The 224,074-nt window shown below is 68.8% G+C and carries 210 protein-coding genes, 1 tRNA gene and 1 riboswitch (2 of these 212 only partly in view); of the genes, 112 read left to right on the forward strand and 99 right to left on the reverse strand.

Annotated elements, in window-relative coordinates; all coding sequences use genetic code 11:
- The 15 genes from FHU13_RS02890 to folK form a co-directional block, all read left to right on the forward strand.
- Nucleotides 1–779: the 3' portion of a formylmethanofuran dehydrogenase subunit A gene (locus tag FHU13_RS02890; protein ID WP_183434358.1), read on the forward strand. 868 nt of this gene lie to the left of the window's left edge; the window shows 779 of its 1,647 coding nt (coding positions 869–1,647); its start codon lies beyond the left edge, outside the window; the stop codon is at nt 777–779.
- 25 nt (nt 780–804) lie between these two features.
- A complete protein-coding gene (gene fhcD / locus FHU13_RS02895) occupies nt 805–1,740 on the forward strand; it encodes a formylmethanofuran--tetrahydromethanopterin N-formyltransferase (RefSeq protein ID WP_183434359.1) in 936 nt (311 codons plus the stop codon).
- Between the two features lie 10 nt (nt 1,741–1,750).
- On the forward strand, nt 1,751–2,548 hold the full coding sequence (locus FHU13_RS02900) for a formylmethanofuran dehydrogenase subunit C (RefSeq protein WP_183434360.1): 798 nt from the start codon (nt 1,751–1,753) through the stop codon (nt 2,546–2,548).
- Between the two features lie 148 nt (nt 2,549–2,696).
- Nucleotides 2,697–2,903 carry a hypothetical protein gene (locus tag FHU13_RS02905; protein WP_183434361.1) on the forward strand — a complete coding sequence of 69 codons (207 nt, stop codon included), beginning with the start codon at nt 2,697–2,699 and terminating at the stop codon, nt 2,901–2,903.
- Between the two features lie 105 nt (nt 2,904–3,008).
- On the forward strand, nt 3,009–4,643 hold the full coding sequence (locus tag FHU13_RS02910) for an ATP-binding protein (protein WP_183434362.1): 1,635 nt from the start codon (nt 3,009–3,011) through the stop codon (nt 4,641–4,643).
- Nucleotides 4,640–5,347 (forward strand): response regulator transcription factor, encoded by a 708-nt coding sequence (locus FHU13_RS02915; protein WP_017485235.1) that lies wholly within the window; start codon nt 4,640–4,642, stop codon nt 5,345–5,347. Before FHU13_RS02910 ends, FHU13_RS02915 begins: the two co-directional genes overlap by 4 nt.
- Before the next feature lie 233 nt (nt 5,348–5,580).
- On the forward strand, nt 5,581–5,670 hold the full coding sequence (pqqA, locus tag FHU13_RS02920; RefSeq protein WP_012317526.1) for a pyrroloquinoline quinone precursor peptide PqqA: 90 nt from the start codon (nt 5,581–5,583) through the stop codon (nt 5,668–5,670).
- 47 nt (nt 5,671–5,717) lie between these two features.
- On the forward strand, nt 5,718–6,617 hold the full coding sequence (pqqB, locus tag FHU13_RS02925; protein WP_183434363.1) for a pyrroloquinoline quinone biosynthesis protein PqqB: 900 nt from the start codon (nt 5,718–5,720) through the stop codon (nt 6,615–6,617).
- Between the two features lie 177 nt (nt 6,618–6,794).
- Nucleotides 6,795–7,892 carry a pyrroloquinoline-quinone synthase PqqC gene (gene pqqC, locus FHU13_RS02930; RefSeq protein ID WP_183434364.1) on the forward strand — a complete coding sequence of 366 codons (1,098 nt, stop codon included), beginning with the start codon at nt 6,795–6,797 and terminating at the stop codon, nt 7,890–7,892.
- A complete protein-coding gene (pqqE, locus tag FHU13_RS02935) occupies nt 7,889–9,043 on the forward strand; it encodes a pyrroloquinoline quinone biosynthesis protein PqqE (protein ID WP_183434365.1) in 1,155 nt (384 codons plus the stop codon). Before pqqC ends, pqqE begins: the two co-directional genes overlap by 4 nt.
- Nucleotides 9,040–9,774 (forward strand): hypothetical protein, encoded by a 735-nt coding sequence (locus tag FHU13_RS02940; protein WP_183434366.1) that lies wholly within the window; start codon nt 9,040–9,042, stop codon nt 9,772–9,774. Before pqqE ends, FHU13_RS02940 begins: the two co-directional genes overlap by 4 nt.
- The gene (locus tag FHU13_RS02945; RefSeq protein ID WP_183434367.1) at nt 9,755–10,120 is read left to right on the forward strand and encodes a hypothetical protein; all 366 of its coding nucleotides are present in this window, start codon (nt 9,755–9,757) and stop codon (nt 10,118–10,120) included. Before FHU13_RS02940 ends, FHU13_RS02945 begins: the two co-directional genes overlap by 20 nt.
- A gap of 111 nt (nt 10,121–10,231) precedes the next feature.
- Entirely contained in the window at nt 10,232–11,101 is an 870-nt protein-coding gene (folP, locus tag FHU13_RS02950; RefSeq protein ID WP_183434368.1) for a dihydropteroate synthase, read from the forward strand.
- Nucleotides 11,094–11,486 carry a dihydroneopterin aldolase gene (folB, locus tag FHU13_RS02955; protein ID WP_183434369.1) on the forward strand — a complete coding sequence of 131 codons (393 nt, stop codon included), beginning with the start codon at nt 11,094–11,096 and terminating at the stop codon, nt 11,484–11,486. Before folP ends, folB begins: the two co-directional genes overlap by 8 nt.
- Nucleotides 11,483–11,959 (forward strand): 2-amino-4-hydroxy-6-hydroxymethyldihydropteridine diphosphokinase, encoded by a 477-nt coding sequence (gene folK / locus FHU13_RS02960; RefSeq protein WP_183434370.1) that lies wholly within the window; start codon nt 11,483–11,485, stop codon nt 11,957–11,959. Before folB ends, folK begins: the two co-directional genes overlap by 4 nt.
- A gap of 45 nt (nt 11,960–12,004) precedes the next feature.
- Here the strand turns inward: folK and xoxJ are convergent, their stop codons facing one another.
- The 6 genes from xoxJ to FHU13_RS02990 all read right to left on the reverse strand — a co-directional run bounded on the left by xoxJ (nt 12,005) and on the right by FHU13_RS02990 (nt 18,648).
- On the reverse strand, nt 12,005–12,859 hold the full coding sequence (gene xoxJ, locus FHU13_RS02965) for a rare earth element methanol dehydrogenase accessory protein XoxJ (protein WP_183434371.1): 855 nt from the start codon (nt 12,857–12,859) through the stop codon (nt 12,005–12,007).
- Nucleotides 12,859–13,410 (reverse strand): methanol metabolism c-type cytochrome XoxG, encoded by a 552-nt coding sequence (gene xoxG / locus FHU13_RS02970; RefSeq protein WP_210287433.1) that lies wholly within the window; start codon nt 13,408–13,410, stop codon nt 12,859–12,861. Before xoxG ends, xoxJ begins: the two co-directional genes overlap by 1 nt.
- A 192-nt stretch (nt 13,411–13,602) precedes the next feature.
- Nucleotides 13,603–15,408, reverse strand: coding sequence for a lanthanide-dependent methanol dehydrogenase XoxF1 (xoxF1, locus tag FHU13_RS02975; protein ID WP_183434373.1), 1,806 nt, complete (start codon nt 15,406–15,408; stop codon nt 13,603–13,605).
- A 704-nt stretch (nt 15,409–16,112) separates the two neighbouring features.
- Nucleotides 16,113–16,886: an ABC transporter ATP-binding protein gene (locus FHU13_RS02980; protein WP_183434374.1), complete on the reverse strand. Its 774-nt coding sequence runs from the start codon at nt 16,884–16,886 to the stop codon at nt 16,113–16,115.
- Nucleotides 16,867–17,601, reverse strand: a complete 735-nt coding sequence (locus FHU13_RS02985; RefSeq protein ID WP_183434375.1) for an ABC transporter permease — start codon at nt 17,599–17,601, stop codon at nt 16,867–16,869. Before FHU13_RS02985 ends, FHU13_RS02980 begins: the two co-directional genes overlap by 20 nt.
- A gap of 51 nt (nt 17,602–17,652) precedes the next feature.
- A complete protein-coding gene (locus FHU13_RS02990; RefSeq protein WP_183434376.1) occupies nt 17,653–18,648 on the reverse strand; it encodes an ABC transporter substrate-binding protein in 996 nt (331 codons plus the stop codon).
- A gap of 232 nt (nt 18,649–18,880) precedes the next feature.
- Here FHU13_RS02990 and FHU13_RS02995 point away from each other — a divergent pair, with 232 nt between their 5' ends.
- Nucleotides 18,881–19,258, forward strand: coding sequence for a 4a-hydroxytetrahydrobiopterin dehydratase (locus tag FHU13_RS02995; protein ID WP_183434377.1), 378 nt, complete (start codon nt 18,881–18,883; stop codon nt 19,256–19,258).
- Between the two features lie 137 nt (nt 19,259–19,395).
- Here the strand turns inward: FHU13_RS02995 and FHU13_RS03000 are convergent, their stop codons facing one another.
- Nucleotides 19,396–20,271 (reverse strand): dienelactone hydrolase family protein, encoded by an 876-nt coding sequence (locus FHU13_RS03000; protein WP_183434378.1) that lies wholly within the window; start codon nt 20,269–20,271, stop codon nt 19,396–19,398.
- A 241-nt stretch (nt 20,272–20,512) separates the two neighbouring features.
- Between FHU13_RS03000 and FHU13_RS03005 the strand changes: the two genes are divergently transcribed.
- On the forward strand, nt 20,513–21,079 hold the full coding sequence (locus tag FHU13_RS03005; protein ID WP_183434379.1) for a DUF1003 domain-containing protein: 567 nt from the start codon (nt 20,513–20,515) through the stop codon (nt 21,077–21,079).
- Between the two features lie 64 nt (nt 21,080–21,143).
- Here the strand turns inward: FHU13_RS03005 and FHU13_RS03010 are convergent, their stop codons facing one another.
- The 8 genes from FHU13_RS03010 to FHU13_RS03045 form a co-directional block, all read right to left on the reverse strand.
- On the reverse strand, nt 21,144–22,118 hold the full coding sequence (locus tag FHU13_RS03010) for an HpcH/HpaI aldolase/citrate lyase family protein (RefSeq protein ID WP_183434380.1): 975 nt from the start codon (nt 22,116–22,118) through the stop codon (nt 21,144–21,146).
- Nucleotides 22,119–22,305: 187 nt separating this feature from the next.
- Nucleotides 22,306–25,074 carry a phosphoenolpyruvate carboxylase gene (locus FHU13_RS03015; protein ID WP_183434381.1) on the reverse strand — a complete coding sequence of 923 codons (2,769 nt, stop codon included), beginning with the start codon at nt 25,072–25,074 and terminating at the stop codon, nt 22,306–22,308.
- 192 nt (nt 25,075–25,266) lie between these two features.
- Nucleotides 25,267–26,157 (reverse strand): succinate--CoA ligase subunit alpha, encoded by an 891-nt coding sequence (gene sucD, locus FHU13_RS03020; RefSeq protein ID WP_183434382.1) that lies wholly within the window; start codon nt 26,155–26,157, stop codon nt 25,267–25,269.
- Nucleotides 26,158–26,179: 22 nt separating this feature from the next.
- Nucleotides 26,180–27,352, reverse strand: coding sequence for a malate--CoA ligase subunit beta (locus FHU13_RS03025; RefSeq protein WP_183434383.1), 1,173 nt, complete (start codon nt 27,350–27,352; stop codon nt 26,180–26,182).
- A 352-nt stretch (nt 27,353–27,704) separates the two neighbouring features.
- On the reverse strand, nt 27,705–28,331 hold the full coding sequence (gene fchA, locus FHU13_RS03030; protein ID WP_183434384.1) for a methenyltetrahydrofolate cyclohydrolase: 627 nt from the start codon (nt 28,329–28,331) through the stop codon (nt 27,705–27,707).
- 81 nt (nt 28,332–28,412) lie between these two features.
- A complete protein-coding gene (locus FHU13_RS03035; protein WP_183434385.1) occupies nt 28,413–29,279 on the reverse strand; it encodes an NADP-dependent methylenetetrahydromethanopterin/methylenetetrahydrofolate dehydrogenase in 867 nt (288 codons plus the stop codon).
- Between the two features lie 264 nt (nt 29,280–29,543).
- On the reverse strand, nt 29,544–30,488 hold the full coding sequence (locus FHU13_RS03040; protein ID WP_183434386.1) for a D-2-hydroxyacid dehydrogenase: 945 nt from the start codon (nt 30,486–30,488) through the stop codon (nt 29,544–29,546).
- Between the two features lie 176 nt (nt 30,489–30,664).
- Nucleotides 30,665–31,873 (reverse strand): aminotransferase class V-fold PLP-dependent enzyme, encoded by a 1,209-nt coding sequence (locus FHU13_RS03045; RefSeq protein ID WP_183434387.1) that lies wholly within the window; start codon nt 31,871–31,873, stop codon nt 30,665–30,667.
- 649 nt (nt 31,874–32,522) lie between these two features.
- Between FHU13_RS03045 and FHU13_RS03050 the strand changes: the two genes are divergently transcribed.
- From FHU13_RS03050 to FHU13_RS03060, 3 genes are all read left to right on the forward strand, one after another.
- The gene (locus FHU13_RS03050; protein ID WP_183434388.1) at nt 32,523–33,335 is read left to right on the forward strand and encodes a UDP-2,3-diacylglucosamine diphosphatase; all 813 of its coding nucleotides are present in this window, start codon (nt 32,523–32,525) and stop codon (nt 33,333–33,335) included.
- A gap of 32 nt (nt 33,336–33,367) precedes the next feature.
- Complete coding sequence (locus tag FHU13_RS03055; protein ID WP_183434389.1) at nt 33,368–34,432, forward strand: glycosyltransferase family 1 protein; 1,065 nt, start codon at nt 33,368–33,370, stop codon at nt 34,430–34,432.
- A gap of 86 nt (nt 34,433–34,518) precedes the next feature.
- Nucleotides 34,519–35,166, forward strand: coding sequence for a ribonuclease HII (locus FHU13_RS03060; RefSeq protein WP_183434390.1), 648 nt, complete (start codon nt 34,519–34,521; stop codon nt 35,164–35,166).
- 164 nt (nt 35,167–35,330) lie between these two features.
- On the opposite strand, the gene FHU13_RS03065 is transcribed toward FHU13_RS03060, so the two are convergent.
- The gene (locus FHU13_RS03065; protein ID WP_183434391.1) at nt 35,331–36,521 is read right to left on the reverse strand and encodes a PA0069 family radical SAM protein; all 1,191 of its coding nucleotides are present in this window, start codon (nt 36,519–36,521) and stop codon (nt 35,331–35,333) included.
- Nucleotides 36,522–36,653: 132 nt separating this feature from the next.
- Here FHU13_RS03065 and FHU13_RS03070 point away from each other — a divergent pair, with 132 nt between their 5' ends.
- Entirely contained in the window at nt 36,654–37,175 is a 522-nt protein-coding gene (locus FHU13_RS03070) for a hypothetical protein (RefSeq protein ID WP_183434392.1), read from the forward strand.
- A 33-nt stretch (nt 37,176–37,208) separates the two neighbouring features.
- Here FHU13_RS03070 and FHU13_RS03075 read toward each other — a convergent pair whose 3' ends face one another.
- From FHU13_RS03075 to FHU13_RS03105, 7 genes are all read right to left on the reverse strand, one after another.
- Entirely contained in the window at nt 37,209–37,391 is a 183-nt protein-coding gene (locus FHU13_RS03075) for a hypothetical protein (protein ID WP_183434393.1), read from the reverse strand.
- Between the two features lie 164 nt (nt 37,392–37,555).
- The gene (gene rpmG / locus FHU13_RS03080; protein ID WP_003602581.1) at nt 37,556–37,723 is read right to left on the reverse strand and encodes a 50S ribosomal protein L33; all 168 of its coding nucleotides are present in this window, start codon (nt 37,721–37,723) and stop codon (nt 37,556–37,558) included.
- A 152-nt stretch (nt 37,724–37,875) separates the two neighbouring features.
- Nucleotides 37,876–38,700, reverse strand: a complete 825-nt coding sequence (gene panB, locus FHU13_RS03085; RefSeq protein ID WP_183434394.1) for a 3-methyl-2-oxobutanoate hydroxymethyltransferase — start codon at nt 38,698–38,700, stop codon at nt 37,876–37,878.
- Between the two features lie 415 nt (nt 38,701–39,115).
- Nucleotides 39,116–39,523 carry a thioredoxin family protein gene (locus FHU13_RS03090; protein ID WP_183434395.1) on the reverse strand — a complete coding sequence of 136 codons (408 nt, stop codon included), beginning with the start codon at nt 39,521–39,523 and terminating at the stop codon, nt 39,116–39,118.
- A 42-nt stretch (nt 39,524–39,565) separates the two neighbouring features.
- Nucleotides 39,566–40,153: a rhodanese-like domain-containing protein gene (locus tag FHU13_RS03095; protein WP_183434396.1), complete on the reverse strand. Its 588-nt coding sequence runs from the start codon at nt 40,151–40,153 to the stop codon at nt 39,566–39,568.
- Between the two features lie 26 nt (nt 40,154–40,179).
- Nucleotides 40,180–40,995 carry a quinoprotein dehydrogenase-associated SoxYZ-like carrier gene (locus FHU13_RS03100; protein WP_183434703.1) on the reverse strand — a complete coding sequence of 272 codons (816 nt, stop codon included), beginning with the start codon at nt 40,993–40,995 and terminating at the stop codon, nt 40,180–40,182.
- Between the two features lie 71 nt (nt 40,996–41,066).
- The gene (locus tag FHU13_RS03105; RefSeq protein ID WP_183434397.1) at nt 41,067–41,999 is read right to left on the reverse strand and encodes a quinoprotein relay system zinc metallohydrolase 2; all 933 of its coding nucleotides are present in this window, start codon (nt 41,997–41,999) and stop codon (nt 41,067–41,069) included.
- A 208-nt stretch (nt 42,000–42,207) separates the two neighbouring features.
- Here FHU13_RS03105 and FHU13_RS03110 point away from each other — a divergent pair, with 208 nt between their 5' ends.
- Both FHU13_RS03110 and FHU13_RS03115 read left to right on the forward strand, forming a co-directional pair.
- On the forward strand, nt 42,208–42,777 hold the full coding sequence (locus FHU13_RS03110) for a TetR/AcrR family transcriptional regulator (protein WP_183434398.1): 570 nt from the start codon (nt 42,208–42,210) through the stop codon (nt 42,775–42,777).
- 101 nt (nt 42,778–42,878) lie between these two features.
- Complete coding sequence (locus FHU13_RS03115) at nt 42,879–43,868, forward strand: GTP-binding protein (RefSeq protein ID WP_183434399.1); 990 nt, start codon at nt 42,879–42,881, stop codon at nt 43,866–43,868.
- 140 nt (nt 43,869–44,008) lie between these two features.
- Here FHU13_RS03115 and FHU13_RS03120 read toward each other — a convergent pair whose 3' ends face one another.
- Entirely contained in the window at nt 44,009–44,260 is a 252-nt protein-coding gene (locus FHU13_RS03120) for a hypothetical protein (protein WP_183434400.1), read from the reverse strand.
- Nucleotides 44,261–44,833: 573 nt separating this feature from the next.
- Here FHU13_RS03120 and FHU13_RS03125 point away from each other — a divergent pair.
- The 4 genes from FHU13_RS03125 to FHU13_RS03140 all read left to right on the forward strand — a co-directional run bounded on the left by FHU13_RS03125 (nt 44,834) and on the right by FHU13_RS03140 (nt 52,176).
- Nucleotides 44,834–46,234: an O-antigen ligase gene (locus tag FHU13_RS03125; RefSeq protein ID WP_183434401.1), complete on the forward strand. Its 1,401-nt coding sequence runs from the start codon at nt 44,834–44,836 to the stop codon at nt 46,232–46,234.
- Entirely contained in the window at nt 46,231–49,602 is a 3,372-nt protein-coding gene (locus FHU13_RS03130; protein WP_183434402.1) for a PAS domain-containing protein, read from the forward strand. Before FHU13_RS03125 ends, FHU13_RS03130 begins: the two co-directional genes overlap by 4 nt.
- Before the next feature lie 100 nt (nt 49,603–49,702).
- A complete protein-coding gene (locus tag FHU13_RS03135) occupies nt 49,703–51,151 on the forward strand; it encodes a YcjX family protein (RefSeq protein WP_183434403.1) in 1,449 nt (482 codons plus the stop codon).
- Nucleotides 51,148–52,176: a YcjF family protein gene (locus FHU13_RS03140; RefSeq protein ID WP_183434404.1), complete on the forward strand. Its 1,029-nt coding sequence runs from the start codon at nt 51,148–51,150 to the stop codon at nt 52,174–52,176. The genes FHU13_RS03135 and FHU13_RS03140 overlap by 4 nt, the downstream gene beginning before the upstream one ends.
- 211 nt (nt 52,177–52,387) lie before the next feature.
- On the opposite strand, the gene FHU13_RS03145 is transcribed toward FHU13_RS03140, so the two are convergent.
- From FHU13_RS03145 to FHU13_RS03180, 8 genes are all read right to left on the reverse strand, one after another.
- Nucleotides 52,388–52,774 (reverse strand): exopolysaccharide production protein YjbE, encoded by a 387-nt coding sequence (locus tag FHU13_RS03145; RefSeq protein ID WP_183434405.1) that lies wholly within the window; start codon nt 52,772–52,774, stop codon nt 52,388–52,390.
- Between the two features lie 207 nt (nt 52,775–52,981).
- Nucleotides 52,982–53,533 (reverse strand): alpha/beta hydrolase, encoded by a 552-nt coding sequence (locus tag FHU13_RS03150; RefSeq protein WP_183434406.1) that lies wholly within the window; start codon nt 53,531–53,533, stop codon nt 52,982–52,984.
- A 106-nt stretch (nt 53,534–53,639) separates the two neighbouring features.
- Nucleotides 53,640–54,908 (reverse strand): diaminopimelate decarboxylase, encoded by a 1,269-nt coding sequence (lysA, locus tag FHU13_RS03155; protein ID WP_183434407.1) that lies wholly within the window; start codon nt 54,906–54,908, stop codon nt 53,640–53,642.
- Between the two features lie 135 nt (nt 54,909–55,043).
- On the reverse strand, nt 55,044–55,397 hold the full coding sequence (locus FHU13_RS03160) for a hypothetical protein (protein WP_183434408.1): 354 nt from the start codon (nt 55,395–55,397) through the stop codon (nt 55,044–55,046).
- Nucleotides 55,398–55,550: 153 nt separating this feature from the next.
- A complete protein-coding gene (locus FHU13_RS03165; protein WP_108939774.1) occupies nt 55,551–55,829 on the reverse strand; it encodes a 3',5'-cyclic-nucleotide phosphodiesterase in 279 nt (92 codons plus the stop codon).
- A gap of 190 nt (nt 55,830–56,019) precedes the next feature.
- Nucleotides 56,020–56,724: a hypothetical protein gene (locus tag FHU13_RS03170; protein WP_183434704.1), complete on the reverse strand. Its 705-nt coding sequence runs from the start codon at nt 56,722–56,724 to the stop codon at nt 56,020–56,022.
- 267 nt (nt 56,725–56,991) lie between these two features.
- On the reverse strand, nt 56,992–57,609 hold the full coding sequence (locus FHU13_RS03175) for a DUF1134 domain-containing protein (protein ID WP_183434409.1): 618 nt from the start codon (nt 57,607–57,609) through the stop codon (nt 56,992–56,994).
- 153 nt (nt 57,610–57,762) lie between these two features.
- A complete protein-coding gene (locus FHU13_RS03180) occupies nt 57,763–58,692 on the reverse strand; it encodes a 3'(2'),5'-bisphosphate nucleotidase CysQ (RefSeq protein WP_183434410.1) in 930 nt (309 codons plus the stop codon).
- A 370-nt stretch (nt 58,693–59,062) separates the two neighbouring features.
- Between FHU13_RS03180 and chpT the strand changes: the two genes are divergently transcribed.
- The 11 genes from chpT (at nt 59,063) to FHU13_RS03235 (ending at nt 71,915) form a co-directional block, all read left to right on the forward strand.
- Nucleotides 59,063–59,803, forward strand: a complete 741-nt coding sequence (gene chpT / locus FHU13_RS03185; protein ID WP_183434411.1) for a histidine phosphotransferase ChpT — start codon at nt 59,063–59,065, stop codon at nt 59,801–59,803.
- Between the two features lie 193 nt (nt 59,804–59,996).
- Nucleotides 59,997–62,729: a hybrid sensor histidine kinase/response regulator gene (locus FHU13_RS03190; protein ID WP_183434412.1), complete on the forward strand. Its 2,733-nt coding sequence runs from the start codon at nt 59,997–59,999 to the stop codon at nt 62,727–62,729.
- 32 nt (nt 62,730–62,761) lie between these two features.
- Nucleotides 62,762–63,241, forward strand: a complete 480-nt coding sequence (locus tag FHU13_RS03195) for a chemotaxis protein CheW (protein ID WP_183434413.1) — start codon at nt 62,762–62,764, stop codon at nt 63,239–63,241.
- A 20-nt stretch (nt 63,242–63,261) separates the two neighbouring features.
- Complete coding sequence (locus tag FHU13_RS03200; RefSeq protein WP_183434414.1) at nt 63,262–63,675, forward strand: PleD family two-component system response regulator; 414 nt, start codon at nt 63,262–63,264, stop codon at nt 63,673–63,675.
- Nucleotides 63,676–63,751: 76 nt separating this feature from the next.
- Nucleotides 63,752–64,900 (forward strand): chemotaxis response regulator protein-glutamate methylesterase, encoded by a 1,149-nt coding sequence (locus FHU13_RS03205; RefSeq protein ID WP_183434415.1) that lies wholly within the window; start codon nt 63,752–63,754, stop codon nt 64,898–64,900.
- Nucleotides 64,900–65,757, forward strand: coding sequence for a CheR family methyltransferase (locus FHU13_RS03210; RefSeq protein ID WP_183434416.1), 858 nt, complete (start codon nt 64,900–64,902; stop codon nt 65,755–65,757). Before FHU13_RS03205 ends, FHU13_RS03210 begins: the two co-directional genes overlap by 1 nt.
- Before the next feature lie 178 nt (nt 65,758–65,935).
- Nucleotides 65,936–66,661: a 5-oxoprolinase subunit PxpB gene (pxpB, locus tag FHU13_RS03215; protein ID WP_183434417.1), complete on the forward strand. Its 726-nt coding sequence runs from the start codon at nt 65,936–65,938 to the stop codon at nt 66,659–66,661.
- Nucleotides 66,658–67,677 (forward strand): biotin-dependent carboxyltransferase family protein, encoded by a 1,020-nt coding sequence (locus tag FHU13_RS03220; RefSeq protein ID WP_183434418.1) that lies wholly within the window; start codon nt 66,658–66,660, stop codon nt 67,675–67,677. Before pxpB ends, FHU13_RS03220 begins: the two co-directional genes overlap by 4 nt.
- A 46-nt stretch (nt 67,678–67,723) precedes the next feature.
- The gene (locus FHU13_RS03225; RefSeq protein ID WP_183434419.1) at nt 67,724–68,815 is read left to right on the forward strand and encodes a UV damage endonuclease UvsE; all 1,092 of its coding nucleotides are present in this window, start codon (nt 67,724–67,726) and stop codon (nt 68,813–68,815) included.
- A gap of 120 nt (nt 68,816–68,935) precedes the next feature.
- Complete coding sequence (locus tag FHU13_RS03230; RefSeq protein ID WP_183434420.1) at nt 68,936–71,662, forward strand: TIGR02302 family protein; 2,727 nt, start codon at nt 68,936–68,938, stop codon at nt 71,660–71,662.
- 67 nt (nt 71,663–71,729) lie between these two features.
- Nucleotides 71,730–71,915, forward strand: a complete 186-nt coding sequence (locus FHU13_RS03235; RefSeq protein ID WP_183434421.1) for a twin transmembrane helix small protein — start codon at nt 71,730–71,732, stop codon at nt 71,913–71,915.
- Between the two features lie 39 nt (nt 71,916–71,954).
- Here FHU13_RS03235 and FHU13_RS03240 read toward each other — a convergent pair whose 3' ends face one another.
- A complete protein-coding gene (locus FHU13_RS03240) occupies nt 71,955–72,302 on the reverse strand; it encodes a lipocalin-like domain-containing protein (RefSeq protein ID WP_312889543.1) in 348 nt (115 codons plus the stop codon).
- 336 nt (nt 72,303–72,638) lie between these two features.
- On the opposite strand from FHU13_RS03240, the gene FHU13_RS03245 reads away from it, so the two are divergent.
- The 5 genes from FHU13_RS03245 to FHU13_RS03265 all read left to right on the forward strand — a co-directional run bounded on the left by FHU13_RS03245 (nt 72,639) and on the right by FHU13_RS03265 (nt 77,055).
- A complete protein-coding gene (locus tag FHU13_RS03245; protein WP_183434422.1) occupies nt 72,639–73,277 on the forward strand; it encodes an acyloxyacyl hydrolase in 639 nt (212 codons plus the stop codon).
- A 232-nt stretch (nt 73,278–73,509) separates the two neighbouring features.
- The gene (locus tag FHU13_RS03250; protein WP_183434423.1) at nt 73,510–74,082 is read left to right on the forward strand and encodes a cob(I)yrinic acid a,c-diamide adenosyltransferase; all 573 of its coding nucleotides are present in this window, start codon (nt 73,510–73,512) and stop codon (nt 74,080–74,082) included.
- Between the two features lie 162 nt (nt 74,083–74,244).
- Nucleotides 74,245–74,994: an electron transfer flavoprotein subunit beta/FixA family protein gene (locus FHU13_RS03255; RefSeq protein ID WP_183434424.1), complete on the forward strand. Its 750-nt coding sequence runs from the start codon at nt 74,245–74,247 to the stop codon at nt 74,992–74,994.
- Between the two features lie 80 nt (nt 74,995–75,074).
- Nucleotides 75,075–76,028: an electron transfer flavoprotein subunit alpha/FixB family protein gene (locus FHU13_RS03260; protein ID WP_183434425.1), complete on the forward strand. Its 954-nt coding sequence runs from the start codon at nt 75,075–75,077 to the stop codon at nt 76,026–76,028.
- Nucleotides 76,029–76,173: 145 nt separating this feature from the next.
- Nucleotides 76,174–77,055, forward strand: a complete 882-nt coding sequence (locus FHU13_RS03265) for a 3-hydroxybutyryl-CoA dehydrogenase (RefSeq protein WP_183434705.1) — start codon at nt 76,174–76,176, stop codon at nt 77,053–77,055.
- 85 nt (nt 77,056–77,140) lie between these two features.
- Here FHU13_RS03265 and FHU13_RS03270 read toward each other — a convergent pair whose 3' ends face one another.
- The 5 genes from FHU13_RS03270 to FHU13_RS03290 all read right to left on the reverse strand — a co-directional run bounded on the left by FHU13_RS03270 (nt 77,141) and on the right by FHU13_RS03290 (nt 83,002).
- The gene (locus FHU13_RS03270; protein ID WP_183434426.1) at nt 77,141–77,419 is read right to left on the reverse strand and encodes a hypothetical protein; all 279 of its coding nucleotides are present in this window, start codon (nt 77,417–77,419) and stop codon (nt 77,141–77,143) included.
- 102 nt (nt 77,420–77,521) lie between these two features.
- Nucleotides 77,522–78,532, reverse strand: coding sequence for an NAD(P)H-quinone oxidoreductase (locus FHU13_RS03275; protein WP_183434427.1), 1,011 nt, complete (start codon nt 78,530–78,532; stop codon nt 77,522–77,524).
- Nucleotides 78,533–78,662: 130 nt separating this feature from the next.
- A complete protein-coding gene (gene upp / locus FHU13_RS03280) occupies nt 78,663–79,313 on the reverse strand; it encodes a uracil phosphoribosyltransferase (protein WP_183434428.1) in 651 nt (216 codons plus the stop codon).
- A 94-nt stretch (nt 79,314–79,407) separates the two neighbouring features.
- Nucleotides 79,408–81,501, reverse strand: coding sequence for a glycogen debranching protein GlgX (gene glgX / locus FHU13_RS03285; protein ID WP_183434429.1), 2,094 nt, complete (start codon nt 81,499–81,501; stop codon nt 79,408–79,410).
- Nucleotides 81,502–81,577: 76 nt separating this feature from the next.
- Nucleotides 81,578–83,002, reverse strand: coding sequence for a trehalose-6-phosphate synthase (locus tag FHU13_RS03290; protein WP_183434430.1), 1,425 nt, complete (start codon nt 83,000–83,002; stop codon nt 81,578–81,580).
- A gap of 517 nt (nt 83,003–83,519) precedes the next feature.
- On the opposite strand from FHU13_RS03290, the gene FHU13_RS03295 reads away from it, so the two are divergent.
- Genes FHU13_RS03295 through FHU13_RS03310 form a run of 4 tightly spaced genes read left to right on the forward strand, consistent with a single transcriptional unit; the run spans nt 83,520 to nt 85,675 of the window.
- Entirely contained in the window at nt 83,520–84,011 is a 492-nt protein-coding gene (locus FHU13_RS03295; RefSeq protein ID WP_183434431.1) for a hypothetical protein, read from the forward strand.
- A gap of 11 nt (nt 84,012–84,022) precedes the next feature.
- Nucleotides 84,023–84,436, forward strand: a complete 414-nt coding sequence (locus tag FHU13_RS03300) for a phage holin family protein (RefSeq protein ID WP_183434432.1) — start codon at nt 84,023–84,025, stop codon at nt 84,434–84,436.
- Complete coding sequence (locus FHU13_RS03305) at nt 84,433–84,840, forward strand: DUF3618 domain-containing protein (RefSeq protein WP_183434433.1); 408 nt, start codon at nt 84,433–84,435, stop codon at nt 84,838–84,840. The genes FHU13_RS03300 and FHU13_RS03305 overlap by 4 nt, the downstream gene beginning before the upstream one ends.
- A gap of 58 nt (nt 84,841–84,898) precedes the next feature.
- A complete protein-coding gene (locus FHU13_RS03310) occupies nt 84,899–85,675 on the forward strand; it encodes a DUF883 family protein (protein ID WP_183434434.1) in 777 nt (258 codons plus the stop codon).
- A gap of 158 nt (nt 85,676–85,833) precedes the next feature.
- Here the strand turns inward: FHU13_RS03310 and hisS are convergent, their stop codons facing one another.
- From hisS to secB, 5 genes are all read right to left on the reverse strand, one after another.
- A complete protein-coding gene (gene hisS / locus FHU13_RS03315) occupies nt 85,834–87,345 on the reverse strand; it encodes a histidine--tRNA ligase (RefSeq protein WP_183434435.1) in 1,512 nt (503 codons plus the stop codon).
- 83 nt (nt 87,346–87,428) lie between these two features.
- Nucleotides 87,429–87,800: a tRNA-binding protein gene (locus FHU13_RS03320; RefSeq protein WP_183434436.1), complete on the reverse strand. Its 372-nt coding sequence runs from the start codon at nt 87,798–87,800 to the stop codon at nt 87,429–87,431.
- Between the two features lie 172 nt (nt 87,801–87,972).
- Complete coding sequence (locus FHU13_RS03325; RefSeq protein WP_183434706.1) at nt 87,973–88,440, reverse strand: DUF3429 domain-containing protein; 468 nt, start codon at nt 88,438–88,440, stop codon at nt 87,973–87,975.
- 127 nt (nt 88,441–88,567) lie between these two features.
- Entirely contained in the window at nt 88,568–89,821 is a 1,254-nt protein-coding gene (locus FHU13_RS03330; RefSeq protein ID WP_183434437.1) for an MFS transporter, read from the reverse strand.
- A gap of 273 nt (nt 89,822–90,094) precedes the next feature.
- Nucleotides 90,095–90,601, reverse strand: coding sequence for a protein-export chaperone SecB (gene secB / locus FHU13_RS03335; RefSeq protein WP_183434438.1), 507 nt, complete (start codon nt 90,599–90,601; stop codon nt 90,095–90,097).
- Nucleotides 90,602–91,185: 584 nt separating this feature from the next.
- On the opposite strand from secB, the gene FHU13_RS03340 reads away from it, so the two are divergent.
- The 7 genes from FHU13_RS03340 (at nt 91,186) to fhuF (ending at nt 100,851) form a co-directional block, all read left to right on the forward strand.
- Entirely contained in the window at nt 91,186–91,905 is a 720-nt protein-coding gene (locus FHU13_RS03340; protein WP_183434439.1) for a Tim44/TimA family putative adaptor protein, read from the forward strand.
- 12 nt (nt 91,906–91,917) lie between these two features.
- Complete coding sequence (locus FHU13_RS03345; RefSeq protein ID WP_246714458.1) at nt 91,918–93,192, forward strand: murein transglycosylase A; 1,275 nt, start codon at nt 91,918–91,920, stop codon at nt 93,190–93,192.
- Entirely contained in the window at nt 93,189–93,920 is a 732-nt protein-coding gene (locus tag FHU13_RS03350) for a Smr/MutS family protein (protein ID WP_183434440.1), read from the forward strand. Before FHU13_RS03345 ends, FHU13_RS03350 begins: the two co-directional genes overlap by 4 nt.
- 277 nt (nt 93,921–94,197) lie before the next feature.
- Nucleotides 94,198–95,541: a transcription termination factor Rho gene (gene rho / locus FHU13_RS03355; protein ID WP_183434441.1), complete on the forward strand. Its 1,344-nt coding sequence runs from the start codon at nt 94,198–94,200 to the stop codon at nt 95,539–95,541.
- A 292-nt stretch (nt 95,542–95,833) separates the two neighbouring features.
- Nucleotides 95,834–97,567, forward strand: coding sequence for a ubiquinone-dependent pyruvate dehydrogenase (gene poxB / locus FHU13_RS03360; RefSeq protein ID WP_183434442.1), 1,734 nt, complete (start codon nt 95,834–95,836; stop codon nt 97,565–97,567).
- A 253-nt stretch (nt 97,568–97,820) separates the two neighbouring features.
- Nucleotides 97,821–100,112: a TonB-dependent siderophore receptor gene (locus tag FHU13_RS03365; protein ID WP_183434443.1), complete on the forward strand. Its 2,292-nt coding sequence runs from the start codon at nt 97,821–97,823 to the stop codon at nt 100,110–100,112.
- A gap of 196 nt (nt 100,113–100,308) precedes the next feature.
- A complete protein-coding gene (gene fhuF / locus FHU13_RS03370; protein ID WP_183434444.1) occupies nt 100,309–100,851 on the forward strand; it encodes a siderophore-iron reductase FhuF in 543 nt (180 codons plus the stop codon).
- A gap of 221 nt (nt 100,852–101,072) precedes the next feature.
- Here the strand turns inward: fhuF and FHU13_RS03375 are convergent, their stop codons facing one another.
- The 3 genes from FHU13_RS03375 to FHU13_RS03385 form a co-directional block, all read right to left on the reverse strand.
- Nucleotides 101,073–102,038: a hypothetical protein gene (locus FHU13_RS03375; protein WP_183434445.1), complete on the reverse strand. Its 966-nt coding sequence runs from the start codon at nt 102,036–102,038 to the stop codon at nt 101,073–101,075.
- Nucleotides 102,039–102,298: 260 nt separating this feature from the next.
- A complete protein-coding gene (locus FHU13_RS03380; protein WP_183434708.1) occupies nt 102,299–103,045 on the reverse strand; it encodes a TerC family protein in 747 nt (248 codons plus the stop codon).
- A 27-nt stretch (nt 103,046–103,072) separates the two neighbouring features.
- The gene (locus FHU13_RS03385; RefSeq protein WP_183434446.1) at nt 103,073–104,002 is read right to left on the reverse strand and encodes a lipid kinase; all 930 of its coding nucleotides are present in this window, start codon (nt 104,000–104,002) and stop codon (nt 103,073–103,075) included.
- 588 nt (nt 104,003–104,590) lie between these two features.
- Here FHU13_RS03385 and FHU13_RS03390 point away from each other — a divergent pair.
- Both FHU13_RS03390 and FHU13_RS03395 read left to right on the forward strand, forming a co-directional pair.
- Nucleotides 104,591–105,418, forward strand: a complete 828-nt coding sequence (locus FHU13_RS03390) for a hypothetical protein (RefSeq protein ID WP_183434447.1) — start codon at nt 104,591–104,593, stop codon at nt 105,416–105,418.
- A gap of 117 nt (nt 105,419–105,535) precedes the next feature.
- On the forward strand, nt 105,536–106,831 hold the full coding sequence (locus FHU13_RS03395) for a hypothetical protein (protein WP_183434448.1): 1,296 nt from the start codon (nt 105,536–105,538) through the stop codon (nt 106,829–106,831).
- Between the two features lie 94 nt (nt 106,832–106,925).
- Here FHU13_RS03395 and FHU13_RS03400 read toward each other — a convergent pair whose 3' ends face one another.
- The 5 genes from FHU13_RS03400 to FHU13_RS03420 form a co-directional block, all read right to left on the reverse strand.
- Entirely contained in the window at nt 106,926–107,804 is an 879-nt protein-coding gene (locus tag FHU13_RS03400; protein ID WP_183434449.1) for a phosphatase PAP2 family protein, read from the reverse strand.
- A 231-nt stretch (nt 107,805–108,035) separates the two neighbouring features.
- Nucleotides 108,036–108,914: an alpha/beta fold hydrolase gene (locus FHU13_RS03405; RefSeq protein ID WP_183434450.1), complete on the reverse strand. Its 879-nt coding sequence runs from the start codon at nt 108,912–108,914 to the stop codon at nt 108,036–108,038.
- The gene (gene dapD / locus FHU13_RS03410) at nt 108,914–109,756 is read right to left on the reverse strand and encodes a 2,3,4,5-tetrahydropyridine-2,6-dicarboxylate N-succinyltransferase (RefSeq protein ID WP_183434451.1); all 843 of its coding nucleotides are present in this window, start codon (nt 109,754–109,756) and stop codon (nt 108,914–108,916) included. Before dapD ends, FHU13_RS03405 begins: the two co-directional genes overlap by 1 nt.
- A gap of 62 nt (nt 109,757–109,818) precedes the next feature.
- Nucleotides 109,819–110,298 (reverse strand): Crp/Fnr family transcriptional regulator, encoded by a 480-nt coding sequence (locus FHU13_RS03415; protein ID WP_183434452.1) that lies wholly within the window; start codon nt 110,296–110,298, stop codon nt 109,819–109,821.
- A gap of 234 nt (nt 110,299–110,532) precedes the next feature.
- On the reverse strand, nt 110,533–111,219 hold the full coding sequence (locus FHU13_RS03420; RefSeq protein ID WP_183434453.1) for a response regulator transcription factor: 687 nt from the start codon (nt 111,217–111,219) through the stop codon (nt 110,533–110,535).
- Nucleotides 111,220–111,507: 288 nt separating this feature from the next.
- Between FHU13_RS03420 and FHU13_RS03425 the strand changes: the two genes are divergently transcribed.
- Nucleotides 111,508–112,098 (forward strand): L,D-transpeptidase, encoded by a 591-nt coding sequence (locus FHU13_RS03425; RefSeq protein WP_183434454.1) that lies wholly within the window; start codon nt 111,508–111,510, stop codon nt 112,096–112,098.
- Between the two features lie 65 nt (nt 112,099–112,163).
- On the opposite strand, the gene FHU13_RS03430 is transcribed toward FHU13_RS03425, so the two are convergent.
- Nucleotides 112,164–112,895 (reverse strand): YggS family pyridoxal phosphate-dependent enzyme, encoded by a 732-nt coding sequence (locus tag FHU13_RS03430; protein WP_183434455.1) that lies wholly within the window; start codon nt 112,893–112,895, stop codon nt 112,164–112,166.
- Between the two features lie 77 nt (nt 112,896–112,972).
- Between FHU13_RS03430 and FHU13_RS03435 the strand changes: the two genes are divergently transcribed.
- The 9 genes from FHU13_RS03435 (at nt 112,973) to FHU13_RS03475 (ending at nt 124,295) form a co-directional block, all read left to right on the forward strand.
- Nucleotides 112,973–114,085 (forward strand): DUF1963 domain-containing protein, encoded by a 1,113-nt coding sequence (locus FHU13_RS03435; RefSeq protein ID WP_246714459.1) that lies wholly within the window; start codon nt 112,973–112,975, stop codon nt 114,083–114,085.
- 127 nt (nt 114,086–114,212) lie between these two features.
- On the forward strand, nt 114,213–116,840 hold the full coding sequence (gene leuS, locus FHU13_RS03440) for a leucine--tRNA ligase (RefSeq protein ID WP_183434456.1): 2,628 nt from the start codon (nt 114,213–114,215) through the stop codon (nt 116,838–116,840).
- Nucleotides 116,841–116,928: 88 nt separating this feature from the next.
- Complete coding sequence (mnmE, locus tag FHU13_RS03445) at nt 116,929–118,263, forward strand: tRNA uridine-5-carboxymethylaminomethyl(34) synthesis GTPase MnmE (RefSeq protein ID WP_183434457.1); 1,335 nt, start codon at nt 116,929–116,931, stop codon at nt 118,261–118,263.
- Nucleotides 118,264–118,414: 151 nt separating this feature from the next.
- Complete coding sequence (gene mnmG, locus FHU13_RS03450) at nt 118,415–120,298, forward strand: tRNA uridine-5-carboxymethylaminomethyl(34) synthesis enzyme MnmG (protein ID WP_183434458.1); 1,884 nt, start codon at nt 118,415–118,417, stop codon at nt 120,296–120,298.
- Between the two features lie 228 nt (nt 120,299–120,526).
- On the forward strand, nt 120,527–121,162 hold the full coding sequence (rsmG, locus tag FHU13_RS03455) for a 16S rRNA (guanine(527)-N(7))-methyltransferase RsmG (protein ID WP_183434459.1): 636 nt from the start codon (nt 120,527–120,529) through the stop codon (nt 121,160–121,162).
- Nucleotides 121,159–122,019, forward strand: coding sequence for a ParA family protein (locus FHU13_RS03460; RefSeq protein WP_183434460.1), 861 nt, complete (start codon nt 121,159–121,161; stop codon nt 122,017–122,019). Before rsmG ends, FHU13_RS03460 begins: the two co-directional genes overlap by 4 nt.
- 33 nt (nt 122,020–122,052) lie before the next feature.
- Nucleotides 122,053–122,949, forward strand: a complete 897-nt coding sequence (locus FHU13_RS03465) for a ParB/RepB/Spo0J family partition protein (RefSeq protein ID WP_183434710.1) — start codon at nt 122,053–122,055, stop codon at nt 122,947–122,949.
- A gap of 4 nt (nt 122,950–122,953) precedes the next feature.
- Entirely contained in the window at nt 122,954–123,784 is an 831-nt protein-coding gene (locus FHU13_RS03470; RefSeq protein WP_183434461.1) for a bifunctional allantoicase/(S)-ureidoglycine aminohydrolase, read from the forward strand.
- A gap of 1 nt (nt 123,785) precedes the next feature.
- Nucleotides 123,786–124,295: an ureidoglycolate lyase gene (locus tag FHU13_RS03475; protein ID WP_183434462.1), complete on the forward strand. Its 510-nt coding sequence runs from the start codon at nt 123,786–123,788 to the stop codon at nt 124,293–124,295.
- Between the two features lie 332 nt (nt 124,296–124,627).
- On the opposite strand, the gene holA is transcribed toward FHU13_RS03475, so the two are convergent.
- On the reverse strand, nt 124,628–125,656 hold the full coding sequence (holA, locus tag FHU13_RS03480; RefSeq protein ID WP_183434463.1) for a DNA polymerase III subunit delta: 1,029 nt from the start codon (nt 125,654–125,656) through the stop codon (nt 124,628–124,630).
- Between the two features lie 10 nt (nt 125,657–125,666).
- Complete coding sequence (lptE, locus tag FHU13_RS03485; protein ID WP_183434464.1) at nt 125,667–126,221, reverse strand: LPS assembly lipoprotein LptE; 555 nt, start codon at nt 126,219–126,221, stop codon at nt 125,667–125,669.
- A 407-nt stretch (nt 126,222–126,628) separates the two neighbouring features.
- Here lptE and FHU13_RS03490 point away from each other — a divergent pair, with 407 nt between their 5' ends.
- The gene (locus FHU13_RS03490) at nt 126,629–126,970 is read left to right on the forward strand and encodes a hypothetical protein (protein WP_183434711.1); all 342 of its coding nucleotides are present in this window, start codon (nt 126,629–126,631) and stop codon (nt 126,968–126,970) included.
- A gap of 147 nt (nt 126,971–127,117) precedes the next feature.
- Nucleotides 127,118–128,221, forward strand: a complete 1,104-nt coding sequence (locus tag FHU13_RS03495) for a DUF2125 domain-containing protein (RefSeq protein ID WP_183434465.1) — start codon at nt 127,118–127,120, stop codon at nt 128,219–128,221.
- Nucleotides 128,222–128,227: 6 nt separating this feature from the next.
- On the opposite strand, the gene FHU13_RS03500 is transcribed toward FHU13_RS03495, so the two are convergent.
- From FHU13_RS03500 to ispG, 8 genes are all read right to left on the reverse strand, one after another.
- Nucleotides 128,228–129,172, reverse strand: a complete 945-nt coding sequence (locus FHU13_RS03500; RefSeq protein WP_183434466.1) for a glycosyltransferase family 2 protein — start codon at nt 129,170–129,172, stop codon at nt 128,228–128,230.
- 17 nt (nt 129,173–129,189) lie between these two features.
- Nucleotides 129,190–130,128, reverse strand: coding sequence for a prephenate/arogenate dehydrogenase family protein (locus tag FHU13_RS03505; protein ID WP_183434467.1), 939 nt, complete (start codon nt 130,126–130,128; stop codon nt 129,190–129,192).
- Complete coding sequence (gene hisC, locus FHU13_RS03510; RefSeq protein WP_183434468.1) at nt 130,125–131,255, reverse strand: histidinol-phosphate transaminase; 1,131 nt, start codon at nt 131,253–131,255, stop codon at nt 130,125–130,127. Before hisC ends, FHU13_RS03505 begins: the two co-directional genes overlap by 4 nt.
- Nucleotides 131,256–131,352: 97 nt before the next feature.
- On the reverse strand, nt 131,353–131,508 hold the full coding sequence (locus tag FHU13_RS03515) for a hypothetical protein (protein ID WP_183434469.1): 156 nt from the start codon (nt 131,506–131,508) through the stop codon (nt 131,353–131,355).
- Between the two features lie 65 nt (nt 131,509–131,573).
- Nucleotides 131,574–132,047, reverse strand: coding sequence for a hypothetical protein (locus FHU13_RS03520; protein WP_183434470.1), 474 nt, complete (start codon nt 132,045–132,047; stop codon nt 131,574–131,576).
- A 155-nt stretch (nt 132,048–132,202) separates the two neighbouring features.
- Nucleotides 132,203–134,437, reverse strand: a complete 2,235-nt coding sequence (locus FHU13_RS03525) for a TonB-dependent siderophore receptor (RefSeq protein ID WP_183434471.1) — start codon at nt 134,435–134,437, stop codon at nt 132,203–132,205.
- 369 nt (nt 134,438–134,806) lie between these two features.
- Entirely contained in the window at nt 134,807–136,828 is a 2,022-nt protein-coding gene (locus FHU13_RS03530) for a potassium transporter Kup (protein WP_183434472.1), read from the reverse strand.
- A gap of 289 nt (nt 136,829–137,117) precedes the next feature.
- Nucleotides 137,118–138,446: a flavodoxin-dependent (E)-4-hydroxy-3-methylbut-2-enyl-diphosphate synthase gene (gene ispG, locus FHU13_RS03535; RefSeq protein ID WP_409518471.1), complete on the reverse strand. Its 1,329-nt coding sequence runs from the start codon at nt 138,444–138,446 to the stop codon at nt 137,118–137,120.
- Nucleotides 138,447–138,772: 326 nt separating this feature from the next.
- Here ispG and FHU13_RS03540 point away from each other — a divergent pair, with 326 nt between their 5' ends.
- From FHU13_RS03540 to FHU13_RS03565, 6 genes are all read left to right on the forward strand, one after another.
- Nucleotides 138,773–139,921, forward strand: coding sequence for a patatin-like phospholipase family protein (locus tag FHU13_RS03540; protein ID WP_183434474.1), 1,149 nt, complete (start codon nt 138,773–138,775; stop codon nt 139,919–139,921).
- Between the two features lie 75 nt (nt 139,922–139,996).
- Nucleotides 139,997–141,019, forward strand: a complete 1,023-nt coding sequence (locus FHU13_RS03545) for an ArsR/SmtB family transcription factor (protein WP_183434475.1) — start codon at nt 139,997–139,999, stop codon at nt 141,017–141,019.
- Between the two features lie 44 nt (nt 141,020–141,063).
- On the forward strand, nt 141,064–141,990 hold the full coding sequence (metF, locus tag FHU13_RS03550) for a methylenetetrahydrofolate reductase [NAD(P)H] (protein WP_183434476.1): 927 nt from the start codon (nt 141,064–141,066) through the stop codon (nt 141,988–141,990).
- A 28-nt stretch (nt 141,991–142,018) separates the two neighbouring features.
- Complete coding sequence (locus tag FHU13_RS03555) at nt 142,019–142,270, forward strand: hypothetical protein (RefSeq protein WP_183434477.1); 252 nt, start codon at nt 142,019–142,021, stop codon at nt 142,268–142,270.
- A gap of 74 nt (nt 142,271–142,344) precedes the next feature.
- Nucleotides 142,345–146,097: a methionine synthase gene (gene metH / locus FHU13_RS03560; protein ID WP_183434478.1), complete on the forward strand. Its 3,753-nt coding sequence runs from the start codon at nt 142,345–142,347 to the stop codon at nt 146,095–146,097.
- 143 nt (nt 146,098–146,240) lie between these two features.
- Nucleotides 146,241–146,453, forward strand: a complete 213-nt coding sequence (locus FHU13_RS03565) for a hypothetical protein (protein WP_183434479.1) — start codon at nt 146,241–146,243, stop codon at nt 146,451–146,453.
- Nucleotides 146,454–146,458: 5 nt separating this feature from the next.
- Here the strand turns inward: FHU13_RS03565 and FHU13_RS03570 are convergent, their stop codons facing one another.
- Nucleotides 146,459–147,673, reverse strand: coding sequence for a GNAT family N-acetyltransferase (locus FHU13_RS03570; protein WP_183434480.1), 1,215 nt, complete (start codon nt 147,671–147,673; stop codon nt 146,459–146,461).
- 195 nt (nt 147,674–147,868) lie between these two features.
- On the opposite strand from FHU13_RS03570, the gene FHU13_RS03575 reads away from it, so the two are divergent.
- Complete coding sequence (locus tag FHU13_RS03575) at nt 147,869–148,921, forward strand: polysaccharide deacetylase family protein (RefSeq protein ID WP_183434481.1); 1,053 nt, start codon at nt 147,869–147,871, stop codon at nt 148,919–148,921.
- 15 nt (nt 148,922–148,936) lie between these two features.
- On the opposite strand, the gene FHU13_RS03580 is transcribed toward FHU13_RS03575, so the two are convergent.
- Together FHU13_RS03580 and FHU13_RS03585 are read right to left on the reverse strand one after the other, a co-directional pair.
- Nucleotides 148,937–149,389 (reverse strand): hypothetical protein, encoded by a 453-nt coding sequence (locus tag FHU13_RS03580; RefSeq protein WP_183434482.1) that lies wholly within the window; start codon nt 149,387–149,389, stop codon nt 148,937–148,939.
- 109 nt (nt 149,390–149,498) lie between these two features.
- Complete coding sequence (locus tag FHU13_RS03585) at nt 149,499–149,705, reverse strand: DUF2842 domain-containing protein (protein WP_012453544.1); 207 nt, start codon at nt 149,703–149,705, stop codon at nt 149,499–149,501.
- Nucleotides 149,706–150,068: 363 nt separating this feature from the next.
- Between FHU13_RS03585 and FHU13_RS03590 the strand changes: the two genes are divergently transcribed.
- Together FHU13_RS03590 and trhA are read left to right on the forward strand one after the other, a co-directional pair.
- Nucleotides 150,069–151,214, forward strand: coding sequence for a COX15/CtaA family protein (locus tag FHU13_RS03590; RefSeq protein ID WP_183434483.1), 1,146 nt, complete (start codon nt 150,069–150,071; stop codon nt 151,212–151,214).
- 271 nt (nt 151,215–151,485) lie between these two features.
- Entirely contained in the window at nt 151,486–152,166 is a 681-nt protein-coding gene (gene trhA, locus FHU13_RS03595; protein ID WP_183434484.1) for a PAQR family membrane homeostasis protein TrhA, read from the forward strand.
- 203 nt (nt 152,167–152,369) lie between these two features.
- Here trhA and FHU13_RS03600 read toward each other — a convergent pair whose 3' ends face one another.
- Nucleotides 152,370–152,630, reverse strand: a complete 261-nt coding sequence (locus FHU13_RS03600) for a hypothetical protein (protein ID WP_183434485.1) — start codon at nt 152,628–152,630, stop codon at nt 152,370–152,372.
- Here FHU13_RS03600 and FHU13_RS03605 point away from each other — a divergent pair.
- The 3 genes from FHU13_RS03605 (at nt 152,611) to FHU13_RS03615 (ending at nt 155,791) form a co-directional block, all read left to right on the forward strand.
- Nucleotides 152,611–152,796 carry a hypothetical protein gene (locus FHU13_RS03605; protein WP_183434486.1) on the forward strand — a complete coding sequence of 62 codons (186 nt, stop codon included), beginning with the start codon at nt 152,611–152,613 and terminating at the stop codon, nt 152,794–152,796. The two genes, FHU13_RS03600 and FHU13_RS03605, sit on opposite strands and share 20 nt — an antisense overlap.
- A gap of 275 nt (nt 152,797–153,071) precedes the next feature.
- A riboswitch (TPP riboswitch) is annotated at nt 153,072–153,177 on the forward strand.
- 73 nt (nt 153,178–153,250) lie between these two features.
- Nucleotides 153,251–155,143 carry a phosphomethylpyrimidine synthase ThiC gene (gene thiC, locus FHU13_RS03610; protein ID WP_183434487.1) on the forward strand — a complete coding sequence of 631 codons (1,893 nt, stop codon included), beginning with the start codon at nt 153,251–153,253 and terminating at the stop codon, nt 155,141–155,143.
- 300 nt (nt 155,144–155,443) lie between these two features.
- A complete protein-coding gene (locus FHU13_RS03615; RefSeq protein WP_183434488.1) occupies nt 155,444–155,791 on the forward strand; it encodes a flagellar protein FlaG in 348 nt (115 codons plus the stop codon).
- Nucleotides 155,792–156,056: 265 nt separating this feature from the next.
- On the opposite strand, the gene FHU13_RS03620 is transcribed toward FHU13_RS03615, so the two are convergent.
- The gene (locus FHU13_RS03620; protein ID WP_183434489.1) at nt 156,057–156,431 is read right to left on the reverse strand and encodes a flagellar biosynthesis regulator FlaF; all 375 of its coding nucleotides are present in this window, start codon (nt 156,429–156,431) and stop codon (nt 156,057–156,059) included.
- A gap of 176 nt (nt 156,432–156,607) precedes the next feature.
- Between FHU13_RS03620 and FHU13_RS03625 the strand changes: the two genes are divergently transcribed.
- A complete protein-coding gene (locus tag FHU13_RS03625) occupies nt 156,608–156,853 on the forward strand; it encodes a hypothetical protein (protein ID WP_183434490.1) in 246 nt (81 codons plus the stop codon).
- Between the two features lie 41 nt (nt 156,854–156,894).
- Here FHU13_RS03625 and FHU13_RS03630 read toward each other — a convergent pair whose 3' ends face one another.
- The 7 genes from FHU13_RS03630 to FHU13_RS03660 form a co-directional block, all read right to left on the reverse strand.
- On the reverse strand, nt 156,895–157,032 hold the full coding sequence (locus FHU13_RS03630; protein ID WP_183434491.1) for a hypothetical protein: 138 nt from the start codon (nt 157,030–157,032) through the stop codon (nt 156,895–156,897).
- Between the two features lie 184 nt (nt 157,033–157,216).
- Complete coding sequence (locus FHU13_RS03635; RefSeq protein WP_183434492.1) at nt 157,217–157,531, reverse strand: hypothetical protein; 315 nt, start codon at nt 157,529–157,531, stop codon at nt 157,217–157,219.
- Between the two features lie 128 nt (nt 157,532–157,659).
- Nucleotides 157,660–158,289, reverse strand: a complete 630-nt coding sequence (locus FHU13_RS03640; RefSeq protein WP_183434493.1) for a metallophosphoesterase family protein — start codon at nt 158,287–158,289, stop codon at nt 157,660–157,662.
- Nucleotides 158,290–158,360: 71 nt separating this feature from the next.
- On the reverse strand, nt 158,361–159,476 hold the full coding sequence (locus FHU13_RS03645; protein WP_409518473.1) for an energy transducer TonB: 1,116 nt from the start codon (nt 159,474–159,476) through the stop codon (nt 158,361–158,363).
- A 61-nt stretch (nt 159,477–159,537) separates the two neighbouring features.
- Nucleotides 159,538–159,999 (reverse strand): protein TolR, encoded by a 462-nt coding sequence (gene tolR, locus FHU13_RS03650; RefSeq protein WP_183434495.1) that lies wholly within the window; start codon nt 159,997–159,999, stop codon nt 159,538–159,540.
- An 87-nt stretch (nt 160,000–160,086) separates the two neighbouring features.
- Nucleotides 160,087–160,788, reverse strand: a complete 702-nt coding sequence (locus tag FHU13_RS03655) for a MotA/TolQ/ExbB proton channel family protein (RefSeq protein WP_183434496.1) — start codon at nt 160,786–160,788, stop codon at nt 160,087–160,089.
- Between the two features lie 71 nt (nt 160,789–160,859).
- Complete coding sequence (locus tag FHU13_RS03660) at nt 160,860–161,354, reverse strand: Tat pathway signal protein (protein ID WP_183434497.1); 495 nt, start codon at nt 161,352–161,354, stop codon at nt 160,860–160,862.
- 630 nt (nt 161,355–161,984) lie between these two features.
- On the opposite strand from FHU13_RS03660, the gene FHU13_RS03665 reads away from it, so the two are divergent.
- Nucleotides 161,985–162,416 (forward strand): Hsp20 family protein, encoded by a 432-nt coding sequence (locus tag FHU13_RS03665; RefSeq protein WP_183434498.1) that lies wholly within the window; start codon nt 161,985–161,987, stop codon nt 162,414–162,416.
- Between the two features lie 193 nt (nt 162,417–162,609).
- The gene (locus FHU13_RS03670) at nt 162,610–162,894 is read left to right on the forward strand and encodes a DUF1150 family protein (RefSeq protein WP_060769275.1); all 285 of its coding nucleotides are present in this window, start codon (nt 162,610–162,612) and stop codon (nt 162,892–162,894) included.
- A gap of 92 nt (nt 162,895–162,986) precedes the next feature.
- Here FHU13_RS03670 and FHU13_RS03675 read toward each other — a convergent pair whose 3' ends face one another.
- Nucleotides 162,987–163,742: an alpha/beta hydrolase gene (locus tag FHU13_RS03675; RefSeq protein ID WP_183434712.1), complete on the reverse strand. Its 756-nt coding sequence runs from the start codon at nt 163,740–163,742 to the stop codon at nt 162,987–162,989.
- Between the two features lie 167 nt (nt 163,743–163,909).
- Between FHU13_RS03675 and FHU13_RS03680 the strand changes: the two genes are divergently transcribed.
- Nucleotides 163,910–165,139, forward strand: coding sequence for a glycosyltransferase family 4 protein (locus FHU13_RS03680; protein WP_183434499.1), 1,230 nt, complete (start codon nt 163,910–163,912; stop codon nt 165,137–165,139).
- A gap of 176 nt (nt 165,140–165,315) precedes the next feature.
- The gene (gene infC, locus FHU13_RS03685; protein ID WP_003602674.1) at nt 165,316–165,837 is read left to right on the forward strand and encodes a translation initiation factor IF-3; all 522 of its coding nucleotides are present in this window, start codon (nt 165,316–165,318) and stop codon (nt 165,835–165,837) included.
- Nucleotides 165,838–165,955: 118 nt separating this feature from the next.
- On the opposite strand, the gene FHU13_RS03690 is transcribed toward infC, so the two are convergent.
- On the reverse strand, nt 165,956–168,292 hold the full coding sequence (locus tag FHU13_RS03690; protein WP_183434500.1) for an amylo-alpha-1,6-glucosidase: 2,337 nt from the start codon (nt 168,290–168,292) through the stop codon (nt 165,956–165,958).
- Between the two features lie 161 nt (nt 168,293–168,453).
- On the reverse strand, nt 168,454–169,587 hold the full coding sequence (locus FHU13_RS03695; protein ID WP_183434501.1) for a glycosyltransferase family 4 protein: 1,134 nt from the start codon (nt 169,585–169,587) through the stop codon (nt 168,454–168,456).
- A 69-nt stretch (nt 169,588–169,656) separates the two neighbouring features.
- On the opposite strand from FHU13_RS03695, the gene FHU13_RS03700 reads away from it, so the two are divergent.
- From FHU13_RS03700 to FHU13_RS03725, 6 genes are all read left to right on the forward strand, one after another.
- Nucleotides 169,657–169,854 carry a hypothetical protein gene (locus FHU13_RS03700; RefSeq protein ID WP_183434502.1) on the forward strand — a complete coding sequence of 66 codons (198 nt, stop codon included), beginning with the start codon at nt 169,657–169,659 and terminating at the stop codon, nt 169,852–169,854.
- A gap of 145 nt (nt 169,855–169,999) precedes the next feature.
- The gene (gene rpmI, locus FHU13_RS03705; RefSeq protein ID WP_183434503.1) at nt 170,000–170,203 is read left to right on the forward strand and encodes a 50S ribosomal protein L35; all 204 of its coding nucleotides are present in this window, start codon (nt 170,000–170,002) and stop codon (nt 170,201–170,203) included.
- Between the two features lie 53 nt (nt 170,204–170,256).
- Nucleotides 170,257–170,622: a 50S ribosomal protein L20 gene (rplT, locus tag FHU13_RS03710; protein ID WP_153874972.1), complete on the forward strand. Its 366-nt coding sequence runs from the start codon at nt 170,257–170,259 to the stop codon at nt 170,620–170,622.
- Between the two features lie 184 nt (nt 170,623–170,806).
- A complete protein-coding gene (gene pheS / locus FHU13_RS03715; RefSeq protein ID WP_183434504.1) occupies nt 170,807–171,886 on the forward strand; it encodes a phenylalanine--tRNA ligase subunit alpha in 1,080 nt (359 codons plus the stop codon).
- 64 nt (nt 171,887–171,950) lie between these two features.
- Entirely contained in the window at nt 171,951–174,374 is a 2,424-nt protein-coding gene (pheT, locus tag FHU13_RS03720) for a phenylalanine--tRNA ligase subunit beta (RefSeq protein WP_183434505.1), read from the forward strand.
- 16 nt (nt 174,375–174,390) lie between these two features.
- The gene (locus FHU13_RS03725) at nt 174,391–175,266 is read left to right on the forward strand and encodes a DUF1186 domain-containing protein (protein ID WP_183434506.1); all 876 of its coding nucleotides are present in this window, start codon (nt 174,391–174,393) and stop codon (nt 175,264–175,266) included.
- Here the strand turns inward: FHU13_RS03725 and FHU13_RS03730 are convergent.
- Nucleotides 175,214–176,044, reverse strand: a complete 831-nt coding sequence (locus tag FHU13_RS03730) for a molybdopterin-synthase adenylyltransferase MoeB (protein WP_183434713.1) — start codon at nt 176,042–176,044, stop codon at nt 175,214–175,216. The two genes, FHU13_RS03725 and FHU13_RS03730, sit on opposite strands and share 53 nt — an antisense overlap.
- A gap of 256 nt (nt 176,045–176,300) precedes the next feature.
- Here FHU13_RS03730 and dapE point away from each other — a divergent pair, with 256 nt between their 5' ends.
- The gene (dapE, locus tag FHU13_RS03735) at nt 176,301–177,473 is read left to right on the forward strand and encodes a succinyl-diaminopimelate desuccinylase (RefSeq protein ID WP_183434507.1); all 1,173 of its coding nucleotides are present in this window, start codon (nt 176,301–176,303) and stop codon (nt 177,471–177,473) included.
- On the opposite strand, the gene truA is transcribed toward dapE, so the two are convergent.
- The 7 genes from truA to recR all read right to left on the reverse strand — a co-directional run bounded on the left by truA (nt 177,458) and on the right by recR (nt 184,013).
- Nucleotides 177,458–178,216 carry a tRNA pseudouridine(38-40) synthase TruA gene (truA, locus tag FHU13_RS03740; protein WP_183434508.1) on the reverse strand — a complete coding sequence of 253 codons (759 nt, stop codon included), beginning with the start codon at nt 178,214–178,216 and terminating at the stop codon, nt 177,458–177,460. The genes dapE and truA overlap by 16 nt on opposite strands.
- Nucleotides 178,217–178,229: 13 nt before the next feature.
- Nucleotides 178,230–179,183, reverse strand: coding sequence for a methionyl-tRNA formyltransferase (gene fmt, locus FHU13_RS03745; protein WP_183434509.1), 954 nt, complete (start codon nt 179,181–179,183; stop codon nt 178,230–178,232).
- A 9-nt stretch (nt 179,184–179,192) separates the two neighbouring features.
- Entirely contained in the window at nt 179,193–179,708 is a 516-nt protein-coding gene (locus FHU13_RS03750; protein ID WP_183434510.1) for a peptide deformylase, read from the reverse strand.
- A 142-nt stretch (nt 179,709–179,850) separates the two neighbouring features.
- Nucleotides 179,851–180,588, reverse strand: a complete 738-nt coding sequence (locus tag FHU13_RS03755) for an SDR family oxidoreductase (protein ID WP_183434511.1) — start codon at nt 180,586–180,588, stop codon at nt 179,851–179,853.
- Complete coding sequence (locus tag FHU13_RS03760) at nt 180,588–181,961, reverse strand: FAD-binding oxidoreductase (RefSeq protein ID WP_246714461.1); 1,374 nt, start codon at nt 181,959–181,961, stop codon at nt 180,588–180,590. The genes FHU13_RS03755 and FHU13_RS03760 overlap by 1 nt, the downstream gene beginning before the upstream one ends.
- 9 nt (nt 181,962–181,970) lie before the next feature.
- The gene (locus FHU13_RS03765) at nt 181,971–183,158 is read right to left on the reverse strand and encodes a glycosyltransferase family 87 protein (protein ID WP_246714462.1); all 1,188 of its coding nucleotides are present in this window, start codon (nt 183,156–183,158) and stop codon (nt 181,971–181,973) included.
- Between the two features lie 249 nt (nt 183,159–183,407).
- Complete coding sequence (gene recR / locus FHU13_RS03770) at nt 183,408–184,013, reverse strand: recombination mediator RecR (protein ID WP_183434512.1); 606 nt, start codon at nt 184,011–184,013, stop codon at nt 183,408–183,410.
- Between the two features lie 305 nt (nt 184,014–184,318).
- Here recR and FHU13_RS03775 point away from each other — a divergent pair, with 305 nt between their 5' ends.
- Nucleotides 184,319–185,938 carry a phosphoenolpyruvate carboxykinase gene (locus FHU13_RS03775; protein WP_183434513.1) on the forward strand — a complete coding sequence of 540 codons (1,620 nt, stop codon included), beginning with the start codon at nt 184,319–184,321 and terminating at the stop codon, nt 185,936–185,938.
- A 44-nt stretch (nt 185,939–185,982) separates the two neighbouring features.
- Here FHU13_RS03775 and rlmN read toward each other — a convergent pair whose 3' ends face one another.
- Nucleotides 185,983–187,260 carry a 23S rRNA (adenine(2503)-C(2))-methyltransferase RlmN gene (gene rlmN / locus FHU13_RS03780; RefSeq protein ID WP_183434514.1) on the reverse strand — a complete coding sequence of 426 codons (1,278 nt, stop codon included), beginning with the start codon at nt 187,258–187,260 and terminating at the stop codon, nt 185,983–185,985.
- A gap of 102 nt (nt 187,261–187,362) precedes the next feature.
- Nucleotides 187,363–189,102 (reverse strand): 3-dehydroquinate synthase, encoded by a 1,740-nt coding sequence (aroB, locus tag FHU13_RS03785; protein WP_183434515.1) that lies wholly within the window; start codon nt 189,100–189,102, stop codon nt 187,363–187,365.
- 251 nt (nt 189,103–189,353) lie between these two features.
- Between aroB and FHU13_RS03790 the strand changes: the two genes are divergently transcribed.
- The 9 genes from FHU13_RS03790 (at nt 189,354) to lpdA (ending at nt 200,092) form a co-directional block, all read left to right on the forward strand.
- Entirely contained in the window at nt 189,354–190,085 is a 732-nt protein-coding gene (locus FHU13_RS03790; RefSeq protein WP_183434516.1) for a TetR family transcriptional regulator, read from the forward strand.
- A 351-nt stretch (nt 190,086–190,436) separates the two neighbouring features.
- Entirely contained in the window at nt 190,437–191,399 is a 963-nt protein-coding gene (gene mdh / locus FHU13_RS03795) for a malate dehydrogenase (RefSeq protein ID WP_183434517.1), read from the forward strand.
- Between the two features lie 76 nt (nt 191,400–191,475).
- Nucleotides 191,476–192,672: an ADP-forming succinate--CoA ligase subunit beta gene (sucC, locus tag FHU13_RS03800; RefSeq protein WP_183434518.1), complete on the forward strand. Its 1,197-nt coding sequence runs from the start codon at nt 191,476–191,478 to the stop codon at nt 192,670–192,672.
- An 8-nt stretch (nt 192,673–192,680) separates the two neighbouring features.
- On the forward strand, nt 192,681–193,565 hold the full coding sequence (gene sucD / locus FHU13_RS03805; protein ID WP_096484663.1) for a succinate--CoA ligase subunit alpha: 885 nt from the start codon (nt 192,681–192,683) through the stop codon (nt 193,563–193,565).
- A 213-nt stretch (nt 193,566–193,778) separates the two neighbouring features.
- Nucleotides 193,779–196,769: a 2-oxoglutarate dehydrogenase E1 component gene (locus FHU13_RS03810; RefSeq protein ID WP_183434519.1), complete on the forward strand. Its 2,991-nt coding sequence runs from the start codon at nt 193,779–193,781 to the stop codon at nt 196,767–196,769.
- Nucleotides 196,770–196,776: 7 nt separating this feature from the next.
- Complete coding sequence (locus FHU13_RS03815; protein WP_183434520.1) at nt 196,777–197,133, forward strand: YciI family protein; 357 nt, start codon at nt 196,777–196,779, stop codon at nt 197,131–197,133.
- Between the two features lie 35 nt (nt 197,134–197,168).
- The gene (gene odhB / locus FHU13_RS03820; protein ID WP_183434521.1) at nt 197,169–198,500 is read left to right on the forward strand and encodes a 2-oxoglutarate dehydrogenase complex dihydrolipoyllysine-residue succinyltransferase; all 1,332 of its coding nucleotides are present in this window, start codon (nt 197,169–197,171) and stop codon (nt 198,498–198,500) included.
- A gap of 6 nt (nt 198,501–198,506) precedes the next feature.
- The gene (locus FHU13_RS03825; RefSeq protein WP_183434522.1) at nt 198,507–198,683 is read left to right on the forward strand and encodes a hypothetical protein; all 177 of its coding nucleotides are present in this window, start codon (nt 198,507–198,509) and stop codon (nt 198,681–198,683) included.
- A gap of 5 nt (nt 198,684–198,688) precedes the next feature.
- A complete protein-coding gene (gene lpdA, locus FHU13_RS03830; protein ID WP_183434523.1) occupies nt 198,689–200,092 on the forward strand; it encodes a dihydrolipoyl dehydrogenase in 1,404 nt (467 codons plus the stop codon).
- Between the two features lie 263 nt (nt 200,093–200,355).
- Here lpdA and FHU13_RS03835 read toward each other — a convergent pair whose 3' ends face one another.
- The 4 genes from FHU13_RS03835 to FHU13_RS03850 all read right to left on the reverse strand — a co-directional run bounded on the left by FHU13_RS03835 (nt 200,356) and on the right by FHU13_RS03850 (nt 205,657).
- Nucleotides 200,356–200,988, reverse strand: coding sequence for a sarcosine oxidase subunit gamma (locus tag FHU13_RS03835; RefSeq protein WP_183434524.1), 633 nt, complete (start codon nt 200,986–200,988; stop codon nt 200,356–200,358).
- The gene (locus FHU13_RS03840; protein ID WP_183434525.1) at nt 200,981–204,007 is read right to left on the reverse strand and encodes a sarcosine oxidase subunit alpha family protein; all 3,027 of its coding nucleotides are present in this window, start codon (nt 204,005–204,007) and stop codon (nt 200,981–200,983) included. Before FHU13_RS03840 ends, FHU13_RS03835 begins: the two co-directional genes overlap by 8 nt.
- Entirely contained in the window at nt 204,004–204,291 is a 288-nt protein-coding gene (locus FHU13_RS03845; RefSeq protein ID WP_183434526.1) for a sarcosine oxidase subunit delta, read from the reverse strand. Before FHU13_RS03845 ends, FHU13_RS03840 begins: the two co-directional genes overlap by 4 nt.
- Before the next feature lie 115 nt (nt 204,292–204,406).
- Nucleotides 204,407–205,657: a sarcosine oxidase subunit beta family protein gene (locus tag FHU13_RS03850; RefSeq protein ID WP_183434527.1), complete on the reverse strand. Its 1,251-nt coding sequence runs from the start codon at nt 205,655–205,657 to the stop codon at nt 204,407–204,409.
- Nucleotides 205,658–205,766: 109 nt separating this feature from the next.
- Here FHU13_RS03850 and FHU13_RS03855 point away from each other — a divergent pair, with 109 nt between their 5' ends.
- From FHU13_RS03855 to FHU13_RS03890, 8 genes are all read left to right on the forward strand, one after another.
- Complete coding sequence (locus tag FHU13_RS03855; protein ID WP_183434528.1) at nt 205,767–206,762, forward strand: GlxA family transcriptional regulator; 996 nt, start codon at nt 205,767–205,769, stop codon at nt 206,760–206,762.
- A 295-nt stretch (nt 206,763–207,057) separates the two neighbouring features.
- A complete protein-coding gene (locus FHU13_RS03860) occupies nt 207,058–208,008 on the forward strand; it encodes a class II glutamine amidotransferase (protein WP_183434529.1) in 951 nt (316 codons plus the stop codon).
- A complete protein-coding gene (locus tag FHU13_RS03865) occupies nt 208,008–208,697 on the forward strand; it encodes a protein glxC (RefSeq protein ID WP_183434530.1) in 690 nt (229 codons plus the stop codon). Before FHU13_RS03860 ends, FHU13_RS03865 begins: the two co-directional genes overlap by 1 nt.
- Nucleotides 208,697–210,043 (forward strand): FMN-binding glutamate synthase family protein, encoded by a 1,347-nt coding sequence (locus FHU13_RS03870; protein ID WP_183434531.1) that lies wholly within the window; start codon nt 208,697–208,699, stop codon nt 210,041–210,043. Before FHU13_RS03865 ends, FHU13_RS03870 begins: the two co-directional genes overlap by 1 nt.
- An 88-nt stretch (nt 210,044–210,131) precedes the next feature.
- A complete protein-coding gene (gene glnT / locus FHU13_RS03875; RefSeq protein ID WP_183434532.1) occupies nt 210,132–211,430 on the forward strand; it encodes a type III glutamate--ammonia ligase in 1,299 nt (432 codons plus the stop codon).
- Nucleotides 211,431–211,487: 57 nt separating this feature from the next.
- Entirely contained in the window at nt 211,488–212,129 is a 642-nt protein-coding gene (locus FHU13_RS03880) for a hypothetical protein (protein ID WP_183434533.1), read from the forward strand.
- Between the two features lie 109 nt (nt 212,130–212,238).
- On the forward strand, nt 212,239–212,739 hold the full coding sequence (locus FHU13_RS03885; protein WP_409518475.1) for a hypothetical protein: 501 nt from the start codon (nt 212,239–212,241) through the stop codon (nt 212,737–212,739).
- Nucleotides 212,740–212,883: 144 nt separating this feature from the next.
- Nucleotides 212,884–212,958 (forward strand) — tRNA-Gly (locus FHU13_RS03890).
- A 328-nt stretch (nt 212,959–213,286) separates the two neighbouring features.
- Here the strand turns inward: FHU13_RS03890 and FHU13_RS03895 are convergent.
- The 4 genes from FHU13_RS03895 to FHU13_RS28510 all read right to left on the reverse strand — a co-directional run bounded on the left by FHU13_RS03895 (nt 213,287) and on the right by FHU13_RS28510 (nt 216,758).
- Nucleotides 213,287–213,568, reverse strand: a complete 282-nt coding sequence (locus tag FHU13_RS03895) for a hypothetical protein (RefSeq protein WP_183434535.1) — start codon at nt 213,566–213,568, stop codon at nt 213,287–213,289.
- 393 nt (nt 213,569–213,961) lie between these two features.
- The gene (locus FHU13_RS03900; protein ID WP_183434536.1) at nt 213,962–214,891 is read right to left on the reverse strand and encodes a DMT family transporter; all 930 of its coding nucleotides are present in this window, start codon (nt 214,889–214,891) and stop codon (nt 213,962–213,964) included.
- Nucleotides 214,892–214,947: 56 nt separating this feature from the next.
- A complete protein-coding gene (locus FHU13_RS03905) occupies nt 214,948–216,216 on the reverse strand; it encodes an arsenic transporter (protein ID WP_183434537.1) in 1,269 nt (422 codons plus the stop codon).
- Between the two features lie 347 nt (nt 216,217–216,563).
- Nucleotides 216,564–216,758 carry a hypothetical protein gene (locus FHU13_RS28510; RefSeq protein ID WP_183434538.1) on the reverse strand — a complete coding sequence of 65 codons (195 nt, stop codon included), beginning with the start codon at nt 216,756–216,758 and terminating at the stop codon, nt 216,564–216,566.
- 709 nt (nt 216,759–217,467) lie between these two features.
- On the opposite strand from FHU13_RS28510, the gene FHU13_RS03915 reads away from it, so the two are divergent.
- Nucleotides 217,468–219,504, forward strand: a complete 2,037-nt coding sequence (locus tag FHU13_RS03915) for a methyl-accepting chemotaxis protein (RefSeq protein ID WP_183434539.1) — start codon at nt 217,468–217,470, stop codon at nt 219,502–219,504.
- A 155-nt stretch (nt 219,505–219,659) separates the two neighbouring features.
- On the opposite strand, the gene FHU13_RS27490 is transcribed toward FHU13_RS03915, so the two are convergent.
- From FHU13_RS27490 to FHU13_RS03935, 4 genes are all read right to left on the reverse strand, one after another.
- The gene (locus FHU13_RS27490; protein WP_246714463.1) at nt 219,660–219,938 is read right to left on the reverse strand and encodes a hypothetical protein; all 279 of its coding nucleotides are present in this window, start codon (nt 219,936–219,938) and stop codon (nt 219,660–219,662) included.
- A 602-nt stretch (nt 219,939–220,540) separates the two neighbouring features.
- On the reverse strand, nt 220,541–221,248 hold the full coding sequence (locus FHU13_RS03925) for a FecR domain-containing protein (RefSeq protein WP_183434541.1): 708 nt from the start codon (nt 221,246–221,248) through the stop codon (nt 220,541–220,543).
- A 149-nt stretch (nt 221,249–221,397) separates the two neighbouring features.
- Nucleotides 221,398–223,350 (reverse strand): glycosyltransferase, encoded by a 1,953-nt coding sequence (locus tag FHU13_RS03930; protein ID WP_183434542.1) that lies wholly within the window; start codon nt 223,348–223,350, stop codon nt 221,398–221,400.
- Between the two features lie 35 nt (nt 223,351–223,385).
- Nucleotides 223,386–223,616, reverse strand: coding sequence for a hypothetical protein (locus FHU13_RS03935; RefSeq protein ID WP_183434543.1), 231 nt, complete (start codon nt 223,614–223,616; stop codon nt 223,386–223,388).
- A gap of 346 nt (nt 223,617–223,962) precedes the next feature.
- Between FHU13_RS03935 and FHU13_RS03940 the strand changes: the two genes are divergently transcribed.
- Nucleotides 223,963–224,074 carry the 5' portion of a beta strand repeat-containing protein gene (locus FHU13_RS03940; protein ID WP_183434544.1) on the forward strand. It continues 6,890 nt past the right edge of the window, so 112 of the gene's 7,002 nt are visible here — the first part of the coding sequence; the start codon lies at nt 223,963–223,965; the stop codon falls past the right edge of the window.

Genomic DNA, 224,074 nt, shown 5'->3' on the forward strand with positions numbered 1-224,074 from the left:
CCCATCCCAACGCGACCTACGACGTCGGTCAGGTCGTGTTCGGCCAGACGGTGACGATCTCGCTCGACATCCTGCGCCAGTTCGGCGGCCGGAAGGGCGCCAAGCCGAAGAAGTGGGTGCTCTCGGCGGGCGATGCCGAGGGCGGCGGCGTGGTGCCGTTCCTCTACCGGCCGCGCGGTCCGGTCTCGTCGCTGCAATGGGCGATCGGCCTGGAGCTGATGCTGCTCTCCTCGAATCCCGAGCGGACCATCCTGACGACCGACCATCCCAACGGCGGCGTCTTCACCGAGTATCCGCGCATCATCCACCTGCTGATGGATGCCGAGGAGCGGGCGAAGGAGATCGCGACGCTGCCGGCGGTCGTCGGTGAGCGCTCCGGGCTGCCGAAGATCGAGCGCGAGTACACGTTCAGCGAGATCGCCCAGCTCACCCGATCCGGTCCGGCCAAGCTGCTGGGACTGACCGATCGCGGCCACCTGCGCGAGGGCGCCAAGGCCGACGTCGCGATCTACCGCGACGAGCGGGACCGCACGGCCATGTTCTCCCGCGCCAAGCTGGTGCTGAAGGACGGCCAGCCGATCGTCGAGGACGGTGAAGTCGTGGCCTGGGGATCGGGCAAGACGCTCTCGCTCAATGTCGAGGCCGATGCCGGCATGGAGAAGCGCACCGAGAGCTACCTGCAGGATCGCTTCGGCGCCGGGCTCGACACCTTCGCGGTGCCGGACGCCGCGTTCCCGGAGAACACCGGGACGTTCGAAGACGTGGCATGCCGAGCGTGATGGGCAGGGTGATGGAACTGAATCGATGAGCGACTTCACCCTCAACGGCATCAGGGTCGAGGACACCTTCGCCGAGGCCTTCGACGTCGCGGGCACCGCGATCATCGTCACCAACGACACGCCGAAATGGGCGATGATCGCGGCGACGGTGATGACGGGCTTTGCCACCTCCGTCATCGGCTGCGGCGCCGAGGCCGGCGTCGACGCCGAGCTGTCTCCGGAAGAAACGCCGGATGGGCGCCCGGGCGTGCGCATCCTGCTGTTCGGCTTCGAGCCGAACGGGCTGAAGGACCAGCTCCTCAAGCGGGTCGGCCAGTGCATCCTCACCTGCCCCGGCACGGCCTGCTTCGCCGGCGTCGAAGGCCCGACCAAGATCAAGCTCGGCGGCGCGATCCGCTATTTCGGTGACGGTTTCGCCGTCGCCAAGCGGCTCCCTGACGCGCAGGGCAAGATGCGCCGCTACTGGCGCATCCCCGTCATGGACGGCGAGTTCCTTTGCGAGGATTCGACCCGTGCAGTCGATGGCGCGGTCGGCGGCGGCAACCTGCTGTTCCTCGGACGCGTCCATTCCGAGACGCTGAAGGTCGCCGAGATCGCGGTCGAGGCCGCCAAAGCCGTGCCCGGCGCGATCCTGCCCTTCCCCGGCGGCATCGTCCGCTCCGGCTCGAAGGTCGGCGGCCGCACCAAGGGCATGATGGCCTCGACCAACGACGCCTATTGCCCGACGCTCAAAGGCCGGGCCGGCTCGGCCCTGCCGCCCGAATGCGGCGTGGTGCTGGAGATCGTCATCGACGCGCTGACCTCGGCAGCGGTCGCCGAATCGATGCGCGCGGCGCTCCATGCCGCTACCGAGGTCGGTGCTCAGCACGGGCTGGTCGCCGTCACCGCCGGCAATTACGGCGGCAATCTCGGCCGGCACCACTACCACCTGCGCGACCTGTTGGAGAAACCCGCCGCATGAGGACTCCACGATGAGCACGCTGAGACTTCGCGGTGATCTGCCGGAGCGGGTCGACCTTCTCAACATCACCCCGCTCGCCCTGAGCGGATTGTCCGAGGCCGAGGCGGGCCGGCTCGCGATCGGCACGAGCCGCCGCGGCCTGACGCTCGGTGACGTGTTCGAGATCCGGCTCGACGGCTCCGACAGCCTCGTGATCGAGGGCGGCTCGTCCCGTCTCGACCGGGTCGGTGCAGCGCTCTCGCAAGGGTCGATCCGGGTCGAGGGCGATGTCGGTCAGCGCCTCGGCGAGGGCATGGCGGCGGGATCGCTCACGGTCACGGGCTCGGCCGGCCCCTTTGCTGCCACCGGCGCCACCGGCGGCACCATCACCGTCGAGGGCGATGCCGGCGACCACGCAGGCGGCGCGGTCTACGCCGCCAAGGCCGGGCTCGACGGCGCAACGCTCGTCATCAAGGGTGCGGCCGGCGACCATCTCGGCGACCGCATGCGCAAGGGGATGATCCTGGCGGGCTCGGCCGGTGCTTTTGCGGCCTCGCGCATGATCGCGGGCACTATCGTCGTCTCCGGCGCGCTCGGCGACCATCCGGGCTACGGCATGCGTCGCGGCACGCTGATCGCGGGCAGCCACGGCGCGCTGCTGCCGACCTTCGTCGAGACCGGTACGCCGGACCTGGTGTTCGTCCGCCTGCTGGCGCAGAGCCTCAAACGCCTCGGCGCGGCCCAGGCCGGTCTTCTCGGCGGAACGCTGCGGCGCTACTCCGGCGATCTCGCGACGCTTGGCAAGGGCGAGTTGTTCGTGCCTGCCTGAACCGGCACGATTTTTCCGAAATCCGCCGGCAAGTCGCATAAAATTGACTTGCCGGCCTGCCGAATCGTCCCACCTTGCCTCGGACCGAGGCGCAGGGCACCGATCCTGTCGAGCCCCCCGCGCCCTCCTCCGACCCGAGGCCGCGCGCATGTTCCTGCTCCTGTCCGTCTGCCTGATCGCCCAGCCGGCGAAGTGCCACGACGAGCGGATCAATCTCTCCTACGAGAATCCCAACCCGTTCCTGTGCCTGCGCAATTCGCAGAGCACGTTGGCGGCTTGGCAGGAGGAGCATCCGGACTACCACGTGAAGAGCTGGCGCTGTGCGCCCAAGGGCAGCCTGCCGAACGACCTGTAGGACCGACCTGTCGGTGAGGCGGGGAAAGCCGGCAATGCAAGCCGGCTTGAGACCCCGCTCCGGCGGTGACATGGTCCGCTCGCCGCCGCGGCGAAGAGGGAGACCATGCGTTCGCTGAAAGTCCGGTTCGCGCTGCTGCTCGGCGGCACCGCGCTGCTGGCGCTGCTGGCGGCGGCCGGCGTGCTGTGGTCGATCCGGCTGACCGAGAACGTCATCGACCGGACCCTCGCCGCCCAGCACCGGCTGGAGCTTCTCGCCGAACTCTCCGGACGGCTTGCGCAGTACGGTTTCGCCGCCATCGAGAGCATCGGCAATCCGGACGCGCCGCCCGAGGCCCTGTCGGTGACCCGCGATCGGGTCGATGAAGCGCTCAACCATGTCGACGACGCGCTCGGCAACGGTATGGCGACCAGCACCAACCCGGCGGACCGGATCCAGTACATCGCCCGGACACGGCCGCTCGCCAATGTGCGTGCGGCCCGGGCGATGCTCGACCGGCAAGTCACCCTGGTGCGGCGGGAGAGCGATCCCGACCGCCGCAAGACCGCGATGCAGGGTGCCCTCAACGCCTTTGGGGCGATGACCGGGCCGCCGCTCTCGCTGCTGGTCGAGGCTGAACGGCGCAGCATGAATGCGGGCTCTGAGGCCGCCGCGACCCTGTCACACCGGCTGACCGCCGCCGCACTCGCGGCGGTGATACTGGCACTCGCCTTCGTCGGGGTTCTCTACCGCTCGGTGACGCGGCCGACGCTGGCGCGGATCGAGGAGATCCGCCGGGCGGCCGGCGCCGTCGGCAGCGGCGCGCTCGACACGCGTCTCTCGGTCGAGACACGCGACGAGCTCGGATTACTGGTCGCGAACTTCAACCGGATGGCCGCCCGGCTCGCCCGCCGCGAGGGTCGACTCGCCTCTGACCGGGCCGCCCTGGAGGACACGGTCGAGGCTCGCACCGCCGACCTGCGCGCGGCCAACGAGCGGCTGGAAATGGTGGATCGCTCCCGGCGCCGCTTCTTCGCCGATGTCAGCCACGAGTTGCGCACGCCGCTCACCGTGATCCTCGGCGAGTGCGACCTCGCCCAGCGGTCGGCGGAGCGCGCCGCCGGCAGGGCCGTGGATCACGGACCCGTCTTCACCACCATCCGCAAGCGCGCCCAGCGGCTCAAGCGCCGGGTCGAGGATCTCCTGCGCGTCGCCCGCTCGGAATCCGGGCAGATCGAGCTCGACCGGCGCAGCGTGAGCGCGGTGGCGGTGCTGGGTGATGCCGTCGACAGCGCCGGCTCCGAGGCCGCCCGCCGCCGGGTCGAGCTGGTGCTGGAGCCGGGTGACCGCGACATCGAGATCAGCGCCGATCCGGAATGGTTACGCCAGGTTGTCGAGAGCCTGATCGACAACGCCCTGCGCCACGCCACCGGCCTGACCCGCATCACCGTCTCGCTGAACGGGCGTGACGCGCCGCAGGGCAGCCGGGCGCTCATCACGATCGATGACGACGGCCCCGGCTTCCCCGGGGACGGAGACGGCCTGTTCGAGCGCTTCCGCCGCGAGGCCCGACCGGGAGAAGCGGGATTCGGCATAGGTTTAGCTCTGGCGCGATGGGTGGTTGAGCGCCATGATGGCGTGATCAGCCTCGGCAGGGCCGAACACGGCGGCGCCCGGGTGGTCATCGACCTGCCCTCGCTCGACGATGGCGTCGCGTCGGAATCTTATGGGGCAGGACACGAGAGGATCGGCGCCGCATGACGACGCGCGTATTGATCGTTGAGGATGACATCGACATCCGCGGCATCCTGGCTCGCGGCCTGGAGGCAGAAGGGTTCTCCGTCGGCGTCGCCGGCCGGGTCGAGGACGCGCTGAGCGCCGCCCGCGACGACGCCCCGGAGGCGGTGGTGCTCGACATCACCCTGCCCGACGGCTCCGGCCATGACGTCTGCCGGTCGCTCCGGGAGGGCGGCTATCCCGGTGCGATCCTTTTCCTGAGCGCCCGCGACGAGGTGCGCGACCGGGCCGAGGGGCTGGCGCTCGGTGCCGACGACTACATCGTCAAGCCGTTCGTGTTCGACGAGCTGCTGGCTCGGCTCCAAGTCCACCTGCTGCGTCGCCGCGAGGCTGACACGCCGCGCACCGTCTTCACCGCCGGCCGCCTGACGCTCGACGTCAACATCCGCCAAGTCAGCTTCGGTGAGGCCTCGGCCCGCCTCACCCCGCGGGAGGCGGAGCTGCTCGCCCTGCTGATGCAGGAGGTGAATCGGCCGATCTCGCGCGGCGAGATCTTCGACCGCCTCTGGGCAGGCCAGGGCGGTCTCTCCCTCAACGTGGTCGATGTCTATGTCGGCTACCTGCGCTCGAAGCTCTCGGATTTCGTGCGGCTGGGCGGCCCCGTCATCGTCACGGTGCGCGGCAAGGGCTTCATGCTCGACCTGCGCGGCCAGGATTTCCGCCACTGACGCCGCGCGGCATTTCGTTTCAGAGTCCCTGCGCGGACGAAAGTCGACCTCCCGTCTCACGCGAACTTGGCCTGAACCTGGGAAGAAACGGCAAGCTGGCTCTTGCGGGCGGAGCCGGAATTGGCGATATACCTCCGGCGTGCGAAAACGAGTGCGTCGCCAGTATCTTACGATCCTCTTAATCAAGTGGGATCGCAGGGTTTCGGCGTTCCATAAAGTCGAGGAGAGACACCATGAAGTGGGCTGCCCCCATCGTTTCCGAGATCTGCGTCGGCATGGAAGTCACGAGCTACGAGTCGGCCGAGATCGACACCTTCAACTAAGGTGATCTGAGCCGGGTCGGGGTTGCGGGCATCAGCGGGTTCTCACCATGCATGTCGTGATCCTGGGCTCGGCGGCGGGCGGCGGCGTTCCCCAGTGGAACTGCCGCTGCTCCATTTGTTCCCTGGCCTGGGCGGGCGATGCCCGCGTCAGGCCGCGTACGCAGTCGAGCATCGCGGTCTCTCCGGACGGGGAACGCTGGCTCCTGCTGAACGCCTCCCCCGACATCCGCCAGCAGATCCAGGCCAATCCGCAGATGCATCCGCGGGAGGGCCTGCGCCACTCGCCGATCCACGCGGTGCTGCTGACGAACGGCGACGTGGATCACGTCGCGGGCCTGCTGACCCTGCGGGAGGGCCAGCCCTTCACGCTCTACGCCACGCCGGGCATCCTGGCCTCCGTCTCCGACAACCGCGTCTTCGACGTAATGGCCGCTGACGTAGTGCGGCGACAGACGATTGCCCTCAACGAGACCTTCGAGCCGGTTCCCGGCCTCTCGGTCACGCTGTTTTCCGTGCCCGGCAAGGTGCCGCTCTGGCTGGAAGACGCCTCGATGCAGATCGGTGCGGAGACCGAGACCACCGTCGGCACGATGATCGAGGCCGGCGGCAAGCGCCTCGCCTACATTCCCGGCTGCGCCCGGGTAACCGAGGAGCTGAAAGCCCGTGTCGCGGGCGCCGATGCGCTCCTGTTCGACGGCACGGTGCTGGAGGACGACGACATGATCCGCGCCGGTGTCGGCACCAAGACCGGCTGGCGTATGGGCCATATCCAGATCAACGGCGAGACCGGCTCCATCGCCTCCTTTGCCGATGTCGAGATCGGCCGGCGCGTTTTGATCCACATCAACAACACCAATCCGATCCTGGTCGAGGACTCGCCCGAGCGCGCCAGTGTCGAGGCGCGCGGCTGGACCGTCGCCCATGACGGTCTGACCCTCGATCTCTGATCGGACGCAGAACCGCGCGACAGGGCCGGCCTGGCAATTTAGTGCCGGACTGAATATATTTTGCACGATACAATCGCGCGGCGGCGGCCCTGCCTTTCTCGGTGCGGGGCTCCATCTAGAAAAGCTCCAACGAGCCTCATCGGAAACGCGACTCGAAGCCCGGGGAAACCGAACGCCATGACCGCCCAATTCCCGCCGCCCGTCCCGGAATTCGAGCAACGCCTGCTGAGCCACGAGGAGCTTGAGGCGGCGCTCCGCGACATCGGCGCGCGGCGCTACCACAACCTCCACCCGTTCCACCGCCTGCTGCACGACGGCAAACTCTCGAAGGATCAGGTGCGGGCCTGGGCGCTCAACCGCTACTATTACCAGGCGATGATCCCGGTGAAGGATGCCGCGCTGCTGGCCCGCCTGCCGGACGCGCAGCTTCGCCGGATCTGGCGTCAGCGCATCGTCGATCACGACGGCGACTTCGAGGGCGACGGCGGCATCGAGCGCTGGCTCAAGCTCGCGGAAGGGGTGGGTTTCGAACGCGACTACGTTCTCTCGACCAAGGGCATCCTGTCCGCGACCCGCTTCTCGGTCGATGCCTACGTCCACTTCGTCTCCGAGCGCTCGCTTCTCGAAGCCATCGCCTCCTCGCTGACCGAGATGTTCTCGCCGACGATCATCTCCGAGCGCGTCGCCGGGATGCTGAAGAACTACGACTTCATCACCAAGGAGACGCTGGCCTACTTCGACAAGCGCCTGACCCAGGCCCCGCGGGACGCCGACTTCGCCCTCGACTACGTCAAGCGGCACGCCACCACGCCCGAGATGCAGCGGGCGGCCATGGATGCGCTGACCTTCAAGTGCAACGTGCTTTGGACGCAGCTCGACGCACTCTACTTCGCCTACGTCGCCCCCGGCATGGTGCCGCCGGACGCGTGGCAGCCGGGGGAGGGCCTTGTTGCCGAGAATACCGCCCAGGCCAGTTCCGCGGCTGCGGCGGGGGCACCGGCGGCCTTCTCGGGCAGCGACGTGCCGCGCCTGCCCCGCGGCGTGCGCCTGCGCTTCGATGAGGTGCGCAACAAGCATGTGCTGCTCGCACCCGAGCGCACCTTCGACCTCGACGACAACGCCGTTGCGGTCCTCAAGCTCGTCGATGGCCAGAACACGGTCTCGCAGATCGCCCGCATCCTGGGCCAGACCTACGACGCCGATCCGGCCGTCATTGAGGCCGACATCCTCCCGATGCTGGCCGGTCTCGCACAAAAAAGGGTTCTGGAGCGATGAATGCACCGACCCCCGCCCCCTCCCCCGCGGAAGTGATTCCGGCGCCCGTGGGTCTGCTCGCCGAGCTGACCCACCGCTGCCCGCTGCGCTGCCCCTATTGCTCGAACCCGCTGGAGCTCGACCGACGCTCGGCCGAGCTCGATACGCAGACATGGCTGCGGGTGCTGACGGAGGCGGCGGGGCTCGGCGTGCTTCACGTTCACCTCTCCGGCGGCGAGCCGACGGCCCGCCCGGACATCGTCGAGATCACGGCCAAATGCGCCGAACTCGGCCTCTACTCGAACCTGATCACCTCCGGCGTCGGCGGGGCACTCGCCAAGCTCGACGCGCTCTACGATGTCGGCCTCGACCACGTGCAGCTCTCGGTGCAGGGGGTCGATGCGGCGAATGCCGAAAAAATCGGTGGGCTCAAGAACGCGCAGCCCCAAAAGATGCAGTTCGCCGCGCGCGTCACCGAGCTCGGCCTGCCGCTGACGCTGAACTCGGTGATCCACCGCGGCAACATCCACGAGGTGCCGGGCTTCATCGACCTCGCGGTCAAGCTCGGCGCCAAGCGGCTGGAAGTGGCCCATACCCAGTATTACGGCTGGGCCTACGTCAACCGCGCCGCGCTGATGCCGGACAAGGCCCAGGTCGACGAATCGATCCGCATCGTCGAGGCCGCGCGCGAGCGCCTGAAGGGCCAGCTCGTCATCGACCTCGTCGTGCCGGACTACTATGCCAAGTACCCGAAGGCCTGCGCCGGCGGCTGGGGCCGCAAGTTGATGAACGTGACGCCGCAGGGCAAGGTTCTCCCGTGTCACGCTGCCGAGACCATTCCAGGCCTCGAATTCTGGTACGTCAGCGACCACTCGCTCGGCGACATCTGGACGAAGTCCCCGGCCTTTGCCGCCTATCGCGGCACGTCCTGGATGAAGGAGCCCTGCCGCTCCTGCGAACGGCGCGAGAAGGATTGGGGCGGTTGCCGCTGCCAGGCGCTGGCACTCACGGGTGACGCCGCCAACACGGATCCGGCCTGCTCCCTTTCGCCGCTGCACGCGAAAATGCGGGATCTTGCCAAGGAAGAGGCTGCCGAGACCCCGCCCGATTATATATACCGCAGCATCGGGACGAATGTGCAAAACCCCCTGAGCGAAAAGGCACCCCTTTGAGACGGACTATCCTGGCGGCCGCCCTCACGGCGGCTCTCTCGACGACGCTTCTTGCGACCACGCCCCTCGCCTGGGCGGCCTCCGACACCGCCCCGGCGACCAAGGATACCGCCAGGGACGCGGCCGCAACGCCGAATGCAGGCGACCTGCTCTTCGAGCAGCCGCAGATGAAGAACACGACGCCCGGCAGCACGCTGACCTACGACTACCTGCGCCGCAGCGGGATCGTGAAAGGCCCTTACGGCCCGCCGCTCAACGACGCGATCAAGCTCACGGTCGAACCCGGCAAGAGCGCCGAGAGCCGCGACATCCGCGTGCAGATGTTCTCCGGCGGCAACCGCGTCCCCGCCGGTCCCTTCGCCGACATGGCCGGCAATCCCGTGCTGAGCCTGTTTCTGGAGAACCATCTGAAGGGTCTCGCCGGCCTGCTCGAGGCCAATCCGCGCTACATCAAGAACGCGATCCGCAAGGGTCTGCGCGAGAAGGCGACCGTCACCCCCGTCCAGGTCGATTTCAAGGGCCGCAAGGTCGAGGGCTGGCGCGTCGAGATGAAGCCCTTCGAGGGTGACGCGCAGACCGAGCGGATGCGCGGTTTCGAAACCACCACCTACACCTTCGTCGTTGCGCCGGAAGTTCCGGGCGAAATCGTTTCGCTCGAGGCACGAACCCTCAAGCCCGATGGCGGCGAACTCCTCGAAGAGAGGCTCGATTATGACCAGAAGGATTCCTGAGGTCGCGCTCGTCGCGGCACTCGCGGCGGCTCTCCTCGCCGCGCCCGCGCGCGCCGACGAGAACGACTACCCGACCGATGCGCGGGCCGATTACGTGTTCGGCTGCATGGCCGCCAACGGTCAGACCCGTGAGGCGCTGGAGAAATGCTCCTGCTCCCTCGACGCGCTCGCCTCGATCCTGCCCTACGACAAATACGTGCAGGCGAGCACCATCCTCTCGATGCGTCAGGGCATCGGTCAGCGCACTACGGCGTTCAAAGCGACCAAGATGTTCGACGACAAGGTGGCCGACCTTCGCCGCGCTCAGGCCGAGGCGGAGATCCGCTGCTATCGCGGTGCCTCCTGAGGCGCACTGGGACGATGATGACGCCAGGGCGGCGCTTCAGCGGATTGGATCTGGCGAAACCCTGCCAGAGGGGCTAGGCCGGCACACCCGGCCAGAGACCTTCAATCCGCGATGCCGCCCGACGCCCCTCCCCCACCCTCGCGCCTGAAGACCCTGCTGCCCGAACTCGGCCGGCGCACGCTGGTGATGGGCATCCTCAACGTCACGCCGGACTCGTTCTCGGACGGAGGTCGTTTCGAGGGCGTCGAGGCGGCGCGCGCCCAGGCCGCGGCGCTGACGGAAGCCGGCGCCCACATCCTCGACATCGGCGGCGAATCGACCCGGCCCGGCCACACGCCGGTGCCGGCAGCAGAAGAACAGGCCCGTGTCCTGCCCGTGATCCAGGCCGTGGCGCCGGGGCTGTCCGTCCCGATCTCGATCGACACCTACAAGGCGTCCACGGCGGAGGCCGCGCTGAAGGCAGGCGCCACTATCGTCAACGATGTCTGGGGCCTGCAGCGCGAGCCGGACATCGCCCGCGTGGCGGCCGACCACGGCGCCCCGGTCATCGTCATGCACAACCGCGAGACGGTCGACGGTTCGCTCGACATCGTCGCCGACATGCTGCGCTTCTTCGAGCGCTCGCTGGACATCGCCCGCCGCGCCGGTATTCCGGACGGCGACATCGTGCTCGATCCCGGCATCGGTTTCGGCAAAAGCTGGGAGCAGCATCTCGAAGCCCTGCGCCGGCTTCCCGAGATCCGCGCCCTCGGCTTCCCCCTCCTTGTCGGCGTCTCGCGGAAAAGCCTGCTCGGGCGGCTGCACGACCGGGAGACGGCACCGCGCGACCGGCTCAATGGGTCGCTCGCCGCGCACGTGCTCGCCGGCTCGCTCGGCGCCGACATCGTGCGCGTCCACGACGTGGCGCCGCATGTCGAGGCGCTGCGGGTGCTCGACGCGGTGATGCGCCCGAACGTGGCGCCTGGGACCGTTCATGGCTGACCGAATCCTCGTCCACCGCCTCGCGGTCTTCGCCCGTCATGGCGTGCTGCCGGAGGAGGAGCGGCTCGGCCAGCGCTTCTACATCTCGCTCGAATGCCGCCTCGACCTTTCGCAGGCCGGCCGCAGCGATGATGTGGCCGCCACCGTGAGCTACGCGGACCTCGCCGAAATCGCCCTCGACATCGCCACCAACCGGCGCTTCGCCCTGATCGAGGCTCTGGCCGAGGCGATTGCCGAGACCTGCCTCGCGCGCTTCCCCCGCATCGAGACGATCACGGTGCGGATCGACAAGCCGAGCGCGCCGATCCCCGCCATCCTCGACTACGCGGCCATCGAGATCGTGCGGGGCCGGCCCGGCAAAGCCTCGACGACGGAGGAGAGATGACGCGCGCCTATCTCGGACTCGGCAGCAATATCGGCGACAAGGCCGCGAGGCTCGCCCAGGCCGTCGAGCGCCTCGCGGCGACGCCCGGCATCCGGGTCACGGCGCGCTCCTCCGATTACCGCACACCGCCCTGGGGCGACACGGACCAGGATTGGTTTCTCAACGCGGCGGCCGCCATCGACACCACGTTGACGCCGCACGAATTGCTCGAGGTCTGTCTGTCGATCGAGGCAGCGCTCGGTCGCGTCCGCGAGCGTCGTTGGGGACCGCGGGTGATCGACATCGACGTTCTAGCCTACGAGGGGGCGCAGGTCTCCGACGAGCGCCTCGTGCTGCCGCACCGCTTCGTGCGCGAGCGGGCCTTCGTGCTGGTGCCGCTCGCCGAGATCGCCCCCGAACTCGTCATCGGCGGTGAGACGGTCGCGGAGGCTCTGGCCAAGCTCGACCCGACGGGGATCGAACGCGTCGAATAAAAAAGGCCCGAACCGAGGTTCGGGCCTTCGCATCGAAATCCGCGATCATTCCTCCGCCGCACCGAGAGGCTTGTTGTCCTCCTCGGCCAGCAGCGGCACCTCGTAGTCCCGCAGCACCTTCTCGATATCGGCCTTGCGCTTACGCAGGACGGTGTTGAGGCTGCGCTTCCAGTCGTTCTCGTTCTGGCGCACGCCCATCGAGACCCGGAAGGTCAAGGGCGGTCGCGACGGCTCGTTGAGGAGCGGCACCACGTCCATCGGCATGCCGCTCTGCTTGGCCAGCCAGCCCGCGGCCGGTCCCCAGAGGATCGCCACATCGATCTTCTTCTCGGCGAGATCGGCAATCACTTCCGCAGCCACCGTCTGATGCTTGCGATCGGATCCGAAAGCGTAGGGAGCGTAGGCGTGAATACGTTCGCCGACGAGCTTCAGCTCGCTCAGGCGGTTGGAGGGCGGCGTGCCAGCGATGATGCCGATCTGCCGATCCTTCAGCCGCGGGTCGTCGAGACTCTTGATGTCCGACATTTCGCCCTTGCGGGAGACCAGGACGTAGGCCGACCGATAATAGGGATTGGTCGCCTGAACGATATCACCGCCGGACGTGCCGATGATCAGATCGCACAGGCCGGTCCCGAGGGTGTTGCGAACGAAACCGGGCCCCTGGGTAAGCCAATAGTAGCGCAGCTTCACCTTCAGTTCGTCGGCGACGATCTGTGCGATCTTGTTCTCGAAGCCGTCTCCCTTGCGCTCGGAGAAGGGCATGTTGCCGGGATCGCTGCAGACGCGCAGGACATCCTGCGTGACCAGATCCGGCAGGTGCTGCGCCTGGACGGGCCGCGCCCCTGCTGACAGCAGGAGCGCGGCGGCCGTGATCGAAACGAGGGAGCTCGAGCGGGTCATCAGCCGCCGAGGCATTCCTTCTCGACCGTCTTGGCGCTGTCGGGCTTCTCTTCCTTCTCACCCGGACGCGCGCGACCCCAGGCGCCGGCGGCGCGGGCCCGCAGGTAGACGTAGAGGTCGTTGGCGTAGCACATGACGTTCTTGTTATCGCCGAAGGCAGGCATCACCTGATTGGCGGTGTTGCTGACCTCCTGCTTGCCGCCGGCAAGGATGCCGTAGAACTCCTCGTAGGAGAGGCGCTTCAGCGAGTCCTTGAGAGCGGGGGCGTAGGTCGAGCCCATGCCGTCCGGGCCGTGGCAGACGTGGCACTCGGCGTGATAACGGCGGTACCCGGAATAAGTGTACCAATCGACCTTCTTGCCGTCGTTGGTGATGTGGAAGGTCGGGTGACCGTCCTTGTCGAGATACTTGCCGTCCTCTTCTTTCACCGCAGCCGCGGCCTTAAGAACAGGCTCGTCGATCTCCTTGGCATTCGGATCGAGCTTGTTGGCGAGTTCCGGCTTGGCATCCTGTGCGAAGACGGCGGTCGCGGTCGGAACCGCTCCGAGCAGGGCCGCACCGACGAGACCAAGAACAGCGGTTCTTTTTATCGAAGACAACGACGTTTCTCCCGAGACCATGATGTTGCGCCGCAGCATAGATCGTGCGGCTACCAAGCAGGCCCTACAGCATAATCATAAAATCATAAAGATGCCGGCGCGATTTCCCGCGCCGGCACCCTTAGGCTCAGTGTCGCAAGCGACTTAGTTGTTGGGCAGAGCGAAGACCGTCAGCTGGCCACCGAGGTTGGTGTAGCTCGACAGGGCCGCGTAGCCGCCCACCGCGCCGAGACCGGCGTTCGGGTCGGTCAGGCCGGCCGCGAGGCCGATGCCGGCCCAGCCGCCGACGCCCGAGAGCACGGCGATGTGCTGCTTGCCCTTGTGCTCGTAGGTCATCACGTTGCCGATGATGCCCGACGGGGTCTTGAACTTGTACAGTTCCTTGCCCGACTTCGAGTCGACGGCCTTCAGGTAGCCTTCCAGCGTGCCGTAGAAGACCACGTCACCGGCGGTAGCCAGCGCGCCGCCCCAGGCCGAGAACTGCTCGGGGTTCGACCACTTGATCTTACCGTTCACGCCATCCCAGGCGATGAAGTTACCCATGCCGCCGTGCGAGCCGGGAGCCGGGTACATCGAGAGGGTCGCACCGACGTAGGGCTGGCCCGGGGTGTAGGTCACCCGGAACGGCTCGTAGTCCATGCAGACGTGGTTGGTGGGCACGTAGAACAGGTTGGTCTTGGGCGAGAAGGCCGCCGGCTGCTGGTCCTTCGAACCGAGCGCCGCCGGGCAGATGCCCTTCGAGTTCACGTCCTCGCCGTTCTGCTCGGTCGAGTACTTCGACACGACCAGCGGACGGCCATAGGTCTTGGAACCCTTGTCCATGTCGACCTTGGTGGCCCAGTTCACGACCGGATCGTACTTCTCGGCGACGAGCAGTTCGCCGGTGGCGCGATCGAGCGTGTAGCCGAAGCCGTTACGGTCGAAGTGCGTCAGGAGCGGGCGCTCCTTGCCGTCCACCTTCTGATCCGTGAGGATCATCTCGTTGATGCCGTCGTAGTCCCACTCGTCGTGCGGGGTCATCTGGTAGACCCACTTGGCCATGCCGGTGTCCGGGTTACGCGCCCAGATCGTCATGGACCACTTGTTGTCGCCCGGACGCTGCTTCGGGTTCCAGGTCGAGGGGTTGCCCGAGCCGTAGTAGAAGAGGTCGAGCTTGGGATCGTAGGAGAACCAGCCCCAGGTGCAGCCGCCGCCAGTCTTCCACTGATCGCCTTCCCAGGTCTTCAGCGAGGAGTCCTTGCCGACCGGCTTGCCGAGAGAGGTGGTCTTCTCGGGGTCCATGATCATGTCGGCGTCGGGGCCCTGGGAGTGGCCGCGCCACACCTTCTTGCCCGACTTCAGGTCGTAGGCGGTGACGTGGCAGTTCACGCCGAACTCGCCGCCGGAGATGCCGACGATGACCTTGTCCTTCACCGGGAGAACGGTGGCGGTGTTGGTCTCACCCTTGGACGGGTCGCCGTTCTTGACCGACCAGTTGACCTTGCCGGTCTTGGCATCGAGCGACACGAGCGTGGTGTCGGCCTGGTGCAGGAGGATGGCGCCGTCGGCGTAGGCCAGACCACGGTTGACCGTGTCACAGCACATCACCGGGATCACGGACGGATCCTGCTTGGGCTCGTACTTCCACACGATCTTGGCGCCCTGGTCGAGGTCCAGCGCGTAGACGATGTTCGGGAAGGGCGTGTGGACGTACATGATGTTGCCGACGACGAGCGGGGAGCCCTCGTGGCCGCGCAGCACGCCGGTCGAGAAGGTCCAGGCAACCTGGAGGTTCTTGACGTTGTTGGCGTTGATCTGGTCGAGCTTGGAATAGCGGGTGTTGGCGTAGTCAACGGTCTGAAGAACCTGCTCCGCCGGGTTGGCGATGCCCTTCATAACGCTTTCGTTGGCCAGGGCCGGGCTCGCAGCAGCGAGACCCGCACCGAGGGCGAGAAGATGTACCGCTCTCATGGATTCCTCCGACAGGTCTTATCGGCCGGCGGAGAGCAGCCCGCTGCCCGCCGTGGATTGACCTGCTGTTTGCGACAGGGATGATATTCGCTCCGGCAGCTCGCGATGGTCGCCCAGGAATCAGGATAAACCTGCTTTCCCGGCAACTTACGCGGCTGGTTCCGCATCCCCTAGCGGCCCCCTCAAACCGAAGCTTGAACGAACTCTAAGAAAATTCTCGGCGCCGTCAACTCGATTTCGCGCGTCGAATGTCGCAGCGGCCACAGGCTTTATCAGGAAACTTTCTTACTGAGCTTGCTATTTTGCGATGCACAATTTGATATGCGGCGCACAGGCCTCAACTTTATTTTTGCAGCTCCAAGGTCAAGACAGGGCTGGTCGATGCATGCCTTGCATGGGAGAGGCAAATTTCCCTATCACGCATGCAGGGATAGCATTTTAATTCCTCACATCGGCCTTTTCCGAACCGTTTGACGGCGCCGCACTGCAAAACCAGAGGCCTCGTAGCGACCGCACCCGAGCCCAGATTTGCGCCTGCATACGCCCTGTCGCGGTCGGGAAAATTTTGCATCGAACCGTTCCGCTTATCCTTAAGGAACAGCGGCGGCGCTTAAGAACTGCCGACCGCACCACCAGCGAGGACATCGGCTGGACGAATGCCGGAGGTCCGGCTCCCGCGGCCCACGACTCTCTCGGGTGTGATTCTACTGAGCGACGATGCCGGGGAAGCGCGCGGCCAGAGTGCGGCGGGTGGCGTCGCCCCAGGCGCGATCGCGCTCCGTACGCGGCCGGTCGAGCGAGAGGCTCGCCAGCAGGTGGGCAGGCCGGGGTGAGACCAGTAGGAGCCGGTCCGCGATCTCGATCGCCTCGGCCACGTTGTGCGTGACCATCAGCACGCTCGTGCCGGAGCGGGCCACCGCCTGGACCACCAGGGCGCGCAGGGATGCGGCCGCCGCGTCGTCGAGCGAGACAAAAGGCTCGTCGAGAACGAGGATGCGCGGCTCCAGCGCCAGCGCCCGCGCCAGCGCCACTCGGCGCTGCATCCCGAGCGACAGCGCGCCGGGATAATGCGCTCGCCACGGCGACAGCCCGAGCGATTCGAACAGCTCATCAAGAGCGCGCGTCCGGCGCTCGCGGGGCAGGCCGAGCCGCACATTCTGCTCGATGGTCCGCCAGGGCAGCAGGCGCGGATCCTGAAACACCATCGCGATGCCGACCTGGGACGGCTCGGGCATCACGGCGCCCTCGAAGTCCCGGTCCAGGCCGAGCAGGATGCGCAGGGTCGTGGTCTTGCCCGCCCCGGAAGGCCCGATCAGGCAGGTGATCTCGCCTGCGTGAAGGTCGAAGGCGAGACCGCGTACCGCCTCCACGGCTTCGGTGCGGGCTTTGCGGTAGACCTTGCGGTCCACCCGCACCGTCAGAAGCGGCGCGGGCCTGCCGCCGATCTCGCCCGCCGCCTCAGCGCCAGCGGCGGACATGAGCGTCGAGGGGCTGGAGGAGGAAGGCGTCGATGGCGAGCATCACGCTCATGAAGACGAGGCTGTAGCCGATCACTGCGGTGACGTCGAAGAGGGTGAAGTAGTAGTTGATGGCAAAGCCGACGCCGTTCGGGCGCCCGAGCAGCTCGACCACCAGCACGATCTTCCAGGCGAGCGAGATGCCGGATCGTGCCGCCGCCACCATGAATGGCTGAAGCTGCGGCAGCAGCACGTGGGCGATCCAAGTGCGCCGATCGAAGCGGTAGGTCGTCGCCATCTCCTCCAGACCAGGATCGAGGCCGCGCGCGCCCTCGCGCATGATCACCGCGACGTTGGGTAGCTTGTTGAGCGCCACCGCGACGATGGCCGCGGTCTCGGTGAGCCCGAGCCAGACATAGGCCAGCACCGTGATGACGAGGGCCGGTGTGTTGAGGACGACGAGGAGCGGTGTATCGAGCAGCCGGTCGGCGAGACGCGAGCGGCCGAGCGCGATGCCGAGCAGCACGCCGAGACTCATGGCGATCACGAAGGAGATCGCCACCCGGCCGAGCGTCACGCCGACATTGAAGAACAGACCGCCGGTTTCCGCCTCGCGCAGGACGAAGGCGAGCACCGCGCTCGGCGCCGGCAGCGTGCGCGTGTCGGCGTAGGCTGAGACGCCCTGCCAAAGGGCGAGGAGGACGCCGAGGGAGAGCAGGCGCGCGAGCAGGGCCATGCGGAGGGTCAATGGACCAAGACCGGGACCGAAGCCGTCATCGCGTCGTCTTCAGCCGTTGCCCGCGACGTCGAGATAGAGGTTCGGCGGCAAAGTTTTGCCGACACCGAGGAGCTGTGCCCCCGCGAGCCGATCCAGGGCCGCGTAGATGCGTTCTCCGTCCGCGCGCTCGGCCGCGATGGGTCGGCGCGGGATGCCGGCGAGGAAGTCGCGCTTGAGCGCCGCGAATGTGGCGTCGTCCTCCGCTGCCATCAGGGGACGAACCGTCTCCCACAGGGCCGGTTCGTTCGCCAGCGCGTCCTTGGCGGCGGCCGACGCCCGAGCAAACCCTCGCACCACCTCGCCCCGGTCCGCCACGGTGTGGCCCTCGTAGAGGTAGCCGATCAGCGAGACGGCGCCCTTGGCACCGAAGGCCCGCATGACGTCGTCGGCCGAGATCAGCCGCTTGAACCCCTTGGCTTCGAGACGCGCGCAGAACTGCCAATAGAGCAGGGCCGCGTCGAGCTCGCCGCTCTCCAGCTTCTGCGCCAACAGCGGCGGCGCGCCATAGGCGATCTGCGCGGTGTTCTCCAGATCGAGCCCCGCCGCTTCGCGACTCTGCGCCTTCAGCAGAATCCAGTTCTTGTCGAGCGCCCCGCCGGCCACCCCGAGCCGCTTGCCCGAAAGCCCCTTCAGGTCGGTGATCGGGCTTCCGGCGGGCACCATCAGCGCGCCCTCGGTGGTCGAGTAGGGCGAGAAGCGCACGCCGCGTCCCTCGTTACCGAGGCGGGCGGCGAAGATCAGGTCGCCGACGATCGCATCCACCTGACCACCGAGAAAGGCGATGCGGGCGGCGTCGTTGCCGGCGAGCTTGACGATGTCGAGGGTGAACCCGTTGGCCACATCGAAGCCGCGCGCCTTGATGACCGCGGCCTCCCAGGAGGCGGTTCCGAAGGGCAGGACGCCGAGCCGGAACGTCTCGCCCGCCGCCCGGGCGCGGCGAGCCGACGGCAATGCCGCCGCCAGCGACAGAGCCGCCGTCGCGAGCATTCCGCGCCGTGACAGCATGGGCGTCCTCATGAATTGTCGATCAGACCGTCCCGCCTCTTCGGAGACGGGAGTTTCTGTTGAATTTTTTAATAGGGACTCGCTCCCGCCCCGTCCACAGCCGGTCTCGGCGTTTCCGCTGCGACATGCGGGCCCGCCGGCGCCGCGATCCGGCTTGCGTCACCGCCCGTCCGGACGCAGGTTTTCGCTCATCCCGCAACTCATCCCGAGACCAATTCCAGGGGAGATGACGATGACTCAACCGCGCGAAGGCGTCCTCGACGACGCGACGGTGGAACGCCGACTCAAGGAGGAACTTCCGCAGTGGCGGCTGGAGGACGGCTGGATTCGCCGGACCTACAAGACCGCCTCTTGGAAGAGCACGCTGATGGTCATCAACACGGTGGGCCATCTCGCAGAAGCCGCGTGGCACCACCCGGACCTCACCGCCTCCTATGCCTGGGTCGAGGTGCGGCTGATGAACCACGCCGCCAAGGGCATCACCGAGAAGGACTTTGCGCTGGCCAGGAAGATCGAGGAGGTCGTGAGCTGGCAGCCGGGCGCGGAAGGCGGCGCTTTGGAGGGCACGCCGAGCGATCCGCGCTTCGCCTACATCAAGTACGACAAGTAAGAGTGCCTCACAAAACTTTCGGTCACCGATCGTCCCTCCTCTGGCCACGGCGGCGCGACGGGAGTTTTGTGAGAGATACTCAGCGAAGCACTTCGCACGGCTCGCCCGAGCATCGGCCTAGGGCAAGCCGGCCTCCTTCAGGCCACGCCGTGCTGCCGGAACCAGTCCTGCAGCCGCTTCCAACCCTCCTGTGCCGGCTCGACCCGATAGCTCGGGCGGTAATCGGCGTGGAAGGCGTGCGGCGCGTCCGCGAAGACGACGAATTCGCAGGTCTTGCCGGCGGCCCGGCAGGCCTCTTTCATCCGGTCGATCGTGGCGACCGGAATGCCTGGGTCGGCTCCGCCATAGAGACCGAGCACCGGTGCCTTGAGGTCGGCGGCGAGATCGACCGGATGTTTGGGCATCAGGGCCGAGCTGTCGCCGACGAGGCGCCCGTACCAGGCGACGCCCGCCTTCACGCCGGGATTGTGCGCGGCGTAGAGCCACGTGATGCGCCCGCCCCAGCAGAAGCCGGTGATCCCGAGGCGGGCCGTGTCAGCCTTGCCCGTCCCCTTGGCGTAGGCGACCGCCGCGTCGAGGTCGCTCATCACCTGGGCGTCGGGCACCTTGGAGACGACCTCGCTCACGATCTGCTGAATGTTCGTCAGCCTGGAAACATCGCCCTGCCGGGCATAGAGCTCGGGCGCCAGAGCGAAGTAGCCGAGCTTGGCCAATCGGCGGCACACATCCTTGATGTGCTCGTGAACGCCGAAGATCTCTTGGATAACCAGAACCGTCGGGAAGGGGCCGCCCTCGGCCGGCATCGCCCGGTAGGCCGGGATCTCGCCGTCCTGCGTCGAGATTTTCACCTCACCGGCCGTCAGCCCGTTCGTATCCGTGGTGATGGTGGTCTGGGCCGCGACGGGCTGCACTGCGAGCGCGAATCCGGTGGCGAGGCTCGTAGCGATCACGCTGCGGCGTGAGAGAATCGTCTGAGCCGCGAGGCTCCGCAGGTCGGCGTCGAATGCGGTCATGCGCGCCTCTCAGAGAGTCAGAACGTCGAGGGGGGCCAGGGGGCCTAGCGGCAGAAGTAGCGGCGCGCCGCCGAATGGCGACGGTGGCTCTCGCAGCGTTTTCGCGTTCGCCGACGTGGCACCCGCCTCGTCCGCTCCCGAGCCCGCATCCGAGCCCTTATCCGGGCGGCTTCGCGTCCTGATGCGGGATCACGCCATGGTCCTGGCCGGTTGCTCGCTCAGATTCTTCCTGAGAGCGGTGATGATGACAGGCCTCGATGAGCGGAACGGCTCCGCCGCACGCACAACTTTCCCTCCTCCTCAGCCCGACGGACTGGCACCCGCGCTCTTGCGCAACATCCGGGCTCTGCAGGAGCGTCGGAGCGCGGCGGAGCGCAGTGCCTCCCTGCAGGATCGCGTGGCGGAAACGATTACGCGGTTCACGGGAAGCATGGCGTTCGTTGCCCTGCACGTCGTGCTCTTCGGCTTCTGGACCCTCGTGAACACGGGCCTGCTTCCGATCCTGCCGAAATGGGACGAGTCCTTCGTCATCCTCGGCACCTCCGCCTCCGTCGAGGCGATCTTCCTCTCGACCTTCGTGCTGATCAGCCAGAACCGCATGGCCGCAGCGGCCGACAAGCGGGCCGATCTCGATCTCCACATCGGCCTTCTGGCCGAACACGAGGTGACGAAGCTCGTCGCGATGGTGTCGGCCATCACCGAGCGGATGGGGATCGAGACGCAGGCCGACCCCGAAATCGGCGAACTCAGCCAGGATGTGGCGCCCGACGCCGTTCTCGACGAAATCGAGCGGAACGGCAGCGCCTGACGTCTGGCCCCCAAAAAGAATGGCCGGGCGAACCCGGCCATTCTCCGTCCTGATGGGAAAGACCTTACTTCGCGCTCATCGCGTCGGCCTTCTGGATCAGCGCCTCGGCCATGCGGATCGAGGCGATGTCGATGAGGCGGCCATCGAGGGAGACGGCGCCGCGGCCGGCCTTGGCCGCCTCTTCCATCGCCTCGAGGATGCGGCGGGCCTTGGTGACCTCCGCCTCGGAGGGGGTGAAGACCTCGTTGGCCAGATCGATCTGCGAGGGGTGGATCGCCCATTTGCCCTCGAAGCCGAGCGCGGCGCAGCGGCGGGCGGCCGACTGGTAGCCGTCCGGATCCGAGAAGTCGCCGAACGGGCCGTCGATCGGGCGCAGGCCGTAGGCGCGGCAGGCGACCAGCATGCGGTTCTGGGCGAACAGCCACGGATCCTGCCAGTGGGTCTGACGGTTGCCGGCCTCGTCCTTGTCGGTGAGCACCGAGTAATCGGGGTTCACGCCGCCGATCACGGTGGAGCGGGCCCGCGTCGAAGCGGCGTAGTCGGCCACGCCGAAGGACATCGCCTCAAGGCGCTTGGACGAGGTCGCGATCGCCTCGACATTGGCCATGCCCAGCGCGGTCTCGATCAGCACCTCGAAGCCGATCCTCTTCTCGCGCTTCTTGGCCTGCTCGATCTGCGTCGTCAGCACATCGATGGCGTAGACGTCGGCCGGCACGCCGACCTTGGGGATCAGGATCATGTCGAGGCGCGGACACGCTTCGACGATATCGACGACATCGCGGTACATGTAGTGGGTGTCGAGACCGTTGATGCGGATCATCATGGTCTTGTTGCCCCAATCCAGGTCGTTGAGGGCCTGGATGATGTTGGTGCGGGCCTTCTCCTTGTCGTCGGGCGCGACCGCGTCCTCGAGGTCGAGGAAGATCACGTCGGCGTTCGAGGCGGCCGACTTCTCCATGAAGGTCGGGTTGGAGCCGGGAACCGCGAGTTCCGAGCGGTGCAGGCGGGGTGTTGCCTGCTGGATCAGGGTGAAGCTCATCGGGAGTCCTCCGTTCTGTGAGACCGTCTTGTCGTGTGCGCGGTCACGCGCTCGAGTCGCGTGCTGCGCTTCTCAAGCATCGTCCTTTTCCGAAAGCCGGCGGCCACCTTTCGGGACGATGTTCTATCTCGCGCGTCCGGGCCGGCCGTCCAGCCGAGCCCGAGACACGTCGCCGAGATTGTATGCATTATCCAGTCGCGCCGAAGCCGACGGCAATGCAGTTGATGGACAGGAGAAGCGCGGACTTCACCGCCTCGCGCTTGTCCTCGTCGGACTCGCTGCGGAAGCGGCGCAGCAGCTCGACCTGCTCGCGGCTGACCTGGTTGATGGTCGGCAGCCGCCCCTGCAGGCGCTCGCGGAATTGCGGGAAGCGCTGGGCGAGTTCGCCGTCGCCGGAGACACGCAGCACCATCTCGCGCGTCAACGCGTATTCCTGCTCGATCATGCCGAAGATGCGGGCGCGGATGCCCTCATCCTCGACGAGGCCGGCATAGTCACGGGCGATCTCCAGATCGACCATCATCAGCGTCTTCTCGACCTCGTCGAGGACGAGGCGGAACACCCGGCAATCCCGGAACATGCGCTTCAGCACGGCTTCACCCTGCTCACCGCGCACGTCGATGAAGCTCTTCAGCCCCGAGCCGACGCCGTACCAGCCGGTGATGACATGCCGGTTCTGCGACCACGCGAACACCCACGGGATCGCGCGCAAGTCCGAGAGCGACTTGGCGCCGAAGCGCCGGGCCGGGCGCGAGCCGATGTTGAGCAGCGCGATCTCGTCGAGCGGGCTCGCGGCCTGGAAGTAATCGACGAGGCCGTCGGCCTGAAGCAGGTTGACATAGGCCGCCCGCGAGGCGCCCGAAAGCGCCTCCAGCGCGTCGTCGAGTTCGGCCCGCGAGCCGCTGCCGTTGCCCTCCGAGAGCAGGGCATGCTCGAAGACCGAGGCCGCGAGCAGCTCCATCTGGTAGGCCGCCGTGCCGCGGTTGGCATATTTGAACGAGACGACCTCGCCCTGCTCGGTGATGCGGAAGCGGCCGTTGATCGAGCCCGGTGGCTGGGCGGCGATGCCGCGATGGGTCGGCACGCCGCCGCGGCTGACCGAGCCGCCGCGACCGTGGAAGAAGGCGATCGGCACGCCGAGATGCTTGCCGAGCACGGTCAGCCGCACCTGCGCCTTGTACAGCTCCCAGTTCGAGGCGATGAAGCCGCCGTCCTTGTTGGAGTCGGAGTAGCCGATCATCACCTCCTGCACCCCGCCCTGCCAGCGGGTGGAGCGGCGCACCACGGGGATGCCGAGCAGCTCCTTCATGATGGCCGGGGCGGCCCGCAGGTCGTCGATCGTTTCGAACAGCGGCACGATCGGCAGCGGGCAGATCTCCGTGCCCGTCGCGTCGAGGAAGATGCCGGCCTCCTTCGCCAGCAGGTAGGCGCCGAGCACGTCGACGGTGGAGCGCGTCATCGACAGGATGAAGGCGCCAAAGGCCTCGCGGTCGAGGCTGTCGCGCATCTCGCCGACCAGCGCGAAGGTGGCGAGCGTCTCGCGAGCGTCGTCGGGCAGACGGTCGGCGAAATCCTCGAACGAGGTCTCAGGGTTGCGCGGCCGGGCGAGTTCGGTGAGCAGCCACTCCTTCCAGGCCGGCGAATCCAGTTCCGGCGGCTCGCGGTCGCCGTTGCGGAGCTTCCACAGGGCGTGCAGCGTCTTGGTGGTGCGGGTCGAGTTCTCGCGCAGATCGAGCCGCACGGTCGAGAAGCGGAAGATCTCGACCATCCGCCGCACGGGGCGCACGATGTTGGTGGCGAGCGCGTCGCACTTGGCGTCGGCGAGCCCCTTTTCGAGAGTGCGCAGATCGTTGATGAGCCCGTCCGCGCTCGGATAGTCGGGCCCGACCGAGCGGGCGCCCTTGTTGCGAGCGATCGTCGCTTCGAGCTTGCGCAGCACGCAGGTGAGGAACTGGCGGTAGGCCTCGCCCGGGTTGCGGCTGGTGATCGCCCGCGCGTCGCCGGACTCGGCCAGCATATGCGCGAGTTCGCTGCGGAAGGTTTCGGGCACCGGCAGAGAGCGCTCGGTGATCGACAGCACCCGCCCGAGATGGGTGATGCGGTCGCGGTAGCGGCGCAGTGAGGCGAGCGCGTTGCGCTGCAGCGTCTCGCGGGTCACGCTCGCGGTGACGTAGGGGTTGCCGTCGCGGTCGCCGCCGATCCAGCTTCCGAACTGGAAGAAGGGCGGCACCTCGAAGGTCTCGTCGGGATAGTACTGCGCGAGGCTCTCCTCCAGCGAGAGCAGCATCTCGGGCAGCATCTCGAACAGGGTCTCGTCGAAGAAGTGCAGGCCCCAGGCGACCTCGCGCTCGACGGTGGCCTTCTCCAAATGCAGCTCGCCCGTCATCCAGATCAGCTCGATCTGGTCGCGCAGCTCGTTCATCAGGCCGTTGCGCTCGCGCTCGGTCCAGCGCGGCAGTTCCAGCTCACGCAGGACGAGGTAGATCCGGCGCAGCTTCTCCAGCACCGTCACGCGCTTGCCCTCGGTGGGATGCGCGGTGATCGTCGGGCGGATGCGCAGGTCCTTGAGCAGCGCGTGGATCTGCGTCGCGCCGATGCCCCGGGCGGAGGCCTCCGCGAGCACCTTGGCGAAGGAGCCGTTCAGCGCCTCCCGCCCCTGGTCGCGCTCGACGTGGCGGCGGCGGCGCATGGCCGCGTTCTGCTCGGCGATCGAGACGAGCTGGAACCAGATGCCCTGCACCTGAAGCGCGCGGGCCAGCATCTCCGGGGTGTAAGACGAGATGTCGGCGCGGCCGTGCAGCACGTCCTCCAGCTCGGGATCGTGGCGGCGGGCCACGTCGAGCAGGGCGTGAAACAGAATGTCGAGGGCGTCTTCAGTCGCCGTGCCGGTGATGACGGGCGGCGCGAAGGTCGAGTCGGTCGCGGCTGACGGCCGGGCGTGCAGCGTCTTGGTCATGGGATCCCCCCTGGCGAGGTTCTTTTATCAGACTCCCGTGGACAGGCCTGCGGGACGGTGGATCACCCCGATCCACGGAGCGCGCTCCTCCCACTGTAAGGGAGGAGCCGGAGGTGCGGGTGCGGAAGGCAGCGCAGCACTGCGTCCTTCCCCCTCCAAGCCCCTCTCCGCAAGGGGGAGGGGACGCAGAGTTTACGCCGCGCGGGCGAGCACGTCGGCCACGGTGCGGCCGAAGGAGCCCGGATCGGGCGCGACCGTGAGGCCGTAGGACTTCATGATCTCGGCCTTCTCGGCGGCGCTGTCGCCGGTCGCCGAGATGATCGCACCCGCGTGCCCCATGCGGCGGCCCTTCGGGGCGGTGAGGCCCGCGACGAAGCCGATGACGGGCTTCGAGAAGTTCTCCTTGATCCAGGCGGAGGCCTCGGCCTCCTGCGGGCCGCCGATCTCGCCGATCATCAGCACCGCTTCCGTCTCCGGATCCTGTTCGAACAGGGCGAGGTGGTCGAGGAAGGACGAGCCGTTGATCGGGTCGCCGCCGATGCCGACCGAGGTCGAGATGCCGATGCCGAGTTCCTTCATCTGCGCGGCGGCCTCGTAGCCCAGGGTGCCCGAGCGGGAGATCACGCCGACCTTGCCCGGCAGATAGATGTGGCCGGGCATGATGCCGAGCATCGACTTGCCGGGCGAGATGATGCCGGCGCAGTTCGGGCCGACCACCATCGTGCGCTTCTCTTTCGGGTAGCGCCGCAGGTAGCGCTTCACCCGCATCATGTCCTGGGCTGGAATCCCGTCGGTGATCGAGCAGACGAGCTTCAAGCCCGCATCTGCCGCCTCCATGATCGCGTCCGCCGCGAAGGGGGGCGCTACGAAGGTGATCGAGGTGGTGGCGCCGGTCGCCTCCACGGCTTCCTTGACGGTGTTGAACACCGGCACGCCGCAATGGGTCTTGCCGCCCTTGCCCGGGGTGACGCCGCCGACGACGTTGGAGCCGTAGGCGATCATTTCCTTCGCGTGGAAGGTGCCCTTATCGCCGGTGATGCCCTGGACGATGATCGGGGTCTTCTCGTCGATGAGAATGCTCATGGCGTGATTCCTCCCCCGTTCGTCAGTGCTTGGCGCCGTGGCAGGCTTCGACGGCCTTGCGCGCGGCTTCCGTAAGGGTGTCGGCGGTGATGAGGTCGAGCCCGCTCTCGGCGAGGATCTTCTTGCCTTCATCGACGTTCGTGCCGGCGAGCCGGACGATGAGCGGCACGTCGATCTTCACCTCGCGGGCGGCCTTCACCACGCCCTCCGCGACCCAGTCGCAGCGGTTGATGCCGGCGAAGATGTTGACGAGGATCGCCTTCACGTTGCGGTCCGAGAGGACGAGACGGAAGGCTGTCGCGACCCGGTCCGGACTGGCACCGCCACCGACATCCAAGAAGTTCGCCGGCTCGCCGCCCGCGTGCTTGATCATGTCCATGGTCGCCATGGCCAGACCCGCGCCGTTGACGATGCAGCCGATCTCGCCGTCCAGCCCGATATAGCTGAGATTGTGCTCGGCGGCCTGGGCCTCGCGGGGATCGCCCTGCGACGGGTCGTGCATGTCCGCGATGTTGCGGCGGCGGAACAGGGCGTTGTCGTCGAAGGACATCTTGGCGTCGAGCGCCAGCACCCGATCGTCCTTGGTGACGACGAGCGGGTTGATCTCCAGCATGGTGCCGTCGCAGTCGCGGAACGCCCGGTAGGCGTTCATGATGGTCTTCACCGCAGCCGAGACCTGCTTGATGTTGAGGCCGAGCTGGAACGCGATCTCACGGGCCTGGAATTGCTGCAGGCCGACCGCCGGCTCGACCACGACCTGGATCAGCGCCTCAGGCTCCTTGGCGGCGATCTCCTCGATATCCATGCCGCCGCGTTGGCTGGCGATGACGCGTACGCGCTCGGCCTTCCGGTCCAGCACGTAGCCGAGATAGAGCTCGCGCTCGAACGGGTCGGCGGTCTCGATGTAAACGCGCTGAACCGGCTTGCCTTCGGGACCGGTCTGGAGGGTGACGAGGCGTTTTCCCAGCAGGTCGCGGGCGGCGTCACGCACTTCGTTATAGGTGCGGCAGAGCTTGATACCGCCCGCCTTGCCGCGGGCGCCGGCATGGATCTGAGCCTTCACCGCCCAGAACGAGCCGCCGAGCTCGGTCGCGGCGTAGACTGCCTGATCCGGGCTGAAGGCCACAGCGCCCTTCGGGACGGCGACCCCGAAGCTCGCGAGCAGCTCCTTGGCTTGGTACTCGTGAACGTCCATCGAGACCTCCTTCGCGTTTCCGTCGTTCTTGTTGGGCCGACCTTCGCGGAAAAATTACTTTTCGGGAAGCGGGTCAGCTCTCAATTTTTTCTTTTTTGGTACTTTAGTTTGCTTGCCCGTCAGAGACTTAGCGGGCTTCTAAACTGCGGATCGTGCGGCATTGGCACGGAATGCAGCGATGCTCGGCCGCCCTTCCCCTCATTCAGAGGTGCCGGCGCGAGCCGGTCTCGAAGGATCCTCAAGGATCGCGCGACCACTGGACGATCCTTCGGGGCCGCTTCGCGGCACCTCGGGATGTGGTCCAGGGCTGCAGAGCGGAGATTCGCTCGCGATGACGGGGGGCGCGAAGAGGTCAGTTCACCTTGGCTTTCACGATCTCGTAGACCCGCTCGTTGAGCGTGCCGGCCTCTCCGAGCAGGGCCTCCAACTCCTTCAGCCGCTCCTCGGCGAAGGCACGATCGTCGAGACCCTTGGCATTGACGTAGACGTTGAGTGCGGCCGAGCGCAGGCCCGCATAGGCGGACAGCACGGCGACGCCGGCATCCGAGATCACGTTGAGATTGCCCTTCTCGGCGGCGATCTCGGCCAGATCGATCACCTCGCGGCAGACGCGGCAGCAGGCGAGCGGCACGTCGGTCGCGGTCTTCAACGCATCCTGGATCTTGGCGGCGCGCGCGGCCTTCTCCTCGTCGGTGTTCTTCGGCAGCCCGTAGGCGCCCATCACCGCATCGAACGCTTCCACGTCGTCGGCGATCATGCCGGTGAGCGTACGGCGCAGCGCCTCCGACTTTTCGAGCACCTGCTTCAGGTCGGCCTCGACCTCGACGTACTTCTTCTTGCCGATAGTGAGGTTGCACACCATCGACACGAGCGCCGCGCCCATGGCGCCGGAGATCGCCGCGGCACCGCCGCCGCCGGGGGTCGGAGCCGAGCTCGCCAGGCCGTCGAGGAATGTTTCGATCGTCTCGTTCGCGGCCATGGGTCCCTCCCCTGTCGGTTCTTGTTGGTTTGCACTGGGCAGCGCCGACGGATGCCGGCGCCACCTTTCAGGCTGTGAGCGTCAGGCCATTTCCTTGGCCAGCGCGTAGATCTGCTCGGCGTCGAACACGCCCTCAGTCGATTCGAACAGCTTGGCGATGCAGGCACGGTGCAGCTTGAGCTTGAGGCCACCGATGCCGAGGGCGCCGAAGCTCTTCTTGCCGTGGCGCTCCTTGGCCTTGTCCATCGCGTCGATGCCGCCGAAGCCGAGCGGGGGCTGGGCGTTGTAGTCGGCCACGATCTCGATCGAGGCCTCGTCCTTCCAGCCGGATTCCGGCAGCAGCTCGATGCCGATGGCACCGGCGGAGAAGATCAGGTTCTGCCCCTTCACCAGGGCGACGCGGGAGGCCTCATCCGGGGTGGCGGCGGCCTTCACGTTGACGCCGAAGCGCTTGTTGACGGCATCCGCCGCGGCCTGCGCCCGGTCGAGCTGGCGAGCGGCGAGGATCACCTCGGCGCCTTCCTTGGCCAGCAGCGCGGCCGAACGCATGCCGACCGGGCCGGTGCCGGCGAGCACAACCGCCTTCTTGCCCTGGACCGAGCCTCCGGCCGCCTTGACGACCAGGGCGACGCCCGCGGCTGCCGTGGTGTTCGAGCCGTTGGAGTCCAGCATGGTCGAGACGCGGAACGGGCCGAAGAAGCGCTTCTTGACCGCCTCGAACACCGCCTCGCCTGCGGCCATGTTGCCGCCGCCGACGAAGATCGCGGTCGACTTCTTCTCCGAGCCGCCGCGGGTGTAGATCGTGCCGTCCACGAGCGCGCCGACATTGTCCGTCGTCACGTTGCCGTAGCCGGTGATGTGGTCGGCGCCGCCGTCATAGCCGACGACCGTGTCGAACACGCTCGGAACCGCGTCGGTGTCGAACAGGAAGAGAAGCTTCTTGGTCATTGTGCCTCTGGCTGTTGGCTGGCCGCGCGGATGAGCACACGGCGCGTTTTCATGGACGACGATCCGGCGCTTCTCGCGGCGCCGATCACCCTCACTCTCGAAACCGTTTTCGACCGGATGGTCCCATCCCCACCCTCGCCCTGAGGTGCCGGAGCGTAGCGCGGGCCTCGAAGGTTGCTCCAGGGATCGCGCGGGATCTGGAGGATCCTTCGAGGCCGCTTCGCGGCACCCGAGGATGAGGGTGAGAGCGGGAGACCCGAAGGTCTACGCCTCGACGACGTTCTGCGGCTTGCCCGCGACAAAGGCCTCGACGTTGTCCACGAGCTGGTCGGCGAGGATCTGCATCGCCTCCTTGCTCGCCCAGGCCACGTGCGGGGTGACGATCAGGTTCGGCAGGTCGGCGTCGCAGAGGATGTTGCCGTCCTTCGGAGGCTCCTGCGCCACGACGTCGAAGCCGGCACCGCCGATGGTGCCGTCCTTGAGCGCCTGGAGCAGGGCCGCCTCGTCCACCAACCCGCCGCGGGCGGTGTTGATGAGGATCGCGGACTTCTTCATCTTCTTGAGCTGCTCGGCCCCGATCATGTTCTTGGTGTCGGGGGTCAGCGGCACGTGGAGCGTGATGACGTCGGACTGGGTCAGGATCGTCTCGAGATCCACGAGCCCATCCTGCGGGAACACGTCATAGGCCAGCACCTTCATGCCGAGGGCCTCGGCCCGCTTGGCGATCGATTTACCGAGCGCGCCGTAGCCGATGATGCCGAGCGTCGAGCCGGCGATGTCGTAGATCGGGTAGTCGAAGTAGCAGAACTGCTTAGACTTGTTCCAATTACCCCGTCGCACGGAATTCGCGTAGGGCACGATCGCCCGGCGCAGCGCGAACATCAGGCCGACCACGTGCTCGGGCACGGTGTTGAAGGCGTAGTTGCGGATGTTGACGACCGTGATGCCCTGGGCTTTCGCCGCGGCCTTGTCGACGACGTCCGTGCCGGTGGCGGCCACCGCGATCAGCTTCAGGTCGGGAAGCTGCTTCAGCGTGTCGGCGCGCATCGGCACCTTGTTGATCATCGCGATCTCGGCGCCCTGAAGGCGCTCGACGATCTCCTCCGGCGTCCAGGTCGACTCGTATTCCTTGTACTCGTGCGGGAAGTTGAATTCGCGCACGGTCGCGTCGAGCGACTCGCGATCGAGGAAGACGACTTTCTTTGTCATTCTGGACCCCTTCCGGATCGACCGGCGGGCGTTACGCCGGCCCCGTTTCCTCACCTGCCCTGAAGCGTCTCCCGCTAGATGGGCCGGCAAGCCGGACGTTCCGCGGGGCGCCTTTCTCTACTTAGCGGAAGCGGCGCCGTTGGAACCGGCACCGCCTCCAAAAATCAGGCCTGAAATCAGGCCTTGGCGAGGGGGTTCTCGCGCAGGTAGCTGGAGGCCGCGGCCACGCCCGAACCCGGCGTCACCTTCACGCCGTTGTCGAGGAGCGACATCTCGGCACCGACGATCGCGCCGAGCAGGGACAGCTCGTTCAGGTCACCGACATGGCCGATGCGGAACACCTTGCCCGCGACCTGGGACAGGCCGGCGCCGAGCGCGAGGTTGTAGCGCACGTAGGCGTGCTTGATGATCTTGGCCGCGTCCACACCCTCGGGCGCCAGGATGGCGGTGACGGTGTCGGAGTTCCACTCCGGCGACTTGGCGCAGGTCTTCAGGCCCCAGGCCGCGACGGCCTGGCGGGTCGCCTCGCCGAGCACAGCGTGGCGGTGATAGACGTTCTCCAGCCCTTCCTCGAACAGGCAGGCGAGCGCCTCGCGCAGGCCGTAGAGCAGCGGCAGCGGCGGAGTGTAGGGGAAGTAGCCGGCGCCGTTCTGCTTCTTGTGGTCTTCCCAGTCGAAGTAGACGCGGGCAAGCCGGTCGTTGCGGCCCGACGAGCCCTCGGCCGCCTTGAGCGCCTTCGGGCTGACGCAGATCACGCCGAGGCCGGCGGGAAGCATCAGACCCTTTTGCGAGCCGGCGATGGCGCAATCGACCTTCCACTCGTCGGCGTAGAACGGCAGCGAGCCGATCGAGGACACGCCGTCGACGAAGAGCAGGGCCGGGTGGCCGGCAGCGTCGATCGCCTTGCGCACGGCGCCGATATTCGAGGTCACGCCGGTGGCGGTCTCGTTGTGGACCACCATGACGGCCTTGATCTCATGGTTCTTGTCGGCGCGCAGGGCCTCCTCGATCTTCTCGGGCTTGGCGCCGGTGCCCCACTCCTCTTCCTGGACGATCACGTCCAGGCCGAGGCGCTGGGCCATGTCGATCCAGAGGTGGCTGAACTGGCCGTAGCGGGCGGTCAGCACCTTGTCGCCGCGGGCGAGCGTGTTGGTCAGCGCCGATTCCCAGATACCGGTGCCGGAGGCCGGGAACAGGAAGATCGTGCCCTCGGTCGAGCCGAACACCTTCTTGGTGTCCTCGAACAGCGGCTTCGTCAGGGACGGGAAGTCGACCGAGCGGTGATCCTCGGACTGCACCATCATGGCGCGCATCACCCGGTCCGGGATGTTGGTCGGGCCGGGAACGAACAGGTGGTTGCGTCCCGGACGTCTCGTTGCCGCCATGAAAGTTTCCTCCAATTAAGTCGTTCTGGGCAGGTCGGCCCTTCGCGGCCGCGATCCCGCCCGATCCTGATGGCGAGCGCAAGCCCGCCGTGAAACGTCGTTCAGTCCCGCCGCGCCGCCGCGCAAAAGGCCTCTCGCGGGCCGGGACCATACCACTGCGATGTCGGATCGTTGACCGTCCCGGAGCGGCGAAGCGGCCATCATGCCACCCGCGTCGCGGCGCGTGCAGCAGCGCCGGTCGCCTCCAGAGGACCGAACCCTCGATGCGTCAGCTTCGCGCCGCATTCAAGCGCGCTCCTGCTGATTGTCCAGCGCTCCCATCCTTCACGGCCATTCCCGTACCCTTGCCCGCACCTCTGCCGGGTGCTGTGGCGCAAGCGCGAGGCACGCGCGGCGGATGACCTTGGCCGCCGTTATGCCTCCCCTGCCAGGGAATGGAAAACGGAAAAAACTGAACTGAAAAACAAAAAGATTTTCGTATGCACAGGCCGCGGGCAGGGTCTGCGGCGGGCCGGGCACGGGGTGACGGGAGGACGTTCGCGCGATCGGCGCGCGGCAGGATGATGCGTGCCGCCGTCATCAAACTGAGATCGGAATGCGATTTGGCTCTTCCCCGTCGCGATGCGGTTGCGAGGAGCCGGAGGCGCCCGTGTCCCAAGATCCGGAATCGACCATCCGCGTTCGGACGCTGTTTCTGTCCGATCTTCATCTCGGCACCAAAGGCTGCCAAGCGGCCCTGTTGCTCGATTTCCTGCGCGACGTCGATGCCGATACGATCTACCTCGTCGGCGACATCGTGGACGGCTGGCAGCTCCGCTCGGGCTGGTACTGGCCGCAGGCGCACAACGACGTGGTGCAGAAGCTGCTGCGCAAGGTGCGCAAGGGCGCCCACGTCGTCTACGTGCCCGGCAACCACGACGAGTTCCTGCGCGACTATATCGGCATGACCTTCGGCGGCATCGAGATCGCCGACAGCCGGGTCCACGTCGCGGCCGACGGCAAGCGCTACCTCGTCATCCACGGCGACCAGTTCGACATGGTCGTGCGCCACTCCAAGTGGCTCGCGCATCTGGGTGACTGGGCCTACACCACGGCGCTCACCGTCAACACCGTGGTCAACCGGGTGCGCCGCCGCCTGGGGCTCGCCTACTGGTCGCTCTCGGCCTGGGCCAAGCTGAAGGTGAAGAACGCGGTCAACTTCATCGGCCAGTTCGAGACCTTCCTCGCCACCGAAGCCCGGCGCCAGGGCGCCGACGGGGTGATCTGCGGCCATATCCACCACGCGGCCCACCGCGAGGTCGAGGGGCTCACCTACCTCAACACCGGCGATTGGGTGGAATCCTGCACCGGCATCGTCGAGCATTACGACGGCCGCATGGAGGTGCTGCACTACCCGACCATGCTGCGCGCGCGCCGCGCCGCGGAGAACTTCGAACCCGAGATCCGCCGCGCCGTCGCCTGACGCCGAGTGATGGAATCCCCCATGAGGCCGGCATGAGGCTGCTGCTCGCCACCGATGCGTGGCACCCGCAGGTCAACGGCGTGGTGCGCTCCGTCGAGCGCATGGCCGAGGCCGCCGCCGGGCTCGGCGTCGAGCCGCTGATGCTGACGCCCGCCGACTTCGCGTCATTGCCGATGCCGGGCTATTCCGAGATCCGGCTCTCCCTCGTCACGAGGGGCCGGGTGCTGGAGCGCTGGAAGCGGCTCGCGCCGACCCACGTGCACATCGCCACCGAGGGCCCGATCGGCCACGCGGTGCGCGCCGCGTGCCTGGCGAGGGGGCAGGCCTTCACCACGAGCTATCACACCCGCTTTCCCGAGTACCTCGCCGCCCGCGCGCCCGTGCCTGAGGCCTGGAGCTACGCGTGGCTGCGCCGCTTCCACGCGGCGGCGAGCGGCACCATGGTCAGCACGCCCTCGCTGGAGCGCGAGCTGGCGGGGCGCGGCTTCACCCACCTGATGCGCTGGACACGGGGCGTCGACACCGACCTGTTCCGCCCTCGCGACGAGGACGCGCTGCCCGACCTGCCGCGCCCGATCTTCCTCTCGGTCGGGCGGCTGGCGGTGGAGAAGAACCTCGCCGCCTTTCTCGCCCTCGATCTGCCGGGCTCCAAGGTCGTGGTCGGCGACGGGCCGGACCGGGCCCGGCTCCAGGCGCTGGCGCCCGACGCGCATTTCCTCGGCGCGCGGACCGGCGAGGCCCTGGCGCGGATCTACGCGAGCGCCGACGCCTTCGTCTTCCCGAGCCTGACCGACACCTTCGGCATCGTACTGCTCGAAGCCCTGGCCTCCGGTCTGCCGGTGGCGGCATTTCCCGTTACCGGTCCGCTCGACGTCATCGGCGGCACCGGTGCGGGCGCCCTCGATACGGACCTGCGCGCGGCGGCCCTTGCCGCGCTCGCGATTCCGCGGACGCGCTGCCGGGCGGAAGCCCTGCGCTACACCTGGGCCGAGAGCGCGCGCCAGTTCTACGACAACATCGCGACCGCCCACGCGCTGGGGCCGGTGCAGCGCTCTGCCCGCTGCCCGAGCGGTGCCGCGCTGCCCCGCCCCGGCTGATCCATTTTCGTCACAAGGCTGATTGTCCGCCGGGTTTTCAGCCGCACCGGGATGACCGCCGGCCGCGGGGATGCGAGGGTCCGCGCATGGCCCCCGGTCCGAAATCCGCGAAAGCCCGCCCGTTCGATCCCGCCCTCGCCGCGCGCTATCCGGCCGTGATCGGCTGCGACGAAGTCGGGCGCGGCGCGCTGTGCGGGCCGGTGATGGTGGCGGCCGTCTGGTTCGATCCGCTCGCTTTCCCGCCCGAGATCCTGGCCCGGCTTGATGACAGCAAGCGCCTCGACCGCGCCGCGCGCGAGGCGCTGACACCGCTGATCCGGGCGCATGCACGGGTCTCGCTCGCGGCGGGCTCGCGGGCGCTGGTGGACCGGGTGAACGTGCGTGGCGCTACCCTCGACGCCATGCGCCGGGCGGTCGCGGGTCTCGGCCTCGACGCGACCGTGCTGGTGGATGGGCGCGACGCCATTCCGGGTCTCGCCCAACCCTGCCGCGCCGTGGTCGGCGGCGACCGCCTCGTGCCGCAGATCGCCGCCGCCTCCATCGTCGCCAAGACGTTTCGCGATGATCTGATGCGCCGGCTCGCCCCGCGCCACCCCGCCTATGCCTGGGAGCGCAACGCCGGCTACGGCACCGCCGCCCACCTCGCCGGTCTCACCGCGAAGGGCCGCAGCCCGCATCACCGGGTAAGTTTCACGGGCCGGTTCGAGGCCGCGGGCATCGTTTCAGGCTCGTGACGCCGTTTTCGGATTGATCGCCTCGGGTCCTGCCGCTCTCCGTCATCGCGAGCGTCAGCGAAGCGATCCGGCGGCGCGACCTATCCGGAAGACTCGCGCCCTGGATTGCCACGGCTTCGCCTCGCAATGACGGAGGAGAGACCGAGACCATGGCGCGAGCCCACTCAAAACAGCGCCAACTGATCTCCCACCCGCGGCGGGACGCGAAAAAGCTCCGTCGTCTGGCGGACCGGCGCCTCCGGAAACCCGAGGCGCCGCTTGGCGAGCGCGAAGCGGCGACGGATCAGGTCGGCGTAGGAGCCCTGGCCGATCATGCGGGTGCCGAAGGCGGCGTCGTAGGTCTTGCCGCCGCGGGCCGCGCTCAGCAGGGAGAAGACGTGCGCCTTGCGCCCCGGATAATGCTCCGTGAACCAGTCGCCGACGAGGTCGTCGAGTTCGTGCGGCAGACGCAACAGCACGTAGTTCGCCTCTCGCGCCCCCGCCGCCCGCGACGCCTCCAGGATCGCCTCGACCTCGTGGTCGTTGAGCGAGGGAATGAGAGGCGCGGCGATCACCATCACCGGCACGCCCGCCTCGCTCAAACTGCGGATCGCCTCCAGGCGCTTGCGCGGATGGGGCGCGCGCGGCTCCATGCGCCGCGCCAGATCCGGATCCAGGGTGGTGACCGAGATCGCCACCTTCACGAGATTCTGCGCCGCCATCTCCGCCAGCAGATCGCGGTCGCGCAGGATCAGGTTCGACTTGGTGACGATGCCGACCGGATGGCGGAAGCGGGCCAGCACCTCGAGTACGGCGCGGGTGAGGCCGTGCGTGCGCTCGATCGGCTGGTAGGGATCGGTCGCGGTGCCGAGCGCGATGGTCCGCGGTTGATATCCCGGCGCGGATAATTCCCGCTCCAGAAGGGCCGCCGCATCGGGTTTCGAGAACAGCCGCGTCTCGAAATCGAGGCCCGGCGAGAGGCCGACATAGCTGTGGTTGGGCCGGGCGAAGCAGTAGATGCAGCCGTGCTCGCAGCCGCGATACGGGTTGATCGAGCGGTCGAACGGGATGTCCGGCGAGGCGTTGCGGGTGATGATGTGGCGGGCGCGCTCCGGCGTCACCTCGGTGCGCCGGGAGCGCTCCGCCTCCTCCGGCCAGCCATCGTCGAAGGTCTCGCGCCGGGTCGCCTCGAAGCGCCCATCCGGGTTCACGGTGGCCCCGCGCCCGCGCCGCGCCTCGGGCGCGACCCGAGAACCGTCCCCGCGAGAGCCGCCGTGCCGGGCGCGATCCAGCCGGCCCTGAAGCGGCGTCCGTTCGTCTCCCACCCCGAAGCCCCTCGTCACGGCGCCGCTCTGCCCCTGTCTTCTTAAGAACATAACAGGAACATTGAAAGCCGGAATGCACAAGATTGATGCAGGTACGGGCTTTCTCCCTCATTCGGGGCCGTCCGCGGGAGCGGCGGCGCAACGAAGGCTTTGCGAGGGCGTAAAATCGGTTATTCGCGCGGCATGATCTCCGGCCTCATCCACGTGGCACGATCCGCCGACCCGGCGGCGATCGAGTGCCTCGCCGACACGCTGAGCGCGCTCGTCGCGGGCGTGGCAGCCGGACTCGTGGGCGATGCGGTGATCGTGACGGCGGAGGGCTGCTCCGCCCTGGAGACCGTGGCCGAGGGCAGCGGCGCCACCCTGGTGGTCCGCCCGCCCGGCGCCAACCCGTGGAGCGCGGGCGCGCGGGCTGCGCGGCGCGAGTGGCTGCTGTGCCTGGAGCCGGGCGACATCCCGGCGGAGGGCTGGATCCGCAGTCTCGACCGCTTCGTCGGAACCGCCCGTCCGGACATGGCGCTCGGGCGGATGCGTCGCGCGCACACCGCCCTGCCGGCCCGGATCGCCGCACGGGGCGAGAGCGTCGTCGGCGTGCGCGGCCCACGGCCGGGCGACGTGGTGCGGCGCGAGCGGCTGCTCGCGGGCCTGCCCTTCTCACCCCGGCTCAAGGTACGGATGCTGTCGGCCCGGCTCGACCGCAGTTGAGAGCGGCGGCCCCGGGGCTTGGGCGCGCTGAAATCAACTGACCCGAAACCACGCCGGCGCGGCACGCATCAGCACCATCACTGCGGCGGCCGCGAGCGCCGCGCCTACCGTCATCTCGGCCGAATGCGCGTATCCGGCGCGCTCAAGGACCGTGGCGGTGGAAGCGATCGTCAGCGCGATGCCGGCGGGAACAAGATGCGAGGCAGAGGCGTTCATACCCCTTGCTCTACATGATCTCGCTTGCGCGAGGGTGGTCGTCCGCGTCGGCGTGCCGACAAAATCCCCCGCGCCCCGCCCCAGACGCGAAAGGCCGCCCCGTTGCCGGAGCGGCCCTGAAACATCCGCGAAGGGATGGAAGCAAAGGCTTACTTGACCTCGCCTTACTTGATCTTGGCTTCCTTGAACTCGACGTGCTTGCGCGCGACCGGGTCATACTTCTTCATGACCATCTTCTCGGTCTGCGTGCGGGAGTTCTTCTTCGTAACGTAGAAGTAGCCCGTATCGGCGGTCGAGACGAGGCGGATCTTGACGGTAACGGCCTTGGCCATGGCGTGGCGCTCCTAAAGCGGGTCGAGGGGCGATTCGCTGGTGGCGCGCCAGCGCGGGCGAAACGCAAAAGGCCGGGAAGCCCCGGCCGAATTCCGGCGCGGTCAATGCCCGATGGAGACCATTTCGTCAAGCCGCAGGCCGGGCCGCAAGCTCACCGCGGCGGGTAGGTGTGCCCCTCCGCCGGGAAGCGGCCCGCCTGCACTTCGTCGGCGTAGGCGCGCACCGCCTCCTCGATATGGGCGCGCAGCGATCCGAAGCTCTTGACGAATTTCGGCACCCGGTCGCTCAATCCCAGCATGTCTTCGAGCACGAGGATCTGCCCGTCGCAGGCCGCGGTGGCGCCGATGCCGATGGTCGCGGCGCGGATCGCGGGGTCGGTGGCGATGGCCCGCGCCACCGGTTCGACGATGCCTTCCATGACGATGGAGAAGGCGCCCGCATCGCTGATCGCGCGGGCATCGGCACGCAGCCGGTCCTCGTCGCCGGCCCCGTGCCCCTGCACCTTGAAGCCGCCCATCGTGTTCACGGATTGGGGGGTAAGGCCGATATGGCCCATCACCGGCACGCCCCGCTCGGTCAGGAAGGCGACCGTCTCGGCGAATCGCGCGCCCCCCTCGAGCTTGATCGCCCCGGCGCCCGTCTCCTTGAGGACCCGAGCGGCGTTGAGGAAGGCCTGCTCGCGGCTCGCCTCGTAGGAGCCGAACGGCATGTCGACCACGACCAGAGCGCGCGAGGTCCCGCGCATCACGGCCTGGGCCTGGAGAATCATCATCTCCAGGGTCACCGGCAGGGTCGATTCCATCCCGTGCATGACCATACCGAGCGAATCGCCGACCAGGACGAAGTCGCAATAGGCATCGACGATGCGGGCAGTGTGCGCGTGATAGGCGGTGAGCGCGATGATCTTGCGCCCCTCGGCCTTGCGCTTGATCAGATCGACCGCCTGGAGACGACGGGTTTGAACGACCTGCGACATGGCTCGTGATCCGGAAGGCTGCCATTCCCGGGGTGCCCGGCGGGCCGGGCATGGCATGCGGAACGCCTCTATAAGCCCGTTCGCGCCGCCTCGCAGGGGGCATATGGGCCGGTTCCGGTGGATCGGAAGAGAAGTGTTACCCGGAGGGGGCCTTGCCTTCTCCTGCGGCGACGTTCTGGTTCTTCGCGTCGCAGCCGCTGGAAGTAGCGGCCGACAATCGATGTGAAGGTTGCTTCAGTCGCTCCGCTTGCCCTTTTCGGGCGTTTCCTCCCTAGACTTCGAACCACCTCCGGGTTCGCCGTTTTTCCGCCACATCTCAACCGGTGTCAATGGCACAGCCTGATGATCGAGAGGCTTGAGATCGCTCGAAAATTAGGCTCGCGAGCCGGCTCGGCCGCATGATGGCAGCAATGTGTCAGAGCGCTTTTTCGAGGAGTTGCTCGATCCATTCGGGCTGTGTCTCGCCGACCGAGCGGGCAACCTCGGCTTTGCCCTTGTAGACGATGAGCGTGCTCTGCATCTGCGCCCCGAACCGGCGTACAAGGTCGCGCTGACTGTCAAAGTCGATCGTGAAGATGGCGAGCGTTCTGAAGCGCGGATCGGCCGAGAGCGCGGCCAGGATCGGCTTTTGCGTCCGGCAGATCGGGCACCAGGGCGCCGAGATCTGTACGAGGACCGGTCGCCCTTCACCCTGCGCCGTCTCGAAGGCCGTCGCGTCAAAGGCGACAGGCTCGGCCGCGTGCCCGACAACGGGCAGGCCGCAGCCCAGGAGCCCGGAAAGGAGCGCGGCCCCGAGGACGAGAACGTGGCGGCGGGTCGTCATCGCTTCATCCTCAGCACATCCTCACGGCGCCTCGCTGCCCTGTCAGCGCTGGGCCGCGCGCCCGTTGCCGGACTCGGCCCAGGCCGGATCGGGCTTGACGACGGCGGTGTCGTGGTCGTCCTGCCAGCCCTCGACGCCGAGGGGGAACCAGTGGACGCGGCTGTAGCCGGCCGCGACCAGCCGCTTGCCGGCGTTCCAGCTCCCCCAGCATTCCGGCCGGCAGAAGGTCACGACGGGCTTGGCCCTGTCGCCGCCGGTCAACTCGGCGACCCGCCGCAGGAAGGCCTCCTCCTTCTCGGGCGGCAGCGGCGCGCCGCCGGCACCAGGCATCCAGACGGCGCCGGGGATCGAGCGGTGCGTCGGCAGCCAGGGCCGGTCGGCGGGCAGGCCCGCCGGCCGGTGGTCGGCGAGCACCACGTCGATGAGGACCGGGCCTTCCGGCAGCAGCGCTTCGAGCCCCTTCCGGTCGACCACCGTCGCGCCCTTGAGGGTCGCCGGGGTGTAGCCCCGCGGCGGCCCGGTATAGAGCCCGTCCGGCTCCGGCACGTTGACCGGCGAGTCGGCGGGTCCGGCCGCGCCGAGCAGGAGTCCCAGGGCCGTGAGGGCCGCGACCCTGGCGATCACCCGCATGCTCCGCCCCCTTCGCCCTCTCGACATCAGTTGCTCGCGGAGGGGAGCGGGAAGCTGTGCTCCCAGCGGCCGCCCTGGTTGTCGGACACCACGACCTTGATCGGCCCCTGGATGTCGGGCCGCATCGCGAAGTTGATGACCGGGTTCGAGGCGATCGAGATGTCACCGTCGAGGTGGAACACCAGCGTGTCGCCCGAGGTCACGTCGACCCTCTCGATGTAGCGGGCGGGCGTGTAGTCGCGGGTGATCTGGTTCATCTGCATGCCCGAGAAATTCGGATGGCGGATCATCAGCGTCGCCTCGATCGGCTTGCCGGCCTGAGGCTCGCCGACGAACTTCATGCGCATCTCGCCCATGCCCTTCATCGCCTCCTCGTCGCTCATGCCCATCGGTGCCGAGCAGCCGCCGGAGGCTTTGACGAACTTGGCGGATTCGAGGAGCCGCCCGTCCTTGGTCTCCACCACGGCATGGACGTTGGTGTAGTTGTTCACCCGCACCCGCAGCTTGATCTCACCCGGGTCGGCGGCCGGGCCGAAGGTAAAGTGCGCCGCGTAGGGCGAGGGGTTGTCGTCGATGACGAAATAGAGACCCTTCACGCTGTCCTTGTCCGCGAGCGTCAGGCCGATCGGCACCAGTGCGGCGTCGAGGGCGCGGGCGGGCGCGTCGATGGTCACCGCGCGCTCGCTGGCCTCGGCCTTCCGGTCGCCGAAGATCGACGTCTTGATCTCGGTCCAGCGGACGGCGCGCTCCTCGTCGGTATCGGTGGCGCCGGCCATGACCGGGGCAGGCGCGAGCGCCGCTGCGGAGAGCGTCAGGCCAAGGGCAAGCATCAGGCGTTTCATGGGAAAACGTGTCATGGCGAGGCCTTTCATGGCGGGTCTCCTTCCCGGAAGTCCCCCGAAGCGTGCGGCGGTCATTCCCACTCGAGTTCTTGGTAGGCCTGAGTGACGTTGCGGCCGTTATAGGTGTCGAACAAGGCCCAGCGATCCTTCTCGCCCTGCGCCACCGTCCGCACCGCCGTCTCGATCGGCACGCCGGCAGCCACCGCCTTGCGGGTCTCGTCGCGCAGGGCCGAGAGATAACGCGCGAGATCGGCCATCGCCGGCGCGAAGGCGACCCGAGTCGGGCCGTGACCCGGCACGGCATCGGCGGCTCCCATCGCCTTCAGGCGCTCGATCTCCTTGAACCAGCCGAGCAGGCTGCCGTCGAGCGAGGGGACGCGGCCGACGAACAGGAGGTCGGCGGGAAACAGGAGCCCGCTGCCGGTGTCGAACATCGACAGGTCGCAGGTCGTGTGCGCGCTGCCATGGGCGGTGAGCCGGAGGATACGGTCGCCGAGATCGATCTCCGCCCCATCCTTCACGTCCATCGTCGGGTAGACGACCTCGCCCGCTTTGTCTCCTCCGAGGATCTCGGCCAGGCGCTGGCGGTAGAATTCGCCGCGGGCATCGAGGGCGCCGCGCAAGGCGGCATGGCCGACGAAGGTCGGGTTGTCGCCGCGGAAGGCGGCGGCACCGAAGACGTGGTCGGGATGCACGTGGGTCAGCATCACGTAACGGATCGGCTTGTCGGTGCGCCGGGCGATCTCCCGGCGAAGCCACTGCCCGTCGGCGAGGCTGCCGCCGGATTCGGTGACGAGCACACCGTCGCGCCCGATGATGAAGCCGATATTTGCGATGCCGTCGGCGTTCTCCGGCGTCGCCTCGGCGTCGGGCCCCCGCCGGATGAAGACGCCCGGCGCGACCTCGTCCATCGACAGCGCGTCGGCCGCGAAACCGGGCCGCGGCAGGCAGCACAGGCAGAGCCCGCCGAGCAGGGCCGCGCGCCGCGTGAGGGAGGGGATCACCGCGTGCCTCCGCTCGGCCCCAGACCCAGGCACGACCGTGCCGCCATCAGCCGCTCCCTCCCGATGAATTTACCGATATATTGCAAACCATCTAGTAGGTAGATTTTTCGGCCGTCAAGTGCCAGCATCGGGGAACGGACGGGCCCGTCGCGATCACGTGATCAGCCGGACAGGGACGGACCACGAGTGGACGGACGGTAGACGGACGATGAGAGACACGCGCGCGTCGCTCCTCAGCGAGGCCGAGATCCTGGTGCGCGGCCGGGGCTATTCCGGCTTCAGCTACGCCGACCTCGCCGAGGCGGTCGGCATCCGCAAGGCGAGCATCCACCACCATTTCCGTACAAAGGAAGCGCTCGCCCAGGCGCTGATCGAGGCCTACGACGCGCGCTACGACGCGGCGCTCGACACGATTGCGGGCGCGACCGGCGACGGGGTCGCCCGGATCGAGGCCTATGGCCGGCTCTATCTCGGCGGGGTCGAGCAGGGGCTCGGCTGCCTGTGCGCGGCGCTCGCCGTCGAGCTGGAGACGCTGCCCGAGGCTCTGCGCCGGGCCATTACCGCCTTCTTCGACAAGCACATCGCCTGGCTCGCCGGTGTGATCGAGGAGGGTCAGATCGACGGCAGCGTTCGCGCTGGTCTCGATCCGCAGGCCCATGCCCGGATGGTCGTGGCGACGCTGGAGGGGTCGCTGCTGCTGGAGCGTTTCCTCGCCGGGCCGGAAGGGTTCGGGCGGACGCTGGCGGCCTTGAGCGCGGGGCTGCGGCCAGCCTCCTGACCGTTACAGGGCCGGGATGCGTCACGGCGGCCTTCCACGGCCGCCCGATGATACAATATGACAGGTATCACTGCCCTGATGTACCCGTCCCAGGATTCCGTATGTCCGACGCCTCCCCCCTCACCGCCTCGTCCCAGAAGATCCCGGTGACGGTGCTCACCGGCTATCTCGGAGCCGGCAAGACGACGCTGCTCAACCGCATCCTCACCGAACAGCACGGCAAGCGCTACGCCGTGATCGTCAACGAGTTCGGCGAGATCGGCATCGACAACGACCTCGTGGTCGGCGCCGACGAGGAGGTGTTCGAGATGAACAACGGCTGCGTCTGCTGCACCGTGCGCGGCGACCTGATCCGCATCATGGACGGGCTGGTGAAGCGCCGCGGCAAGTTCGACGCGATCATCGTCGAGACCACCGGACTGGCCGACCCCGCTCCGGTCGCCCAGACCTTCTTCGTCGATCAGGATGTCGGCGAGGCCGCCCGCCTCGACGCGGTGGTGACGGTGGCCGACGCCAAGTGGCTCACCGCCCGGCTCAGCGACGCGCCCGAGGCCAAGAACCAGATCGCCTTCGCCGACGTGATCCTGCTCAACAAGGCCGATCTCGTCTCGGGCGAAGACCTCGACCGGGTCGAGGGCCAGATCCGCGCGATCAATCCTTGGGCCAAGGTCCACCGCACCGAGCGCTGCGCGATCCCGCTCGATCAGGTGCTCGACCGCAACGCCTTCGACCTCTCGCGCATCCTCGACGTGGAGCCCGACTTCCTGGAGGAGGGCCACCACCATCACCACGATGAGCAGATGCAGTCGGTCTCGGCCAAGATCGACGGCCCGGTCGACCCGGAGAAGTTCATGCCCTGGATCTCGAACCTGACCCAGGTTCAGGGACCGGACATCCTGCGCTGCAAGGGCATCGTCGCCTTCCCCGACGAGCCGAAGCGCTTCGTCTTCCAGGGTGTGCACATGATCCTCGACGGCGACGTCCAGGGGGAGTGGGGCGCCGATGAGCCGCGTGTCTCCCGCGTCGTCTTCATCGGCCGCAACCTCGATGCGGACGCGATCCGCGAAGGGTTTTACGACTGCAAGGCGTAAGGCGACGCTTCCCCGGTTCGAAAGCGTCTATAAAAATGGGCCGCCCTCGCGGGCAGCCCTTTCTCATCACCGATGGCTCGACGGGACTTCGAGCGGATGGAGGTCCGGCGTCAGAGGTTGAGCAGCAGGTTCGTGGGGCCTCAGCAGCGGTAGCCGCCGGCGGTCTGGCCGTACTGCTTGACCGGGAAGTTCTGCTGGTTGGCGTTGCCTTCCGCAGCCGAGCTCATCGGGCAGGCCGCGTGGTAGGGGCCGTCATGGACGCCGAGCGGCGCATTCCAGCCGGACGCCATCGGCACCGGACGCGCATCGATGGCGCTGAAGGCCAGAGCCGACGTGACGGGGGCAGCGCCAAGCATAAGAGCGGCAACTGCAGCGGCAATACGGGTCTTCATGCGTTTCTCCAATTTTATATTCATCAAATTCCGGCGCTTCGGACTTGTATCGCCTTCGATAGACTGAACATGGGAATACATGTCCCGTAGCGACGTGCCATGGCACACGCGATGGACCGGATTAAATTCGCATTCGATGTTCCGACTGCGTGCCATAGGGTTCGAGTCGCCTCGTTCGGCCTATCTCCCGTCGAGCGGCCGATCGTGCGCGGTATCGGGCCTCGTCCCGGCCGAGGATATCGGCGCATCTCGTAAAGACGGCGCGAGACCTGGCGTCTCGGCGCCTCATTTCGGATCGGATGTCCGGGATCATGCGGCAACCGCGGCTTGCACCGGTCACCGAAGAAGAGCCCGGTCGAGACGTGCTCTCGATCGGCCGGCTTCAGGACCTAACCTGGCCGATTCCGCATCCTGAGGTTGGCGGACCCGCTTCTTCCTCCGGGCTGTTGGTTAAAACGCAACCTTTCGGTGGTTCGATCGCGCGGTTGAGGGGTCCGCAACCCTGTCGGCTGCCGCGTCGAGCGGCTTCGGCGGGTGGCGTTCGCGGCGCCCCGCGAGAGTTCGAGTTCGCCGATGTCCTCCACGACAGCCGCGCTGACAGGCGCGACGGCCACCGCGTCGCCGTCGCGATGGGACGCGGGAGCCTGGGGCCGCATCCCCGCCCTTCGCGCGGTCCAGGGACTGGCGACCGCCCTCCACGCGGCCTTCATCTTCTTCGCATGCTTCGCCTTCTCGGACGCATCGCCCTACGACCTGGTGGCGATTCCCACGATCGTGCTGTGGCTGGCACTCGGCATCCGCCTGCACCGGGGCGCCGTGCCCCTCGTGCTCCTGCTCCTCGCCTACCTCACGGCGATCGGGATCGCGCTGCTGCCCTATCTCAACGAGCCGCTGTCGGTGACATGGACGGTGCAGCTCGCCTATCTCACGGTGACCTGCATCTTCTTCGCGATGCTCTATGCCGACGACACGCGGGCGCGCATCGAGGTCGCGCTCAAGGCCTATACGGCGAGCTGCGTGCTCTCGGCGGCCCTCGGCATCGTCGGCTACCTGCAGCTCCTCGGCATCGAGGACCTGTTCTATAAGTACGGCCGCGCCTCGGGTACTTTCCAGGACCCGAACGTGTTCGGCTCCTTCCTGACCCTCGGCGCGCTCTACCTGATTCACGGTCTGCTCTCCGGCTCGACGCGGCGGCCGCTCCTATCCCTGGTCAGCCTCGTCGTCGTGATGGCAGGCATCTTCCTGTCGTTCTCCCGTGGATCCTGGGGCGGGACCGTGATCGCGGTCGCCGTGATGATCGGCGCGCTCTACGCGACGAGCCGCTCGCGGGCCCTGCGACGGCGGATCGTGACGCTCGGCCTCGTCACCGTCGGACTCGGTGCGGTCGCCCTCGCCGGACTCCTCTCGATCGACAGCGTCGCCCAGACGTTCCACACCCGCGCCGCGGTCACGCAGGATTACGACGAGGGCGAGACCGGCCGCTTCGGCAACCAGATCCGCGGCATGGGAATGATGCTGGAGGAGCCACTCGGCTTCGGTCCCCTACGCTGGCGGCAGATCTTCAACTTGGAGCCGCATAACTCCTACATCGGCAGCTTCGCCAACGGTGGCTGGCTGGCGGGCGCCGCCTTTATCGCTCTCGTGACGGCGACCTCCTTCGTCGGCTTCCGACTCATGGTGCGTCCCTCACCCTACCGGGCCTATGCGCAGATCGTGTTCCCTGCGCTGCTGATGTTCTTCCTCCAGGCGATGCAGATCGACGTGGAGAAGTGGCGCCACGTCTACATGATGCTCGGGATGGTCTGGGCATTGGAGGCAGCCCGTCTGCGCGGGGCACCTCCGCCCTTGCCCCTCCCTCTCCCGCGGCGCATCGGAAGACATCCGAGCGTAGCATCATGGGCCGGGACGGACGGCGCGCACGGAGCTATGGTCGGAGGCGGACACGAGGCTTTCGGAACGACGGTGAGGCCGTGACCACGGGATCGGCGGGCGAGGCTGAACGCCTCGCGGCCCTGCACGCGCTGCGCATCCTGGACAGTGATCCCGAGGCGCAGTTCGAGGCCGTGTGCCGGACGGCGCAGCGCCTGTTCGGCGTCGCGACGGCCTATATCTCCCTGGTCGATGCCGAGCGACAATGGTTGAAGGCCTGCGCGGGTACCATGCCGGTGCAGACGCCGCGCAAAGGCTCCTTCTGCGATCGGACGATCGAGCAGGATGCGCTGCTCGTCGTTCCCGACGCCCGCCGCGACCCGCGCTTTTCCGAACTCGAGATCGTCACCGGCCCGCCCCACATCGTGTTCTACGCCGGAGCGCCGCTGATCCTGAAGCCGGGCGTGCGGCTCGGCTCCCTCTGCCTCGTCGATCCGCAACCGCGGGACTTCACGCCGGACGACGAGGCGGCCCTGCGCGACCTCGCCGAGATCGTAACGGCGCAGATGCGGCTGCGGCGCGACAACCTCGCCTACGCCAGCGAACGGGCGCTGCGCCAGATCCACGAGAGCACCATCCGTGCCCAGGGCGCGGAGATCGAGCGGCGGGCGAGTGCCAACTCCCTCCTCACCATGGCGGAGCAGATCGCCCAGGTCGGCCATTGGCGCGTCAACTTTGCCAGCGGCCAACCGATCTACTCGGAAAGCCTGCTGCGCATCGCCGGCCTCGACCCGACGGCGACGGCAGCCCGGCATCCCGGCCTCGCTCAATTGTGCCATCCCGCGGATCGCGGGCGCGTCGAGGCCATCATCGCCGCGGCGATCGCGGGCGGGCACGATTTCGAGTTCGAGACGCAGTTCGCACGACCGGACGGAACGGTCCGCGACGTGATGGTGCGGGGCACCTGCAAGACCGACGAGGCGGGCCGAACGACCGGATTGTTCGGCATCCTCATGGACGTGACCGACCGGCTCCGGATCCAGGCGGAGATGCGGCGCAGCGAAATGCGCTACCGCAGCCTCGCCGACGCCCTGCCGCTGCTGGTCTGGACCGTCGATCCGGACAGCGGCGAGTCGACCTACGTCAACGCGCGTTTCGAGGATTATTACGGACCGATCGGCGCCGCGCGGGTGCAGCGGCTCGCCCGCAACCATCCCGACGACGCTGCGGCCATGGACGCGGCGTGGCGGGCGGCTCAGGCGAGCGGCCAGGGTTACGACGGCCAGTGGCGCCTGAAGGCACGCGACGGCACCTATCGCTGGCACAAGCTGTCGATCACTCCGATCCGTAGCGCGTCGGAACCGGCCAAGGTGGTCGAGTGGATCGGCACCGCCCTCGACATCGACGAGATCGTCTCGGCGCGGCTCGCCGTGGAAGATACGAGCCGCCTGCTCGGCATCGCCCTGGAGGGGGCGGAGGCCGGAACCTTCGACTGGAACCTGCGCACCGGTATCACCGTGCTGTCGCCGGAGAGCGTGCGCCTCTACGGTTTGCCTGAAACCGGCGAACCGCGCGCCCTGTCCCCGACGGAATGGACCGCGACCATCCATCCCGACGACGTCGTCGAGGCCTGGAACCGGATCCACCATGCCGTCGATACCCAGACCCGCTTCACGGCGGAGTACCGGGTGGGCCAGCGCTGGCTCTACACCTCCGGTCGCACCCTCTATGACGGCGCCGGCCGACCGTATCGGATGCTCGGGCTGCATCTCGACATCACCGAGCGCAAGGCGGCCGAGGCAGCCCTGCGCGCCGCCACCGCCGAGGCCCGCGCCGCCACGGTGGAGGCCGAGCGGGCGAGTGCGGCCAAGAGCGAGTTCCTCGCGGCCATGAGCCACGAGATCCGCACGCCGCTCAACGGCATCCTCGGCTATGCCGACCTGCTGCTCGACCGGCCCGACCGCGACCCGGAGGATCAGCGCCGTCTGGAACTGATCCGCGTGTCGGGCGAGGCCCTGCTCACCGTCGTCAACGACGTCCTCGACGTCTCCAAGATCGAGGCCGGACACCTCGAACTCGACCCGCTTCCCTTCGCTCTCGGCAAGCTGATCGAGGACACCGTCGCGATCATGCGGGGCAGCGCCCTCAAGAGCGCGCTGACCGTCGAGGCGCGGATCGACCCCGACCTGCCCGCGAGCGTGATCGGCGACGCGAACCGCCTGCGGCAGGTGCTGTTCAACCTGCTCAACAACGCGGTCAAGTTCACGCCGGCAGGCTCCGTCACCCTCACCGTCCGCTACGAAGGATCCGTTACCGGCGCCGACGGCGGCACGGCCGAAGCCCTGCGCTTCGAGGTCAGCGACACCGGCATCGGCATCGCGCCCTCGCAGCGGCACAGGCTGTTCAAGCCCTTCAGCCAAGTCGACGGCTCGATCAGCCGGCGCTTCGGCGGATCGGGCCTCGGCCTCGCCATATGCCACCGCCTCGTCACCATGATGGGGGGCGAGATCGGGGTCGAGAGCCTGGAAGGCGTCGGATCGACCTTCTGGTTCACCCTGGCCCTGCCGCGCGGCACCCGCCCGCTCGCCGCCGAGGCAGCGGCCCTCGCGCAGCCCCCGAACGCGGCGGGGGGCGTCCGTCTGCTGCTCGTGGAGGATGTGCCGATCAACCAGACGCTGGCCCGCGCCGTGCTGGAGGCGGAGGGCTACCGCGTCGATGTGGCAGGCGACGGCGCTGCGGCGATCGCGGCCGTCGAGGCCGTCTACGGGCCGGCGGGAGGGGCCGACCCTTACGCCGTCGTGCTGATGGACGTACAGATGCCGGAAATGGACGGCCTCACCGCCACCCGCCGGATCCGTGCCATGACGGGCCCCGCCGCCCGCCTGCCGATCGTAGCGATGACCGCCAACGTCCTCGACGGACAGGTCCAGGATCTGATCGCGGCAGGCATGGACGACCATGTCGGCAAGCCCTTCAAGCGCACCCAGCTCTGCGCCGTGATCGAGCGTTGGCGGTCCGCCGGCGCGGCGCGGGCGCTCGAAAAGGCAGCCGTTCTCGGGACTCCTCGACACGACGACCGGCATCGTGCCTTCCACCGCGAGCCCGGCATCCAGGCCGATGCGCGCGACGGCGGGCCAGTGCTCGACCGGGCGGCCTTCGCTGCCGTGCAGGACACGATGGGCCGCGAGCGCGTGCTGTCGCTCCTCTCGCTGCTTGAGCTGGACCTCGAACGGCGCTTCCTCCCGGAGGCCGCCGAGCCGGACCGGATCGGTTTCGACAGGGAGCAGCTCGCCTACGACGCCCACGCCGTGGTCGCCGCCGCCGGCGCCCTCGGCTTCGTTGCCCTCTCCGATCTGTGTCGCGAGATCGAGGCGGCCTGCCGGGACGGCGGCGACCTTCCTGCCCTGATCCACCGTCTCGTCACGCTGCGGACGGATACACTCGGGACGATCCGGGCCTTGCGTGCGGCGTGAGGTGGCAACAAGGGCCTTCCGTGTCTTGAGATCGCCGCCTCGCCGCGCCACCTGACAGCCCGTCCCGCTTCCCCGACGAAGCCCGCCGCCAGAGCCCGCCTTGCCGCCTCTCTTCGACTACGCCGCGCGAGCGGGTTCCGCGATCAAGGCCTTCGCGGAAGCCTCCAGCGATCTCCTGATCCAGCCGACGCTGCGGCTCGGCGTCACCGGTCTCGCCCGTTCGGGCAAGACGGTGTTCACCACCGCACTGATCCACCATCTCGTCGAGGGCCACGCGCTGCCCGCCTTCGAGCCGGCGCAAGCCGGGCGCCTGCGCCGGGCGCGGCTGGTGCCGCAGCCCGACGACGACGTCCCGCGCTTTCCCTTCGAGGAGAATTTTGCGGCGCTGACCGAGGCGCGGCGCTGGCCGGGCTCGACCGACCGGATCAGCCAGTTCCGCCTCGCCATCGAGTACGAGCGCTCGGGCGGATGGCGCAGCGGTCCGGCCACGCTGATGCTCGACGTGGTGGATTATCCCGGCGAGTGGCTGCTCGATCTGGCGCTCGTCGATCAGAGCTACGTGGCGTGGTCGCGCGCGACCATCGCCGGCACCCGACGGGCGGGCCGTGCCGACATCGCCGCGCCCTGGCTCGCGCTGATGCAGGAACTCGACCCCGCGGCGGCGCTCGACGAGGTGCTGGCCGAGCGCGCCGCCAACGCCTTCAAGGCCTATCTCGCCGCGCTTCGGGCCGGCGCGGAATCGGTCGCCACGACGCCGCCGGGGCGCTTCCTGATGCCCGGCGATCTCGCCGGCTCGCCGATGCTGACCTTCGCCCCCCTCGACCGTCTGGAGGAAACCCAGGCTCCCGGCAGCCTCGGGGCGCTGATGGAACGACGGTTCGAGGCCTACAAGAGCAAGGTGGTGGAGCCGTTCTTCCGCGAGCATTTCCAGCGGGTCGACCGGCAGATCGTGCTGGTCGACGTGCTCTCCGCGGTCGATTCCGGGCCGGCGGCGCTCGCCGAACTGGAGGAGGCGCTCGACGCCGTACTGCTCGCCTTCCGGATCGGGCGCAACAGCCTGCTCTCGCGCTTCTTCGCCCCGCGCGCCGATCGGATCATGTTCGCCGCGACCAAGGCCGACCATCTCCACCAGTCGAGCCACGACCGGCTCGACGCGCTGCTGCGCCTGCTCGTCTCCCGCGCCATGCGCCGCACCGAGGCGGCGGGTGCCCGAGTCGGTACTGTGGCGCTCGCCTCGGTGCGCGCCACCCGCGAGACCACGGTGCACGATGGCGGCGAGGTTCTGCGCGCCGTCTCCGGCACGCCGGAGGCGGGCGAGCATGTCGGCGACGAGATCTTCGACGGGTTGTCCGAGGCCGCGGTGTTTCCCGGCGAGCTGCCCGCCGATCCGCAGGCGGTGCTCGACGGGGCGATTCCGCCGGGCTCGTTTCGCTTCCCACGCTTCCGCCCGCCGCCGGTCAAACCCGACGCGCTCGGCCGCCCGGGCCACCTGCCGCAGATCCGGCTCGACCGGGCCATGCAGTTCCTGATCGGGGATCGGCTGACGTGACCAACCCGCAGCGCCCGCGCGCCTTCCGCATCCCCTCCGCCGACCAGCCCCCGCCGGAGGCCGCAACCGCCGAGGCGCCGCTCCCGCCGCGGCCCGAGGTGCGCTTCGTCGAGGAGCCCTACGAGATCGTGGATGCCGCCGACGGCGTCGCGGTGCCGGTAGCGCCCAAGCGCCGGGCGCCGTGGCTGTCGATCCTGTTCGGCGCGCTCGGCGGCCTCGTCACGATCGCCGTCGGCCTCTCGGTCGAGCGGCTGATCGCGGACCTGTTCGCCACCGCGCCCTGGCTTGGCTGGGTCGCGCTGGTGCTCCTTCTCGTCGCCGTGATCGCGCTGACGGCCGTCGTCGCCCGCGAGGCGCTGGGAGTTTGGCGCGAGCGCAAGATCGAGGCTTTGCGCGAGCGCGCGCTCGCGGCCCTCTCGACCCGCGACCATACCGCGGCGCAGGCTGCGGTACAGGAACTGCGGGGTATCTACGCCGATCGACCGGCGCTGGCCGGCGGCCTTCGCCGCCTCGACGCGGTGGGCGACGCGATTCTCGACGTGGACGACCGGCTCGCTCTCGCCGAGGGTGAGTTGCTGGCGCCGCTCGACCGGCAGGCCAAGGCGGCCATCGCCCAGGCCGCGAGCCAAGTCTCGGCTGTGACCGCGCTCAGCCCGCGAGCGATCGTGGATGTCGCCTTCGTGGTGTTCTCCGCCGCCCGGCTTCTGCGCCGGATCGCGGCGATCTATGGCGGGCGGCCCGGCCTGCTCGGCTTCCTGCGGCTCGCCCGGGCGGCGCTCGCGCATCTGACCGTGACCGGCGGCATGGCGGTGGGCGAGGGCATGCTGCATCAGGTGCTCGGCCTCGGGCTCGCAGCCCGCGTCTCGGCCAAGCTGGGAGAGGGCGTGCTCAATGGCCTGATGACCGCGCGTTTCGGCCTCGCGGCGCTCGCCGTCTGCCGTCCCCTGCCCTTCGTGCGCGTGAGCCCGCCCACGGTCAACGAGGTGGCGGGCCAGCTTTTTCGCGGGAACGAGGACAAGGCGTAACGCCTCGCGTAACGCCTCCTCGTCCTTGCGAGGCGGAGCCGAAGCAATCCAGCGCTCCGCCTTATCCGAAAAGGTCGCGCCCTGGATCGCTTCGGCTTCGCCTCGCGATGACGGCGGTTGGCGACGGCGGTTGGCGCAACGCCCCGAACAAGAAGGCTCCCGCACCGGCCGGTGCGGGAGCCTTCTTTCTGCTACGGGTGGGACGCCGCGATCAGCAGTCGTCGCCGCCCTTCTTGTCGCCGAGCTTCTGGTCGTGGCCGGCGGCGTTCATCGCGCCGACGGTGCCTGGAGCAGCCGGCTGCTCGCCGCCAGCGGTGTTCTTGGCCGAGCTGGTCTGGTCCGAGCCCGGCTTGTTGCCGACGCCCTGGCCGGCGCCGACATTGTTCATCGCACCCACGGTGCCGGGCGAGGCCGGCTGCTGGCCGCCCGCAAGGTTCTTCGAACCCGCATCGGCGCCGCTGCCGGTGCTGCTGTTCGCAGCGGCGGAGTCGCCGGGAGCCTTGGAATTGGTGCTGCCCGTGTTGCAGGGCGCGGCGAGTGCGGAGCCGGCGATGAAGGCGAAGGCGGTGGCGGTGGCGATGGTCTTCGTGAGCGTCACGATTGCGTCCCTCCGAAATTGTCCGACCGACACTGCCGGTCGGTCTGCCCGGAGAAAGCAGTTAAGGAAAATTAAGTTCCCGATTTATCCTGCATCAAAGAATCTTTTTAGAACTGCATTCCCATACATTCGATAAGAATCGGCCCAAGCCCCTGATGTGAAATACACTATCTTGCCGAACGCTTGCCGCGCGGGCGGGGCGTCCGCTCACAGCGGCGCGAGGAAGCCCGCCAGCCGCATCAGACCCTCGGGCCAGGGCCCATGCCCGCTCGCGACGTTGATGTGGCCGGCCTCGCCCGCATCCACCAGGGCCGAGCCCCAGGCATAGGCGTAGTCCTCCGCCCGCTCGTAGGTGCAGTGCGGATCGGTGCGGCTCGCCACCAGCAGCGAGGGGAAGGACAGCGGATCGCGCGGCACCGGCGCGAAGGCGCGCACGCTCTCGGGCAGGTCGGCGCCCGCCTCGATGTCGGGGAAGGCGACCAGCAAGGCTCCACGCACCACGCCGGGCGGGAACCGCGGCGCGGCCTCCACCGCCGCGACGACGCCGAGGCTGTGGGCGATGAGGATCACCGGCCGGGTCGCCGCCGCGACCGCCTCGACGACGCGGTTGCGCCACGCCTCCGGGTCGGGCCGGTGCCAATCGTCCTGCGCGACGATCCGCGCGGTCTTGAGCCGCGCCGCCCAGCGCGCCTGCCAGTGCTCCTCCTCGGAGCCGGCATAGCCCGGCAGGATCAGGATGTCGCAATCGGCAGTCTTCATGACCGTTTTCTTGGCAGGTTGCTTGGCAGATTTCTCGCACTGTCTTCTCAGACGAGCGGCGTCCTGACGCAACGGGCGGCGGGCCGCCCGGCTCCCCTGACAAACGTCACGCGAGCCAATCGGGCAGGCGGTCGAGGCGGATCAGGTCGTCGTAGCTCGGGCGTGGGCGCACGATCGCCGCGCGGTCACCCGTCACCAGCACCTCCGGCACGAGGCGGCGGCTGTTATAGGTGCCGGCCTGCACCGCGCCGTAGGCACCCGCGCTCATGACCGCAATGAGATCGCCCGACACCACACCCGGCATTTCCCGCCCGAGCGCGAGGTAGTCGCCGCTCTCGCAGACCGGGCCGACCACGTCCGCCGTCAGCCGGGGCGTGTCGGCGGCGGGCTCGCGCACCGGACGCAGGGCGTGGAAGGCCTCGTAGAGCGTCGGGCGGATCAGGTCGTTCATCGCCCCGTCGACGATGACGAATGTCTTTTCCTCTGTCGGCTTCACGTAGATCACGCGGGTGACGAGGATGCCGGCATTGCCGGCGATCATCCGCCCGATCTCGAAGACGGGGCGCAGGCCGAGCGGCCGGAAATGCGGACGCAGGATCTCGGCCAGGGCCGCCGGATCGGGCGGGGGTGCGTTGTCGTCCCGATAGGGGATGCCGAGTCCGCCGCCGAAATCGACGTGGTGGAGCCGGTGCCCGTCGGCGAGCAGGTCGCGGGCGAGTTCACAGAGCAGGCGCGCGGCGTTGTCGAACGGGGTCAGGTCGGTGATCTGGCTGCCGATATGCGCATCGACGCCGACGATCTCGAGGCCGGGCAGCCGGGCGGCGCCGGCATAGACCGCGCGGGCGCGGGAGATCGGGATGCCGAACTTGTTGTCGGACTTGCCCGTCGAGATCTTGGCATGCGTCAGCGCATCGACATCCGGGTTCACCCGGATCGAGACCGGCGCCTTCCGCCCGCGCGCGGCGGCGACCTCGGACAGGGCGGCGAGTTCGGGCTCGCTCTCGACGTTGAAGCAGAGGATGTTCGCATCGAGCGCGGCGGCCATCTCCTCGCGGGTCTTGCCGACGCCGGAGAAGACGATGCGCTCCCCCGGCACGCCCGCGGCCAGCGCCCGGCGCAGTTCGCCCTCGGAGACGATGTCCATGCCCGCGCCCTGACGCGCGAGGGTGGCGAGCACCGCCTGGTTCGAATTCGCCTTCATGGCGAAGCAGACCAGCGCGTCGTCGCCTGCAAACGCCTCGGCAAAGACGCGGTAGTGACGCTCCAGGGTGGCGGTGCTGTAGCAGTAGAACGGCGTGCCGACCTCGTCCGCCAGCGCCGTCAGATCGACGTCCTCGGCATGGAGGCGCCCGTCCCGATAGTGGAAGTGATGCATGTCAGGATCATCCGCCGCGCGGAAAAGGGGATCGGCACGCCCGAATGCCCCTGCGCGCGGTGCGCTGTCTACCTCGAACCGAGCCTCTGAACCGAGCCTCTGCCGAACCTCTGGCGCCAGCGCCGGCGCGGGCCGCTACAGAAGCGGATCGAGGATGAACGGCTCCTTGGGGATCTTGTAGCCGCGCTTCGATCCACGGGAGGTCGTGACCGGAACGCCATCGCCGCCCGCGGGGATCGCCGCGGCACTCAGCTCGTCGCCCGCCTGCACGGCCTCGGGATCGGGGGCTGCGCCGCGATCGCCGACGGACACCGTGCTGCCCGGCAGGCTCCGCGCCGAGGCCGGTGCGCCGGGGCGCGTGCTCGTCGGAGCGGTCTCGGACACGGCGGCACCCGGCGGTTCCAGGCTGCCGCGCCGGCCGCAGGCCGTGCAGGCCAGGGCAAGGCCGAGCGCGATCAGGATCGAGAGGCGGGCGGAACGGGCGGGCATCGGGATTTCCGGCGGTCTTTCCGGCAGGGCTGCGCCAGCTTAGCCGTTTGAGCCTCGCCCCGAAAGGCGGCCGCCGGCATCTTGACGGGAAGAGGCACGCTCAAGCCTGGACCGCCGGGCATGAGCCCGGCTCCGTCACGACCCGGCGCGATCTCAGCTCTTCTTGTTGCCGCGCTGCGAATCCTTCGGCGGCGTGTAGGCGTCGATCGCCCGGCGGCAGTTTTCGGAGAGCTTCGCCCAGTTGGTCTTGAAGCACTGATCGGTCGCCGGATCATCCGGATCAAGATTGCCGCAATAGCTGAGGTAATCGCCGGTGCAGTACTTCTTGAGCGTCTCGTTGCCGCGCTTCGACTGCTGCGCCTGTGCCGGAGCGGCGAGCAGGGCGGCCGCGCCCGTCAGTGCGAGAACCAGGGGCGTCAGCTTTAAGGCCATGATGTTCGCTCGATCGCGGTTCGTGGGAAGAGATTCGTGTGAGGAGATCCGGGCGCGATGATGCCCCCGCATGTCCGAAACAAGGCGGGTGCGGGGCAAACGCGAGGTGGTTCGGTGCTTACGGGCTCGTGCGGGGCATCGCAAGGGATCGGGGCACGATAGGCCGCAGGCGCGTTCCGCTCGGTGCGTTTCAGCTCTCCGCGAGCGCCGGGGAGGCGGCCGGGAAGCTCCCGGCCTGGGGCAGACGGTCGCGCCGGGCCAGGGCGTCGGCAACCTCATTGATGCGGCGCCGCAACTCGGCGGTCTCCTCGCTCCCACGCGCGGCCAGAGCGGCCTGGGCAGCCTTCAGCTCCGCATGCAGGGTCGCGATCTCGGCTTCGATCCCGAGGCGCGGGGGCGCGGCCCCGTCCGCGGCGCCCTCGGCCAGCGACGGCGTGGTCCCCGCCTGCGACCGCCGTGCCGCCTTGAGATCGTCGAGGATGGCGCGGTGGGCCTCCTCCAGGGCATGCAGGGTGGCGAGCCCCGTCTCGCCCTCGGCGCGGGCCTTGGCGAGATCCCGGTCGAGCCCGGCGATGCGTTCGAGGGCGCGGGCCACCTCCGCCTCGCTGAGCATCCGGGCAGCAACTGCCGCCTCGGCCTCCATGGTCCGGGTGCCGATGGCGACCATGTCGCCGTGGCGCCGGGCGGCGATGGCCTCGGCCTTCCGCTCCAGCCTGCGCTGCGTCACCGCGAATTCCGCCCGGAGGTGGTCGCGCTCGGCCACGACCTCCGACACGCTGACCGGCAGGGTCGCTTCGATCCGCCGCCGAGCGAGGCGGCCGGCGCGGGCGTTCACGGTTGGCAGGATCGTCAGGGCACAGAGGCTCGCCAGGAGGAAGCCGAGCCCGAAGATCATCACGGTCTCGATCACGAACGGGCCCTCACGCCGCCTCGGCCGACAGGTCCGGCCGCTGCGTCTTTTGCCCGTCTTGCCCGCGCGGAGGCAAGCGGGCTGTCTTCTCTCTGGCCTCAAACGCCTGCGCCGCCTCCGCGGCCAGAGGACGCTCCGGTCGAACCCTAGGCCCGCTCCGTGGGTGTTTTTCATGCCTGTCACCCGGCCCGGCCGCTCTCCGAGCGATCGCACGGGATCGCGCCGGGCAGGGACGGAGCCGGTTCGAAAAAATCAGAACGGGTTCCAGGTCGGGCGGCCGGTGAACTTCAGATAGCCGATATTGATGCCGAGCCGGGCGCCGACACCGGAGCGGATCGGCACCACGACGATGCCGCCATCGGTCACGGCGGTCATGCCGAAGCCGCCGATGAAGTAGGCCGAGCCGTCGACTCCGCCGAAGCGGCGGTAGAGGTCGCGCACCGCGGGCAGGTTGTAGACGAGCATCATGGTGCGCGCGCCGTCGCCGCCGACATCGAAGCCCAGCGTCGGACCCTGCCAGTAGATCCGGCGCTGCCCGGCATTGCGGGTGTAGAGCGTCCCCTCGCCGAAGCGCAGGCCGCCGACGATGGCACCGGACGCCTCCTGGCCGAGGATGTAGCCGTTGGGTTCGCCCCAGCGGCGGGTCGCCTCCTCGACGGTCAGGGCGAGGCCGCGCGACACGCTGCCGAAGAAGCGGTGCCCGTTCTCGACCACCTCGGAGACGCGGAACGAGTCCGGACGCACGCTGTCGTCCTGATAGGCCAGGGCGGGTGCGGCACCGGCCAGGAGGCCGCCGGAGAGCCCGGCGGAGAGGCCAAGCAGGGCGGCGCGGCGGGTCGTGCCCCCGGTTCGGATGGGATCGTGCGGCATGTCGGTCTCCCTACCGGCTCCCGTGCCGCTCGCCGCTGGCCCGCGCCCGCCAAACCGGCGCGGGTGCCCCCGTCATCGGAAGCCACCGGATCGAGGCACGCAGGGAGCGCGCAGTCTCATGACCGATCAAGTCAAGATTGGGTTAACGGGCGGTTAAGCACCCCGAGCCGTGTCCGCTGGAGCGGCTCCTCCCGCCCGGCGCCGGTCGAAATCGGAGATGGCGCTCTGCTGCGGCAGTTCGAGCACGTCGCGGTAGGCGGCGGAGGCGAGCGCCGCGAAGGGGCCGTTGCGGTAGAAGCGGGTGTGATGGCCGTAGGTGATCGTGTCGCCGCCGGGGCCGACGACGCGCCCGCCGGCCATGGTCAGCACATGGTCGCCGGCCGCGGTGTCCCACTCCATGGTGGGGACGCAGCGCACGTAGATGTCCGCCTCACCCGCCGCGATCAGGCAGAACTTGAGGGCCGAGGAGGCGACCCGCCGCTCGCCGACATGCAACCGCTCCAGGCAGGCATCGGTGTCGCTGTCGCCGTGCAGACGGCTGACGAGGGCGACGAGACCGTCGGTGGGCGCCGCGCGCACGTGAACCGCCCTGAATTCGCCGGGCCGCCCCTCATGGATCGGCGCCTCACGGGCGGTGGTGCCGGCCGCCCAGACCCGGCCGAGTCCCGGCGCCGCCAGCGCGGCGGCGATCGGACGGTCCCCCTGAATGAGGCCGATATTGACGCAGTACTGCTCGTTGCCGGCCAGAAAGTCGCGGGTTCCGTCGAGAGGATCGACGAGGAAGAATAGCGGCGCGGGCCGCGCGGTGCCCGAGGTCTCCTCGGCGATCACCGGGATGCCGGGAAAGGCCTGGGCCAGCGCGGCGACGATCAGCTCCTCGGAGCGGGTATCGGCGAGGCTCGCGGGCGAGCCGTCCGGCTTGATGACGTGCGGGCAGTCGCCGCCGTGATAGCCCCGCAGGATGCGTCCCGCCTCGCAGGCGATCCCGGCGAGCTGTTCGGCGATGGCGTCGCGCATCGAGGCCGGAACGGGAGCCGTCAGGGCCGCCGATGGGGCGGCCGGAATGGAAGCGGGGGCGGTCATCGCACTGTCATCAATGAAGGAGTGAGGCTTGTCGATCCGGAGCCGGAGCAAATTCGGTGCGCAAGCCTGCGTGATCCGGCCCCCATGCCCGCCGGTTGCGGCGAATTCGGGACATCAGTGCCGTTGCGCGGCGCCCTTGACCAAGTCTTTACCAAGAATTGGGATCGAAGATCAGGCCGAGGGCCATCCGCCATCCCGTCGCGGGAGGGCGGAAGGGCCCGGCGGATTGACGTCCGCGGCTTTCCAAAGCGGTCGCCGGTGACTATTCGCTTGGCCCTATCCGGTGCCCGCCGCATCCGAGGGGCGAGCTGCCCCACCGATCGACGACACCTCGCGACACCTCTTTCGACAGCCGGGAACGGAGCGCGCCATGAGCGGTACCAGCAGCCTCACCCTCGACGCCCTCGACCTCTCGGCCCTGCTGTGCTCGCGCGTGTGCCACGACGTGATCAGCCCGATCGGCGCGATCGTGAACGGCCTCGAAGTGCTGGAGGACGACGACGACCCCTCGATGCGCGAATTCGCCCTCGAACTGATCCGCAAGAGCGCTCGCACCGCCTCGGCCCGGGTGCAGTTCGCCCGCATCGCCTTCGGCGCGGCGGGCTCGGCCGGCGCCTCGATTGATCTGGCCGATGCCGAGAAGGTCTCGCGGGCGATGTTCGCCGACGAAAAGACGCAGATCGCCTGGAGCGCTCCCCAGGCCCTGTTTCCGAAGAACAAGGTCAAGCTCCTGCTCAACCTCGTGGTGATTGCGTCGAGCGCGATTCCTCGCGGCGGCCTGATCGACGTGGCCGTGACCGGCGACGGCGATGCCCCGCGCCTCGTCCTGCGCGCCAAGGGCAGCCACGCGCGCATCCCGCCCCATGTCGAGGCGCTGATGGCCGGCACGCCCGAGAGCGGCAGCGTCGATGCCCACGGGATCCTGCCCTTTTATGCCGGCCTCGTCGCGCGCGCGGCGGCAATGGACGTCCGCTTCACCATCCAGGGCGACGAAGTAACGGTTACCGCTACGCCCACCGAGGCCGCGGTCGGGCTGCCCGGCGCACCCGCCCCGAGTGTCGAGGACGAGCGCCCCTCCGACAGCGCCCCGCCGGACACGCAGCTCGCCTGAGGCCGGCGGCGTCGGAGCCTGCCGGCGCCGGAAACAACATGCGGAAGAGCAGGCGGACGCACATCTTACCAAATCCTGCCCGTTTCATTCTAAAAACAATTGTGAGGCAGGCCTCGCCCTCAACGCTTCACTAACTTTCCAAGGCGAGAGTGCTCGTCGCACGTCCCTTAGTGCGCGTAGACGAGTACCCCCCATGGACGATCTGCTTCGCGAGTTTCTGGTCGAGAGCGCCGAGCATCTGGACACGGTCGATGCGGAGCTGGTCCGTTTCGAGCAGGACCCCAACAACCAGCAGATCCTTCGGAACATCTTCCGGCTGGTCCACACCATCAAGGGCACCTGCGGCTTCCTCGGCCTGCCACGGCTGGAAGCGCTGGCCCACGCCGCCGAGACCCTGATGGGGCGCTTCCGCGACGGCTATCCCGTCAGCGGTGCCTCGGTCACGCTGATCCTCGCCACCCTCGACCGGCTCAAGGCGATCCTCGCCGACCTCGAAGCCACCGGCTCCGAGCCGGCCGGTGCCGACGCCGACCTGATCGGCGCCCTCGAGCAGATGGCCTCCGTGGAGGCGCCCGCCGCTGCCGCTCCGCCGCCCCTGCCCGAACTGCCGCCGATCGTCGAGCGGGAGCTCAAGCCCGGCGAAGTCTCGCTGGAGGATCTGGAGCGCGCCTTCATGGAAGCCCCCGGCCCCGACGAGCTCCCCGCCGCGCCGGTCCTCGAGGCCCCCAAGCCCGCCCTCGATCCTGTCCTCGAAGCCGCCGAGCCCGCGTTCGAGAGCGCGCCTGAGCCGGCAGCCCCGGCCCCCGAGCGTCCCGCCGCCGCCGCGCCCGCCGAGGGCGGTGAGGGGCCGATCGCCAAGGTGCAGACGATCCGCGTGAACGTCGACACCATCGAGCACCTGATGACGATGGTCTCCGAACTGGTGCTGACCCGCAATCAGCTCCTCGAGATCGCCCGCCGTCACGAGGATTCCGGTTACAAGGTCCCGCTGCAGCGCCTCAGCCACGTCACCGCCGAGTTGCAGGAAGGCGTGATGAAGACGCGCATGCAGCCGATCGGCAATGCGTGGCAGAAGCTGCCCCGTGTGGTGCGCGACCTCTCGGCCGAACTCGGCAAGGGCATCGACCTCGTGATGTCGGGGGCCGAGACCGAACTCGACCGCCAGGTGCTCGACGTCATCAAGGACCCGCTCACCCACATGGTGCGCAACTCGGCCGACCACGGCATCGAGGCCACCAAGGACCGCCTGAAGGCCGGCAAGCCCGCCCGCGGCTCGATCCGCCTCTCGGCCTATCACGAGGGCGGCACGATCACGATCGAGATCGCCGACGACGGCAAGGGTCTCGACCTCGCCGCGATCCGCAAGAAGGCGGTCGAGCGCAACCTCGCCCCCGCCGCCGACGTGGAGAGGATGACCGACGCGCAGGTCGCGAAGTTCATCTTCCATGCCGGCTTCTCCACCGCCAAGGCGGTGACCTCGGTCTCCGGCCGCGGCGTCGGCATGGACGTGGTCAAGACCAACATCGAGACCATCGGCGGCGTGGTCGATATCGCCACCGAACTGGGCAAGGGCACCACCTTCACCATCAAGATCCCGCTGACGCTCGCCATCGTCTCGGCGCTGATCGTGAAGGCCGGCGAGCAGCGCTACGCGGTGCCGCAGATCGCGGTGCTCGAACTGGTCCGGGTCGATCCCAAGGGCGAGAACAAGAGCGCGAATTCGATCGAGCGCATCCACGGCGCGCCGGTGCTGCGCCTGCGCGAGCGGCTTCTGCCGATCGTCACCCTCGACGGCCTGATGCGCGGGCAGGCGACCGTCGAGGAGGGCGAGATCGTCGAATCCGGGTTCGTGGTGGTGGCCCAGGTCGGCCGCCAGCGCTTCGGCGTGCTCGTGGACGAGGTCTTCCACACGGAGGAGATCGTCGTGAAGCCGATGTCGTCGAAGCTGCGCCACATCCCGCTGTTTGCCGGCAACACGATCCTCGGCGACGGCGCCGTGGTCTTGATCGTCGATCCCAACGGCGTGGCCAAGCTGGTCGGTCAGAGCGCGCAGTCCGGCGCCGCGACGGAGACCGAGGTCGAGGAGACCGAGGCCGGCGATGCCAAGGCGACGCTTCTCGTATTCAAGGGCGGTGCGGGCGGCTTCAAGGCGGTGCCGCTCTCCCTCGTCACCCGCCTCGAGGAGATCGACGCCTCGAAGATCGAGCATCTCGGCGGGCGTCCGCTGATCCAGTACCGCGGCCGCCTGATGCCGCTGGTGCCGGCCGATCCGAGCATCGAGATCCGCTCCGAGGGCAACCAGGCGCTCGTCGTGTTTTCCGACGGCGACCGGGCGATGGGCCTGGTGGTCGACGAGATCGTCGACATCGTCGAGGAACGCCTCGACATCGAGATCAGCGCCGACCGCTCCGACCTCATCGGCTCGGCGGTGCTGCGGGGCCGGGCGACCGACATCATCAACATCGCCCACTTCCTGCCGCTCGCCTACGACGATTGGGCGCGCGGCCCCCGCAAGACCGTGGTCAAGGCGCCGTCGCTCCTGCTCGTGGACGACTCGGCCTTCTTCCGCGACATGCTCACCCCCGTGCTCAAGGCGGCAGGCTACGGCGTGACGACCGCGTCCTCCGCCGACGAGGCGATGAGCCTGCTCAAGGGCAATGCCGGCATCGACTTCGTGGTCAGCGACCTCGACATGCCCGGCCGCAGCGGCTTCGACCTCGTGGCCGCCATGCGCAAGAGCGGCGGGCGGCTGGCCGAGATGCCGGTGGTGGCGTTGACCGGCACCGTCGCCGCCGATGCCATCGAGCAGGCTCGCCGCCTCGCGATCAGCGACCTCGTCGCCAAGTTCGACCGCAGCGGCCTGCTCGCGGCGCTCGCCGAGATCGGTGAGGCCGCCGAACCTGCTGACGCCCGCGCCGCCGCCTGAGACCTGAACGGACCGGAAAAGGACACGCCGCCATGCAGGCCGCCAACGGCAATGCCGTTCCCACCGACACCACCGACTACGTCACCGTCTTCGTCGGCGAGACGATGTTCGGGCTCACCATCGACCGGGTGCACGACGTGTTCGTGCCCGCCGGCATCACTCCGGTGCCGCTCGCGCCCAAGGAGATCGTCGGTCTCCTGAATCTGCGCGGGCGGGTCGTTACGGCCCTGTGCCTGCGCCGCCGGCTCGGCATTCCGGGGCGCGAGGCCGGTGCGGCCGAGATGGCCATCGGCCTGGAGCAGGCGGGCGAGACCTTCGCCCTCATCGTCGACGGCGTCGGCGAGGTGCTGAAACTCGGGGCCGACACGCAGGAGCCCGTACCGATCAACCTCGATGCCCGCTGGCGCGACATCTCGCTCGGCGTTCACCGTCTCGACGGACGCCTCCTCGTCATCCTCGACGTGGATGCGCTGCTCGCCTTCGGCGACGCCCGCGAGTCGAAGGTCGCCTGAAGCTTTCGAGGGATGCGCCCATGAAGACCAGCCCGACCAAGGACCCGGCGAAGACAGCCCTGATCGTCGACGACTCGGCGGTGATCCGCAAGGTTGCCCGCCGCATTCTGGAAACCCTCGACTTCAGCGTCCGCGACGCGGAGGACGGCGCCACGGCGCTGGCGATGTGCGCGGAGGCGATGCCGACGGTGATCCTGCTCGACTGGAACATGCCGAACATGGACGGCTACGAGGTACTGCGGCACCTGCGGCAAGCCCCCCTCGGCGACCGGCCGAAGGTCCTGTTCTGCACCACCGAGAACGATGTCGGCGCCATCGCCCGGGCTCTGCGCGCGGGCGCTGACGAGTACATCATGAAGCCCTTCGACCGGGACATCATGATCGCCAAGCTCGATCAGGTGGGTTTCGTGATGCGGCCCTCCGAGGCCGCCTGAACCCTCCCCAGTCCCTCCCGGTCCCGGGGGCCGCGCGGTCCCCGCCCCTTTCTCGCTCCGCGGAAACGAGTCTCTCATGTCGGCAATCCCGGCCGTCGCACACGCTCCGTCGGCGCGCAGCCCGATCAAGGTGCTGGTCGCCGACGATTCGGCGGTGGTGCGCGGTCTCGTCTCCCGCTGGCTCAGCGAGGCCGGCCACGAGGTGGTCGCCACCGCGCCCAACGGCCGCGCCGCCGTGGACGCGCTCGCCCGCTGCAACCCGGACGTGGTGCTTCTCGACATCGAGATGCCGGAACTCGACGGCATCCAGGCCCTGCCGCTGATGCTCGCCAAGCAGCCGGGGATCCAGGTCGTGATGATGTCGACGCTGACCCAGCGCAACGCCGATGTCTCTCTGCGCTGCCTTTCCCTCGGCGCGGTCGATTACATCCCCAAGCCCGAGAGCAACCGCGGCGTCACCACCTCCGACGGCTTCCGCAACGACCTCGTCGAGCGCATCCGGGTATTCGGTGCCGCCCGCGCCCGGCGCCGGCCGGCTCCGACTTCGGTGGAGGCGGCGGCCTCCGCTGCGCCCGCCGCGCCGACGGTCTCGCGCCTGTCCGGCACGGTCACGCTGCGTCCGAAGCCCCGCACCGTGGCGCCGCCCCGCGTCCTGCTGATCGGCTCCTCCACCGGCGGTCCACGGGCGGTCGGCGAGGTGCTGGAGAAGATCGGTGCGGCCACGCTCCGGCGCCTGCCGGTCCTGATCGTGCAGCACATGCCGCCGGTCTTCACCGCCGTCTTCGCCGAGCATCTCGGCGCCCGGATCGGCCTGCCGGCGGCCGAGGGCAAGGCCGATGAGCGGTTGCAGCCCGGCCGCATCTACGTCGCCCCCGGCGGGCGCCACATGCGGCTCTCGGGCTCGGCCGCGGAGACCGTGATCCGCCTCGACGACGGGCCACCGGTGAACTTCTGCCGCCCGGCGGTGGACGTGATGTTCCTCGACGCCGCCGCCCTCTACGGCGGGGCGACGCTCAGCGTCATCCTCACCGGCATGGGCTCGGACGGCACGGCGGGCGCCCGCGCGCTGGTCGAGGCCGGCGGCACCCTGCTCGCCCAGGACGAGGCGACCAGCACGGTCTGGGGCATGCCCGGCAGCGTCGCCAAGGCGGGCCTGTGTCACGCCGTCCTTCCGCTCCCCGAGATCGGACCGGCTCTGCGCAACGCGATCGCGGAGCGGGTTTGATGACCGAAGCGGATTTCGCGTTCCTGCGCGACTACCTCAAGAAGCGCTCCGGCCTGAGCCTCGGCGCCGAGAAGCGCTATCTCGTGGAGAGCCGGCTCACCCCAGTCTGCCGTCGCTTCGCGATCGCGACCCTGACCGACCTCGTCGGCACCCTGCGCCTGTCGCGGGAGGGGCCGCTGGAGCGGGCAGTGGTCGAGGCGATGACCACGAACGAGACGTTCTTCTTCCGCGACCGGGGGCCGTTCGACCTGTTCCGCGACGTGCTGCTGCCGAAGGCCATCGCCGCCCGCGGCGCCCAGCGGCGCCTGCGGATCTGGTCGGCGGCGGCCTCCACGGGGCAGGAGCCGTACTCGCTGGCCATGATGATCCACGAGGCCGCGGCGCAACTCGCCGGCTGGCAGGTCGAGATCGTCGGCACCGACCTCTCGACGGAGGTGCTGGAGAAGGCGCGACTCGGCCTCTACAGCCATTTCGAAGTGCAGCGCGGGCTGCCGGTGCAGCTTCTCGTGAAGCACTTCACCCAGGTCGGCGAGCAGTGGCGGATCAGCCCGGCGCTCGCCGGAATGGTGAGCTTCAGGCCGCTCAACCTGCTGAACCCGTTCGAGCATCTCGGCCAGTTCGACATCGTCTACTGCCGCAACGTTCTGATCTACTTCGACGCACCGACCAAGACCGACGTGCTGGAGCGGATCGCCAAGACCCTCACTCCCGACGGCGCGCTGCTGCTCGGCGCGGCCGAAACGGTGATCGGCCTCACCGAGGCCCTTGTACCGGACTCCCAACACCGCGGCCTCTACCGCCAGGCCGCAGCCGCCGGGCGGGCGGCGGTGCCCCACCGCCTCGCGGCGGGGTTCTGAGCAGGGCAATCGCCCAAAGCGATTCCCTGATACTCCTGCCGGCCTCGCGCCCCGGCACCCGCCTTCCGCGGGCTCAGGCTCTCGCCGCGAGGCCGGCGATGCGGCTTCGAGCGGGGATCCTTGAGGTTTCACGGACGACGTCTCGCGGCAGGCTGCCGGATCGGCTAGCCTGCCGGCCATGACGCACGACGCGCCGCGGCTGCTGCCTTGCGGGGACACGGCCTTCACCATCGAGTTCGGCAAGCGGATCGACGCGCATCTCAGCGCCCGCGTGCTGGCTCTCGACGCGGTGCTCGCCGCCCGCGCGCTGCCCGGCCTGCTGGAGACGGTGCCGACCTACCGTTCGCTGACCGTCCATCTCGATCCGCTGCGCGCCGACCCCGCCGAACTCGGACGCGCCGTGCTGGCACTCGCGGGCGAACCGCTCGCGGCGGTCCCCTCCACCCGCCTCTGGCGCATCCCCGTGGTCTATGGCGGTGAATTCGGGATCGATCTCGAGGCGGTCGCCGCACATCACGGGCTCGCGCCGGGGACGCTGATCGAGCGCCATAGCGCGCCGGAATACCGCGTCGCGATGATCGGCTTCCTGCCGGGCTATGCCTATCTCGAAGGCCTCGACCCCGGGCTCGCCCTGTCGCGCCGGCCCAGCCCGCGCCCGCTGACGCCCGCCGGCACCATCTCCATCGGCGGCGCCCAGGCGCTGGTGGCGAGCATCGCCGCCCCGAGCGGCTGGCATCTCCTCGGGCGAACTCCAGAAAAGACCTTCGTGCCGGAGCGCGACCCGGTCTTCCTGCTCCGCCCCGGCGACCGGGTGCGCTTCGTCCCGACCCCGGCCGCGCGCTGGGACGCGCTGGCCGCCGCGGCGGAGGCCGGCGAGTTGGTGGCCGAGTTGTGCGAGGGATGAACGCCCACCTCCATCTCGCCCGCCTCACCGGCGCGGCCTCGCTTCAGGACGGCGGACGGCGTGGCTATCTCCGCTTCGGGCTTTCAGCCTCCGGGCCGATGGACCCGCTCGCCTTCGCCGCCGCCAACCGCCTCGTCGGCAACGCACCCGATGCGGCGGCGCTCGAACTGGGGCTTGCCGGAGCAAGCCTGCGGGCCGAGGGCGGCGCGGCGCGCCTCGCGCTGGCGGGCGCGACGAGCGGGCTGCGCCTCGACGGCGAGCCAGCCGCCGCGCACCGCTCCTTCATCCTGCGGGAGGGGTCGGAGTTGAGGATCGAGCGGCCGCGCGAGGGCGTGTTCGCCTATCTCGCGGTCTCCGGCGGGTTCGCCGCCCGCAGCGTGATGGGAAGCCGCGCCCTGCATCAGCGCGCCGCGCTCGGAGGCCTCGACGGGCGGCTCCTGCGCGAGGGCGACCGCCTGCCGCTCGCCGCCTCAACTACGGGCGAGGCGGAGCACGGCCTCGACCCGATCCCGCTGGAGCCGGCGGCGCCGATACGCGTCGTCCTTGGCCCCCAGGACGATCACTTTCCGCAAGCCGGCCTCGCGACCTTCTTGGGTCAGACCTTCACCGTGTCGAACCGGGCCGACCGGATGGGCTATCAGCTCGACGGCCCCGAGATCGCCCACGGTCCCGGCGGCTTCAACATCATCTCAGACGCCACCGTGGCGGGCTCGGTGCAGGTGCCGGGATCAGGCAGGCCCATCATCCTGCTCGCCGACCGCCAGACCACCGGCGGCTACCCGAAGATCGCCACCGTGATCTCTGCCGACTTCAGGCGGATCGCCCAGCGCCGGCCGGGCGAGACGGTGCGGTTCGCGGCGGTCGATCTCGCCACCGCCACCCGGCTTGCCCGCGAGGAGGCGGCGCGGATCGCGGCGCTGAGTTCTCGCCTCAAGCCGGTCGAGGGTGAGGCCGAGCGGCTGATGGCCGCCAACCTCGCGGGCGCGGCGGTGGACGCTTTGCGCGCGGAGGATTGATCTTTTTCAGCGGGGGACGAAGCCGGCCCTGACGCGTTATCGGGCCATGTCGCGCAAGCCGAACACCTCGCCCAACACCTCCGAGCCGCCTCGACTCGGCTTCTGCTGCACCTTCATCCCCGACCCGGACCCAGGCCACAAAACCCTGAAGGCCGCCAAGGATGCGGCCAAGCTGATGAATCTCGGCACGGTGACGATGGCGCATCTGGAGCGCCTCGGCCCCACCGCGCGCTTCGAGAAGCTGGAAGGCGTGGTGCGCCACAACCTCGCGGCCCTGGAGCGTCAGATCGCCTGGGTCTCAGGTCGGCCGCCCCTGGAGCGGTTGCTGCGCATGGCGAGTTCGGTGCTCCCCGGCTACACCCATCCGGTGGCCCAGCCGCTCTATGCGGAGCCGGCGATGCGCGCCCTGATCGAGACCGGCCTCGCCCGGATCGGCGAGCGGGCACGGGCGGGTGCGGTGCGGCTGAGCATGCATCCCGGCCCGTTCTGCATCATCGCTTCGCGCAATCCGAACGCGCAGGCCAACGGCATCGCCGAACTGGAATACCACGCCGAGGTGATGACGATGCTGGGCTACGGTTCCGGCTGGCACCCGCATGGCGCCCACCTCAACATCCATGTCGGTGGGCGCGAACCCGGCATCGAGGGATTCCGGGAAAGCCTGTCGCTGATCTCGGAGACGGCGCGCAACCTGCTGACCGTCGAGAACGACGAGTCGCTGTTCGGCCTCGACGCGGTGCTGCGGCTCGGCGACCGGGTGCCGGTGGTGCTCGATCTCCACCACCATTGGGTCGAGAGCCGCGGCGCGTATATCGAGCCCGACGACCCCCGCATCCGGGCGGTGATCGCCTCCTGGCGCGGGGTGCGGCCGGTGAGCCATATCAGCGTCTCGCGAGAGTCGGTCCTGCCCGAGCACGACACCGGCACGCTGCCGGATTACGTGGCACTCGCCGAACAGGGCCATTCCTGGCGCGATCTCGCGGCGCATTCCGACCTGATGTGGAACGAGGCGGTCAACGCGCTGGTCGCCCGGCACTTGGTCTGGACCGATTTCGAAATCGAGGCCAAGGGCAAGAACCAGGCGAGCGTACCGCTGGCGGCGCAGATCGGGCGCGACCCGTCCCTGGCCGCGGCATGACCGCCTCAAGCGCCGCTGGGCGGATTTGACCCGGCGGAGTGTGCCCGTCACCATGCTAGCTTCCTCATTCGTGCGCGGGGCTCGTCGGCCCGGCGCCCGTGGGAGCCGCGACCGAACACGATGAGCGAGGCCGAACGGACGATCTCCGTGAGCGACGACCGCCAGGGCGAGGCGCGCCGCCGCCTCGACCGGCTGGTGGGGCGGGCGCGGGCGGCGGGCCTGTGGGAGCGGGTCTGGCCGGTGCTGTGGCGCGGGCTCGGTGTCGCCCTTGCCTTCCTGGCGGTGTCGTGGCTCGGCCTGTGGCTCGATCTCTCCCCGCTCTGGCGCATGGTCGGGCTCGGCCTCTTCGCCGTCCTGTTCGTCGCGGCGCTGCTTCCCGCCTTTCGCCTGCGCGCCCTGAGCCGCCGCGAGGCGCTCGCCCGCATCGATCGGGAGGCCGCCCGCCAGGGTGGAAGCGTCCACGACCCGGCCTCGTCCATCGAGGACACGCTGGCCGTCGGCCAGAGCGATCCGGTCACCCGCGCCCTGTGGGCCCTGCACCAGTCACGGGCCGCCGCCGCCGTGGCGCGGCTGAAGGCCGGGCGCCCGCGCCCGCACATGCCGAGTCACGATCCCCTGGCGCTCCGCGCCGGCATCCTCGTCGCGGCTTTGGCCGCTTTGTTCGTCGCCGGCCCCGAATGGCGCGGGCGCGTCGCCGCCGCCTTCGACTGGCGCGCGCCGCAGGCTGCCGCGCCGAGCTTCCGGGTCGATGGCTGGATCGACCCGCCCATCTACACCCGCGTGCCGCCGCTGATCGTGACGATGTCGGGCGCCACGAAGGACGCCGTGCAGCGCCTGCGCGCACCGGTCAATTCCACCCTGATCGTGCGCATCGCCGGCCAGGGCGAGGCGGAGCTCACTCCCAACGCCGCCCTGGTACCGGTCCCCAGGGACGAGAAGGCCGCCCCCGGCCGGCCGGCACCTCAGGGCGTCGCGCAGAACAGCGCCAAGGGCAACGAGACCCGCACCAGCCTGCGGGAGGAACGTTTCCGGCTCGCCGGCGGCACCGCCGAACTCGGCATCGCCGCCTCCGGCTCGGAGCCGCAGCGCCTCGTGATCGAATCGATCCCCGACCAGCCGCCGGAGGTGCGCCGGGTCGGCGACCTGGAGGTCAACGGTCGCGGCACCTTCAACCTCAGCTATCGCGCCAAGGACGATTACGGCATCGCCTCCGCGGACGGACTGGTCGAGCCGCTGAAAGCCGGTCGCTCGCTCGTGCCCGTGCCCAAGATCGCGCTCGCGCTACCCACGGACGCCACGGGCGAGACCGATACCAAGACACTGGTCGATCTCACCGACAATCCCTGGTCCGGCGCGCGGGTGAAGCTCACCCTCGTGGTCCGCGACGAGGCCGGGCAGGAGGGCCGCACCGAGACCGCCGAGATCGTGCTGCCGGCGCGCCCCTTCAGCCAGCCGCTCGCCCGCGCGCTCGCCGAGGAGCGCCGCCGTCTCGTCACCGCGCCCGACGAGGATCGCGACCGGGTCCAGACCGCTCTGGACGCCCTGCGGATCGCGCCGGAGCGCTTCACGCCGCAACCCGGGATCTTCCTCGGCCTCACCACCGCCGCCAACCGGCTGCGCGCGGCGAAGTCGGACGAGGATCTCACCAACGTCGCCGACCTCCTGTGGGAGATGGCTCTCAAGATCGAGGACGGCGACCTCTCGGATGCCGAGAAGGCGCTGCGCGCCGCCCAGGACCGCCTCAAGGAGGCGATCGACCGCAACGCGCCGGACGAGGAGATCAAGAAGCTCACCGAGGATCTGAAACAGGCCCTCGACAAGTTCATGAAGGAATTTGCCCAGCGCGCGAAACCGCAGCGCCAGCAGCAATCGGAGCGCCAGCAACAGCAGCAGGGCGGCCAGACCGTGACGCCCGACGACCTCGAGAAGATGATCAAGGACATGCAGGAGGCGATGCAGCGCGGCGATACGGCGGAAGCCCAGCGCCTGCTCGATCAGCTCCGCAACGTGCTGGAAAACCTCCAGAACGCGGAGAGCGGCCAGAAGTCCGACGGCGGCATGGCCGAGATGAACCGTCAGCTCGACGAACTCGACAAGATGTCCCGCGAGCAGCAGGAGCTGCGCGACGAGACCTACAAGGAGGGCCAGCAGGGCCAGCAGCGCCCCGGTCAGCGCCAGAGGCCGCAGCCGGGCCAGCAGCAGGGGCAGCAAGGCCAGCGCGGGCAGCAGCCCGGCCAGCAGAGCGAGGGCCAGGAAGGCCAACAGGGGCAGCAAGGCCGCGGCCAGCAGGGGCAGCGAGGTCAGGGCCAGGGTCAACAAGGTCAGAGCGGCGGGCAGCAGGGCCAGAACATGGGCCAGCGCCAGCAGGGTCTGCGCGAGCAGCTCCAGGACCTCAAGAATCGGATGAAGCAGCAGGGGCTTCAGGGCGAAGAGGGTCTGGCGGATGCCGAGGAGGCCATGCGCGAGGCCGAGGAGGCTCTGGGCCGCGGCCGCAACGGCGACGCGGTGGACGCGCAGGGCCGCGCGCTCGACGGGCTGAAACGCGGCGCCGAGGGCATGCAGAAGCAGATGCAGCAGATGGCCGAGGGTGAGGGCCAGGGCGAGGGCCAGCAGGATGGCCAGTCGCAGGGTCGCCAGGGTCGCTCGGGCTCCTCCGACGACGATCCGCTCGGCCGCCCGACCCGCGGGCGCGACCTCTCGAACGGCAACGTGCGGGTGCCGAACGCGGACGAATCCGCGGTGCAGCGCGCCCGGCGGATCATGGAGGAGTTGCGGCGCAAACTCGGCGACCCCTCGCGTCCGCAGGAAGAACTCGATTATTTCGAGCGCCTGCTGCGCCGGAACTGACCCCGCCGAAGAACCTTCTTCCGGGCCGTGCTCGCGCTAGCACGGTCCCTCACGAGATCACCGACCCATGTCTGCCAACCAGCTCGTCCTTCTCGCCTGCCTCGCTGTCGCCGGCGTGCTGCTCTTCGGTCTCGTCAACATGATGCGGGGCGGAAGCGCCAACCTCTCGCAGAGGCTGATGCGCCTGCGCGTCCTCCTGCAATTCGTCGCCATCATCGTCATCATGGGCGTGGTCTGGTGGCGCGCGGCCTGAGTGCGCCCTCCCCTCGTCATCCGGTCCCGCGCCCGAAGGTCACGATGCTGCGGGTCTCGTCCCGGCGGCCCGGTTCGGCATCACCCGCCAAGGGGTCAGCACCTGCAGCCGGCCGCCGTCGAGCTTGAACATCCGGGTCTGCTTCGTGCCGGCCCATTTCGGGTCTTTGGCGACGTCGAGGTCGGCGGTCCAACTGTCACCGTCGAGGTGAAGCCTCCCGGTACAGGAGACGAGGATGCTCATCAGGGCCGCACGTTGCGCCTCCGTTTCGGCGGGCTTGCGGCCTTCCCCGGTCAGGACGAAGAAGACGCGCTTGTCGGGCGTGAGCGAGGCGTAGTCGGTCGGGTGCTGGCCCATCACCGGCAGCTTCTCGCCGTTCTCGCGCACCTCGACCTCGTAAGAGACGAGCTTCCACAGCCGGTCAGCCGGACATCGTTCTCGGCCCGGGCCGTCCCCAGGCTGCGGCTGATGCCTGAAGCGCGATCGCGGAGCCAAGACGAGACAGGGCCCAGCGGATGCATGATCGCGCCCCTTGCATCCCACGCGATCACCGCTCCGCGCGAAAGCACATCCGACAGCCGGCGGCGCGCCGCGCGACGTGAACGGAGTGTGGCGCCCAGGCCCCACCGGGGCGGCAAAAGCGTCGGAGCCGGATGAATCCGCGGGCTGTGCCCCGGGCACCGTGATATTCGAGGCGGGTTGAAACGGACGGACCGACCGCCGATGAAGTTACCCCTTGCCCGGATTCTCGTCGGCGTCCTCGCCGGCTCGGCCGTCACGGCCACGCAGGCCGCCGATCTCGGCGCCGCCCGGGCCCCTGCACCGCCGCCCTATTTCGCCCCCGTCCAGCCCTACTCGATCGTCTCCGAAGTCCGCATCGGCGGCTCGGTTCAGGATCCGGGCAGCGCCGAGGGCAAGCTGCCGGGCTTCAGCACGGCGAACGTCAACGGCGAAATCCTGTTCGCCAAGCCGCTCGTGACCACCGACCCGTTCTGGCAGGCCTTCGTGCCGCGTCCGACCGTGGGCGGCAGCTACAACACCGGCGGCCGCACCAGCTACGCCTATATCGGCGCCACCTGGACCGTGGACCTGTTCCCCGAGACCCTGGACCGGCGCGTCTTCCTCGAAGGCTTCTTCGGCGGCGCGGCCCATAACGGCTATACCGGCCTGAAGGCGAACGCACCCTACGGCTTCAACGCGCTAGGCTGCTCGCCGCTGTTCCGCGAGGCGGCGGCGCTCGGCTTCCGCATCGACGAGCACTGGAGCGTCATGGCCACCGTCGAGCACATGTCGAATGCCGGCTTGTGCGGCGACAACCGCGGCCTGACCAATTTCGGTGGCAAGCTCGGCTACACCTTCTGACCGCAGGTCTGGCGCCAGCCGCTTTTACGGCTTGCCAGACTTTTACGGCTTGCAAAGACCCGCCGGGCGCGAAACATCGCCGGCGGGTTTTTTATCATTGAAGAACACTGGAGCATCGTCCCGAAAGGTGGCTGCCGGCTTTCGGAAAAAGACGATGCAACAACAAGGGGCCAGAGCATCGTCCTGGATCCGAGATCCAGGACGATGCTCTAGGGCCCGCGAGAGGGACGCTGTGGTCAAGCTCAACCGCATCTACACCCGCACCGGCGATCAGGGCACGACCGGGCTCGCCAACGGCGAGCGCCGCTCCAAGGCGGATCTGCGGGTGGAAGCCTACGGCACCGTCGACGAGACCAATGCCTGCATCGGGCTTGCCCGCCTCACCGCCGAGCCCGCCCTCGACGCCATGCTGGCGCGTATCCAGAACGACCTGTTCGATCTCGGTGCCGACCTCGCCACGCCGCCGAGCGACAAGCCGCTCGGCTACGAGCCCCTGCGGGTCGTCGCCGCGCAGGTGCAGCGGCTGGAGACGGAGATCGACGCGCTCAACGCGAACATCCCGCCGCTGAAGTCCTTCGTCCTGCCCGGCGGCTCCGCCACGGCCGCCGCGCTCCACCTCGCCCGCACCGTCTGCCGCCGCGCCGAGCGGCTGGTGGTCGCGCTGTCGGGGGTCGAGAGCGAGGCGATCTCGGCGGAAGCCCTGCAATACCTCAACCGGTTGTCGGACTTCCTGTTCGTGGCCTCCCGCGCGGCCAACCGCGACGGCGCCGACGACGTGCTCTGGGTGCCCGGCCAGAACCGGTGAATGTCCGCGGGTCACGCCCCCGATAAGGCGCGTTGACAAGCGGGAAATCGCCTCGCTACGGTCCCGCCGCCCTGACAATCCCATCAAGCGCGGTCAAGCGGGTCCGAGAGCCGTCCGTCAAGTGATGCCGGGACTTCGCAGGAACGGAGGAATGCGACAGCCATGAAGGTTCTGGTGCCCGTCAAGCGGGTCGTCGATTACAACGTGAAGATCCGCGTCAAGTCCGACGGGTCAGGCGTGGAACTTGCCAACGTCAAGATGTCGATGAATCCCTTCGACGAGATCGCCGTCGAGGAGGCGATCCGCCTGAAGGAGAAGGGCAAGGTCACCGAGATCATCGCCGTCTCGATCGGCCCGCAGCAGGCGCAGGAGACGCTCCGCACCGCGCTCGCCATGGGCGCCGACCGGGCGATCCTGGTCAAGACCGACGTGAATTGCGAGCCGCTCGCCGTCGCCAAGGTGCTGAAGGCCGTGGTGGAAAAGGAGAGCCCGAACCTCGTCATCCTCGGCAAGCAGGCGATCGACGACGATTCGAACCAGACCGGCCAGATGCTGGCGGCGCTGCTGGGCTGGCCGCAGGGCACCTTCGCCTTCAAGGTCGAGTTCGGCGAGGGCGCGATCGACGTGACCCGCGAGGTCGATGGCGGCCTCCAGACCGTCTCGCTCAAGCTGCCGGCGATCGTCACGACCGACCTGCGCCTCAACGAGCCGCGCTACGCGTCGCTGCCCAACATCATGAAGGCGAAGAAGAAGCCGCTGGAGGAGCTGTCCCCGGAGGGGCTCGGGATCGACGTCACGCCGAAGCTGACCGTGCTCAAGGTCGCCGAGCCGCCGGGCCGGCAGGCGGGTGTGAAGGTCGGCTCCGCGGCCGAGCTGGTGCAGAAGCTCAAGGTCGAAGCCGGCGTGCTCTGACCCTGACTCTGATCCATTCGGCGCCGCTCCCAATCCTCGGTCGAGCGGCGCCCCTCCCCTCTTTTTGAGAAGTTTTGCCGATGACCACGCTCCTCTACGTCGAGCACGCCAATGGGCAGATCAAGGACGGCACGCTGAAGGCGCTGACCGCGGCCAAGGAACTGGGTGCGCCCATCCACGCCCTGGTGCTCGGCACCGGCTCGAAGCCGGCGGCCGAGGCGGCGGCCAAGCTCGATGGCGTCGAGAAGGTGCTGAATGCCGAGGACGCCGCTTACGACCACGACCTCGCCGAGCCGACTGCCGCGCTGATCGCCGCGATCGCCGAGCCCTATGACGCGATCGTGGCCGCCGCCACGACCACGGGCAAGAACACCCTGCCCCGCGTGGCTGCGCTCCTCGACGTCGCGCAGATCTCCGACATCATCAAGGTCGTCTCGCCCGACACGTTCGACCGGCCGATCTACGCCGGCAACGCGATCCAGACCGTGCAGGTCGGTGCGGGCAAGCGCGTCATCACCGTGCGCACCGCCGCCTTCAAGCCGGCGGAGGAGGGCAGCAGCGCCGCCCCGGTCGAGGCGATCTCGGCTGCGGCTCCGGACGCACTGGGTGCCGCGTATAAGTCGGAAGAAATCGCCAAGTCCGACCGGCCGGAACTGGCCTCGGCCAAGTTTATCGTCTCCGGCGGCCGCTCCCTCGGCTCGGCGGAGAAGTTCAAGGAGCTGATCGAGCCGCTGGCCGACGCCCTCGGCGCCGCGGTCGGCGCCTCGCGCGCGGCGGTGGATGCCGGCTACGCCCCGAACGACTGGCAGGTCGGTCAGACCGGCAAGGTGGTGGCACCCGACCTCTACGTCGCGGTCGGCATCTCCGGCGCGATCCAGCACTTGGCCGGCATGAAGGACTCGAAGATCATCGTCGCCGTCAACAAGGACGAGGACGCGCCGATCTTCCAGGTGGCGGATTACGGGCTTGTCGGCGACCTGTTCCAGGTCGTGCCGGACTTGCAGGCCGAGATCGCCAAGGCCAAGGACCGGTAGAAGGATCGGTAACGCGCCTCACGATACCGTCGAACCGGTTCAGGTGCCTGCGGCTTGAAACCGGTTTGACGCATTTGTTGCAGTGCCGCATTCTAGCGATGCGGTCGAGAGGACGATGCCGCAGCAGGTAGGACGCGATACGGGTATGGGCATCGAGATCAAGACGGTCGGCATCGTCGGTGCCGGCCAGATGGGGAACGGCATCGCGCATGTCTGCGCGGCGTCGGGCCTCGATGTGCGGCTGAACGACCGCGATCCCGAGCGGATCGAGGCCGGCCTCGCACTGATCGACGCGAACCTCACGCGTCAGGTCCAGAAGGGTGCCCTGAGCGACGAGCAGCGCCGCAGCGCCCTGGGGCGCATCGTGGCGGCGCGCAGCTTCGACGATCTCGGTCCCTGCGACCTCGTCATCGAGGCCGCGACCGAGGACGAGGCGACGAAGCGCAAAATCTTCCAGACGCTCTGTCCCTCGCTCAAGCCCGACGCCCTGGTCGCGACCAACACCTCGTCGATCTCGATCACCCGGCTGGCGGCCTCAACCGACCGGCCGGACCGCTTCATCGGCATTCACTTCATGAATCCCGTGCCGCTGATGCAGCTCGTCGAGCTGATCCGCGGCATCGCCACCGAGGATCCGACCTACGAATCGGCCAAGGCCTTCATCGCCAAGCTCGGCAAGACCTCGACCATGTCGGAGGACTTCCCGGCCTTCATCGTCAACCGCATCCTGCTGCCGATGATCAACGAGGCGATCTACACCCTCTACGAGGGGGTGGGCTCGGTGGAATCGATCGACACCGCGATGCGGCTCGGCGCCAACCACCCGATGGGGCCGCTGCAGCTCGCCGACTTCATCGGCCTCGATACCTGCCTGTCGGTGATGCAGGTGCTCTACGAGGGGCTGGCCGATTCGAAGTATCGGCCCTGCCCGCTGCTGGTGAAGTATGTCGAGGCCGGTTGGCTCGGCCGCAAGACCAAGCGCGGCTTCTACGATTATCGCGGCGAGACGCCGATCCCGACGCGTTGAGCCCTCGCGCGTCGTCGAGATGCAAAGAAAAAGCCGCCCGAGACATCGTGTCGGGCGGCTTTTTCGTGATCCTGGGGCTCAGGCCTTACTGAGCCGACTTCTGCGACGGTTGCGGGTAAGCCGGGTTCTCGGTCGGCACGTTGCCGCTGTTGGAGGACGGGGCCTTGTTGACGGAACCCGTCGTCATCTCGCGAGACGATTCCTGGCTCTTGCCGGCGTAGTCGGAGGTGGTCTCCGCCCGGTTCCAGCTCAGAAGGCCGACGGTGGCGACCGCCAGCAGGACGAGGCTCGCCACCAGCACGTAGAGAACGGGCTTGCCCTTGGCACCCTGGCGGGCATCGGTTTGGTTCTCGATCTGGGCCATGAAGTTCCCTCTCTTCCGCCCACGGAAAGGGGCGGCGTCAGCATCGGTTATGCTTGGCCAACGCCGGTCCGGCTTCGAGAGTTCCTACCGAAACCTGTGCCGTCAGCGACCGGTGACGAGGAGGATCTTGCCCGTGTGACTGCTGGTCTCCATCAGTTCATGCGCCTTGCGCGCCTCCTCCAGCGGGAAGGTGGCGTGGACGATCGGCCGGATCTTACCGGCCTCGACCAGCGGCCAGACGTCCCGCTTCAGCCCCTCGGCGATGGCGGCCTTGGCCTCCTTGGGCTGAGCCCGCAGGGTCGCGCCGGTGATCGTGAGGCGCTTGAGCATGATCGGGGTCAGCGTCAGGCTCTCGGCCTTGTAGCCCTGCATGAAGGCGATCTGGACGAGGCGCCCCTCCACTGCGAGCGAGGCGATGTTCCTCGAGAGGTAGGCCGCTCCCACCATGTCAAGGATCACATCGATCCCCTTACCGTCGGTGAGGCGCTTCACCTCCTCGGCGAAATCCGCCTCGCGGTAGTTGATCGCGGCATCCGCTCCCAGCTCCTCGCAGAAGCGGCACTTCTCGGCAGATCCCGCGGTGGTGAGGACGCGGGCGCCGTGCTGCTTCGCGATCTGGATCGCGGTGGTGCCGATACCGCTCGACCCGCCATGGACGAGGAAGGTCTCGCCCTTCTGGAGCCGCCCGCGCTGGATCACGGTGGAATAGACGGTGAAGACCGTCTCGGGCAGGCCGGCCGCCTCCACCAGGGAGAGCGGCCCGGGCTTCTTCAGCACCTGTCCGGCCTCGGCGACGGCGAACTCGGCGTAGCCGCCGCTGATGACGAGCGCGCAGACCTCGTCGCCCACCGAAAGACCCGTCACCCCCTCGCCCAGCGCGGCGATCCGGCCGGCGATCTCCAGGCCGGGAATCTCGGTCGCGCCCTTGGGCGGCGGATAACTGCCCTGGCGCTGCATGATGTCGGGCCGGTTGACGCCCGCCGCGACCACCTCGACCAACACCTGCCCGGAAGCCGGCTCCGGCACCGGCACGGTCTCGACCGCGATGACCTCCGGGCCGCCCGCACCGGTGAAGCGGATCTGGCGCATGGTCTCGGGCAGGGTCTGGGACATCGGGCCTCCTCGGGGCTCACGCGGCGGGTTCGTCGCTCGCACGCTCGGGTCACATGGCGCACGGGACGGGATGCGTCGAGGCGTGTACGCGCACGCCGCTCGGGGCCGACGGCACTGAGGCACGGAAAAATCAGCGCGTGCCGTACATCCGATCGCCGGCATCGCCGAGGCCCGGCACGATGTAGCCGTGATCGTTGAGATGGCTGTCGATCGCGGCGGTCCAGACCGGCACGTCGGGATGCGCCGCCTGGAAGCGGGCGATGCCTTCGGGCGCCGCGAGCAGGCAGACGAAGCGAAGATCCTTCGCGCCCCGGCTCTTGAGCCGCTCCACTGCCGCGACCGCGGAATTGGCGGTGGCGAGCATGGGATCGAGCACCAACACCGTGCGGTCGGCGAGATCCGACAGACTCTTGAAATAATACTCCACCGCCTGGAGCGTGTCGGGATCGCGGTAGAGCCCGACATGGGCGACGCGGGCCGAGGGCATCAGCGAGAGCATGCCGTCGAGGAAGCCGACGCCGGCCCGCAGGATCGGGGCCAGCACCAGCTTCTTGCCGGCGATCCGGCGCCCCTCCATCGCTTGAATCGGCGTCTGGATGGTGACCGGTTCGAGCGGCAGGTCGCGGGTCACCTCGTAGGCGAGCAGCATGCCGATCTCGTTGAGGAGTTCGCGGAACCCCTTGGTCGAGCGCTCGCCGTCGCGCATCATCGTCAGCTTGTGCTGGACGAGGGGGTGATCGACCACCGTCACCCGTGCCGCGCCGCCGCTCTCCGCCTGCATCGATCCTGTCCTCGTGCCTGTCGCAATCCGAGGCCAGGATGCCACGGGGTGGAGGGGAAGCCGAGATGCCCGGCCCGTTTTCCCGGGCGAACCCTCAATCGAGGATGGGCGGCGACTTCAGCACCATCACCGTCCGCTCCGGCAGATCGACGGTGCCCCCGGCCGGAACCGGCGGGCGCATGCCGTCGGGAATCGCACCGGTCTCGAGGGCCGTGTCGAAGACGGGACGCCAGGGACCGCCGAGATCCGGCGGCAGGGCGAAGGGGCAGGGCTCCGGCGCCGCGTTCATGAGGATGAGGACGCGCTCCGAGCCCTCGATGTCGTTGCTCATCTGCATGCCGAAGGCACGGCGCTCACCGTCGCCCCAGGCGGCTTCATCCATCTCGGTCCCGTCGGGGGAGAGCCAGTGGACGTCCTTCAGGGCGGACTCGCCGACACGGCTGCCGACGAGGAAGTGGCGCCGCCGCAAGGACCGACAGGCCCGGCGCAGGGCCGCGAGGTTCGCCACGAACGCGGTGAGCGTCGGATCGGGATCGGTCTCCCAATCCATCCAGCTCAAGGCGTTGTCCTGGCAATAGGCGTTGTTGTTGCCCGATTGCGAGCGCGAGCGCTCGTCGCCCATCAGCAGCATCGGCACGCCTTGGGCGAAGAACACGCAGGCCAGCATGTTGCGCTTCTGGCGGGCGCGTAACGCCAAGATGCCGGCATCGTCGGTCGAGCCCTCGACACCGTAATTGGCCGAGAGGTTGTGGCCATGGCCGTCGCGGTTCTCCTCGCCGTTGGCCTCGTTGTGCTTCTCCGCGTAGGCGACCACGTCGGCGAGCGTGTAGCCGTCATGTGAGGCGACGAAGTTGATGCTGGCGAGCGGCGAGCGGCCGGACGGCAAAAAAATCTCGCGCGAGCCCGAGAGCCCCTGCGTCAGCTTGGCGAGCGTGCCCGCGTCACCGCGCCAGAAGCCGCGCAGGTTGTCGCGAAACTGGTCGTTCCACTCGCTCCAGCCATAGGGATAGCCGCCGAGCTGGTAGCCGCTTCCGCCGATGTCCCAGGGCTCGGCGATGAGCTTGACGCGCGAGAGGACGGGGTCCTGCTGCACCGCCTGGAAGAAGGCGGCCTGGGGGGAGAAGTCGCTCGGCGCGCGGCCGAGGCTCGTGGCGAGATCGAAGCGGAAGCCCGCCACGCCGTAGGCGGTCACCCAGTGGCGCAAGCTGTCGAGCACCATCCGCATCACCCGCGGATGGGCGACGTTCAGGGTGTTGCCGCAGCCGGTGCAATCGATGTTGCGGCGTAGATTTTCGGGATCGAGCTTGTAGTAGCTCGCATTGTCGATGCCGCGGAAGGCGAGCGTCGGCCCGAGATGGTCGCCCTCCGCCGTGTGGTTGTAGACCACATCGATCAGGGTCTCGATGCCGGCCGAGGCGAGTTCGCGGATGGCGAAGCGCAGCCCGCTCGTGCCGCCCTCGCCGAGATAGCGCGGCTCGGGGGCGAAGTAGTTGTAGGGCTGGTAGCCCCAGAAGTTGACGAGGCCCTTGTCGACGAGGAAGCGGTCGTCGGCGAAAGCCTGGATCGGCAGGAGTTCGAGGGCGGTGACGCCGAGCTTCAGCAGGTGCTCGATGATCGCCGGATGGGCGAGCCCCAGATAGGTGCCGCGCTCGGCTTCCGAGAGCGCCGGATGCGTCTGGGTCAGCGCCTTGACGTGGGCCTCGTAGATCACCGTCTCGTGGAGCGGGCGCGGCGCGGGCAGGCTGACAGGATCAGGCGTGTCGGGGCGGGTGACGACGCCGCGGGGCAGGAACGGTGCGCTGTCGCGCCGGTCGATCTGGTCCTCGCGGGCGCCACCGTGGCGGTGGCTGTAGAGCGCGTCGTGCCAGCGGATGCGGCCGGCGATCTCGCGGGCATAGGGGTCGAGAACGAGTTTGGCCGGGTTGAAGCGGTGTCCGCCGACCGGGTCCCAGGGGCCGAACACCCGGTAGGCGTATTGCTGCCCGGGCAGGAGGCCGTGCAGATAGCCGTGGAAGACATCGTCGGTCCGGCAGGGCAGGCGGATCGTGCGCGATTCGTGCCGTGCGCCCGGCTCGAACAGGCAGAGGTCGACCCGGGTCGCGTTCTGCGAGAAGAGAGCGAAGTTGACGCCGCGGCCGTCGAAATGCGCGCCGAGCGGCGTCGGCAGGCCCTCCTCGATGACGATCATTCCGGTCCTTCGTGAAGCCGGGCCCAAAAGAAGAGGCCACGCTTCGACTTAGGCCGATTCGTCGCCCTGGTGGAAGCTACTCCGCCGCCGCTGCCGTAGTGCTCGGCGGCTCGCGCTCGACGGTGCGGAAGGTCTCCAACTCCGCCATGAAGTTGCGCGCCCACCAATCGACATCCTCGCGCAGCATGCGTTCCACCATCGGCTTCCAGCGCTCGAGGCGCTCGCCGCGGGGCATGTAGAGCGCCTGCCGGATCGCCTCGGCCACCTCGAAGCGATCGTAGGGGTTGACGAGCAGCGCCTCGGGCAACTGCCGGGCGGCACCTGCGAACTTGGAGAGCACGAGGACGCCGGGATCCTCCTCGCTCTGGGCGACGACGTATTCCTTGGCGACCAAGTTCATGCCGTCGCGCATCGGCGTGACGAGGCCGACACGCGCCGCCCGGTAAAGGCCGGCCAGGACGGGCCGCGGATAGGCCTTGGTGACGTACTGGATCGGCGTCCAGGCCGGCTCGCCGAGCATGCCGTTGATGTCGCCGACCTTCTCGTTCACCTCGCGCGAGAGCTGCTCGTATTCCGGCACCTCGCTGCGGGATTTCGGCGTGATCTGAATGTAGACGACGTTGCCGCGCTGGTCCGGATTCGAGGCGAAGAAGCGATCCACCGCCTCCATCCGCTCGGGCACGCCCTTCGAGTAGTCGAGCCGGTCGACGCCGATCAGCAGCTTGCGGGTGCGCAGGCCCGCCATGGTCTCGCGCACCACCTTGTTGGAGCCGGCCTTGTCGGCGGCCTCCTTGAAGCTGGCGACATCGATGCCGATGGGGAAGGAGCGGATCCTGGTGCGCCGCCCGTCCACCATCATCGAGCCGCCGCCGAGCGGGATCGCCCGCATCGTGTCGATGAAGTTGCGCGAGAGATTCTGCACGTCCGCATCGGTCTGGAGGCCGATCAGGTCGTAATCGGCCATGGCGCGCAGCAGCTCGCTGCTGGCGGGCAGGGTGTTGAACACGTCGGCAGCCGGCCACGGGATGTGGTGGAAGTAGCCGATCGGATTGGCGATGCCCTGGCCGCGCAGCTCGCTCGCCAGCGGGAGCAGGTGGTAGTCGTGCACCCAGATCAGGTCGTCAGGCTCGACCAGCTTGGCGAGCGCCTGGGCGAAGGTCTGATTGACGCGCTGATAGCCGGCATAGTCCGAGCGGGAGAAGGTTCCCAGCCCGATCCGGTAATGCATGATCGGCCAGAGCGCCCGGTTGGCGAAGCCGGCATAATACTCGCGGTGATCCTGCGGCGAGAGATCGAGGACGGCGTACTGGATCGGCCCGCGGTCGATCAGTTCCGGCTCGGTGCTCGGATTGTCGCAGATGTTTCCGCTCCAGCCGAACCACAACCCCTCATAGGAGGAGAAGGCTTCCTTGACCGCGACGGCGAGCCCCCCTGCGGAGACCGCATCCTTGCCCTCGGCGGGCACGGCGACACGGTTGGAGACAATGATCAGACGTGCCACGAACCCGGCTCCGGTCCTCGCTGGGGCCGGCACGCGGAGCGCGCCGGCCTAAGGGTCTTGCGTCTGTGGGAAAACGCGCGGAAGCCTGGCGCGATCCGTCGGAAGGCAGCCAAGCGCATCGCCACCTGCGGGTCAAGCAGGCGGCCCGACGATGTCACCGCTGTTCCATCCCGCATCCGCCCGCCCGGCCCCCACGCCTGCCCGCGTTCGTCGCAGTGCAGCAGAGCCGCCGCCACCATGCAAGGGGCAAACTGAACGGGCGCTGACATCCGGCACCGGCACGGAACGCGTCCAGGGCACGCGATCGACGGGAGCATCAACATGACATCAACATGGGCGCGGCGCGGCTTCCTCGCTTTTTCTTATTGCGTTCGAACCCGCTTGCATCCGGCGACGGCCGAGCGGAACGAGCTCTGAAAACGGAACTCCGCGAGGCAGCCAACGGTTCTCCGGCCGAGTTCATCACGGATCGACGTGCATCCGCACCGATCCAGCGACCATGCCCGGAGACACGCCCATGACATCGTCCGCGTCCCCAGATCCCGTCGGCAGCGCCAAGCCGGCCGAGACCAAGGCCGATCTGGAGGATCTGCGCCACGACGTGGAGGACACCGCCAGCCTCGCGGCCGAGCGCGGCAAAGGGCTCGCCGCAGCCGCGCGCCAGCAGGCCCTCGCCTACGTCGATGACCGCAAAGGCGAGGCCGCCCGCTCCGTTTCGGACCTCGCCAAGTCCTTGCGCGACTCAGGAAAGACCTTCGACGACCGTCCCAATATCCGTGCCTTCTTCGACAGCGCGGCAGAGGGTCTCGACGATCTCGCCGGCACGATCGAGCGGCGCAGCCTCGACGACTTCTACCGCGAGGCCGAGGCCTATGCCCGCCGCTCCCCGGTGACGGTCGCGGTCGGCGCCTTCGCGGCCGGCTTCCTGCTGTCGCGCTTCGTCAAAGCGTCGGGCGACGTGGAGACGCCCCGCCCGGCCGGCCGCTCTCATGACGGCTACCGGGCCTGAGGGGACGCACCATGGCAAGCCCCAATCCCTCCTCCTCCCCTCCGCCCTCCTCGATCCAAGCCCTCGTCGCCGATGCCCTGCGCGAGGCGAGTGAGCTTGCCAGCAAGGAGATCGCCCTCTTCCGCACGGAGATGACGAACAACGTCCGCTCGTTGTTCATCGGCCTTGCGATGATGGTGCTGGCTGCGGTCTTCGCGGTCACGGCGATGCTGGTGCTGATCGGCGCACTGGTGAAGTTCGTCGCGACGCTGGTCGGGTCCGAATGGCTCGCGGCGCTGCTCGTGGGCGGCGGCATGCTGCTCGTGGCGGTGGTGCTCGGCGTCATCGGCGCCCGGGCGATGTCGCTGTCGAATCTCGCTCCGACCCGGACCTCGCGGCAGGTCCGGCAGGATGCCCGCGCGCTGACGGAAAGGGTTTCGGGATGAGCGAATCGATCTCGGACCTGGAGAAGGACATCGAACAGAGCCGCGCGCGGCTCGACGAGACGATCGACCGGATCCAGGGGCGCCTCAACGCGTCGAGCCTTGTCGACGAGATGCTCGGCTCGGCCCGGCAGACGCCCTACAGCGGCTTCTACGACGACGCCCTCGCCACGGTCCGGCGCAACCCCCTACCGGTCCTGCTGATCGCGGCCGGCGTCAGCCTGCTGCTCAACGGCATGCGGAACGTTCGCCGCCCGACCTCGCGCGCCCTCGTGCCGGTGGATGCCAAGCCGGTCGCGAGCCCGGTCACCAGCCCTGTTACCGTGACCGGCGCCGACCGCACCTACGACCCCGACGCCCCGGGCGGGCGTCCGATCCCCGATCTGCCGCCCGAGCGTCAGGTCTAGCCCGTCACGGGCCGCGCGCGAATTCCCGCGCCGACGGCCTCAAGCAGTGGAGTCCATCATGACCCAAGGTCCCAATCATCAAGGCCCCGTCACCACCCCGCCCTCCGGCGCACCCGTGGAGATCCTGCCCGAGAACATCGCCGCCCGGTCCGGCATGCCCCGCGAGGCAGGGGTCGATCACAGCCTGCACGACGTCGCCGACCGCGCGACCACGCAGGGCCGCGAGGCCAATGCCCGCCTCCAGGCCGGATTGCAGGACACGACCGAACAGGCGCGGGAAGGTGCCCGCAACCTCCGCGATCAGGCTGCGGACCGGGCTTCCGAACTCAAGAATCGGGTGAGCGAGGCCGCCGATACGGTTCGCGCAGCCCGCGAGCAGGCGAGCGACACCTACGAGGATGCCCGCTCCTGGGCAGAGGATCGCTACGAGACGCATCGCCAGCGCGCGTCCGACCTTGCCGATCGTGGCTACCGCCGCCTGCACGAGGGCCGCACCGCCACCGAGCAGTTCGTCACCGAGAACCCGCTCCTCGTCGGCGTGGTCGGCCTCGCCGCCGGCCTGTTGCTCGGCGCACTCCTGCCGCGCACCCGGCAGGAGGATCGGGCGCTCGGCCCCTACGCCGACGACCTGCGCGACCAGGGCATCCGCTACGCCCGCGACCTGACCCATCGCGGCCGTGCCTTCGTCGAGACGGCACTCGATCCCGAAAATCTCGACGCGGCGGTCAAGCGCACGAACGCGCAAGGGGGCCCGCAGAGCGGTCAACAGGGCGGTCCTGCGACCGGCTCCGCTCCGGGCCGCGACGAGACCGAGCGGACGGCGCACCGTCTCTGAGAGACGCCACTCTGCTCTCTCCCCGCTCTCTGCCCGCACGCGGGGGAGAGGCCGGCCTGCACGTTGTCGTGCAGGTCGGAAGCGGAGGCAAAGTCCTCTCCCCATGCGGTGGGGAGAGGAGATGCACCCTGCAGGGACTGACTCGACCGATCAGCGCCTCACCCGAAATGTCGGGCTAACGTCTCGCGGACCGCCTCGACCATGCGCTCGATCGGCACCGAGACCTGCGCGGGACGGGCGGCTTTCCACTCGGCGTTGCTGGCGATGGCCTCGGCCGCGCGGGCGCCCTCGATCAGATCCTTGATCTGGACTTCGCCGGCCTCGCGCTCGTTGGAGCCCTGGATCACCACTGCGGGCGCACGGCGACGGTCGGCATATTTCATCTGCGCCTTCATCCCGGCCGCGCCGAGATAGAGTTCGGCTCGGATGTTTTCGGCACGCAGCCGCGCGACCAGCGCCTGATATTCGGCGATGTTTTCGCGATCCAAGACCAGTACGACAACCGGGCCCGGCTTGGCCGCGCCCTCGACCAGCGGACTCTTGGTCAGCCTCAGAGCCGAGAACAGCCGCGAGACGCCGATGGAGAAGCCGGTCGCCGGCACCGGCTCGCTGCGGAAGCGCCCGACGAGACCGTCGTAGCGTCCACCGCCCGCCACCGAGCCGAAGCGGACCGTCTGGCCATCCTCGTTGGTGACGGGGAAGGTCAGTTCCGCCTCGTAGACGGGGCCGGTGTAGTATTCGAGGCCGCGCACCACGGAAGGGTCGGCCCGCACGCGGTCGTGGCCGTAGCCCGCCGCCTCGCACAGCCGCATGATCGCGTGCAACTCGGCGATGCCCTCGCGGCCGGTCTGGGACGAGCCGACGACCTCCTGCCAGGAGCCGAAGAACTTCTCCCAGAACGCCATCCGGTCGGCGCCCTGGTGCGGGCTCGCCTCGAAGCCGACATAGGCCAGGATGCGCTCGATGGCGTCGTCCGCGAGCCCGGCGCCCCTGGTGAAGTCGCCGCTCTCGTCCTTGCGGCCGGGGCCGAGGAGCAGGCGCACGCCGTCGGCGCCGAGGCGGTCGAGCTTGTCGATCGCCCGCAGCACGGTGAGTCGCTGCCCGGCCTTGTCGGGACCGGCGAGGCCGATCGCCTCCATGACGCCGTCGAGCACCTTCCGGTTGTTGACCTTGACCACGTATTGGCCGGCGAGCCCGAGCCGCTCCAGCGTGTCGGCCATCAGCATGCAGGTCTCGGCATCCGCCGCAACGGAGCCCGCGCCGACGATGTCGGCATCGAACTGCATGAACTGGCGGAAGCGACCCGGCCCCGGCTTCTCGTTGCGGAAGACGTAGCCCGCCCGGTAGCTGCGATAGGGTTTGGGGATCGCATCGAAATTCTCCGCCACGTGGCGGGCGAGCGGCGCGGTGAGATCGTAGCGCAGCGACAGCCACTGCTCGTCGTCGTCCTGGAAGGAGAACACGCCCTCGTTCGGCCGATCGAGGTCGGGCAGGAATTTTCCCAACGCCTCGGTGTACTCGACGAAGGGGGTCTCCAGCGCCTCGAAGCCGTACAGCTCGAAGGTCTGCCGGATGGTGTCCAGCATGCGCCCCTGGGCCAGGAGGTCGGCCTCGGTGCGGTCGGGGAAGCCGCGCGGCAAGCGGGGTTTCAGGGTGTCGGCCTTGGCCATGTCGTCGCCGATCGAGCGGGAGTCTTCGGGAATGAGGCCCGGCTCTATCGCAGCCGCGGGCGAGGCGGCAACCCGAGGCCGTCTCAGAACAGCCGGCTGCCGTCCGGCACCGGTTTGTCGGGAGCGAACAGTACGACGGCGCCGGCCGCGTCGGCAAAGCCGAGCGTCAGCACCTCCGACAGGAATTTTCCGATCTGGCGCGGCGGGAAGTTCACCACCGCCGCGACCTGGCGGCCGGTCAGCGTGTCGGGGCTGTAATGCTCGGTGATCTGCGCGCTGGAGCGCTTGCGGCCGATCACCGGTCCGAAGTCGATGACGAGCTTGATCGCGGGCTTGCGCGCCTCGGGAAAGGGCTCGGCCGAGACGATGGTACCCACGCGGATATCCACGGCGAGGAAGGCGTCGAACCCGATTTTGTCCGCCTCGGGGGCTGTGGGATCGTGGGTGACGTGCATAGGCCGATCGGAGAGCTTGGCGGATTGGCGGAACGGCCTTCTACGAAAGCCGATGACATTCGCCAATTCATCCCCTGAGCCTGAGGTGCTGGAGCGCGGCGGAAGCTGTGAGAGGTGTTGCAGTGTCCGCGCCGGTCCTCGGCGGGAGGACTCGAGGTCGGCCGGTGCTATCTCAGAGCGTGAGGCGATAGGCCAGCAGCGCGGCGAGGCTGAGGACCGCCAGCGGGATCTGCGCCGGCCGCAGGCGCTCGAAGTACAGGGGCACCTCACCCCGGCGCGCGGCGATCGGATCGAGAATCGCGATCTCGGTGAAGCCGACGATCAGCAGGCCGAGCGCGATGGCAGGTTCGCCCCGTGCGAAGGCGATGACAGCACCGTAGCCCAGCAGGAACAAGCTCAGCATCGTAGCGATCTGCGCGAGAGTCGCCCCGCCCTCGGTGCGGAAGCTGACACCGCGGCGCACGCCGGAGAGGAACAGCAGGATCGCGCAAGCCCAGAGCAGCGTCAGGGTGAAGACCGCCTCGGCCGTCGGCCCTCGCAACACCCACACCAAGACCGCCCCGGCAACGAAGGGCAGCATCGGCCCGTAGCCGAACACGACGCTGAGCCAGGGCACGGCGCGAGGCTCGTAGGCGCGGATCGTGCGGCCGGTCTCATCGTCCTACGATCGGGCCGTCGGAGTTCGAACCATGCGCGCCTCGCGGCCGGGAGGAAACGCCCGGTGAACGGCCGAGGCGCCGAGCCTGTTCCGACCGATCAGACGCGCTTCACGCCGGCTTCTCCGCGGAGCGCGCAGCGTGGCGGCGCTCCTCGCGGCGGGTGCGGCGACGCTGGGAGCGGCTATCCTCGGTGGTGGCGGCAAGCCACCAGACCAGGGCAAGCGCCAGGACGCCCGCTGCGCCGAGTGCCAGGAAGGATCCGCTCCAGCCGAACCAGCCCTGGGCGAGGCCGCCGTACCACGCCGAGAGCGCGCCGCCCGCGCCCTGCACGGCGTTGACCGTGCCGAGCGCCGTCTGGGTGCGGCCCGAGCCCCAGGTGAGGTCGGCCACCACCACCGGCACCGCCACACCGATGATGCCCGAGGCTACGCCGTCGAGAATCTCGGCGGTGATGAGCCAGTACGGGTCATCGATGAAGGCCGAGAGAGCCGCCCGGACAGGCAGGGCGAGGCAGGCGGCGATGAGAAGCTGGCGCCGGCCGCGTCGGTCGGCGAGCGAGCCGGCGGCGAGCGCCACCGGCACCATCACGAGCTGGGCCACCATGACGTAGCGGGCGGTCCAGGCGGTGGGGTTGTCCGCCGTGTGCACGAGTTTCTGCCCCAGCAGGGTCAGCATGCCGCCGTTGCCGAGCTGGAACAGGGCGAGCGCCACCGCGAGCACAAGCAGCCGCTTGTTCGAGAGAATCTGGAAGAAGGACGAGCGGGCCGGCTCCGCCTCGTCCTCCTCCTTCCAGCCCGCCGCCCGGCGGTGGTTGAAGGCGCGGGCCGGCATCGCCAGCGCGGCGGCGATGGCGGCGGCAGCCATGGCCCCCAGCACCCAGAAGGCGATCTCGGGCCCGAAATGAGCGGTGCCGAAGGTGATGAGCCCGGCAGCGATCAGGATGCCGACATGGTTGAAGGCCTGGTTGCGCCCCTGTTGGCGTGGGAAGGCCTCCTTGCCGACGACCCCCAGCGTCAGCGCCGTGACCGCGAGCAGCAGCAGCGTGCCGCCGGCCGCAGCGAGGAACTGCGCCGCCAGAACCGGCACGAAGGAATGGGCCGGCATCAGGAGCAGCGTGCCGGCGAGGATCGCGGCGCAGGAGATCACGATGAGGAGGCGCGGGCGTCCGAGGCGGTCGACCAGCGCGCCGAAGGGACCGCTGAGCAGCAGCGTGCCCGCGCCTACCAGGGTGGTGACAAGCCCGACCTGCGACGGGCTCCACTGCCGCATCTGCGCGAGCCACGTGCCGAGGAACGGCCCGAGCCCGCCCTGGATATCGCCGATGAAGACGTTGATCAGGGCGAGGTGGGTGGTGGGCGCCATGCTGCCCTTGGAGATGAGCCGGGGAGATGAGCCGGTCGAAAGGCCGGGGGCGTTCCCCAGCGCAGGGCCGCGCGAGGGGCGATGCACGCGGCGTTGCGCGGGACGATCCGCGAGGCTGCCCCGTTCCGCCTCAACCCCGATGACGGCCCGTGGGTGACCGCGACCGCTCAGCGCGGCAGGGCCGGAAACAGCCGATGAAAAAACCCCGGCACCGTCGGCACCGGGGTTTCGTTCAGGGATTTCCGCTCGGAACGATGCGCTTGAAGCCTCGCCTCAGGAGGCGAGCGGCGCGCCCGTGCCCTGTCCGGCGGCCTGCGCTTCCATCATCTTCTGCTGATAGAGGCCGACGAAATCGATCGGGTCGATGTAGAGGGGCGGGAAGCCGCCGTTGCGGACCGCCTCGGCGACGATCTGGCGCGCGAAGGGGAAGAGCAGGCGCGGGCACTCGATCATCACCGCCGGGTGGATCTGCTCCTGCGGGATGTTGCGCATGCGGAAGATGCCGGCGTACTTCAGCTCGAAGGCGAACAGCACCTCGTTCTGGATCTTGGCATCGCCCTCGAGCGTGAGCTCGACCTCGAAGTCGGCCTCGGCGATCTGCTGGGCGTTGACGTTGACCTGGATGTTGATTTGAGGCCCGCCCTCCTGCGGCTGCAGGGAGCGCGGCGCGTTCGGGTTCTCGAAGGAGAGATCCTTGGCATATTGCGCCAGCGCGTTGATCGCGGGCGCGAGATCCTGGGCCTGTGCGCCGTTGCCGTTCGGTGCCGCGGTATCGGCCATGGCGTCTCTCCTTCTTGCGTCGTCTTTGCGCGCACGTGTCCCGCGCAAGAGCGCCCCTCCGGCGCGGGCTGCGGCTACCATGCCCGTATCCAGCGAACAAGCCGAACCCAAGCAATCGGCCATCCTCGAGCGAAGCCGCGAGGCCTTGTTCTCGACGTTGTCGGCATGGGCTTGGGATGCGCGCGAATGGGACGCGGAGGCTCGTCTCACCCGTTTACCTGGAATAGCTCGCGGCTACGCCCATATCACGGTAAGGTCACGGACTTCGAACAGTCGGAGACACTCAGACCCAAGCGCCTTTCTAGACGTCCGTTTCCGGCTCGATCCCCGCGCCGCCCTCGGCTAAGAGTGCCTCACGAAACGCCCGGTCACCGGCCGATCTTCCTTCGGCCGCCACGGCGCAGCGGGAGTTTCGTGAGAGACATTCAGAGCCGGTTTCGCGAACCCCTCTCCGGCCACGGTCGGGAGCCTCGCGAAGCCATCTGCCGGAGCGCGGTGGGCGGGATCACGGGACGGCCCTTCTCGTCCGAGCGGCCTCGCGGGCGCCGGACATACATGTGCGACGGTCACGATTCGGATCGGTGATGCAGGATTCCTTCGACGCAACCACTCTGATTTTCCTGGCGCTGGCCGTCTTCGTGATCTGGCGGCTGCGCTCGGTCCTCGGCCAGAAGACCGGCACCGAGCGGTCGCCCTTCCGGCCGGTCGAGCGCAACCGCACCGAGCCGCCGGCCGCCGGCCGCGGCGAGGGCGACAACGTGGTGCGCCTGCCCGGCGCCGACCGGGGACAGGCAGGGGCGGCGGTCCAGACCGCGCCCCGCGACTGGCGCGGCATCGCCGAGCCGGGCTCCGCGGTGGCCCGCGGCCTGGAGCAGGTCGTTCAGGTCGAGCCGAGCTTCGAGCCGAGGGCGTTCCTGGAGGGCGCCAAGGGGGCCTACGAGGCCATCGTCATCGCCTTCGCCAAGGGCGACCGCAAGACTCTGCGGGTGCTCCTGTCGCGGGAGGTCTGCGAGGGTTTCGAGCGGGCGATCTCGGAGCGCGAGAAGCGCCGGGAGACTGTCGAGACCACCTTCATCTCCATCGACAAGGCGGAAATGGTGGCAGTCGAGGTGAAGAACCGCGTCGCGCAGATCACCGTGCGCTTCCTCTCGAACCTCATCACCGCCACCCGCGACGCGGACGGCAAGGTGATCGACGGCAATGCCGAGACCGGCGTCGAGGTGCCCGACGTGTGGACCTTCGCCCGAACCCTCGGCTCGCGCGATCCGAACTGGCAGCTCGTCGCCACCGACGCGGGCGGCTGATCGATCCGCGTCATGCCGCGTCCGCACGTCTTCCTTTCGGCCGCAGCGGTCCTCGCCGCTGCGGCCGTTTCCGTTCCCGTCGCATCGCCACGCGCGGCCGAGCCGCCGCGCCTGCCGCCCCAGGTTCCGGGCGCCGTGCTGGAGCCGGTGGCACTCGCGGCGCTGCCCGGCTGGCGCGAGGATGACGGCGCGGCGGCTCTCGACGCCTTCCGCCGCACCTGCGCCGGGCCCGGCCCCAATCCTCCCCAGGCCCCGGGCGTGACGGGCTCCCCCGCCGACCTCGCGGCGGCTTGCGCGGCCGCCGCCGCGGTGAAGCCGGATGATGCCAAAAAATTCTTCGAGGCGCGATTCTCCGCCTACCGCATCGTGCGCCCGGCCTCCGGGACGGAGCCGGAGCGCCGCGTCGGCTTCCTCACCGGCTATTTCGAGCCGGAACTGACGGGTTCGCTCGAACCCGGCCCCGGCTACACTGCCCCGGTCCTCTCCCGGCCCGACGACCTCGTCAGCCTCGCTCCCGGCGAGACCGCGCCGGGGCTCGATCCGGTCTATCGGGCAGGCCGGCGCACCGAGGCCGGGCTCGTTCCGTATCCCGACCGTGCCGCGATCGAGGACGGGGCGCTCGGCGATCGGACCCGGCCGCTGCTCTGGCTGCGCGACGCCGTGGATCTGTTCGTGCTGCAGGTGCAGGGTTCGGGCCGGGTGCGGCTCCCCGACGGCCGCGGGATGCGGGTGCTCTACGACGGCAAGAACGGCCAGCCCTATACCTCGATCGGCAAGCTCCTCGTCGCCGAGGGCCACCTGCCGCTCAACGGCCTGAGCCTGGAGCGCTGGACCTCCTGGCTGCGGGCCAATCCGGACCATGCCCGCCGGCTGATGCGGATGAACGCGTCCTACATCTTCTTCCGGACCGAGCCGGTCACCGATCCGGCCCTCGGCCCCCCCGGCGCTGCGGGCGTGCCTCTCAGTCCGGGGCGCAGCATGGCCGTCGATGGCGGCCTTTGGCGCTACGGCCTGCCGTTCTGGCTCGAAGGCAAACTGCCGGGCCAGCCCGGACGCGGCCACCTCGTCGTTGCCGCCGATACCGGCTCGGCGATCGTCGGTCCGGCGCGCGGCGACCTTTATGTCGGCACCGGCGCCGCCGCGGGCCGGGCGGCGGGCGACCTGCACGACCGCATGGGCTTCGTGGTGCTGATCCCCAAGCCGGCGCCCACCCCGAACGGGACTGTGGAGGACGCTGCGAAGGACGCAGCCGTGCCGGAGGCCGCCGCTGGGGAGCCCCGTCCGTGAGAGAGCGACCGCCGCGGCGATCCCGCCTGCTCTCGCGCGAGGAGGCCCATCTCTGGAGCGAGATCGCCAAGCTGATCACGCCGCTGCGGGGCCGGGCCAAGCCGAGAAAGGCCCCCACGAACGCGCCCGCTGTCGAGGCGGAGCGGTCCACGACGCCTGTCGTGAGGGCCGCCGCGAAGACGCCTCCGAAGCCGGCGGCCAAGGCCGCCCTGAGATCCACGTCGAAGCCCGCCTCCCCTCCCCTGGCGCGACCGGCACCGACCGTCTCGCTGCCGCGCGCCCCCTCCAAGCCGCTCAAGCTCGGCGACCTCGCTCCCGAGATCGCCCGCGCCTCCGCCGCACCGGTTCCAGTCCCTGCGCCGGCGTCCCCGGGCGCGCCTGGGCTGGAACGGCGCGAGCGTCGCGGCCTGGAGCGCGGCACCCTGATGATCGAGGCGCGCATCGACCTGCACGGACTCTATCAGGCGGAGGCGCATGCCGCCCTGGTCGGCTTCCTGCTGCGCTCCCGTGCAGCGGGGCACGCCCGCGTGCTCGTGGTGACCGGCAAGGGCGGCGAGGGTCTCAGCGGGCACGACCGCGGCGGCTTCGCCGAACGCGGCGTGCTCCGGCGCAGCGTGCCTCACTGGCTGCGCGGCCCGGAACTGCGTGGCTTCGTGCTCGGCTTCGAGGAGGCGGCGCGCCACCACGGCGGGGCCGGTGCCCTCTACGTGCGGCTGCGGCGCCGATGATTGGCGGGCGGGAAGCTTCCGCAGAGTCGGGCGATCCGAAACCTGAGATGAAATCGGCGGGCGGGGACTTGAGCCGGGTAGCGAAACGCGCTACTGAGCCATGCTCTCCCATTGCAGCCGTGTCGCATTCCTAGGTCTGTCCGGCCCAGTGAAACCGATGCGTGGGCCGGGCCGCGCGCCCGCGACGGCTACGGACCCCGGGGCGCTTCCCCGGCGCCCGGCCCTGCTCCCGAACCGGCCGACCATTCCCCGCCATTCGTTGGTTGCATCTCCCCACATGACGTCACAGAACGACGCTCTCGCCCCCGTCGAAGCTCCGGCCGAAGCTGCCGTCGCGCCGGCTGAACTCGCGGCCCGACGCGAGGTGAAGCTCCAGGATCTCAAGTCGAAATCGCCGACCGAACTCATCACCTTCGCGGAGGAGGTCGAGGTCGAGAACGCCTCGACCATGCGCAAGCAGGAGTTGATGTTCGCGATCCTCAAGCAGCTCGCGGCCAACGAGACCGAGATCATCGGCTCCGGCACGGTCGAGGTGCTCCAGGACGGGTTCGGGTTCATGCGCTCGAACGACTCGAACTACCTGCCGGGTCCGGACGACATCTACATCTCGCCCACGCAGATCCGCCGGTTCGGCCTGCGCACAGGCGACACGGTGGAAGGCCCGATCCGCGGCCCCAAGGACGGCGAGCGCTACTTCGCGCTGCTCAAGGTCAACACGATCAACTTCGAGAACCCGGAGAAGATCAAGCACAAGGTCCACTTCGACAATCTGACGCCGCTGTTCCCGACGAAGCGGTTCAAGCTCGAGCTGGACAACCCGACCAAGAAAGATTTCTCGCCCCGCATCATCGACATCGTCTCGCCGATCGGCAAGGGCCAGCGCGCGCTGATCGTCGCGCCGCCGCGCACGGGTAAGACCGTGCTGATGCAGAACATCGCGCAGTCGATCACCCTCAATCACCCCGAATGCTACCTCATCGTGCTGCTCATCGACGAGCGCCCGGAAGAGGTGACGGACATGATCCGCTCGGTGAAGGGCGAGGTCATCGCCTCGACCTTCGACGAGCCGGCCACCCGCCACGTGCAGGTCGCCGAGATGGTGATCGAGAAGGCCAAGCGCCTGGTCGAGCACGGCCGCGACGTGGTGATCCTGCTCGACTCCATCACCCGCCTCGGCCGCGCCTACAACACCGTGGTGCCGTCCTCCGGCAAGGTGCTCACCGGCGGCGTCGACGCCAACGCCCTGCAGCGGCCCAAGCGCTTCTTCGGCGCGGCCCGCAATATCGAGGAGGGCGGCTCGCTCACCATCATCGCCACCGCGCTGATCGATACCGGGTCGCGCATGGACGAGGTGATCTTCGAGGAGTTCAAGGGCACCGGCAACTCCGAGATCATTCTCGACCGCAAGGTGTCCGACAAGCGCATCTTCCCGGCGATCGACATCACCCGCTCCGGTACCCGCAAGGAGGAGCTGCTGGTGCCGCCGGATTCGCTCAAGAAGACCTATGTCCTGCGCCGCATCCTCAACCCGATGGGCGTCACCGACGCGATCGAGTTCCTCATGGACAAGCTGCGTCAGACGAAGAGCAACAGCGACTTCTTCGACTCGATGAACACCTGAGGCGAGAAACCACGCCAAAAGGGCCGGCCGAGTCGATCGGCCGGCCCTTTTTCATGTCAGGCTGCGCCACGCGACGGAACGGGTCGAGCGCGAGACGGCCGGGTCCGGAGGAGCCATCATCCACCCGGCTCAGCCCCTGCGGATAAGGGGTCCAATGCTGCCGGATCCTGCCTCTCCGGCCTGCGCGATTATGCAGTAATCGCAAAATCTTCGTCCCTCCCGAACCATCGCTCCGAAGCGACGTTGGCCCGCCGTCACCGCCTTTCGAGGCGGTCCTGTTCGGAGACGGCGCATGGCAACCCGCAACGTATCGGATCTCGTGGTCGAGACGCTCCAGCAGGCGGGCGTGCGCCGCGTCTACGGCCTCGTCGGCGACAGCCTGAACGGGATCACAGAGGCGATCCGCAGCCGGGGCGTCATCGATTGGGTCCATGTCCGCCACGAGGAGGTCGCCGCCTTCGCCGCCGCGGGCGAGGCGCAGGTGACCGGCGAACTCGCGGTCTGTGCCGGCTCCTGCGGGCCGGGCAATCTCCACCTCATCAACGGCCTGTTCGACGCCCACCGCACCCGCACACCGGTGCTGGCGATCGCCGCCCACATCCCGTCGAGCGAGATCGGCCTCAACTACTTCCAGGCAACGCGGCCGGAGGAGCTGTTCCGCGACTGCAGCCATTTCTGCGAGTTGGTTTCCGACCCGGAGCAGTTGCCCAACGTGCTCGAGTCCGCAATCCGCACGGCTGTGGGCAAGCGCGGCGTCGCCGTCGTTGTCATCCCAGGCACCGTGGCGCTGAAGGACGCGCCGAAGCGCGCCCTGGCCGCCCCGGCGACGTTGCGCCCCCGGGCGCCCGTCACCGTGCCGCCGGCCGACGAACTCGATCGCTTGGCCGACCTCCTCAACAGCTCGAAGAAAATCACGTTGCTGTGCGGGCGCGGCTGCGCCGGGGCGCACGCACCGCTGATGCGGCTTGCGGAGACGCTCAAGAGCCCGATCGTCCACGCACTCGGCGGCAAGGAGCATGTCGAGCACGACAACCCCTACGATGTCGGCATGACCGGCTTGATCGGGTTCAGTTCGGGCTACGCGGCGATGGAGGCCTGCGAGACCCTGCTGATGCTCGGCACCGACTTCCCCTACCGCCAGTTCTATCCCGAGAACGCCAAGATCGCGCAGGTCGATCTGCGTCCGGAGAACCTGGGCAAGCGCTGCCGGCTCGAACTCGGCCTCGTCGGGGATGTGGCCGCCACCATCGAGGCGCTGCTGCCGCGGCTCACCGGCAATGACAACGCGCGCCACCTGGAGGCGAGCCTCAAGCACTACGCCAAGGCGCGGGAAGACCTCGACGACCTCGCCACCGGCAAAGCCGGCCGCCGGCCGATCCACCCGCAATACCTCACCCGGCTCCTCAGCGAGGCGGCGCATGATGACGCCGTGTTCACGGCCGATGTCGGCACGCCCACCGTCTGGGCGGCGCGCTACCTCCACATGACCGCCGGGCGGCGCCTGATCGGCTCCTGGGCCCACGGCTCGATGGCCAACGCCCTTCCCCATGCCATCGGAATTCAGGCGGCGAGTCCCGGCCGGCAGGTGATCTCGCTGTCGGGCGACGGCGGCTTCGCCATGCTGATGGGCGACATCCTCACCCTGACGCAGGAGAAGCTGCCGGTGAAGGTCGTCATCTTCAACAACGGCACGCTCGGCTTCGTCGAGCTGGAGATGAAGGCCGCAGGCTATCTCGAGACCGGCGTCACGCTCGAAAATCCGGATTTCGCCGCCATGGCCAACGCCATCGGCATCCATGCCCGTCGGGTCGAGGACCCAGGTGATCTGGAGGGCGCGATCCGGGACGTGCTGGCCCATCCCGGCCCCGCGCTCCTCGACGTGGTGACGAACCGACAGGAACTGGCGATGCCGCCGAAGCTCCAGGCCGAGCAGGTGAAGGGTTTCAGCCTCTACGCCCTCCAGGCGGTGATGAACGGGCGCGGCGACGCGATCCTCGACCTGGCCAAGACCAACCTGCTCCGCTGAGCCGGTCCCATCGCAGCGCGCCTTCACGAGCGGCGCGCCCCGCCTGAGCAATCGTTGCAGGCGCGTCACAGCGATTCGAAACCTTGGGAACGGACCTGAGTGAGGAGGGAGCGCAACCTCCCGAAATTCCTCCGGAAACTCGGCCATGATACACATTGTAATAGGTCTAAGTTGTTGATTTCTCGAACCTTTCCCCTTGTCGTCGCGAATAGGCGCCGACATTCAGGGGCCAGATCGGCTTCGAGGATCCACCATGCTCTCGCATCGCCGCCGCGTCTCGGCGCGTATTGCCGGGCTGCTGCTGACCGGGACGGCTCTCACCGGACCGGCCCTCGCCCAACAGGCGAGCACCACGCTGGAAACGATCACGGTGGAGGCGAGCCGCGGACAGCAATCCGCACGAGGACCGGTCCAGGGCGCGCTGCAGCCTCCGTCTCCCGCCGCGGCCTCGCTGCCGGCTCCCGGCGTTGCCGGTGCCGTCGGCGTCGGATCGGCGACGAGCGGCGGGGGCGGCGGTCCGACCGGCGTCGTCGGCTACACGGCTAAGGGCAGCGCGGCGGCGACCAAGACAAACACGCCGATCATTGAAACGCCGGCCTCGGTCTCGGTCGTCACCCGCGAGCAGCTCAACGACCGCAACGTCCAGACGCTCAACGACGCGATCGCCTACACGCCGGGCATCTCCTCCAACGTGTTCGGCTTCGATCCGCGCTTCGACGCCTTCTTCATCCGCGGCTTCTCGGTGACCAATATCGGTGTCTACCGCGACGGCCTGCGCCAGCCCTCCGCCCCCTTCGCCATTCCCCGCGTCGAGCCCTACGGCCTCGACGCCCTGACCATCCTGCGCGGGCCGGCGGCGGGCCTCTACGGACTCGGCGCGCCGGGCGGCATCGTCGATGTCACGTCGAAGCGCCCGACCTCCGTGCCCTTCGGCGAGGTCTGGCTGCAGCGGGGCAAGTACGGCCGCTACCAGGGCGCCTTCGATCTCGGCGGCCCGATCGAGCAGACCGACGGGCAGTTCTCCTACCGCCTCACCGGCCTGTTCCGGCAGGGCGACAGCTTCCTGCCCGGCGGCCGGGAGGACCGCGCCTTCATCGCCCCGGCGATCACGTGGCGGCCCGATGCCGACACCAGCCTGACGGTACTCGCCGAGTATCTCGACAACACGGTGCCCGGCAACGCCTCGTTCTACTCGAACTTCGCCGATCCGCGCTTCCAGAAGACGAACCTGTTCTCGGGCGATCCGGCCTTTCAGGATTTCACGACGCGGCAGTACCGTATCGGCTACGCGTTCGAGCACCGGTTCAGCCCGGACGTCGTGTTCCGGCAGAACTTCCGCTATCAGAACAACGACGCCGATCTGCGATACACGCAGATCGACACGATCAGCCCGGACCTCCGAACGGCCGGCCGCTCGAACGGTCGTATCACCGACACGCTCGACACGCTCTCGCTCGACAACCAGCTCGAGACCCGGTTCGCCACCGGCCCGGTCGCCCACACCCTGGTCGCCGGAATCGACTACACCAACGCGCGCTTCACCGAGCGAGGCGGTTTTCTCGTGGTGCCGAGCCTGCAGATCGGCGGCCTGATCCGCCCGAACTACGGCGCGCAGTTCATTCCCACGCCCGCCTATACGAGTGCCGGCCGTCAGCGCATCGAGCAGCTCGGTACCTACGTGCAGGATCAGGCGCGGATCGGATCGCTGATCCTCACCCTGACCGGGCGGCACGATCAGGTCTCGCAACTCACCGAGAGCTACAGCGCCCCGTCGGCCACGGGCGCGTCGGTCACCGGCGACCGCGCCTTCTCTTACCGCGTCGGCGCCAACTACCTGCTGACGGACTTCATCGTCCCCTACGCGAGCTTCGCCACGACCTTCGCACCGCAACTCGGCTTCGACCGGAGCGGCGCCGCCTTCCAGCCGACGAGCGGCGAGCAGTTCGAGGCCGGCATCAAGACCCAGGTGCCGGGCCGGAACGTGTTCCTCAACATGGCGGTGTTCGACATTACGCAATCGAACGTGCTGCGGCCCGATCCCGTCAATCCGATCCTGTTCCAGGCGGCGATCGGAGAGGTTCGCTCGAAAGGTGCCGAACTGGAACTGACCGCCAATCTCGGTGCCGGCATCAACGTGCTGGCCTCCTACAGCCACGTCGATATCCGCACGACCCGCAATCCCGGCGCACCGGACTCGGTCGGGATTCCGCTCTCGGGCATTCCGGCCAACACCTTCACGGCGTTCGCCAACTACGCCTTTCAGCCGGATACCGACCTGTTCGGCCTGAGCTTCGGCGGCGGCATCCGCTACGCCGGCACCAGTCCGGCCAATGAGGTGCCGGGCAGCTTCCGCAACTCGACCGTGGCGCTGTTCGATGCGGTGGCGGCTTACGACTTCGCCAAGGTCGATTCGCGGCTGCGAGGCATGCGACTTCAGGTCAACGTGAACAACGCGTTCGACCGCCGCTATTTCAACTGCCAGGCGGGCGCCTGCTACCGTGGCCAGCCTCGCCAATTCTACGCGAGCCTGATCTATCGCTGGTGAGGCGAGTTCCGCCCTGACCCTCGTCACCCAGGACATCCTCGACGGCGCCCTGACCGGCGCCTTCGCACCCTTCTCCGGCCGGCTCCGCCGCGATCCCGATCCACGGGCCTACGCGCTGTCGGACCTCGCGCACGGTGCGGTCTCCGACGGGATCGCCCTCTTCGCGGATGCCTATCCGGGGGCCGAGCGCAGAGCGGTGGCCTCGCTCTGGAGCGCCTACCTCTTCGCCGCACTGATCGCGCCGACGCTCGCGACGGGGGCGCGACTTGGGGCGGCCGTCGCTATCGAGTCGATCCGCTTTGCGCCAGGATCCGGGCTGCCGGCAACTCTTCACCTCGCGTCGGAACGGGCGCTCCCCTCCCCTCTCCCGGCTCAGGTCGACCGGCTGCTGGCCGAGGGCATCACGCCCGTGATCCAGGTTCTGCGGGCCGAGACGGGGCTGTCGCACCGGCTGCTGTGGGAGAATGCCGGCGGTCATCTGTTCTGGACGCTGAAGACGATCGCGCGGGAAAACCCGGATCGGGCGGTCGAGGCGGCCGAGGCCTTGCAGGCCCTGTGCTGGCCGCGCGAAGCCTGCACGGCGCTCACCCTGATGCGCGCCGACGCGCTGGCGGGCTTTGACGCGCCGCGCCGCCGGGTCTGCTGCCTGCGGCACGGGCTGCCGGGTTTCTCGAAATGCGAGGGGATCTGTCCTCTGCTCAAGCGGGGATCGTATCAGCCAAGCCCGCGGGGCATGTGACGCGAAGCCCGAATCCGCCATACCGAAGGGATCAAACGGACTTGGGATGAGAACCCGCCCGAGTCGAGACATCAGGCACCCAGCGGATCGGAGCGGACGATCCCATGCACTCTCATCCTGAAGTGCTGGAGCGGGGCCTCTCTCGGGGCCGCCACGCGGCACCTCAGGACGAGGTAAAGTGTTGAACAAGCAGCTCCAACAGGCTCTGAGCGGCCCCGCCCTCAGCCGCCGCGTCCAACTTCCGCGCCGAGTCCGCGCTGCGCCTTCGAGCGCAGGCGCTTGTTCTGAAAGACCAGCGTGACGGTGGCGCCGCTGCCGCGGTCCGACCAGAGATAGGTCTCGAAGGTGCCGAGCCCGGAGATCGTCGCGGTGGCGTCGATGGTGCCGCGGCAGCCGAGCAGGCCCTCGACTTCGGAGAGACGCATCTCGGCCTGGAGCAGCTCGAAGGTGCCGAGGCTGATCGGGCACTGCGTCCGCTCCGTCGACGGCCGGTGCGCGGCGACCGGCACCAGCGCGGGGTGGGGCGGCCCGGCCGGCGCCGGATCGGCGGCTGGCGGCTGCGCATGCCGGGTTCGGGCCGGCGGCGCGTCGTCCCACGCATCGGGGGAGGTGACTGGCATCGCGGCGAGCGCGCGGGGCGGTTCCGCGTGCGGGGCGCCGACGGGTGCCGCGACGGGCCGCTGACCTTCCGGTGCGGCGCCGCCGCTCCGCAGGGCAGGGATGAAGGCCGGACCCTGCCGCAGCCGGGCGAGCCCGGCCGAGGCACCATCGGGCCCGGCCCCATGCGGCGCCCGTTCCACGCCCGCCTCGACGGGGGGGCGGGCATGCCCGACGACGATGGCCCGGCGCAGGGCCGCCTCCAGGCCGCGCAGGTCGCGAGCGAGGTGCTCGCTTCGCTTGGTACCGGCCGGCCCGGAGCGGGTCTCGCAGGCTGCGAAGGCGGAGAGGGCGTCGCGGATCTCGTCCTCGGTCCACTGCCCGGTCGGCTTGCCGAACAGGTCGGCCTCGCCCTGCGGCACGGCGGTCGCCGTGGCGGCGCCGAGCCGGCCGAGCCTCTCCTCCGCAAGGGAACGGTGCGCGCCGCAGCCGCCGGCAACCGCGAGGGCCGCGCGGAACGGCGAGGGTGCGGCGGCAAGGGAAGAGCCGCACGCGACCGCGAGCAGGGCCGGTGCGAGAAGGAAGCGCATGGGGCGTTCGCCTGGGATCAGGTCATGCTGCCTAAACGAGCGGTTCGGCGTGAACGGACCCTTACCGCAGGGGCCAGGGCGGCCGAACTTCGGCCGCCATGCCTTACCGTCCGTTGACCGCCTCGCTCGGATCGACCGCACCCAGCCTCATATCAAATCCGATTGGTCTCTTCAGGTGATCGGATTTGGGTTCCGCTCAGGCGCCGCGCGAGATTGGCGGATGCAGCTCCCGGCAGTTTTCACGGGAAAACTGCCGCGCTTCAGGCGGCACCCTTCGACGACTTCCCCCGCTTGCGGCGGCGAGCCAGCATGTTGAGGACCTCCACGCCGGCCGAGAAGGCCATGGCGGTGTAGATGTAGCCCTTCGGCACATGTGCCCCGAAGCCCTCGGCGAGCAGCGTCATGCCGATCATGATGAGGAAGCCGAGCGCCAGCATCACCACGGTGGGGTTGGCGGCGATGAAGCGCGAGAGCGGATCGGCGGCGATCAGCATCACCGTGACGGCGGCGAGAACCGCGACGACCATGATCGCGACATGCTCGGTCATGCCAACCGCCGTGATGATCGAGTCGATCGAGAAGACGAGGTCGAGAACCAGGATCTGGACAATGGCGGAGCCGAAACCGAGCGCCACCTGGCTGCCCAGCTTTTCCTCCGGACTCGGATCGACGCTGTGGTGGATCTCCTTGGTCGCCTTCCACAGCAGAAACAGGCCGCCCGCGATCAGGATGAGGTCGCGCCAGGAGAACCCTTTCCCGAAGATTTCGAAGACCGGCTCCGTCAGGTGGACGATCCAGGCCACGGTGCCGAGCAGAGCAAGGCGGAGGATCAGCGCAAGACCGATGCCGATGCGCCGGGCCCGGCTCTGCTGGTCGGCCGGCAGTTTGTTGGTGATGATCGAGATGAAGATCAGGTTGTCGATGCCGAGCACGACCTCCATCACCACGAGGGTCGCCAATGCGGCCCAGGCGGTGGGATCGGCGGCGAGGTGCAGCAAGCTGTCCAAGGGGTTGGCCAAGGGTCGTCCGTCGGTTCAGAAGGGAAGAGGAAAGCGGCTCGTGGTGCCGGGTGCGGCGTTCGGCGGCGCGAGCACGCGCACCGCCTTCGGCACGATCTTGAAATGGGCCGGCGTCCAGGTGGTGAGTTCGCCGTCGGTGTTGACCGCCCGGGGCCTGCGGGTCGTCAGTACCAGTTCCGTGGTCTCGAAAGCGCGCACGTCCGCGGCCTTGCCGTGCGTGCCCCGGCGCAGGGCCGGCAGCAGCGCGATCAGCCGCCACCAATGGGCGACCTCCAGGCTGTAGAAATCGAGCCGGCCGTCATCGACGGTGGCGTCCTCCTGCACGGTCATCCCACCACCGTAATGGCGCCCGTTGCCGACCGAGGCCTGGATCGTCGTTACCTTCTCGGTACGGCCGTCATGCTCGATCGTGACCGTGAAGGGACGGGCGCGGCGCAGCAGGCGGATGGCTGCGATGGCATATCCCACCGTGCCCCAGGCCTTCTTGGCATCCGCCGTGAGTTCACTGGCGAGGTCGGCCGAGAAGCCGACGCTCGCCACGTTGAAGTAGTAGTGCCCGTTGACGCAGCCGAGATCGATCGCCTTCTCCGGCGCCGTGGGGATCAGCCCTGCGGCCGCCTCCGGTTCGAGGGGCAGGCCGAGGGAGCGGGCGAGATCGTTGGCGGTGCCGAGCGGCAGGATGCCGAAGGGCAGCTTCGTCTCGACGAGGGCCGGCGCAGCCGCGTTCATGGTGCCGTCGCCGCCGCCGAGGATCACGAGATCAACCGCCTCGGCATGGCGCCCGATCACTTCCTTGCAATCGGTGCTGCCTTCAGGCTCGATGAGGTCGAGCCCACCCTGGCGGAGGATCGTTCGGATCGCGTCCAGTGGCGCGGACCCGCTCCGGGCTTTGCCGTTCACGAGAAGGAGCGCGCGGCGCTTCTTCGGAGTCGAGGTTGCACTCAAGCGCCCGCTCCGCTCGCGCCCGGACGGAACAGGAAGACCACCATGACCGGCAAAAGCCTATCCTCGCACGCTTCCGCGCCGCGTTCGCGCCAGCGTAGATAAGGATCCGACATCACGGTCGACGCCTCGACCGTCAGAGGGGCCCGGACCCGTCCTCTGCAATCCCGCCCGATGCTCCCGCCGGGAGCCCTTGGCCTGCTCCGCCCTGAGGGCAGGAAGAGCCGGGACCGCCACGCTCAAGGTGGGGACTTCCCGCGGGTTGGCAAGGGTACAAACCAGGGGTCGAGCAAGAGGACAACGAGCAAGCGGAAAGGGTGTGCGAGGATCGAACCCGTCTCGGGAGCGCTCCGGGGAGGGACAGCGGGGGTAACGGGCCTTCCGACGCGACGCCTGTCGCAAAGGAGACCGGACTCGGTATAGGAACGCGTTGGCGAAATGCGTGGAACCGTCGCGGTGCGGTCACGCGTTCCGTCGCACCGACCGCCTCCCGCGGAACGCTCACTGCCGTCACCTGTCCCAGGTGAGAGCCAACGGTCGTCGGGCGCTTCGTGAGGCACCTTCAGGCCTGCTCGCCCGATCGGCCCCGTCATGCGCCCCGTCCTGCTTCTGACCCTTCTCCTCTCCTCGGCCTGCGCGACGGGAACCGCCCTGGCACAGTCGGGGTCGAACTGGGTCGATCCACCGGCGAAATCCGGGCCCTCTGCCGGAGGCGAGCGGGCGAAGCCGGCGGCCAAGCCGGGTCCCCGTTTCGAGGCAGCCAAGCCGGGCCCCCGTTTCGAGGTCGAACCGGGCGCGCGTGCCCCGCACCGGGCGGCCGCCCCCTCCCCCGCCCGGCGAGAGACGCACCGTCACGACCGCACCCGCGCGGCCGAGATGCGTCGCGCCCGCCGGGCCGCCATCCGCGAGCGGGCACGTGAGCAGGGCTATGCGCATACCGCCCGGACGGAGCGTGCTCTTGAGCGCCCTGCTCCTCCGACCGCTCGGATGGCACGGAGCGAGCCGGATCCGCGCTTCTCGGATTGGGCCGTGACCGCGCGGCGCCTGAGCCTCGATTATCTCGACAGCGTGTCCGCGCCGAACGGCGCGATGCTGGCCTCCGCGCCCCGCTTCTACGGCAGCACGGTTCGCTTCCACGGCCGTGTCATGTCGGCCGGCGCGCTGCTGGCCGAGAAGCTACGCTTCGCCCGGCGCTGGCCGGAGCGGCGCTATGAGCCGCAAGGGGAGCCGCGAGTCGCCTGCGACGGGCCGAGCGCCACCTGCCTCGTGCGCGTCGTCCACGACTTCACGGCGCTGAGCCCCTCCCGCGGGGCGCGCTCGCAGGGCATCGCCGAACTTACGCTGACGGTGAGCTTCGCGGACGGGGCACCGGTCATCGTCTCGGAGTCGAGCCGCGTCTTGAGCCGCGCCGGCGCCTGAGGCCCGGATCAGCCGCCGCATCGACCGGATACTCCGCCCGCTCCATGCTGTAGAAGCAGGCAACGGACGCCGCCATGCGGTGGCGTCTCGAACGATCGAGAACAGGGCATCGCGCGCGTGAAGGGATCGGCAAAAGCCGCAGGCCGGAGCAAGGACGAGACAGTGTCCCCCCCCGAGGCACCGGTCTCCGAGGACGACCGCCGCATCCGCGCGCTGATCCTGGCCGAACTCGACCGGCGCGGGGCACGGCCGGTGGCGCGCCGGACTCTGGCACTGATCGCCGAGGGCTTCGTCGAGCCCGCCGATGGCGTGCCCGGCTACCGGATCGTCGACCGGACCGGCGCGGTGCGCCTGCGGGGCGAGGCCGGAACCGGTGTGCCGCTGACGTTGCACGACCTCGTCGAGGAGCTTCGCGAGCAGCACGCCCCGCTGTTCTTGCCCCCTGCCCCAGAGCCTGAGCCTGAGCCGGCCCGTGACACCATCGCGGACGTGCGGAAGGCAGGCGCGCGCTTCGTGGAGACGCAATCGGCCCTGGCGCGGTCCCTGGCGAACAGCTCCGCCGAACGCAGCCGAGCACTCGCCAATGCCGCGAGCGAGACCGTCGAAGGCTGGCGCAGCCGGCTCGCCGAGCGCCTGAAGGCGCGGCCGAGACCTGCACCGGTCGGGACCTCCGTCGATCCCGCGGAGCCGACGCCGAATGCGGCGGAGCGCGTGGCCGAGGCGCGCGCCCGTGTCGAAGAGGGCTGGCGGCGAGTGGCAGGCGGGATCCAGCCTCGCCAGACCGCGACGCGGCTGCGCGATCTGACGGAAGACGCCCTTGCGGCCGGCAGCCGCCGCCCGGTGGCGCTGATGGCGCTCGGCGCCTTGGCGGGCGCTGGCCTCGTCGCCGCGCTCTCGTTGAGCGGGCGCGAGACGGAGGATACAGGACGCCCCGCTCAGCAGACAGCCGAGACTCAGCCGCAGCAGACGGCGCCTCCGGATTCCCCGCCGGCGTCGGGACGTGCCTCAGGCGAGGACGCGGCCCCCGACGCATCCGCGGAGATGCCGCCCGCGGAAACCGAGCGGCCGCCTGAGCCGGAGGCGCCGCGCAAGGGAGCCAATGCCGTCGTCGGCGTGCCGGAGGTGATCGACACGGCGACCTTGCGGGTGGGCGGCAAGGTCGTTCGCCTGTTCGGCGTCGAGTGGGTCCGCGGCGGTCAAGCCGACGAGTTGAGCAAGTACCTGCGCAAGCGCTCGGTGACCTGCCAGCCCGCCCCCGGTAGCAGCGCGTATATCTGCACGGTCGAGGGGCGCGACCTTTCCGAGGTGGTGCTGTTCAACGGCGGCGGCCGCGCCTCGTCCGAGGCGACGCCGGATCTCGCCGCAGCCGAGGACCATGCCCGCACTGAGCGGCTCGGCGTCTGGAAGCGGTGAGGCGTCGGGGACCGACGGTCCGATGCCCGTTCTCGACGCTTGAAATTCCGGCCTGGGAGTTCGGTCCGCACATGGCCGAGCCGTGCCTTTCCCGTCAGAGCAGGGGCTGGCGCGCGGCGGCATCCTCGCGGGCGCAGATGGTAGGGTCGGGCTTCGTCCCCTCCCCGCCCAGCACCCGCTTCAGATCGGCGCGGGCGCGCTCCAGATCGGCGCGGAAGCCGGAATCGGCGAGGAGCACCGACATCAGCGCCGAGGCGCCGGTGCGGGCCGCCTCCACGTCGCTGAGCCAGTGGACGCCGCACACCACCCGGCTCTCGCCGTAGAGCCGGCTGCGCACCAGAAACTGCGTCGCCTTCTCCGGCATCAGGCTCGCCATGATCATTCCGTAGGCCCAGCCCTGCCCGGCATGACCGGACGGATAGCTGAAGCTGTCGGCGAGTTCGGCCGTTCGGGCGACGCAGATCGGCGCCTCGTTGCCGACGAAGGGACGCAGGCGGCGGTAGCGGCGCTTCGCGACACGGGTGGCTCGGGCGACGTCGATGCGGGCCCGGTCGAGGAGCCGCATCAGGTCGGGCACGCGCGCCTGGTCGATGCGCTGGCCGAGAACGCAGGCATAGTCCTCCAGAAGCGCGGCACCTCCATCGGCGACGTCGTTGGTGGCGAGCGCCCAGCGCGGAGAACCCTGATAGGCCCGCGTGGCATTGTAGACCGCGCGGTCCGCCGCCTCCGCCGCCGAGTGCCCGGCCGGCGGCGGGGGCAGGATCGCCACGAGGTTCGGCGTCGCCTCCTCGCTGAGATAACCTTTCGGGGCGGCCGTCGAGAGCTTGTCCTTCTCCAGCGAGGGCGCGGAGGGCGGTGAGCCGGACGGCGCCGCCGGCTCGGCATGGACGGGCACGACGTGGAGCGGTCCGGTCGCGAGGATCAGCGTCAGCAGGGCGGCAAGGCGCACCGGCGCACGGGTCGGGCGGGACATCGGAGAAGCAGCTTTCGGGCGCCGGGTCGAAGGATCGGGACGGCGGAGAGGGGACCGAGCATCAGTCTCGAACCGATGCTCAGGGCCTGTCTAGAAGGGACGTGCGACAGATGCGTCACAGTCCGATCCCCCTGTCATATGAAATCTGTCGGATTGCTTCGCAGAGCGGATTTCGCGCTTCGCCCAAGCGCCGCACGGGCGTGCTGCCCTCCGCCCTTCTTTGAGACCGGATCAAGCCGCCCGGATCGCGGCGGCGATGGCACCCGAGAATTCCTCGTGGGCGCTCAGCGCTCCCGGCACGGGGATGGCCACGACGCGGCCCGTGCCGATCAGCGCGTCCATCTCGGCGCCGGAGCGGCGCGGCGCCTTCTCCGGCCGCAGCACCTGCACCGGCGGCAGGCCGTCGCCGAACAGGGCCAGGAAGTCTTCACGCGAAGCGGCCGGATCGAGGCCTCCGGTGACGAAGGCCGCCGTGCCGAAGCGGCCCCGGCTCTGCCGGGTGATCCGGTGCTTGGCGGCGATGACGGCGGGCGTGACATGGGCCGGCTCGGCATAGACGTGGGCGCGCATCATCCGCCCGATGATCGGCGGGCTGATATTGATCCGGTAGAGCGCCTCGCCGAGGAGCGGCATCTCGACGGCCCGGCGGATGCGGCCGAACCACGCGGCGCGCTCCGGACCCATGGCGGTCGGCAGCGGCCCGCGCCAGGTCGGCGCCACGAGCACGAGTCGCGCGAAGGCGCCGGGATGGCGGCGCGCCGCCGCGACGAGGTAGGGCGCGGCATGGCCCGCCGCGACACCGAGCGCATAGGGGCCGGGCGCCGCCGCCAGAAGCGCGTCGAGGAAGGCATGCAGGTTGGCCGGGCTCAGCGGCAGCCGAGTCCGGGGATGCGCGCCGAAGCCCGGCCAGTCGGGCACCAAGCAGCGGTACGTGTCGCCAAGTTCGCGGGCGAGCGGCAGCATCTCCTCGCGAGCCGAGATCGAGGAGAGAGCAGGCAGAAGCAGCGCGTCGGCGCCCTCCCCGATCAGGGCACAGGGCGTCGCCACCCGGTGCCCCGCGACGGTGAGGTCGAGGGTCCGGATGGCGTCCGATGGGCTGGCCGATGCCATCAGGTCCGCAGCAGCTCGTTGATGCCGGTCTTGGCGCGAGTGCCGGCATCGACGCGCTTGACGATCACGGCGCAGTAGAGACCGGGGCCGGGAGTGCCGTCGGGGAGCGGCTTGCCGGGCGTCGTGCCCGACACCACCACGGAATACGGGGGCACGCGGCCGTAGAAGGTCTCGCCCGTAGTGCGGTCGATGATGCGCGTCGAGGCGCCGATATAGACGCCCATCGACAGGACCGAGCCCTCGCCGATGATCACGCCCTCGGCGACCTCGGCGCGGGCGCCGACGAAGCAGTTGTCCTCGATGATGACCGGGTTGGCCTGGAGCGGCTCCAGCACGCCGGCGATGCCGGCGCCGCCCGAGATGTGGCAGTTCTTGCCGACTTGGGCGCAGGAGCCGATCGTCACCCAGGTATCGACCATGGTGCCCTCACCGACATGGGCACCGAGATTGATGAAGCTCGGCATCAGCACCGCGCCCGGCGCGATGTAGGAGCCGCGGCGCACGAAGCAGCCGGGCACGGCGCGGAAGCCGGCGGCGCGGAACTCGGCGTCGCCCCAGCCGGAAAATTTCGAGGGCACCTTGTCCCACCAGGCGGAGGAGCCGGGGCCGCCCTCGATCGGCACCATGTCGTTGAGGCGGAAGGAGAGCAGAACTGCCTTCTTAAGCCACTGGTTCACCTGCCAAGTGTCGCCCGCCTTCTCGGCGACGCGGGCCTGACCGGAATCGAGCAGGTTCAGCGCCTCGTCCACCGCCTCGCGCACGGCGCCCGTGGTCGCGGTCGAGATGCCGGCGCGCTCCTCCCAGGCGGCTTCGATGGTCTTTTCGAGATCGGCGTGTGACATCGGGGCTTTCCGGACTAGACGGCGCGAAAGGTGGTCGTGCTTACAAAAGCCGCCCGGTCCTGTCACCGTTTGCGTGGCGCGAGGCCCACAAGCCGCGCGCGCACGCCGGACAGGCCCCGCACCAGGCCCAGCAGCTCCTCGGCCATGCCGTCATGGATCGCCGCCGCTGCGTCCGGAAACTCGCGCAGCACGCGACTCATCAGCGAGGGCGTCACGCGCATCACCTCCGAGGCTTCCCGCGCCCGGGCGTCGGCCGGCCGTGGGACTTGGCGAAACAGGGCATTGCGCCCGATCACACCGGAGCGCGTGACTGTGACCGGCAGTGCATCGGGCAGGGAATCGGCCGAGGGCGGGACAAGGACGATAGTGCCGGACATGACGACGTAGCCGCCATCCGACGGTTCGCCGCGGGCGAACAACAGCTCGCCCTCCTCCAGGAGGCGCCGCTCGCCGGCGAAGGACAGCAGGCGCAGGGCATCGCGCCCGAACGACTCGAACACGGGCGCTGCGGCGAGGATCGCGATGTCGTCGTCGAGCCCCAACGCCTGTCTGCCCCTCGGCCACGATACGCTCAGAGCATCGTCCTGAATATCGAATCCAGGACGATGCTCTAGGCTCTTGCTTCTGCATCGTCTTTTCCCGAAAGCCGACGGCCACCTTTCGGGACGATGCTCTACCCTTCAGAGCGCCAAGCTTAACCGATGCGCGAGCCACGCGATACGCTGCTCGTCCGTGGGCTGTGCGCGGAGGTGGATAGTGCCCCTTCGGGACGAGGATCAGGGCAGCAGCTTGTATCCGCCGCCCTCGGTAACGAGGATCGCGGCGACCGCCGGGTTCGGCTCGATCTTCTGGCGGAGCCGGTAGATATGCGTCTCGAGGGTGTGGGTGGTGACGTGGGCATTGTAGCCCCACACCTCGGCGAGCAGCGTGTCGCGCCCCACCACCTCCCGTCCTGCCCGGTAGAGGTAGCGCAGAATCGCCGTCTCCTTCTCGGTCAGCTTCAGCTTGGAGCCGCGCTCGCCCACCAGCAGCTTGGCGCCGGGCCGGAAGGTGTAGGGACCGATGCGGAACACCGCATCCTCACTCGCCTCATGCTGGCGCAACTGCACCCGGATGCGGGCGAGCAGCACGGCGAACTTGAACGGCTTGACCACGTAATCGTTGGCGCCCGCCTCCAGGCCCTCGACCATGTCGTCGTCGGATTCCTGCGCCGTCAGCATGATGATCGGACCGCGGTAGCCGTTGCGGCGCATCGTCCGCACCGCCTCGCGCCCGTCCATATCGGGCAGGGCGACATCCATCACGACGAGATCGACCGGCTCCTGCGTGACGCGGTTCAGCGCCCCGGTCGCGGTCGGTTCGCCGATGACGGAGAACTCCTCATAGGCGTCGATCTGCTCCGTCAATGCCTCACGCAGGGCGTCGTCGTCGTCGCAGACGAGGAGGCAATAAGGATTGGACATCGACGCAGCGGCTCTCGACAAGCTTTCGGCCACCTGAACTTCGCGGAACGATCAGACAGGCGGCCAAGACAATTTCATGGCGGCACGCTCGTCCGAAGAGGCAATCGCCCGTTGGCCGGCCGCGGACGGAGCCCAAACAGCTCCGCCTGGCGATTAACCTAGTTCGTTTTGCGCGCCGGGAAATCCAGATTGCGCGCTTATGCAGAATTTTCGCCATGTTCCACCTCTCTCTACCGCGACACGACGTCAGACCAAGCGAAGTTCGGGATAGGTTGGGACGAACCGGCCATGCCACGCCCTCAGGTTGCGAAGCGGAACGGCGGCGGGATCGTCTGGCAGGGGAGAGCCGGATCGCTCGGCCTGCTGCGGGTGCGCCCTCTGCCAGGTGACGCGACTCGCGGCACGCTGATCGCGGGGGGAAGCGTGATCCCCTGCGCCCTCGGGCGCTCCGGCATCACGAGCCGCAAGCGCGAGGGGGATGGCGCCTCGCCACAGGGCGTGTTCCGCCTGCGCGGCGGCTTCTACCGGCCCGACCGTTTTCCCGTCCGCCCCGTGAGTCCGCTTCCCCTGCGGGCGACGCGGCGCGACGACGGCTGGTGCGACGCGCCGCAGGACCGCCGCTACAACCGGCCGATTCGGCTCCCGAGCACGACGGCCAGCGCAGAACAGCTCTGGCGCGATGACGGCCTCTACGATCTTGTGATCGACCTCGACTACAACCGTGGGCCGATCCGCCCGGGGCGGGGGTCGGCAATCTTCCTGCATATCGCCCGCAGTGGCTACCAGCCCACGGAGGGCTGCGTCGCCCTGAAACCCGCCGACCTGCTGCGTCTGCTCCGCCGCCTCGGCCCCAGGACGCGGATAAAGATCGGGCGGTAGACGCAGGCCCGGAGCGGCCGTCGCGCCGCGAGCCGCCGATCACCCGCGGGCCGACTCTCTCGAACTTATGCCCGCTTGGCGCGCCGTCCGAAGATCGCCGTGCCGACGCGGACATGGGTCGCGCCCATCTGGATCGCGGCCGGAAAGTCGGCGCTCATGCCCATCGACAGGATCGGCAGGCCGTGGCGCTCCGCGAGGCGGGCGAGCAGGCCGAAATGAGGGGAGGGTGGGTCCTCGGCCGGCGGGATGCACATCAGGCCATGGATCGCGAGGCCGTGGGTCTCGCGGCATTCCGAGAGGAGGACATCGACCTGATCGGGGGCGACGCCGGCCTTCTGCGCTTCGTCGCCGGTGTTGACCTGAATCAGGAGCTTCGGTGCCCGACCGCTCCGCTCGATCTCCTTGGCCAAAGCCGCGGCGAGGGATAGCCGGTCGAGCGAGTGGATCACGTCGAACAGCTCGACAGCCTCACGCGCCTTGTTCGATTGCAGGGGGCCGACGAGGTGCAGCTCGACATCCGGATAGCGCTCCCGCAGTGCCGGCCACTTGGCTCGCGATTCCTGCACGTAGTTCTCGCCGAAGATCCGCTGACCCGCCTCGAGCGCCGGCAGGATGCCCTCGGCCGGCACCGTCTTCGAGACGGCGACGAGATGGACGCTATCCGGATCGCGCTCGTTGTCCTCGGCCGCCCGGCGGATGCTCGCGCGCACCTCCGCGAGGCCGGCGGCGACGTCGGCCTCGCCGACCGGCGGCTTGGCGTCGAGAGGCTGATCCGGGGTCTGGCTCTGATCGGTCATGGGACTTCCTTGCGGCGGTGCCGCCGCGACTTCAAGGGCGACGGCGCCTTTCCATCGCCCCCGCCCGCGATATGCTGATGTCTCCCGTCCAAACGGAGAAGCCCGGCCCGATGTTCGATACGCCCGCCGACGCCCAGGCCCAGCTGGCGCAGCAGTTTTCGCGCCCGCAGGTCGAGATGGTCGTCGAAGCGCTGGTGCCGACGCTGGTGTTCCGGCCTCAGCCGAAAGGCAGGGCAGGACTCGGCGGCACGCGGATCGGCGGAACGCCCGACCTCCCGCCGGGCCTCGCATGGCCGCGCCGAACCAAGCCTGCCGATGTCGAGGCGATCGCCAAGCGCGGGAATGTGGAAGCCGGGGAGGAGATGCGGCGGCACTTCCGCAAGGAGCTGCCCTATGCCTTCTTTGCGCAGGTCGATCTCGGGGAAGCGCAGGAGCAGACGGGAGGGCAGGCGAGGGGGCAGGACGCTCCCGCCGCTGCCCTGCCCGGGCACGGGCGGCTGCTGTTCTTCTACGATCTCTCCGCCGGTCCCTGGGACAACGGCACCGAGTCCACCCGTGTGATCTGGGACGAGAGCCCGCACGACGGCCTCGTCACACAAGTCATGCCGCCCGACCTCGCGAGGGCGGCCGAGGCGCACCGGGCGGAGATCGCCAAGGTCAACCGCCAGTTCGCGCTGCCCGTGCCGAAGCCTGATTCCGGCACACCGTATGGCGGTCCGGCCCGGCCGATGAGCCTGCATGCTTCCCTGCGCCCGCCGGCCATCGAGAGCCTGGAGATGGAGGCGCGGCCAACCCTGAAGGCGGCGCTGGCGCCCCGCAGCGACGGCGAGGAAAGCTTCCGCGACGCTTATCAGGACCTCTTCTCGAGAGCATTCGACAGCTATTACGGCGCTGCCAACACGGGCCGGCGCAACCAGCTTCTCGGCGCGCCGCTGCCGGAGCAGAGTGATCCGCGCCTCGAGGCGGAGGTCGTCAGCCGCTTCGGTGTGCAACACCTCAGCCAGGAGCAGTGGAAAGCGCACCGGCCTGAGATCGAGGCGGGTGCGCGCGCCTGGCGGCTGCTCCTGCAGATCGATGTCGGCGACTTCCTGCAGGAGGACGGGGAGGGCACCGTCTATTTCCTGATCCGCGCTTCCGATCTCACAGATCGCCGCTTCGACCGCGTGGTGGCGGTCTATCAGCAGACCTGAGCCGTCCTCATCCTCGGTCCTTGATCGTTGACCCTTGGCCGTGCGGATATGCTAGGTGCCGGGCTTCGGGCCCCGCGATACCGTTGCGTGCGGCCCACTCCCTTTTCCGCTGATCCCGGCGCTCCCGATGACCGATTCCGCACAGCCCTCCCCGACCGCGCAAGAGCGCCACCAAGAGCGCTACAACGCCAAGGACGCCGAGCCGCGCTGGCAGCAGGCTTGGGACGCGGCCAAGCTGTTCGAGACGAAGAACGACGATCCTCGCCCGAAATACTACGTACTGGAGATGTTCCCCTATCCATCGGGGCGCATCCATATCGGCCACGTACGCAACTACGCCATGGGCGACGTGGTGGCCCGCTACAAGCGCGCCAGGGGCCACAACGTGCTCCACCCGATGGGCTGGGACGCCTTCGGCCTGCCGGCCGAGAACGCCGCCATGGAGCGCAAGGTCAACCCGCGGGAATGGACCTATGCCAACATCGCGACGATGCGCGGGCAGCTTCAGAGCATGGGCCTGTCGCTGGACTGGAGCCGGGAGATCGCGACCTGCGATCCCGACTACTACAAGCACCAGCAGCGCATGTTCCTCGACTTCCTGGGCAAGGGGCTCGTCACCCGCCGCACGGCGAAGGTCAATTGGGACCCGGTGGATCACACCGTGCTCGCCAACGAGCAGGTCATCGACGGACGCGGCTGGCGCTCGGGCGCGCTGGTCGAGCAGCGCGAGCTGACCCAGTGGTTCTTCAAGATCACCGATTTCGCGCAGGATCTGCACGACGCCCTCGACGGGCTGGAGCGCTGGCCGGAGAAGGTCCGGCTGATGCAGCGCAACTGGATCGGCCGCTCGGAAGGGCTGGAGGTGCGCTTCCCGCTCACCACACCGTTCGTCGGCATCAATGAGCTGACGGTCTACACCACGCGCCCCGATACGCTGTTTGGCGCCAAGTTCCTGGCGATCTCCGTCGATCATCCGCTCGCCAAGGCGCTGGCCCAATCCGGCCCGAAGGCCGCAGAGCTGCAGGCGTTCGCCGAGGAGTGCCGGCGCATCGGCACGGCGCAGGAGGCGATCGATACGGCGGAAAAGCTCGGGCACGATACCGGGCTCACGGTGCGCCATCCGCTCGATCCGTCCTGGGAGCTGCCGGTCTTCGTCGCGAATTTCGTGCTGATGGAGTACGGCACCGGCGCAGTGTTCGGCTGCCCGGCCCACGACCAGCGCGACCTCGACTTCGCTAACAAGTACGGGCTCGGCAACACCCCGGTGGTCTGCCCCGAGGGGCAGGATCCGGACACCTTCATCATCACCGACACGGCCTATGACGGCGACGGGCGGATGATCCATTCGCGATTCCTCGACGGCATGACCACCGACGAAGCGTTCAAGACCGTCGCCGACCGCCTGGAGGGCGAGACGCTGAACGGCGCCCCGGTCGCGCGCCGAAAAGTGCAGTTCCGCCTGCGCGACTGGGGCGTCTCACGCCAGCGCTACTGGGGCTGCCCGATCCCGATCATTCACTGCGACGCCTGTGGCCCGGTGCCCGTTCCGGTGGAGGACCTGCCTGTGAAGCTGCCGGACGAGGTCTCGTTCGATCAGCCCGGCAACCCGCTTGAGCGGGACCACGTTTGGCGGCAGGTGCCGTGCCCGCGCTGCGGCGCGGCCGCCCGGCGCGAGACCGACACCATGGATACCTTCGTGGACTCGTCCTGGTACTACGCCCGCTTCACCGCTCCCTGGCTCGCCGAGGCTCCGACGGACCGCAAGACCGTCGACCACTGGCTGGCGGTGGATCAGTATATCGGAGGCGTCGAGCACGCGATCCTGCACCTGCTCTATTCGCGCTTCTTCATGCGGGCGATGCGCGAGACCGGCTGGTCGGGCGTCTCGGAGCCCTTCGCCGGCCTGTTCACGCAAGGGATGGTCGTCCACGAGACCTACAAGGACCCGTCCGGCGCCTGGGTGCCGCCGGCCGAAATCCGCTTCGAGACCGAGGGTGGAGCGCGCAAGGCATTTCACGTGAAAACCGGCGCGCCGATCGAGGTCGGCCCGACGGAGAAGATGTCGAAGTCGAAGAAGAACGTCGTCGATCCGGACGACATCATCGCGAGCTACGGCGCCGACACAGCTCGCTGGTTCATGCTCTCCGACTCGCCGCCCGAACGCGACGTGATCTGGACCGAGGAAGGCGTACAGGGTGCCGCCCGCTTCGTGCAGCGCGTCTGGCGCCTCGTCCACGGCGCGGCGGCCGCGAGTGGGCCCGCCAGCTCCGCCGACACGGCCCTGCGCAAGGCCGCTCACAAGGCGCTCGCAGCGGTCGGAGAGGATATCGAGCGTCTCCGCTTCAACCGCTGCGTCGCCCATATCTACACGCTCGCCAACGCCCTCGAAGAGGGCCTGCGTAACGGCGCCTCCGAGGCCGCGGCCGGAGAGGCCGCACGCATCCTCCTGCAGCTCATCGCACCGATGATGCCGCACCTCGCCGAGGAATCCTGGCAGGTTTTGGGCGGGGAGGGGCTCGTCGCCGAAGCGTCCTGGCCTGTGGCCGATCAGGCGCTGCTGGTCGAGGACGAGATCACCCTGCCGGTGCAGATCAACGGCAAGAAGCGGGCGGACGTCACCGTGCCGCGCGACGCCGATGCCAAGGCCGTGGAGGCGGCGACGCTTGCGCTGGAGCCGGTACAGCGTGCCCTTGAGGGACGCGCTCCGAAGAAGGTCATCGTCGTGCCGGGGCGGATCGTGAATCTGGTGGTGTGACCGGTCTCGATACCGTTGAGCCTTGCTCGGCCACGCCCTTCTTTCCGGCACGAGAAGCGGGGCGGGACAACGCGATGAACCTCGATCCATGACTCTCGTCCTCCCCGACCGCGGCGACACCATCTTCGCGCCGGCGAGCGGCTTCGGCCGCGCGGCGGTGGCGGTAGTGCGGATCAGCGGGCCGGTGGCGGGGGCGGCGCTCGATCTCCTGGCCGGTGGACGTCCGGAGCCGCGCCGGCTGTCCCTGCGCCGTCTGCGCGATCCTGACTCCCAAGAAATCCTCGATCAGGCCCTCGTGGCGTGGCTCCCCGGCCCCGCCACCGCGACTGGCGAGGACATGGCCGAGTTGCACCTCCACGGCGGCCTCGCCGTACGAGCCGCCGTGCTTCGGGCGCTCGCGTGCGTGCCGGGTTGCCGGTCGGCGGAGGCCGGGGCCTTCAGTCGCCGCGCCTTCCTCAATGGCCGCATCGATCTGACCGAGGCGGAAGGCATTGCCGACCTCATCGACGCCGAGACCGAGGCGCAGCGCGTCCAGGCCCTGCGCCAGCTCGACGGCGCCCTCGGTCGTCAGGTGGCGACATGGCGCGAGACCGGCATCGAACTGCTCGCCAGCGCCGAGGCCGCTCTCGATTTCGCCGACGAGGGCGACGTGGACGAGGTCGGCCTCGACGCCTCCCTCTCCGGCCGCGCCGCCGTCCTTCGCGATGCGATTCAAAGCGCTCTCGCCGACGGGCGCCGGGGGGAGCGCCTGCGCGAGGGCTTCTGCGTGGTGCTGGCCGGCGCCCCCAATGCCGGGAAATCGACCCTGCTCAACGCGCTCAGCGGACGCGACGCGGCCATCGTCTCGGACATTCCGGGCACGACCCGCGATGCCATCGAGGTGCGGTGCGACCTCGGCGGCTTGCCGGTGGTGCTCGTCGATACCGCCGGCCTGCGCGAGACGGAGGATGCGATCGAAGCCGAGGGCGTGAAGCGGACGCATCGCCGCATCCGGACCGCCGACCTCGTGCTCCACCTCGTGCCGGCGGATGGAGAGGCCGTCGCGGAGAGGCTGGCGGACATCCCCGTCCTTCTCGTCCGCACCAAGAGCGATCTCGCAACCGGAACGTCGGGGGACGGCGACCTCGCCGTATCGGCCGTCACGGGCGCGGGTCTCGACGCGCTTCTCGATGCGGTCCAGGCCGCGGCCGCCGCCTCTCTCGGCCAGGGCCACGCCGTCGTCACCCGCGAGCGCCATCGGGAGGCTTTGTCCCGGGCGGCCGGTCATCTCGACCGCGTCGCCACCGCACCCGCCGGTTTCCCGCCGGAGCTGATCGCGGAGGACCTGCGGCTTGCCGTCCGGGCGCTGGGCGAGGTCGGCGGTCATGTCGGGGTCGAGGAGATGCTGGACCGCCTCTTCGCCGGCTTCTGTATCGGCAAGTGATCGCTTCGGTCAGTGATCGCTTCGAGACCTCGAAGAACCTTCCGGCAAAGAGCGCTGCTTCGATGGCCTCGCACCCCCAATCCGTCGCTGACCCGCCGGATCGGCAAGGATCGCGTTGACCTCTTCCATGGCGCGCGCATAAGCACGGACCATGCACGCATCTTCTTCCAGCTACGACGTCATCGTCGTCGGCGGTGGTCATGCCGGCGTCGAGGCGGCGGCGGCGGCCGCGCGGGTCGGCGCCCGCACGGCGCTGGTCACGCACCGGGCCGAGACCATCGGCGCGATGTCCTGCAACCCGGCCATCGGCGGTCTCGGCAAGGGTCACCTCGTGCGCGAGGTGGACGCTCTGGACGGGCTGATGGGCCGCGTTGCCGACGCGGCCGGCATCCAGTTCCGCCTGCTCAACCGCCGCAAGGGTCCAGCCGTTCGCGGCCCGCGGACGCAGGCTGATCGGGCGCTCTACGCCCGCGCGATGCAGGCGGCGGTGGCCGAGACGCCCGGCCTCATGGTGATCGAGGGCGAGGCTGACGACCTGATCGTCGAAGCGGGCCGCGTCGCGGGCGCGGTACTCGCGGACGGGCGACACCTCGCCGCCGCTGCGGTGGTCATCACCACCGGGACCTTTCTGCGCGGGCTGATCCATATCGGCGAGCGGCAGATCCCCGCCGGCCGCGTCGGTGAAGCGCCGGCCTTGGGACTGGCACGGACGCTCGACCGGCACGGCTTCCGCCTCGGCCGCTTGAAGACCGGCACGCCGCCGCGTCTCGACGGACGCACCATCGACTGGGCCGCGCTGGAGATGCAGCACGCGGATGCCGACCCCGTGCCGTTCTCGACCCTGACCGAGCGGATCACCACGCCGCAGATCGCCTGCGGCATCACCCGCACGACGCAACGGGTCCACGACCAGATCCGCGCCAACCTCCACCGCTCACCGATGTATTCGGGCGGCATCAGCAGCCGCGGTCCGCGCTACTGCCCCTCGATCGAGGACAAGGTGGTGCGCTTCGGCGACCGCGAGGGCCACCAGATCTTCCTGGAGCCGGAAGGGCTCGACGACCCGACCGTCTATCCGAACGGCATCTCGACCGCACTGCCCGAAGAGGTTCAGGCCGGCCTCATCGCCGCCATTCCGGGCCTGGAGCGCGCCCGCATCCTACGGCCGGGCTACGCCATCGAGTACGACTACGTCGATCCGCGCGAACTCGACGCGACGCTCCAGACCAAGCGCCTGCCCGGTCTGTTCCTGGCGGGCCAGATCAACGGTACCACCGGCTACGAGGAAGCGGCGGGGCAGGGGCTGGTTGCCGGCCTCAACGCGGCCCGGCTGGCGGGCGGCTCTGATCTCGCGATCTTCGACCGAGCCGAATCCTATCTCGGCGTGATGATCGATGACCTCGTCACCCACGGGGTCAGTGAGCCCTACCGCATGTTCACCTCACGCTCGGAGTATCGCCTGAGCCTGCGCGTGGACAATGCCGATGAGCGGCTGACTCCACGCGGCACGGTTCTCGGCTGCGTCGGCTCGGCGCGTGCCGTGCACTTCGCGGCCTCGCAGTCGGCACTCTACGAGGCGCGCGTCCGCCTCGACGCTCTGAGCCTCACGCCGAACGAGGCCGCCCTCCACGGTCTCGCCCTTAACCGCGACGGCCTGCGCCGCAGCGCCTTCCAACTCCTGTCCTATCCGGAGATCGGCTGGGACCGGCTGGCGGCGGTCTGGCCGGAGCTGGCAGAGGTGTCGCCGCGGGTTGCCGAGCGGCTGTGCACGGACGCGACCTACGCCGTCTATCTCGACCGGCAGAAGGCCGACATCTCTGCCTTCCGCCGTGACGAGGCAGTGCGCTTGCCGGCGTCTCTTGATTACGGCGCGATTCCCGGCCTCTCCAACGAGATGCGGCTGAAACTCGGCAATGTGCGCCCAATCACGCTGGGCCAGGCCGCTCGCATCGAGGGTGTGACGCCGGCTGCCCTGACGCTGCTTGCCGCGCATGCCCGTCGTGAGCGGACGCAGGCGACGGCGTCACCGCGATGAGGATTTTTTTCCAAGCCTTTGAGCGAGACGCTTCCAGTGCAGCGGGAGCTCCACAGGCCGCCCGGTGTAGTGCTAGCTTGCTTCACCTCACTCGCCATGACGGAAAGGCAGGCGGACGCCGTTATCGCGGGGCGGAGCCGAAGCGATCCAGCAGCGCGACGCTTCAAAGGAACGGGCATTCGGTGCCGACGCAGCCAGCTGCAGACAACACGTGGATCACGGCACCGCATGAGCACTGATCTGCGTAGCCGTGTACTGACTGAGCACAATGTTTCACGTGAAACAGCCAGCGCTCTTGATCTCTATGTTGCACAACTCACGCGCTGGCAAACCGTCAAGAATCTGGTAGGCCCGGCGACATTGGCCGAGGTCTGGCATCGACACATCGCCGACGCGCTGCAATTGCTCGCTATCGCGCCGGACGCCAAGCGCTGGCTCGATCTCGGCTCGGGCGCCGGTATCCCCGGCCTCATCCTCGCCATCGCGGGCAAGGGACGCCCCGACTTCCATGTCAGCCTTGTCGAGAGCAACGCACGCAAATGCGCCTTCCTTTCGGAGACGGCGCGCCTCACCGGCGCACCCGTTACCGTCCACAACGCGCGCATCGAGGCGATCATCGGCACCCTCACCGATATTGAAATCGTCTGCGCCCGGGCCCTGTCCTCGCTCACGCAACTTCTCGCCTGGACCGAACCTTTGTTGACAAGCGGCACCGTTGGGCTGTTTCCGAAGGGACGTGATGCAGCCGCGGAATTGACCGAGGCCGAGGATGCGTGGACATTCACCCGCGACCTGATTCCGAGCCGCACCGACTCGCAGGCACGGATCGTGCGCGTCACGTCGCTTTCCCGCGTGGACCCATGACCGACTTATCCACGGCCGCACCGGCCCCGGCTGCTCCGGCTCAAGCCAAACCGCTCCGCGTGCTCGCGCTCGCCAACCAGAAGGGCGGCGTCGGCAAGACCACGACGGCGATCAATCTCGGCACGGCTTTGGCTGCCATCGGCGAGCAGGTGCTGGTGATCGACCTCGATCCGCAGGGCAATGCCTCGACCGGGCTCGGCATCGACCGCCGTCGCCGCAAGGTCTCGACCTATCACGTCATGGCGGGTGAGGCGTCGCTGGCGGAGGCGATCACGCCGACCGCGGTGCCGCGCCTCTCCGTGGCTCCCTCCACCATGGATCTGCTCGGCCTCGAGCTCGAACTGGCAAGCGCACAGGACCGAGCCCACCGCCTGCGCAACATCCTGCGTGAGCTCACGACTCCGGAGGGCATCGAACCGATCAGCTACGTGCTGATCGATTGCCCGCCCTCCCTCAACCTGCTCACCATCAACGCACTCGCCGCCGCCGACGCGGTGATGGTGCCGCTGCAATGCGAGTTCTTCGCCCTCGAAGGCTTGAGTCAGTTGCTGCGCACCGTCGAGCAGGTGCGCGGGGCGCTGAATCCCAAGCTCCAGATCCAGGGCGTCGTGCTGACCATGTACGACCCGCGCAACAACCTCTCGACCCAGGTCGTCGCCGACGTGCGCGGCTTCATGGGCGACAAGGTCTACGAGACCATGATCCCGCGCAACGTGCGCGTCTCTGAGGCGCCTTCGCACGGCAAGCCGGTGCTTCTGTACGATCTCAAATGCGCCGGCTCGCAGGCCTATCTGCGGCTTGCTTCGGAAGTGATCCAGCGTGAGGGCCGCGCGCCCCCGCCCGCGGCTGCCGCTTAAGTCATTCAAAGGTTTGGAGTTTCGATCGTGGCAATGGCGGATGATACGGCGCGGCCGCGGCTCGGACGCGGCCTCGCGGCGCTGATCGGCGACTTTTCCGACGACGCACCGGAGGAGGCGGCCCGCACAGCCGGACATCCGCAGCGCAAGGTGGCGGTCGAATTCCTGCGCCCGAACCCGCGCAATCCGCGACGCCGGTTCTCGGAGCCGGAACTCGACGAGTTGGCCGCGTCGATCCGGCAGCGCGGCGTAATCCAGCCGATTGTTGCACGCGCGCTCTCGGGCGTGCCCGGCACCTTCGAGATCGTGGCCGGCGAGCGACGCTGGCGGGCGGCGCAGCGGGCAGGCCTCAACGAGGTGCCGGTGGTGGTCGTCGAGATCGATGACCGCACCTCGCTCGAATACGCGATCCTCGAGAACGTCCAGCGTGCCGACCTGAACGCCATCGAGGAGGCGTCGGGCTACGAGCGGCTGATGGGCGAGTTCAAGTACACCCAGGCCGAACTCGCCGACCTGCTCGGCAAGAGCCGCAGCCACCTCGCCAACACGCTGCGCCTGCTCCAGCTTCCGCCCGCGATCCAGGATCGGGTGATCGCCAGCGAGATCACCGCCGGCCACGCGCGCGCGCTGCTCTCCGTGCGCGATCCGGAGGCGGTGGCCCGCCGCATCGTGGCCGAGGGGCTGTCGGTGCGCGAGGTCGAGGCGCTGGCCGCGGCGGAAGCGCCGCAGGGCGACGCGCCCCGCCCCGGCCGCCCGCGCCGCTCCGCCGAGGGCGATGCGGCCCTGCGCTCCCTGGAGGACGTGCTCGGCCGGGCGCTGGGCTACAGCGTGGCGGTGAAAGCCAAGGCGACCGGAGAGGGCGAGATCCGCATCCGCTACGCCAGCGCCGAGGAGCGCGACGCGCTCTGCCGCAAGCTCGGCGGAGCCTGAGGGCATGAACCGCCGCTATCACGAGGCAAGCGGCGGCCTTCCCGACCAGACCGCGCTCCATACCGGCCGCGCGGTCTTCACCGAAGCCTACGCCGTGATCCCGAAGGGGGTCATGCGCGACATCGTCACCAGCCCGTTCCCGTTCTGGGAGAAGACCCGTGCCTGGGTGCTGGCGCGGCCGATGACGGGATTCTCCGAGACCTTCTGCCATTACCTGATGGAGACCGGGCCCGAGGGCGGCAGCGAGCGGCCCGAGCCGGATGCCGGCGCCGAGGGCGTGCTGTTCGTCGTCGAAGGCGCGGTGACGGTGACGCTCGCCGGAACGCCGCACCGCCTGGAGACGGGCGGCTACGCCTATCTCCCGCCCGGTGCGGGCTGGACCCTGCGCAACATCGGCAGCGGCCTCGCCCGCTATCACTGGATCCGCAAGGTTTACGAGCCGGTCGACGGTCTCGCCGTTCCGGATGCGCTGTTCACCTCGGACGCGGCCGTCGAACCGGTGGCGATGCCGCGCACGGAAGGATGCTGGGCGACGACCCGCTTCGTCGATCCGGCCGACCTGCGCCACGACATGCACGTCACCGTCGTCACGCTTCAGCCCGGCGGCGTCATCCCGTTCGAGGAGACCCACGTGATGGAGCACGGCCTGTTCGTGCTTCAGGGCAAGGGCGTCTACCGGCTCAATCGTGACTGGGTCGAGGTGGAGGCGGGCGACTTCCTGTGGCTGCGGGCCTTCTGCCCGCAGGCCTGCTATGCCGGTGGTCCGGAGCCGTTCCGGTATCTGCTCTACAAAGACGTCAACCGGCACCCGAAGCTCAGGCTTGCCGCGCGCTGAGATGGGGGACCGCACCGTCATCGCACAGCCTTTGACGGGGGATGCCTTCGCACCCTTCGGCGAGGTCATCGGCCGCGATGGGATCAAGCCGCGTCCGATGAACGGCGATCGGGCGTCGCGCTACCATGCGCTCGCCACCGCCGAGATTGTGGGGGAGGGGGCCGGCGTCGCCGTCAGCCTCGTCGATTCACAGCCCGTCTCCCTCCCTCTGGCCCTCGACCTCGTCGAGCGGCATCCGCTGGGCTCGCAGGCCTTCGTACCGCTCGCGCCGGAACGCTTCCTCGTTGTGGTCTGTCCCGATGTCGATGGGCGACCGGGTCCGCCGCTGGCCTTCATCACCGCTCCGGGGCAGGGCGTGAATTACCGCGCCGGCACGTGGCACGGGGTGCTGGCGCCGCTCAGGGTCCCGCAGAGTTTCGTGGTCGTGGACCGCGAGGGACCCGGCATAAATCTCGAAGAGGTCTTCTTCGATCAGCCGTGGCGAGTCGAGATCAGCCCAGGCGCAGTTTGATAGCGTTTCCGGTTGATTCATTCGGTACCGCCTCCCCCGTCATCCCGGGGCCGCGCAGCGGAACCTGGGATCCACCCGTGATGCGACATCGATGCATGGCGTCCAGGCCAGTCGTGGATTCCGGGTTCGCCTTCGGCGACCCGGAATGACGGGGATGGGGACTGAACCGAAGCGATCAAACGGAAAGCGTATGACAGGCTCCTGTCACACCACAGGGCGCCATCACGAGCGTGAGCGAAGTGATCCAGCGGCACGACCTCGCCGGACGGGGCGGCTCCCTGGATCGCGTCGGTTTCGCCTCGCGATGACGGAGGAGAGACCGAACCGATTCATCAGCCGCGCCGCGCCGCCTCGACGGCAATCCGCAGGAAGATCCCCTGCGCCTGGGCGTGGGCGAGATCGGGTTCGGAGCGGCGGCAGGCCAGAACCGCGTCCTGAAGCCAAGCCACTGCCTGTTGCAGCCCCGGCGCCGACCAGCGGGCGAGCTGGGCCTCGGCCAGCGCCTTCCGGCGGAAGTGCAGGCCGCGCCAATTGGCGACGATCTGGCTCGCGCTGCCGCGCGGATTGTCGAGGCGCAAGGACAGCAGGGTGAGGGCATGGCGCAGGCCGGCACCGAGCATGGCGGACGGGTCCATGCCCTCATGGCGGAAGCGGCGATACTCGCGCTCGGCCTCACCGGCACGGCCGGCGAAGGCCGCGTCGATCAGCGCGTTGAGGACGCTCGCCCCGACATCGCTGACGATCGCCTCCACGTCGTCCACGCCGACGCTGCTCTGACCGCGAGCGTAGAGGGCGAGCTTGCCGATCTCGGACAGGCTGGCGCGACGATCACTGCCGAGGCTGCCCGTCAGGAGGTCGCGGGCGTCGCGGTCGATGCGCAGCCCGTCCTCCTGCAGCGTGCGCTCGATCAGGTCGGCGAGCGTGCGCTCGTCGTCGGGGTAGCAGGGCAGGGCGAGCGCCTTGGGAGAGCCCTCGCAGAGGGTGCGCAGGGGAGCGGAGCGGGCGAGGTCGCCCGCCTCCACGACGATGCGGGCGCCCTCGGTCGGCGCCTTCAGCACCGCGTCGACGGCCGGCGCGTAGTTGCGGCTGCCGGAGCGCACCCAGATCGTGCGGCTTCCGCCGAACAGTCCGACGGTGCCCGCCTCGTCCACCAGTCGGCCGGGGTCGGAGGCGAGGGTATCGCCGTCGATTTTGATCAGGGCGAAGGGATCGTCGGGGTCGGCCACCATGCCCCGCACCAGCCGCACCGACCGGTCGGCCACGAGACCGGTATCGGGTCCGTAGACCAGCACCACCGCGATGCGGGGATCGGGGCCGCGCCGGACCAGCCCCTCGACATCGCCGGCCTTGACCGCCGTCATGCCATGCCTGTCAGGGGTTCGGCTTGACGGTGAGGACCGAGGCGATCCGGGTCTTGATCTGGTCGGCCAGCAGCTTGGCGAGGCGGATCTCGGCGTCGCGCGCGGCGCGCAGCGAGGCGAAGCGCTGAATCGAACGATCGTAGGTCGCGGTGCCGGTCGCAACGCCCTCGGTGAGGATGCGGCGCCCGTCGAGGCTCTCCAGCGAGAACTTCACCGTGCCGACGATGGTGCCGGCCTCCGCCCGCGCCGTGGTCGACGAGACGATCGGCGTCTGAACCTGCTCGGAGCCCTGCATCTTCAGCCGGTAGCGCTTGGGCACGGCGGGTTGGCCGGAGCCGTCGAGATCGAAGATCAGCTCGCTGCGCAGGTAATGTCCGAGGCGCTCCTGATCCTGCGCCATGTTGACGTCGTCGACTTGGATCGCGGCGAGCAGGCCCTGCATCGACTCGCCCGACGCCGTCGGCCCATAGAGCGGACGGAAGCAGGCACCAAGATTCAGCGCGAGGCCGGCGGCGAGCGCGAGCCGCGCGATTCGAACCCCCGGCCTGTTCGTCGCCACACCCATCACCCGCCTCAAGGCTGTTCCTCGCCGCGTCACGCCGATCCGCCCGAGAACCAAGTCTCCGAAACCGGATCGGCACACGGTTCCGCTTGTACGGCAGGCACCGCGCCCGGTCACCCTGCCAGATCCCTGCTTTACGAATGCTGTGCGGCGAGACGATGATCGGTCGATCGAATCGGGACGCGGCAGGGCGCGGGAGAGCGCCGGTCGCTTGTGGAACCGGGTGACGATTCCCACCTTAATCTGACCCCGGAACCTGTTCCGAAACAGCGCCTTGACGGCGATCGGACGAGCGGCGTAGAACAGAACAAATGGCGAACAAACGAGCCCTGTCCTGGTCGGTCGCGCTCCGCGATCTGAAGGACGATCGATCCCGGAGAGCGGATGTGCGCGAGGAGCGTCTCCGAACCATGGCGGGCCTGCGCGGCGCCGCCCCTGCCTTGAGCGCGTGGCGCGGGCGTTCCGGCCGCCGTTACGTCGTCGGCGTCCACGAACTGGCCGAACCCGACCTCGCCGAGGTCGATGAGGCGGTGGTGATCGCCGTGCGTCGCGATGATGCCGGCATTGCCCAGGCGGTCTCGATCGCCGCTTCCGGCAGGGGACCGCGCGAGCGTCTGCACCGCAACTGGCTGGCCCGCGCCCGCCAGAAGGGCGCGACGGAAATGCATGTCCACCGTCTTGCCGAGGGGGAAGACGAGCGCCGCGCCGTCGTGGCCGACCTTGCCGTCGATACGGAGCAGGCAAGCGCCTGACCCGGTGTCTGGACCTCATCTCTGAGCTTCGCCCGCTCGCCAGTCCGTGACGGTCGGAGAAGGGGCTGGCCCTTGCCTTGCGCTGCCCCTCTCTCCAAACACGGGAGCGTCCGGCCGGTCCTGCCGGACCGCGCAGGAACGAGGCCGATGGTGCAGACACCCGAACCGATTCCCGGCGGACCGCTCCCGCGGCGCAGGCGGGTCGGCCTGTTCCTCCCCTACATCCTGCTCGCCGCCCTTGCCATCGCTTGGACGGCCGCATGGTTCTTCATCCGCGGCAAGGCCGAGAGCGAGATGGATGCCTGGCTCGCCCGCGAGGTCCAGGCCGGCCGCCAGTGGACTTGCGCCGACCGCTCGATCACCGGGTATCCCTTCCGCCTCGAACTCCGCTGCGCCTCGGTTCGCTTCGCCCGCTCCGACGGCAACTTCTCCCTCGGGCCGACCACGGCCGTGGTGCAGGTCTATGATCCGCGCCACGTGGTTCTCGAGGTCGCCGGCCCGTTCCATGTCGAGCAGGGCGATCTGACTGGCGATGTCACCTGGACCTCCCTGGAAGCGAGCTTCCACGCCGCCTCGAACGGCTTCAGCCGCGTCTCCCTCGTCGTTGACGGTCCGAAGGGCACGATCCAATCCCCCGATCCGGGCCCGGTGGACTTCGCCGCCCAGCACCTCGAACTGCACGCCCGACCCACGCCCAGCCGCTTCGAGAGCGACGGCGCCGTCGATGTCAGCCTGCGCCTCGCCAAGGCCGCCGTGCCGCGGCTCGACGCGCTCGCCGGCAGCAGCGACCCCGCCGACATCGATCTCGACACGACCATCGAACGGGCCACGGTGCTGCGCACCGGGACGGTGGCACGAGAGTTGGAGAAGTGGCGTCAGGCGGAGGGCCGCCTCGACGTGACCCGCCTGTCGGTCGCCAAGGGCGAGCGCCGCCTTCAGGCCAAGGGCGAGGTCGGCCTCGACGAGGCGCATCGCCCCGAGGGACGCTTCGACATCCGTACGCTCGGGCTCGAAGCCCTGGTCGGGCAGGTGATGGGCCAGCGCTTCGGCTCGGACAAGGGCGCGCTGATCGGCAACCTCGTCGGCCAGTTCCTCGGCGGGCTGCGCAAGCGCGAGGATGCCTCCGGCGACGCGCAGGCGGCGGATAACCCGAACGGACTCAAGCCCCTGCCGACGCTGCGACTGGGCGACGGACGCCTGATGCTCGGCCCGCTCGCCGTGCCGAACGTGGTGCTGCCGGCTTTGTATTGAAGCACGTTACCAGGGGCGCGGCGCCCTGAAGATCTTACGCCGGACGAAGCGTCCGGCGGCCTCGACGCGCGGCCGGTGCAGGTGGCGCAGCCGCCAGAGACGGTGCTCCCGCGGCGAGACCGGCTGCGCCAATTCCGGCACGGCGCCGGCCCGCGTCCGCAGCCGTAGGGCCTCGGCCGGCACGACGGTCTCCGCGTAGGCCAGGAAGTGGCGCATCTCGTCCAGGGTCGGCCCGATCCAGCTCTGCGTCCGCAAGCACGGCTCGGTTTCCGCCTGCGTCCCCTTCGCAGAGGCATCCTGGGAGGGGCGGGGATAGTGGTTGAGCCGGATCTCGCCGTGCCGCACGCCGAGCACAGCGTCGGGCCGCTCCGGGTCCGGCTCGGCAGGGCTGAAATCGCTCATCAGCCGCTCGCCCTGCACTAGGGCCGCCAGATTCGCATCGGTGATCGCGGCCACGGCGCCCTGCCGGTAGATCGCCGTGACGACGCGATTCTCCTCGCATTCCGTGTCGGCGAGGCTGCGGGGGAAGCGGCTCAGCAGGAGCCCGGAGGGGTTTCCGTCAGGTTCCGCGGTGTCGAAGACGCGCCGGTTGACCATCACCGCGCCGGCATGCGGCGGGATACGGGCGATCCAGTCCTGGATCGAGCGGCCGGGCGCCGGCACCAGCAATTCGTCGAGCCCGAGGAAGGCGGCGAAGCGAAACAGCCGCGCCCGCGAGGCGAGGAAATGGTTGATGGCCGCGAAACGCGGCGTGGTGTCGATGCGCGTCGGGCAGGGCAGGGTGGTGACGCCGATCGCCTCATGCGCCTTCAGGAGCGTGGCCGCCTCGCTGTCGAGGCCGTTGTCGTAGATCACGAAGTGGCGCACGCCGACGGCCCGGTGGAAGGCGAGCCACTCGAACAGGTCGGGCGCCGCGCCCTCGACGACGGCAACAATGGCGAATGTCCGCATCTCCGGCGCTTTCTCCTTCAGTTCGGCTTGTCCGCGGGCGCCGCCGCGTTGCGGGCGCGGCCGAAATCCGGCTCGGTCGTCTCCTGCCCCATGGCAACGATGCCGCGGCGGATTGCGCGGGTGCGGGTGAACAGGTCGTGCAGGGCCTCCCCGTCGCCCCAGCGGATCGCCCGCGACAGAGCCGACAGATCCTCGTTGAAGCGCCCGAGCATCTCCAGCACCGCGTCGCGGTTGGTTAGGAAGATGTCGCGCCACATGGTCGGGTCGGAGGCGGCGATGCGGGTGAAATCGCGAAAGCCGCCGGCGGAGAACTTGATAACCTCCGACTGCGTCACGGCTTCGAGGTCGGCCGCTGTGCCGACGATGTTGTAGGCGATCAGGTGCGGCACGTGGCTGGTGATGGCGAGCACGAGGTCGTGGTGCTCGGGCGTCATGGTCTCGACGATGGCGCCCAATCCCTGCCAGAGGCCCTGCACCCGCTCGATCGCCGTGGGGTCGGTCCCCTCCGGCGGTGTCAGGATGCACCAGCGGTTCGAGAACAGGGTGGCAAAGCCCGAATCCGGTCCCGAATACTCTGTGCCCGCCACCGGGTGCGCTGGCACGAACGGATTCGTTTCGCGAAGATGCGGCGTCACGGCGGTCACCACCGCCGCCTTCACCGAGCCGACATCGGAGACGACGGCACCGGGCTTCAGGTGCGGCGCGATCGCCGCCGCCACTTCGCCGATGGCGCCCACCGGCACGCAGAGGATGACGAGGTCGGCCCCGGCGACCGCCGATGCCTCGGTGCTCGCCGCCTCGGCCAGCCCCAGTGCCTTCACCCGCTCGATCACGCCGGCATCGCGGTCGACCGCCACGATCTCGCGGGCAAGGCCGTAGGTCCGGGCGCCGCGGGCGATCGAGGAGCCGATCAGGCCGAGGCCGACGATGGCGAGGCGATCCACCCCCTCGATCACGACCGCTGCGTTCCCAGGAAGTCGGTGAGGGCGTCCACGAAGGCGCGGTTGGCCTCCTCGCTGCCGACGGTCACCCGCAGGGCGTTGGGCAGGCCGTAGGAGGAGACGCGCCGCACGATCACGCCGGCGCGCGTCAGGTGCGCGTCGGCCTCTGCGGCGGTACGGCCGGGCGCGTCGGAGAAGTGGACGAGCAGGAAGTTGCCGACACTCGGCGTCACGGTCAGCCCCAGCTCCTCGATCGCGCGGGTGAGCCAGGCGAGCCATTCGTCGTTGTGGGCGACCGCCGCCGCGACATGGGCCTCATCGGCGATCGCCGCCGCGCCGGCGGCGATGCCGCCCGCCGAGAGATTGAAAGGCCCGCGGATGCGGTTGACCGCATCGACCACGGTCTCGGACCCGACCATCCAGCCGATGCGCTGCGCCGCCAGCCCGTGGATCTTCGAGAAGGTGCGCGTCATCACGACGTTCGGCGCCTCGAGCGCCAGTTCGAGGCCGGCGGTATAGTCGTTGGCGCGCACATACTCGGCATAGGCCCCGTCGAGCACCAGCAGCACGTTGCCGGGCAGGCCGGCATGGAGGCGGCGGACCTCCTCGAACGGCAGGTAGGTGCCGGTCGGATTGTTGGGATTGGCGAGATAGACGATCCGGGTGCGCGGCGTCACCGTGGCGAGGATCGCGTCGACATCCGCCGTCAGGTTCGTCTCCGGTGCCACCACCGGGGTGCCGCCCGCGGTCAGGATCGCGATGCGATAGACGAGGAAACCGTGCTCGCAGAAGATGCCCTCGTCGCCCGGCCCGACGAAGGCGAGCGCCAGCAGGGTCAGCAACTCGTCCGAGCCCGCGCCGCAGACGATTCGAGCCGGATCGAGCCCGTAGCGGGCGCCGATCGCCGTGCGCAGACGGGTAGCGCTGCCGTCGGGATAAAGGGCCAGCGTCGCGGCCTCCGCGCGCAACGCCTCGACCGCCCGCGGGCTCGGGCCGAGCGGCGTCTCGTTGGAGGAGAGCTTGTGGATCTTCGCCACGCCCGGCGCGGCGCTCTTGCCGGGCACATAGGCTTCGATGGCGAGCACGCCGGGGCGCGGCTGAGGGCGAAGCACGGGGTCGGTTGCGGGGGCGATTGCGGACATGGGGCCAGGGCCAGCGGGAAGCGTCGGACGCGGGTATCGCCCGTCCCTCTACAGCATTTCGCGGGAACGGGGAGCCGCCGACTTCGCTGCGCGCCGATCAGACGGCTGTCAGACCCGGGACGTGGCGGGCGATGGCGCCCGGCGTGGTGATCCAGACCTTTTCGTGCGCTGCGGCGCGGTGCGCCAGCGCCCGGAGCAAGGAGGCGAGCCGAGGCGGCTGGCCGACGATGGAGGGGTGGAGCGCGATTCCCATCACCTATCGCTCCTCTGTCCCCGCTCTCGCTCGGCCGGGATCGCTATGGCTGCCCCGGGTTGGGTCTATGGCCGCGCCGGCTTGGGTGCAGGTTCGGCGGGCGGCTCGTCGGAGCCCGGCGGCAGCAGGACGTTCTTCACCACGTTCCCTTCCGGCCCGTACTCGCCGGCCACCGCGAGGCAGGCCTGCTCGCGGTTGAGGTTCATCTGGTTGGACATCAGGGTGAAGATGCCCATCACCCGATTGCCGAAGGGCCCACGGGGGCTGACATCCTCGGGCCGCGTGTTCTGCTTGGCGAGCAGCGCCTCGAACTCCGACGTGTTGAGGCGATAGCCGCAGACATTGACCGCCGAGAAGATGTAGGCGGCGAATTCCAGCGCCCGCGGGCTCGGCGCGTTGCGGATCGGCCGCGGCAGCGCCGCCTCCTTCGATGGTTCCTGCGTGGCCGGAGAAGCGGGCGGCGGGGCGGTTTCCTGCGCGGCGGCAGGCCGGACGAGGCCGCCGATCACGAGGGCGGCGATGAGGGGACGAGCGATCATGGCGGGTTGAGCGTTCCTCGAAGCACGGATTCTCATGATCCGCTTAAGAGAAACCGAGATAGCCCGGCCGCCCGCCGCCTCCAAGGTACTGCCGGGCCGCGGACGGGCCCTGCGGCGATTCGTGTCTCATACGGGGCGACGTGCCACCCCGAGGCTCACCAGCGGTAGCTCACGCTCGCCAGCACGCGGCGGGCCTCGCCGTAGAAGCAGGAATTGGCCGACTGGCACGAGGTGACGAAGCGCCGGTCGCCGAGATTGGCGGCGGTGATCGCCATGCGCCAGCGCTCCCAGTTGTAATGTACGGTCGCGTCGAACAGGACGTAGTCCGGTACTTTCAGATTGTTGAGCTGGTCGGCGTAGGAACGCCCGACATAGCGCACGCCGCCGCCGAAGCCGAAGCCGCGCCAGTCGCCGAACGGGATCGTGTAATCGGCGAAGACCGAGGCGAAGGTCTCCGGCACGTTGGTCGGTGTCTTGCCGACGAGGTCGGCGAGATCCTGGTTGCGAACCCGGGTGTATTCGAGGTCGTAGTGGGTCACGGCCGCGACGACGTTCAGCCCTTCCGCGAGGCTGGCGACGAACTGCCCCTCGATGCCGCGGGAGCGCACGGTGCCAAGTTGCGTCGCGCCGAAGCCGAGGACGACCGGGAAGGGCGGGTTGTCGCGCACGAGGTCGAAGGCGGCGATGTTGAGGGAGAAGCGCTCCCCGACCGGCTCGATCTTCACGCCGACCTCGATCTGCTCGCCGCGATCCGGCACGAGCGAGGCGCCGGTGATGGCATCGACGCCGATCTGCGGCTGAAACGAGGTCGAATAGGCGACGTAGGGCGCGATGCCGGGATCGAAGTTGTAGAGCAGCGCGATGCGGCCGGTGAGCGCCGTGTCGGTGCGGGACGTGCTGGTCGCCGGCGCGAGCTTCTTGAAGACGTCGCTGTCGGCGATGTCGTAGCGCAGGCCGCCGATCAGGCTGAGCCGGTCGGTGAGCTTGATCTGGTCCTGGGCGTAGAAGCCGAGCTGCCGGAAGCTGTTGACATCGACCTGATAGGGCAGGGGCCGGCCGACGACCTGCCCGTACAGCGGGTTCAGGATGCTCAGGTTCGGTCCGGGGAAGAGCGAGGCCTGATTGTCGTAGAGCGAGTAGTTCTTGTAGTCGATGCCGAACAGCACGTCATGGGCGACGAGTCCGTCGGAGAAGCGGGCCTCCGCCTGGTTGTCGACCTGGAACAGGCTGACCTTGTCGCTGTACTGGAACTGGTAGCGGGCGAGCTGCGTCTGCGGCAGGTCGGCGTAGCCGAGCTGGCCGATATACGAGTTCTGCTTCGCGTCCGAGAACGAGTAGCGGAAGTTCTGGCGCACGGTCCACACGTCGTCGACCGCGTGCTCGAACTCGTAACCGGCGAAGACCTGCTCGCGCTGGAAGCTGTTGATGCGCGGATCGCCGACGTTGAGGGAGCGGTCGATGCGCAGGCCGCTCGCGTTGGGGCGCACGGTGCCGGCATAGGGCAGGAAGTTCGCGGTGACCGCGGTGGAATCGCGCTGGTAGCTCGTCAGCACCGTGAAGGTGGTGCCCGCATCCGGCCGCCACGTGAAGGCGGGAGCGATGTAGGCACGATCGGAATCGGCCCCGTCGACCTGGGTGCCGCCCTGCCGGCCGATGCCGGTCAGGCGATAGAACAGGTGGCCCGACTCGTCGGTCGGGCCGCCGACATCGAAGGCACCGTAGACCTGCCCGAACGAGCCGCCGGCGATCTCGACATAGCCGAAGGGCGCAAGCGTCGGTCGCTTGGTGATCTGGTTGACGATGCCGCCGGGATTGCCCGCGCCGAACAGCACGGCAGCCGGACCGCGCAGCACCTCGATGCGCTCCAGCCCGAAGGTCTCGGTCTTGAGCGTGCCGAAGCCGTAATTGAGGAGTTGCAGGCCGTCCTTGTAGATCCCGTAGTCGCTCGCCACGAAGCCGCGCAGGGTGAAGAAATCGACGCGCTCGTCGGCGCCGTAGACACCGGAATAGATGCCGGCGGTGTATTGCGTCGCCTGGGTCAGCGTCTGGGCGCCCTGCGCATCGATCTGCTCGCGGCCGATGACGGTGATCGCTTGGGGCGTCTCGATCAGGGGTGTGTTGGTCTTGGTCGCGGTAACCGAGCGGGTGGCGACGTAGCCTGCCACGGGGCCGCGCGGATCCTCGGGCGCCGCGCGGCCATCCGCGCCGCGCTGGGCCGTCTGGCCGCCGGTGGCGCCGGCGCCGCGGCCGCTGCCCTCGACGGACAGCTCGTCGAGGCGCGCGGTCGCCTGCTGCGCTGCGGCGCCCGCGGTGAGAGCGAACAGTGAGGCGCCTGCCAGCGCCATCGTCCGCAGGGCGCGGACGCCGACGAGAGTGCGAACCGACCCCATACTCCTGCCCCCATCTGTCCCGCACAGCCGACAGCCTCCGCGAAACACGCGGGACGGCGCCAACCGGTTGTTTGGAATTATGCTAAACTGTTGTTGTTGCTTGTTTTTCGCAAGATCAGCCGTACGAGACGGTGTGCGCGGACGCAAGATAGTCGCGCGCAAATCACCCTGCTGTAGCGAGCCAGCCACAGGACTTCGCGCAACTCTTCGTTGGCGTCTTGGTCAGTAAGTCCGTTCGATGATCCCGGTCTCGGTCCTGGCGCCGGATGCTAGAGAGGCCGACCTGATTGCATCCAACCGGCCTCTCTAAATCTTTGTGTCAACGCGCGTTCTTACGCCGAACCAGCCTCCGCTTGGTCGGCAGGCGCTCTACACCGTCACCTGCGTGCCGACCTCGACGACGCGGCCGGTCGGGATCTGGAAGAAGTCGGTGGCGTCGTTGGCGTTCTTGGCCAGCGTGATGAAGATCCGGTCCTGCCACAGCGGCATGCCGGAATGGGCGGCCGGACGGATCGAGCGGCGTGACAGGAAGAACGAGGTCGACATGATGTCGAACTTGAAGCCCTCACGCTTGAGCAGGGTCAGGGTGCGCGGGATGTTGGGCGTCTCCATGAAGCCGAAGCGCATCACCACCCGATAGAAGCCGAAGCCCACCGGCTCGATCCGCACCCGCTCTCCCTGCGTCGCGCGGGGCCGGTCCATGGTCTCGACGGTGAGCACCACGTTCTTCTCGTGGATCACCTTGTTGTGCTTCATGTTGTGCAGGAGCGCGGCCGGCGCGATCTCGGGATCGCTGGTGAGAAAGACTGCCGTGCCCTTCACCCGTTGGTAGGAGGTGCTCTTCTCCAACATGCCGACGAGCTCGATCAGCGGCACGTCGGTCTTGCGGGTCTTGTTGAAGAGAATCGTGACGCCCCGCACCCAGGTCCACATCATCAGCATCAGGCCGCCGGCCAGCATCAGCGGTACGTAGCCGCCCTCGTGCAGCTTCAGGAGGTTCGAGAGCAGGAAGAGGAACTCGAGCACGATGAAGGGCATGATGATCGCCGCCGAGACCAGCGGCGAGAACCGCACGACCTTCCACAGCACCACGTAGGCCATGCTGGCGGTGAGCAGCATCGTCCCCGTCACGGCGATGCCGTAGGCGGAGGCCAGCGCCGAGGAGGAGCGGAAGGTGATCGCCAGGATCACCACGCCGAGGGCGAGCAGGGTGTTGATCTGCGGCAGGTAGATCTGGCCCGAATGCGCCTCGGACGTGTGGCGGATCTCCATGCGCGGCAACATGCCGAGCTGGATCGCCTGCCGGGACAGGGAGAAGGCACCAGTGATGACCGCTTGGCTCGCCGTCACGGTGGCGATGGTCGCCAGGATCACCATGGGGATCAGGCCCCATTCCGGCACGAGCTGGTAGAACGGGTCCGTCGTCTCGGGCTTGGCCAGAACGAGAGCGGTCTGGCCGAGATAGTTCAGGACGAGGCAGGGCGCGACGAGACCGAGCCACGCCACCTGGATCGGCCGGCGCCCGAAATGGCCGAGATCGGCGAACAGGGCCTCTGCCCCGGTCACCGCCAGGAACACTGCGCCGAGCGCCACCAGCGCGCCGGTGCCGTGGCCGAGGAGGTAATGCACCGCATACCAGGGATTGAAGGCGGCGAGCACGCCGGGATTGCCGGCGATGTGCGGGAGTGCCGCCGCCGCCATGGCCAGGAACCACACCACCATGGCCGGCCCGAAGAAGGTCGCGACCCGCGCCGTGCCGTGGCTCTGGACCGCGAACAGGCCGAGGATGATCGCCACCGTGATCGGCAGGACGTAGTCGCTGAAGGCCGGTGTGACGAGCTTGAGGCCCTCCACCGCCGAGAGCACCGAAATCGCCGGGGTGATGACGGAATCGCCGTAGAACAGCGAGGCGCCGAGCAGGCCCAGCATGAACACGATCTTGGAGCCGCCGAGCGCGTGGCGGGCTTGGGCCATGAGCGAGAGGATGCCGCCCTCGCCGTTGTTGTCCATTCGCAGCAGGATCGCGACGTACTTGATCGTGACGATCAGAAGCAGCGCCCAGATGATGAGCGAGGCGGTGCCGATGACCTCCTCGGCCAGCAGGATGCCGTCGGTACGCGAGGGGGCCAGCGCTTCGCGGAAGGCGTAGAGCGGGCTCGTGCCGATATCGCCATAGACCACGCCGACGGAACCGATGGTGAGCGCCCAGAAACCCGACTTGGCGTGCCCTTCGGCCGCCGCGTCGGAGGGATCGTGCGCTCCCGCTGAAGCCGCGACCGGCCCTCCTTCACCGGGGGCCGGGCGGTCGGCGGCAACAGCGGCCGGCGGGTTCGCAGCGCTTGAGTTCGCAGCGCTTGGACTCGCGGCGCTTGGGCTGGCAGGCTGGGTCATCGGGCAGGCTTGCCTGGGCTCGTGCGCCATCCGACCGAATGTGGCGGAGGCGCATGAAGGAAATGCGTCGGTGGTGCGGATCGAGTACGCCGAAACGAACATCGGGCCGCGACGAGCCGGCTCGCCGGGGGCCGGGCAGGGCGGGTTCGGCTTGCTGGGCGCGGACCGGACATCGCGACGGCCGAGAAGGCGGGGCGAGGAGCGGAACGGACACCCCGACCCGAAATAGAAAGACGGCCGCTTCCATCACCCAAGCGAGCAATGGAAGCGGCCGTCTCGAGACAGACGCTCACTCGGCGGCGTCGCGCTTGCCCTGGCCGAAGCGGCGCTCGATGTAGTCGATCACGATTGCCTCGAAATCCTTGGCGAGCGTCGCGCCGCGCAGGGTCATCGCCTTCTTGCCGTCGATGAAGACCGGGGCGCTCGGACTCTCGCCGGTGCCGGGCAGCGAGATGCCGATATCGGCATGCTTCGACTCGCCGGGACCGTTGACGATGCAGCCCATCACCGCGACGTTGAGGCCTTCGACACCCGGATAGGTCTTCTTCCACTCCGGCATGGAGGTGGAGATCCAGTTCTGAATGTCGCGGGCCAGTTCCTGGAAGGTCGTCGAGGTGGTGCGTCCGCAGCCGGGGCAGGCTGCGACCAGCGGCACGAAGGTGCGAAAGCCCATGGTCTGCAGGAGTTCCTGCGCCGCCTTGACCTCGACCGTGCGGTCGCCGCCGGGCTCGGGCGTCAGCGAGTAGCGGATCGTGTCGCCGATCCCCTCCTGCAGCAGCACGCCGATGGCGGCGGACGCCGCGACGATGCCCTTCGAGCCCATGCCGGCCTCGGTGAGGCCGAGATGGATCGCGTAGTCGGACCGGCGCGCCACCTCGCGGTAGACCGCGATCAGATCCTGCACCGCCGAGACCTTCGCGGACAGGATGATGCGGTCCTTCGGAAGCCCCAGCGCCACGGCCCGGTCGGCCGAGGTCAGGGCCGACTGCACCATCGCCTCGCGCATCACCGCGCGGGCATCGATCGGCGCGGGCGAGCGGGCGTTCTCGTCCATCAGGTGCGTCAGCAGCTCGCCGTCGAGCGAACCCCAGTTCGCGCCGATGCGCACGGTCTTGCCGTACTTGATCGCCTGCTCGACGATGGTCGAGAACTGCGTGTCCTTCTTCTCCTTGAAGCCGACATTGCCCGGATTGATCCGGTACTTGGCGAGCGCCTCGGCGCAGGCCGGATGGTCGGACAGGAGCTTGTGGCCGATATAGTGGAAGTCGCCCACCAGCGGCACATGCACGCCAATGCGGTCGAGCCGCTCGCGGATCTTCGGCACGGCCGCCGCCGCCTCGTCGCGATCGACGGTGATGCGCACGAGCTCCGAGCCGGCGCGGGCGAGTTGCGCGACCTGGGCCACGGTGCCGTCGATATCGGCCGTGTCGGTGTTGGTCATCGACTGCACGACGATCGGGGCGCCACCGCCGACGGTGACCGCGCCTTCACCCTGGCCGATCTGCACGCCGACCGTGCGGTGGCGTGGTGCCGGCCCGGCGATCTCCGGTCCCCTCTTGCTCGGGCTCCGGGAGTCGAGCGGGTTTGCCAGGGCGTCGGGAGCTTCCATGACTTCCATCGTGCCTTCGCGGGTCAACTGTCGTCCGCGCGTGCCGGCGTTCGGCGTCCCGCAGGCGCGGGCATGATCTTATCCGAATCCGGTGCGATCCGCGACCTGCCGCCGCGCCCGCGCGAACGGATGCGCAGCATGCCTCGATACAAGGCCGCTTCCATGTCGCATCCCGAGCCAGATGTCGAGCGTGCGCCGTCGGGATGCAGGGATGTCGGCGCAGCCACGCGCTTGACCTCATATGGCATCGGCCGTCCGCGAGGCAAAGGACCGCACGAGCCTTTTTATCGCAACGCACCATCTATGGGTGCATCGCAACAGCCGTGCGAGGCACGATGGACGTCTCCCTCCCCGAGCAGGCCGCCGAGACCGATCGGCCGGACGCGCCGCACGACGACGCTCACAATCCGGCGACCGCCGTACCCGATCCGATCGCGGATTCGACGCGGGTCGGAAGCCGCTTCCGGGGACTGGCCGGACCACGAGCGGAGAAGGCGGTCTCGCTCGCGCTTCAGGGCGGCGGCTCGCACGGCGCCTTCACCTGGGGCGTGCTCGACGCGTTGATCGAGGACGGCCGCGTCGCCTTCGAGGCGGTGACGGGCGCGAGCGCGGGGGCGATGAACGCCGTCGTCCTCGTCGACGGCTGGCTCGCGGGTGGACCCGACGGGGCGCGGGCGGCGCTCGAGAGATTCTGGCGCGAGGCGAGTCTGGATGCCGACCTGAAGCCTGCGCAGCAGAGCTGGATCGACGGCCTCTTCCATGTCTGGAAGGGCAACCCCTTCATCGAAGCGTGGCTGAAGGTGCTCAATCCCGGCCCCTACACGGCCAATCCGCTCAACATCAATCCGCTGCGCGGGGCGCTGGAGCGCACGGTCGATTTCGACCGCCTGCGCGAGGCCGAGACCGCCAATGTGTTCGTCTCCGCCACCAATGTCTGGACCGGCAAGCTCGCCGTGTTCGAGCGTGAGCGCCTCACGGCCGACCATCTCATGGCCTCGGCCTGTCTGCCCACAATGTTCCAGGCGGTCGAGATCGAGGGCGTGCCCTATTGGGATGGCGGCTATCTCGGCAATCCGGCTCTCTACCCGCTGCACGGGGCGAGCACCCGCGACATCCTGCTCGTGCAGATCAACCCGGTCGAACGCCGCGAGACGCCGCGCTCGCCTCGCGACATCCAGGACCGGCTCAACGAGATCACCTTCAACGCCAACCTGATGCGAGAATTGCGCGCCATCGACTTCGTGCACGGCCTGATCGAGGAGGGCGGACATGAGGTTCCAGGCCTTGAGCGGGTCTTCCTCCACCGCATCGACGGCACCGACGAACTCGATGACTACGCCGCATCCACGCGCCTCGACGCCCGCTGGCGCGTCATCGAGCGACTGCGCGACAAGGGCCGCAGCGCGGCCAAGGCTTGGCTCGACACGGGTTACGCCGAAGTCGGCGTCCGCTGCTCCGTCGACCTGAAGAAGGCCTATCAGTAGCCGCCGTTGCCATGACGGCGAAGCGCGCTCGAAAACCTCTTGCGCCGAACCCGATGCGCACATAAAGATATCTTTATGTCTAGCGAGAGCGGTCTCAGTAACAACCCGGTTCCGGTGCCCTTCGCCGAGGCGCTCGCCGTGCTGCGGGCGGCGGCGGAGGAAACGCGGCTGCGCATTCTCGCCCTGCTCGCCGAGGGCGAGCTGTCGGTCTCCGACCTCACCGACATCCTCGGCCAGTCGCAGCCGCGCATCTCGCGCCACCTCAAGCTTCTCGTGGAATCCGGCCTGATCGAGCGCCATCGCGAGGGTGCCTGGGCGTTCTTCCGACTGCGCGAGACGGCCATCGGTTTCGTCGAGCCGCTGATCGCAGCGCTCGAACACGCCGCCCCTCCGCTCTCCGAGGACCGCGCCCGGCTCGAATCGGTGCGGGCGCAACGCGCGGACGCCGCCCAGGCCTTCTTCGCTCGGCTCGCTCCCAAATGGGACGGCCTGCGCTCGCTGCACGTGCCCGAGGCTGCTGTCGAGGCAGCAGTGCTCGACGTGCTCGGGGATCGGCCGATCCGCCACGTGGTCGATCTCGGCACCGGCACCGGCAAGATGCTCGGCCTGCTGGCGCCGCTCGCCGGCCGCGCCACCGGGCTCGATTCGAGCCACGCCATGCTCTCGGTCGCCCGCGCGAACCTCGAACGGCTCGGCCTGTCGCGGGTCGATCTGCGCCAGGGCGACCTGCACGCGCCGCCCTTCGGGCGCGGCGGGTTCGACCTCGTGGTGCTGCACCAAGTGCTGCACTACCTCGACGATCCGGCTCGGGCGCTCCGCGAGGCGACCCGCCTCGTCGCGCCGGGCGGACGCCTCCTTGTGGTCGACTTTGCGCCGCACAACCTTGAGCAACTGCGCGAGAGCCAAGCCCATCGCCGCCTCGGCTTCAGTGCCGATCAGGTCGCGGGCTGGCTCGTCCAGGCCGGCCTCTGCGACGTGGAGAGCCGCGACCTCGCCCCCGAGGACGGCACCGAGTTGCCTCTCACCGTCACACTCTGGCTGGCGCACGACGCTTCCGCCGGAATCGAGACGGCTGTTCCCGAACGCGCCGTGGCCTGAGCCGCAGCACCGCACGACACGATCATCCAAGAAAGGGACGACAGATGCCCAGCGATTCCCGGCACCGCGCCAGCCGCGACGGCTTCCGCCCGATCCGCGTCTCGATCGAGTTCTTCCCGCCCAAGACCGAGGAGATGGAGAAGATCCTCTGGTCCTCGATCGAGCGCCTCGCCCCGCTTCAGCCGAAATTCGTCTCGGTGACCTACGGCGCCGGCGGATCCACCCGCGAGCGCACCCACAACACCGTGGCGCGCATGGTGCGCGAGACCAGCCTCAAGCCCGCCGCCCACCTCACCTGCGTGAACGCCACGCGCGAGGAGATCGACGCGGTGGTGCAGTCCTACTGGGATGCGGGCGTGCGCCACATCGTGGCCCTGCGCGGTGACCCGGCCGAGGGCGTCGGCTACAGCTACCGGCCGCATCCCGGCGGCTACGCACAGACCTCCGACCTCGTGGCCGGCATCAAGCGGATCGGCGACTTCAAGGTCTCGGTTTCGGCTTACCCGGAGAAGCACCCGGAGGCCGCCTCGCTCGACGCCGACATCGACGCCCTGAAGGCGAAGGTCGATGCGGGGGCCGATCAGGCGATCACCCAATTCTTCTTCGATAACGAGATTTATCTGCGCTACCGCGACAAGGTGCGCGCGGCCGGCATCGACATCCCGATCATCCCGGGCATCCTGCCGGTGCAGAACTTCAAGCAGGCGGCCAATTTCGCCCGCCGCACGGGCGCCTCGGTGCCCTACTGGCTGGCCGCCCGCTTCGAGGGCCTCGACAACGACGTGGAGACCCGCCGTCTCGTCGCGGCGGCCGTCGCCGCCGAGCAGGTGCTCGACCTCGTCGACGAGGGCGTGGAGGACTTCCACTTCTACTCGATGAATCGCTCGGATCTCGTCTACGCCATCTGCCATCTTCTCGGCCTGCGCTCCCAGGCGCCGGCGAAGGTGGCGGCGGCGAAGGCGGCAGCTTAAATCAAGGCTGACTTCAGGAGAATCAGCCGTGGCCGATCCGCAAGACATGATGCTGCCGCTTCTGCGGGAGATGCGTGCCGAGATCAAAGATCTCGGCCGAAGCAACGAGCGCCAGTTCACGTCGGTGAACGAGCGGCTTGAGCGGATCGAAGGCCGGCTTGCGAACATGAGAGAGGCCATCAACGGCGAGTCCGTGCTCGGGCGCTACGCCGCAGCCGAAGTCGAAGAACGTCTGGAGATCATCGAGAGACGGCTCGCGTCGCTCGAATCGCGCTCCTGAAACTGCTGACAGTTCCCCATCGAGCGGATGCCATCGGCTCCGCCGATGCTCATGCCGATTGCCCGAGAGACCCGATGATCACCTTCCCCCCCGTCGACGGCACCGAGATCGAGCGCGCGCTGCGCCAGCGCGCCTCGGAAAAGATCCTCGTCCTCGATGGAGCGATGGGCACGGTGATCCAGCGCCTGAAGTTCACGGAAGAGGATTTTCGCGGGGACCGCTTCAAGGATCACGGGCACGATCAGAAGGGCAACAACGACCTCCTGATCCTGACGCAGCCCGACGCGATCCGGCAGATCCACCTCGACTACTTCCTCGCCGGCGCCGACGTCTGCGAGACGAACACGTTCTCCGGCACCACGATCGCCCAGGCCGATTACGGCATGGAGTCGATCATCCACGAGCTGAACGCCGAAGGCGCAAGGCTCGCCCGGGAGGCCGCCAAGCTTGCCGAGGAGAAGGACGGTCGCCGCCGCTTCGTCGCCGGCGCCATCGGCCCGACCAATCGCACGCTGTCGATCTCGCCGGACGTGAACAATCCCGGCTATCGCGCCGTCACTTTTGACCAAGTGAAGCAAGCCTATGTCGAGCAGGTCCGCGGCCTGATCGACGGCGGAGCCGAACTCATCCTGATCGAGACGATCTTCGACACGCTGAACGCCAAGGCGGCCATCGCCGCCGCGTGGCAGGTCTTCGACGAGACCGGCATCCGCCTGCCGATCCAGATCTCCGGCACGATCACCGACCTCTCCGGCCGGACCCTGTCGGGCCAGACGCCGGGCGCGTTCTGGAACTCGCTGCGCCATTCGAGCCCGCTGACCTTCGGCCTCAACTGCGCGCTCGGCGCCAAGGAGATGCGTGGGCACATCGCCGAACTGTCTCGCATCTGCGACACGCTGGTCTGCGCCTACCCGAATGCCGGCCTGCCCAACGAGTTCGGCCTCTATGACGAGAGCCCGGAGGCGATGGGCAAGCTCGTCGGCGAGTTCGCTGAGAGCGGTCTCGTCAACATGGTCGGCGGCTGCTGCGGCACCACGCCGGACCACATCCGCGCCATCGCGGAGGCCGTCGCCGACAAGGCCCCGCGAAAAATCCCCGAGATCCCGCGCCTGATGCGGCTGTCGGGCCTGGAGCCCTTCGTCCTCACGAAGGAGATCCCCTTCGTGAACGTGGGTGAGCGCACCAACGTCACCGGATCGGCAAAATTCCGCAAGCTCATCACCAACGGCGACTACGCCGCCGCGCTCGATGTCGCCCGCGATCAGGTCGCGGCCGGCGCCCAGGTGATCGACGTCAACATGGACGAGGGCCTGCTCGACTCGCAGAAGGCGATGGTCGAGTTCCTCAACCTCGTCGCCGCCGAGCCGGACATCGCCCGCGTGCCGGTGATGGTCGATTCCTCGAAGTTCGAGGTGATCGAGGCCGGCCTGAAATGCATCCAGGGCAAGCCGATCGTGAACTCGATCTCCATGAAGGAGGGCGAGGAGAAGTTCATCGAGGCCGCCAAGATCTGCCGCTCCTACGGTGCGGCGGTGGTCGTCATGGCCTTCGACGAGCAGGGCCAGGCCGATTCCTACGAGCGCAAGGTCGAGATCTGCACCAAGGCCTACAAGATCCTCACCGAGCAGGTCGGTTTCCCGCCGGAAGACATCATCTTCGACCCCAACATCTTCGCCGTCGCCACCGGCATCGAGGAGCACAACCCCTACGGCGTCGCCTTCATCGAGGCGACCCGCACGATCCGCGAGACGTTGCCCCACGCCCACATCTCCGGCGGTGTCTCGAACCTGTCCTTCGCCTTCCGCGGCAACGAGCCGGTGCGCGAGGCGATGCATGCGGTGTTCCTGTTCCACTGCATCAAGGCGGGCATGGACATGGGCATCGTCAACGCGGGCCAGCTCGCGGTCTACGACGAGATCCCGGCGGAGCTGCGCGAACTCTGCGAGGACGTCGTCCTCAACCGGCGCGAGGATTCCACCGAGCGCCTGCTGGAAGCCGCCGAGCGCTTCAAGACCGGCGCCTCGGCCCAGGCCAAGACCGCCGATCTCACGTGGCGTGAAGCCCCGGTCGCGAAGCGCATCGAGCACGCGCTGGTCAACGGCATCACCGAGTACATCGTCGCCGACACCGAGGAGGCGCGCAAAGAGGCCGAGCGCCCGCTCCACGTCATCGAGGGCCCGCTGATGGCCGGCATGAACGTGGTCGGCGACCTGTTCGGATCGGGCAAGATGTTCCTGCCCCAGGTCGTGAAGTCCGCCCGCGTGATGAAGCAGGCCGTGGCCTACCTCGAACCCTTCATGGAGGAGGAGAAGCGGGCCAACGGTGGCGACGGCCGGCGTCAGGCCGCCGGCAAGGTGCTGATGGCGACCGTGAAGGGCGACGTCCACGACATCGGCAAGAACATCGTCGGCGTCGTGCTCGCCTGCAACAACTACGAGATCATCGATCTCGGCGTAATGGTGCCGGCCGCCAAGATCCTCGAGACGGCCAAGCGCGAGAATGTCGACATCGTCGGCCTCTCCGGGCTCATCACGCCGTCGCTCGACGAGATGGTCCATGTGGCCGCCGAGATGGAGCGCGAGGGCATGGAGATGCCGCTGCTGATCGGCGGCGCCACCACCAGCCGCGTCCACACGGCGGTGAAGATCCACCCGGCCTACGCCAAGGGTCAGGCGGTCTACGTCACCGATGCGAGCCGCGCCGTCGGCGTGGTGTCGAGCCTGATCTCGAAGGAGAGCCGCGGCTCCACCATCGAGCGGGTGCGGGCCGAGTACGCCAAGGTCGCAGACGCCCACCGCCGCTCGGAAGCCGACAAGCAGCGCCTGCCGCTCGCCAAGGCGCGCGCCAACGCCTTCAAGGTGGACTGGTCGGGCTACGCTCCGAAGAAGCCCAGCTTCACCGGCACCCGCGTCTACGGCTCCTACGAGGTGGCGGATCTCGTCCCCTACATCGACTGGACGCCGTTCCTGCAGACCTACGAGTTCAAGGGCCGCTACCCGGCGATCCTCGACGATCCCGAGCAGGGCCCGGCGGCGCGCGCCCTGTTCGAGGACGCGCAGGTGATGCTGAAGCAGATCGTGGAGGAGCGCTGGTTCAACCCGAAGGCGGTGATCGGCTTCTGGCCGGCCAACAGCATCGGCGACGACATCCGGCTCTATACCGGCGAGAGCCGGCAGGAGACGCTCGCGACCTTCCACGGCCTGCGCCAGCAGCTCTCGAAGCGCGACGGGCGGGCCAATACCTGCATCTCCGACTTCGTGGCGCCGGCCGAGACCGGCATCGCCGACTATGTCGGCGCCTTCGTCGTCACCGCGGGGCTGGAAGAGGTGCGCATCGCCGAGCGCTTCGAGCGGGCGAACGACGATTACCGCTCGATCCTGGTCAAGGCGCTCGCCGACCGCATCGCCGAAGCCTTCGCCGAGCGGATGCACGAGCGCGTCCGCCGGGAGTTCTGGGGCTACGCGCCCGACGAGAGCTACACGCCCGACGAGCTGGTGCACGAGAAGTACGACGGCATCCGGCCGGCGCCGGGCTACCCGGCCCAGCCCGACCACACCGAGAAGGTTCAGTTGTTCGATCTGCTCAAGGCGGAGAGCCGCATCGGCGTGAAGCTGACCGAGTCCTATGCCATGTGGCCGGGCTCCTCGGTCTCGGGCCTCTACCTCGCCCATCCGGAGGCGCATTACTTCGGCGTCGCCAAGGTCGAGCGCGACCAGGTCGAGGACTATGCGCTCCGCAAGGGCATGGACATCGCCGAGGTCGAGCGCTGGCTCGGGCCGATCCTCAACTACGATCCGACCCGCTACCTCAAAGCGGCGGCCGAATAGGGCACGCCGAATAGGTCACACCTGGCGCGGGATCGCACACGGACGCTCCCGCGCCGTGACTTTTCCCTTGCCGAGGGATGGCGGGGCGCGGCACGCCTTGCATCCGACCCGCGGGGCTGCCCCGCCCTCGACAGGAAGTCCCGATGCGCCCCACGCTCCTTGTCCTCGCCGCCGTTCTCGCCTGCGGGCTGTCGGCCTGCAACAGCACCGATTCCGGCGGCCCCGGCCTGTCCTCCGCCTTCGAGACCAGCAACTACCGCCAGTCGTCCGACACCAACGGCACCCAGACCCGCCGGGACGTGAACCGCGCCTACACGCAGCCCTCGCTGCCCTCCATCATCAACCGCGGCTACTGATCGCGTCAGGCTCCGGCCACGGACCGCCGCAGCCGTCGCAGGCTCCGGGCCGCCGCCCAGAGCCGCGGCGAGCGCTTGATCCGGTGCTTGAGCCGCACCGCGAGCCGTGAGGCGAGCGCGAGCGCGTGGCTCGCCGGGCTTACCGGCACGGTCTGCTCCACGAGTTCGATGGTCTCGTCGCAGGTCTTGGCCTTGTAGCCCGCCTCCCCGACGCCGAGGTCGAGCGCCCTGCGGCCCCGTGCGGCCTGATCGCCGACCAGCCGGTGCAGCAGGATCTCGCCGGGGCTGAACCGGCCGAGTTCGGGGTCGGTGTCGAAGGAGGTCCACATCCCGCAGAAGCGGGCGCCGTCCACCGCGCCGCCGAAGGTCGCCAGGATGCGCCCGCTCTCGCTCGCCACCAGGGCGTGGACCTCGATCGCCGGGGTGCCGCCCGCCGCACCCGGCGCGGTCGCGGCGGCGACGAAGCGGCGGATCGCCTCGTCCGCATAGGGGTCGGCGACGCCGAGATCGGCGAAGCGCGCGGCCTTCTGCGCGTAGAACGCCGCCTGGATCTCGGCCGCCGCCTCAGGCGTCCCGGCGACGCGGTGCTCGACGGATCCGAGGAACTCCACGAGCTTGCGCTCCTTGGCCCGCAGCTTCTTGCGGGTATCGCCGCTGAAGACCCGGCGCAGGGTGGCCTCGGCGTCGGGCCCGAGCAGCATGCCGTAGGCGTCGCTCGGGGCGGGCAGGCCGCCCCCGGCCAACGGGTTCGGGGTTCCGTCCCAGAAGCGCGGCTGGTTGCGGAACATGAAGACGTCGATGCCCGCCGCTCGCCCGGCCTCGACCAGCGCCGCGGTCAGATCCTCGGCCGGCATCGCCGCCGCCTCGCGGGAGGCGAAGAGAGGCATGTGGAAATTGGCATGCCGATCGCCGATCACCCGCGCGACCCGCAAGGGGCCGCGGCGCCCGACGGTGAGCGGGATCAGCACCCGCGCTCGCCCGAGCGCGTCGCGGAGCACGAGGATGCGCGCCGCCTCACCCGCATCGATCCCGGCGCCGAGAAAGGCCGCCACCCAGTCGAAGCGTTGGTAGGGGGTCATCAGGACCGCAGGATCGGTCTCAAGCTCCCGCCACAGCCCCTCGACCGCGACGAGGTCGGAAAAAACCTCGGCGGTGAGGCCGCCACGGCCGCGCGCCGCCGCACGCGCGGTCTGCCCCAGTTCCTCAGCGAGAGCCACCATGCCCATTGTCCCCGGCGCCTGCGCCCGTCACCCGCAGGCTGCGCGAAATATCGGCGCGATCCTGCCTGCCTCGTCCTCAAGCGCCGGTTGACGCGGGTGCCCGATCTACGGGGATGGGTAACGAAAGCTTTTTGCGTCCGCCTCTAGGCTTAAGGCGATGCCGGGACCGTCCGGTGCTTCGAGCCTTGACGCGCCATGCTGTCGCCCCGCACCCGACACCGCCTGTTCCGCGCCGGCTTTCGGGCCATCACCGCCACGGGCGCCGACCGCTGGCTCGCCCCCGCCACCCGCGGGCGCGGCGTGGTCCTCACCTTCCACCACGTGCGCCCCGAGCCGGTGCCGGGTTTCGCGCCGAACGCCCTCCTGTCGATCACCCCCGCCTTCCTCGACCGGGCGCTGACGGGGCTGGCCGCCCGCGGCTTCGAACTCATCAGCCTCGACCAAGTCCCAGAGCGGCTCGCGTCTCCGGTGGGCGGGCGCCCCTTCGCCGTGCTGACCTTCGACGATGGCTACCGCGACAATGTCGAGCACGCCCGGCCCGTCCTGGCCCGGCACGGCGCGCCCTGGACGCTGTTCGTGACGAGCGACTTCGCCGAGGGACGCGGACGGCTGTGGTGGGTCGAGCTGGAGCGGGCGATTGCCCGGCTCGATACGGTGCGGCTCGGCTCCGGTCTCGTTCTCCCGGCTCGCACCGATGCGGAGAAGACGGCTACGTTCGAGACGGTTTACCGGATGCTCCGCGCTGGACCGGAGGCGGTGCTGCTGGAAGAAATCGCGCGCCTGTGCCGCGCGGCCGGGTTCGATCCCGGCGGCCTTGCCCGCGAACTCTGCCTCACGTGGGACGCGCTACGCGACCTCGCCCACGACCCGGCCATCACCATCGGCGCGCATACGCTCTCGCACCCGATGCTCGCCAAGCACGAGGCCACCTTCGCGGAGCGGGAGATCGCTGAGAGCCGGACGCGGATCGAGGCCGAGCTGAACCGCCCGGTGCGCCACCTGTCCTATCCCGTCGGAGACCCGACTTCGGCCGGGACGAGAGAGTTCGAAACGGCAAAAAGACTCGGCTTCGCCACCGCGGTGACGACCCGGCCGGGCCACCTGTTCACCGAGCACGCGAACCATTGCCACGCCCTGCCGCGGGTCTCGGTGAACGGGCTGCACCAGAGCGAGGCGGCGCTGGCGAGCCTACTCTCCGGCGTGCCCTTCCTGGCCTGGAACCGCGGGCGGCGGCTCAACGTGGCGTAGAGGGAAGGACCACCGTCAACGACGGCTACGGCGCGAGCGCGTCGAGCCGCCCTCCGACTCCGCCGCCCCGGCATCGGCGCTGCCGACATCGAAGCTGGCGACGGCCCGGCCGCGGCGGCCGGAGCGCCGCCCCCGGCGACGCACCGGCTCGACATCGGGCTCCTCGATCGAGGGAATGCCGGGGATCGTCGCAGTCGAGGCGACCGATGAGGTGCTGGAGGCCGCGTCACTGCCGCTGCCGCTGACGTAGCCGCCGCCGCTCGCGACGTTCCGGGCCGGCGGGCCGAACATGGCGAGGCACTGGTTGTAGGCGAGGTCGTTCTTCAGCCGCTCGCATTCCGCCATCGAGCGCGGCGTCCCCTGAGCTGCGGCATTGTGCGCGACGACCGGCGCGGCGAGCATCACGAGCGAGGCGGCGAGGAGGTGCGGTCGGAACGAAAGCGCGGGACGGCGCGGGGAGGGGCGCATGGGCAGCGGGCGACCTTCGGAGACGAACCTTGAGCGTAGGACGTCCCGCCTTCTCGCCAGGGAGTGCGGCGAAAAAAGGGGCCCCCTGTGTTCGACCGCGTCCGAATCTCTAATCGTCCGCCCGATCCATCCAGCGGATCAGCGGCATCAGCGGGAAGATCCAGGCGATGCCGAGGATCGAGTAGATCACCGTCTGCACCGCCGGATGGGTTTCGGAGATACGGCTGTCGGCAAGCGCCATGGCGAGCGGCGCGTAGACGATCACGAAGGCCAGGATCCCGAAGGTTCCGAGCAGGGTGCGCGTGCGGCGGCGCATGGGGGCCTTCGATCTCTCGCGTCGGGACGGCGCGCCGGTCCGGGCGCCGAAACGGGTCGTACCGGTCCTGTCCGGGCGCCGCAATGCGGAGAGCCTGCGACACGCGGCAATCACTCGAAGTCGCGTGAACGGCTTCGCGGCACGAAGAGCGCCACGCGAAGCGGGCCGCGGCTCCGATGAGGCGTCGAGCGGAGCGATAGCCTGAGCCTGCGGAGGCGGGCGCCGGCGTTTGAGGCCGGCAGGAAGCAAGGATCGCGTCGCGCGAGCGCCCGACCTGCGTCATAGGCCGCGTTGCGCGCTGGCCCCCGCTTCCCGTAAGCCACAGCCGAACGTTCCCGGCCGCCGGACCTGACGCGCGAGACCATGAGACTGTCGACAAACCCGCACCTCGATCGCTTCGACGCCGTTCCGGCGGCCTCGTACCGCCCCGGACACGGCGCGGTGCGCGCGTGGCTCTATCTGCTGGCCGTGCTCGTGGTGGCGATGGTCGCTATCGGCGGCGCGACGCGGCTCACCGGTTCAGGCCTCTCGATCACCGAGTGGCGGCCGGTAACCGGCGTGGTCCCGCCGCTCAGCGCCGCCGACTGGGCGGTGGAGTTCGACAAGTACCGCGACACGCCGCAGTACCGCATCCTCAACCAGGGTATCGGACTCGACGGCTTCAAGACGCTCTATTGGTGGGAATGGGGGCACCGCCTGCTCGGGCGGATCGTCGGCCTCGTGTTCTTCCTGCCCTTCGCGTGGTTCTGGGCCCGCGGCATGCTCGGGCGCCGCCTCCTGCTCGGCCTGCTCGGCCTCGGTCTGCTCGGCGGCCTTCAGGGCGCGATCGGCTGGATCATGGTGGCCTCGGGGCTCCAGCCCGGCATGACGGCGGTGGCGCCGCTCAAGCTCGCCCTCCACCTCACCACCGCGAGCCTGATCCTCGCCGGCCTCGTCTGGCTCGCCGCCGGCACCCGCGCCCGGGCGCTCGCCCCGGCGCCCGAGCCGATGCGGCTCTTCGCCGGCCTGCTGCCGGTGTTGGTGCTGATCCAGATCTGGCTCGGCGGCCTCGTCGCCGGCTCGAAGGCGGGCCTCCTCTACAACACCTGGCCCGACATGGACGGCGTCCTCGTGCCACCGGCCGGGGTGCTGTTCGACAAGGTGCCCTTCATCGAGAACTTCATCGACAACCTCGCCCTGGTGCAGTTCAACCACCGCCTCTTCGCCTATCTCGTCGTGCTGGCGGCCATCGCCCACGCGATCCAGGCCGTCCGTGCGGCGCCCGGCAGCGCCGCGGGCCGGGCGATGGGCGTGGCGGCGCTGGCATTGGCGCAGATGGGCCTCGGCATCCTCACCCTGCTCCTGCAGGTGCCACTCTGGGCCGGGCTCGCGCATCAGGTCTTCGCCATGGCGGTGTTGATCATGGCGACCGTCCATGCCCGCCTCAGCCTGGGCGTGCCTGCCGCCTCCGCGCCCGACACCGGGGCGGTGCCGATCGGCCTGGAGACGCTCGCCGGCCGCGGGATCTGAGACACCTCCGCATCGTCCCATCCGATTGGCGTGAAACCTGCCTCGCTCGCTGGGCAGGGTCACGAAACCGTCGCCATCTGTCCTGATGCTGGAAAACAGCACCGCGGCCGACCGCGGCGCAGCATAAAATTCGGCTTATCTTGCGGCGCAATCGATGGATGCCAGTCGTCGCAGCGGCAATTTCGGTGGAAGACGACGCGCTCGGTAGTTCGCCGATGGAACGACTCGCCGCACGATAGAATTGGATACCTCGCCAACACAGGAGCAGAGGATGTTTCTGGCCGAGGACGGACGCCCGATCGCGTTGACCTGGAACTACACGCCCGGCGAATTGCGGGCGGATGGTGCGGTCCACATCGCAGGTCTCGTTCTCGGGATTCTCGGCGCGATCTGCTTGGTCGCCACCGCCACTTTGACGCATCTCGGTTGGATCGAGCGGGCCTCTCTGCTGGTCTATGCCGCCGCGATGCTGGCCATGCTCGGTGCATCGGCCGCCTACAACATGTGGCCGGTGAGCCCGCGCAAGTGGATCCTGCGCCGCCTCGACCACGCCTTCATCTACCTGATGATCGCCGGCACCTACACGCCGGTGGTGGCGCTGGTGGGCTCGGGTCCCGTCGCCTGGATCCTGCTCGCCCTGATCTGGACGGTGGCGCTCGCCGGCATCGCCATCAAGATCCTGATGCCCGGCCGCTGGGACCGGGTCTCGATCGTGCTCTACCTGATGCTGGGCTGGAGCGGCGTGCTCGCTTACGAATCGGTGATCTCGGGACTCACCCCGTCAGCCCTCGGATTCCTCGCCATCGGCGGCCTGCTCTACTCGGTGGGCGTGGTGTTCCACGTCTGGCGGAGCCTGCCGTTCCAGAACGCGATCTGGCACGGTTTCGTGCTCGCCGCGACCGCGTGCCATTACGGGACGATCATGGCGAGCGTGCTGCACGTCGGGGCGTGAGTTCCAAGGCAGAGCCCTAACGGACGCTCTCCAATCCCTCAAGGTCGTCCTTCCGGGGCCACGTAGTGGAACCCGGAATCCATCCGTGATGCGCCGCTTATGCATCGCGTCGAGGCCCGCCATGGATTGCACGCCTCCGGCGCGCCCCTTCGGGTCCTGGTTCGCTGATCAGCGCCCCGGAATGGCGATCGTTGAATCTCGTTTCAGGCCGGCTCGGAGATGCTGCTGCCCTCGCCGAGCGTATCCGAGGCACGCTCGACCGCGCTGATCGCGTCGAGCAGGTGCTGGACGCTGCGCTCCACCTCGATCCGCGGCCGGTCCATGTTGGCAGCCCGCGCCACCAGCCCTTCGAGCTGATCCAGCACGACCAGAAGGTCGCCCGCGACGGCCGCCACGTCGCAACCGGCGCGGGCCGGTCTCGCGGGGGCAGGGCGGCGGAAAGGGATGATCGTGCTCATCGCCATCGTGTGTCGCGAAAAGGCGGGCGCATGGCCACCCGCCGACCGGGCGTCATCCACACCCAAGCCGCGGCTCGCGGTCGCCAAAGGGGAGTTCCTGCCGCAATTGGTGAGTTTTTCGTCGAAAGCATGGCTCGGATCCGCAGAACCGGGTCAAGCTTTCGCGCCGTGACACAGGGCGACCGCTTGAAGCGCTCTCCCTGATTCCATCTCGGCCTCAATCGCCGGCGGCCGCCTCCGCGGCCTCAGGCTTCCGCTCCGCTCGACGCCTCAACAAAAGCCGAGGCCCGCTCCGCGCGGCGCTCTTCGCGCCGCGAAGCGGCTCACGCCGCTTCGAGCGGCGCCCCTGCCGTGACAGCCGTCCCCTTCCGAAACGGAAAAATGTTTCCTCCGAATCGGCCCGTCGTGGCGATGCATTGACAAGGATCGCGCCGAGGCAGAGGCTGGAATCGTTCCGAGGGGGGCCCCGAAAGGGGGCTGAGAGTGGGCTGGCGCCCTGACCCTTGAACCTGATCCGGCTCGTACCGGCGGAGGGACGGGAACCAGTGGCCGCTGCTCGAAGCAGCATCGGCCATCCGCACCATCGTCGGGACCACGGGTCGTCTCCCACTTCAGGAGCGACAGCGATGAACGCACCCGTCCGTCCCAAAGATCTCCCCAGCGGCAGCCCTGCCAGCGTCACCACCGGCCCGGTCCAGGGCTCACGAAAAGTCTACGCGCAGGCCCCCGGCCGCCCCGACATCCGCGTGCCCTACCGGGAGATCGCCCTCTCCGATCCGAAGGAGGAGGCCGTGCGGGTCTACGATCCGTCGGGCCCCTACACCGAGACGGATGCGGCCATCGACCTCGAGAAGGGGCTGGCTCCGGTGCGCGAGCCCTGGATCGTCGGCCGCGGCTACGCCGCGGTCAAACCCCGTGACGTGAAACCGGAGGACAACGGGTTCGCGGCCGCCGACAAGCTCGTCGCCCCGTGCCCCGCCGAGCGCACGATCCGCCGAGCCGAAGCCGGCCAGATGGTGACGCAGTACGAGTTCGCCCGCGCCGGGATCATCACGGAAGAGATGATCTACGTCGCGCATCGCGAGAATGCCTGCCGCGAGCAGATGCTGGAGCGCGCGGAAGCCGCTCTCGCCGACGGCCAGAATTTCGGTGCGGCGGTGCCGCCCTTCATCACACCGGAATTCGTGCGCGAGGAGGTGGCCCGGGGCCGCGCCATCATCCCGGCCAACATCAACCATCTCGAACTCGAGCCGATGGCGATCGGCCGCAATTTTTTGGTGAAGATCAACGCCAATATCGGCAACTCGGCGGTGACATCGTCCGCTGCCGAGGAAGTCGAGAAGCTGGTCTGGTCGATCCGCTGGGGCGCGGATACGGTCATGGACCTCTCGACGGGGCGCAACATCCACAACATCCGCTCGTGGATCGTGCGCAACGCGCCCGTGCCGATCGGCACCGTGCCGATCTACCAAGCGCTGGAGAAGGTCGGCGGCGACCCGCTGAAACTCGATTGGGAAGTCTTCAAGGACACCCTGATCGAGCAGGCCGAGCAGGGCATCGACTACTTCACGATCCATGCCGGCGTGCGGCTCGCCCACGTGCCGCTCACCGCACGGCGCACCACCGGCATCGTCAGCCGCGGCGGCTCGATCATGGCGCGCTGGTGCCTCGCCGGGCACCGCGAATCGTTCCTCTACGAGCGGTTCGACGAGATCTGCGACATCATGCGGGCCTACGACGTGTCGTTCTCGCTGGGCGACGGCCTGCGTCCGGGCTCGATCGCGGATGCCAACGACGCGGCCCAGTTCGCTGAGCTGGAGACCCTGGGCGAACTCACCAAGATCGCCTGGGACAAGGGCTGCCAAGTCATGATCGAGGGCCCCGGCCACGTGCCGATGCACAAGATCAAGGTCAACATGGAGAAGCAGCTGCGCGAGTGCGGCGAGGCGCCGTTCTACACGCTCGGCCCGCTGACCACCGATATCGCCCCGGGCTACGACCACATCACGTCGGGCATCGGCGCGGCGATGATCGGATGGTTCGGCACGGCGATGCTCTGCTACGTCACGCCGAAGGAACATCTCGGCCTGCCGAACCGCGACGACGTGAAGACCGGCGTCATCACCTACAAGATCGCCGCGCACGCCGCCGACCTCGCCAAGGGCCACCCGGCCGCGCAGCTGCGCGACGACGCCCTCAGCCGCGCCCGTTTCGACTTCCGCTGGGAGGACCAGTTCAACCTCTCGCTCGATCCGGACACGGCGCGTGCGTTCCACGACGAGACGCTGCCGAAGGACGCGCACAAGGTCGCGCATTTCTGCTCGATGTGCGGCCCGAAATTCTGCTCGATGAAGATCACGCAGGATCTGCGCGCCGACGTGCTCGCCATGGAGGAGGCCGGCGTGGTGCTGGGCCAAGCCAAGCCCCTCTCCGACGAGGAGCGGAAGGCCGGCATGGCGGCGAAGTCGCAGGAGTTTCTGGCGGAGGGCGGCAAGCTCTACGTCGACGCGGCGGAGTAAGAGGGCCTCACGAAACGCCCGGCCGCCGATCGTCTCCCCTTCGGACGCGGCGGCGCGGCAGGCGTTTTGTGAGAGACACTGAACGACGCGTTCAAGAACGGGATGGCCGCTCGACGGGGCGACCATCCTTGGAAAACAGGTTTGCCGGCGCATTTTGCGAAAAGTCTTCAGACCATCTTAACCGATCCGTGAGGCTGGCGGCCGTTCCCGGGGGACAAGCGGCGAGCCTTAAGACTCCGGTAGCGATGCGCGCAATCTTCTGAGGTCCGGCCTCGCGCCGAAACCCGAAGGAATGCAGCCATGGACCCGATCAGGGCTGCGGCCTCGACGCCGCCCGTCTCGACCACCCCCGTCACCCCTGTCCGCCCTGTGGCGGACACCGATCGCAACGAGGCTTCCACCTCGCGCGTGCTCGACCCCGCGGTCACCGTCGCGGTGAGCCCCGAGAACACGGAAGCGAAGCCGTCCGAGCCGGAACGGCGGGCCTATATCCGCGACGCGGAGAGCAAGAGCCTCGTTTTCCGAGTCACCGATCCGCAGACCGGCGACGTGGTGATGCAGATTCCCGACGAGGTGATCCTCAAAGCGCGGGCCTATGCGCGGGAAACGACGCCGTTCCCCGGCGAACGCCTCGCCAAAACCGCCTGATACGGCTTCCGGTTGATGGCTTCGGTGCCCCCCGTCATTGCGAGGCGGAGCCGAAGCAGTCCAGGGCGCGACCTCTCCGGACCATGCGGAGGACTGGATCGCTTCGGCTCCGCCTCGCGATGACGGGGAGTGGCAAACCCGAAGCGATCAAGCGGAAGCTGTATCACAAAACTCCCGGCCACCGACCGTTTCCCTCGCTGTAAGCGACTGTGCAGCGGGAGTTTTGTGACAGCCACTAACCCGGCACAGGCCCCGAACCGGATGCCTACGCCCCCGGCCCGGCATCGCCCTGGAGACCGGCGGCGATGTGGTTGTTGAGCGAGACCAGGGACGCGATCTTCTCCGCCGTCGGTTCGATCATCGTGTCCACGATTGTGTGGAACACATAGGCCGAGAGTTGGGCCATGCCGTTGCGCACCTCGAGCGGGAGCGGGCTGCTCGGCTCGGTCGCGGCGGAGGCCAGAATCGTCCAGACTCGCTGATTGAAGTTCAGGGCCTCGTTGAGAGCGGGTCCCATCTCGGCCTTGGGCCCGAGCGCCTGGAGACGGCCGGCAGCCTTCAGCAGAACGGCGGCTTCGGCTTCCCGAGGCGAGAGCGCCACGCGCGCGACTTTCGCGTAGGCATTGGCCGCATACTGCATGATCGGAGTTCTCCCTGCACCGCCCTCGGCCGGTCGCAGGCGAATCATGCATCCGCTTTGTTAAAAGCGGGTATGCAAAGGTTCTGCCCCATTGGCGCCCCGAAAGGGAGTGAGTGCTTCGCCGTGGCCGGCCTTGTCGCCAAGCCGCGCCGCACCGGGTCCGGAACCCGCTTCAGATGACGAACTTCTTCCTCGGATTGATGGCCGGCTGCATCATCGCCGGCGTCGCCACCATCACTGCCGCGCGGCATCCGACGGTGCAGTTGCGGCTGGGGCTGGTACCGCCCGCTCAGGCGGCAGTCGTACCGCCACCGCGCCCCGAGACGACACCCCAATGCCCGGCCCCGAAGGCCGCCGCCATGCCCGTCGGCAAACCAGAGATGCTGTTCTCCCGCAGCCGACTGTGGTCGGTCGCGCCGTGAGCGTCTCGCCCTGAAATGGGCCTTTCGTCCGTCGCGGCGTGTCAGACGCTGCTGAGCAGGAACATCACCATCGTCGTCGCGACCGTGCTGCCGAGGAAACCGCACAAAGCCGCGGTGAAGGACGGACCGGTCCGCATTTCGACGGCGGGCTGACGGAAGGTGCTGTCGCTGGTGATCATGGCAGAGTCCTGAGGCAGATGAGAGGTTTCGTCCGGCGTGGGGCGAGGGTTTCGTTGCGGAGAATCTGCGCCTTAAGGCAACGCTTCGCGGTGCGGGACCACACCCGTCCCCGGGGTGATTCCGGCTTTCGCAACACCGCGTTGCGTCATGTCTTGTCGGTCGGAAGCGGGGTTTAAGTCCCGATCAGTCGCAGCGGTTCACGCGCTTGGCGACGCGCAGGGATCGGAGTTCGCTGCGCAGGTCGATCGAGACGATGTCGGCCCCGCAATCCTCGAACGCGTCCTGCGCCTCGTTGTAGCGATCACCGATCTCGTCGAGCGTGTCGCAGACCCGGTCGTGGTTGCCGAGCCTCGCCTCTTGGCGGGCCTGATAGCGCAAGGCGCTGGCCTCTTGGATCTTGCGGCGGCCGTCGATACAGCCGGGCGCCGCGAGCGCGGAGGAGATGAGGGAGACGCCGACGAGGGAGGCGAGAGCGGTGTGTCGCATGAGGTGACGCATGGGCAGACCGACGCTGGTTCGACCGAAGTCATGGAAAGGTTAAGGATCGCTCGACACGCGGGCCTCACAGTGTCGTCACTGCCGCCGCCGTTGCATCGCCGTCCGTGTCGGTCTTTTGAACGGTGACGCTAAGCCGATGGTTCCGAAAGCCGTTGACCGGATCTGCGCCGTTTCTTGGCGGAAGCTTCGGCCGCTTCGGACTTCATCGAACGCCCCTGCGCCCCGGCGGCATCCTCTCGGTCGAGACCTTGCCCGCCACGGCCTCGGCGGGAAACGAGGATCTGGTCGAGGGTGACCGGATGCAGGCCCTGCGCATCGACACCGACATCGTATTGGCGCGGGATCGGCTTGAGCCGGCCGTGGGAATGGCCGTGCAGGTTGATCGTGCCCCGGCCGAGACCGTTCCAAGTCCGGAAGGCGTAGTGACACAGCACGAGCCGGCGGCCCTCGACCTCGGTCTCGGCGTAATGCGCCACCGAGGCCCAACCGGATGCCGACAGGGTGGCGGGGCCGTCATTGTTGCCGACGATGAGGTGCTTGCGGCCGTGAAGCGTGTCGAGCAGGGCCACGATACGTTCCGGCGGCGGACCGAGGGCGAAGTCGCCGAGATGCCAGACAGTGTCCTCCGGGCCGACGACCGCATTCCAGGCCTCGACCAACGCCGCATCGTGCGTCGGAAGATCGGGGAAGGGGCGCCGGTCGATCCGCAGGATCCGCGGATCGCCGAAATGCGTATCGCTCGTGAAGAAGACCGTCATCCGCCGCGCCGTCCGCTGTGAGCGGGACAACGCGGCGGATCGGAGAACGGTGCCGGCCTTCGGCCTCGGGATCAGCGCCCCGGGCTGAAGCGCAGCGGCACGGTGACGGCGAGGCTCGGCTGCGTGACCCCGGCAGGGGCGGGCGGAAGGCTGCCGCGCACCGCCGCGAGCGCGGCGCCGTCGATGGCGCCGACCCCGCTGCTGCCGACCACGGCCGCGCCGCTCACCGCGCCGGAGCGGCTCACGGTGAAGCGCACGGTGGCCACGCCGCCGCTGGTTCCAGCCGCAGCCTCGCGGTTCATCCGGCCGCGGATCGTTGCGGCGATGGAGCCCTTCCAGGCGGCCATGGCATTGGGGTCGCTGGCCGAGGCGGCCGCACCCGTCGCGCTCTGGCGCGAAGTGGCGGCGGAGTTACGCTGCGCATTGCCGGCTTGCGCGGCCTGTGCGCGCCGGGCGGCGTCGCGCTCGGCCTTCGCCTTGGCCGCCTTGATCCGCGCTTCCTTCTGCGCCTCCTCGCGCTTCTTCTCCAAGACCTCCTGGCGGCGCGCCTCGCGCTCGGCCTCGCGCTTCTTCTCCAGCGCGGCCTTGCGGCGCTCCTCGATCTTGGGATCGGGCTTGGGCGGCTCGGGCTTCGCGGCCACAGGCGGGGGCGGAGCCAGCGGCTCGGCCTCCTGCGCCTCGGACGTGATGATCTGCTGCTCCTCCGGCGGCGGGGGCGGCGTGTCGGGCGGCACCTCCGTGATGGCCTCCGGCGGCGGAGGCGGCGGCTGGACCTCCTCCGGCATCACCTGCGTCATCTCGGTGGGCGGGGGCGGCTGCACCTCCTCCGGTGCGACCTGCGTCATCTCCGGAGGGGGCGGAGGCGGCACCTCCTGCGGCGTCTCGACCGGCTGGGCCGTCTCGGGCTCTCCCTCGGGCTTGGCCTCCTCGGGGACCGCCTCGGACTGCGCCATCTCGGCGGGCGCCTGGGTTTCGGCCTCCATCATCTGCGGCGCGAGATCGATCGTGATCTCCTGATCACCCGCAGGAGAGGGCGGTGTCAGGTGCAGATAGGTGATGCCGATCAGCCCCGCGGCGTGCAGGGCCAGGGCCAGGGCGAAGGCGGCCGCGAGACGGCCCTGGCCACCTCCCTCGGAAGGACCCGAGGGAAGCCCGTGACCGGTATGAGCGGGCAGGGGGGCAGGCATCGGAGCCGGCATCGGCGGCATGGGAGCGGCCCTCGGGGCTGGCTTGGGAGCGGCCATCGGCTTAACGGGCGGCCCCTGCGGCCGGCGCGCCGCCACCCGACTGGGCGATCAGCGAGACCTTGGTGAAGCCCGCCTGGCCGACGAGGCCCATCACCTCCATGATCTTGCCGTAGGGCACGTCCCGGTCGCCGCGCACGAGCACGACCTGATCCGGGTTCTCCGCCTTGAGCTGCTTCAGCCTCGGCAGGATCGTCTCCGACGTGAAGCCGTCCTTGGCGATGAACGGATTGCCATCCTTATCGATGGAGACTTCGAGCGGCTTCTGCGACTGCGCCACCTTGGCGGCGGTCGTCTTCGGCAACTGCACCGGCACGCCCGTCGTCATCAGCGGCGCCGCGACCATGAAGATGATCAGCAGCACCAGCATCACGTCGACCATCGGCGTGACGTTGATTTCGGACATCGGCGTCGCGTCGAGGCCGTCCTCGTCGTCACTCGCCGAACGAACGGTTCCCATGGCCATGCTTTCGCCCTCCCGGGCGTCGGCGGCGGCCCGCCGGACCGGGCGGGCGTCGCGTCGAGGGTTTCGGGGTGTTGCGCGTGGAAAGACCTACTCGGCCGCGGCGGCGCGGGCGTGGGGCCCACGGTCGCGGGCGAGACGGTTGCCGAGCACCGCGATGCAGGAGACGAAGCCCGACTGGATGCGGGCGACGTCGCCGGAGAGCTTGTTGTAGGCCATCACCGCCGGGATCGCGACGACGAGGCCGATGGCGGTGGCGAACAGCGCCTCGGCGATACCGGGGGCCACCACCGCTAGGCTGGTATCCTGGCTCTTCGCGATCGACGAGAACGAGTTCATGATGCCCCAGACGGTGCCGAACAGGCCGACGAAGGGAGCGGTGGAGCCCGAGGTCGCCAGCAGCGGCAGGCCGGCCTGAAGACGCTTCACCTCGATAGCGAGGGTGCCCTTCATCGCGCGCTCGATCCGCTCGCGGCGCTCGGCCCGGCTCTCGCTGGAATCCTGGTCGCGCCACGCGTCGAGCCCGGCCTTGACCACGTGGCCGGCGATGCCCTTCTGCCCCGTATCGATGGTGCCTTCCGAGCGCACCATCGCCTCGAAGGCCTTGGCCTGCCGCTTGGCGGCGGAGAGCCGCACGATCTTCTCGAACACCACGGTCCAGCAGGCGAGCGAGGCCACCACGAGCAGAATCATCACGCTTTTGACGATCGGGTCGGCCTGAAGGAACAGGCCGATGAACGACATGTCGTGGGCTGTAGCGACCGCCTCGGCGGGCACGGACGTCGGATCCATGTGTGACTCCTCGTGGCTCCAATGGTCGTCCGTCCGGCCCGGCTGAGCCGGTGGAACGGACGCGTTCCGCCTCAGCGATCGAAGGCGGCCGATGTCTTGCTGGTGGGCTCGATCCGCTCCAGGCAGGTCTCGCGGGTGGCGTCGCCGCCCTCGCAGGCGAGCACGTCGTTGAGCAGCAGGCGGCCGACCTTCGGGCAGGCGAGGCCGGCGAAGTCGAAGAGCCGGACCACGGTCTTCTTCTCCTGGACCGGTCCCAGTTCGACGGCGAGGCGCTTCTGGGCGACACCCTCGGTGTCGAAGGCGAACAGATCGACCTTGAGCGACTTCAGCGCGGGGCCGCGGCTGTTGTCCACGAGCATGTAGGTGCGGCAGGCATCACCTGCGGGCTCGAGACGGTTCAGTTCGATCTTCAGGGACGGGGCCTCCGACTTGGCCGCAGGGCTTACGTCTTGCGCAGCCGCGCCGGACGTCGCGGCCGTCATCGAGGCGGTCAGGGCCGCGAACAGGACGAAGCCCACGCGAAGGCGCTCCCCGATCCCGCTGTATGCCAGCATTGCGCGCCCCATACCCCAGCCTCCTTGAATCACGACGATCTCATCTCCCCAATCTCGCGGCGCTCCGGCGGATCCGGAGCAGCCGCTTGACCCGATGGCGGAAGGACTGCGGCCGTCCCGCCGAGGTCCATTCTGCCCGGGTTTCCTCACCCTAGGTTTCGACAGCGCTGGCAGGCGCTGTCCTGGGGCTTCGATCACCGCGACCTACTCCCCGGCTACGCGGCGATTTGCGGATACAGCAAAGGTCACGCCCGGTGCCCCCCGCAGCACCGTGTAACGTTTCCGGCGTGCCTATCCGACAAGCAGGGGGATGATCAAGGTTTGCCAAGAATTTAAGAGTAATTCCAAACTATTAGCGGAAGCTGGTCGCGGCTTCCGAAGCTGCCCATTTATCCCGGTTTAGATTGCCGCTTTATCCCACCCCTGTCCGGAGCCGGCTCGCGCATGTCGGGATGGTCGCGAGTTGCACGATCGTAGGCTGACCGCCCCTGCCGCCGGTTGCAGCAACCCTTGATCGATGTGCCTCCGCTTTCCATATCCCGTGTCAAGAGCGCTGCCGAAAGGCGGGCTCGACACCGCAGGGTGCCGCCACGGGCTCGACGTCGCTCGATCCCCAGGGCCTTGCCGGAGGTTTGAGTGACGATGACGCGGCCGTCTCCGTTCGGATATCCGTTCCTGCTCGGCTTCGACGAGATCGAGCAGGCCCTCGATCGGGTCTCGAAGGCCGCGAGCGACGGGTACCCGCCCTACAACATCGAACGCATCAGCCGCAGCGAGCGCGAGCCCGAACGCTTGCGCATCACGCTCGCGGTCGCCGGCTTTACGCAGGATCAGCTCGACGTCTCCTTGGAGGAGAACCAACTGGTCGTGCGCGGGCGGCAGGTCGATGACAAGTCCCGCCAGTTCTTGCACCGCGGCATCGCGGCGCGGCAGTTCCAGCGGGCCTTCCTCCTCGTCGACGGTATGGAGGTGCTGGGGGCGGAACTGTCGAACGGCCTGCTGTCGATCGATCTCGCGCGTCCGGAGCCGGAACGGATCGTGCGCAAGATTGCGATCGCCGCCAAGGATCCATGACAAGGATCCGTGACACGGGTCGCTGACGCAGGCCCCGGTCGGCGCAACGCCGACGCGATGTGAACATCACCGCGTCGATGCGGCGCAGACCGCACCGGTCCATCGCCCGGACCTCGATACCAACCCGGATTTGTCGCCGCCGATACGCGGGACCATATCCGCTTCAACGCTCTGCCTCGGAAGGAGGGCATTCATGACCAACGTCACGACGACCGATCTGACCATCGACACGACCGCCACGCCGGCCATCGATCCGGCGGAGTTCGCCGCGCTGGGCGAGGGGCACATCGCCTATGTCCGCCCGATCCGCTCGGACGAGGTGCGCAGCCTGTTCCCACAGGCTCCCGAGATGAGCCCCGGCCTCGACCTGTTCGCACTGCTCTCGGCGAGCGGCGCGCCGATCCTGCTCACCGATTCCCGCGAGGTTGCCGTGGCGAACGCCATGGCCCACCAGCTCTACCCGGTGAGCCTGCACTAAAACGTCGTCCCGAAAGGCGGCCACCGGCTTTCGGAAGAAGACGATGCAAAAACGAAAGGCCAGCGCATCCCCGCCGGAGGGCGGGGAGCGCCTCAGGCCATCGCCGCGACCGTGCGCACGAGGAGGTCGATATCCTCGGGCCGCGACAGGCGGTGGTCGCCATCCTTGATCAGCGTCAGCCGCGATCCCTGTGCGGGCAACCGCTCCAGAATCCGCAGGGCATGGGCATAGGGCACGTCCGGATCGGCCATGCCCTGGAGGATGTGGACCGGGCAGCCCGGCTCCAGGGGGGCGTCCAGCATCAGGTGGCGCCGCCCGTCCTCGATCAGCGCCATGCGGATCGGGTCCGGCTTCGGGGCATAGGGCGTCTCTCGATACCACACGCCATCTTGCTCCAGGGCCTGCCGGACCTCCGGCGGGAAGACGTCCCACATCAGCGCCTCGGTGAAGTCGAGAGCGGGCGCGATCAGCACCATCCCACCGACCCGCACCCTGCGCCACGCTCGCTCGCGGGCGACGAGGCAGGCGATCCAGCCGCCCATCGACGAGCCGACGAGGATCGGCTGCTCGTTCGCGTAACGGTCGATGACGGCACAGGCATCGGCCAGCCAGTCGGAGATCGTGCAGTCCTCGAAGCGCCCCTCCGACTCGCCGTGCCCGGAATAGTCGAACCGCACCATGCGCCGGCCGCTTTGCGCGGCCCAGGCGTCGAGGGCAGCGGCCTTCGTCGCCCGCATGTCGGAGCGGAAGCCGCCGAGCCAGACCACGGGCGGTCCCTCACCCTCCCGGATCCGCACTGCCAGCCGGCGCGGAGACGCCCCCCCGACATCGAGTGTCACGACGGGCATCGCGCCCAGTGAGGTTTGCGGATGGGGCACGGGCTGGGACACGGGCGCGGAAATCCTGTGATTCTGAAACAAGCCGACGACGCTTCGTTTACCGAACCGTAAAGCCGCGGGGACGATCCTTACCCGATGACCCACTTCCAAGCGACCGTCCCGCCTCGGGTGACGCGATGAACGGGGGCAGCCCGTCCGGCGGCCCGGTGCAGTTGTCCGAGGCCTCCCCGCTGGCGGGGGTCACGGTTCTGCAGATCATCCCGGCGCTGGAGGCGGGGGGCGCCGAACGCACCACCGTCGATGTGGCGGCGGCGCTGGCAGAGGCCGGCGCGCGGCCGCTCGTGGCCACGGAGGGCGGGCGGCTCGTCGGCGAGCTGCAGGCCAAGGGCGGGATCTGGGTGCCGTTCCCGGCCAATACCAAGAACCCCCTCGCCATGGCGCTCAATGTTGAGCGCCTCGCCCGGCTCTGCCGCCGGGAGAACGTGCAGATCCTGCACGCCCGCTCCCGCGCTCCGGCCTGGGTGGCGCTGGGCGCGGCGCGGCGGCTGAAGCTTCCTTTCGTGACGACCTATCACGGCAGCTATTCGGGCCGGACCAGCGTCAAGATCCTCTACAATTCAGTGATGGCGCGGGGCGACGTCGTGATCGCCAACTCGCACTACACCGCCGACCTGATCCGCCGGACCCACCCCGACCAGGCCGGGAGCCGGATCAGCGTGATCCATCGCGGCACGGATCTCGCGGCGTTCACGCCCTCCGCGGTTTCGGCCGCGCGGGTCGAGAGCCTGCGCCGGGCCTGGAACGTGGCGCCGCACGAGCGGATCGTGCTGCTCGCGGCCCGCCTCACCGCGTGGAAGGGCCAGCGCGTGCTGATCGAGGCGGCCGCTCGTATGCGCGACCTCGGTCTCACCGACTTCGCCGTCGTGCTCGCGGGCGATCCGCAGGGACGCACGGCCTACGAGCGCGAACTCGACGCCCTGATCGAGGCACGCAACCTGGCGGGCATCGTGCGCCGGGTCGGCCATTGCACCGACATGCCGGCGGCCTTCCGCGCGGCCTCCGTCGTCGCGGTGCCCTCGGTGGAGCCCGAGGCCTTCGGCCGCTCGGCGGTGGAGGCGCAGGCGCTCGGCATCCCCGTGGTCGTCTCCGATCTCGGCGCCGTGCCCGAGACGGTGCTGGCGCCCCCCGATGTCGAGCCCGGCCAGCGCACCGGCTGGCGGGTTCCGCCGGGCGATGCCGCGGCACTCGCCGAGGCCCTGAAGGACGCGCTGTCGCTGGGTGCCAGCGCCCGCGACGCCCTTGCACGGCGGGCCCAAGCCCATGTCGAGGCGAATTTCTCGCTTGATCGAATGATCGAGGGCACCCTCAACGTCTACGCGGATCTTCTGAACCGGGTGAAAACGTGACAGGGTGAACCGAAATCAGTCCCATGAGTTGACTCGGCAAGAAGATTTGCCAAGTTAGTGCCGTCCGGCCGAGCCGGATCAATCGGTGGCCGGGGCTCGCCAGACGCGGTGGCTCTCAGGCTGCCGTTTTGTCGTTGATACAGGAGAACTGAGCCATTCGCAGACCAATGAGAGCCATGCCGGCCCCGCAGAAGGACGGGCCGCGCGCAAACCGGGACATCCGCGGCGTTCGCGACGTCCAGCTCATCGACCAGGACGGGCAGAATCGGGGTGTCGTGCCCTTCTTCGACGCGCTGGCCATGGCTGAGGAGGTCGGCCTCGACCTCGTCGAAATCGCGCCGAATTCGGTCCCTCCCGTCTGCAAGTTCCTCGATTACGGGCGCTTCCGCTTCAACGAACAGAAGAAGCAGAACGAGGCCCGCAAGAGGCAGAAGACGGTCGAGGTGAAGGAGATCAAGCTCCGCCCCGGCATCGACAAGCACGATTACGAAGTGAAGATGAAGGCCGTGCAGCGGTTCTTCGAGGAAGGCGACAAGGTCAAGGTCACCCTGCGCTTCCGCGGTCGCGAGATCGCCCACCAGGATATCGGCCTCCGGCTCTTGGAGCGTGTGAAGCAGGAGACCCAGGAGATCGCCAAGGTCGAGAGCGAGCCGATGCTCGAAGGCCGTCAGATGATCATGATCCTGGCGCCGCGCTGACACGTTCCGACAGTTCCGCCGTCCCGCGGAAAAGGCTCGTCTGCGAATGCGCTGCTCCCTTGCGGGGGCGGCGCATTTTTCGTTTTCGTGCGAGGCCGCTCGGCCGCTCGTAAAAGACCTACTTCAGCATCGAGATCTGCACGTCGCCCACGCGCCGCGTCACCGCCACGGTCACATCGCCGCCGTGGCGATGCAGGCGGATATCCGCCCGTGAGTCGCCGAGCTTGAGGTTGAACAGTTCCACCGCGTCGAGGAAGCGCGGCAGGATCGGGGTGCGGAAGCGGATGCGGTTACGGGCGTGATCGAGTTCGAGCCCGAGGCAGGCCGCGAGGAAGGCGAAGGGGGCCGCCGCCGCCCAGGCCTGCGGCGAGCAGGCCACGGGGTAGCTCACGGGTCCGCGCTGACGCCGCCGCATGAAGCCGCAGAACAGCTCCGGCAGGCGCTTCTGGTCGTAGTACAGGCTCGTATCGAACATCCCCTCGAACACCTGCGCCGCCTCCTCCTTGAGGCCGTAGCGGGCGAGCCCGAGGGCGCAGATCGCGTTGTCGTGCGGCCAGATCGAGCCATTGTGGTAGGACATCGGGTTGTAGCGCGCCTCGCCCTTGGCGATGGTGCGGATGCCCCAGCCGTTGAAGCCGTCATTGGACAGAAGCTGCGCCGCGACGCGCGGGGCCCGCTCGGGCAGGGCGATGTCGGTGAACAGGGCGTGGCCGGTGTTGGAGGAACGCACGGCGCATTGCCGCTTGGCGCCGTCGAGGGCCAGCGCGTAGGTGCCGATCTCCTCGCACCAGAACGCCCGGTCGAAGTTTTCGCGCAACGTGTTGGCCTGCCCCGTCAAGCGGACCGAAAGGTCGTCCTCGCCGAGAAGGCTCGCGAGACGGGCAGCACCGCGCTTCGCCGCGTAGACGTAGCCCTGCACCTCGCACAGCGCGATCGGCCCCTTGGCCATCGCGCCGTCGGCGTGGAAGATCGAATCGTGGCTGTCCTTCCAGCCCTGGTTGGCCAGGCCCTGCTCGGTCTCGCGGGCATATTCGACGAAGCCGTCGCCGTCGCGGTCGCCGTATTGATCGATCCATTCCAGCGCCAGCTTGAGCTGCGGCCAGATCGCCCGGATCGTGCCGAGGTCACCCGTCACCTCGTAGTACTGCGCCGCCAGCATCACGAAGAGCGGCGTACCGTCGATGGTGCCGTAGTAATGGCGGAAGGGCACCTCGCCGAGCATCGCCATCTCGCCGCGGCGGGTCTCGTGGAGCACCTTGCCGGGCTGGGCATCGGCGGCCGGATCGACCTCCTTGGCCTGAGTGGCGGCGAGGAAGCGCAGCACGCCCTTACCGAAATTCGGGTCGATCCAGAGCGCCATCATCGCGGTGATGATGCCGTCGCGCCCGAACACCGTGGAGTACCAGGGGATGCCGGCGAAGGGGTAGATGCCCTCCTGGGTCCGGGTCGCCAGCATGTAGAGGTCGGCGGTCGCCCGGCAGAGCCCCTCGTTGAACTGGTCGTTCGAGGAGATGATCGTGGTGATGCCGGCGGTGATCTGGCGCTGGTCGCGGCGGTTGTCGCGGTAGGCGCGGGCGAAGATGCGGCCCTCGCTCAGGTGTCGGTCCGGCTGCTCGGCGAGGCTGCCGGCGGCGCGCGACAGGGCCGCCGCCGCGGATTCACCGGCCCGCTCGGGCCCCGGCGCGCTGGTATAGGCGCGGTGCGACTGGCAGACCACGCGGATGAACAGCGAGGTGTTGGCCCCGGGTTCGAGCTCGACCACGAACTCGGCCTTGCCCGGCTCCAGCGTGTGCGGCTTCGGCCCGAAATGCAGCGAGGTGGTGCGCACGATCTCGTCGAGGCCGGCGTAGCGGAACTGCACCTCCGTCTCGCTGCGCCGCTCGACGGTCCGCTTGCCGCGGTTCGCCCGGTCGGAGCCGCGCACCTCGAACAGGTCGCGGTAATCGGCATCGAACGTGACGCCGATGCGCAGGTGACGGCGGCGAGTGTCGTAGTTGCGCAGGCCGATGCGGTCGTAGCAGGCGCCCTTGAACAGGAACTTGGTGCGCTCGATGGCGATCAGCTCGCGGGGGATCGCGGTCTCGTCGCCCGCGTCGAGGCGGATATCGGGCGTGGTGAGATCGACGCTGAGTGCCCCGTTATCGTCCTGAATCGCCGAGGACAGCATCATCGGCCGCTCGTCCTCGATCGTCAGCGCGAGGCGCGAGAGGTAGCGGGTGTCCTGGAAGTAGAGGCCCTCCGGCCCCGGATACCAGCCGATATCGCCGTAACTGTCGAGAACGGCGAAGGCCTCACCGTATTTGAGGGCGCGTAGGGGGCGGTCCACCAGGGAGGCCTGCGCCTCGATATGATACTGCGGCAGGTTCTCGTCGGCGTCGAGAAAGCCGAATTTCGAGGCCGTCTGCCCTTCGGAGCGGTCGGCGTGGAAGTGGGCTGCGTCGTCCTGTACCGCCATGCGATGCGCCTTTTTGCCGTTGATCCGATGAGAGCGCGTGCACCCTCGCAAATCGAAGGCCGCCGGCCGCCTCTCAGCGACCGGCGGCCCTGTCGGACCCGTTCAGTTAGGCGCTCGCCCGGCCCCGGCGAGGGGCGGGGGACGAGTTTCCGTTAAGCCTTTCAGGCCGGCATCGCCGCGACGTGGATCGGGCCGTGGGCGGTGCCGTTCAGCTCACCGTACTGGGGCGAGAAGGCGCCGGCGGCGGGCATCTTGATCACGTTTCCCTGGCCGGCCAGGAGTTGCTCGTAGGCCGAGACGTACTTGCGGACCATCACCTCGGCGGTGAAGCGGCCCTCGAAATGGGCGCGGACGCCGGCCCGCGGCAGATCCTTGGCCTTGCGGCAAGCCTCGACCGCCTCGTCCATCGAGTTGACGATGAAGCCGCTGACGCCGTCCTTGATGACTTCCGGCACCGAGCCGTTGCCGAAGGCGATCACCGGCGTGCCGGCCGACATCGCCTCGATCATCACCAGGCCGAAGGGCTCCGGCCAGTCGATCGGGAAGGCCAGCGCCAGGGCATTGCCGAGGAAGTCCTTCTTCTGCTCCTCGTTGATCTCGCCGATATACTCGACCAGCGGATGATGGATCATCGGCTCGATCGTCTCGTCCCAGTACTCCTGGTCGGCCTTGTCGACCTTGGCGGCGATCTTCAGCGGGATGCCGGAGCGGATCGCCATCTCGATCGCGCGGTCGGGGCGCTTCTCGGGCGAGATGCGGCCGAGGAAGGCGAGGTAGCCGCCCTTGGCCTCCGGGTAGTACGGGCAGTTCTGCTTCGGCAGGCCGTGATGGATCGTGGCCAGCCAGTTGGAGCTCTCCGGCATCGGCTCGCGCTGGTTGTCCGAGATCGAGACCAGGGGCATGCCCGTGAACGTGTTGTAGACCGGCATGAAGTCCGGCACGTCCAGGCGACCATGCATGGTCGTCAGGCACTTGTGATACAGGTCCTCGAACATCGGATACTGCAGAAGATCGATGTGGAAGTGGATCACGTCGAACTCGTGCGCCCGGCGATGCACATGGTGCAGCATGGCGAGATGGCCCGCGGTGTGATCACGGTAGCCGAGAAGGCGCAGGCCCTCCGGATGGCAGGCGGCCAGCTTGGCCGAAGTCTGGGAATCACCGCTCGCGAACAGGGTCACGTCGTGACCCTGGCGGACGAGTTCTTCCGTGATCCACGAAACGACACGCTCGGTGCCGCCATAGAACTTCGGCGGCACGGCTTCCGCGAGCGGGGCAACCTGGGCAATGCGCACGAAGACGTCTCCTGTGACAGGAAATAGGGATGTTGGAGAGACTAATGGGGGACGCGGCCTGAGCGGGACATGAACGAAACAGACAGCCAAGGTTTATGGTTCCGCCCGGCGACTGGGGCGAGCGGCAATCTTTGCAACCCCACCGAATGCTCTCTTTCCACAGATGCCCACCCCATGGGTGCCCGCCACGGCGCGCATACCGGCAGGTCCGATCCGCCCGAGCGCGCCAAAATCCTCTTTGCAAGCCGCCTGCCATCGGTTGATTGAAACCGCGAACGGTTTCTGCCATAAGCCGCCCGCGTTGAACCGCCCGGCCGATTAGGGCTGCCGTGGCGGTTCCCGTTGCTCCAGCAGCATTCAAGCGCGAAGTGCCGGCCGCCGGTCGGATCGCTGTCGCGTTCAGGAGAGCCAAATGCCCAAGCTGAAGACGAAGTCGGGCGCCAAGAAGCGCTTCAAGATCACCGGCACCGGCAAGGTGGTCTATGCCCAGGCCGGCAAGCGCCACGGGATGATCAAGCGGACCAAGAAGCAGATCCGCAACCTGCGCGGCACCACGACCCTGTTCGAGGGCGATGCCGCCAACGTGAAGAAGTACTTCCTGCCGAACCAGCGGTAAGTCCTTCCACCTCTCGCGATCTGTTTTTGTCTTAAAGTTCCAGGAGATCTCCCATGGCCCGCGTCAAGCGCGGCGTGACCAGTCACGCGAAGCACAAGAAGGTTCTGAAGGCCGCCAAAGGCTATTACGGCCGGCGCAAGAATACGATCCGCATCGCCAAGCAGGCGGTGGAGAAGGGTCTGCAGTACGCCTACCGCGACCGCAAGAACAAGAAGCGCACCTTCCGCGCCCTCTGGATCCAGCGGCTCAACGCGGCGGTGCGCGAGCACGGCCTGACCTATTCCCGCTTCATCGACGCGCTGGCGAAGTCCGGCATCGAGGTGGATCGCAAGGCGCTCTCCGAGCTCGCCATCCACGAGCCGGCCGCCTTCGCGGCGGTGGTCGAGAAGGCGAAGTCGGCCCTGCCGAAGGCCGCCTGATCGCTCCGCCACACGGCGGAACGCTCGAAGCTTTGACAAGGCGCGGCGCGGCAAGCGCCGCGCCTTCTTCATTTGGACCTCGGCACCTCTGCCCGATGGTCTCGATTTGCAGCGTTTGCGCGCTTGCAGGAATGCAAACGACGCGCGAAGGCAGCCCGCGGACGACTGGCCAAGGACAGCGGTGATGGATCTCGACGCTCTCGAACGCGATCTTCTCGGACAGATCGAGCGGGCCGGGGACGAGGCGGGCCTCGAGGCGCTGCGCGTGGCGGCGCTCGGCAAGAAGGGCAGCGTCTCGGAACTGCTCAAGACCCTGGGCACGATGACGCCCGACGAGCGGCGTGAGCGCGGCCCGCTCATCAACGGCCTGCGTGACCGGGTGCAGGGGGCGATTGTCGAAAAGCGCGAGGCGCTGGGTCAGGCGGCCCTCGACGCGCGGCTCGCCGCCGAGCGCATCGACGTGACGCTCCCCTTGCATGAGGCGCCGGAGATCCGCGGCCGCATCCACCCGATCAGCCAAGTGATCGAGGAGATCACCGCGATCTTCGCCGATCTCGGCTTCTCGGTGGCGGAAGGGCCCGACATCGAGACGGACGAGCTGAACTTCACCGCGCTCAACTTCCCCGAGGGCCACCCGGCGCGGGAGATGCACGACACGTTCTTCCTCGCCCCCGACCATCTCGGGCGGCGCAAGTTGCTTCGCACCCACACCTCGCCGGTGCAGGTGCGCACCATGCGGGCCAAGCAGCCGCCGATCCGCGTGATCATGCCCGGCCGCACCTACCGGCACGATTCCGACCAGACCCACACGCCGATGTTCCATCAGGTCGAAGGCCTCGTCATCGACCGCTCGGCCAACATTGCCAACCTGAAATGGGTCCTGGAATCGTTCTGCCGCGCCTTCTTCGAGGTCGAGAGCGTGACGATGCGCTTCCGCCCCTCGTTCTTCCCCTTCACCGAGCCGTCGGCTGAGGTGGACATCCAGTGCTCGCGCAAGGGCGGTGAGCTGCGCTTCGGCGAGGGCACCGACTGGCTGGAGATCCTCGGCTGCGGCATGGTGCACCCCAACGTGCTGCGCAGCGGCGGTCTCGACCCGGATCAGGTCCAGGGCTTCGCCTTCGGCATGGGCATCGACCGTCTCGCGATGCTCAAATACGGCATGCCGGACCTGCGCCCCTTCTTCGAGGCGGACGTGCGCTGGCTGGAGCATTACGGCTTCCGGCCGATCGACGTGCCGAGCTTGGTCGGCGGCTTGACCGCCTGAGCCCCGCCGCCCTGACTTTCGATCCCGGCCCGGTCCGCTCCGGCGGCCGCGAGGATGTTCTGAGATGAAATTCACCCTCTCCTGGCTCAAGGACCACCTCGACACCGAGGCCTCGCTCGACGCGATCAGCGAGACGCTGACGCGGATCGGCCTCGAGGTCGAAGGCATCGAGGACAAGGCCGCCGCGCTCCGCCCGTATGTGATCGCGCGGGTGATCTCGGCCGAGCAGCACCCGAATGCCGACCGTCTGCGGGTCTGCCAGGTCGATGCCGGCGACGGCCAGCCGCTCCAGGTCGTGTGCGGCGCGCCCAACGCGCGGACCGGCATGCTCTCGGTCTTCGCGCCTCCCGGCACCTACGTGCCGGGCAAGGCCATCACCCTCTCGGTCGGCACGATCCGCGGCGTCGAGAGCCGCGGCATGCTCTGCTCCGGGGCGGAGCTGGGCTTGAGCGAGGATCACGACGGCATCCTCGATTTGCCCGCCGACGCGCCGGTCGGCACGCCCTACGCCCTCTGGGCCGGGCTCGACGATCCGGTGATCGAGATCAACCTGACGCCGAACCGCTCGGACTGCGCCTCGATCCACGGCATCGCCCGCGATCTCGCCGCGACCGGCATCGGCACCCTTAAGCGCGAGCCGCTGCCGCCGGTCCGCGGCGAGGGCGCCTGCCCGACCCCTGTCACGCTGCAGTTCGAGGCGCACGACAAGGGTCTCTGCCCGCTCTTCGCACTGCGCCTCGTGCGTGGCGTGAAGAACGGCCCGTCGCCCGAGTGGATGCAGAAGCGCCTACGGGCGATCGGCCTGCGCCCGATCAACGCGCTGGTCGACATCACCAACTACATGACCTTCGACCGCGGCCGGCCGTTGCACGTCTTCGACGCGAACAAGGTCGCGGGCGGCTTGACCGTTCGTCGGGCCGAAGACGGCGAAAGCCTCGTCGCGCTGGACGGCAAGACCTACCGGCTCGATTCGGACACGGTGGTCATCGCAGACGGCAACGGCGTCGAGTCGATCGCCGGCATCATGGGCGGCGAGGCCTCGGGCTGCGACGAGACCACCTCCGACGTGCTGATCGAGTCGGCGCTCTGGGACCCGCGCAACATCGCCCGCACCGGCCGGCGCCTCGGCATCATCACCGATGCGCGCTACCGCTTCGAGCGCGGCGTCGATCCGGCCTTCGCCCTGCCCGGGCTCGACCTCGCCACCCGCCTCGTGATCGATCTCTGCGGCGGCAGCCCGAGCGAGGCGCGCATCGCCGGCGAGATCCCGGATCTCGACCGCGTCATCGACTTCCCCTGGACCGAGGTGCGGCGGCTGGCCGGCATCGAGCTGTCGCGGGCCGAGATGAAGGTGACGCTGGAATCCCTCGGCTTCCACATCTCCGGATCGGGCGACCGCGTGAAGGTACTGCCGCCCTCGTGGCGGCCGGACGTGGAGGGCAAGGCAGACCTCGTCGAGGAGATCGTGCGCATCGCCGGCCTCGACCGGATCGAGCCGAAGCCGCTGCCGCGGATCGAGACGGTGGCGGTCGAGCCGATGCTGACGGTGCTGCAGCGGCGGGGGCGCCTCGCCAAGCGGGCGCTGGCCACCCGCGGCATGCTGGAAGCCGTGACCTATTCCTTCATCCCACACGAGGATGCGCGGCTGTTCGGCGGCGGAAGGGCCGATCTGGCGCTCGCCAACCCGATCGCCGCCGACCTCTCCGACATGCGTCCGAGCCTCGTGCCCGGCCTGTTGCGGGCCACGCAGCGCAACGCCGACCGCGGCTACCCCGACACCGCCCTGTTCGAGGTCGGCCAGTGTTTCGCCAGCGATGAGCCGGAGGGCCAGTCCCTGCGCGCCACCGGCCTGCGCCGCGGCACGGCTCGGCACGCGGGCTCCGGGCGCCACTGGAGCGGCACGGCGGACGTCGTGGATGCCTTCGAGGCCAAGGCCGACGCGCTGGCGCTGCTTGCGGCGCTGGGCGTGCCGACCGGCGGGCTCCAGATCGTCGCCGGCGGGCCCGACTGGCTGCATCCCGGCCGCTCGGGCACGCTCCAGTTCGGGCCCAAGAACGTGGTCGGCCATTTCGGCGAACTGCACCCGCGGCTCCTGAAGGCGATGGACCTCAAGGGGACGCTGGTCGCCTTCGAGATCACCCTCGATAGCCTGCCGCTGCCCCGCCACCGGCCGACCAAGGCCAAGCCTGCCCTGGCGCTGTCCGACCTCCAGGCGATCTCCCGCGACTTCGCTTTCGTCGTCCCCCGCGACGTGCCCGCGGCCGACATCCTGAAGGCGGCGCAGGGGGCGGAGCGCAAGATGATCATCGGCGTCGAGGTGTTCGACCTCTACGAGGGCGCCGGCATCCCGGACGGTTCGAAGTCGGTCGCGGTCGCGGTGCGGCTGCAGCCGGCCGAGCGAACGCCGACCGATGCGGAGATCGAGGCGGTGAGCGCCAAGATCGTCGCCGAGGTGTCGAAGAAGACCGGCGCGACGCTCCGTTCATAACCGAGGGAGGCAGGCCATGGACGCGGATCTTGTCGCGGTCCTCACGGAAGAGAACCATCTTCCGGCCGAGGCGCTGAACCGGGCCGCCCAGAACCCCGAGGCGGTCGCCGAACCGGTGCTCGCTCTTCTCGAGCGGGCGGCGGAGGATGCCGAGGCGATCGAGGACGAGGAGACCAACCTCCTGTTCTGGGGCCTGCACGCCCTGGCCGCGTCACGGGACACCCGCGTCTTCCCGCTGCTGATGCGCCTGATGCGCCAGGACGGCGAGGCGGTCGACGGGCTTCTCGGCGACGCCTCGACCGAGACCCTGCCCGCGGTGATCGCCTCGACCTTCGACGGCGACACTGCGACGCTCGCCCGGCTGATCCTCGACAGCACAGCCGACGACTTCTTGCGCAACGCGGCCTTCAACGCGTTGGGCTTCCTGACGCGGCAGGGTCGGATCCCGCTTGAAGAGGCGGAAGCACTCCTCGTGCGCTTCGACGAGGCGCGGGCGGCGGTGGAGGAGGCGCCGGCCTGGATCGGCTGGGAAGAGGCGATCGCCTATCTCGGGCTGACCGCGCTCGCGCCACGGGTCGAGGCGGCCCGGCGCGACGGGCGCATCACCGACGAGTTCAGCGACCTTCCGTGGTTCCGCAAGGCGTTGCGCCAAGCCTCCGCCGCACCGCCGGACCTCAGCGCCTTCGACGCCCACCGCTACGCCTATCTCGACGATCCGGTGGCGGCATTGGCCTGGACCGCGGAATCCTACGGCCAGCCGGTCAAGAACCCGTTCAAGGATGTCGGCCGCAACGATCCCTGTCCCTGCGGCTCGGGCAAGAAGTACAAGAAGTGCTGCCTCAACGCGGTGGAGGCGGGAGCGTCGCCGGCGCGCCCGCCGGGTCTGTCCTGACCCCGGCCCCGCTCCCGTTGAGCGGGTTATCCGGGTCCCAGGCATATCGCAGCGTCTCGAAGCGCATCGAGCGGGCATCCACCATCAGCAGGCGCCCGACCAGGGGCTCGCCGAAGCCGGCGAGCGCCCGGATCACCTCCATTGCCATCAGCGAGCCCATGACGCCGGCGAGCGCCCCGAGCACCCCGGCTTCTGAACAGGGCGCCACGCTGCCCGGCGGCGGCGGGCTCGAAAACAGGCAGCGATAAGTCGGGTTCGGATGTCCATCCGGACCGGTCTCGTGGGCGCGGATCGTCGTGAGCGAGCCGTCGAAGGCGCCGAGCGCCGCCGTCACCAGCGGTTTTTTGCCAGCGAAGCACGCGTCCGACACGGCGTAGCGGGTGGAAAAGTTGTCGGAGCCGTCGGCGACGAGGTCGTAGCCTTCGAGCAGCGCCGGGGCGTTCTCGGGGGTCAGCCGGACGGCATGGGTCTCGACGCGCACATGCGGGTTGAGCCGGGCGATCGCCTCGGCCGCGCTCTCGACCTTCGGGCGGCCGAGATCCGGCGTGCCGTGGATGACCTGACGCTGCAGGTTCGACAGCGAGACCGTATCGTCGTCGACGATGCCGATGGTGCCGATGCCGGCGGCGGCCAGATACTGGATCAGCGGCGCCCCGAGCCCGCCGGCACCGATGACGAGCACGCGCCCCGCCTTCAGCCGGGCCTGACCCGGACCGCCGACCTCGCGCAGGACGAGGTGGCGGGCGTAGCGTTCGATCTCTTCGGAGTTGAGGGCCATGAGCGCCATGTAAGCCCCTGGGGCCGGCAGCGGAAGCGGCAGGGCGTGCTGCGCGAGCGATGCGTGCATGCTACGGCTGGCCCTCCAACGATCGTCGCCGTTTCCCTCCCGCTCCCTCCTCCTGAGGTGCCGCGGAGCAGCCTCGAAGGATCCTCAGGAATCCGCTTGGAGCCTGGAAGATTCTTCGAGGCCCGCTGACGCGGGCACCTCAGGATGAGGGCGAAGGATGGGATGAGCGATTCGACCGAGCCTGACGGTGCCGCCCTTGTCCAGCCCCTCACCCCTCGCCCTCGCCCAGGCGCTGATCCGCTGCCCGTCCGTCACCCCGGAGGAGGGTGGCGCCCTGTCGTTCCTGGCGGAGGTTCTTTCGCGGGCGGGCTTCTCCGTCGAGCGTCCGGTCTTCTCCGAACCCGGCACGCCCGACATCGAGAATCTCTACGCCCGGATCGGCACCACAGGGCCGGTTCTCGTCTTCGCCGGCCATACCGACGTGGTGCCGCCGGGCGAGGCGGCCTCCTGGACCCATGGGCCGTTCTCCGGCGAGGTCGCCGACGGCTTCCTCTACGGCCGCGGCGCGGTGGACATGAAGGGCGGCATCGCCTGCATGCTCGCGGCGGCCCTCGCCTTCCTCGCCAAGGCCGGGCCGGATTTCGGCGGCTCCATCGCCTTCCTCGTCACCGGCGACGAGGAGGGGCCGGCGGTCAACGGCACGGTCAAGCTGCTCGACTGGGCGCGGGCGCGGGGCGAGCGCTTCGACCATTGCCTGCTCGGCGAGCCGACCAACCCCGATACCCTCGGCGAGATGATCAAGATCGGCCGGCGCGGCTCGCTTACGGGACGCATCACCGTGCACGGGCGCCAGGGCCACGTCGCCTATCCGCACCGGGCCGAGAACCCGATTCCCGGCCTGCTGCGCCTCGCCTCGGCGCTGGTCGCCGAGCCGCTCGACGGCGGCACCGCGCATTTCGATGCCTCGAACCTCGAATTCACGACGATCGACGTCGGCAACCCGGCCACCAACGTGATCCCGGCCTCGGCGAAGGCGGTGTTCAACGTGCGCTTCAACGACGACTGGACGGCGGACACGCTCGGCGCCGAGATCCGTCGGCGGCTGGAAGCGGCGGCCGGCAATGCGGTGCGCTTCAGCCTCGACCTTCAGCCCTCGAACGCGCCCGCCTTCCTGACGCAGCCCGACGTCTTCGTCGATCTGGTGGCGGATGCGATTCAAGCCGAGACCGGACGGCGCCCGGCGCTCTCGACCACGGGGGGCACCTCGGATGCCCGCTTCATCAAGGATGCCTGCCCGGTGATCGAGTTCGGCCTCGTCGGGCGGACCATGCACGAGACCGACGAGCGGGTGGCGGTGGCGGATCTGGAGCGGCTGACCGCGATCTACGGGCGGGTGCTGGACGCTTACTTCTCGTCGTAATCGACGCCCACAAAAGTCAGCCCACAGGCCGGTGCCAGCGGGCCGCAGCGGTGCTTGGCCTTTGTGGCCAGAATCTCCGCCACGTCGTCGGCGGAGAGGCGCCCGCAGCCGGCGAGCATCAGCGTGCCGGCCATGGCGCGCACCTGATGGTGCAGGAAGGAACGGGCCGAGGTCGCGATCACGATCTCCTCGAACAGGCCCATCCGCTGGCGCGTCACGTCGAGCTGTTCCAGCGTGCGCACGGGCGATGTCGCCTGACACTCGGCGGCGCGGAAGGCCGAAAAGTCGTGGCGTCCGAGCAGGCGTTGCGCGGCGGCGTGCATCAACCCGGCGTCGAGCGGCCAGGGCACGTGCCAGACATGGGCGCGGGTCAGCGCGGCGGGGCTGCGCCGGTTGAGGATGCGGTAGCGGTAGTGCCGCCGGATCGCCGAGTGCCGCGCGTCGAAGTCTTGCCCGACGATCTCGGCGGAGAGGATGGAGACCGGCTGCGGCCGCAGATGCGCGTTGAGCGCGTCGCGCACCGTGTCGGTGCGCCAGTCCTTGGCGAGATCGAGATGGGCGACCTGATGGATCGCGTGCACGCCGGCATCGGTGCGGCCGGCGCAGGTCAGCCGCGCCGCCTCGCCGGAGAAGCGGGTGACGGCGGCCTCGATCGCTGCCTGCACGGTCGGATCGTCGGCCTGCCGCTGCCAGCCGCAGAACGGTCCGCCGTCATACTCGATGACGAGCTTGTAGCGGGGCATCAGGGGTCAGCGCTCACGCAAAGGAGGCCCCCACCTCCAGCCGCGCCCCCCGCAAAAACTCTTCGCCGCTCGCCGTACCACCCCTGCCGGCCCGGCGCAGTTCGAGGAGCCGCACCGCGCCCGTGCCGCAGGCCACGGTGCAGGCGGCGTCGAGCAGCGTGCCCGGTGTGCCGGAGTCGTCGGTGGGCAACGCCCGCAGCACCTTCACCCGCTCCGGTCCCTTGTCTCCCCCCTTGCCGAGCCCCTTGCCGAGATCGGCCTCGAAATAGGCGCCGGGAAACGGCGACAGCCCGTTGATGTGGCGCGCGACCTCCGCCGCCGGGCGCGACCAGTCGATCCGCGCCTCTTCGTTGGTGATCTTGTGGGCGTAGACCACGCCCTCGGCCGATTGCGGCGCGAAGGTCAGGCCGTCCCGCTCCAGCGCCTGGATCGCCCGTCCCATCAGGTCGGCGCCGAGCGGCATCAGCCTGTCGTGCAGCTCGCCCGCGGTCATCCCCTCGGGGACGGACACGCGCGCTTCCATCGCCACCGGCCCGGTATCGAGCCCGGCCTCCATCCGCATGACGCCGACGCCACTCTCCCCGTCCCCTGCCATCACCGCCCGCTGAATCGGCGCCGCGCCGCGCCAGCGCGGCAGCAGCGAACCGTGCAGGTTGAGACAGCCGAAGCGCGGCAGGTCGAGGATCGTTTGCGGCAGCAGCATGCCGTAGGCGACGACCACCGCCACGTCCGCACCGTGGCCGGCGAATTCTTCCGCCGCCTCCGGCGTCTTCAGCGTCGCGGGGGTCAGAACGGGGATGCCCAGCGCCTCGGCACGGGCATGGACGGGTGAGGGCTTGAGCGCCATGCCGCGGCCGGCCTTGGCCGGGGCGCGGGTGTAGACGGCGGCGATGGCGTGGCCGTCGGCGTGGAGACGGTCCAGGGTGGGAACGGCGAAATCCGGCGTCCCCATGAAGACGATGCGCATCGGACCCCGTCAGGCGGCGTCGCGCTTGGCGGCCTTGGTGAACTTCTTCATCACCCGGTCGCGCTTGAGCCTCGACAGGTGATCGATGAACAGCACGCCGTTGAGATGGTCGATCTCGTGCTGGAGGCAGGTGGCGAGCAGGCCGTCAGCCTCCTGCTCCACCATCTCGCCGTCGAGGGTCATGTAGCGCACCCGAACGCGGTCCGGCCGCTCGACCTCGCCGTAGAATTCGGGGATCGACAGGCAGCCCTCGTCGTAGACGCGCTTCTCCTCCGACACCCAGACGATCTCCGGGTTGATGTAGACGGTGGGGTTCCGGGCCGTCTCGTCCTTCGAGGTGTCGATGGTGACGACGCGCTTGGCGACCCCAATCTGGATCGCGGCGAGGCCGACGCCGGGGGCGTCGTACATCGTCTCGATCATGTCGCGGGCGAGCGTCCGGATCTCGTCGGTGACCGTCGCCACCGGCTCGGAGATGAGGCGTAGCTGCGCGTCGGGCAGGATCACGAGGGGGCGGACGGTCATAGCTTCCGGGCCGGAATGGGCAAGGGCATGGAAAGGGGGATGAAGACGCGCGAAAACGCGTTTCCTCACCCGGAGATAGGCGGCGGCACGGGGGCGGTCAAATGTCCAGATCGAGTACGGCCCGGGCGCGCCGGGGCCGCGATCACAGGCTCAGGCGCTTGAACACGGGCTCGGGGATCGCGCCGATCACCGCCATGACGAGGCGCCAGACCTTGCGCACGTAGATGATGTCGCGGCCTCCCCCTTCCGCGGCGGCGTAGACGGCCTGCCCGACCTCGGACGGCGCGGCGGTCAGCAGCGGCGGCAGGCGCATGCCGCGCGTCATCCGGGTGCGCACGAAGCCGGGCTTGACCGTCACGACCCGGACACCGCTTTTGGCCAAGCGGTTGCGCAGGCCGGAGAGGAAGGCGGTGAAACCGGCCTTGCCGGCTCCGTAGACGTAGTTCGAGCCGCGCCCCCGGTCGCCGGCCACCGAACTGATGCCGACGATCACGCCGCTGCCGCGCGCGGCGAAGCGCTCGGCGATGAGGCCGAGCAGCAGGGACGGCCCCAAAAAATTCGTCCGCATCACCTGCTCGGCATGGGCGAGGTCGCCCTCGGCCCGGCCCTGGTCGCCGAGTTCGCCGACCGCGCAGACGACCGTGTCGGGGAGCGCCGGCAGCCCGTCGAGCCATGCGGCGAAGCTCTCCGTCTCCAGGATGTCGAGGCGCAGCAGCGCGACCTCGGCCCGATGGCGCGCGAGGAGGTCGTCGGCGTTGCGCTGGGCCCGCTCCGGGTCGCGTGCCGCCAGCAGGATGCGCCAGCCGGCCTCGGCGTAGCGCGCGGCCACGGCGTGGCCGATATCGGAGGTGGCCCCGACGAGGAGCAGGGTTCCGGCCATCACAATCCCAGGCGCGTGGAGAGGCGGGAGGCGAGCACCCCGTCGGCACCGAGCCGCCGCCGGAGGTCTCGGAAGGCGGGGAGGGCGGGATAGCCAGCCTCGAAGGTGTCGCGGCTCTGCCGGGCATCCTTGGCGAGGTAGAGCCGCCCGCCCGCAGCGACGACGCAACGGTCGAGCGCGTCGAGCAGGGCGAAGGTCGCCGCGTTCGCCGGCAGGTCGAGGGCCAGCGTGTAGCCCTCCATCGGGAAGGACAGCCCGCCGCCGCCGGGGCCGAGCCGCTTGAGCACCGCCAGCGGCGAGGCGGTGCCGAGGCGGGCGACCCGGTCGAGCATCCCCGACAGCACCGCCTCGGCCCCGAGCCGGGGAACGACGCATTGGTGCTGCACGAAGCCGCGGGCGCCGTAGAGGCGGTTCCAGGCCGCGAGCCCGTCGAGGGGGAAGAAGTAGCTGTGCCACGGCACGAGGGCCGAGGCACCCGCTGCCCTCCCGCGGCGAAAATACAGCGCGTTGAAGGCCGTGACCGAGGCGCGGTTCAGGGTCCAGCCTGGCAGTCCTGGCGGCACCGTGAGCCGGCCCCGAGGCGGAATCGGAAAAGGGTCGCGCCCGGCGGCGAGGCAGACCTCGCGGCCGGCATGCTCGCCGCGATAGACGAGGCCGCGTCCGAGGGCGGGTCCGCGGGCGAGGCAGTCGATCCAGGCGACGGAGTAGGTCGCCGCGTCGTCCGCATCCAGCGCCCGCAGCATCGCGCCGAGGTCGGCAGCGACGCGGGTCTGCTGGCGGATCCAGCCGCTCTCGACCGGCCGCAGGTGGAAGGTCGCGTCGAGGATCGTGCCGGTCAGCCCCATCCCGCCGACCGTCATGGCGAAGAGTTCGGGCTCCCGGTCGCGCGCGCAGAGGCGCGGGACGCCGTCGGGCGTCAGAACGGTCAGGGCCTCCACATGGGCACCGAAGCCGCCCTCGCGGTGGTGGTTCTTGCCATGGACATCGGAGGCGATCATCCCGCCGACGGTCACGAACTGCGTGCCGGGCACGACCGGCGGAAAGAAGCCCCGCGGCAAGAAGGTGCGGACGATGTCGGCGAGGGTGACGCCGGCCTCGGCCCGCAGCCGACCGCTGGCGGGATCGAAGCCACGCAGCCGGTCGAGAGCGCCGGTCAGGACGGTGGTGCGCCGGCCGACGGCCGCGTCGCCGTAGGCGCGCCCGGCGCCGCGGGCAATCACGCCCCGCCGGCCATGCAGGAGCGCGGGGAGGGTCTCGGGCGAATCCGCCGCCAGGATCTCACTGGCCGCGCGAGGATACCGTCCCCAGCCGGAGATCATCCGGGAGCTGCGTGCCTCCGGCCCCGCCTCGGTGAGGGTAAGGTTTGCGTGCATCACCGGCCCTCAGGCGGCAATCGGGCCGACCGGCACGACCCTCGTCCCCGCTGCATCGAGACCGGCCGCGGCCCGCCCCCGGCGCAGGATGCGCCAGACCAGCGCGAGCAGGAGAAGGAAGGGCGGGGCGGCCAGCGAGATCTCGACCGAGGACGCGGCCTCCGTTCCGACCAGGGCTTCGTGCAGCCCACCGGCCACGAGGCCGTAGCCGCCCACCATCCAGCCGAGCACCAAGAGCGCGACCTCTTCCCCTCGGCTGGCCCGTCCGAGGAGATCCGGCAGCAGCAGGGCGAGGGCGACGCCGTAGAGCGGCAGGTCGTAGTCGTAGGCGTAGGGGCTGACGAACAGGCTCGCCAGCGCGGCAAGGCCGACGACCTGCCGCCGCGGCATGCCGCGCCGGAGGGCGAGCGGGATGAGGCCGAGGACCGCCACGGCCGTCGCCGCCTGGGCGGCCAGCGCCAGGGCGGCCGGCAGATCGAGGCTGCGCAGCCACGCGTAGACCGAGATCATCCGGAAGAGAGGGTAGGCGCCCGCGGCCAGAAATGCCTTGGCCTCGTCCACGCCGCCGAAGAAGGCCGGCCAGATCGCGGGGCCGAGCACCAGGGTGGAGAGGCCCAGAGCGAATCCGGCCGTCGCGGCGGCGAGCGCGAGACAGCGCCAGCGGCGCAGAACGAGAGCGCCGACCGCGAGTCCGATCGCGAGATGCGGCTTGATCACCATCAGGCCGAGCGGAAGGCCGGCACGCGCGCCCCCGCTCAGGAGACCGAGACCGGTCAGCCCGATCAGCGTGCCCATGAGGAAGCCGTTCTGGCCGCCGGCCACCGCGACGAAAAGAACCGGTGCCAGCGCGACGACGACGGTCGCGAAATGCGGGCCGGCGATCCGGCGCAGGACGAGCAGGTAGGTCGCGAGCGTCGCGCCGACGAAGAGGAGGTAGGCGAGGCCGATCGGCAGGGGGGCGAGCGCCGCCACCACGAGATTGAAGGGCGGGGGATAGGTCCAGGGCAGAAAGGCTTGATCGCCCGTGAGAGCCTGCTGGACCTCCAGCAGAGCGGGGAGATGGTAGGCCTGCGCGATGTCACCCCGCCACACCATCCGGCCGGCGATGTGGAAGGCGTCGAAATCCGTGATGTCCTGAGCGGGAAGAAGTCCGGCGTAGCGGAGCGCCTTGCTGAGCATGACCGCGGCAAGGCTCATCAGGAGCATCCGCACCACGAAGGGGGTCGCCAGCCTTTCGTGGAGCCTCGGAACTTCGAGCCTCGGCGCACAGCCGCGGTCCTGTTCCGGTCGAAGATCCATCATGGTCGAGCCGAGACGGTCCGTGCGGGAAATACTGTCTTTCGGCACAGCCGCGCTGGTCCGCGACCAGATTTGTCATGGCGCGATTTAAGAAGCCGTTACGGGATCGTTCGAACGAAGTCGGCGTGGTTCCGCGAAAGGCCGCCCTCAGAACGCCGTGCGGCTGCGGATCGCCGCCGTGAGCGTGCCCTCGTCGAGATAATCGAGTTCGCCGCCCACCGGCACGCCGTGGGCGAGACGCGTGATCGTCAGCCCGAGATGCTTGAGCGATTCGGTGACGTAGTGGGCGGTGGTCTGGCCATCGACCGTCGCGTTCAACGCCAGGATGATCTCCTTCACCCCCGGCTCGCTCGCTCTCTCCACGAGGCGGGCGATGGTGAGGTGTTCGGGCCGTACCCCGTCGAGCGCCGAGAGCACGCCGCCGAGCACGTGGTAGCGCGCCTTGACCGCGCCGGAGCGCTCCAAGGCCCAGAGGTCGGACACGTCCTCGACCACGACGAGGGTGGTAGGGTCACGCGTCTCGTCGCGGCAGATCGTGCAGGGGTCGCTGGTGTCGACGTTGCCGCAGGAGCGGCACACGACGATGCGCTCGGCGGCGATCCGCATCGCGTCGGCCAACGGCGCGAGCAGGGTCTCGCGCTTCTTGATGAGCTGGAGCGCGGCTCTACGGGCGGAGCGGGGCCCGAGGCCCGGCATCCGCCCGAGAAGCTGGATCAGGCGCTCGATCTCGGGGCCGGCGACGGCTTGGGGCATGCGGGGCGATACGGCTGTGGCTGAGGAGGGGCGGCAGGCGCCCTCCCTCACATAAGCCTTCCGCCGGAATTTTGCCCGTTCAGGATCCGGACAGCCCGGCCGCCCCGTGAGGAGCCGGCGTGCAAATTTTTTTTGAGCCCCTACCAAGGATTAGTTGACGGCCAAGCCGGAGACCGATCCATTGAGTGCCGGGGCGGAGAACCTGCGTGCGGCGGCCCTGACCGACCGCGCGGACGCCTCGCGAGTCAAACACGAAACAGCCGGAGAGACCGGCGCGATCAGGGGCCGTGAGGGAGGGAAAGCCCATGAAGACCATTGGTGAATTCAATGCGGCCCATGGTCCGGAGGCGATCGGCCTGACCGATCTCGCCGCCGTGCACTGGAACCTCGAAGCGCCCCGTCTCTACGAGGAGGCCCTGCAGCGCGGCGAGGCACAGCTCGCCCGCGGCGGCGCGCTGGTGGCGACCACCGGCAGCCACACCGGCCGCTCCCCCAAGGACAAGGTCGTGGTGCGCGACGCCAGCACCGAGAACGAGATCTGGTGGGACAACAACGGCTCGATCACCCGCGAGCAGTTCGCGACGCTGCTCGACGATTTCCGGGCTCATGCCCGCGGCAAGGAGCTGTTCGCCCAGGATCTCTACGGCGGCGCCGATCCGGCCCACCGCGTGCGGGCGCGGGTCTATACCGAGTTCGCGTGGCACTCCCTGTTCATCCGCAACTTGCTGATCCGGCCCGAGCGCGACGCGCTTGGCCAATACGTGCCGGAGCTGACGATCATCGACCTGCCGAGCTTCCAGGCCGATCCGGCCCGGCACGGCTGCCGCTCCAAGACCGTGATCGCCATCGATTTCGCGCAGAAGATCGTGCTGATCGGCGGCTCGGCCTATGCCGGCGAGATGAAGAAGTCGGTCTTCACTTACCTCAATTATGTGCTCCCCGGCGCGGGCGTGATGCCGATGCACTGCTCGGCCAACGCTGCGCTCGATGAGACCGGCGACTCGGCCCTGTTCTTCGGCCTGTCCGGCACCGGCAAGACCACGCTGTCGAACGATTCATCGCGAAAGCTCATCGGCGATGACGAGCACGGCTGGAGCCGGGACGGCATCTTCAACTTCGAGGGCGGCTGTTACGCCAAGACCATCCGGCTGTCGCGCAACGCCGAGCCGGAGATCTACGCCACCACCGAGCGCTTCGGCACGGTGATGGAGAACGTCGTGATCGACCCGCTCACCCGCGTGCCGGACTTCGACGACGCCTCGCTCACCGAGAACACCCGCTGCGCCTACCCGCTCGACTTCATCGCCAATGCCAGCGCCACCGGCCGGGCCGGGCATCCGAAGAATATCGTGATGCTGACCTGCGACGCCTTCGGCGTGATGCCGCCGATCGCCAAGCTCACCGGCGCCGAGGCGATGTACCACTTCCTCTCGGGCTACACCGCCAAGGTGGCGGGCACCGAGCGCGGCCTGACGGCGCCGGAGGCGACCTTCTCGACCTGCTTCGGCGCCCCGTTCATGCCGCGCCATCCGAGCGTCTACGGCAACCTGCTGCGGGAGCTGATGGCCGAGCACGGCGTCGATTGCTGGCTCGTCAACACCGGCTGGACCGGCGGCGGGGTCGGCACCGGGCGGCGCATGCCGATTCGCGTCACACGCCGGCTGCTCACGGCGGCGCTCGACGGCTCGCTGGCGCAGACGGAGTTCCGCCGCGATCCGTATTTCGGCTTCTCGGTGCCCGTCGAAGTGCCCGGCATCGAGACGCAGGTGCTGTCGCCGGTCGAGACCTGGACCAACAAGGCGGCCTTCGCCGAGACCGCCACGCGCCTCGTCACGATGTTCCGTGAGAACTTCAAGCGCTTCGAGAGCCACGTCGATGCCGATGTGCGCGCTGCAGAGCCGGCCATGGCGCCGATCGCGGCCTGAGCGATCACAGCCCTCCCCGCGCGAGCGGGGAGGGGACAAACGAATCAGTCGACCTGATCCGCGTAGACGGCCTCGGCGCCCATGCCCTCTTCGAGCATCATCCGAGCCCGGGCGCGCAGCTTCTCCGTCTCGCTCTTGAGCTGACCGCAGGCCGCCAGGATGTCGCGTCCGCGCGGGGTGCGCACCGGCGAGGCGTAGCCGGCGTTGAACACGAACTCCGAGAACCGCTCGATCCGCTCCCAGTCCGAGCACTCGTATTTCGAGCCGGGCCAGGGATTGAAGGGGATCAGGTTGATTTTGGCCGGGATGCCCTTGAGCAGCCGCACCAGGGCGCGGGCATCGGCATCCGAATCGTTGACGCCCTTGAGCATCACGTACTCGAAGGTGATGCGCCGGGCATTGCTCAGCCCCGGATAGTTCCGGCAGGCATCGAGAAGCTGCTCGATCGGGTACTTGCGGTTCAGGGGCACCAGCTCATCGCGCAGGTCGTCGCGCACCGCGTGCAGCGAGATCGCCAGCATGGCGTTGGCTTCCAGCCCCAGCCGCTCGATCTGCGGCACCACGCCGGAAGTCGAGACCGTGATGCGCCGTCGCGAGAGCGCGAGGCCCTCCTGATCCGACATCACCGCGATGGCGTCGATCACCGCATCGAGATTGTAGAGCGGCTCGCCCATGCCCATGAACACGATGTTGGTCACAAGCCGCCCGGCCTCGCCGCTATCCTTGCCCGGCATCTGGCCGGTGAAGTCGCCGAGCGCATCGCGGGCGACGACGAGCTGCGAGACGATCTCGGCGGTGGAGAGGTTGCGCACGAGGCGCTGCGTGCCGGTGTGGCAGAACGAGCAGGTCAGCGTGCAGCCGACCTGGGACGAGACGCAGAGCGTGCCGCGGTCGTCGCCGGGGATGTAGACGCACTCGATCTCGGCGCCGCGATTGTGGTCGTGCGCGCCGGTCGGCGCCATGCGCAGCAGCCACTTGCGGGTGCCGTCGCGGGAGACCTGCTCGGTGACGACCTCCGGGCGGTCGAGGGAGAAGTGATCCGCGAGCTGCGCCTTCAAGCCCTTGCCGACATTGGTCATCTCGGCGAACTCGCGGGCGCCGCGCACGTAGATCCAGTGCCAGATCTGACTCACCCGCATCCGCGTCTCGCGCTCGGGCACGCCGATGCCGAGCAGCGCAGCTTTCAGACCCTCGCGGGTCAGGCCGACGAGGGAGGCCTTGCGGCCGGGCAGGGTCGAGAGGGCGGTGACCTCGGGGGCCTTCTCGATTGCGGGGAGGGCGCGCGATGCGCCCGGGGCGGAGTCGAACGACGCCGTCGCCATGGCTCAAGACCTTAGGAAGCTGGAACGGCTCTCATATAGGCGCATTCGGGCGGGAACGCGACTGCACCCGCTCCAGCCCTCCCTTGCACCGCACTGGGCCGTTCAGCCCCGCAACTCCTCCTGCAGGAACGCCCGCACCTCCGCCGCGTCGATGCCCGGCGCGATGAAGCTCTGGCCGATGCCATGGGCGAGGATGAAGGTGAGCTGGCCGTCGCGGACCTTCTTGTCCTGGGCCATGGCGTCGAGGAGCGCGTCCGGGTCGCCGGCCCCGCCCGGCACCTGTTGCAGGCGGGTCGGCAGGCCGGCGAGCGCGAGGTGGTTGGCGACACGGCCCGCATCCTGGCCGGGGCAGAGGCCGAGCCGGGCCGAGAAGCGGAAGGCCAGAGCCAGTCCGATCGCGACGCCCTCGCCGTGGACGAGGCGGGCGGCGTCGTAGCCGGTCAGTCGCTCGAGGGCATGGCCGAAGGTGTGGCCGAGATTGAGCAGCGCCCGCTCGCCGTCCTCCCGCTCGTCGCGGGTCACGACACCGGCCTTGGCGCGGCAGCAGGCCGCCACCGCCTCGTCGCGCTCCGGCCCGCCGGAGAAGATGCCGGCCCAGTTCGCCTCGCACCATTCGAAGAAGTCGGCGTCGCCGATCAAGCCGTACTTGGCGACCTCGGCGTAGCCCGCCCGCATCTCGCGCTCCGAGAGTGTGTCGAGGGTCGCGGTATCGGCCAGAACGAGGCGTGGCTGGTGGAAGGCGCCGATCAGGTTTTTTCCGAGTGGCGAGTTGATGCCCGTCTTGCCGCCGACCGACGAATCAACCTGCGCGAGCAGGGTCGTGGGCACTTGGACGAAGCGGACGCCGCGGCGCAGGGAGGCCGCGGCGAAGCCTGCGAGGTCGCCGACCACGCCGCCGCCAAGCGCCACCACGAGATCGCCGCGCTCGATCTTCTGGGTCAGGAGCCCGTCGCAGACCCGGGCGAACTCCGCGTAGCTCTTCGAGGCTTCGCCCGGAGGCACCGCGATGATCCCGCAGCGCAGACCGGCGGCCTCCAGGCTCGCCCGCACGCGCTCGCCGTAGAGGCCGGCGACCCTCTCATCGGTGACGATGCCGGCGGCCTTAGCGCCGAGATCGCGCGCCTCCGCACCCGCCGCATCGATGAGGCCCCGGCCGATCCGGATGTCGTATTCGCGCCCACCCGAGAGAGGAACGTTCACGCGCATGGGTTGTTGCTTCATAGAAAATGTCAAATGTTGTGTTTGAACCACGCTGGACGGGTTGATGTGGATGTCGAGAGCTTCCATCACATCCTCCACCACGCGGTCGTGAGACACTTCGCGGGACAGCACCGTGACATCGGCCTGGGCATAGACCGGATGGCGTACCTCCATCAGCGCGCGCATGGTCGCCTCCGGATCCTCGGTCTGGAGGAGGGGGCGGGTGTTGCGCTTGCGCACGCGGCGCATCAGCACATCGAGATCGGCCTTGAGCCAGACCGAGATGCCGCCCTCGGCGATCCGCGCCCGCGTCGCCTCGCGCATGAAGGCGCCGCCGCCGGTCGCCAGCACCATCGGCCCCTCGCGCAGCAGACGCGCGATCACGCGCTCCTCGCCCTCGCGGAAGCTTGCCTCGCCGTAGATCGTGAAGATGTCGGCAATGGTGAGCTTGGCCGCCGCCTCGATCTCATGGTCGGCATCCTTGAACATCAGGCCGAGGCGGCCTGCGAGACGGCGGCCGACGGTGCTCTTGCCCGCCCCCATCAGACCGACGAGCACGATCGACCGGGCTCCAAGGCCGCGGCGCAGGCGTGCTTCGATCGGTTCGCCGGGCGGCGGCGCCGGCGGCAGGGGGACGGTCATCGGGCGGTCATAGACGGTTTTGCGGATGCGGCGAAGCGCCGGGTATCGCCGTCCACGCCCGGCCGGAAGCCCCCTGATCGCGCCCTGCGTGCATTCCAAACGGGATCCTCACAAAAACCGGAACCGGGAGGGGTTGCAAAGTGCCGCGTGGACGGGGAGGCTCGTACGCGAGCGCGTGGGACGGCACCGCTCTCGACTAGGCTTGCCCAGTCGAGTGCCCCCACGCTTGTTGTCTCTGTGCCAGGAAAGTCATGTTGCCGTACGGATCAGTTTCCCTTCCCGTCACCCTGACCGACAGCGAGAGGGAGGCGAGCGATCCAATCTCCGATCCGCGTGCCGGCCCCGCTCGTCCGCACCGCCTCAGCGGCCCCGCCGCCCGCGCCAGACCCACGCCGGTCTCGACGGATGCGCGGCTGCTGGCCATCGCCACGGAGCACCTGACCCGGCTCGGCCCTAAACGCGTGACGGTGGTGGCGGTCGCGGCGGAAGCCGGCATGACCCATGCCAACGTCTACCGCTACTTCCCCTCGAAGGACGCTCTGCTCGACGCGGTCGCCGGGCGCTGGCTGCGCGACCTTGAGACGGAACTCGCCGGCATCGCCGACGCGCCCGATCCGGCCGACGACAAGATCGAGCGCTTCATCAGCGCGCTTGCCAGTGCGCAGAGCGAGATGCTGATCCGCGAGCCTAACCTGTTCGCAGTGCATCTCGACGCCACCGTCGCCTCCCGCCCGATCGCCCGCCGCCACCGCGTAAGGCTGCGGGCCCTCGTCGAGCGAGTGGTGGAGGAGGGGATCGGCACCGGCGTCTTCGCCGCCCGCGACCGTGAGCGGGCCATCGCCGTCATCTTCGACGCCAGCTACCGCTTCACCCACCCGGTGGCGATCCAGCACGACGCGGACGTGCCTCGCGACCTGCTCGACGCCCGGCTCGGGGCCGTGATCCAGTCGATCCAGCGGGCCCTGCGGACGGGAACTTTCTGAATACGGAATATGATCTCGCTGCTGCATCGCGGCGCGACCGAGTTATCACGTAATGACAGACCGAGAATCCTGTCACTAACCCCTTGCCGGCTGTCCTTTGCCACCGCCAAGGAACCTAAATTTCTGAAATTCATCGGTTTTTACCAATAGCCCGTTGCTCTTGGCGGTTCTCCGGCTGTGATCCGGCCCCGCTCACCCGGACCTTCGTCGGGTTGAAGCCCTGTGGCTTTTCCGCCAAACACCGCCCCATCAGAATTGATCGGCGAAGGTTCGGCTGCAGCGCACCATCCGCGACATCGCCGACACGTTTTTCCGAACCGTCGCGAATTCCGACCGGAGGCTAGACCATCCATGGCACGCAGCAAGATCGCGCTCATCGGAGCCGGGCAGATCGGCGGGACGCTCGCCCATCTCGCGGGCCTCAAGGAACTCGGTGACGTGGTGCTGTTCGACATCGTCGACGGCGTGCCGCAGGGCAAGGCGCTCGACATCGCCGAGTCCGCCCCGGTCGAGGGCTTCGATGCCAAGTATTCGGGCGCCAGCGACTATTCCGCGATCGCCGGCGCCGACGTGGTGATCGTGACGGCGGGCGTGCCGCGCAAGCCCGGCATGAGCCGCGACGATTTGATCGGCATCAACCTGAAGGTGATGGAAGCGGTCGGCGCCGGCATCAAGGAGCATGCCCCCGACGCCTTCGTCATCTGCATCACCAACCCGCTCGACGCGATGGTATGGGCGCTGCAGAAGTTCTCTGGCCTGCCCACCAACAAGGTCGTCGGCATGGCCGGCGTGCTCGACTCCGCCCGCTTCCGCCACTTCCTGGCCGAGGAGTTCGGTGTGTCGGTCGAGGACGTGACCGCCTTCGTGCTCGGCGGCCACGGCGACGACATGGTGCCGCTGACCCGCTACTCGACGGTGGCCGGCGTGCCGCTGACCGATCTGGTCAAGCTCGGCTGGACCACTCAGGAGAAGCTCGACGCCATGGTCGAGCGCACCCGCAAGGGCGGCGGCGAGATCGTCAACCTGCTCAAGACCGGCTCGGCCTTCTATGCGCCTGCGGCCTCCGCCATCGCCATGGCCGAGAGCTACCTGCGCGACAAGAAGCGGGTGCTGCCCTGCGCGGCCTACCTCTCGGGTGAGTACGGCGTCGACGGCCTCTATGTCGGCGTGCCGGTGGTGATCGGCGAGAACGGCGTCGAGCGTGTCCTCGAAGTGACGTTCGACGAAGCCGAGAAGGCGATGTTCGAGAAGTCGGTCGGCGCCGTGAAGGGCTTGATCGCGGCCTGCCAGGGCATCAACGAAAAGCTCGCTTAAAGCGCCCTCAGGCTCGGCGGCGGGAGGCTCGGGCCGCCCGCTCAGCCCACTTCCTTGCCCGTCCGACGAGGTCTCGATGAACATTCACGAATACCAAGCGAAGGCTGTCCTCAAGGAGTTCGGCCTGCCGGTCTCCCGCGGCGTGGCGATCTTCAGGCCCGAGGAGGCGGCCGCGGCAGCCGACGAGCTCGGCGGCCCGGTTTGGGTGGTGAAGTCGCAGATCCATGCCGGCGGACGCGGCAAGGGCACCTTCAAGGGCGCGCCCGAGGGCGCCAAGGGTGGCGTGCGCGTCACCAAGTCCAAGGACGAGGTGGTGCAGTTCGCGGGCGAGATGCTCGGGCAGACCCTGGTGACGGTGCAGACCGGCGAGGCCGGCAAGCAGGTCAACCGCCTCTACATCGAGGAAGGCGCCTCGATCGCCGCCGAGTTCTACCTGTCGATGCTGGTCGATCGCGAGACCGGCCGCGTCGCCTTCGTCGTCTCGACGGAAGGCGGCATGGACATCGAGCAGGTCGCCCACGACACCCCGGAAAAAATCGTCACCTTCTCGGTCGATCCGGCCACGGGGATCATGCCCCATCACGGCCGCGCGGTCGCCAAGGCACTCGGCCTGTCCGGTCCTCAGGCCAAGGAGGCGGGGGCGCTGACGGAGAAGCTCTACGCGGCCTTCACGGCCAAGGACATGAGCATGCTGGAGATCAACCCGCTGGTGCTCACCGGCGACGGTCATCTCAAGTGCCTCGACGCCAAGATCTCCTTCGACTCGAACGCCCTTTACCGGCACCCGGACATCGTCGCCCTGCGCGATGAGACCGAGGAAGATGCCAAGGAAATCGAGGCGTCGAAGTACGACCTCGCCTACATCGCGCTCGACGGCACCATCGGCTGCATGGTCAACGGCGCCGGACTCGCCATGGCGACGCTCGACATCATCAAGCTCTACGGCGAGGAGCCGGCGAACTTCCTCGATGTCGGCGGCGGCGCCTCGGAGGAGAAGGTCACGGCGGCGTTCAAGATCATCACCGCCGACCCTCAGGTGAAGGGCATCCTCGTCAACATCTTCGGCGGGATCATGAAGTGCGACGTCATCGCCCGCGGCGTGATCGCGGCGGTGAAGGCGGTCGGCCTCGAAGTGCCGCTCGTCGTGCGCCTGGAAGGCACCAACGTCGAGGAGGGCAAGGAGATCATCCGGAACTCCGGCCTCAACGTCATCCCCGCGGACGATCTCGACGACGCCGCGCAGAAGATCGTCGCCGCGGTGAAGAAGGGTTGAGCTGACAGATGTCCATTCTCATCGACCAGAACACCAAGGTCATCTGCCAGGGCTTCACCGGCAAGAACGGCACCTTCCACTCCGAGCAGGCCATCGCCTACGGCACCAAGATGGTCGGCGGCACGAGCCCGGGTAAGGGCGGCTCGACCCATCTCGGCCTGCCGGTGTTCGACACCGTCGCCGAGGCGCGCGAGGCCACCGGTGCCGATGCTTCCGTCGTCTACGTGCCGCCACCCGGCGCCGCGGATGCGATCTGCGAGGCGATCCAGGCGGAAATTCCGCTGATCGTCTGCATCACCGAGGGCATTCCGGTGCTCGACATGGTGCGGGTGAAGCGCGCACTCGAAGGCTCGAAATCCCGATTGATCGGGCCGAACTGCCCCGGCGTCGTCACCGCCGGCGCCTCGAAGATCGGCATCATGCCGGCCAACATCTTCAAGCCGGGCTCGGTCGGCATCGTCTCGCGCTCGGGGACCCTGACCTACGAGGCCGTGTTCCAGACCTCGAATGCCGGGCTCGGGCAGACGACCGCCGTCGGCATCGGCGGCGATCCGGTCAAGGGCACCGAGTTCATCGACATGCTCGAACTGTTCCTGGCCGATCCCAAGACCGAGTCGATCGTGATGATCGGCGAGATCGGCGGCTCGGCCGAGGAAGAGGCAGCGCAGTTCCTGGCCGACGAGGCCAAGCGCGGCCGCAAGAAGCCGATGGTCGGCTTCATCGCCGGTCGTACCGCCCCTCCCGGCCGCCGTATGGGCCATGCCGGCGCCATCATCTCCGGCGGCAAGGGCGGCGCCGAGGACAAGATCGCGGCGATGGAGGCGGCCGGCATCCGCGTCTCGCCGTCGCCGGCCCGGCTCGGCTCGACCCTGGTGGAAGTGCTGAAGGGTTGATGGGGTCTGTAACCGAGACCTGCGCGGCTGTGTTGCACCGCACGCGAGCTCGGGCGACCCATATGGAAGAACATGTCGGGGCGCGCCCGTGCCCCGGCCGGATCCGGAGGCGCGACGCGGGGCGGTAGCACTCCGCTCGGCTCGGCCACCGGATCGGACACGACGCGGCGGCAGGCTCAAAACAGCGCCGCCCGAGCGGTAGGACAGGCAGCGATGGCACGCCAGGACGCGAACGAAGCGCTTCTCCAAACCTCCTTCCTTTACGGCGCCAACGCCGCCTGGATCGAGGAATTGCAGGCGGCCTATGCCCGCGACCCGAACTCGGTCGATCCCGAGTGGCAGCGGTTCTTCAAGGATCTGGGCGAGGACGACGCCCTGGTGAAGAAGAACGCCGAGGGTGCCTCCTGGACCAAGCCGAACTGGCCGGTTCCACTCAACGGCGAGATCGTCTCCGCGCTCGATGGCAACTGGGGCGCGCTGGAAAAGGCGCTCGGCGAGAAGATCCAGGCCAAGGCCCAGCCCGGCAAGCCCGGCGACTCGGCCAAGGGCGCGGCCATCGTCGCCGCCACCGGCGTCTCGGTCGAGCAGGCCACCAAGGATTCCGTGCGCGCGATCATGCTGATCCGCGCCTACCGCATGCGCGGCCACCTGCACGCCAAGCTCGACCCGATCGGGCTCGCCCCGCGCGGCGACCACGAGGAGTTGCACCCGCAGCATTACGGCTTCCAGGAGAGCGACTGGGACCGGAAGATCTTCCTCGACAACGTGCTCGGCATGGAATTCTCGACGATCCGCGAGATCGTCGCGATTCTGGAGCGCACCTACTGCCAGACGCTCGGCGTCGAGTTCATGCACATCTCCGATCCCGAGGAGAAGGCGTGGATCCAGGAGCGCATCGAGGGCAAGGACAAGGAGATCTCGTTCACGCCCGAAGGCCGTCGAGCGATCCTGAACAAGCTGATCGAGGCCGAGGGCTTCGAGAAGTTCCTCGATCTCAAATACACCGGCACCAAGCGCTTCGGCCTCGATGGCGGCGAGTCGATGGTCCCGGCGCTGGAGCAGATCATCAAGCGCGGTGGTGCGCTCGGCGTCGAGGAGATCGTGCTCGGCATGGCCCATCGCGGCCGGCTGAACGTGCTCACCAACGTGATGGCCAAGCCCTTCCGGGCGGTGTTCCACGAGTTCAAGGGCGGCTCGGCCTCACCCGCCGAGGTCGAAGGCTCGGGCGACGTGAAGTACCATCTCGGCGCCTCCTCGGATCGCGCCTTCGATGACAACACCGTCCACCTCTCGCTCACCGCCAACCCGTCGCACCTTGAGATCGTCGATCCGGTGGTGCTCGGAAAAGTGCGCGCCAAGCAGGACCAGAAGGCCAAGCCGAACGTCGAGCGCCGCAAGGTGCTGCCGCTCCTGATCCACGGCGACGCGGCCTTTGCCGGCCAGGGCGTGGTGGCGGAGTGCTTCGGCCTGTCGGGGCTCAAGGGTCACCGCACCGGCGGCTCGATCCACTTCATCATCAACAACCAGATCGGCTTCACCACCGACCCGCGCTTCTCGCGCTCCTCGCCCTACCCGTCCGACGTGGCGAAGATGGTGGAGGCTCCGATCTTCCACTGCAACGGCGACGATCCGGAGGCCGTGACCTTCGCGGCCAAGGTCGCGACCGAGTACCGCCAGAAATTCGGCAAGCCGGTCGTGATCGACATGCTGTGCTACCGCCGCTTCGGGCACAACGAGGGCGACGAGCCGGCCTTCACCCAGCCGAAGATGTACCAGCGGATCCGCAAGCATCCGACCGCGCTGGAGACCTACGGCAAGAAGCTCGTGGAGCAGGGCGACCTGACCCAGGAGCAGCTCGACGCGCGCAAGGCCGAGTTCCGCTCCATTCTGGAGAGCGAGCTCGACGTCGCCGGCGGCTACAAGCCGAACAAGGCCGATTGGCTCGATGGGCGCTGGTCCGGCTTCAAGGCGGTGCGCGAGGACGTGGACGACCCCCGCCGCGGCCGCACCGGCGTGCCGGTCGAAACCCTGCGCGACCTCGCCACGCGGATCACCACGCCGCCGCCGGGCTTCCACCTGCACCGCACGATCCAGCGCTTCTTCGACAACCGCGCCAAGGCGGTCGAGACCGGAATCGGCATCGACTGGGCGACGGCGGAAGCGCTCGCCTTCGGCTCGCTGCTGATCGAGGGCCATCGGGTCCGGCTCTCGGGCCAGGACGTGGAGCGCGGCACCTTCTCGCAGCGCCACGCCGTGGTGATCGATCAGGAGAACGAGCAGCGCTACACGCCGCTCAACTCCGTGCGCGAGGGGCAGGCGAGCCTGGAGGTCATCAACTCGATGCTCTCGGAGGAGGCGGTGCTCGGCTTCGAGTACGGCTACTCGCTCGCCGAACCCAACTCCCTCGTGCTGTGGGAGGCGCAGTTCGGCGACTTCGCCAACGGCGCGCAGGTCGTCATCGACCAGTTCATCTCATCGGGCGAGCGCAAGTGGCTTCGCATGTCCGGCCTCGTGATGCTGCTGCCCCACGGCTACGAGGGCCAGGGACCGGAGCACTCCTCCGCGCGTCTGGAGCGCTATCTGCAGATGTGTGCCGAGGACAACATGCAGGTCGCCAACTGCTCGACGCCCTCGAACTACTTCCACATCCTGCGCCGCCAGTTGAAGCGCGACTTCCGCAAGCCGCTGATCCTGATGACGCCGAAATCGCTCCTGCGCCACAAGCGGGCGGTCTCGAAGATCGAGGACATCGCGGAGGGCTCGACCTTCCACCGCATCCTGTGGGACGACGCCGAGCACGATGAGAGCGGCGTCAAGCTCGTGCGCGACGACAAGATCCGTCGCGTCGTGCTGTGCTCCGGCAAGGTCTACTACGACCTCTACGACGAGCGCGAGAAGCGCGGCGTCAACGACGTCTACCTGATGCGCGTCGAGCAGCTCTACCCGTTCCCGCTCAAGGCGCTGGCCAACGAGATGAGCCGCTTCCGCAACGCGGAGGTGGTGTGGTGCCAGGAAGAGCCCAAGAACATGGGGTCGTGGACCTTCGTCGAGCCCTATCTCGACTGGGTGCTGGGCCAGGCCGGCTCCGCCTCGAAGCGGCCCCGCTATGTCGGCCGTCCGGCCTCGGCCTCGACCGCGGTCGGCCTGATGTCGAAGCACCTCGCCCAGCTCCAGGCCTTCCTCAACGAGGCTCTGGCGAACTGAAGCCCCGATGCCCTACTTCCTGCTCCGCCTGGAACCACCGCGCCCGACCTTCCCGTTCGATGCAACGGAGGCCGAGAAGGCGCTGTTCCAAGAGCACGCGGCCTACTGGATGGCGCGGGCGGAGGACGGAAGGGCGATCGCCGTAGGGCCGGTCTTCGAACCCGGCGATGCCGCCGATCCGGCCAAAACGCCTGCCAAGACCTGGGGCTTCGCCCTGGTCGAGGCTGCCGACGAGGCGGGCGCCGTCTCGCTCGGGGCCGCCGACCCGGTCATCCGTGCCGAGGCCGGCTTCAGCTACACCGCCGCGCCCGTCCCGTCCCTGATCCTGCGGCAGCCGCGAGGCGCGCCGTCACTTAAATCCTGAACAGGAGGCCCCCGGCCCGGGGGTGCGACAAGACCATGGCAACCGACATCCTCGTCCCGACGCTCGGCGAATCCGTGAGCGAGGCCACGATCGGCCGCTGGTTCAAGAAGCCCGGGGACACGGTGACCGCCGACGAGCCGTTGGTGGAGCTCGAGACCGACAAGGTCACGCTCGAGGTGAACGCGCCGGCCGCGGGCCAGCTCGGCGAGATCCTGGTCAAGGACGGCGAGACGGTGGAGCCCGGTGCGGTGCTCGGCTCGATCCTGGAGGGCGGCAAAGGTGCCGAAAAGGGCGCGGGCAAGCCGGAGAGCAAGCCTGCCGCGAAGAGCGCCGAGACGGCCGAGACCAAGACGCAGTCCCGCGAGGAGAAGGGCGACGGCAAACCCGCCAAGGCGGATGCGCCCGCCCAGGAATCCTCCGCCTCTTACGGAAGCCACGGCGATGCGCCGCCGGCAGGGGGCCGCGGCGCCGACGAGAGTGGCCCGGCGGTGGCCAAGCTCGCCCGCGAATCCGGCCTCGATCCGGCGAGCCTCAACGGCAGCGGCAAGGACGGTCGCGTGACCAAGGGCGACATGCTGGCTGCGATCGACAAGAGCAGCCAGAAGTCTTCGGTCCAAGATGCCAAGCCTCCAGCCCCCCCGCGCGCGCCCTCCGCGCCGGACGACGCCGCGCGCGAGGAGCGCGTGCGGATGACCAAGCTGCGCCAGACCATCGCCAAGCGCCTCAAGAGCGCCCAGGACACGGCGGCGATGCTGACCACGTTCAACGACGTGGACATGGGCGCGGTGATGGCCCTGCGGAGCCAGTACAAGGACATCTTCGAGAAGAAGCACGGTACGAAGCTCGGCTTCATGGGCTTCTTCACCAAGGCGGTGATCGGCGCGCTCAAGGACGTGCCGGCAGTCAATGCCGAGATCGACGGGCAGGACCTCGTCTACAAGAACTACTATCACATCGGTATCGCGGTCGGCACCGATAAGGGCCTCGTCGTCCCGGTGGTGCGCGACGCCGACGACCTGTCGATTGCCGGCATCGAGAAGAAGATCGCCGGCTTCGGCAAGAAGGCGCGTGAGGGCAAGCTCTCCATCGAGGAGATGCAGGGCGGCACCTTCACCATCACCAATGGCGGCATCTACGGCTCGCTGATGTCGACACCGATCCTCAACGCCCCGCAATCGGGCATTCTGGGGATGCACCGCATCGAGGAACGCCCTGTCGTGCGTGGCGGAAAAATCGAGGCGCGGCCGATGATGTATCTGGCGCTCTCCTACGATCACCGCATCGTCGACGGGAAGGAGGCCGTGACCTTCCTCGTGCGCGTCAAGGAGGCGCTGGAGGATCCGGCGCGTCTCGTGCTGGACCTGTAACCAGCGATGTCGGCAGCGATCGCAATGGCGATTTCGCCCGCGACGGCTGCCGACACCGACCTGCCGACGGCAGTATTGTTCGTCGTCTTGCTTGTTGATTTCGCCGCGATAGCCGCGCTGGCTTACCTGCTTTTCATCTCTGCGCGCGGGCTTGCTCGACTTCTTCTCCGACTCGTCAGGTAGACTTGATGTCCTACGATCTCGTCGTCATCGGCACCGGCCCCGGGGGCTATGTCTGCGCCATCCGGGCGGCCCAGCTCGGGCTGAAGACCGCGGTCGTCGAGAAGCGGGCGACCCACGGCGGCACCTGCCTCAACGTCGGCTGCATCCCGTCCAAGGCACTGCTGCACGCCTCCGAGGCGTTCGAGGAGGCCAACAAGCACTTTCCGGAGTTGGGCATCGACGTGGGCACGCCGAAGCTTGATCTCAAAAAAATGCAGGCGTTCAAGCAGAGCGGCGTCGACGGCAACACCAAGGGCGTCGAGTTCCTGCTCAAGAAGAACAAGGTCGAGACCTATCACGGCCGCGGGCGCATCGCGGGCGCCGGCCGGGTCGAGGTGATCTCGGACGACGGCGGCAACCAGCTGCTGGAGACGAAGAACATCGTCATCGCCACCGGCTCCGACGTGGCGCGGCTGCCCGGTGTCGAGATCGACGAGAAGACGGTGGTCTCCTCCACGGGTGCGCTCGAACTCGCCGAGGTGCCGAAGCGGCTCGTCGTGATCGGAGCGGGCGTGATCGGGCTCGAACTCGGCTCGGTCTGGCGTCGCCTCGGCGCCGAGGTGACGGTGATCGAGTATCTCGACCGCGTGCTGCCGGGCATGGACGGCGAGGTCGGCAAGCAGTTCCAGCGGATTCTGGCCAAGCAGGGCATGGTCTTCAAGCTCTCGACCAAGGTGACCGGCGTCGAGGTCAACAAGAAGGGCGGCGCGACCGTCACCGTCGAGCCGGCGCAGGGCGGCGAGTCGGAGAAACTTGAGGCCGACGTGGTGCTCGTGGCCATCGGCCGGGTGCCCTACACCGAGGGGCTCGGACTGGAGACGGTGGGTGTCGCCACCGATAACAAGGGCCGCATCGAGACCGACAACCACTACGCCACCAACGTCACCGGCATCTACGCCATCGGCGACGTGATCGCCGGGCCGATGCTGGCGCACAAGGCGGAGGACGAGGGCGTCGCGGTCGCCGAGATCCTGGCGGGGCAGTCCGGCCACGTGAATTACGGTGTGATCCCGAACGTCGTCTACACCTTCCCGGAGGTCGCCTCGGTCGGCAAGACCGAGGAGGAGCTGAAGAAGGACGGGATCACCTATAAGGCCGGCAAGTTCCCCTTCACGGCCAACGGCCGCGCCAAGGCCAACGGCACCACCGACGGCTTCGTGAAGATCCTCGCCGACGAGAAGACGGATCGCGTACTCGGCGTTCACATCGTCGGTGCGGATGCCGGCAACCTCATCGCCGAGGTCGCGGTGGCGATGGAGTTCGCGGCCTCCGCCGAGGACATCGCCCGCACCTGCCACGCCCACCCAACGCTGACGGAAGCCGTCAAGGAAGCCGCGCTCGCCGTCGACAAGCGGGCAATCCACGTCTGATCTCGTCGCAGCCGGCCTCGGCTTTCCGGGTCGGGCTGCCGTGCTGCGATCCTCCGTGGGCAGGCGGCATCCAACCTGAGGGACAACTCTGCGACTTCGTGCCGTTCACGAAGCCTGCAAGCCGTCGATTCCTATGGAACGAGCTTCTGACGCATTCGATTGACACGCGCACTCCGACCCCCTGGGTCGTACCCGCTGGAAAGTTTTGATGCCCTCGTCACCCAACAAGCCTGGGGGAGGGCGGCGCCCGTGATGATCCGGGATCAGACCGCGGATGCCTCGACCTCGTAACCGAACTCGGCCGCCGCGTGCTCCAGCCACTGCCAGAAGCTGCCGGCGAAGCTGCGGGCCACCGCGATCTCGTAGGTTGGTCCGGCATCGCGCTGCCAGAGCTGCACGCCGATATGGGCGATGCTCGTCACCGCCGCCCGGCCCGGCCCGAAGGCGCGGGGATGCAGGTCGACGGCGACGCCCTTGGCGAGCAGGGCGCGCGCCTGCGGCCCCGAGATCCGCACCAGGGCGCGGCTGTCGCTCTGGTCGGTGACCGCCGCGACGCCGCGGAGAACCTCGGGCAGGTCCCGAAGGCCCTGCGGCGAGGGCGCCAGTGCGAGCCACTGGCCGGGGGCGGACCAGATCAGACCGCGCTCGCCCTCGACATGCGCCGCGCCGGTCTCCGGCAGGGATAGGCCGAACCGCTCCGCCAGAGCAGCTTGTAAGTCGGCTTCCTTTCCATCCGCTGCGATCAGCGTGGCGAGGCCGAAGTTTTCGCGGAGCGTGAGGCGGATCCCCGCCGGCCCGTTCGCCGCGCCGTGCCGTCCGGTCTTCGCCACTCCCTCCCAGGCGCCGCGGGGGCGCCAGAGGGACGAGGGCGCTCGGGTCGTTGCCGCCTCAGACACGCAGCTTCTCCTCCTTGGGATCCACGAAGACCGGCGAACAGATCTCGACCTCGATGTCGGCGCCACGCACAGGGTCGTAGGCGCGTACCCGCTCGCCGTGGCGCTCCGCCCCCCGCCGGATCAGGCCGATGCCGATCCAGGTCCGCAGGCTCGGCGAGTAGGCGACCGAGGTCATCACGCCCTCGTCGGCCTCCAGGCTCGGCGCGGCGTCGAGCCGTAAGAAATGCGCGCCCGCCCGCACTCGGTCGCTGGGATCGACCGGGCGGAAACCCGCCAGGATCGGCCGGTCCGGATCGGTGAGCGCGGGGCGCTCCTTCATCAGGCGGCCGACATAGTCCTTCTTCTTCGCGAGCATCCCACCGAGGCCGAGGTCGCGGGCGGTGGTCTGGCCGTTGATCTCCGCGCCGGCCGCGTGGCCCTTCTCGATGCGCATCACCGAGAGCGCCTCGGAGCCGTAGGCGGTGATGCCGTAGGGCAGGCCCGCCTGCATCAGCGCCCGCCACGCCGCGTCGCCATAGGCTGCCGGCACCGCCAGTTCGTAGGCGAGTTCGCCCGAGAACGAGATGCGGAACAGCCGCGCCGGGATGCCGCCGCCGACGGTGATGTCGGCGCAGGCGAGGAACGGAAAGGCCTCGTTCGAGATGTCGAAGCCGGGATCGATGATCCGGCGTAGTGTATCGCGGGCGCGTGGACCGGCGACCGCGTATTGCGCCCATTGCTCGCTGACCGAGGCGAGTTGCACATCGAGCTCCGGCCACAACCATTGCCGGCAAAATTCAAGGTGCTGCATCACCCGCGCGGCGTTCGCCGTCGAGGCGGTCATGACGTAGTGCGTCTCGCCCATCCGCGCGACGGTGCCATCGTCCATGACGAAGCCGTCCTCGCGCAGCAGCACGGCGTAGCGCGCCTTGCCGACGGGCAGCGTCGCGAAGGGGTTGGCGCAGACCCGCTCGATGAAGGCCAGGGCGTCGCGGCCCTGGATGTCGATCTTGCCGAGCGTGGTGACGTCGCAGATTCCGACGCGGGCGCGCACCGTCTCGACCTCCCGCACCACCGTGTCGAGCCAGTCGGTCTCGCCGGGCCGCGGGAAGTAGGCGGGGCGCAGCCACAGACCGGTCTCGACGAAGACGCAAGCATTCTCCTCGGCCCAGGCGTGGGACGGGACGTGGCGGGTGGCGCGGAACTCCTTGCCCCGATGATGGCCGGCGAACGCGCCGATGGCGACCGGGGTGAAGGGCGGGCGGAACACCGTGGTGCCGACGCTCGGGATGTCCTTGCCCGTCAGCTCGGCCATGATCGAGAGGCCGGCGAGGTTCGAGGTCTTGCCCTGGTCCGTGGCCATGCCGAGGGTGGTGTAGCGCTTCAACAACTCGACCGCGCGAAAGCCCTCACGATGGGCGAGCTCGACGTCGGAGGCTGCCACGTCGTTCTGGAAATCGACGAAGGCTTTTCCGCGCGGCTTGGGCACGCGCCAGAGCGGCGTGTGATCGATGCTCTCCGGATCGGTTCTCGGAGTGGTCTCGGCCGTGGCGGTGAAGCCGCAGGCGGTCGCCGCCTCGGCGCCGGCCCGGGCGCCGCTCTCCAGGCATTCGGCGAGGGTGAAGCGACCGGCGGCGGCGCCCGCAGCCCGCATGCCGGAGGGAAGGGTGCCCGGCACGAAGGCGTGGATCGCCTCGTCCCAGACCGGCCGGCGCGACAGGTGTGAGTCGAGATGGACCACCGGATTCCAGCCATTGGCCATGGCGAGGCAGTCACAAGCGATCGTTTCGGTGCTGTGGTAGCCGTCCACGACCTGGATCGCGCTCAAGCCCAGATGGCCCTTGGTGCCGGCGACGTATCCGCCCGTCACCACCCGCGCCCCTGCCGCTTCCGCCATCCGGCGCAAGGCGGGAGGAACGTCGGTGCGCGTGTCGATCACGGCCGCGAGGCCGCCCCCCGCTTCCAGCACGTCGGCAGCGGTGCGCCAGCCGTCATCGCTCGACGTGAACACGGCGATGCGACGGCCCGGCAGCACGCCGTAGCGGTTGAGATAGGTCCGAACGGCGCCGGCCAGCATCACGCCGGGACGGTCGTTGCCGCCGAAGACGTGCGGGCGCTCGATGGCGCCGGCCGCGAGCACCGCGCGCCGCGCCACGATCCGCCACAGCCGCTGGCGCGGCGCATGGGCGGCCGGCACCGCAAGATGGTCGGAAACGCGCTCCACCGCACCGTAGGCGCCGTGATCGTAGACGCCGAACAGGGTGGTGCGGGAGAGGATGCGGACGTCCGGCATACTCTCCAGCTCGGCCACCGCGCGCGCGGCCCAATCGGCCCCGCTCTCGCCGCCGATCTCCCGCCGCTCCGCCAGCAGGCGGCCGCCGGTCGCGAAATCCTCGTCGACGAGGATCACCCGGGCGCCGGAGCGACCGGCGGCGAGCGCCGCCGACAAGCCGGCCGGGCCACCGCCGATGACGAGCACGTCGCAATGGGCGTGGGCGTGATCGTAGGTGTCGGGATCGGGCGCGTCGGCGGCCCGGCCGAGGCCCGCGGCGCGCCGGATCATCGGCTCGTACAGCTTCTCCCAAAGCGAGGCCGGCCACATGAAGGTCTTGTAGTAGAAGCCCGCCGCGAAGACCGGCGAGAGCAGGGCGTTGACCGAGAGCGCGTCGAGCGCGAGCGAGGGCCAGCGGTTCTGGCTCGTGGCCTCCAGCCCCTCATAGAGTTCGGCCATGGTGGCGCGGGTGTTGGGCTCGCGCCGCGCCCCGGAGCGGAGCTCCACCAGCGCGTTCGGCTCCTCCGAGCCCGCCGAGAGGATGCCGCGAGGCCGGTGGTACTTGAACGAGCGGGCGACGAGGCGCACGCCGTTGGCGAGCAGCGCCGAGGCCAGCGTGTCGCCGTGGAAGCCGGTGAGGCGTTTTCCGTCGAAGGTGAAGTCGCGGGGCCGGTTCCGGTCGATCAGACCGCCGCTGGCGGTGCGGAAGGGCTGGCCGGCGGAAGCCGTGGCAAGCGGCTCCACGCGCTGAAGAGCGAGCGTGGTCATGCGGCTTCTCCCGAGCGGCGCGCCCGCGCGACGTCGCGCGCCGGCTCGACGGCTTCAATCGCGTGGGTGCGGGTGTCGCGGGTCACGACCAGCCAGGAACGGCATCCGGCGGCGTGGTACCAGAGTTCGCGGATCGTCCCGGCCGGATTGTCGCGCAGGTAGACGTAGTCGTGCATGGCCTGGGCCGAGGCCTCGAGCCCGTCCGGGCGCTGAGGCGCGGCGTCGCCGAGGTAGCTGAACTCCCCGTTGTCGCGCTCGCCGCAATAGGGGCATCGGATGCGCATGGCGTGTCGTCCTTCTTAAGATCGGTGCCCGCTGGAGCGGGCATCGCAAGCGCGACCGCGTGTCGCCGCTCGTGCGGCGAATGGCGCCGGCACGGCCGGCGCCGCCAAAGGAGCGTCAATGCAGGTTGGGCTGGGCGCCCATACCCTTCTCGTCGATGAGATGACCGGTGGCGAAGCGATCAAGGCGGTAGGCGCTCGCATCCGCGTGCGGCGCGTCGCGGGCGATCAGGTGGGCAAAGCAGAAGCCTGCGGCGGGGGTCGCCTTGAAGCCGCCGTAGCACCAGCCGGCGTTGAGGTAGAGGCCGCCGATATCGGTGCGGTCGATGATGGGGCTGCCGTCCATCGACATGTCCATGATGCCACCCCAGTGGCGCAGCAACCGAAGGCGCCCGAGGCCCGGCCAGAGCGCCATGCCGCCCTCCATCACGTCCTCGATGGTGTGGAGGTTGCCGCGCTGGGCGTAGGAGTTGTAGCCGTCGATGTCGCCGCCGAAGACGAGGCCGCCCTTGTCCGACTGGCTGACGTAGAAGTGGCCGGCGCCGAAGGTCATCACGCAGTCGATGAGCGGCTTCACGCCCTCGCTGACGAAGGCCTGGAGCACGTGGCTCTCGATCGGCAGGCGCATGTCGACCATGCCGGCCAGCAGCGACGATGAGCCCGCCACCGACAGCGCCACTTTCTTTGCCCGGATGAAACCGCGGCTGGTCTCGACGCCGGTGACGCGGCCGTTCTCGCGGCGGATGCCGGTGACGGCGCAGTTCTGGACGATGTCGACGCCGCGGTCATTGGCGGCGCGGGCATAGCCCCAGGCGACCGCATCGTGGCGCACGGTGCCGCCGCGGCGCTGGAGCAGGCCGCCCTTCACGGGGAAGCGCGCATTGTCGAAGTCGATGAACGGCACCATCGCCCGCACGCCCTCGCGGTCGAGCAGTTCCGCATCGATCCCGGCGAGCCGCATGGCGTTGCCGCGGCGGGCATAGGCGTCGCGTTGCGCGTCCGAATGGTACAGGTTCAGCACGCCGCGCTGGCTGACCATGGCGTTGTAGTTGATGTCCTGCTCCAGCCCCTCCCAGAGCTTCATCGACCGCTCGTAGAACGGGATGTTGCCGGGCAGGCCGTAATTCGAGCGCACGATAGTGGTGTTGCGCCCGACATTGCCGGAGCCGATGTGGCTCTTCTCCAGCACGGCGACGTTGGTGATGCCGTGCTCCTTGGCGAGATAATAGGCGGTGGCGAGCCCGTGCCCGCCGCCGCCGACGATCACCACATCGTAGGCTTCCTGCGGAGCGACGTCGCGCCATTGCGGGGTCCAGTCGCGCTGGCCGCGCAGGGCTTGGCCCAGAACGCTGAAGAGGGAGTAGCGCATGCGGGGATCCGCTCATCGGCGAAGGTGTATCGCTCGTCCTCAGCAATAGCCGACAGCATCCGCGTTCAGGCTTGCATTTCGCGACATAGTTCCGGCAAATCGCGCAGAAATGCGCGATGTCACGGAATCGACCGGTCGTGCCCGGTCCGGGCGCAGGGCGCCGCGGGCGGAAAGGCCCGCCCCCCGAACGGTCGGCTTCGTGCTGGTGCCGGACTTTCCGCTGATGGCCTACACCGCGGCGGTCGAGCCGCTCCGCGCCGCCAACACCCTGTCGGGCTGCGAACTCTATCGCTGGTGGCACGCCGCGCCCGGCGGTGGTGTGGTGCAGGCTTCGAACGGGCTCGGCATCCTCACCGACGTCGCCGTCGGCGCAAATGCGAGCGCCGACCGCGTCTTCGTCTGCGCCGGCGGCAACCCGGCCGATTTCGATGATTCGTCCCTGTTCGCGTGGCTGCGCGGACTCGCCCGCCACGGGGTGACGCTCGGCGGCATCTCCGGCGGCCCGTACCTTCTCGCCCGCGCCGGCCTGCTTGTCGGAAGGCGCTGCACGCTGCACTGGGAGCACGTCCCGGCCTTCGAGGAGCGCTATCCCGATATCGAGGTGGTCCGCTCGCTGTTCGAGATCCAGGGCGACCGAATCACCTGCTCCGGCGGCATCGCCGCCCTCGACCTGATGCTCGACCTGATCGGGCGCGACCACGGCGCCGGCCTCGCGGCGGGCGTCAGCGACTGGTTCCTGCACAACCAGATCCGCGAGGGCCTGAGCCCGCAACGAATGGATCTGCGCCAGCGCTTCGGTGTGCGCGACCCGCGCCTGTTGCGGGCGCTCGCCGCGATGGAGGCGAACCTCGAAGCGCCGCTCTCCCGCGAGACCCTGGCGGATCTCGCCCGCGTCTCGGTGCGGCAGTTGGAGCGTCTGTTTCGCGACGGACTCGGGCGAGGCCTCCACCGCCATTACCTGCACCTGCGCCTCGATCGGGCGCACCAGCTCGGCCGTGAGAGCGCGCTGAGTCGCGCCGAGATCGCCACCGCGACGGGTTTTGCGAGTGCGGACGAGCTGTCGCGGGCCGAGCGGCGGCGCAGGCAGCAGGGGGCGGAGGCTTGAGACCGTCGCCGTCGTCCACCCCGCCGTGATTGCGGGCATCCGCGAAGCAAGCGAGGAGCGCGAACGTTCAGAGGAGGGCAGCGCCCTGGAATGCTCCGCCTCTGCCTCGTGATCACGGGGAACAAGCTGTCAGGGCCGATTCGAACCATCAGACGATCGCTGCGAGAGAACGCGCTCTACCGAGCACGACCGCACCTTTCGTTTCATGAGAGGAAATTTTCGTGCTTGAAAGTTGACGTGGCCGCGAGGTCGTGCGATCAATCTCAATAGTGATCGAACGGACGGGGCGACGCCGATGTGCGGTATTGTCGGACTATTCCTCAAGAATCCGAAGCTTGAACCGCAGCTCGGCGCGATGCTCTCCAAGATGCTGGAGACGATGACCGATCGCGGTCCGGACAGCGCGGGCTTCGCAGTCTACGGCTCGGACGGCGTCTCGGATGCCGGCAGCGTGAAGCTGACCCTGCGCGGCCCCGGTCCGGCCGATCTGCGCAAGGCCGTCGCAGGGATGGAGGAGGCGCTTGCCCTCTCCACCGAGGCGACCGAGCGTGACACCCACACGGTCCTCGCCGTGCCCGCCGAGCGTGAGGCGGACATCCGCGCCTGGCTCCGGGACAACGCTCCCGGCATCGACGTGGTGAGCGCGGGTAAGCGCATGGAGATCTACAAGGAGGTCGGACTACCGGCCGCCGTCGCCGAGCGCTTCGCCCTCGAGCGGATGACGGGCACCCACGGCATCGGCCATACCCGCATGGCCACCGAGAGCGCGGTGACGACCAACGGTGCCCACCCGTTCTCCACCGGCACCGACGAGTGCCTCGTCCATAACGGCTCGCTGTCGAACCACAATGACCTGCGCCGCCGCCTTCGGCACGAGGGCCTGAGCTTCGCTACCCAGAACGACACCGAGGTCGCCGCCGGTTACCTCAGCTGGCGCATGCGCGAGGGCGCCTCCTTGAAGGAAGCGCTCGAATCGAGCCTGACCGATCTCGACGGCTTCTTCACCTTCGTGGTCGGCACCGAGACCGGCTTTGCCGTGGTGCGCGATCCCATCGCCTGCAAGCCCGCCGTGATGGCCGAGACCGACGACTACGTCGCCTTCGGCTCCGAGTACCGGGCGCTGGTCGGCCTGCCCGGCATCGACACCGCCCGCGTGTTCGAGCCCGAGCCGGCCAAGGTCTATGCGTGGGAGCGCCAAGTCGGGAGATCGACGGGTGCGGATCACGCCTCCGGGGAGCGCCAGTAATGCCGAGCTTCGACCTGCGATCCGCGCCCCTGCGCGAGCTGAACCGGACCCTGCACGCCCTGCGGCCCGACACCAACGAGACCCACTGGACCGTCACCGGCCCGGACGGGCGCCACGCCATCGCCGCCGGGCTCGACGCGCCGGTCTCGGTCGAGATCGAGGGCAATGTCGGCTATTACTGCGCCGGCATGAACAAGCTCGCGACCGTTCTCGTCAACGGCAATGCGGGCGTCGGGGTCGCCGAGAACATGATCTCCGGCCTCGTCCACGTGCGGGGCGATGCCAGCCAGTCGGCCGGTGCCACGGCCCATGGCGGCATGCTCATCATCGACGGCAATGCGGGCGCTCGCTGCGGTATCTCGATGAAGGGCGTCGACATCGTCGTGAAGGGCTCGATCGGCCACATGTCGGCCTTCATGGCCCAGGCCGGCACGCTCACGGTGCTGGGCGACGCGGGCGAGGCGCTCGGCGATTCGCTCTACGAGGCGAAGCTCTACGTGCGCGGCTCGGTCAAGAGCCTCGGCGCCGACTGCGTCGAGAAGGAGATGCGCGAAGAGCACCTGCGGGAACTCGCCGACAAGCTCGCCGCCGCCGGTCTCGCCGGGGAGGTGAACCCCAGCGAGTTCCGCCGCTACGGCTCGGCCCGCACCCTCTACCACTTCCACGTCGACAACGCCGGAGCCTATTGATGACCGATCATCGCCAGCCTCCGCGCACAAAACCGCGCCTGTCGGCGACCTTCACCCCCGACGTGATGTCCGAGATCCGCCGCGCGGCGGCCACCGGCATCTACGACATCCGCGGTGCCGGCGCGAAGCGCGCGCTGCCCCATTTCGACGACCTGCTGTTCCTCGGGGCCTCGATCAGCCGCTACCCGCTGGAGGGCTACCGCGAGCGCTGCGGCACCGAGGTGGTGCTGGGCTCGCGCTTCGCCTCGAAGCCGATCCACCTGAAGACGCCGGTCACCATCGCCGGCATGAGCTTCGGCTCGCTCTCGGCCAACGCCAAGGAGGCGCTCGGACGCGGCGCGACCATCGCCGGCACCTCCACCACCACGGGCGACGGCGGCATGACGCCGGAGGAGCGCGGCCACTCCAAGACCCTGGTCTACCAGTACCTGCCCTCCCGCTACGGCATGAACCCGGACGACCTGCGCAAGGCCGACGCCATCGAGGTCGTCATCGGCCAGGGCGCCAAGCCCGGCGGCGGCGGCATGCTGCTCGGCCAGAAGATCACCGAGCGCGTCGCCGGCATGCGCTGCCTGCCGCCCGGCGTCGATCAGCGCTCCGCCTGCCGTCACCCGGACTGGACCGGGCCGGACGACCTCGCCATCAAGATCGAGGAACTGCGCGAGATCACCGACTGGGAGAAGCCGATCTATGTCAAGGTCGGCGCCTCGCGCCCCTACTACGACACCGCGCTCGCGGCGAAATCCGGCGCCGACGTGGTGGTGCTCGACGGCATGCAGGGCGGCACCGCCGCGACGCAGGACGTGTTCATCGAGCATGTCGGCATCCCGACGCTCGCCGCGATCCGCCCGGCGGTACAGGCGCTGCAGGATCTGGGGCTCCACCGCAAGGTGCAGCTCGTGGTCTCGGGCGGCATTCGCTCCGGCGCGGACGTGGCCAAGGTGCTGGCGCTCGGCGCCGACGCGGTCGCCATCGGCACCGCCGCCCTGATCGCGCTCGGCGACAACGATCCCCGTTGGCAGGCGGAGTACGAGGCGCTCGGCACCACGGCCGGCGCCTACGACGACTGGCACGAGGGGCGCGATCCCGCCGGCATCACGACGCAGGATCCGGAACTCGCCAAGCGCCTCGATCCGGAACTCGCGGGACGCCGGCTCGCCAACTACCTCGCGGTGATGACGCTGGAAGCCCAGACCATCGCGCGGGCCTGCGGCAAGAGCCACCTGCACAACCTCGAACCCGAGGATCTGGTGGCGCTCACGATCGAGGCCGCGGCGATGGCGCAAGTGCCGCTCGCCGGCACCGGCTGGATTCCGGGCAAGAACCCCACGACGTCCGGCATGTGAACTGCGAGGGCCGCTCCTGAAGCTTCGAGGGCGGCCCTAATTTTTTCTGGTGATGGGGCCGAACCAACAATCCGGGAGGATTCTTGCAATGTCGCACGATCTCGAAATCGCCGCCCGGGAACGCGGCATCAAGTACTTCCTTGTGTCGTATACCGACCTGTTCGGCACTCAGCGCGCCAAGCTGGTGCCGGCCGCCGCGATCGGCAGCACCTGCCGCAACGGCGCAGGTTTTGCCGGATTCGCCACCTGGCTCGACATGAGCCCGGCCGACGCCGATCTTCTGGCGATGCCGGATCCCGAGGGACTGATCCAGTTGCCCTGGAAGCCGGAAGTCGGCTGGCTGCCCGCCGACCTCGTAATGAACGGCAAGGCGGTCGAGCAGGGCCCGCGCAACATCCTCAAGCGCCTGATCAAGGAGGCGGCCCGCGAGGGGCTGCAGATGAAGAGCGGCGTCGAGTGCGAGTTCTTCCTGATCACGCCCTGCGGTTCGGAACCCGCCGACACCGCCGACAAGCAGACCAAGCCCTGCTACGACCAGTCCGCCCTGATGCGCCGCTACGAGGTGATCACCGAGATCTGCGACGCGATGCTGAGCCTCGGCTGGAAGCCGTACCAGAACGACCACGAGGACGCGAACGGCCAGTTCGAGATGAACTGGGACTACGACGACGCGCTGATCACCGCCGACCGGCACGCCTTCTTCAAATACATGACCCGCTCGATCGCCGAGAAGCACGGCTTCCGCGCGACCTTCATGCCCAAGCCCTTCATGGACCTGACGGGCTCCGGCTGCCACGCCCACGTCTCGCTCTGGCGCGACGGCCAGAACGTGTTTTCCGACCGTTCGGACGAGATCGGCCTGTCGCAGCTGGGCTACAACTTCATCGGCGGCCTGATCCACTCCGCCGACGCGCTCGCGGCGCTCACCAACCCCTGCGTGAATTCCTACAAGCGCATCAACGCACCGCGCACCACCTCCGGCGCCACCTGGGCGCCCAACACGGTCACCTATACGGGCAACAACCGCACCCACATGATCCGCATTCCCGACGGCGGACGCTTCGAGTTCCGCCTCGCCGACGGCGCGGCCAACCCCTACCTGCTCCAGGCCGGCATCCTCGCCGCCGGCCTCGACGGCATCCGCAACGGGCGCGATCCGGGCCAGCGGCTCGACATCAACATGTACACCGACGGACACACGGTGGAGGGCGTGAAGCGCCTGCCGCTCAACCTGCTCGACGCGCTCCGCGCCCTCGAGGCCAGCCCCGTCCTCAACGAGGCGCTCGGCGCCTTCGTGCCGAGCTACCTCAAGCTCAAGCGCTCGGAATGGGACGATTACTGCCGCCACCTCACCCAGTGGGAGCGCGACACCACTCTCGACTGTTGAGCCCCACCCACGGCCACGATAAGGGCACGGCAGCGCTCCCGGAAGGAAGACCGAGCCGTGCCTGTCGACCTTCGAGGCCGCTTCCATGCTCTGTGGTCCCGTGCGGTCGGCCCCGCCGGGCTCGAGGAGGCGTGGCGGGCGCTCGATGCCGGTTACGGCGAGGCCGCGCGCCACTACCACGATTGGCGGCACGTCGCGGCGCTGCTCGAAGGGCACGACGCCGTGCGCCCGCGCGCATCCTTCGCCGGCCCGGTCTCCGACGCGATCGATCTCGCGATCTTCTTCCACGACGCGATCTATGATCCGGCCCGTCAGGACAACGAGGCTCGCAGCGCCGCCCTGCTGAGAACCTGCGTCGGGGCGGCCGCGGATTCGGAACTTCTGTCCCTGTCGGAGGCGATGATCCGCGCGACCGCCGACCATGCACCGCAGGCCGACCCGGCCGTGCGTCTGATGCTCGACCTCGATCTGGCAATCCTCGGCGCGCCGCGCCCGGACTACGAGACCTACGTCGCGGCAGTCCGGCGCGAATATGCCGCCGTGCCCGATCCGGTCTGGCGCGTCGGGCGTGCCTTGGTGCTGGAGCGTTTCCTCGCCCGCCCGCACCTCTTTCAGACCGATTCCTTCCGCGCTCGGTTCGAGACCGGAGCCCGCGCCAACCTCGCGACGGAAGCGGCGGCCCTGAAGAGGGACTCATAAAACGCCCGGTCGCCGGTCGGCGGCTTGCCCGAGCCGGCTCGGAGACCTATCGATCACTTCGCCCCGCCGGTATTCCGGTGCGGGACAAGGATCCGACCTGCCGATGCGGATGCTGGGACGCCTCCTGCTCGCGGCCTTCGCCGTGATGATGGCCATTCCCGCCGGAACACTGGCGCTCACCGCCGGCGTGCTCCTCGACCCATCCTTCCGCGAGGCGTTCGGCCGGCTCGGCCTCGTTGGGCTGTTGGCCGGCTTGTCGGACTTCGCCGCCGGCGTCCCGCCGGAGGTGGCGGTGATGGCCGCCATCGGCCTCGCCCAGGCGCTCGGCCTCCTGCTGATCCTGCCCCCCGCGCTCACCGCGCTGATCGGCGAAATGCTCGGGCTACGCTCTCCGGTCTGGTATGGCGGCGCGTCGGGCGGCCTGACGGCGCTCCTGCCCTGGCTCGCCCGCGGCAGCGTAGCCCGACCCTCCGGCTCTGAGGCAGCGGCGGCGGAGGGTCGGCTTGCCGCGATCCTGCTTCTGGCCGGCGCCGTCTCCGGCCTCGTCTACTGGCTGATCGCGGGCCGCACCGCCGGGGCCCGATCCCTCGATCGGACCGGCCCCGCTTGATCGAAGCGGATCCGGCGGCGGACGCATTTTTGGGGTGGACAGGCGCCGGCCATCGCTTATGAAAATGACAGGCTCCCGACGTCTCCGGCTTCGGGAACTCCTGTCCGGCTCAAGGAAGCGCCAGCGCCTCATGAGCGGCCGGATGCGGGCGTAGTTCAGTGGTAGAACGTCAGCTTCCCAAGCTGAATGTCGTCGGTTCGATCCCGATCGCCCGCTCCAACTAACCAGCTGAAGCGTCAGCCTTTTTAACGCTCTACCGCTGACCTCGCATTCCTCTCGCGCCGCGCAGGTATCGAACCGGACAATCGGAGCGAGAGCCCGCGCGTGTCAGCTCGCCTCGGTGGCCTTCGGAGTGAGAGCCTCGACCGAGGCAAGATCAAGCGCGACGTGTCATCGAGCGCATTGCACCGCCGGGACGGGGCGCAGACTGGCTCACAATCGATGAGCGGTCCCGCCGCCCGATCCGCTCACGGGCTGACGGGTCCCGTCATGGTTCCCGTCACTCCCGTCGGGCGGGTCCTCTGGACCGCCGAAGCGGCGGGTGACCTCACCGCGACGGGCCACCAGAGGTCATGCCGTAGTTGGGCACGGAGCGGTCATTGAGTTCCGCGTTGCCTTCCTTGGCGGAGCGGTCGATGCCGTGGCCCCAAACCGGACCGATCGAACCGGTCGTCAAATCGTCGTAGGCATTCGGAGCCGGACGATCCGTGAAGAAGCTCGACGGCTTCTCACCTCGGACCGTTGAGATATTCTGAGCAAGAACAGGAGAGGAGATCGCACTGACACCGAGGACAACAGCGGCGATGGTGGGATTGATACGAATGTTCATGGCACAACCCGATAAGGTTTGCGCGGTCTCCGTCGAGTGGCGGCTGGCCGTGACTTGTTGCGTGACCCTGAGTTAGGTCCGATCTCTCTGGAATTACGTGCCATTTGGCACCACACCATCGACGACTGCTGTTTCAGGTGCTTCGGCGATCGTCCTGACACCGTCCGGACATACCATCGAGGTGCGGGCCGGCACTGCGTCCAGATGGCATCGGCGCCTCGGCGGGCGGCGATCCGCGAGCCAATTACCGGCGAGGCTGAGAAAACGTCCCGTGCCTGCCCGATCCGGAGAGACGATGATCATGGCTCGGTCGCGCAGGACGGCGAACGCCGGTCGGCAGGAGCAGATCGGGCCCGATCTCCGCGAGCGCGGCACACGTCGGTTCGCGGGCCGTCAGAACAGCGAGATCACGAGGATCCCGGCCACCATCAGCGCTGCCCCACCGAGCCGCGACGCGCCGGCCCGGACCTGCTTCATGCCGAGCCAGCCGAAATGGTCGAGCGCCACCGAGGTCAGGAGGTTGGCGGTGATCAGCAGGCCGTTGAAGGCCCCCGCGCCGACCTTGTCGACGAAGAGCAGACCCGCGAACACCGCGACCGCGCCGGTGAGGCCGGCGAGCGGCATCCACCAGCGCATGCCCTCGACATCCGCCCGCCGCGGCAGCGGCTTCGGCCGCAGCAGGAAGACCAGCACGAACACGAACACCACCGGCAGGAACGAGACGAGCGCCGCCAGCCAGGGATTGATCAGGGCGCCGCGCAGCTGCGCGTTCCACACCACACCGATCGCCTGCAGGGCGCCCGCGACGGCGATGAACGGGTAGAGCAGCTTCGGATTCAGGCCGTGTCCGGCTTCCCTGCCCGAGTCCTTGTCGGGTGTGACCCGCGCGATGAAGGTGACGCCGACCGCCATCAGCAGCCCGCCGAGCCAGGGCATCGGCTTGAACCCGCCGCCCTGCAGCCCGAATAGGCCGAGCGCATCGAGGGCCAGCGAGGTCAGGATGTTGGCCGTCAGGGTCAGGCCGTTGAATGGCCCGGCCCCGACCTTGTCGACGAGAGCGAGCCCGCCGAACACCGCGACCGCGCCCGCCACGCCGCCCAGTGGGGCGTACCACGGCATGGCGCCGAGACTCTCCAGGCTCGGCAGCGGCGTCGGCATCACGAGGAACAGCGTCGCGAAGACGAACACGATCGGTAGGAACGAGACGGAGGCCGCCAGGAACGGATTGACGAGCCGCCCGCGCAGTTGCGCGTTCATGGAGTTGCCGAGGGCCTGGAGCACGCCGGCCACGATGATGAAGGGGTAGAGCAGGGCGGCGGTCACGGGCACGTCTCCGGAGCGGGCAAGGGGGCGGGCAGGGGGGTGGGCAGGGGCGGGGATCAGACGAGGATCAGGGCAGCGAGGGCGAGGACCAGGGCCGGCGGCATCACAAGAATGCCGAGCTTGAGGAAACCCCACACCGAGACGTCCTCACCCTCGCGGCGGATCGCGGTGAGCCAGAGGATCGTCGCCAGCGAGCCCGTGACCGACAGGTTCGGTCCGAGATCGATGCCGATCAGGATCGCGCCCGCGACCTTCTCCGGCACCTGCGCGGCCTGCACCGCGGCTCCGGCCAGAAGCCCCGCCGGCAGGTTGTTGACGAGATTCGAGCCGAAGGCGACGACGGCCCCGCCGGCCCAGGCGGCCGCCGAGGGGTCGGCCTGCACCGCCCGCTTCAGGAGATCGGCGAGCATCCCGAGGACGCCGGTCCTCTCGAGGGCCTCGACCAGGACGAACAGGCCGGCCACCAGCGGCAGGACGCCCCACGAGACATCCTTCGCGACCTCGACGAGACCACCGCGGTTGATCCCGAGCACGATGAGGGTGGTGGCCAGCCCCGCGATGAAGGTCGGCAGGCCGAGCTCGATCCCGGCCGCCGAGGCACCGATCAGGGCCGCGCCGGTGGCGACGATGCCGGCCCCGGCGATCTTGCCGCCGGTTCCCAACACGGGCGTCTCGACCTCGGTTGCGACCGTCTCCGCTTTCAGTCGCGCGTTCTGCGTCAGGCGCAGGACAGCGTAGGTCGTCAGGATCGCCAGGACCGATGGCAGGGTGAAGGTCGCGAGCCACCGGCCGAGCGGCGGCATGTGTTCGGCGAAGACGACGAGGTTGGCCGGGTTGGAGATCGGCAGGACGAAGCTCGCCGCATTGGCGATGAAGGCGCAGATGAAGAGGTAGGGCAGCGGCTGCTTCACTCCGGCCGCCTTGGTGGCGGCGAAAACGGCCGGCGTCAGCACGACGGCGCAGGCGTCGTTCGAGAGGAAGACGGTCACCACCGTGCCGACGACGTAGACGAGCAGAAACAATCGCGTCGCCGACCCCTTCGCGGCCCGCACCGCGTGGGCGGCGAGCCAGTCGAACAGCCCTTCCTTTCGGGCGATTTCCGAGAGCAGCATCATCCCGATGAGGAAGAGGTAGACGTCGGTGCCTTTGGCCACGCCCACGAGGGCCGCGCTCCACGGCATCAGGCCGAGAGCGACGAGGAGCACGGCGCCGAGCACGGCCCAGATCGCTTCGGGCCAGGAGAAGGGCCGCAGGATCACGCCGAGCGTCGCCAGCGCGGCGATGCTCCACGTCGCCAAGTTCGGGGTCAGGATGAGCGCGCCCATCGGCGTCCGGCTTCCTTCGTTTCGAGGGTTAGGAGATCACGCGCCGACGGAGGCTCACCGCTGGCGCCCGTTCCGGTTCGGGCCGCGCCGGATTCCAAGCAAGTCTTTTTCGCAAGTCTTTTTCGGGCCAAGGGCCAAGCTCCGGTCGCGTCGGCGGCGTCGCCGGAAAGTCCGGGGCGCGGTGCCGGATGATCGCTGTCCTCAGAAGACGAGGCTCCGGCGACCCAGCCAACATTTCAGCGGGATGGTTCCGCCACGCCGGCAACCGCCGCTTAAGTTGTTGCCCGGGGATGTGTTCCTGTTTAATCCGTCACAAGACTGTGATTTTCAGTCTATCGGCGACTACCTCAGCCGGCCTTCTCCACCGCCGCGGTCAAGGCGGGCAGATCGGGTTTCGGACCGAGCCCGATCGTGTCTCGGGCCCAATCGAGCCTCGTCGGCGACGGGTCGCCGGGGCGACCGAGGGCGACCTCACGACCGTCGGCGCAGGTGATGAGCCGGGGGTGCAGAAAGCCCTTCTCGAAGCGTCCCTGGATGGTCACGGCTTCGCCCTTGCCCGCCAGCGTGCCGCCCTCGCGGCCGGTCTCGACCAGGGCGCGGCCCGTGCCGTCCGGAATGATGTACTTGTTGCCGTAGATCTCGGTGACCTCGCCCTAGCGGCGATGGCACCGACGACGAGGCCGTGGCGGTGCCGGCGCGGGCGCCCTGTCTCCGTTCAGATCACTCTGCCCGCCTGATGGCTCACCCAGCAGATCCGCTCCCGGAAGAGGTTCGGCTTCTCGATGCGACACGGCCAGATCGTGGCTCAAGCTTGCCGCGGGTCGTTTCGGCCATGCTCCGTCCCCGCAAGTCCAGAACTTTCACCGGCCGCAGCTGGGCGACGATGTTCTCCGGTTTGTGCCGCCTCGCTCCCACCGGTGACGCCCGACTTCAGGCAATCCCGTCATAAAGAAGGATCTGTCCCTGCCCGCGCACTTCGACGGCCCGCGGTAAACTCATCAGGCGAAGCCCCTCTTTGTCTACGTCGCGATTGCGATAAAAAGAGTCGCCATGCGACAAGAACATACTTGCTTTCAACGTATATATTCAATTCTTTCAGTTTAATTATCTCTCAAAGAGCTAATTATTTCGAGTCGATATGGGAATGTCGCTGCGAATGGCAGCGTTCTTCGCATGTTTAACCCAAAATAATATTTTTAACTTATAGATCTGTCACGGCATTACGCCGAGGCGAAGAGATCTGCCATGTTCATGAGACGCAGCTTGGCCAACAAGCTCATGCTCGCTGCCGGAACGGCGGTGACCGCCGTTCTGGTGGGATTCCTCGGCATAACGAGCTGGAGGACGGCTGATCGCGTCAGGTCCGAGGTCACGGACCTAGCGACGGAGAAGGCGGCGGGCGTGGCCGCGCAAGTCGGCACACAGATCACCGAGGCCGTGTCGGCGGGCACGGCCATGACGGCCGGCTTGTCAGGCCTTCTCGAGACCGGCGGGGCGCGGCGATCCGACGTCGTGGCCGTCACCAAGGCGACGGCGCTGCGCTACCCGAACATCTACGGCGCCTGGATGGCCGATACGGTCGAGCGTCTCTCCGAGGCGAGGCTCTCCGGCACCGAGGCCGTGAACGCGAAGGGGATCTTCACGCCGTACTGGACCAAGACGGCGGCCGGCGGGCTCGAATTCTCGACCTTCACCTTCGACGGCACGGAGCAGTGGTACAAGGCGCCGGTCGTCTCCGGCAAAAGCCTGGTGACGGAACCCTACCTCACCACCCGCGGCGACCTCGTGACGTCGATCACGGCACCGGTCAGCGTCGGGGGCCGCGTCGTCGGCGTCGGCGGCGTCGACATCAAGCTCGACAAGCTGCCGGAGATGCTAAGTGCGCTGCACCCCTTCGACAGCGGGCGGGTGATGCTGCTGTCCAACGGCGGCAAGTGGCTCTCGCCACCCGCCAAGAATCAGGAGATGAAGCCCTATTCCGGTTTCGGAGCGGACGAGGTCAAGGCGGCCCTGTCGGACGGGAGGGTGCGGATCCTCACCGGCAGCCCGGACGGCGCGCTGCGCCTGATCTACCCCTTCTCGGCGCCGGGGATGAACACGACCTGGGCCGTGGTGATGGACGTGCCCGAGCACGTCATCTCGCAGCCGATCTACAGGCAGCTCGCCGAGACGGCTGCGGGCGGCGGCGCCGTCCTGATCGTCGTGCTCGTCACGATCTTCGCGATGTCGAAGATCCTGATCGACCGTCCGCTGAAGCACTCCGTCCAGACAATCGAGGCGCTGATCGACCGGCGCTACGACGTTGCCATTCGGGATACGGATCGCGCCGACGAGGTCGGCTCGATCGCCAAGGCGCTGGAGGTGTTCCGGGACAAGGCACACCGGGCCGAGCAGCTGGCCGAGGAGCAGGAGGCGCAGCAGCAGCGTCAGCTGTCGCGCGCGGAGTCGATCCGCAGCCATTCGCAGAGCTTCGACAGCAAGGTGTCGCGCCTGACGGACGCCGTGCTGAGCCTCGTGAACGATCTCGACACCGCTTCCTCGACCCTCACCAGCGGCGCCGACTCGACCAGCATGCGCAGTGCGTCCGTGGCGGCGGCCTCCGAGCAGACCTCGGCGAACGTCGCGGCGGTCGCCTCCGCGGCCGAGGAGCTGCTCGCCTCGGTTCACGAGATCGGGCGCCAGATGAACCTCTCCACGGAGATCGCCGGGAACGCCGTGAGCCAAGCCCGGAACGCCAACGTGAAGGTCGACGCCCTCGCCGAGGCCGCCCACCGCATCAGCGAGGTGATCAAGCTCATCTCCACCATCGCTGCGCAGACCAATCTGCTGGCACTGAACGCCACGATCGAGGCGGCCCGCGCGGGCGAGGCCGGCCGCGGCTTCGCCGTCGTCGCGGCGGAGGTGAAGGAGCTCGCCAACCAGACCTCGCGCGCGACGGACGAGATCGCCGTGCAGGTCGAGGCGGTCCAGACCGGCACCGGGGATGCCGTGCGGGCGATCCAGGACATCTCGAGCACGATCCAGCGGATGAACGAGATCGCCCGCTCGATCCAGGAATCGGCCTCCCAGCAGGGTCTGGCGATGCACGAGATCGCCCGCAACATCCAAGAGGCCTCGGCCGGCACCCGCGAGGTCTCGGCGAGCATCTCGGCCGTCTCGCGATCCGCCAGCGAGACCGGTGAGACCGCGCAGGTCGTGAGTTCCGCCGCGGTGACCCTTCAGGACAAGTCGAACGAACTGCGCCAGGAAGTTCTGTCCTTCCTGTCGAACGTCCGGGCGGCTGGCTGACGGCGAGGGCGACGGCAAGGGGCGACGGGAAGGATAACGGCGGCATACACCGTTCGTCGCCGGGGCCGGGTTTCGAGCGGCACGCCGGTAACAGGCACGAAAAACCCCGCTCCGGAGAAACCCGGGCGGGGCTGAGGTCCGTGGCGGCCTACTGACTACTGGCCCGCGCCATTGCCGCTTCCGCCACCGGCGCTGCCTTGGGGAACGGCGCGCTCGGGCTGATTGGCATTGCCACCGGCGGCAGAGTTGCTTGTGATGGTGTCGGCCCCCGTGGCGCCGCGCGAGATCGTCACGCCTCGATCGCGCCCGCCGGTGACGCTGCCGTCATCCGTCACGATCACCCCCGATCCGGGCCGAGGTTGGGCCGTGGCGGGGAAGCAGGCGGCTGCGAGCGCCAACCCGAAGGCACAGGCTATCGTCGATGGGTACTTCATGATGGTTCCTGTCGATATCTGCATGAGCAACCCGGCCTGAGGCCTGTTGTTCGTGCCCGGTCGGGAACCGCACCGTTCTCTCACACTCGTTGGACCAGTTACCGTTTTCTTGGGAGGCGGATCCATAACACCGCTCGCCGATCCCTCACTTCGATGGCCGGCAACGAACGCAGTCGCGGGGTAAGACTTCCGCGCGGCGGGTTACGCCGCCTGGACGAGTCTCCGGCGCGCAACACCTCGTCTTTTCCTGCGAAACCAGGCGCCGGCCTCTCCAAAACCGTCAAGGTTTGGCTATCAGGCTGATCCGGTCACCTCATGATTGATCGCCGTCATGCTGTCCGTCTCCCGCGCCGTCGTTTCGAAGCACCGTGAGATTTCCGCGTTGCTCGCGACCTATGCCATGTTCCTCAGCGGGGTCCTGATTCTCGCCTGGGCGGCATAGGCCCCGGGCCGGAAACGGCCGAGGTCTCGCCGATCCGGAGCCGGGAGCATCGGCGGGGCACCGTCCGCGACGGTTGCATCCTCCCGAACTCGTCCGGCAACGGCTTCGCTCGAAGCGGGATGTGAACGTGATTCCGGGTTACCGTCGATGGGGATAGGGCTCAGCGTCCGCACAGAGCGGCGAAGGCCGCCGGTTGCGGCACCCCGCCTCCCTCCGAGAAGCGGGTCGGCGTGCACAGGCCCGGATTGGCGCCGCAATAGCCATTGAAGCTGAAGCGCGTGGCGGAGCCGCGTGGGGCGGGGGTCACGCCACTGGCGGTCACGATGACGACGGAGCCGGGCTGGTCGAGAGTGAGGCAGGCCTGCGGGCTCGCTTGGCGCGTGCAGACCCGAACCTCGCCCTCGACGAGGGTGATGACCGAGCGCGCGCCGGTCGTCCAAACATCGAACACCGTTCCCCGGACGCCGATCGTCGCGACGGGTGTCTTGATCTCGTAGGCCTTCTTGTCGAGATCGCCGGTCACGAAGCGGTAGGTGCCCTTCAACAGGTTGAGCGCCACCTTCCCGGCCGGCCGCTCTTCCGAATAGACGTACTGGTTGAGCGCGATGCGCGCGTTCGGCCCGATCGAGAGGTTGGTCTGGTCGAGGAAGACGATCTTGGCGAGACTGTCCGCTCCGGTCTGCACCGCCTCGTCCCGGAACACCGTGTCCCCCTCGGCGAGGCTGTTCTTCTGCGCGCCCTTCAGGCGGGACACCTCGTTCTTCACCACCGTCGTCGCACCGATCTGCTGGGCCGACGCGAGGCCCGTCAGGCCCAGCGCGAGGCCGACGGCCAAGCCGGCGCAACAGATCTGTCTGACGAGGCTCATCGCGGCGCAGTCCATCGGCAAGTCGCCCCATCGTAGACGCGAAACCCGCGGCGGCAACGGTGCCGCAAGCTTTTCCCGGCGGTGTTGCACATCGACGGCAAGCGCGCGGCCGATCTTCGACGTGTCCGCCTCCGGCCGAGGCGGGGGATCTACTGAATATCGGCGCCCCCCGAGGCGGGAGGGCCGATCCGGTAGAGGTCGCGCGGATCGGCCCCGATCTGGCGCCGGAGGGTCGCGATCGCCTCCGGGGGCAGGGCCTCGATCCAGGCCCGGAAGCGGACATGGTCGGGCCGGTCCCGGGCGCCGGCGGGCGGCGTCTCGCCCAGGGCCTCGTAGGCAGCCGCGTAGGTCGCGAGGCCGTTGACCGTCGCCGCCCCGGTCCAACCCATGGGAAGACCGCTCGCCCGCGCGCCGAGCAGGAACACGCGGTCGCCGATCTCGGCCAGCGGCCGGGGCGTCAGCGCCCAATGGCCGAACAGGTGGAAGCCTGCCGGAAGGAAGAGGTAGCCGCTGGCATCGACGAAGCGGTCCGCATCCTCCTCCGGAAGCGGCAGGACCGTCAGGTCCGGGCGGCAGAGCCGGCGGGACGTCGTGACGATCCCGCACCGTTCAAATCCGACGCGCAACGCCGCGACGAGGCAGCGTTCGATGTGATCCGGATCGTACCAGCACCCGGCATCGAGGAAACAGACCGCCGTATAGCCCCGCGCGGCCGCGAGCAGGCCGCCAGCGGCCCAGGCCGCGCGGGTGCCCGCCTCGCCTGTCGGGCCGAGGCGGATGTGGTCGGCGACCAAGGCGTCCAGCGTTTCCTGCAGCCCCTCCTGCGGTGCGCCCTCCGCGAGCAGGATGTGGTCCGCCGCCACGGTCTGGCCTGCCACCGAGGCGATGCAGCGCCGGAGCGTCTCGGGACTTTCCGAGCGGTATGCCGTCACCACGGCGATTCGCGGGGCACGATCCTTCAGCGTCTCCGTCCAGAGGGATCCGCGCGCCCTCAGGCGGTCGTAGGCGTAGTCGCGGTTGGCCCGCACCCGTTCGCGTGTCGAGGAATCGAGACCTTCGCGCGTCAGGAGAACCGCGCAGGCGACGAGGCAGTCCATGGCGCGCCCGGCCCAGTAGGCGTTGACCGCGAATTCGTCGAGCAGCCCGATCTCGTAGATCCAGGGCTGAAGGAACAGGCTGGCCTCCGGCTGCGGACGACCGAGCCCGCGCTCCGCGGCCGCAAGCCCGCGCGCCCACTCGCCCCGCTGCCGGCCGATCAAGGCTGCGGCATGCAGCGCCTCGACGCGCTCCGGCACGGTCGCGCTCGCGCGGTCGAGCACGGCCAGGACCGCCTCCGTCGGGGCCCCCTGCCGCGCCATCAGCTTGCCGGCATTGAAAAGGCTCTCGAACACCTCCTGATCCCAGAAGCCGAGCTCAGCCCGCGCGAGATAGGCCTCGAGCGCCCGCTCGAACTGCCCGGCATCGCGCAGGCTCTGGGCGAGGTAGAAGGTGTAGCGGGCGCGCAGGAACGGATCGGTCTCGACCGCCAGCGCCGCCTCCAGGAGAGCGGCATCCCGGGCGAACTTTTGGGGATCGCGCGAGCGCGCCCCGTCGCCGCCGTAGATGATGTGCAGCCCCGCCGCCGCGACGTGAGACCGCACGGTGTCCGGGATGTCGAGAAACTCGTGCAGGACCGACCGGTAGCTGAAAGCGAGGCGGTTCGAGAAGAGTTGCGGCCGGCGGTACACCGCGCCCCCGTGATGGATGTCGAGGTCGTAGACATCCGCGGACAAGCCGGCCTTGAACGCCGCCGGGTCGAAACCCGCTTCGAAGGCGAGCCGGTCGTCGGCGTCGATCACCAGCGCATAGTCGATCGCGGGGTCCTGCCGGAGCGCCGCGAGGGCCGCGCTGCGGTTGTGGGCGAAGTCCTGCCACGGCTGTTCGGCCACCGTGCCGGGAATCCCATGGCAGGCGAGGTAAGCCCGCACGATCTCCGGCGTGCCGTCACGTGAGCCGGTATCGACGATGACGGCGCCGTCGATGAGGGGCCGGACGCTGTCGAGGCATCGCTCCACGACATGCGCCTCGTCCCTGACAATCATGCACAGGCCGATCGTCGGCATTCATCCGTTCCCCGACACGCCACCGTTCGATCGGGTCACGGGCCCGTGCCGGAGCCTGACCGCATCGCCGATGCTAGAACATCGTCCCGAAAGCTGGCCGCCGGCTTGTCAGAAAAGACGATGCAAAACACCGGCGAATCACGGCCGGCGACGATCAGCAAGGGGCCCGGATTCCCGCCGCTTTCCTGGAACTCTTCCATGGTTCTGTTGCGGCAGACCCACACGTCACGGCCTTCTGGCCAAATTCGCCTGCGGAAGACCGTCATCACCGACAATGTTCGGCTTCATGGAGGCGAGGCGAGACGCTATTGTCCGCGAGCAGTCCACCCGGCAAACCAACAAAAGTATGATCATGCCGCCGGCAAGGCTGCCTCCGCGCGGGGGCTGTTTCGATCAGGAAAAGCTCTTCGCCGGTGTGCGCAGGTTCGGCCCCGGCGATGCGCAATCAACGGGGTCGGCTCGTCGATGGAAACATCGGCTATGCGTGAGACAAATTGAAAAATAAGGCTCGACCCCGGCCCGCAATTGGAAAACGCGCCGGTGGGGCCGGGCGGTTCGGCGTGCGGTGGGGCCGGCGGCCTCGGGGCACGAGCGCGGGACGGGGTTGGGGGCATGGCTCAGCATAAGCGCGACGCGCTGCTTACGACCGTCTTCGTCGGGAGCGCCGTCTTCGCCCTGTTGTTCCAGGGCGCACCGGCATGGCCGGCCAGCGGAGGCACCGGTG

This window comes from Methylobacterium sp. R2-1 (genome assembly GCF_014191355.1).
Lineage (GTDB): Bacteria > Pseudomonadota > Alphaproteobacteria > Rhizobiales > Beijerinckiaceae > Methylobacterium.

What these genes read in the sequence shown, in the direction of transcription:
- FHU13_RS03015 (WP_183434381.1), bottom strand. Translation starts at nt 25,074, where the DNA reads ATGACCAAGACGCTGCACGCCCGGCCGTCAGCCGCGACCGACTCGACC.
- metH (WP_183434478.1), top strand. Translation starts at nt 142,345, where the DNA reads ATGATCACCTTCCCCCCCGTCGACGGCACCGAGATCGAGCGCGCGCTG.
- FHU13_RS02900 (WP_183434360.1), top strand. Translation starts at nt 1,751, where the DNA reads ATGAGCACGCTGAGACTTCGCGGTGATCTGCCGGAGCGGGTCGACCTT.
- FHU13_RS03885 (WP_409518475.1), top strand. Translation starts at nt 212,239, where the DNA reads ATGCTGGGACGCCTCCTGCTCGCGGCCTTCGCCGTGATGATGGCCATT.
- FHU13_RS03895 (WP_183434535.1), bottom strand. Translation starts at nt 213,568, where the DNA reads ATGAACATTCGTATCAATCCCACCATCGCCGCTGTTGTCCTCGGTGTC.
- infC (WP_003602674.1), top strand. Translation starts at nt 165,316, where the DNA reads ATGCCGGCCCCGCAGAAGGACGGGCCGCGCGCAAACCGGGACATCCGC.
- FHU13_RS03500 (WP_183434466.1), bottom strand. Translation starts at nt 129,172, where the DNA reads ATGCGGACATTCGCCATTGTTGCCGTCGTCGAGGGCGCGGCGCCCGAC.
- hisC (WP_183434468.1), bottom strand. Translation starts at nt 131,255, where the DNA reads ATGTCCGCAATCGCCCCCGCAACCGACCCCGTGCTTCGCCCTCAGCCG.
- FHU13_RS03125 (WP_183434401.1), top strand. Translation starts at nt 44,834, where the DNA reads ATGTCCTCCACGACAGCCGCGCTGACAGGCGCGACGGCCACCGCGTCG.
- FHU13_RS03265 (WP_183434705.1), top strand. Translation starts at nt 76,174, where the DNA reads ATGGGCATCGAGATCAAGACGGTCGGCATCGTCGGTGCCGGCCAGATG.
- FHU13_RS02910 (WP_183434362.1), top strand. Translation starts at nt 3,009, where the DNA reads ATGCGTTCGCTGAAAGTCCGGTTCGCGCTGCTGCTCGGCGGCACCGCG.
- FHU13_RS03420 (WP_183434453.1), bottom strand. Translation starts at nt 111,219, where the DNA reads ATGTCCAATCCTTATTGCCTCCTCGTCTGCGACGACGACGACGCCCTG.
- FHU13_RS03025 (WP_183434383.1), bottom strand. Translation starts at nt 27,352, where the DNA reads ATGGACGTTCACGAGTACCAAGCCAAGGAGCTGCTCGCGAGCTTCGGG.
- FHU13_RS03865 (WP_183434530.1), top strand. Translation starts at nt 208,008, where the DNA reads ATGCCGAGCTTCGACCTGCGATCCGCGCCCCTGCGCGAGCTGAACCGG.
- FHU13_RS03075 (WP_183434393.1), bottom strand. Translation starts at nt 37,391, where the DNA reads ATGAACGCCTCTGCCTCGCATCTTGTTCCCGCCGGCATCGCGCTGACG.
- FHU13_RS03220 (WP_183434418.1), top strand. Translation starts at nt 66,658, where the DNA reads ATGAACGCCCACCTCCATCTCGCCCGCCTCACCGGCGCGGCCTCGCTT.
- FHU13_RS02980 (WP_183434374.1), bottom strand. Translation starts at nt 16,886, where the DNA reads ATGTCCGCCGCTGGCGCTGAGGCGGCGGGCGAGATCGGCGGCAGGCCC.
- FHU13_RS03670 (WP_060769275.1), top strand. Translation starts at nt 162,610, where the DNA reads ATGACCAACGTCACGACGACCGATCTGACCATCGACACGACCGCCACG.
- mdh (WP_183434517.1), top strand. Translation starts at nt 190,437, where the DNA reads ATGGCACGCAGCAAGATCGCGCTCATCGGAGCCGGGCAGATCGGCGGG.
- FHU13_RS03490 (WP_183434711.1), top strand. Translation starts at nt 126,629, where the DNA reads ATGGCGGGCCTGCGCGGCGCCGCCCCTGCCTTGAGCGCGTGGCGCGGG.
- ispG (WP_409518471.1), bottom strand. Translation starts at nt 138,446, where the DNA reads ATGGAAGTCATGGAAGCTCCCGACGCCCTGGCAAACCCGCTCGACTCC.
- folB (WP_183434369.1), top strand. Translation starts at nt 11,094, where the DNA reads ATGGCTGACCGAATCCTCGTCCACCGCCTCGCGGTCTTCGCCCGTCAT.
- FHU13_RS03245 (WP_183434422.1), top strand. Translation starts at nt 72,639, where the DNA reads ATGAAGTTACCCCTTGCCCGGATTCTCGTCGGCGTCCTCGCCGGCTCG.
- pxpB (WP_183434417.1), top strand. Translation starts at nt 65,936, where the DNA reads ATGACGCACGACGCGCCGCGGCTGCTGCCTTGCGGGGACACGGCCTTC.
- FHU13_RS03195 (WP_183434413.1), top strand. Translation starts at nt 62,762, where the DNA reads ATGCAGGCCGCCAACGGCAATGCCGTTCCCACCGACACCACCGACTAC.
- rpmI (WP_183434503.1), top strand. Translation starts at nt 170,000, where the DNA reads ATGCCCAAGCTGAAGACGAAGTCGGGCGCCAAGAAGCGCTTCAAGATC.
- hisS (WP_183434435.1), bottom strand. Translation starts at nt 87,345, where the DNA reads ATGGCCAAGGCCGACACCCTGAAACCCCGCTTGCCGCGCGGCTTCCCC.
- FHU13_RS03160 (WP_183434408.1), bottom strand. Translation starts at nt 55,397, where the DNA reads ATGCCCGCCCGTTCCGCCCGCCTCTCGATCCTGATCGCGCTCGGCCTT.
- FHU13_RS03545 (WP_183434475.1), top strand. Translation starts at nt 139,997, where the DNA reads ATGTCTAGCGAGAGCGGTCTCAGTAACAACCCGGTTCCGGTGCCCTTC.
- FHU13_RS03040 (WP_183434386.1), bottom strand. Translation starts at nt 30,488, where the DNA reads ATGACAAAGAAAGTCGTCTTCCTCGATCGCGAGTCGCTCGACGCGACC.
- FHU13_RS03230 (WP_183434420.1), top strand. Translation starts at nt 68,936, where the DNA reads ATGAGCGAGGCCGAACGGACGATCTCCGTGAGCGACGACCGCCAGGGC.
- FHU13_RS03090 (WP_183434395.1), bottom strand. Translation starts at nt 39,523, where the DNA reads ATGACGACCCGCCGCCACGTTCTCGTCCTCGGGGCCGCGCTCCTTTCC.
- FHU13_RS03460 (WP_183434460.1), top strand. Translation starts at nt 121,159, where the DNA reads ATGACCGACTTATCCACGGCCGCACCGGCCCCGGCTGCTCCGGCTCAA.
- FHU13_RS03615 (WP_183434488.1), top strand. Translation starts at nt 155,444, where the DNA reads ATGGACCCGATCAGGGCTGCGGCCTCGACGCCGCCCGTCTCGACCACC.
- FHU13_RS03210 (WP_183434416.1), top strand. Translation starts at nt 64,900, where the DNA reads ATGACCGAAGCGGATTTCGCGTTCCTGCGCGACTACCTCAAGAAGCGC.
- lptE (WP_183434464.1), bottom strand. Translation starts at nt 126,221, where the DNA reads ATGGGTGTGGCGACGAACAGGCCGGGGGTTCGAATCGCGCGGCTCGCG.
- mnmG (WP_183434458.1), top strand. Translation starts at nt 118,415, where the DNA reads ATGCACGCATCTTCTTCCAGCTACGACGTCATCGTCGTCGGCGGTGGT.
- FHU13_RS03175 (WP_183434409.1), bottom strand. Translation starts at nt 57,609, where the DNA reads ATGCCGCACGATCCCATCCGAACCGGGGGCACGACCCGCCGCGCCGCC.
- rho (WP_183434441.1), top strand. Translation starts at nt 94,198, where the DNA reads ATGACGTCACAGAACGACGCTCTCGCCCCCGTCGAAGCTCCGGCCGAA.
- FHU13_RS27490 (WP_246714463.1), bottom strand. Translation starts at nt 219,938, where the DNA reads ATGAAGTACCCATCGACGATAGCCTGTGCCTTCGGGTTGGCGCTCGCA.
- FHU13_RS03495 (WP_183434465.1), top strand. Translation starts at nt 127,118, where the DNA reads ATGGTGCAGACACCCGAACCGATTCCCGGCGGACCGCTCCCGCGGCGC.
- poxB (WP_183434442.1), top strand. Translation starts at nt 95,834, where the DNA reads ATGGCAACCCGCAACGTATCGGATCTCGTGGTCGAGACGCTCCAGCAG.
- aroB (WP_183434515.1), bottom strand. Translation starts at nt 189,102, where the DNA reads ATGACCGTCCCCCTGCCGCCGGCGCCGCCGCCCGGCGAACCGATCGAA.
- FHU13_RS03750 (WP_183434510.1), bottom strand. Translation starts at nt 179,708, where the DNA reads ATGACCGTCCGCCCCCTCGTGATCCTGCCCGACGCGCAGCTACGCCTC.
- FHU13_RS03815 (WP_183434520.1), top strand. Translation starts at nt 196,777, where the DNA reads ATGCCCTACTTCCTGCTCCGCCTGGAACCACCGCGCCCGACCTTCCCG.
- FHU13_RS03915 (WP_183434539.1), top strand. Translation starts at nt 217,468, where the DNA reads ATGAGACGCAGCTTGGCCAACAAGCTCATGCTCGCTGCCGGAACGGCG.
- xoxF1 (WP_183434373.1), bottom strand. Translation starts at nt 15,408, where the DNA reads ATGAGAGCGGTACATCTTCTCGCCCTCGGTGCGGGTCTCGCTGCTGCG.
- FHU13_RS03635 (WP_183434492.1), bottom strand. Translation starts at nt 157,531, where the DNA reads ATGCGTCACCTCATGCGACACACCGCTCTCGCCTCCCTCGTCGGCGTC.
- pqqE (WP_183434365.1), top strand. Translation starts at nt 7,889, where the DNA reads ATGAATGCACCGACCCCCGCCCCCTCCCCCGCGGAAGTGATTCCGGCG.
- chpT (WP_183434411.1), top strand. Translation starts at nt 59,063, where the DNA reads ATGAGCGGTACCAGCAGCCTCACCCTCGACGCCCTCGACCTCTCGGCC.
- FHU13_RS02990 (WP_183434376.1), bottom strand. Translation starts at nt 18,648, where the DNA reads ATGCTGTCACGGCGCGGAATGCTCGCGACGGCGGCTCTGTCGCTGGCG.
- FHU13_RS02915 (WP_017485235.1), top strand. Translation starts at nt 4,640, where the DNA reads ATGACGACGCGCGTATTGATCGTTGAGGATGACATCGACATCCGCGGC.
- FHU13_RS03345 (WP_246714458.1), top strand. Translation starts at nt 91,918, where the DNA reads ATGCCGCGTCCGCACGTCTTCCTTTCGGCCGCAGCGGTCCTCGCCGCT.
- FHU13_RS03850 (WP_183434527.1), bottom strand. Translation starts at nt 205,657, where the DNA reads ATGCGCTACTCCCTCTTCAGCGTTCTGGGCCAAGCCCTGCGCGGCCAG.
- FHU13_RS03190 (WP_183434412.1), top strand. Translation starts at nt 59,997, where the DNA reads ATGGACGATCTGCTTCGCGAGTTTCTGGTCGAGAGCGCCGAGCATCTG.
- fhcD (WP_183434359.1), top strand. Translation starts at nt 805, where the DNA reads ATGAGCGACTTCACCCTCAACGGCATCAGGGTCGAGGACACCTTCGCC.
- FHU13_RS03425 (WP_183434454.1), top strand. Translation starts at nt 111,508, where the DNA reads ATGCCACGCCCTCAGGTTGCGAAGCGGAACGGCGGCGGGATCGTCTGG.
- FHU13_RS03930 (WP_183434542.1), bottom strand. Translation starts at nt 223,350, where the DNA reads ATGCCGACGATCGGCCTGTGCATGATTGTCAGGGACGAGGCGCATGTC.
- FHU13_RS03120 (WP_183434400.1), bottom strand. Translation starts at nt 44,260, where the DNA reads ATGAAGACCCGTATTGCCGCTGCAGTTGCCGCTCTTATGCTTGGCGCT.
- FHU13_RS03860 (WP_183434529.1), top strand. Translation starts at nt 207,058, where the DNA reads ATGTGCGGTATTGTCGGACTATTCCTCAAGAATCCGAAGCTTGAACCG.
- secB (WP_183434438.1), bottom strand. Translation starts at nt 90,601, where the DNA reads ATGGCCGATACCGCGGCACCGAACGGCAACGGCGCACAGGCCCAGGAT.
- lpdA (WP_183434523.1), top strand. Translation starts at nt 198,689, where the DNA reads ATGTCCTACGATCTCGTCGTCATCGGCACCGGCCCCGGGGGCTATGTC.
- FHU13_RS03515 (WP_183434469.1), bottom strand. Translation starts at nt 131,508, where the DNA reads ATGGGAATCGCGCTCCACCCCTCCATCGTCGGCCAGCCGCCTCGGCTC.
- FHU13_RS03755 (WP_183434511.1), bottom strand. Translation starts at nt 180,588, where the DNA reads ATGGCCGGAACCCTGCTCCTCGTCGGGGCCACCTCCGATATCGGCCAC.
- FHU13_RS03475 (WP_183434462.1), top strand. Translation starts at nt 123,786, where the DNA reads ATGGGGGACCGCACCGTCATCGCACAGCCTTTGACGGGGGATGCCTTC.
- FHU13_RS03300 (WP_183434432.1), top strand. Translation starts at nt 84,023, where the DNA reads ATGGCAAGCCCCAATCCCTCCTCCTCCCCTCCGCCCTCCTCGATCCAA.
- pqqC (WP_183434364.1), top strand. Translation starts at nt 6,795, where the DNA reads ATGACCGCCCAATTCCCGCCGCCCGTCCCGGAATTCGAGCAACGCCTG.
- FHU13_RS03730 (WP_183434713.1), bottom strand. Translation starts at nt 176,044, where the DNA reads ATGGCCCTCAACTCCGAAGAGATCGAACGCTACGCCCGCCACCTCGTC.
- FHU13_RS03775 (WP_183434513.1), top strand. Translation starts at nt 184,319, where the DNA reads ATGAAGACCATTGGTGAATTCAATGCGGCCCATGGTCCGGAGGCGATC.
- FHU13_RS03165 (WP_108939774.1), bottom strand. Translation starts at nt 55,829, where the DNA reads ATGGCCTTAAAGCTGACGCCCCTGGTTCTCGCACTGACGGGCGCGGCC.
- FHU13_RS03070 (WP_183434392.1), top strand. Translation starts at nt 36,654, where the DNA reads ATGATCTCCGGCCTCATCCACGTGGCACGATCCGCCGACCCGGCGGCG.
- pheT (WP_183434505.1), top strand. Translation starts at nt 171,951, where the DNA reads ATGAAATTCACCCTCTCCTGGCTCAAGGACCACCTCGACACCGAGGCC.
- FHU13_RS03570 (WP_183434480.1), bottom strand. Translation starts at nt 147,673, where the DNA reads ATGGTGGCTCTCGCTGAGGAACTGGGGCAGACCGCGCGTGCGGCGGCG.
- FHU13_RS03760 (WP_246714461.1), bottom strand. Translation starts at nt 181,961, where the DNA reads ATGCACGCAAACCTTACCCTCACCGAGGCGGGGCCGGAGGCACGCAGC.
- FHU13_RS03700 (WP_183434502.1), top strand. Translation starts at nt 169,657, where the DNA reads ATGAACGAAACAGACAGCCAAGGTTTATGGTTCCGCCCGGCGACTGGG.
- FHU13_RS02995 (WP_183434377.1), top strand. Translation starts at nt 18,881, where the DNA reads ATGACTCAACCGCGCGAAGGCGTCCTCGACGACGCGACGGTGGAACGC.
- FHU13_RS03205 (WP_183434415.1), top strand. Translation starts at nt 63,752, where the DNA reads ATGTCGGCAATCCCGGCCGTCGCACACGCTCCGTCGGCGCGCAGCCCG.
- FHU13_RS03825 (WP_183434522.1), top strand. Translation starts at nt 198,507, where the DNA reads ATGTCGGCAGCGATCGCAATGGCGATTTCGCCCGCGACGGCTGCCGAC.
- FHU13_RS03200 (WP_183434414.1), top strand. Translation starts at nt 63,262, where the DNA reads ATGAAGACCAGCCCGACCAAGGACCCGGCGAAGACAGCCCTGATCGTC.
- FHU13_RS03905 (WP_183434537.1), bottom strand. Translation starts at nt 216,216, where the DNA reads ATGGGCGCGCTCATCCTGACCCCGAACTTGGCGACGTGGAGCATCGCC.
- mnmE (WP_183434457.1), top strand. Translation starts at nt 116,929, where the DNA reads ATGACTCTCGTCCTCCCCGACCGCGGCGACACCATCTTCGCGCCGGCG.
- FHU13_RS03725 (WP_183434506.1), top strand. Translation starts at nt 174,391, where the DNA reads ATGGACGCGGATCTTGTCGCGGTCCTCACGGAAGAGAACCATCTTCCG.
- FHU13_RS03330 (WP_183434437.1), bottom strand. Translation starts at nt 89,821, where the DNA reads ATGGCGCCCACCACCCACCTCGCCCTGATCAACGTCTTCATCGGCGAT.
- leuS (WP_183434456.1), top strand. Translation starts at nt 114,213, where the DNA reads ATGACCGATTCCGCACAGCCCTCCCCGACCGCGCAAGAGCGCCACCAA.
- FHU13_RS03260 (WP_183434425.1), top strand. Translation starts at nt 75,075, where the DNA reads ATGACCACGCTCCTCTACGTCGAGCACGCCAATGGGCAGATCAAGGAC.
- lysA (WP_183434407.1), bottom strand. Translation starts at nt 54,908, where the DNA reads ATGCATCACTTCCACTATCGGGACGGGCGCCTCCATGCCGAGGACGTC.
- FHU13_RS03110 (WP_183434398.1), top strand. Translation starts at nt 42,208, where the DNA reads ATGAGAGACACGCGCGCGTCGCTCCTCAGCGAGGCCGAGATCCTGGTG.
- FHU13_RS03520 (WP_183434470.1), bottom strand. Translation starts at nt 132,047, where the DNA reads ATGATCGCTCGTCCCCTCATCGCCGCCCTCGTGATCGGCGGCCTCGTC.
- rlmN (WP_183434514.1), bottom strand. Translation starts at nt 187,260, where the DNA reads ATGGCGACGGCGTCGTTCGACTCCGCCCCGGGCGCATCGCGCGCCCTC.
- FHU13_RS03430 (WP_183434455.1), bottom strand. Translation starts at nt 112,895, where the DNA reads ATGACCGATCAGAGCCAGACCCCGGATCAGCCTCTCGACGCCAAGCCG.
- FHU13_RS03180 (WP_183434410.1), bottom strand. Translation starts at nt 58,692, where the DNA reads ATGACCGCCCCCGCTTCCATTCCGGCCGCCCCATCGGCGGCCCTGACG.
- fchA (WP_183434384.1), bottom strand. Translation starts at nt 28,331, where the DNA reads ATGGCCGCGAACGAGACGATCGAAACATTCCTCGACGGCCTGGCGAGC.
- fmt (WP_183434509.1), bottom strand. Translation starts at nt 179,183, where the DNA reads ATGCGCATCGTCTTCATGGGGACGCCGGATTTCGCCGTTCCCACCCTG.
- FHU13_RS03275 (WP_183434427.1), bottom strand. Translation starts at nt 78,532, where the DNA reads ATGTCCCAGACCCTGCCCGAGACCATGCGCCAGATCCGCTTCACCGGT.
- FHU13_RS03935 (WP_183434543.1), bottom strand. Translation starts at nt 223,616, where the DNA reads ATGACGGTCTTCCGCAGGCGAATTTGGCCAGAAGGCCGTGACGTGTGG.
- FHU13_RS03310 (WP_183434434.1), top strand. Translation starts at nt 84,899, where the DNA reads ATGACCCAAGGTCCCAATCATCAAGGCCCCGTCACCACCCCGCCCTCC.
- thiC (WP_183434487.1), top strand. Translation starts at nt 153,251, where the DNA reads ATGAACGCACCCGTCCGTCCCAAAGATCTCCCCAGCGGCAGCCCTGCC.
- FHU13_RS03060 (WP_183434390.1), top strand. Translation starts at nt 34,519, where the DNA reads ATGGCCCCCGGTCCGAAATCCGCGAAAGCCCGCCCGTTCGATCCCGCC.
- FHU13_RS03810 (WP_183434519.1), top strand. Translation starts at nt 193,779, where the DNA reads ATGGCACGCCAGGACGCGAACGAAGCGCTTCTCCAAACCTCCTTCCTT.
- rpmG (WP_003602581.1), bottom strand. Translation starts at nt 37,723, where the DNA reads ATGGCCAAGGCCGTTACCGTCAAGATCCGCCTCGTCTCGACCGCCGAT.
- dapD (WP_183434451.1), bottom strand. Translation starts at nt 109,756, where the DNA reads ATGTCACACGCCGATCTCGAAAAGACCATCGAAGCCGCCTGGGAGGAG.
- FHU13_RS03620 (WP_183434489.1), bottom strand. Translation starts at nt 156,431, where the DNA reads ATGCAGTATGCGGCCAATGCCTACGCGAAAGTCGCGCGCGTGGCGCTC.
- FHU13_RS03690 (WP_183434500.1), bottom strand. Translation starts at nt 168,292, where the DNA reads ATGGCGGTACAGGACGACGCAGCCCACTTCCACGCCGACCGCTCCGAA.
- FHU13_RS03845 (WP_183434526.1), bottom strand. Translation starts at nt 204,291, where the DNA reads ATGCGCATCCGATGCCCCTATTGCGGCGAGCGCGACAACGGGGAGTTC.
- FHU13_RS03270 (WP_183434426.1), bottom strand. Translation starts at nt 77,419, where the DNA reads ATGGCCCAGATCGAGAACCAAACCGATGCCCGCCAGGGTGCCAAGGGC.
- rplT (WP_153874972.1), top strand. Translation starts at nt 170,257, where the DNA reads ATGGCCCGCGTCAAGCGCGGCGTGACCAGTCACGCGAAGCACAAGAAG.
- glnT (WP_183434532.1), top strand. Translation starts at nt 210,132, where the DNA reads ATGTCGCACGATCTCGAAATCGCCGCCCGGGAACGCGGCATCAAGTAC.
- FHU13_RS03600 (WP_183434485.1), bottom strand. Translation starts at nt 152,630, where the DNA reads ATGGCGATGAGCACGATCATCCCTTTCCGCCGCCCTGCCCCCGCGAGA.
- FHU13_RS03055 (WP_183434389.1), top strand. Translation starts at nt 33,368, where the DNA reads ATGAGGCTGCTGCTCGCCACCGATGCGTGGCACCCGCAGGTCAACGGC.
- FHU13_RS03625 (WP_183434490.1), top strand. Translation starts at nt 156,608, where the DNA reads ATGACGAACTTCTTCCTCGGATTGATGGCCGGCTGCATCATCGCCGGC.
- odhB (WP_183434521.1), top strand. Translation starts at nt 197,169, where the DNA reads ATGGCAACCGACATCCTCGTCCCGACGCTCGGCGAATCCGTGAGCGAG.
- FHU13_RS03585 (WP_012453544.1), bottom strand. Translation starts at nt 149,705, where the DNA reads ATGCGCCGCCGCACGCGCACCCTGCTCGGAACCTTCGGGATCCTGGCC.
- glgX (WP_183434429.1), bottom strand. Translation starts at nt 81,501, where the DNA reads ATGATCGTCATCGAGGAGGGCCTGCCGACGCCGCTCGGCGCGCATTTC.
- FHU13_RS03580 (WP_183434482.1), bottom strand. Translation starts at nt 149,389, where the DNA reads ATGCGCCCCTCCCCGCGCCGTCCCGCGCTTTCGTTCCGACCGCACCTC.
- FHU13_RS03645 (WP_409518473.1), bottom strand. Translation starts at nt 159,476, where the DNA reads ATGCCTGCCCCCCTGCCCGCTCATACCGGTCACGGGCTTCCCTCGGGT.
- FHU13_RS03035 (WP_183434385.1), bottom strand. Translation starts at nt 29,279, where the DNA reads ATGACCAAGAAGCTTCTCTTCCTGTTCGACACCGACGCGGTTCCGAGC.
- upp (WP_183434428.1), bottom strand. Translation starts at nt 79,313, where the DNA reads ATGCAGGCGGAGAGCGGCGGCGCGGCACGGGTGACGGTGGTCGATCAC.
- FHU13_RS03840 (WP_183434525.1), bottom strand. Translation starts at nt 204,007, where the DNA reads ATGACCACGCTCGCTCTTCAGCGCGTGGAGCCGCTTGCCACGGCTTCC.
- sucC (WP_183434518.1), top strand. Translation starts at nt 191,476, where the DNA reads ATGAACATTCACGAATACCAAGCGAAGGCTGTCCTCAAGGAGTTCGGC.
- FHU13_RS03470 (WP_183434461.1), top strand. Translation starts at nt 122,954, where the DNA reads ATGAACCGCCGCTATCACGAGGCAAGCGGCGGCCTTCCCGACCAGACC.
- FHU13_RS03000 (WP_183434378.1), bottom strand. Translation starts at nt 20,271, where the DNA reads ATGACCGCATTCGACGCCGACCTGCGGAGCCTCGCGGCTCAGACGATT.
- FHU13_RS03680 (WP_183434499.1), top strand. Translation starts at nt 163,910, where the DNA reads ATGAACGGGGGCAGCCCGTCCGGCGGCCCGGTGCAGTTGTCCGAGGCC.
- FHU13_RS03255 (WP_183434424.1), top strand. Translation starts at nt 74,245, where the DNA reads ATGAAGGTTCTGGTGCCCGTCAAGCGGGTCGTCGATTACAACGTGAAG.
- FHU13_RS03065 (WP_183434391.1), bottom strand. Translation starts at nt 36,521, where the DNA reads ATGTTCTTAAGAAGACAGGGGCAGAGCGGCGCCGTGACGAGGGGCTTC.
- FHU13_RS03100 (WP_183434703.1), bottom strand. Translation starts at nt 40,995, where the DNA reads ATGAAACGCCTGATGCTTGCCCTTGGCCTGACGCTCTCCGCAGCGGCG.
- FHU13_RS03605 (WP_183434486.1), top strand. Translation starts at nt 152,611, where the DNA reads ATGATCGTGCTCATCGCCATCGTGTGTCGCGAAAAGGCGGGCGCATGG.
- FHU13_RS03010 (WP_183434380.1), bottom strand. Translation starts at nt 22,118, where the DNA reads ATGAGCTTCACCCTGATCCAGCAGGCAACACCCCGCCTGCACCGCTCG.
- metF (WP_183434476.1), top strand. Translation starts at nt 141,064, where the DNA reads ATGCCCAGCGATTCCCGGCACCGCGCCAGCCGCGACGGCTTCCGCCCG.
- FHU13_RS03005 (WP_183434379.1), top strand. Translation starts at nt 20,513, where the DNA reads ATGATGACAGGCCTCGATGAGCGGAACGGCTCCGCCGCACGCACAACT.
- pqqA (WP_012317526.1), top strand. Translation starts at nt 5,581, where the DNA reads ATGAAGTGGGCTGCCCCCATCGTTTCCGAGATCTGCGTCGGCATGGAA.
- FHU13_RS02945 (WP_183434367.1), top strand. Translation starts at nt 9,755, where the DNA reads ATGACCAGAAGGATTCCTGAGGTCGCGCTCGTCGCGGCACTCGCGGCG.
- FHU13_RS03305 (WP_183434433.1), top strand. Translation starts at nt 84,433, where the DNA reads ATGAGCGAATCGATCTCGGACCTGGAGAAGGACATCGAACAGAGCCGC.
- FHU13_RS03765 (WP_246714462.1), bottom strand. Translation starts at nt 183,158, where the DNA reads ATGAGCCTTGCCGCGGTCATGCTCAGCAAGGCGCTCCGCTACGCCGGA.
- FHU13_RS03115 (WP_183434399.1), top strand. Translation starts at nt 42,879, where the DNA reads ATGTCCGACGCCTCCCCCCTCACCGCCTCGTCCCAGAAGATCCCGGTG.
- FHU13_RS03665 (WP_183434498.1), top strand. Translation starts at nt 161,985, where the DNA reads ATGACGCGGCCGTCTCCGTTCGGATATCCGTTCCTGCTCGGCTTCGAC.
- rsmG (WP_183434459.1), top strand. Translation starts at nt 120,527, where the DNA reads ATGAGCACTGATCTGCGTAGCCGTGTACTGACTGAGCACAATGTTTCA.
- FHU13_RS03790 (WP_183434516.1), top strand. Translation starts at nt 189,354, where the DNA reads ATGTTGCCGTACGGATCAGTTTCCCTTCCCGTCACCCTGACCGACAGC.
- folP (WP_183434368.1), top strand. Translation starts at nt 10,232, where the DNA reads ATGCCGCCCGACGCCCCTCCCCCACCCTCGCGCCTGAAGACCCTGCTG.
- recR (WP_183434512.1), bottom strand. Translation starts at nt 184,013, where the DNA reads ATGCCCCAAGCCGTCGCCGGCCCCGAGATCGAGCGCCTGATCCAGCTT.
- FHU13_RS03045 (WP_183434387.1), bottom strand. Translation starts at nt 31,873, where the DNA reads ATGGCGGCAACGAGACGTCCGGGACGCAACCACCTGTTCGTTCCCGGC.
- tolR (WP_183434495.1), bottom strand. Translation starts at nt 159,999, where the DNA reads ATGGCCATGGGAACCGTTCGTTCGGCGAGTGACGACGAGGACGGCCTC.
- sucD (WP_096484663.1), top strand. Translation starts at nt 192,681, where the DNA reads ATGTCCATTCTCATCGACCAGAACACCAAGGTCATCTGCCAGGGCTTC.
- FHU13_RS03655 (WP_183434496.1), bottom strand. Translation starts at nt 160,788, where the DNA reads ATGGATCCGACGTCCGTGCCCGCCGAGGCGGTCGCTACAGCCCACGAC.
- FHU13_RS03465 (WP_183434710.1), top strand. Translation starts at nt 122,053, where the DNA reads ATGGCGGATGATACGGCGCGGCCGCGGCTCGGACGCGGCCTCGCGGCG.
- FHU13_RS03295 (WP_183434431.1), top strand. Translation starts at nt 83,520, where the DNA reads ATGACATCGTCCGCGTCCCCAGATCCCGTCGGCAGCGCCAAGCCGGCC.
- sucD (WP_183434382.1), bottom strand. Translation starts at nt 26,157, where the DNA reads ATGAGCATTCTCATCGACGAGAAGACCCCGATCATCGTCCAGGGCATC.
- FHU13_RS03630 (WP_183434491.1), bottom strand. Translation starts at nt 157,032, where the DNA reads ATGATCACCAGCGACAGCACCTTCCGTCAGCCCGCCGTCGAAATGCGG.
- xoxJ (WP_183434371.1), bottom strand. Translation starts at nt 12,859, where the DNA reads ATGACCCGCTCGAGCTCCCTCGTTTCGATCACGGCCGCCGCGCTCCTG.
- holA (WP_183434463.1), bottom strand. Translation starts at nt 125,656, where the DNA reads ATGACGGCGGTCAAGGCCGGCGATGTCGAGGGGCTGGTCCGGCGCGGC.
- FHU13_RS03435 (WP_246714459.1), top strand. Translation starts at nt 112,973, where the DNA reads ATGTCTCCCGTCCAAACGGAGAAGCCCGGCCCGATGTTCGATACGCCC.
- pheS (WP_183434504.1), top strand. Translation starts at nt 170,807, where the DNA reads ATGGATCTCGACGCTCTCGAACGCGATCTTCTCGGACAGATCGAGCGG.
- FHU13_RS03525 (WP_183434471.1), bottom strand. Translation starts at nt 134,437, where the DNA reads ATGGGGTCGGTTCGCACTCTCGTCGGCGTCCGCGCCCTGCGGACGATG.
- FHU13_RS03590 (WP_183434483.1), top strand. Translation starts at nt 150,069, where the DNA reads ATGAGACTGTCGACAAACCCGCACCTCGATCGCTTCGACGCCGTTCCG.
- FHU13_RS03870 (WP_183434531.1), top strand. Translation starts at nt 208,697, where the DNA reads ATGACCGATCATCGCCAGCCTCCGCGCACAAAACCGCGCCTGTCGGCG.
- FHU13_RS03365 (WP_183434443.1), top strand. Translation starts at nt 97,821, where the DNA reads ATGCTCTCGCATCGCCGCCGCGTCTCGGCGCGTATTGCCGGGCTGCTG.
- FHU13_RS03855 (WP_183434528.1), top strand. Translation starts at nt 205,767, where the DNA reads ATGCGCGATGTCACGGAATCGACCGGTCGTGCCCGGTCCGGGCGCAGG.
- FHU13_RS03675 (WP_183434712.1), bottom strand. Translation starts at nt 163,742, where the DNA reads ATGCCCGTCGTGACACTCGATGTCGGGGGGGCGTCTCCGCGCCGGCTG.
- folK (WP_183434370.1), top strand. Translation starts at nt 11,483, where the DNA reads ATGACGCGCGCCTATCTCGGACTCGGCAGCAATATCGGCGACAAGGCC.
- FHU13_RS02905 (WP_183434361.1), top strand. Translation starts at nt 2,697, where the DNA reads ATGTTCCTGCTCCTGTCCGTCTGCCTGATCGCCCAGCCGGCGAAGTGC.
- FHU13_RS03375 (WP_183434445.1), bottom strand. Translation starts at nt 102,038, where the DNA reads ATGCGCTTCCTTCTCGCACCGGCCCTGCTCGCGGTCGCGTGCGGCTCT.
- FHU13_RS03225 (WP_183434419.1), top strand. Translation starts at nt 67,724, where the DNA reads ATGTCGCGCAAGCCGAACACCTCGCCCAACACCTCCGAGCCGCCTCGA.
- FHU13_RS03320 (WP_183434436.1), bottom strand. Translation starts at nt 87,800, where the DNA reads ATGCACGTCACCCACGATCCCACAGCCCCCGAGGCGGACAAAATCGGG.
- FHU13_RS03400 (WP_183434449.1), bottom strand. Translation starts at nt 107,804, where the DNA reads ATGTCCCGCCCGACCCGTGCGCCGGTGCGCCTTGCCGCCCTGCTGACG.
- pqqB (WP_183434363.1), top strand. Translation starts at nt 5,718, where the DNA reads ATGCATGTCGTGATCCTGGGCTCGGCGGCGGGCGGCGGCGTTCCCCAG.
- FHU13_RS03405 (WP_183434450.1), bottom strand. Translation starts at nt 108,914, where the DNA reads ATGGCATCGGCCAGCCCATCGGACGCCATCCGGACCCTCGACCTCACC.
- FHU13_RS03235 (WP_183434421.1), top strand. Translation starts at nt 71,730, where the DNA reads ATGTCTGCCAACCAGCTCGTCCTTCTCGCCTGCCTCGCTGTCGCCGGC.
- FHU13_RS03150 (WP_183434406.1), bottom strand. Translation starts at nt 53,533, where the DNA reads ATGAAGACTGCCGATTGCGACATCCTGATCCTGCCGGGCTATGCCGGC.
- FHU13_RS03660 (WP_183434497.1), bottom strand. Translation starts at nt 161,354, where the DNA reads ATGGGGCGCGCAATGCTGGCATACAGCGGGATCGGGGAGCGCCTTCGC.
- trhA (WP_183434484.1), top strand. Translation starts at nt 151,486, where the DNA reads ATGTTTCTGGCCGAGGACGGACGCCCGATCGCGTTGACCTGGAACTAC.
- FHU13_RS03640 (WP_183434493.1), bottom strand. Translation starts at nt 158,289, where the DNA reads ATGACGGTCTTCTTCACGAGCGATACGCATTTCGGCGATCCGCGGATC.
- FHU13_RS03340 (WP_183434439.1), top strand. Translation starts at nt 91,186, where the DNA reads ATGCAGGATTCCTTCGACGCAACCACTCTGATTTTCCTGGCGCTGGCC.
- FHU13_RS03925 (WP_183434541.1), bottom strand. Translation starts at nt 221,248, where the DNA reads ATGAGCCTCGTCAGACAGATCTGTTGCGCCGGCTTGGCCGTCGGCCTC.
- FHU13_RS02985 (WP_183434375.1), bottom strand. Translation starts at nt 17,601, where the DNA reads ATGGCCCTGCTCGCGCGCCTGCTCTCCCTCGGCGTCCTCCTCGCCCTT.
- FHU13_RS03530 (WP_183434472.1), bottom strand. Translation starts at nt 136,828, where the DNA reads ATGACCCAGCCTGCCAGCCCAAGCGCCGCGAGTCCAAGCGCTGCGAAC.
- truA (WP_183434508.1), bottom strand. Translation starts at nt 178,216, where the DNA reads ATGCCCCGCTACAAGCTCGTCATCGAGTATGACGGCGGACCGTTCTGC.
- FHU13_RS03390 (WP_183434447.1), top strand. Translation starts at nt 104,591, where the DNA reads ATGCGCCCCGTCCTGCTTCTGACCCTTCTCCTCTCCTCGGCCTGCGCG.
- FHU13_RS03170 (WP_183434704.1), bottom strand. Translation starts at nt 56,724, where the DNA reads ATGATCTTCGGGCTCGGCTTCCTCCTGGCGAGCCTCTGTGCCCTGACG.
- FHU13_RS03095 (WP_183434396.1), bottom strand. Translation starts at nt 40,153, where the DNA reads ATGCGGGTGATCGCCAGGGTCGCGGCCCTCACGGCCCTGGGACTCCTG.
- FHU13_RS03575 (WP_183434481.1), top strand. Translation starts at nt 147,869, where the DNA reads ATGCTGTCGCCCCGCACCCGACACCGCCTGTTCCGCGCCGGCTTTCGG.
- panB (WP_183434394.1), bottom strand. Translation starts at nt 38,700, where the DNA reads ATGTCGCAGGTCGTTCAAACCCGTCGTCTCCAGGCGGTCGATCTGATC.
- FHU13_RS03540 (WP_183434474.1), top strand. Translation starts at nt 138,773, where the DNA reads ATGGACGTCTCCCTCCCCGAGCAGGCCGCCGAGACCGATCGGCCGGAC.
- FHU13_RS03565 (WP_183434479.1), top strand. Translation starts at nt 146,241, where the DNA reads ATGCGCCCCACGCTCCTTGTCCTCGCCGCCGTTCTCGCCTGCGGGCTG.